Annotated in this window: 203 protein-coding genes, 7 tRNA genes and 3 pseudogenes (2 of these 213 running past the window's edge); 152 read left to right on the top strand and 61 right to left on the bottom strand. The window is 66.9% G+C overall.

The genetic code is table 11. From position 1 onward, the window contains the following. The 25 genes from C2U58_RS02725 to C2U58_RS02845 form a co-directional block, all read left to right on the top strand. Positions 1-1,272: the 3' portion of an EscV/YscV/HrcV family type III secretion system export apparatus protein gene (locus C2U58_RS02725; protein WP_102944438.1), read on the top strand. Its footprint begins 795 nt before the window's first position; the window shows 1,272 of its 2,067 coding nt (coding positions 796-2,067); its start codon lies off the left edge, out of view; it ends in the stop codon at positions 1,270-1,272. After that, positions 1,269-1,664, top strand: coding sequence for a hypothetical protein (locus C2U58_RS02730; RefSeq protein WP_102944439.1), 396 nt, complete (start codon positions 1,269-1,271; stop codon positions 1,662-1,664). The genes C2U58_RS02725 and C2U58_RS02730 overlap by 4 nt, the downstream gene beginning before the upstream one ends. 44 nt (positions 1,665-1,708) lie before the next feature. Then, positions 1,709-2,959 (top strand): FliI/YscN family ATPase, encoded by a 1,251-nt coding sequence (locus tag C2U58_RS02735; RefSeq protein ID WP_102944440.1) that lies wholly within the window; start codon positions 1,709-1,711, stop codon positions 2,957-2,959. Then, a complete protein-coding gene (locus C2U58_RS02740) occupies positions 2,943-3,389 on the top strand; it encodes a hypothetical protein (protein ID WP_102944441.1) in 447 nt (148 codons plus the stop codon). The genes C2U58_RS02735 and C2U58_RS02740 overlap by 17 nt, the downstream gene beginning before the upstream one ends. Then, positions 3,380-4,579, top strand: coding sequence for a hypothetical protein (locus C2U58_RS02745; RefSeq protein ID WP_146033393.1), 1,200 nt, complete (start codon positions 3,380-3,382; stop codon positions 4,577-4,579). Before C2U58_RS02740 ends, C2U58_RS02745 begins: the two co-directional genes overlap by 10 nt. Beyond that, positions 4,576-5,532: a FliM/FliN family flagellar motor switch protein gene (locus C2U58_RS02750; protein WP_102944443.1), complete on the top strand. Its 957-nt coding sequence runs from the start codon at positions 4,576-4,578 to the stop codon at positions 5,530-5,532. The genes C2U58_RS02745 and C2U58_RS02750 overlap by 4 nt, the downstream gene beginning before the upstream one ends. Then, entirely contained in the window at positions 5,529-6,194 is a 666-nt protein-coding gene (locus C2U58_RS02755) for an EscR/YscR/HrcR family type III secretion system export apparatus protein (RefSeq protein WP_102944444.1), read from the top strand. The genes C2U58_RS02750 and C2U58_RS02755 overlap by 4 nt, the downstream gene beginning before the upstream one ends. Before the next feature lie 2 nt (positions 6,195-6,196). Continuing rightward, positions 6,197-6,454 carry a type III secretion system export apparatus subunit SctS gene (sctS, locus tag C2U58_RS02760; RefSeq protein WP_102944445.1) on the top strand — a complete coding sequence of 86 codons (258 nt, stop codon included), beginning with the start codon at positions 6,197-6,199 and terminating at the stop codon, positions 6,452-6,454. A 4-nt stretch (positions 6,455-6,458) separates the two neighbouring features. Further along, complete coding sequence (gene sctT, locus C2U58_RS02765; RefSeq protein ID WP_102944446.1) at positions 6,459-7,250, top strand: type III secretion system export apparatus subunit SctT; 792 nt, start codon at positions 6,459-6,461, stop codon at positions 7,248-7,250. Continuing rightward, a complete protein-coding gene (locus tag C2U58_RS20165; protein ID WP_102944447.1) occupies positions 7,247-8,572 on the top strand; it encodes an EscU/YscU/HrcU family type III secretion system export apparatus switch protein in 1,326 nt (441 codons plus the stop codon). Before sctT ends, C2U58_RS20165 begins: the two co-directional genes overlap by 4 nt. Beyond that, positions 8,514-8,975 carry a SycD/LcrH family type III secretion system chaperone gene (locus C2U58_RS02775; RefSeq protein ID WP_253256661.1) on the top strand — a complete coding sequence of 154 codons (462 nt, stop codon included), beginning with the start codon at positions 8,514-8,516 and terminating at the stop codon, positions 8,973-8,975. Before C2U58_RS20165 ends, C2U58_RS02775 begins: the two co-directional genes overlap by 59 nt. Further along, on the top strand, positions 8,972-10,783 hold the full coding sequence (sctE, locus tag C2U58_RS02780; RefSeq protein ID WP_102944449.1) for a type III secretion system translocon subunit SctE: 1,812 nt from the start codon (positions 8,972-8,974) through the stop codon (positions 10,781-10,783). The genes C2U58_RS02775 and sctE overlap by 4 nt, the downstream gene beginning before the upstream one ends. A 40-nt stretch (positions 10,784-10,823) precedes the next feature. Continuing rightward, on the top strand, positions 10,824-12,110 hold the full coding sequence (locus tag C2U58_RS02785) for a hypothetical protein (RefSeq protein ID WP_102944450.1): 1,287 nt from the start codon (positions 10,824-10,826) through the stop codon (positions 12,108-12,110). Positions 12,111-12,118: 8 nt separating this feature from the next. Beyond that, positions 12,119-13,192: an IpaD/SipD/SspD family type III secretion system needle tip protein gene (locus C2U58_RS02790; RefSeq protein WP_102944451.1), complete on the top strand. Its 1,074-nt coding sequence runs from the start codon at positions 12,119-12,121 to the stop codon at positions 13,190-13,192. Positions 13,193-13,307: 115 nt separating this feature from the next. Beyond that, positions 13,308-14,327 (top strand): IpaD/SipD/SspD family type III secretion system needle tip protein, encoded by a 1,020-nt coding sequence (locus tag C2U58_RS02795; RefSeq protein WP_102944452.1) that lies wholly within the window; start codon positions 13,308-13,310, stop codon positions 14,325-14,327. A gap of 27 nt (positions 14,328-14,354) precedes the next feature. Next, a complete protein-coding gene (locus tag C2U58_RS02800) occupies positions 14,355-16,970 on the top strand; it encodes a hypothetical protein (RefSeq protein ID WP_146033394.1) in 2,616 nt (871 codons plus the stop codon). After that, entirely contained in the window at positions 16,967-17,224 is a 258-nt protein-coding gene (locus tag C2U58_RS02805; RefSeq protein ID WP_102944454.1) for a phosphopantetheine-binding protein, read from the top strand. Before C2U58_RS02800 ends, C2U58_RS02805 begins: the two co-directional genes overlap by 4 nt. A gap of 209 nt (positions 17,225-17,433) precedes the next feature. Continuing rightward, on the top strand, positions 17,434-17,835 hold the full coding sequence (locus C2U58_RS20170; RefSeq protein ID WP_343125465.1) for a lytic transglycosylase domain-containing protein: 402 nt from the start codon (positions 17,434-17,436) through the stop codon (positions 17,833-17,835). Positions 17,836-19,092: 1,257 nt separating this feature from the next. Beyond that, positions 19,093-20,271 (top strand): PrgH/EprH family type III secretion apparatus protein, encoded by a 1,179-nt coding sequence (locus C2U58_RS02815; protein ID WP_102944456.1) that lies wholly within the window; start codon positions 19,093-19,095, stop codon positions 20,269-20,271. Positions 20,272-20,298: 27 nt separating this feature from the next. Then, positions 20,299-20,622, top strand: coding sequence for an EscF/YscF/HrpA family type III secretion system needle major subunit (locus tag C2U58_RS02820; RefSeq protein ID WP_253256629.1), 324 nt, complete (start codon positions 20,299-20,301; stop codon positions 20,620-20,622). 71 nt (positions 20,623-20,693) lie between these two features. Then, complete coding sequence (gene sctI, locus C2U58_RS02825; RefSeq protein WP_146033395.1) at positions 20,694-20,981, top strand: type III secretion system inner rod subunit SctI; 288 nt, start codon at positions 20,694-20,696, stop codon at positions 20,979-20,981. 2 nt (positions 20,982-20,983) lie between these two features. Then, on the top strand, positions 20,984-21,811 hold the full coding sequence (gene sctJ, locus C2U58_RS02830) for a type III secretion inner membrane ring lipoprotein SctJ (protein ID WP_172448061.1): 828 nt from the start codon (positions 20,984-20,986) through the stop codon (positions 21,809-21,811). Positions 21,812-21,815: 4 nt separating this feature from the next. Then, positions 21,816-22,355: a hypothetical protein gene (locus C2U58_RS02835; protein ID WP_102944459.1), complete on the top strand. Its 540-nt coding sequence runs from the start codon at positions 21,816-21,818 to the stop codon at positions 22,353-22,355. Further along, on the top strand, positions 22,339-23,025 hold the full coding sequence (locus C2U58_RS02840) for a hypothetical protein (protein WP_146033396.1): 687 nt from the start codon (positions 22,339-22,341) through the stop codon (positions 23,023-23,025). Before C2U58_RS02835 ends, C2U58_RS02840 begins: the two co-directional genes overlap by 17 nt. Continuing rightward, entirely contained in the window at positions 23,025-23,321 is a 297-nt protein-coding gene (locus C2U58_RS02845) for a hypothetical protein (RefSeq protein WP_102944461.1), read from the top strand. The genes C2U58_RS02840 and C2U58_RS02845 overlap by 1 nt, the downstream gene beginning before the upstream one ends. A gap of 82 nt (positions 23,322-23,403) precedes the next feature. On the opposite strand, the gene C2U58_RS02850 is transcribed toward C2U58_RS02845, so the two are convergent. From C2U58_RS02850 to trxA, 5 genes are all read right to left on the bottom strand, one after another. Then, positions 23,404-25,320: a DUF885 family protein gene (locus tag C2U58_RS02850; RefSeq protein WP_102944462.1), complete on the bottom strand. Its 1,917-nt coding sequence runs from the start codon at positions 25,318-25,320 to the stop codon at positions 23,404-23,406. Positions 25,321-25,496: 176 nt separating this feature from the next. Continuing rightward, the gene (locus C2U58_RS02855; RefSeq protein ID WP_102944463.1) at positions 25,497-26,174 is read right to left on the bottom strand and encodes a DUF502 domain-containing protein; all 678 of its coding nucleotides are present in this window, start codon (positions 26,172-26,174) and stop codon (positions 25,497-25,499) included. Between the two features lie 41 nt (positions 26,175-26,215). Then, positions 26,216-26,668 carry a DUF4442 domain-containing protein gene (locus C2U58_RS02860; RefSeq protein ID WP_102944464.1) on the bottom strand — a complete coding sequence of 151 codons (453 nt, stop codon included), beginning with the start codon at positions 26,666-26,668 and terminating at the stop codon, positions 26,216-26,218. 126 nt (positions 26,669-26,794) lie between these two features. Then, a complete protein-coding gene (locus C2U58_RS02865; protein ID WP_102944465.1) occupies positions 26,795-28,408 on the bottom strand; it encodes a CHASE2 domain-containing protein in 1,614 nt (537 codons plus the stop codon). A gap of 60 nt (positions 28,409-28,468) precedes the next feature. Further along, the gene (trxA, locus tag C2U58_RS02870) at positions 28,469-29,326 is read right to left on the bottom strand and encodes a thioredoxin (RefSeq protein WP_102944466.1); all 858 of its coding nucleotides are present in this window, start codon (positions 29,324-29,326) and stop codon (positions 28,469-28,471) included. Between the two features lie 58 nt (positions 29,327-29,384). Here trxA and C2U58_RS02875 point away from each other — a divergent pair, with 58 nt between their 5' ends. The 8 genes and pseudogenes from C2U58_RS02875 to C2U58_RS02910 all read left to right on the top strand — a co-directional run bounded on the left by C2U58_RS02875 (position 29,385) and on the right by C2U58_RS02910 (position 36,456). Further along, positions 29,385-30,005: a DUF998 domain-containing protein gene (locus C2U58_RS02875; protein WP_102944467.1), complete on the top strand. Its 621-nt coding sequence runs from the start codon at positions 29,385-29,387 to the stop codon at positions 30,003-30,005. Positions 30,006-30,196: 191 nt separating this feature from the next. Further along, positions 30,197-32,836 (top strand): leucine--tRNA ligase, encoded by a 2,640-nt coding sequence (gene leuS / locus C2U58_RS02880; RefSeq protein ID WP_102944468.1) that lies wholly within the window; start codon positions 30,197-30,199, stop codon positions 32,834-32,836. Positions 32,837-32,949: 113 nt separating this feature from the next. Beyond that, positions 32,950-33,456 (top strand): annotated as a pseudogene (lptE, locus tag C2U58_RS02885) (LPS assembly lipoprotein LptE); the annotation flags it as partial. Between the two features lie 118 nt (positions 33,457-33,574). Next, positions 33,575-34,612, top strand: coding sequence for a DNA polymerase III subunit delta (gene holA, locus C2U58_RS02890; RefSeq protein ID WP_102944470.1), 1,038 nt, complete (start codon positions 33,575-33,577; stop codon positions 34,610-34,612). A gap of 5 nt (positions 34,613-34,617) precedes the next feature. Next, a complete protein-coding gene (gene nadD / locus C2U58_RS02895) occupies positions 34,618-35,283 on the top strand; it encodes a nicotinate-nucleotide adenylyltransferase (protein WP_102944471.1) in 666 nt (221 codons plus the stop codon). 58 nt (positions 35,284-35,341) lie between these two features. Beyond that, on the top strand, positions 35,342-35,785 hold the full coding sequence (gene rsfS / locus C2U58_RS02900) for a ribosome silencing factor (protein ID WP_102944472.1): 444 nt from the start codon (positions 35,342-35,344) through the stop codon (positions 35,783-35,785). A gap of 66 nt (positions 35,786-35,851) precedes the next feature. Further along, a complete protein-coding gene (rlmH, locus tag C2U58_RS02905) occupies positions 35,852-36,322 on the top strand; it encodes a 23S rRNA (pseudouridine(1915)-N(3))-methyltransferase RlmH (protein ID WP_102944473.1) in 471 nt (156 codons plus the stop codon). Between the two features lie 57 nt (positions 36,323-36,379). Beyond that, a tRNA-Asn gene (locus tag C2U58_RS02910) sits at positions 36,380-36,456 on the top strand. Positions 36,457-36,562: 106 nt separating this feature from the next. Here C2U58_RS02910 and C2U58_RS02915 read toward each other — a convergent pair. The 3 genes from C2U58_RS02915 to C2U58_RS02925 form a co-directional block, all read right to left on the bottom strand. Continuing rightward, on the bottom strand, positions 36,563-39,373 hold the full coding sequence (locus C2U58_RS02915; protein WP_102944474.1) for a TonB-dependent receptor: 2,811 nt from the start codon (positions 39,371-39,373) through the stop codon (positions 36,563-36,565). A gap of 181 nt (positions 39,374-39,554) precedes the next feature. Beyond that, complete coding sequence (locus C2U58_RS02920) at positions 39,555-40,211, bottom strand: energy transducer TonB (protein ID WP_102944475.1); 657 nt, start codon at positions 40,209-40,211, stop codon at positions 39,555-39,557. A gap of 220 nt (positions 40,212-40,431) precedes the next feature. After that, positions 40,432-41,166, bottom strand: coding sequence for an SIMPL domain-containing protein (locus C2U58_RS02925; RefSeq protein WP_102944476.1), 735 nt, complete (start codon positions 41,164-41,166; stop codon positions 40,432-40,434). 130 nt (positions 41,167-41,296) lie between these two features. Between C2U58_RS02925 and C2U58_RS02930 the strand changes: the two genes are divergently transcribed. Genes C2U58_RS02930 through tldD form a run of 4 tightly spaced genes read left to right on the top strand, consistent with a single transcriptional unit; the run spans position 41,297 to position 48,730 of the window. Then, on the top strand, positions 41,297-41,878 hold the full coding sequence (locus C2U58_RS02930; protein WP_102944477.1) for a Maf-like protein: 582 nt from the start codon (positions 41,297-41,299) through the stop codon (positions 41,876-41,878). Continuing rightward, the gene (gene rng, locus C2U58_RS02935) at positions 41,871-43,358 is read left to right on the top strand and encodes a ribonuclease G (RefSeq protein WP_070208402.1); all 1,488 of its coding nucleotides are present in this window, start codon (positions 41,871-41,873) and stop codon (positions 43,356-43,358) included. The genes C2U58_RS02930 and rng overlap by 8 nt, the downstream gene beginning before the upstream one ends. Before the next feature lie 6 nt (positions 43,359-43,364). Continuing rightward, positions 43,365-47,228: a YhdP family protein gene (locus tag C2U58_RS02940; RefSeq protein WP_102944478.1), complete on the top strand. Its 3,864-nt coding sequence runs from the start codon at positions 43,365-43,367 to the stop codon at positions 47,226-47,228. A 56-nt stretch (positions 47,229-47,284) separates the two neighbouring features. After that, positions 47,285-48,730 carry a metalloprotease TldD gene (gene tldD, locus C2U58_RS02945; protein WP_102944479.1) on the top strand — a complete coding sequence of 482 codons (1,446 nt, stop codon included), beginning with the start codon at positions 47,285-47,287 and terminating at the stop codon, positions 48,728-48,730. A gap of 28 nt (positions 48,731-48,758) precedes the next feature. Here tldD and yjgA read toward each other — a convergent pair whose 3' ends face one another. Next, complete coding sequence (gene yjgA / locus C2U58_RS02950) at positions 48,759-49,352, bottom strand: ribosome biogenesis factor YjgA (protein ID WP_102944480.1); 594 nt, start codon at positions 49,350-49,352, stop codon at positions 48,759-48,761. Between the two features lie 68 nt (positions 49,353-49,420). Here yjgA and pmbA point away from each other — a divergent pair, with 68 nt between their 5' ends. Beyond that, positions 49,421-50,788: a metalloprotease PmbA gene (gene pmbA, locus C2U58_RS02955; protein WP_102944481.1), complete on the top strand. Its 1,368-nt coding sequence runs from the start codon at positions 49,421-49,423 to the stop codon at positions 50,786-50,788. A gap of 88 nt (positions 50,789-50,876) precedes the next feature. Then, positions 50,877-51,260: a DUF4870 domain-containing protein gene (locus C2U58_RS02960; protein ID WP_102944482.1), complete on the top strand. Its 384-nt coding sequence runs from the start codon at positions 50,877-50,879 to the stop codon at positions 51,258-51,260. 172 nt (positions 51,261-51,432) lie between these two features. Here the strand turns inward: C2U58_RS02960 and C2U58_RS02965 are convergent, their stop codons facing one another. The 4 genes from C2U58_RS02965 to C2U58_RS02980 form a co-directional block, all read right to left on the bottom strand. Further along, complete coding sequence (locus C2U58_RS02965; RefSeq protein WP_102944483.1) at positions 51,433-52,311, bottom strand: farnesyl diphosphate synthase; 879 nt, start codon at positions 52,309-52,311, stop codon at positions 51,433-51,435. Beyond that, positions 52,301-52,561 carry an exodeoxyribonuclease VII small subunit gene (locus C2U58_RS02970; RefSeq protein ID WP_102944484.1) on the bottom strand — a complete coding sequence of 87 codons (261 nt, stop codon included), beginning with the start codon at positions 52,559-52,561 and terminating at the stop codon, positions 52,301-52,303. Before C2U58_RS02970 ends, C2U58_RS02965 begins: the two co-directional genes overlap by 11 nt. A 36-nt stretch (positions 52,562-52,597) precedes the next feature. Then, positions 52,598-53,890, bottom strand: coding sequence for a tRNA lysidine(34) synthetase TilS (tilS, locus tag C2U58_RS02975; RefSeq protein WP_253256662.1), 1,293 nt, complete (start codon positions 53,888-53,890; stop codon positions 52,598-52,600). A 103-nt stretch (positions 53,891-53,993) separates the two neighbouring features. Next, entirely contained in the window at positions 53,994-55,697 is a 1,704-nt protein-coding gene (locus C2U58_RS02980) for an alkaline phosphatase (RefSeq protein WP_102944993.1), read from the bottom strand. Between the two features lie 152 nt (positions 55,698-55,849). Between C2U58_RS02980 and C2U58_RS02985 the strand changes: the two genes are divergently transcribed. From C2U58_RS02985 to C2U58_RS03015, 7 genes are all read left to right on the top strand, one after another. Beyond that, positions 55,850-57,163, top strand: a complete 1,314-nt coding sequence (locus C2U58_RS02985; protein WP_102944994.1) for a dicarboxylate/amino acid:cation symporter — start codon at positions 55,850-55,852, stop codon at positions 57,161-57,163. A gap of 276 nt (positions 57,164-57,439) precedes the next feature. Beyond that, entirely contained in the window at positions 57,440-57,937 is a 498-nt protein-coding gene (locus C2U58_RS02990; protein ID WP_102944995.1) for a hypothetical protein, read from the top strand. Beyond that, positions 57,934-58,572: a hypothetical protein gene (locus C2U58_RS02995; protein WP_253256631.1), complete on the top strand. Its 639-nt coding sequence runs from the start codon at positions 57,934-57,936 to the stop codon at positions 58,570-58,572. Before C2U58_RS02990 ends, C2U58_RS02995 begins: the two co-directional genes overlap by 4 nt. Before the next feature lie 43 nt (positions 58,573-58,615). Beyond that, positions 58,616-60,160 (top strand): adhesin, encoded by a 1,545-nt coding sequence (locus C2U58_RS03000; protein WP_102944486.1) that lies wholly within the window; start codon positions 58,616-58,618, stop codon positions 60,158-60,160. A 141-nt stretch (positions 60,161-60,301) separates the two neighbouring features. Beyond that, on the top strand, positions 60,302-61,003 hold the full coding sequence (locus C2U58_RS03005) for a C39 family peptidase (protein WP_102944487.1): 702 nt from the start codon (positions 60,302-60,304) through the stop codon (positions 61,001-61,003). A gap of 8 nt (positions 61,004-61,011) precedes the next feature. Further along, positions 61,012-61,896 (top strand): hypothetical protein, encoded by an 885-nt coding sequence (locus C2U58_RS03010; protein WP_102944488.1) that lies wholly within the window; start codon positions 61,012-61,014, stop codon positions 61,894-61,896. Between the two features lie 43 nt (positions 61,897-61,939). Beyond that, the gene (locus C2U58_RS03015; RefSeq protein WP_102944489.1) at positions 61,940-63,250 is read left to right on the top strand and encodes a transporter; all 1,311 of its coding nucleotides are present in this window, start codon (positions 61,940-61,942) and stop codon (positions 63,248-63,250) included. Between the two features lie 260 nt (positions 63,251-63,510). On the opposite strand, the gene C2U58_RS03020 is transcribed toward C2U58_RS03015, so the two are convergent. The 3 genes from C2U58_RS03020 to C2U58_RS03030 all read right to left on the bottom strand — a co-directional run bounded on the left by C2U58_RS03020 (position 63,511) and on the right by C2U58_RS03030 (position 66,540). Further along, the gene (locus tag C2U58_RS03020) at positions 63,511-64,848 is read right to left on the bottom strand and encodes a sigma-54 dependent transcriptional regulator (protein WP_102944490.1); all 1,338 of its coding nucleotides are present in this window, start codon (positions 64,846-64,848) and stop codon (positions 63,511-63,513) included. A 247-nt stretch (positions 64,849-65,095) separates the two neighbouring features. Further along, entirely contained in the window at positions 65,096-65,860 is a 765-nt protein-coding gene (locus C2U58_RS03025) for a C40 family peptidase (RefSeq protein ID WP_253256663.1), read from the bottom strand. A gap of 146 nt (positions 65,861-66,006) precedes the next feature. Continuing rightward, positions 66,007-66,540: a C40 family peptidase gene (locus C2U58_RS03030; RefSeq protein WP_102944492.1), complete on the bottom strand. Its 534-nt coding sequence runs from the start codon at positions 66,538-66,540 to the stop codon at positions 66,007-66,009. Between the two features lie 117 nt (positions 66,541-66,657). Between C2U58_RS03030 and C2U58_RS03035 the strand changes: the two genes are divergently transcribed. The 5 genes from C2U58_RS03035 to C2U58_RS03055 all read left to right on the top strand — a co-directional run bounded on the left by C2U58_RS03035 (position 66,658) and on the right by C2U58_RS03055 (position 70,947). Then, positions 66,658-67,137, top strand: a complete 480-nt coding sequence (locus C2U58_RS03035; RefSeq protein WP_070207632.1) for a peptidylprolyl isomerase — start codon at positions 66,658-66,660, stop codon at positions 67,135-67,137. Positions 67,138-67,226: 89 nt separating this feature from the next. After that, on the top strand, positions 67,227-68,444 hold the full coding sequence (locus C2U58_RS03040) for a DUF418 domain-containing protein (RefSeq protein WP_253256632.1): 1,218 nt from the start codon (positions 67,227-67,229) through the stop codon (positions 68,442-68,444). A 59-nt stretch (positions 68,445-68,503) separates the two neighbouring features. After that, on the top strand, positions 68,504-69,859 hold the full coding sequence (gene gorA / locus C2U58_RS03045) for a glutathione-disulfide reductase (RefSeq protein ID WP_102944493.1): 1,356 nt from the start codon (positions 68,504-68,506) through the stop codon (positions 69,857-69,859). Positions 69,860-69,872: 13 nt separating this feature from the next. Next, positions 69,873-70,244 (top strand): MGMT family protein, encoded by a 372-nt coding sequence (locus C2U58_RS03050; RefSeq protein WP_102944494.1) that lies wholly within the window; start codon positions 69,873-69,875, stop codon positions 70,242-70,244. A gap of 34 nt (positions 70,245-70,278) precedes the next feature. Beyond that, a complete protein-coding gene (locus C2U58_RS03055; RefSeq protein ID WP_070207635.1) occupies positions 70,279-70,947 on the top strand; it encodes a rhomboid family intramembrane serine protease in 669 nt (222 codons plus the stop codon). 99 nt (positions 70,948-71,046) lie between these two features. On the opposite strand, the gene C2U58_RS03060 is transcribed toward C2U58_RS03055, so the two are convergent. Next, complete coding sequence (locus C2U58_RS03060) at positions 71,047-73,056, bottom strand: M13 family metallopeptidase (RefSeq protein WP_102944495.1); 2,010 nt, start codon at positions 73,054-73,056, stop codon at positions 71,047-71,049. A gap of 135 nt (positions 73,057-73,191) precedes the next feature. Beyond that, entirely contained in the window at positions 73,192-75,288 is a 2,097-nt protein-coding gene (locus tag C2U58_RS03065; protein ID WP_253256633.1) for a M13-type metalloendopeptidase, read from the bottom strand. Between the two features lie 212 nt (positions 75,289-75,500). Between C2U58_RS03065 and C2U58_RS03070 the strand changes: the two genes are divergently transcribed. After that, positions 75,501-77,096 carry an NAD(P)/FAD-dependent oxidoreductase gene (locus C2U58_RS03070; protein WP_102944497.1) on the top strand — a complete coding sequence of 532 codons (1,596 nt, stop codon included), beginning with the start codon at positions 75,501-75,503 and terminating at the stop codon, positions 77,094-77,096. 66 nt (positions 77,097-77,162) lie between these two features. On the opposite strand, the gene C2U58_RS03075 is transcribed toward C2U58_RS03070, so the two are convergent. Next, positions 77,163-79,205: a prolyl oligopeptidase family serine peptidase gene (locus C2U58_RS03075; RefSeq protein WP_102944498.1), complete on the bottom strand. Its 2,043-nt coding sequence runs from the start codon at positions 79,203-79,205 to the stop codon at positions 77,163-77,165. A gap of 77 nt (positions 79,206-79,282) precedes the next feature. Further along, on the bottom strand, positions 79,283-82,234 hold the full coding sequence (locus C2U58_RS03080; protein WP_102944499.1) for a TonB-dependent receptor: 2,952 nt from the start codon (positions 82,232-82,234) through the stop codon (positions 79,283-79,285). Positions 82,235-82,658: 424 nt separating this feature from the next. On the opposite strand from C2U58_RS03080, the gene apbC reads away from it, so the two are divergent. Both apbC and dcd read left to right on the top strand, forming a co-directional pair. After that, entirely contained in the window at positions 82,659-83,555 is an 897-nt protein-coding gene (gene apbC / locus C2U58_RS03085) for an iron-sulfur cluster carrier protein ApbC (RefSeq protein ID WP_070207642.1), read from the top strand. Positions 83,556-83,600: 45 nt separating this feature from the next. Next, entirely contained in the window at positions 83,601-84,173 is a 573-nt protein-coding gene (gene dcd, locus C2U58_RS03090) for a dCTP deaminase (RefSeq protein ID WP_070207643.1), read from the top strand. A gap of 80 nt (positions 84,174-84,253) precedes the next feature. Here dcd and C2U58_RS20005 read toward each other — a convergent pair whose 3' ends face one another. From C2U58_RS20005 to C2U58_RS03100, 3 genes are read right to left on the bottom strand one after another with little or no spacing between them, the layout of a single operon-like run. Next, positions 84,254-84,421 (bottom strand): DUF5668 domain-containing protein, encoded by a 168-nt coding sequence (locus C2U58_RS20005; protein WP_093533394.1) that lies wholly within the window; start codon positions 84,419-84,421, stop codon positions 84,254-84,256. Positions 84,422-84,437: 16 nt separating this feature from the next. Further along, positions 84,438-84,860 carry an HIT family protein gene (locus C2U58_RS03095; protein ID WP_102944501.1) on the bottom strand — a complete coding sequence of 141 codons (423 nt, stop codon included), beginning with the start codon at positions 84,858-84,860 and terminating at the stop codon, positions 84,438-84,440. Beyond that, entirely contained in the window at positions 84,857-85,528 is a 672-nt protein-coding gene (locus tag C2U58_RS03100; protein ID WP_102944502.1) for a dienelactone hydrolase family protein, read from the bottom strand. Before C2U58_RS03100 ends, C2U58_RS03095 begins: the two co-directional genes overlap by 4 nt. A gap of 210 nt (positions 85,529-85,738) precedes the next feature. Here C2U58_RS03100 and rimO point away from each other — a divergent pair, with 210 nt between their 5' ends. Together rimO and C2U58_RS03110 are read left to right on the top strand one after the other, a co-directional pair. Then, positions 85,739-87,106, top strand: coding sequence for a 30S ribosomal protein S12 methylthiotransferase RimO (gene rimO / locus C2U58_RS03105; protein WP_070207647.1), 1,368 nt, complete (start codon positions 85,739-85,741; stop codon positions 87,104-87,106). A 50-nt stretch (positions 87,107-87,156) separates the two neighbouring features. After that, positions 87,157-87,969: a DUF3025 domain-containing protein gene (locus tag C2U58_RS03110; protein WP_253256664.1), complete on the top strand. Its 813-nt coding sequence runs from the start codon at positions 87,157-87,159 to the stop codon at positions 87,967-87,969. Here C2U58_RS03110 and greB read toward each other — a convergent pair. Further along, entirely contained in the window at positions 87,954-88,460 is a 507-nt protein-coding gene (gene greB, locus C2U58_RS03115; RefSeq protein WP_102944504.1) for a transcription elongation factor GreB, read from the bottom strand. The genes C2U58_RS03110 and greB overlap by 16 nt on opposite strands. Continuing rightward, positions 88,460-89,965 carry a helicase HerA-like domain-containing protein gene (locus C2U58_RS03120; RefSeq protein WP_102944505.1) on the bottom strand — a complete coding sequence of 502 codons (1,506 nt, stop codon included), beginning with the start codon at positions 89,963-89,965 and terminating at the stop codon, positions 88,460-88,462. Before C2U58_RS03120 ends, greB begins: the two co-directional genes overlap by 1 nt. 135 nt (positions 89,966-90,100) lie before the next feature. Between C2U58_RS03120 and C2U58_RS03125 the strand changes: the two genes are divergently transcribed. Together C2U58_RS03125 and C2U58_RS03130 are read left to right on the top strand one after the other, a co-directional pair. Next, the gene (locus C2U58_RS03125; protein WP_102944506.1) at positions 90,101-91,711 is read left to right on the top strand and encodes a transglycosylase SLT domain-containing protein; all 1,611 of its coding nucleotides are present in this window, start codon (positions 90,101-90,103) and stop codon (positions 91,709-91,711) included. 17 nt (positions 91,712-91,728) lie between these two features. Then, positions 91,729-92,091, top strand: a complete 363-nt coding sequence (locus C2U58_RS03130) for a ribonuclease E inhibitor RraB (protein ID WP_102944507.1) — start codon at positions 91,729-91,731, stop codon at positions 92,089-92,091. A 34-nt stretch (positions 92,092-92,125) separates the two neighbouring features. Here the strand turns inward: C2U58_RS03130 and asd are convergent, their stop codons facing one another. Together asd and C2U58_RS03140 are read right to left on the bottom strand one after the other, a co-directional pair. Next, the gene (gene asd / locus C2U58_RS03135; protein ID WP_102944508.1) at positions 92,126-92,968 is read right to left on the bottom strand and encodes an archaetidylserine decarboxylase; all 843 of its coding nucleotides are present in this window, start codon (positions 92,966-92,968) and stop codon (positions 92,126-92,128) included. Beyond that, positions 92,965-93,615: an SCO family protein gene (locus C2U58_RS03140; RefSeq protein WP_102944509.1), complete on the bottom strand. Its 651-nt coding sequence runs from the start codon at positions 93,613-93,615 to the stop codon at positions 92,965-92,967. Before C2U58_RS03140 ends, asd begins: the two co-directional genes overlap by 4 nt. Positions 93,616-93,744: 129 nt before the next feature. Here C2U58_RS03140 and prmB point away from each other — a divergent pair, with 129 nt between their 5' ends. The 12 genes from prmB (at position 93,745) to C2U58_RS03200 (ending at position 111,397) form a co-directional block, all read left to right on the top strand. Further along, positions 93,745-94,674 (top strand): 50S ribosomal protein L3 N(5)-glutamine methyltransferase, encoded by a 930-nt coding sequence (prmB, locus tag C2U58_RS03145; RefSeq protein WP_102944510.1) that lies wholly within the window; start codon positions 93,745-93,747, stop codon positions 94,672-94,674. Further along, positions 94,671-95,774 carry a chorismate synthase gene (gene aroC, locus C2U58_RS03150; protein WP_102944511.1) on the top strand — a complete coding sequence of 368 codons (1,104 nt, stop codon included), beginning with the start codon at positions 94,671-94,673 and terminating at the stop codon, positions 95,772-95,774. Before prmB ends, aroC begins: the two co-directional genes overlap by 4 nt. Beyond that, entirely contained in the window at positions 95,767-96,819 is a 1,053-nt protein-coding gene (locus C2U58_RS03155) for a D-glycerate dehydrogenase (RefSeq protein WP_102944512.1), read from the top strand. Before aroC ends, C2U58_RS03155 begins: the two co-directional genes overlap by 8 nt. A gap of 79 nt (positions 96,820-96,898) precedes the next feature. Next, on the top strand, positions 96,899-97,924 hold the full coding sequence (locus tag C2U58_RS03160) for an aspartate-semialdehyde dehydrogenase (RefSeq protein WP_070207204.1): 1,026 nt from the start codon (positions 96,899-96,901) through the stop codon (positions 97,922-97,924). Between the two features lie 53 nt (positions 97,925-97,977). Next, positions 97,978-99,924 (top strand): FimV/HubP family polar landmark protein, encoded by a 1,947-nt coding sequence (locus C2U58_RS03165; RefSeq protein WP_102944513.1) that lies wholly within the window; start codon positions 97,978-97,980, stop codon positions 99,922-99,924. Between the two features lie 2 nt (positions 99,925-99,926). Continuing rightward, complete coding sequence (gene truA / locus C2U58_RS03170) at positions 99,927-100,700, top strand: tRNA pseudouridine(38-40) synthase TruA (protein ID WP_070207206.1); 774 nt, start codon at positions 99,927-99,929, stop codon at positions 100,698-100,700. Then, entirely contained in the window at positions 100,697-101,353 is a 657-nt protein-coding gene (locus C2U58_RS03175) for a phosphoribosylanthranilate isomerase (RefSeq protein WP_102944514.1), read from the top strand. Before truA ends, C2U58_RS03175 begins: the two co-directional genes overlap by 4 nt. A gap of 140 nt (positions 101,354-101,493) precedes the next feature. Further along, positions 101,494-102,144, top strand: coding sequence for a hypothetical protein (locus tag C2U58_RS03180; protein ID WP_102944515.1), 651 nt, complete (start codon positions 101,494-101,496; stop codon positions 102,142-102,144). Next, positions 102,141-104,156: a hypothetical protein gene (locus C2U58_RS03185; protein WP_253256634.1), complete on the top strand. Its 2,016-nt coding sequence runs from the start codon at positions 102,141-102,143 to the stop codon at positions 104,154-104,156. The genes C2U58_RS03180 and C2U58_RS03185 overlap by 4 nt, the downstream gene beginning before the upstream one ends. 30 nt (positions 104,157-104,186) lie before the next feature. Then, a complete protein-coding gene (locus tag C2U58_RS03190) occupies positions 104,187-109,559 on the top strand; it encodes a DNA repair ATPase (RefSeq protein ID WP_102944516.1) in 5,373 nt (1,790 codons plus the stop codon). Next, positions 109,556-110,257, top strand: a complete 702-nt coding sequence (locus C2U58_RS03195; protein WP_146033397.1) for a hypothetical protein — start codon at positions 109,556-109,558, stop codon at positions 110,255-110,257. Before C2U58_RS03190 ends, C2U58_RS03195 begins: the two co-directional genes overlap by 4 nt. Before the next feature lie 39 nt (positions 110,258-110,296). Further along, on the top strand, positions 110,297-111,397 hold the full coding sequence (locus tag C2U58_RS03200; protein WP_102944518.1) for a toxic anion resistance protein: 1,101 nt from the start codon (positions 110,297-110,299) through the stop codon (positions 111,395-111,397). Positions 111,398-111,556: 159 nt separating this feature from the next. Here C2U58_RS03200 and C2U58_RS03205 read toward each other — a convergent pair whose 3' ends face one another. After that, positions 111,557-112,444: a LysR family transcriptional regulator gene (locus C2U58_RS03205; protein WP_102944519.1), complete on the bottom strand. Its 888-nt coding sequence runs from the start codon at positions 112,442-112,444 to the stop codon at positions 111,557-111,559. Between the two features lie 95 nt (positions 112,445-112,539). On the opposite strand from C2U58_RS03205, the gene trpB reads away from it, so the two are divergent. The 5 genes from trpB (at position 112,540) to glmM (ending at position 117,717) form a co-directional block, all read left to right on the top strand. Continuing rightward, entirely contained in the window at positions 112,540-113,766 is a 1,227-nt protein-coding gene (trpB, locus tag C2U58_RS03210; RefSeq protein WP_102944520.1) for a tryptophan synthase subunit beta, read from the top strand. After that, positions 113,763-114,437 (top strand): hypothetical protein, encoded by a 675-nt coding sequence (locus tag C2U58_RS03215; RefSeq protein ID WP_102944521.1) that lies wholly within the window; start codon positions 113,763-113,765, stop codon positions 114,435-114,437. The genes trpB and C2U58_RS03215 overlap by 4 nt, the downstream gene beginning before the upstream one ends. A gap of 1 nt (position 114,438) precedes the next feature. Further along, a complete protein-coding gene (gene trpA, locus C2U58_RS03220) occupies positions 114,439-115,251 on the top strand; it encodes a tryptophan synthase subunit alpha (RefSeq protein ID WP_102944522.1) in 813 nt (270 codons plus the stop codon). Positions 115,252-115,471: 220 nt separating this feature from the next. After that, positions 115,472-116,350, top strand: coding sequence for an acetyl-CoA carboxylase, carboxyltransferase subunit beta (gene accD, locus C2U58_RS03225; RefSeq protein WP_070207217.1), 879 nt, complete (start codon positions 115,472-115,474; stop codon positions 116,348-116,350). Beyond that, positions 116,350-117,717: a phosphoglucosamine mutase gene (gene glmM / locus C2U58_RS03230; RefSeq protein ID WP_102944523.1), complete on the top strand. Its 1,368-nt coding sequence runs from the start codon at positions 116,350-116,352 to the stop codon at positions 117,715-117,717. Before accD ends, glmM begins: the two co-directional genes overlap by 1 nt. A 55-nt stretch (positions 117,718-117,772) precedes the next feature. Here the strand turns inward: glmM and C2U58_RS03235 are convergent, their stop codons facing one another. Continuing rightward, entirely contained in the window at positions 117,773-118,627 is an 855-nt protein-coding gene (locus C2U58_RS03235; protein ID WP_102944524.1) for a polysaccharide deacetylase family protein, read from the bottom strand. After that, entirely contained in the window at positions 118,614-119,765 is a 1,152-nt protein-coding gene (locus C2U58_RS03240) for a glycosyltransferase family 4 protein (protein WP_102944525.1), read from the bottom strand. Before C2U58_RS03240 ends, C2U58_RS03235 begins: the two co-directional genes overlap by 14 nt. Before the next feature lie 278 nt (positions 119,766-120,043). On the opposite strand from C2U58_RS03240, the gene C2U58_RS03245 reads away from it, so the two are divergent. The 20 genes from C2U58_RS03245 to C2U58_RS03340 all read left to right on the top strand — a co-directional run bounded on the left by C2U58_RS03245 (position 120,044) and on the right by C2U58_RS03340 (position 137,953). Continuing rightward, on the top strand, positions 120,044-120,979 hold the full coding sequence (locus C2U58_RS03245) for a 2-oxoglutarate and iron-dependent oxygenase domain-containing protein (RefSeq protein ID WP_102944526.1): 936 nt from the start codon (positions 120,044-120,046) through the stop codon (positions 120,977-120,979). 148 nt (positions 120,980-121,127) lie between these two features. Next, positions 121,128-121,883, top strand: a complete 756-nt coding sequence (tpiA, locus tag C2U58_RS03250) for a triose-phosphate isomerase (protein WP_102944527.1) — start codon at positions 121,128-121,130, stop codon at positions 121,881-121,883. A 32-nt stretch (positions 121,884-121,915) separates the two neighbouring features. Next, a complete protein-coding gene (secG, locus tag C2U58_RS03255; protein ID WP_070207238.1) occupies positions 121,916-122,359 on the top strand; it encodes a preprotein translocase subunit SecG in 444 nt (147 codons plus the stop codon). Between the two features lie 71 nt (positions 122,360-122,430). Next, a tRNA-Leu gene (locus C2U58_RS03260) sits at positions 122,431-122,515 on the top strand. Between the two features lie 112 nt (positions 122,516-122,627). Beyond that, on the top strand, positions 122,628-122,984 hold the full coding sequence (locus C2U58_RS03265) for an NADH-quinone oxidoreductase subunit A (protein ID WP_102944528.1): 357 nt from the start codon (positions 122,628-122,630) through the stop codon (positions 122,982-122,984). Continuing rightward, a complete protein-coding gene (locus tag C2U58_RS03270; RefSeq protein WP_017354657.1) occupies positions 122,975-123,529 on the top strand; it encodes an NADH-quinone oxidoreductase subunit B in 555 nt (184 codons plus the stop codon). Before C2U58_RS03265 ends, C2U58_RS03270 begins: the two co-directional genes overlap by 10 nt. Before the next feature lie 32 nt (positions 123,530-123,561). Further along, the gene (locus C2U58_RS03275; RefSeq protein WP_102944529.1) at positions 123,562-124,311 is read left to right on the top strand and encodes an NADH-quinone oxidoreductase subunit C; all 750 of its coding nucleotides are present in this window, start codon (positions 123,562-123,564) and stop codon (positions 124,309-124,311) included. After that, on the top strand, positions 124,308-125,615 hold the full coding sequence (locus tag C2U58_RS03280) for an NADH-quinone oxidoreductase subunit D (RefSeq protein ID WP_070207225.1): 1,308 nt from the start codon (positions 124,308-124,310) through the stop codon (positions 125,613-125,615). The genes C2U58_RS03275 and C2U58_RS03280 overlap by 4 nt, the downstream gene beginning before the upstream one ends. A 94-nt stretch (positions 125,616-125,709) precedes the next feature. After that, the gene (gene nuoE / locus C2U58_RS03285) at positions 125,710-126,237 is read left to right on the top strand and encodes an NADH-quinone oxidoreductase subunit NuoE (protein WP_070207226.1); all 528 of its coding nucleotides are present in this window, start codon (positions 125,710-125,712) and stop codon (positions 126,235-126,237) included. A 3-nt stretch (positions 126,238-126,240) separates the two neighbouring features. Then, entirely contained in the window at positions 126,241-127,581 is a 1,341-nt protein-coding gene (gene nuoF, locus C2U58_RS03290; protein WP_070207227.1) for an NADH-quinone oxidoreductase subunit NuoF, read from the top strand. Beyond that, the gene (gene nuoG / locus C2U58_RS03295; protein ID WP_102944530.1) at positions 127,578-129,821 is read left to right on the top strand and encodes an NADH-quinone oxidoreductase subunit NuoG; all 2,244 of its coding nucleotides are present in this window, start codon (positions 127,578-127,580) and stop codon (positions 129,819-129,821) included. The genes nuoF and nuoG overlap by 4 nt, the downstream gene beginning before the upstream one ends. Further along, positions 129,818-130,909, top strand: coding sequence for an NADH-quinone oxidoreductase subunit NuoH (gene nuoH / locus C2U58_RS03300; RefSeq protein WP_102944531.1), 1,092 nt, complete (start codon positions 129,818-129,820; stop codon positions 130,907-130,909). Before nuoG ends, nuoH begins: the two co-directional genes overlap by 4 nt. Positions 130,910-130,912: 3 nt before the next feature. After that, complete coding sequence (nuoI, locus tag C2U58_RS03305) at positions 130,913-131,401, top strand: NADH-quinone oxidoreductase subunit NuoI (RefSeq protein ID WP_070207230.1); 489 nt, start codon at positions 130,913-130,915, stop codon at positions 131,399-131,401. Between the two features lie 5 nt (positions 131,402-131,406). Further along, positions 131,407-132,066, top strand: a complete 660-nt coding sequence (locus C2U58_RS03310) for an NADH-quinone oxidoreductase subunit J (protein WP_171966744.1) — start codon at positions 131,407-131,409, stop codon at positions 132,064-132,066. Continuing rightward, entirely contained in the window at positions 132,063-132,368 is a 306-nt protein-coding gene (gene nuoK / locus C2U58_RS03315) for an NADH-quinone oxidoreductase subunit NuoK (protein ID WP_068853402.1), read from the top strand. The genes C2U58_RS03310 and nuoK overlap by 4 nt, the downstream gene beginning before the upstream one ends. A 7-nt stretch (positions 132,369-132,375) precedes the next feature. After that, a complete protein-coding gene (gene nuoL / locus C2U58_RS03320; RefSeq protein WP_102944532.1) occupies positions 132,376-134,568 on the top strand; it encodes an NADH-quinone oxidoreductase subunit L in 2,193 nt (730 codons plus the stop codon). Between the two features lie 23 nt (positions 134,569-134,591). Further along, positions 134,592-136,100, top strand: a complete 1,509-nt coding sequence (locus C2U58_RS03325; RefSeq protein WP_102944533.1) for an NADH-quinone oxidoreductase subunit M — start codon at positions 134,592-134,594, stop codon at positions 136,098-136,100. A gap of 15 nt (positions 136,101-136,115) precedes the next feature. Continuing rightward, on the top strand, positions 136,116-137,576 hold the full coding sequence (nuoN, locus tag C2U58_RS03330) for an NADH-quinone oxidoreductase subunit NuoN (RefSeq protein WP_102944998.1): 1,461 nt from the start codon (positions 136,116-136,118) through the stop codon (positions 137,574-137,576). A gap of 109 nt (positions 137,577-137,685) precedes the next feature. After that, positions 137,686-137,762: transfer RNA gene (locus C2U58_RS03335), tRNA-Met, on the top strand. Positions 137,763-137,876: 114 nt separating this feature from the next. Further along, positions 137,877-137,953: transfer RNA gene (locus tag C2U58_RS03340), tRNA-Met, on the top strand. Positions 137,954-138,033: 80 nt separating this feature from the next. Here the strand turns inward: C2U58_RS03340 and C2U58_RS03345 are convergent. After that, positions 138,034-139,422 (bottom strand): RHS repeat-associated core domain-containing protein, encoded by a 1,389-nt coding sequence (locus C2U58_RS03345; RefSeq protein ID WP_102944534.1) that lies wholly within the window; start codon positions 139,420-139,422, stop codon positions 138,034-138,036. A 247-nt stretch (positions 139,423-139,669) separates the two neighbouring features. Here C2U58_RS03345 and C2U58_RS03350 point away from each other — a divergent pair, with 247 nt between their 5' ends. The 13 genes from C2U58_RS03350 (at position 139,670) to C2U58_RS03410 (ending at position 159,724) form a co-directional block, all read left to right on the top strand. Next, positions 139,670-140,704: a hypothetical protein gene (locus C2U58_RS03350; RefSeq protein WP_146033398.1), complete on the top strand. Its 1,035-nt coding sequence runs from the start codon at positions 139,670-139,672 to the stop codon at positions 140,702-140,704. A gap of 98 nt (positions 140,705-140,802) precedes the next feature. Next, complete coding sequence (locus C2U58_RS03355) at positions 140,803-144,456, top strand: RHS repeat protein (protein WP_102944536.1); 3,654 nt, start codon at positions 140,803-140,805, stop codon at positions 144,454-144,456. A 128-nt stretch (positions 144,457-144,584) separates the two neighbouring features. Continuing rightward, positions 144,585-146,021 carry an RHS repeat-associated core domain-containing protein gene (locus C2U58_RS03360; protein ID WP_172448062.1) on the top strand — a complete coding sequence of 479 codons (1,437 nt, stop codon included), beginning with the start codon at positions 144,585-144,587 and terminating at the stop codon, positions 146,019-146,021. A gap of 18 nt (positions 146,022-146,039) precedes the next feature. Then, the gene (locus tag C2U58_RS03365; protein ID WP_102944538.1) at positions 146,040-147,506 is read left to right on the top strand and encodes an RHS repeat-associated core domain-containing protein; all 1,467 of its coding nucleotides are present in this window, start codon (positions 146,040-146,042) and stop codon (positions 147,504-147,506) included. A 27-nt stretch (positions 147,507-147,533) separates the two neighbouring features. Then, the gene (locus tag C2U58_RS03370; RefSeq protein ID WP_146033399.1) at positions 147,534-149,114 is read left to right on the top strand and encodes an RHS repeat-associated core domain-containing protein; all 1,581 of its coding nucleotides are present in this window, start codon (positions 147,534-147,536) and stop codon (positions 149,112-149,114) included. 298 nt (positions 149,115-149,412) lie between these two features. Next, positions 149,413-150,003: a ribosome maturation factor RimP gene (gene rimP, locus C2U58_RS03375; RefSeq protein WP_102944540.1), complete on the top strand. Its 591-nt coding sequence runs from the start codon at positions 149,413-149,415 to the stop codon at positions 150,001-150,003. A 4-nt stretch (positions 150,004-150,007) separates the two neighbouring features. Then, positions 150,008-151,519: a transcription termination factor NusA gene (gene nusA, locus C2U58_RS03380; protein ID WP_102944541.1), complete on the top strand. Its 1,512-nt coding sequence runs from the start codon at positions 150,008-150,010 to the stop codon at positions 151,517-151,519. Positions 151,520-151,614: 95 nt separating this feature from the next. Continuing rightward, entirely contained in the window at positions 151,615-154,248 is a 2,634-nt protein-coding gene (infB, locus tag C2U58_RS03385) for a translation initiation factor IF-2 (RefSeq protein WP_102944542.1), read from the top strand. A 63-nt stretch (positions 154,249-154,311) separates the two neighbouring features. Further along, positions 154,312-154,722 carry a 30S ribosome-binding factor RbfA gene (rbfA, locus tag C2U58_RS03390; RefSeq protein WP_172448063.1) on the top strand — a complete coding sequence of 137 codons (411 nt, stop codon included), beginning with the start codon at positions 154,312-154,314 and terminating at the stop codon, positions 154,720-154,722. Positions 154,723-154,768: 46 nt separating this feature from the next. Beyond that, the gene (truB, locus tag C2U58_RS03395; protein WP_102944544.1) at positions 154,769-155,677 is read left to right on the top strand and encodes a tRNA pseudouridine(55) synthase TruB; all 909 of its coding nucleotides are present in this window, start codon (positions 154,769-154,771) and stop codon (positions 155,675-155,677) included. Positions 155,678-155,841: 164 nt separating this feature from the next. Beyond that, positions 155,842-156,102, top strand: coding sequence for a 30S ribosomal protein S15 (gene rpsO, locus C2U58_RS03400; RefSeq protein ID WP_102944545.1), 261 nt, complete (start codon positions 155,842-155,844; stop codon positions 156,100-156,102). Between the two features lie 150 nt (positions 156,103-156,252). Continuing rightward, positions 156,253-158,361 (top strand): polyribonucleotide nucleotidyltransferase, encoded by a 2,109-nt coding sequence (gene pnp / locus C2U58_RS03405; protein ID WP_102944546.1) that lies wholly within the window; start codon positions 156,253-156,255, stop codon positions 158,359-158,361. A gap of 190 nt (positions 158,362-158,551) precedes the next feature. Further along, entirely contained in the window at positions 158,552-159,724 is a 1,173-nt protein-coding gene (locus C2U58_RS03410) for a glycoside hydrolase family 18 protein (protein ID WP_102944547.1), read from the top strand. Between the two features lie 248 nt (positions 159,725-159,972). Here the strand turns inward: C2U58_RS03410 and C2U58_RS03415 are convergent, their stop codons facing one another. Genes C2U58_RS03415 through C2U58_RS03425 form a run of 3 tightly spaced genes read right to left on the bottom strand, consistent with a single transcriptional unit; the run spans position 159,973 to position 162,105 of the window. Continuing rightward, the gene (locus tag C2U58_RS03415) at positions 159,973-161,538 is read right to left on the bottom strand and encodes a PepSY-associated TM helix domain-containing protein (RefSeq protein WP_102944548.1); all 1,566 of its coding nucleotides are present in this window, start codon (positions 161,536-161,538) and stop codon (positions 159,973-159,975) included. A 10-nt stretch (positions 161,539-161,548) separates the two neighbouring features. After that, positions 161,549-161,812: a hypothetical protein gene (locus C2U58_RS03420; RefSeq protein ID WP_102944549.1), complete on the bottom strand. Its 264-nt coding sequence runs from the start codon at positions 161,810-161,812 to the stop codon at positions 161,549-161,551. Beyond that, on the bottom strand, positions 161,812-162,105 hold the full coding sequence (locus C2U58_RS03425; RefSeq protein WP_102944999.1) for a hypothetical protein: 294 nt from the start codon (positions 162,103-162,105) through the stop codon (positions 161,812-161,814). Before C2U58_RS03425 ends, C2U58_RS03420 begins: the two co-directional genes overlap by 1 nt. Before the next feature lie 378 nt (positions 162,106-162,483). On the opposite strand from C2U58_RS03425, the gene thrS reads away from it, so the two are divergent. The 10 genes from thrS to C2U58_RS03475 all read left to right on the top strand — a co-directional run bounded on the left by thrS (position 162,484) and on the right by C2U58_RS03475 (position 170,648). Further along, positions 162,484-164,388, top strand: a complete 1,905-nt coding sequence (gene thrS, locus C2U58_RS03430; protein WP_102944550.1) for a threonine--tRNA ligase — start codon at positions 162,484-162,486, stop codon at positions 164,386-164,388. Between the two features lie 48 nt (positions 164,389-164,436). Continuing rightward, entirely contained in the window at positions 164,437-164,976 is a 540-nt protein-coding gene (infC, locus tag C2U58_RS03435) for a translation initiation factor IF-3 (protein ID WP_172448083.1), read from the top strand. Between the two features lie 208 nt (positions 164,977-165,184). Beyond that, complete coding sequence (gene rpmI, locus C2U58_RS03440; protein ID WP_102944552.1) at positions 165,185-165,382, top strand: 50S ribosomal protein L35; 198 nt, start codon at positions 165,185-165,187, stop codon at positions 165,380-165,382. Positions 165,383-165,392: 10 nt separating this feature from the next. After that, positions 165,393-165,752 carry a 50S ribosomal protein L20 gene (rplT, locus tag C2U58_RS03445; RefSeq protein WP_003484828.1) on the top strand — a complete coding sequence of 120 codons (360 nt, stop codon included), beginning with the start codon at positions 165,393-165,395 and terminating at the stop codon, positions 165,750-165,752. 153 nt (positions 165,753-165,905) lie between these two features. Next, positions 165,906-166,901: a phenylalanine--tRNA ligase subunit alpha gene (gene pheS, locus C2U58_RS03450; RefSeq protein WP_102944553.1), complete on the top strand. Its 996-nt coding sequence runs from the start codon at positions 165,906-165,908 to the stop codon at positions 166,899-166,901. Between the two features lie 40 nt (positions 166,902-166,941). Further along, positions 166,942-169,320 carry a phenylalanine--tRNA ligase subunit beta gene (gene pheT / locus C2U58_RS03455; protein WP_102944554.1) on the top strand — a complete coding sequence of 793 codons (2,379 nt, stop codon included), beginning with the start codon at positions 166,942-166,944 and terminating at the stop codon, positions 169,318-169,320. Positions 169,321-169,346: 26 nt separating this feature from the next. Then, positions 169,347-169,646: an integration host factor subunit alpha gene (locus tag C2U58_RS03460; protein ID WP_005410432.1), complete on the top strand. Its 300-nt coding sequence runs from the start codon at positions 169,347-169,349 to the stop codon at positions 169,644-169,646. After that, complete coding sequence (locus tag C2U58_RS03465; RefSeq protein WP_068853353.1) at positions 169,627-169,983, top strand: MerR family transcriptional regulator; 357 nt, start codon at positions 169,627-169,629, stop codon at positions 169,981-169,983. The genes C2U58_RS03460 and C2U58_RS03465 overlap by 20 nt, the downstream gene beginning before the upstream one ends. Before the next feature lie 67 nt (positions 169,984-170,050). Further along, positions 170,051-170,127: transfer RNA gene (locus C2U58_RS03470), tRNA-Pro, on the top strand. Between the two features lie 83 nt (positions 170,128-170,210). Beyond that, complete coding sequence (locus tag C2U58_RS03475; protein ID WP_102945000.1) at positions 170,211-170,648, top strand: acetyltransferase; 438 nt, start codon at positions 170,211-170,213, stop codon at positions 170,646-170,648. Between the two features lie 123 nt (positions 170,649-170,771). Here C2U58_RS03475 and C2U58_RS03480 read toward each other — a convergent pair whose 3' ends face one another. Next, positions 170,772-171,254, bottom strand: a complete 483-nt coding sequence (locus C2U58_RS03480) for a hypothetical protein (RefSeq protein ID WP_102944555.1) — start codon at positions 171,252-171,254, stop codon at positions 170,772-170,774. 296 nt (positions 171,255-171,550) lie between these two features. Between C2U58_RS03480 and C2U58_RS20175 the strand changes: the two genes are divergently transcribed. The 5 genes and pseudogenes from C2U58_RS20175 (at position 171,551) to C2U58_RS03500 (ending at position 174,049) form a co-directional block, all read left to right on the top strand. Then, entirely contained in the window at positions 171,551-171,751 is a 201-nt protein-coding gene (locus tag C2U58_RS20175) for a hypothetical protein (RefSeq protein WP_253256635.1), read from the top strand. Further along, positions 171,751-171,909: pseudogene (locus C2U58_RS20180) on the top strand (GNAT family N-acetyltransferase); the annotation flags it as partial. The gene C2U58_RS20175 and the pseudogene C2U58_RS20180, both read left to right, overlap by 1 nt. Before the next feature lie 135 nt (positions 171,910-172,044). After that, positions 172,045-173,052, top strand: coding sequence for an HWE histidine kinase domain-containing protein (locus C2U58_RS03490; protein ID WP_102945001.1), 1,008 nt, complete (start codon positions 172,045-172,047; stop codon positions 173,050-173,052). Next, a complete protein-coding gene (locus C2U58_RS03495) occupies positions 173,049-173,441 on the top strand; it encodes a response regulator (RefSeq protein WP_102944556.1) in 393 nt (130 codons plus the stop codon). Before C2U58_RS03490 ends, C2U58_RS03495 begins: the two co-directional genes overlap by 4 nt. Before the next feature lie 434 nt (positions 173,442-173,875). After that, positions 173,876-174,049 (top strand): DUF1328 domain-containing protein, encoded by a 174-nt coding sequence (locus C2U58_RS03500; protein WP_070207834.1) that lies wholly within the window; start codon positions 173,876-173,878, stop codon positions 174,047-174,049. A 78-nt stretch (positions 174,050-174,127) separates the two neighbouring features. Here the strand turns inward: C2U58_RS03500 and C2U58_RS03505 are convergent, their stop codons facing one another. The 5 genes from C2U58_RS03505 to C2U58_RS03530 all read right to left on the bottom strand — a co-directional run bounded on the left by C2U58_RS03505 (position 174,128) and on the right by C2U58_RS03530 (position 177,131). After that, positions 174,128-174,514, bottom strand: a complete 387-nt coding sequence (locus C2U58_RS03505; RefSeq protein WP_102945002.1) for a type II toxin-antitoxin system HicB family antitoxin — start codon at positions 174,512-174,514, stop codon at positions 174,128-174,130. A gap of 301 nt (positions 174,515-174,815) precedes the next feature. Further along, positions 174,816-175,574 carry a transporter gene (locus tag C2U58_RS03515; protein WP_253256636.1) on the bottom strand — a complete coding sequence of 253 codons (759 nt, stop codon included), beginning with the start codon at positions 175,572-175,574 and terminating at the stop codon, positions 174,816-174,818. Between the two features lie 88 nt (positions 175,575-175,662). Continuing rightward, positions 175,663-176,085 (bottom strand): hypothetical protein, encoded by a 423-nt coding sequence (locus C2U58_RS03520; RefSeq protein WP_102944559.1) that lies wholly within the window; start codon positions 176,083-176,085, stop codon positions 175,663-175,665. Positions 176,086-176,118: 33 nt separating this feature from the next. After that, on the bottom strand, positions 176,119-176,352 hold the full coding sequence (locus tag C2U58_RS03525) for a hypothetical protein (RefSeq protein WP_102944560.1): 234 nt from the start codon (positions 176,350-176,352) through the stop codon (positions 176,119-176,121). A 2-nt stretch (positions 176,353-176,354) separates the two neighbouring features. Beyond that, complete coding sequence (locus C2U58_RS03530) at positions 176,355-177,131, bottom strand: MipA/OmpV family protein (RefSeq protein ID WP_102944561.1); 777 nt, start codon at positions 177,129-177,131, stop codon at positions 176,355-176,357. 114 nt (positions 177,132-177,245) lie between these two features. On the opposite strand from C2U58_RS03530, the gene C2U58_RS03535 reads away from it, so the two are divergent. The 6 genes from C2U58_RS03535 (at position 177,246) to C2U58_RS03560 (ending at position 182,151) form a co-directional block, all read left to right on the top strand. Next, a complete protein-coding gene (locus C2U58_RS03535; protein ID WP_102944562.1) occupies positions 177,246-177,920 on the top strand; it encodes a response regulator transcription factor in 675 nt (224 codons plus the stop codon). Then, positions 177,917-179,254 (top strand): HAMP domain-containing sensor histidine kinase, encoded by a 1,338-nt coding sequence (locus C2U58_RS03540; RefSeq protein ID WP_102944563.1) that lies wholly within the window; start codon positions 177,917-177,919, stop codon positions 179,252-179,254. The genes C2U58_RS03535 and C2U58_RS03540 overlap by 4 nt, the downstream gene beginning before the upstream one ends. 75 nt (positions 179,255-179,329) lie before the next feature. Next, positions 179,330-180,037, top strand: coding sequence for a hypothetical protein (locus C2U58_RS03545; protein WP_102944564.1), 708 nt, complete (start codon positions 179,330-179,332; stop codon positions 180,035-180,037). A 25-nt stretch (positions 180,038-180,062) separates the two neighbouring features. Beyond that, positions 180,063-181,127, top strand: a complete 1,065-nt coding sequence (locus tag C2U58_RS03550; protein WP_102944565.1) for a linear amide C-N hydrolase — start codon at positions 180,063-180,065, stop codon at positions 181,125-181,127. Between the two features lie 153 nt (positions 181,128-181,280). After that, the gene (locus tag C2U58_RS03555; protein WP_102944566.1) at positions 181,281-181,481 is read left to right on the top strand and encodes a hypothetical protein; all 201 of its coding nucleotides are present in this window, start codon (positions 181,281-181,283) and stop codon (positions 181,479-181,481) included. A gap of 121 nt (positions 181,482-181,602) precedes the next feature. Further along, positions 181,603-182,151 (top strand): DUF3011 domain-containing protein, encoded by a 549-nt coding sequence (locus C2U58_RS03560; protein ID WP_102944567.1) that lies wholly within the window; start codon positions 181,603-181,605, stop codon positions 182,149-182,151. Positions 182,152-182,154: 3 nt separating this feature from the next. Here C2U58_RS03560 and dxs read toward each other — a convergent pair whose 3' ends face one another. The 9 genes from dxs to C2U58_RS03600 form a co-directional block, all read right to left on the bottom strand. Continuing rightward, the gene (gene dxs, locus C2U58_RS03565; protein WP_102944568.1) at positions 182,155-184,047 is read right to left on the bottom strand and encodes a 1-deoxy-D-xylulose-5-phosphate synthase; all 1,893 of its coding nucleotides are present in this window, start codon (positions 184,045-184,047) and stop codon (positions 182,155-182,157) included. 115 nt (positions 184,048-184,162) lie between these two features. Then, positions 184,163-184,822 carry an HNH endonuclease gene (locus C2U58_RS03570; RefSeq protein ID WP_102944569.1) on the bottom strand — a complete coding sequence of 220 codons (660 nt, stop codon included), beginning with the start codon at positions 184,820-184,822 and terminating at the stop codon, positions 184,163-184,165. 201 nt (positions 184,823-185,023) lie between these two features. After that, complete coding sequence (locus tag C2U58_RS03575) at positions 185,024-186,814, bottom strand: acyl-CoA dehydrogenase C-terminal domain-containing protein (RefSeq protein ID WP_102944570.1); 1,791 nt, start codon at positions 186,812-186,814, stop codon at positions 185,024-185,026. Between the two features lie 36 nt (positions 186,815-186,850). After that, complete coding sequence (locus C2U58_RS03580) at positions 186,851-187,336, bottom strand: LEA type 2 family protein (protein WP_102944571.1); 486 nt, start codon at positions 187,334-187,336, stop codon at positions 186,851-186,853. Positions 187,337-187,446: 110 nt separating this feature from the next. Next, positions 187,447-187,986, bottom strand: a complete 540-nt coding sequence (locus C2U58_RS03585) for a lipocalin family protein (protein ID WP_102944572.1) — start codon at positions 187,984-187,986, stop codon at positions 187,447-187,449. Between the two features lie 255 nt (positions 187,987-188,241). Then, a complete protein-coding gene (locus C2U58_RS03590; protein WP_146033400.1) occupies positions 188,242-188,709 on the bottom strand; it encodes a hypothetical protein in 468 nt (155 codons plus the stop codon). A gap of 809 nt (positions 188,710-189,518) precedes the next feature. Then, positions 189,519-189,594 (bottom strand) — tRNA-Phe (locus tag C2U58_RS03595). Further along, the gene (locus C2U58_RS19795; RefSeq protein ID WP_146033401.1) at positions 189,560-189,757 is read right to left on the bottom strand and encodes a hypothetical protein; all 198 of its coding nucleotides are present in this window, start codon (positions 189,755-189,757) and stop codon (positions 189,560-189,562) included. Before C2U58_RS19795 ends, C2U58_RS03595 begins: the two co-directional genes overlap by 35 nt. Next, positions 189,754-190,929 carry a YbfB/YjiJ family MFS transporter gene (locus C2U58_RS03600; RefSeq protein ID WP_102944574.1) on the bottom strand — a complete coding sequence of 392 codons (1,176 nt, stop codon included), beginning with the start codon at positions 190,927-190,929 and terminating at the stop codon, positions 189,754-189,756. The genes C2U58_RS19795 and C2U58_RS03600 overlap by 4 nt, the downstream gene beginning before the upstream one ends. Positions 190,930-191,002: 73 nt before the next feature. Here C2U58_RS03600 and C2U58_RS03605 point away from each other — a divergent pair, with 73 nt between their 5' ends. Further along, on the top strand, positions 191,003-191,824 hold the full coding sequence (locus C2U58_RS03605) for a helix-turn-helix transcriptional regulator (RefSeq protein ID WP_102944575.1): 822 nt from the start codon (positions 191,003-191,005) through the stop codon (positions 191,822-191,824). 4 nt (positions 191,825-191,828) lie between these two features. Here the strand turns inward: C2U58_RS03605 and C2U58_RS03610 are convergent, their stop codons facing one another. From C2U58_RS03610 to C2U58_RS03625, 4 genes are all read right to left on the bottom strand, one after another. Then, positions 191,829-192,830 carry a cupin domain-containing protein gene (locus tag C2U58_RS03610; protein WP_216362380.1) on the bottom strand — a complete coding sequence of 334 codons (1,002 nt, stop codon included), beginning with the start codon at positions 192,828-192,830 and terminating at the stop codon, positions 191,829-191,831. A gap of 107 nt (positions 192,831-192,937) precedes the next feature. After that, positions 192,938-193,456, bottom strand: a complete 519-nt coding sequence (locus C2U58_RS03615) for a thioredoxin domain-containing protein (protein WP_102944577.1) — start codon at positions 193,454-193,456, stop codon at positions 192,938-192,940. Further along, positions 193,453-193,962 carry a redoxin domain-containing protein gene (locus tag C2U58_RS03620; RefSeq protein WP_102944578.1) on the bottom strand — a complete coding sequence of 170 codons (510 nt, stop codon included), beginning with the start codon at positions 193,960-193,962 and terminating at the stop codon, positions 193,453-193,455. Before C2U58_RS03620 ends, C2U58_RS03615 begins: the two co-directional genes overlap by 4 nt. Before the next feature lie 31 nt (positions 193,963-193,993). Beyond that, positions 193,994-194,512 carry a DNA starvation/stationary phase protection protein gene (locus C2U58_RS03625; protein ID WP_102944579.1) on the bottom strand — a complete coding sequence of 173 codons (519 nt, stop codon included), beginning with the start codon at positions 194,510-194,512 and terminating at the stop codon, positions 193,994-193,996. A 221-nt stretch (positions 194,513-194,733) separates the two neighbouring features. On the opposite strand from C2U58_RS03625, the gene C2U58_RS03630 reads away from it, so the two are divergent. The 8 genes from C2U58_RS03630 to C2U58_RS03660 all read left to right on the top strand — a co-directional run bounded on the left by C2U58_RS03630 (position 194,734) and on the right by C2U58_RS03660 (position 200,447). Beyond that, positions 194,734-196,209, top strand: coding sequence for an ATP-binding protein (locus C2U58_RS03630; protein WP_102944580.1), 1,476 nt, complete (start codon positions 194,734-194,736; stop codon positions 196,207-196,209). Beyond that, positions 196,206-196,862, top strand: coding sequence for a response regulator (locus tag C2U58_RS03635; protein ID WP_102944581.1), 657 nt, complete (start codon positions 196,206-196,208; stop codon positions 196,860-196,862). The genes C2U58_RS03630 and C2U58_RS03635 overlap by 4 nt, the downstream gene beginning before the upstream one ends. A gap of 62 nt (positions 196,863-196,924) precedes the next feature. Next, positions 196,925-197,302 (top strand): response regulator, encoded by a 378-nt coding sequence (locus C2U58_RS03640; protein WP_102944582.1) that lies wholly within the window; start codon positions 196,925-196,927, stop codon positions 197,300-197,302. Between the two features lie 86 nt (positions 197,303-197,388). Next, on the top strand, positions 197,389-198,219 hold the full coding sequence (locus C2U58_RS03645; RefSeq protein WP_102944583.1) for an alpha/beta hydrolase: 831 nt from the start codon (positions 197,389-197,391) through the stop codon (positions 198,217-198,219). A gap of 71 nt (positions 198,220-198,290) precedes the next feature. Further along, a complete protein-coding gene (locus C2U58_RS20010; RefSeq protein WP_171966739.1) occupies positions 198,291-198,452 on the top strand; it encodes a hypothetical protein in 162 nt (53 codons plus the stop codon). A 132-nt stretch (positions 198,453-198,584) separates the two neighbouring features. Next, positions 198,585-198,911 (top strand): transcriptional regulator, encoded by a 327-nt coding sequence (locus C2U58_RS03650; RefSeq protein WP_102944584.1) that lies wholly within the window; start codon positions 198,585-198,587, stop codon positions 198,909-198,911. Beyond that, positions 198,898-199,209 (top strand): helix-turn-helix domain-containing protein, encoded by a 312-nt coding sequence (locus tag C2U58_RS03655; RefSeq protein WP_102944585.1) that lies wholly within the window; start codon positions 198,898-198,900, stop codon positions 199,207-199,209. The genes C2U58_RS03650 and C2U58_RS03655 overlap by 14 nt, the downstream gene beginning before the upstream one ends. A 149-nt stretch (positions 199,210-199,358) precedes the next feature. Further along, positions 199,359-200,447, top strand: a complete 1,089-nt coding sequence (locus C2U58_RS03660; protein ID WP_253256637.1) for an alpha/beta fold hydrolase — start codon at positions 199,359-199,361, stop codon at positions 200,445-200,447. A gap of 249 nt (positions 200,448-200,696) precedes the next feature. On the opposite strand, the gene C2U58_RS03665 is transcribed toward C2U58_RS03660, so the two are convergent. Next, positions 200,697-200,772, bottom strand: a tRNA-Ala gene (locus tag C2U58_RS03665). 322 nt (positions 200,773-201,094) lie between these two features. On the opposite strand from C2U58_RS03665, the gene C2U58_RS03670 reads away from it, so the two are divergent. Together C2U58_RS03670 and C2U58_RS03675 are read left to right on the top strand one after the other, a co-directional pair. Further along, positions 201,095-203,647: a Cache 3/Cache 2 fusion domain-containing protein gene (locus tag C2U58_RS03670; RefSeq protein WP_172448064.1), complete on the top strand. Its 2,553-nt coding sequence runs from the start codon at positions 201,095-201,097 to the stop codon at positions 203,645-203,647. Between the two features lie 127 nt (positions 203,648-203,774). Next, positions 203,775-206,081: a TonB-dependent receptor gene (locus C2U58_RS03675; protein ID WP_102944587.1), complete on the top strand. Its 2,307-nt coding sequence runs from the start codon at positions 203,775-203,777 to the stop codon at positions 206,079-206,081. Between the two features lie 45 nt (positions 206,082-206,126). Here C2U58_RS03675 and rnd read toward each other — a convergent pair whose 3' ends face one another. Next, positions 206,127-207,209, bottom strand: coding sequence for a ribonuclease D (rnd, locus tag C2U58_RS03680; RefSeq protein ID WP_102944588.1), 1,083 nt, complete (start codon positions 207,207-207,209; stop codon positions 206,127-206,129). An 82-nt stretch (positions 207,210-207,291) separates the two neighbouring features. Here rnd and C2U58_RS03685 point away from each other — a divergent pair, with 82 nt between their 5' ends. Further along, a complete protein-coding gene (locus tag C2U58_RS03685) occupies positions 207,292-209,187 on the top strand; it encodes a formylglycine-generating enzyme family protein (protein WP_253256638.1) in 1,896 nt (631 codons plus the stop codon). Between the two features lie 50 nt (positions 209,188-209,237). Continuing rightward, a complete protein-coding gene (locus C2U58_RS03690; protein ID WP_102944590.1) occupies positions 209,238-210,155 on the top strand; it encodes a M48 family metallopeptidase in 918 nt (305 codons plus the stop codon). A 209-nt stretch (positions 210,156-210,364) separates the two neighbouring features. Here C2U58_RS03690 and xseA read toward each other — a convergent pair whose 3' ends face one another. Next, complete coding sequence (xseA, locus tag C2U58_RS03695) at positions 210,365-211,705, bottom strand: exodeoxyribonuclease VII large subunit (RefSeq protein ID WP_102944591.1); 1,341 nt, start codon at positions 211,703-211,705, stop codon at positions 210,365-210,367. Between the two features lie 67 nt (positions 211,706-211,772). Then, positions 211,773-212,861, bottom strand: a complete 1,089-nt coding sequence (gene queG / locus C2U58_RS03700; protein ID WP_102944592.1) for a tRNA epoxyqueuosine(34) reductase QueG — start codon at positions 212,859-212,861, stop codon at positions 211,773-211,775. A 77-nt stretch (positions 212,862-212,938) separates the two neighbouring features. On the opposite strand from queG, the pseudogene C2U58_RS03705 reads away from it, so the two are divergent. The 6 genes and pseudogenes from C2U58_RS03705 to C2U58_RS03730 form a co-directional block, all read left to right on the top strand. Then, positions 212,939-213,727, top strand: a pseudogene (locus tag C2U58_RS03705) (NAD(P)H-hydrate dehydratase); the annotation flags it as partial. A gap of 5 nt (positions 213,728-213,732) precedes the next feature. Then, complete coding sequence (gene tsaE, locus C2U58_RS03710) at positions 213,733-214,215, top strand: tRNA (adenosine(37)-N6)-threonylcarbamoyltransferase complex ATPase subunit type 1 TsaE (protein ID WP_102945004.1); 483 nt, start codon at positions 213,733-213,735, stop codon at positions 214,213-214,215. Positions 214,216-214,303: 88 nt separating this feature from the next. After that, a complete protein-coding gene (locus C2U58_RS03715; RefSeq protein ID WP_102944594.1) occupies positions 214,304-215,941 on the top strand; it encodes an N-acetylmuramoyl-L-alanine amidase in 1,638 nt (545 codons plus the stop codon). A gap of 575 nt (positions 215,942-216,516) precedes the next feature. Further along, positions 216,517-218,376, top strand: a complete 1,860-nt coding sequence (gene mutL, locus C2U58_RS03720) for a DNA mismatch repair endonuclease MutL (RefSeq protein ID WP_102944595.1) — start codon at positions 216,517-216,519, stop codon at positions 218,374-218,376. A gap of 11 nt (positions 218,377-218,387) precedes the next feature. Continuing rightward, positions 218,388-219,323 (top strand): DUF1684 domain-containing protein, encoded by a 936-nt coding sequence (locus C2U58_RS03725; RefSeq protein WP_102944596.1) that lies wholly within the window; start codon positions 218,388-218,390, stop codon positions 219,321-219,323. Positions 219,324-219,328: 5 nt separating this feature from the next. Beyond that, positions 219,329-220,291, top strand: coding sequence for a TraB/GumN family protein (locus C2U58_RS03730; protein WP_102945005.1), 963 nt, complete (start codon positions 219,329-219,331; stop codon positions 220,289-220,291). 69 nt (positions 220,292-220,360) lie between these two features. On the opposite strand, the gene phaR is transcribed toward C2U58_RS03730, so the two are convergent. From phaR to gluQRS, 3 genes are all read right to left on the bottom strand, one after another. Beyond that, positions 220,361-220,885 carry a polyhydroxyalkanoate synthesis repressor PhaR gene (phaR, locus tag C2U58_RS03735; RefSeq protein WP_102944597.1) on the bottom strand — a complete coding sequence of 175 codons (525 nt, stop codon included), beginning with the start codon at positions 220,883-220,885 and terminating at the stop codon, positions 220,361-220,363. A 370-nt stretch (positions 220,886-221,255) separates the two neighbouring features. Continuing rightward, positions 221,256-221,996 carry a beta-ketoacyl-ACP reductase gene (locus C2U58_RS03740; RefSeq protein ID WP_102944598.1) on the bottom strand — a complete coding sequence of 247 codons (741 nt, stop codon included), beginning with the start codon at positions 221,994-221,996 and terminating at the stop codon, positions 221,256-221,258. A 67-nt stretch (positions 221,997-222,063) separates the two neighbouring features. After that, complete coding sequence (gluQRS, locus tag C2U58_RS03745; RefSeq protein ID WP_102944599.1) at positions 222,064-222,948, bottom strand: tRNA glutamyl-Q(34) synthetase GluQRS; 885 nt, start codon at positions 222,946-222,948, stop codon at positions 222,064-222,066. A gap of 92 nt (positions 222,949-223,040) precedes the next feature. On the opposite strand from gluQRS, the gene htpX reads away from it, so the two are divergent. After that, on the top strand, positions 223,041-223,913 hold the full coding sequence (htpX, locus tag C2U58_RS03750; protein WP_070208529.1) for a protease HtpX: 873 nt from the start codon (positions 223,041-223,043) through the stop codon (positions 223,911-223,913). A 702-nt stretch (positions 223,914-224,615) separates the two neighbouring features. Here the strand turns inward: htpX and C2U58_RS03755 are convergent. Then, positions 224,616-225,443, bottom strand: a complete 828-nt coding sequence (locus tag C2U58_RS03755) for an inositol monophosphatase family protein (RefSeq protein ID WP_102944600.1) — start codon at positions 225,441-225,443, stop codon at positions 224,616-224,618. Between the two features lie 120 nt (positions 225,444-225,563). Between C2U58_RS03755 and C2U58_RS03760 the strand changes: the two genes are divergently transcribed. The 3 genes from C2U58_RS03760 to C2U58_RS03770 all read left to right on the top strand — a co-directional run. After that, positions 225,564-226,334, top strand: coding sequence for an RNA methyltransferase (locus C2U58_RS03760; protein ID WP_102945006.1), 771 nt, complete (start codon positions 225,564-225,566; stop codon positions 226,332-226,334). 62 nt (positions 226,335-226,396) lie between these two features. Next, positions 226,397-227,320: a phosphate/phosphite/phosphonate ABC transporter substrate-binding protein gene (locus C2U58_RS03765; protein ID WP_172448084.1), complete on the top strand. Its 924-nt coding sequence runs from the start codon at positions 226,397-226,399 to the stop codon at positions 227,318-227,320. Further along, positions 227,317-228,038, top strand: the 5' portion of a protein-coding gene (locus tag C2U58_RS03770; RefSeq protein ID WP_070209425.1) for an EAL domain-containing protein. 1,405 nt of this gene lie beyond the right edge of the window; the window shows 722 of its 2,127 coding nt (coding positions 1-722); its start codon is at positions 227,317-227,319; its stop codon lies beyond the right edge, outside the window. The genes C2U58_RS03765 and C2U58_RS03770 overlap by 4 nt, the downstream gene beginning before the upstream one ends.

Consider the following 228,038-nt stretch of genomic DNA (forward strand, 5'->3'; position numbering starts at 1 on the left):
ACCCGGGTCAGCGGCGAGAGCAACAACCTCGGCGCCAACATCCTGGGCGAACTGTTCAACAGCAACCTGGTGCTCGGCACCGGTGCGGTGCTGGTGCTGCTGCTGGGCCTGCTGCCAGGCTTCCCGCTGCCGGTGTTCGCCGGCCTGGCGGTCGGCCTGGCCGCGATGCTGGTGTGGCGCCTGCGCCGTGGCGCGACCGCGGAACGCGACGCCGCTGCAGGCACTGGGGCCGGGGCTGCCGGTGCGCCGGCCGGGCAGGGCGATGCAACCGCCGCGCGCCTGACCAGCGAAACCCTGCCGCTGATCCTGCTGATGCCGCCGCCGCTGCATGAAGCGGGCGTCGCCGGGCAGTGGGAAGAGCAGCTGCGCCACGACGCGTTCCTCAACACCGGCATGCAGCTGGCGCCGCTGGTGCTGCGCAGCCATGAACCGGTGAAGGACCACGAAGTAAAGGTGCTGATCAACGAGATCCCGGCGGCCAGCGCGCACGTGGTAAGCGGGCATGTACGGGTCTGGGGCCGACAGGACGAACTGGAGGCGCTGGACATGGGCCTGGTGGTGCCGCACGACGGCGGCAGTGCGCGCTGGGTGCTGGCCGAGGCCCACCAGGACGTGCGCGCGCTGGGCTGCGAGGTGTCCAGCGACTATGAAGAACTGCGCCGGCTGGTGCATGGCGCAGTGCTGCGCAACGTCGGCGAGCTGTTCGGCATCCAGGAAGCCAAGCATGTGCTGGACGCGCTGGAAAAGCGCTTCCCCGAGCTGGTCAAGGAAACCTACCGGCACATGCCGATCCAGCGCGTGGCCGAAGTGCTGCAGCGCCTGCTGCGCGAAGACGTCTCCATCCGCAACATGAAGGTCGTGCTGGAAACCCTCGCGCAGTGGGGCCAGCGCGAGAAGGACGTGATCCTGCTGGTCGAACACGTGCGTGGCGCGCTGGCGCGCTACATCTCCGCGCGCTTCGCCCGCGACGGACGCATCCCCGCGATCCTGGTGTCCAGCCCGGTCGAAGACCAGATCCGCGCCGGCATCCGCCAGAGCCAGGGCGCGGCCTACCTGAACCTCGAGCCGGCCGAGTCCGGCGAACTGATGGACCGCTTCGCGCTGCATGTCGGCGAAATCACCGCGCGCCGTCCCGACGTGGTGCTGATGGTCGCGCCGGACATCCGCCGCTTCGTCAAACGCTTCATTGAAAACCGCCTTCCCGCGACCCCGGTGCTCTCGTTTGCCGAGATCTCCGACACGGTCACCCTTGATGTGATGAGAAGCATATGACCTCCCTGCTGGACACCCTCAACGCCGCCCTCCAGGAGCTGGGCTGCGACCCGTCGCGCTTCCAGTTCGACACCCATTCCTCCGTGGTGATGGGCTTTGCCGACGTGGGCGAGCTGCTGCTCGACCCGGTCGACGACATGGTCTACCTGTGGGGTCGGCTGGACACCTCGCCGGCCGACCGTTTCAGCAACCGCGCCGATGAACTGCTGGCCGCGCTGTCGTCGCCGGCGGCCCACTTCGCCAACGGCTGCCTGGCGCTGCGCCAGTTGGACGAAGGCTGCCTGGTAGGCGGCGCGCTGCAGCCCGACTGCCGCCAAGAGTCCAGCCTGCTGGCCTCGGCGATCGAAGGCTTCCACGCCCGCGTGCTCGAACTGCAGGCGCTGCTGCGGTGACAACGGCCGTGCCCTGCTGGCGGCCCTGTGCCACCCCGTTGGCGATGCGCGCAGGCGAACTGCGCGTGCCGTTGGCGGACGTGGCCGTGGGCGAGCACTGCCACGTGCGCCGTTCGGCCTGCGACGACCGCGTGCTGACCCATGGCGTGGTGACCCGGGTCGACCACGGCGTGGCCACCCTGGCGCTGATCGGCGCGCCGGTGCGGCTGGCGGCCGACGTCGTGGTGGCGGCGACCGGCCAACCGCTGCAGGTGGCGCTGGGCACGCATCTGCTCGGCTGCGTGCTGGACGGCTTCGGCGAGGTGGTGGAACGGCTGCGCGACGGCGACCCGCTGGAGACGGCGGGCGTGCCCGCGCCAGTGCAGGCGGCACCGCTGGATTACCGCCAGCGCCGCGCGATCCAGGTGCCGTTCGCCACCGGCATCCGCGCGCTCGACGCACTGCTCACCGTAGGCGAAGGCCAGCGCATGGGCATTTTCGCGGCCGCCGGCTGCGGCAAGACCACGCTGGTGGAAATGCTGCTGGGCCACGCGGACTGCGACGTGCGCGTGGTGGCGCTGGTGGGCGAGCGCGGCCGTGAAGTGGCGTCGTTTGTCGACGCCATCCGCAACGGCCCGGCCGCCGCGCGCACCATCATCGTGCAGGCCACGTCCGATTCGTCGCCGGCCACGCGGGTCAACGCCGCCATGGTCGCCACCCGCGTTGCCGAGTACTTCCGCGACCAGGGAAGCCGCGTGCTGCTGGTGATGGACTCTGCTACCCGCTACGCACGCGCGCTGCGCGACGTGGCGCTGTCGGCCGGCGAACCGCCCGCACGCCGGGGTTTCCCGGCCTCCGTATTCGAAGCGCTGCCGCGCCTGGTCGAACGGCCGGGCAACGCGCAGTGCGGCAGCATCACCGCGTTCTACACGGTGCTGCTCGAAGACGACGCCGACCCCGACCCGGTCGGCGAAGAGGTCAAGTCGCTGCTGGACGGGCATGTGTACCTCAGCCCTCGGCTGGCCCAGCGCGGTCACTTCCCGGCCATCGACGTGCTGCGCAGCGCCAGCCGCCTGTATCCGCAGCTGGCCACCGAGCGCCAGGCGGCTGCGGCCACCCGCGTGCGTGCGGTGATGGGCCGGCTCGACGACCTGCAGCTGCTGCGCGACATCGGCGAGTACCGCCCGGGCGTGCAGCCGGAACAGGACGACGCCATCGCGCGCGAACCCCGGCTGCTGGCGTTCCTGCGCCAGCCGCTGCACGAACCGGTGGCGCTGGACGCCGCGCTGGAGGCGCTCGATGCGCTCGCCCGCTGACCCCGCCCGCCTGGCCACGCTGCTGGAACACCGTGCGCAGCGCCTGCGGCGCGACGCGCAGGGCCAGGCTACGCAGGCCGCACAGCACGACCGCGAAGCGCACAGCCTGCGCAGTGCCGCCGACGAACGCCTGCAGCAGGCGCAGCTGGGCGAAGAGCCCGGGCTGGACCGGCAGCGCCTGTTCGAACGGCTGCGCGGCGTCGCCATCGCGCGTGCACACGTCCTGGAGTGCGAGCTGCGTGCCGGCCACCTGCAGGAGCAGGCGGTCGAGGCCCGCGAACAGGAACAGCGGCTGCGCCTGGCCGCCGCCGGCAACCAATCACGCGCACGCCGGCTGCAGGCCGTCGGCGCACACCTCGACCAGCACCACCGCAAGGCGCGCCTGCGCCGCCAGGACCGCCAGATCCAAGAGGAATACACATGTCGCTGAACATTCAAGACGCTCAGGCTGCCGTTGCCGCAGTGGGCCCCGTACAGCCGGTGCCGCTGAGCGAACGCGTGCAGGCACGCCAGCCGCAGAGCCGCCCGCAGGAGGCGTTCGAGGCCACGCTGGCGGATGTCGCGCCGGTGGATCTGGACCTGCCGCCTACGCCTGACGACGCTGCGGCTGCGGTTGCGCGTGAGGCCATGACCCGACGTGATGACGGCGAGCGCAGCGCTGCCGGCGCGTCTTCGGGCGCGCCGCTGTTGGCGGGCGCGTTGCCCACGGTGACGTTGCAGGTCCCGATCTCCATGCTGGACACCCCGGCGCCGCGCCTGCGGCCGGGCATTCCTGCGCAGCCAGCGATGCCGAAGGTGGTGCAGGGCACGGTGCCGATGTCCGATGGTGCAAACACATCTTCGGGTTCGGTTGCGGTTCCGCCGTCGACTTCGCCTGCCGTGACTGCCCCCCCGTCTGCGAATCCAGCCATCGCAACCGCTCAGCCGCTCACGCCCGCCGTTGCCGTGGTGCAGGGCGATGCAGCGAGTGCGCCCGCCACGGCAGTGGCCAGCGATGCCGCGTCGACGACCGTCCAGGCACCACGCCCCGCGACGCCGACACACCGCGTCCCTGCTGCAGTCGCCGCTCAGGCATCCGCTGTTTCGCCTGCGTCCGCCGCGCGCAGCCAGCCGGTATCCGCGCCGATGCAGGGTGCAGGTGCGAAGCCCGGCCAAGCGGCCCCCGCAGCAGCGCAGTCGCCGTCCGACGACAAGCCAACCCGCAGCGACGCCGCAGCGCCGCCGGCGGCGATCACCGCCCCCACCTCGACCGCGACGCAGTCAGAGACCGGTGCCGACAGCCAATCGCTGGCCGACGCGCGCCGCGCCGACGCCAACGTCGGCACCCGCCAGCAGGTGCGCGCGGTGCGCCAGGCCGAGGCCCTGCAGACCGCCATGGTCCAGCGTGCAGAAGCGGCCAGCCAGATCCAGGTGTCCTTCAGCAGCTGGGGCGCCGGGCACTCGGTCACCGCGCGCCTGGACGGCGGTCGCCTGCACATGCAGCCGTCGTCGGCGCGGGTGGGGCAGGCGTTGTCTGCGGCGGCGGCCCCGGCTGGCGTTGAACTGCAGATCGCCGTGGACGGCACCGACACCGCCACCGACGAGCGCCGCCAGCGTCGCGGCGACCAGGGCCACGCATGAACGCACACCGCTGGCCGTTTCCGGCCCTGACCGCGGCCGCAGTGGCGCAGGCCGCCATCGCCGCCGCCTGCGCGCGCGCAGGTATCACCCCGGCATGGCGGCCGTTGCCGGCGCGTGGCGCGATGCTGCGCTTCGACGTCAGCGGCCATGGCGGCGACCTGCGCCTGGCGGTGCCGGCAGAGCAGTGGTGCCCAGGGATGCTGCCGGCCATGGCCGGTTTCGCCTGGTCGGAACTGGTCGACCGCGGCGCGGTGGCCTGCTGGTTGCCCGACCAGCCGTTGCTTGAGATTGCCGCCGCACCGTTCCACGGCGCGACCGTCACCCTGCGCGAGGTCATCCCGGTGAGTGCGCTGGTGCTGGGCAGTGGCCCGCACCCCTGCCTGGACACCGCGCAGGGGCCGGCCTGGATCGAACGCGCCGACTGCGCCGTCGGCGCCGCGCTCGCGCCGGCTACCCAGGCGCTGCGCCTGCCGGTGGAACTGGGCATCGCACGCCTGCACCTGCCCATGCACCGCCTGCGCAGCCTGGCACCGGGCGCGGTGCTGCTGCTCGACCAGTTGCAGCCTGTAGCGCGCCATGCGCAGCGCCGCCTGTACTCCTTCGACTTCACCCTTGAGACCATTTCCGTGAATACACCCTTCGATTTCCTCGACGACGACGACGGTGGCGCCGACATCGCCGCCGCCTCCGCCACCGCCGCGGCCAGCGCCGAAACCACCCACGGCATCGACATCCGGCGCCTGCCGGTCGCCGTGGACGTGGTGCTGTGCCAGCTGCAGCACGCCATCGGCGAGCTCGACGCGCTGCAGCCGGGCACCGTGTTCAACCTGCCCGACGACGCCTGGAAGCACCTGCAGCTGCGCGTCAACGGCCAGCTCATCGCCCGTGGCGAACTGGTCCAGGTCGGCGACCAGCTGGGCATACAGCTGGCGCAGGCGCCCGTGCTGCCATGAATTTCGTCAACAACGACATCTCGCTGATCGCGGTCATGTCGATGGCCGCGATGCTTCCGTTCCTGATCGCGGCCGGTACCTGCTACCTCAAGTTCTCGGTGGTGTTCGTGCTGCTGCGCAACGGGCTGGGCCTGCAGCAGGTGCCCTCGAACATGGTGCTCAACGCACTGGCGCTGATGCTGGCCTTCTACGTGATGCAGCCGATCGTACAGAACATGTACGACGCCTACCTCGCGCTGGACGCGCCACTCAACTCGGTGGCCGCCGTGGTCACCTTCCTGGAAAGCAGCCTCGACGGCTACAAGGTCTACCTCGCCACGTATTCCGACCCGGAACTGCTGAAGTTCTTCGAGCGTGCGCGGCACACCGAGCCCGGCATGCCGGTGCCCGACCTGGAGCCGCATGAGCGTTCGCTGTTCGCGCTGATGCCGACCTACGCGCTGAGTGAGCTGAAAGACGCCTTCCGCATCGGCTTCTACCTGTACCTGCCGTTCGTGGTGATCGACCTGGTGGTCTCCAGCGTGTTGCTGTCGCTCGGCATGATGATGATGAGCCCGGTGACCATCTCCGCGCCGATCAAGCTGATCCTGTTCGTGGCGATGGACGGCTGGAGCCTGCTCTCGCAGGGCCTGGTCCGCCAGTATCTCGACGTGCCGATGTAGCCATGGATTCCATCATGTTCATGGGCAACAAAAGCCTGATGCTGATCCTGCTGCTGTCTGCCGCTCCTGTCGCGGTGGCCACCGTCGTCGGCCTGGCCATCGGTCTGTTCCAGACCGTCACCCAGCTGCAGGAGCAGACCCTTCCCTACGGTGCCAAGCTGCTGGCGGTGATCGCCTGCCTGCTGGTGCTGATGACCTGGATGAGCGCGCGCATGCTGGACTTCGCCCGGCTCGCGCTGCACACCGCGCTGAACGGGTAGGGAAGTGCAGCTTTCCCCGCTCGACACCGAACTGGTCGCGCTGGCGCGCGACCACGGCCTGCCGGCGCTGCTCGGCATGGCCCGGATCGGCGCCTGCCTGGTCTGGATTCCGTACCTGTCGCCGGGCGTGATGCCGGCCAAGATGACCCGGTCGGTGATCGCGGTGATGGTGGTGATCGGCCTGTGGCCGTCCACCGCCGGTGCCGCGATCCCGCCAGACATCCTGTCCATGGCCGGCGTGGTGCTGCGCGAAGTGCTGATCGGCACCGCGATCGGCCTGGTGGTGGCGCTGCCGTTCCACATCTTCCACGGCATGGGCGCGATCGTCGACAACCAGCGCGGCGCCGGCATCGGCGCCATGCTCGACCCGGTCAGCGGCATGGAAGCCACCGAGCTGTCCAACCTGCTGCAGCTGATGAGCGTGGTGGTGTTCCTGGCCACCGACGGCATGATCGTGCTGCTCGAAGTGCTGCAGGACAGCTACCAGCTGATTCCGATGGGCAGCGGCTTCACCCTCGACCTGGCGCGTCTGCAGAACTTCGCCGGCACCCTGCTGGCCGGCGCGGTGCGCATGGCACTGCCGGTGCTGCTGCTGTTGTTCCTGGTCGAAGTCCTGCTCGGCACGCTGTCGCGCTTCTCCCAGCAGATGAACCCGTTCTCGCTGTCGCTGGCGATCAAGTCGTTCGTCGCCTTCATCGCGCTGCTGTTCTACCTGATGCCGACCATCACCACCCAGGTGCCGCTGATCCGCGACAGCACCGACGCGCTGCAGCTGCTGCTGGAGATGCCGAAGTGAAGACCGAGAAGCCGACACCGCACCGCCTGCTCAAGGAATCCAAGAAGGGCAAGAGTTACGTCAGCCGCGACCTGGCCGGCCTGGCGGTGCTGGTGGCCGGGCTGGTCGCGCTGGCCACCATGACCTCCACCCAGGCGCTGCAGGGGTTCTATCGTGGCATGGCCGTGCGCGGCTTCAGCCTGACCCCGGCCGAGGCCGCCTGGCAGGCCACCCAGGCGTTCCTGTGGATTGCCGTGCCGGTGGGGGTTGCCGCCATCGTGGCGGCGGTGCTGATCTCATTGGTGCAGAGCCGGGGCGTGATCGCGGCCGAAGCGGTGCGTATCGACCTGGCCCGGGTGAACCCCATCTCCGGCTTCAAGAACCTGTTCTCGCTCAAGACCGTCAAGGGCGTGGTCAGCGCCACCCTGTACCTGCTGGCCGGCCTGGTGTTCGTGGTGCTGGCCTGGAACCTGTTCGCGCCCAGCCTGTTTGCCCAGGTGCAGATGCCCGACAAGGCGGCCGGTGCGCTGTGGCACAGCGTGGGCTGGCGCAGCACCGCGCTGCTGCTGGCCGTCTTGTCGCCGATCGTGTTTGCCGCCGCCTTCATCGAATACCGGCTGTACATCCGCGAGATGCGCATGGAGAAGCACGAGGTCAAGCAGGAGCACAAGGACCACAACGGCAATCCGGAAATCAAGCAGCGCCGCCGCCAGATCGGCGAAGAGCTGTCCGGCCAGACCCAGGCCGACATCGCCGGCTCCTCGCTGATCCTGGCCAACCCCACCCACATCGCGGTGGGCATCTTCATCCATCCGGACTACCCCGGCCTGCAGTTCGTCTCCGTGCGCGAGCGCGGCAACCGCGCACGCAAGGTCATCGCACTGGCTGAAAAGTGGGGCATTCCGGTCGTTCGCGACATTCCGGTCGCACGCGCGGTGTTCTTCAAGACCCGCCGCTACCAGTTCGTGCCGGCCGACCTCACTGCGCCGATCACCCGGATCCTGCTGTGGCTGAAGGACATCGAACGCAACAACGCGCCGCCGCCACCAGATTCCGGTCACGACGGCGAGAACGCGCCGGAATCGACACCCCCGCTTGACGGCACCCCGCCGCGCCCATCCGCGAATGAGGGAAACCCGAAAGTCCCCCCTTCGCATCCCCGCCAGACTGTGCGTGTCCTGCAGCGCCGTCGGCCCCAACCGGTAACCCACCATGACCCAAGCCCACGACGCCCCCACCGATTCCCAGACCCAACAGGCCCAGCTGGACGAACTGGCCCAGTTGTTGTTCGAAGGCGCCCAGAGCGGTGCCGCAATCAAGGATCTGAAGGGGGTCAGCGATGACCTGCTGGAAAGCGTCTACGCCTATGCGCACCGTTTCTACACCGACGGTCGCCTGGACGAAGCCGAAACGTTCTTCCGCTTCCTGTACCTGTACGACTTCTACAACGGCGACTACGCACTCGGCCTGGCCGCGGTGCTGCAGATGAAGAAGGACTACGCCAAGGCCATCGACATGTATGCGCTGGCCTACGCACTGCTCAAGGGCGACGAACGGCCAATGCTGCATGTCGGCCAGTGCCACCTGGCCATGGGCAAGTTGACCCTGGCCAAGGGCTGCTTCGAAACCGTGCAGCTGCGTTCCACCGATCCGGACCTGCTTGCGCGGGCCAAGGTCTACCTGCAGGCGCTGGCCAGTAACGGCACCGCCCCTCCCGATTCCACAGAGGACACCGATTCCGCATGATCATCACCGCTTCCGCCAGCCACACGCCGCTGGCCTTTACCGGCAAGACCGCTGCACGCGACGACGCGCCTTCCATCGCCGCCGGCTTTGGCTCGGCCCCGCTGCAGCAGGTCGAAGCCATCGACCGCAAAGTGCTGGAGCTGCTGGCCAAGGCAGCCGGTGACAGCAACAGCAGCAGCGCCGAGGCGGAAGCACCCAACCCGAATGCGCCGGTATTGCGCAAGGCCGACATGCAGCGCCTGGTGCGCGCCGCCGTGCAGGCCCAGGCCCAGGCGACCGGCGCCACCCCGCCGCGCATGACGCCGGAAGCGGCCATGACCCTGCTGGCCATGCAGCTCAGCGAGCTGGTTACCACTGAGAACACCCGCAGCCTGTCGTCGCAGCTGGAGCTGGTGAAACAGCGCCTGGCCCAGCGCGCCGCAAGCGCGCAGGAGCTGGCCGAGGCCATTCGCCTGGCGCAGGAAGTGGTGGACGGGGCCATGGCCGACATGGGCGCGGCTGAGGGCGAGCTGCTTGCTGCGGCCGAGGCGCTGAAGGAGGCCGAAGCCGAAGTGAAGCGGCTGGAGAAGGCGCTGGCCGATGCTCTGCCGGAAGACCAGGATGCTATTCGCGCCCAGCTGGAGGCCGCCAAGGGCAGGGCTGCGGAATCCCAGGTGCGGGTGGACGATGGCATCAGCACCTTGGTGCAGGCCTCGAACGCGCTGAACAAAGCGCTGGCCGATCTCGAAGACTTCAAGGGCCAGGCAGACAAGCTGGACCCGAATGGCAGCGTGAGTGTCCGCGGCGATGAGAAGGCCCGTACCAATGCCGCGACGCTGAGCGAACTGCTGGCCGTGCTGCAGGAAATCATCGGCAAGGCCAACGATGCCAAGCTGGAAGCCGACACCCGCCTGGTCCAGGACGTCCTGCGCCTGCGCGAAGCCGAGAACCTGCGTCGCTCGCAGGAATACCAGGACGAACTGGCCAAGGCTGAAGCGGCTCAGAAGAAAATGGGCTGCATCGGCAAGATCATCGGCTGGGTGGTTACCGTGGTTGCGGTCGTCGCAGCACCGTTCACCGGAGGCGCAAGCATGGTGCTGGCCGGGATCGGCCTGGCCCTCGCCATCGGCGAAGAGCTGGGGCTGAACATCATGGGCAAGATCATGGAGCCCATCATGAAGCTGGTGATGGAGCTGGTGAAGGCGGTGGGCAATGTGATGGGGGACGTGCTGACCAAGCTCGGCGTCTCCTCTGCCTTCGTCGACAAGATCAAGGACGTGCTCGGCGTCATCGTCGTTGCCGCACTGATCATCGCCGCGGTCGTGCTCACCAAGCGCGTGGCGGGCACCGTGGCCGTGCAGCAGCTGGCCAAGGCGGTGACCCGCGCCGTGACCGACGCGATCAGCAAGGCACTGCCGCAGATGATCAAGATGCTGGCGCAATCGGCCAAGAGCGCCGTGGATGACGTGGCCAAGGCCATCGCCAAGACGGCCAGCAAGGTGACCAGCAGCAACGCGGACACCTTGGCTACCCGCGCGGGCTATGCCACCAAGGCGTCGCACACCCTGCAGTTCGCCAACCAGACCAGCCAGGGCGTGGGCGCCATCGTGATTGCCGACATGCACATCAATGCCGCCGAGCTGCTCGCAAAGCTGGAGGTCGGCCTGGCCGACAGCCAGATCTTCCGCGACCTGATCCAGAAGATCCTCGAGTACTTCATGCAGGTCAACACCCTGGTCGCCGACCTCTTCAAGCAGATGACCAACGTGCAGGAATCGGAATACGAAACCGCGCAGTTCGTCACCTCCCGCGTCGGCCACGCTGCCTGACCGGCGCGCGGCGACCCCCATTTCTTTCAAGGACAACGTAATGACCACCTCGATTCCGATTCAGCACGCGACGCCGGTGCGGATGCTGGACCTGCTGAACCTGAAAGCCCCGGTTGAAACCACTGTCGAATCCAACCAGACGGTACCGATGGATGCGCAGATGTTGCGTACGCTCACCGGGGCCGTCGCCAGCAGAATGCTGGTGGAAGGCGAAAACGGAGACGGTCGCACCGCCGAAGCGCCGGTCGCGAACCTGCGTGCCTCCACCATTTCGCTGCGCGAAGCCAGCGAAAGGCTGGCCGGTATCGTCAGCGAGCTGCCCGTGATTCTCTCGGCGCTGCTGGGCACCCAGGATCCGCTCAAGAGCGAGGAGGGCGCGACTGTCCGCGCTGCGGAGGGCGCCGCAGCCCAGGCACCGCTCCTCGCAGCCCGCGATGGCGCCGCGATGGCTACAACCACCGAGGGCACGACCGGCGTGGACGCCGACGTGGGTGACCGCTCCGCCAATGCCGGGGCCTGGATCGCGTCCAGTCCGTTCAGCAATCTGCTGGCACTGCTGCGCCAGCTGCTGCTCAAGTTCGAGAAGCTGGACCGCGACAACAGCACCAAGATGGTGATCATGCAGCGCGAGATCACCATTCTCGCCGGCGACAAGGGCGTGGAAAAGGCGCGTGAGAACCTGGGGGGCGCCATCGGGGCCGCCGTCATGACCGGCGCGATCGGGGGCGCGGCACTGAAGCAGACCTTCAAGTCGAACACCATCCAGACCGCCAGCATGAAGAGCAATCTCAACGCTGGGAACAACACCAAGGTCAGCGTCGAGGCCTCTTCCGGCGGAATCCGGAGCAGCGCCACGCCCAGCGATGAGCTGCGTCCGGCCCGAAACCTCAACGGCAGCCCGGTCGAATCGGCACGGGGCACCGAGCGTGCAGCAGCAGACCTTCAGGCGGATACCTCGGTCGATCGTCACGCCATCGACGCGACCATGAAGACCACCGGCCAGAAGACGAGCGAGGAATCGAACCAGCTCAACCACGGCGTGGAAATGGCGCGGTCCCAGATTCCCGCCAGCCAGGGCATGATGCTGAACATGCTCGCTCCGGGCATCGGTGCCACCGTCTCGTCGGGCGTGCAGATCGAGTCCGAAATGACCGAGGCCGAACGCCAGCTCGCACTACAGGTGGCAGACGTGTTCCGTCGCATCGCCGACGAGCAGCAGGACCAGTCCGCCAAGACCCGCGACATGCGCGATGCCGCTGCGCAGCTGTTCGAAAGCATGCTCAACCTGATGTCCGGCACCAGCGCGCACATCATCTCGAAGTACTGAGGCACACCATGACGACCCCCATCGACACCGCCACTGCGGTCATGTCCATGCGCCCCCTGCAGGCACTGCAGGGGCAGGTGAAACAGGCAGCATTGGAAGCCCCGACGCTCGACCCCGAAACCCGGTCCCGAGTGCTGCAGCTAGGTCACGTCGCCAGAAGTGCACGCACTGCCTCCGCGCAGCAGATACGCCTCGCCGAGGAGCTCGCCACGACCGGGCTGTCAGCGGCGGGGCCGAGAACGGCGGAGTCGCTGAACGACGCGGTAGCGATGGAAGAGCTGAAGCGCAGACAGCAGAAGGAATCCGAGCTGACCGCCGGGTTGCGCCACGCGTTGCAGGGCTCCTCCCGTACCCAGGACGACATGGTTCGCGCCATCGGCTTCCTGATGCCGCAGATGCTCATCGAAGACGAGGATTTGGTGGGCCTGCCGGGCTTCCAGTCGCCGATGGAGAATCCTGCTGATCTGGACATGAGCGGCCTGATCTGGAACTCGCATGCCGACTTCTTCGAGCAGATCAGCGCTCTTCTGGGCGTGTTGCAGACCGAGTGGTTGAGCAAATACCAGGATGCACTGTCGAACTTCCTTGAGTTCTATAAGGAATTCTCAGACATCATGGAGAAAATCGTCCTCACGGCGGACGGCGACAAGGGAAATGTCAAGATCGAGTTCAAGGAGGTTCGCGAGGCGTTGTACGCCCTTGCCAACAAGTACCGCTTTAGTGAGCCGCTCGCACTATTCTCGACGGAAGGGGCGGCCACAGCATTCATGGAATCGTTGGGATTGCCAGGAATGAAGGTTCAGGCCTATGCGGATGGCACATATGGGGTCCTGATGGATGTCGATGCCGTCGATGACATCGTTCGGAGCATGTTTCACAACACAACCCATTGGGACTCAGCGGAGTACAACGCCTGGGTTTCAGCCAAAGACAGCAACATGGAGCAGATCAAGCACGTCAGCAAGGTGCTTGGCGAGAAGCTCAATGAAATGACCCAGAAGTACGACAACATCGTGAAGATACTCAGCTCGTCGATTGACAAGATGTCTGAAGCCAACAACAGCTACGTGCACAACACCTGACCTGCGCGTACCGGCGGCGACTGAAACGCCGCGTTCTGTAGTAGTTCACCAGCTCCCGGGCGCCGGACAACGGCGCCCGGAATCCCCTTAGCGGTATGAAGCGAGGAACTCCACCATGGCAACCGCCATCAGTACTACGAACGCGCAGTTTGCATTGCGTGCCTTTGGAATCCAGACCGCCGAAACCCCGGCGGCCAGCCTTGAAGCAGCGTCGCTCGATCCTGAACTGCAATCGAGGCTTCGGCAGTTGAATGGAATGGCTCGCGCAGCGCAGCGTGACGCCATCGTCTTCGGCCGGATTGTTTCCGAACATGATGCGGGACTTCCGGATCAGCGGGACATGGCCCGGTTTGAGGCTGCGTACGTGCGCACGCAGCAATCCCAGTCGGATCTCCTCCGGGCACTGGACTTCCTGATGCCGCGTGCGCTCGCGGAGTCGGGGTCAGGCGAGGGGGCCATGGAAGAGGGCGGCTCCGGCAGCGCAAAGGACTTGGATGCGGGTGGACTGGTCTGGTCCTCCCACGCGCAGTTCTTCGAGCAGATCAGCGCCCTGATTGCCATCCTGCAGAGCGAGTACCTGAGCAAGTTCCAGGATGCGCTGAGCCAGTTCCTGGTCTTCTACGACAGCTTCTCCAACATCATGGAGATGCTCAAGCCGGTCGCCTCGGGCGACAAAGGCGACATAACGATCGACTTCACGCTCGTGCACGCAGAGCTCAAAAAGCTTGCGAATGAAACCCTGAACGATTCGATGGTGCTGGGAAAGTTCACGTCGCAGGCGGCAGCCGAGGCATTCAAGAAGTCCGTGGGCCTTCCTGGCCTCAATCTGTATGGGCCAGGTGCGGACGGAGTGTACCGCCTGACAATGGATACATCTGCCGTGGACGACCTTGTATCCAGCATGGAAGACAAGAATGGCGATCCGCTGCCCAAGGATCACAAGATGGACAGCGCCCAGTACAACGCCTGGATATCCGCCAAGGACAGCAACATGGAGCAGGTCAAGCACGTCAGCAAGGTGCTGGGCGAGAAACTGAATGAGGCGACCCAGAAGTTCGACAATATTGTAAAGATTTTGAGCTCGTCCATCGACAAGATGACCGAAGCCAACATGAGTTACGTGCGCAACACCTGAGTTGCGCATTTTACTGGAGACTTAGTTATGCCCGGTATTTCCAACGCGCTTTCAGGCGCATCCGCCGCTACACGTCCAGCGTCGAACCCCGTACTGCGCGCCATGCTCAGCCGGATGGTGCTCAATGACGTCAGAAATGGTGCGGGACCGGTCCGTTGCCGTTTGACGCACGCACGCGGAACGCATGAGCGCATGGCCTATGCGGATGCGATGAGCGTGTCCCGCAGCGTCATGGAGACGGGCAAGGCATCGTTGTCCAGAGATGAGCAGGTGTCCATTGGAAAGGGGATTGACCTGCTAGGCACGAGGAGTGCCGAACAGCTGGGTCCCGTGCTGGTGGAGTATCTGACGACGTTTGGTGCGGTGCGTGGCGCAATTGTCGAGCTGCTGCGCGAAGGCGCGGATGCGGAGCGCCTGGCACCGCTGTTGGACAAGTTCGACAAGAACCTTGTGACCATCGGAATCCGCATGGGCGAGTGCAAAGGCATCCCGGACGCAGCCAGGAACAAGTACACCGGGAAAGTGTGCGATGCGGTGGAAGCCGGCAAGAAGCTGATGGTCAAGTGCGCAGGCGAGGTGGGATCGGAAGAATTGCTGCGCGGTGTGGCGCAGTCCATTCTTCCCAATTCCATCCTGCAGAGCCTCACGGAACGGCAGCCGCATCTGGTGGAAGCCTTCCAGGAGCCCGATGGCGCAAAGAAGCTGCTCGACGTGATCGTGTCCACCGCCGCACACAAGCTGGAGGCTGGGTTGATATCACACATCGGAACGGGAGGCGCCGAGTCGTTCAGCGGTGCCGTTCTGGATCTTCTGAAGACAGCGGAATACATCGTGCCCGGACAAAAGGGGCAGGCGGGCGAGTCACCCGCTGATCCGGTGGATGTCAACGCACCGGTTCGGCCGGACGAGCTGCGTAACCTCGCGGGGCCCGGCGCCCCCGTGCTCTACAACAACGTCCATTCGCCCGTGAAGGTGGTCAATGAGCTCGGCGATCTTGTCAAGTTCATGGAGCGCGATCGTTCGCTTCCGTTGAACGAGGTGCGAAACCTGGTCAGCGACGCGCATCGTCGCGGACAACGGCTGGGCGCGGTGCAGGAACGACTTCGCACGCAGTCGGACCTCATTGCCAAGCTGCTGGAAGACAACGCACGCCTCCGTAACATCGTGAGCCGTTCAGAGTTCACGAGCCAAGGCGTTGGGACTGACAACGATTCCAGTTTGAAGGATCCGCTGCCTCGCAGTGATCTGAAACTCGACCACAATCAGCGCGAGGACATCCAGCGTTCGGATGCCCAGTTGAACACTGATGCGCATTCGGAGGAACTGCTGCGCAGGGCTCAAGGCACTGGCGATGACATCACGCGGCCAACGCCGCCACGCGCGGACGACCAGGTGGATGGTCGGAAGCTGGATGTGAAGGACGGGACGGAATCTACTCTGCTGAAGGATGACGCACTTCGGCAGTTGGCGTCGTCACCTGTGAAACGCCAGTTCAGGGTCGGCGATGGCCTCGTGCGTAGCGAGAGCCGGACCGAGGCGAACACTTCCTCCAAGCGCGACGTCTCGGCTGGGTCCGGGTCACCTGTGCAGGAAGACGAAGTAGTAGGTGAGTTCGAGCGGTACCTGCAGACGTTCGGATTTGAGCAGCGCCCATTGCCGCGTGACCCGCATCAGCCGTTTGGTCCTCGCAACCTGAAACAGGCTGATGCAGGTGACGGTGGCCCGGCACCCACCGCCAACCGCACGCTGCTGCCCAGTGACCTGGTGAGCTATCGCGACGCCCGCGCGCTCAGTTCCGGCGTGCCGTTTACCCCAGTGAGCACCGGCAGAGTTGGGCAACCGCTGTCTGGCCGCCCGCAGGGTGAGTTTGCCGAGTTTGTTGATCGGCTGGGCGTCGGCAACGTCAGCCCCACGCACGTGATGGACAGGAATGGGCGTGGATCCGTACCGCCGGCGTCCCTGGTGATCCGGGGGCCGGTATCCGAACTGGAACGGGCTTTTGAGAGCCATAGGAGCCGAAAGATGAATCCTCTGTTGCAGCCGGCAAGTTCGGCATCACCACACCGTTCGCCGAGGCCCGAGCCGGTCCGGGAGGCCGATCGGAGCATGGCGTCGGATTTCCTTGTGAAGCCGACGGCAAGCCCCACGGAGCTTTCATCTCCACGACTGGTTTCGGCGATGAATCGCGCATTGGAACGTGCAAAGCCCACGACGATACCTTCACCGCTGACGATTCTGGCCCGTTCGGTCCCGTGGCCGCCGACCGCCGCTCCGAACACGGTAGCGCGTGGCCGGTCCGATTCCCTGGCAAGCATCAGCTCGACCGGCAGCCGGGCCGATTCACTTCGCGAAGAGATTCTTTCAGGCTCGAAGTCCCCGCGTGGCGCGGCAACCCGGCAGGTCCGCTTTGACGACAAGATCGAGTACTTCTCGGATGCCGACAGCGCTGCGTGGGATAGCGGCGACTCCGGCAACGAGTCCCCGCTCGTTCAGATCGAGGCAGATTGGGCGCCTCAGCAGGTCGACCGCGTCGCAGACCGGACGCCGCGAAAGGATGAAAAGCTCACCGCGAAGATGCAGATGGGAGACGTGATCGCAGAGCTGAAGCAGATGGGGCCTCGTCAGCTGCGGCCCGCGCTGTGAACACCTTGCTCAACCTGCAGGACCTCCGCCGTCTGACGGCCGACCATCTTGGTCGGCCGTTGGAGGAGATAGGGTCGCAGCAGCGCCTGGTCGAAGACCTGGAGATCGACTCCCTGGAAATGCACGCGCTGCTGATCCAGATCGAGGAGGCCGGTGGAACACTGCCCGATGCTGAAGCCCTGCGCGACGTGGTCACCCTGGCTGACCTGCATCTCGCCATGGCCGGGCCGGACGCACCGCCATGGTCGGCCTGAAAGCAGGGCTGGTGGTGGCGTTGCTCGCCATCACTACGCCGGCTGCAGCGAGCCAGGTGTTCGCCAGCCTGGATCGCCATGGAAAACTGCAGGTCTCCGATGCCCCCCGCGCGGGGGCAACGGCGTTTGATCCGCATCGTCCCTTCGTGCCGGCAGGACCCAAGCCCGCGGCACGCGCTGCGGCTGTGAAGACCGTCGCGCCTTCCGCCATGCCCAAGGGGGCTTCGCGCTGGAATCCCCTGATCGAACAGGTCGCCGCCGAACACGGTGTCGACGCGCGCCTGCTGCACGCGATCGTGCGCGTCGAATCCGCCTACAACCACCACGCCCGTTCCCACGCCGGTGCGCTTGGCCTGATGCAGGTCATCCCGGCCACGGGCAGACGCTTTGGCGCCAACGACCTGTTCGACCCCCTGCAGAACCTGCGGGCGGGCACCGCCTATCTCGTCTGGCTGCACCGTCGCTTCAACGGCGACCTGACCCTGATGCTGGCTGCGTACAACGCTGGAGAGGGCGCGGTGCAGCGCTACGGCAATCGCGTACCTCCGTACAGTGAAACCCGCCATTACGTAGAGAAGGTAACCAAGCTGTACAACGGTTTGCTGCGGTGATCAAACCGCAATTTCCTGGTCCTGACTTAAGCTCTTCAAGGGGAGTAGTTAATGCCGATACCGCCAAGCATCCCAGCCGCGCCTTCGAGGCCCTTCCAGCCGCCGCCGTTCAGCCTGCAGAAGACACTCAACAGCATTCGCTTGGACAGTATTCACAATTCTCCACCACCAACCTTCACGTATTGTCACATGAGTGCGGAGGGAGTTTGGAATCGTCAAGCATCGGGGCATGCGTTGAGTGTCTGCTATGACATTTTTGCAAAGCCAAGGCCGGCATCGTCCCGTAGAGAGAGTGACGCGATCAGCAAAACACTGCAATGGATGGCCCCAAACAGTGAGGATCGCCTCGGCGCGCCTGCTTTGCTGCGCTTTTTCGTCTCCGGCGCTACTTATGCATCGCTACTGGAGCTTCTGAAGACGTCACCAGACGACCCGGTGTTGCAAAAGTGTCGTGACGAACTGGAGGCGACAATCTACAGGGCGGGGGTTCGCGCCGGTCGTTGTCCTACTGCACCAGTCGGCGCCTGCACTGGCGGCAAGACAGTAAAGTTCACTAAGGTGTTGAGGGAGGCTCAGAAGCGCGTAGAGCAATGTAACGCGAGAATTGGTAGCCAGAGACTCATGGATGGAATGGCGCGAGCGCTGCTGACTAGGCCCATTGCCGGCAGTATTGAAGAACGACGGCCCCGGCTCGCGCCGATACTAAACTCGCCTGAAGCTAAAGACGTTCAGGTTTACTCGCTCATCAAGGAGAATCTTGCGGATGAGACGGAGCGGCGTATTGCCATGTGCTTGGAGATCGGAACATGGTCTTACGTGGATTCAGCGATCTTTGCACTAATGGGTATCCCTGAGTATCTAAAGTGGGGCTTGCCTTTGCCCATCGCTGATGGAGCTGAGGTGGCGCCTGGTACTTCTTGAGCGCGAGCTCGGGGCCGCGTGCGGGGGCGCAAGGAAGTGCAGTGAATGGGCGCGGGACTGAAGGTTCCTTTTTCAAGGAAGACGCGACAGTGGCTTGATCGTGATGTTGGCCGCGTACAACGCCACTGCAATCGCGTGCCGCCGTTCAGTGAAGCCCGACGTTATGTCGAGAAGGTCACGGCGTTGTATCGCGGCGTGCACTGACTACAAGAAAACGTAGTAATCGGACATTGAAAGATATTTCATGGAGGGGGTCCGGGGGAGCTGTCAGTCTGCGCGTCGTCGCCGCAATGCCTTGCGCAACGGCCTTCTCGCTCCCGCTTTCCCCGGACTCCCATGCTTCCCGCGCACAAGTTGAAACTGCTTTCCGGCCAGCTCGATGGCGTGGAATTCACGCTCTCCCCCGGCGACACCGTCTTCCATGTCGGCCCGGCCCGCACCCTGCACCAGGGACAGCTGGGCACCACCCTGGCCAACGCCGACAACGTGTTCTACATTCCGGGTGACCTGTCCCCGGCATCGTTCCGGATCCACCTCACCGACGATGAGGTACGGCTCGAAGTTCGGGCGGAAGGCGCCGAGTTCTGGTCGCCGCAGGAGCTGCCACTCAACGCCGTGGTGCATGTGGCCGGGCTGGCGATGGCGGTGCGTGCTGAAGATCAATCCTGGTCGGCTGCGGTCCTGGACCATCGGCTGCCGGTGGTGGTGGATGAAGGCCTGACCCTCCCGCCGATGAAGCGACCGGCCCGCACGAATGGCGCGCGCCGCTGGGCCGCTGTCGCAGTGGTGACGGTGGTGCTGGGCGCCAGCGGCTGGTGGCTGTATGACACGCAGCGCCCGGCCACCCAGGTGCGCACGCTGGAAGCGGTGCTTGCCAAATCCCCCTACAACTACACCGTGGTGCACGACGCAACGGGACGCCTGTACGCCTTCGCCGACAAGGCCGAAGCTGTGGCGTGGGGCCAGCGCGCCAGCCAGCGCGCCGGCCGACTCCAGGATCAGTATCGCGACCGTCACGTGGAAGCGGCGCGCATCGGCAGTGTGCTCGACAGCGCCCGCGTGGACTACGCCGTGGTACGCCTGCGCAGCCCGCAGCGTCCGGAAGTGGTGATCACCGCGCTGGGCATGAACGACGTGGAGCGCCGCCGCCAGGTGCAGGCGCTGCTTGCCCCGCAAATGCCGTACGCGGCGGAGATCGACGTGCGCTCGGTTGGCGATGGCGAACTGGTATCGATGGCGCGCGCCGAGTTGCGTGCGCGCGGCATCAGCACCCGCGCCGGTGGGCAGGCCGGGCGGGCCAGCATCTCCAACGACGTGTTTCTTGATGACGCCTCCCTGCACGCCATGGCGCGCTACCGCGACGACTTCGTGCAGCAGTGGGGCGAGCGCCGCGTGCGCATCAGCATCCGTTTATGGGACGACCTGTTGAAGGGCCGTTCCTACCAGTATTCCCAGGATCAACTGCTCTCGGTGGGCGAGGGTCGCTGGGAGTTTTCCACGGCAGGTAGCCGTTGACCTTTCCGATTTTCTTGGAGCAAATACATGAGCATGGCAACTATCAATCCTGTCCCCGTCGGTGGCGACTTCGATGGCGACAAGCCGGACCCGAGCAAATCCTGGGGCTGGTTGGGCGATCACAGCGACCGTTTCGACAAGGGCGTGGAGAAGCTGAAGGGGGAACTCGACGCAGCCTTCGCAAAGCTGGCGGGGGACAAGGACGGCAACGGCGGCGATCCCACCAACCCGGCAAACCTTGCTGACTACCAGACCGCGCTGTCCGGCTACACCACCTACCGCACCCTGCAGTCGAACTCGGCCAAGAGCCTGTCGGACATGCAGAAGCAGAACGCCCGCAACCTGGGTTGATGAACGCCGGTACCGGCAGCGCTGCTGCCGGTACCCGGGCCGCAGGCGCAACCCCGCAGGAGATACCCCCCATGCAAGTAACCGCGATCGCGACCGAACTCAGCGTGGGTGGCGACGCCACAGGCGGCACCATGACGCTGTCGGACCGCATGAGCCACGCCCTGGCCAACAGCTATGTCAGCGCGGGCGAGGACCTGGCCAGGATCCAGGCAGCCAGCAACAACGCCGACACCGCCACCAGCCCGGCCGCACTGATCGAGCTGCAGCTGAACCTGGCCGATTACACCAAACGCATGATCGTGGCGGCCGGCCTGGCCAACCACGCCAACAAGACCGTGGAGACGCTGCTCAAGTCATGAACATGCCGTCATTCACGGCCGCTGCGCGCCGCCTGTGCCGGTGGCGCGTGGTGCTGCCCCTGCTTGCGGTGCTGCTGCTGGTCGGCTGCGCGCGCAAGCCACTGCTGGAAAACCTGGACGAGCGCCAGGCCAATGAAGTCATCGCCGTGCTGCTGCGGCATAACATCACCGCCGAGAAACTCAACGCCGGCAAGGGCGGTTACCAGGTACAGGTGGCCCCGCGCGACCTGCCCGAGTCGATTGAACTGATGCAGCGCAATGATCTCCCATCGGCGCCGCGCAGCCAGGTGGCCGCCGCGTTCCCGGCCGACTCGCTGGTCAGTACGCCGCTGGGCGAGCGCGCGCGGCTTATTTCCGCGGTGGAACAGCGCCTGGAGGAATCGCTGGCGCTGCTCGACGGTGTGCAGTCCAGTCGCGTGCACCTGAACTACGACGCCAACCTGGGCACCGAGGGGCGCCGTGTCGAACGTCGCCGCATGCACGTGGCCGCCGTGATCGCGCACGACCCGGGCATCGACGCGGAAGTGCTGCTGCAGTCGGTGAAGCGCTTCCTGCGCAACACCTTCGACGGTATCGAGTACGACAACGTGTCGGTGATCCTGACCGAAGTGGAAGGCCCACGCACGCTGGCGGTGACCACCGGCAGCGAACGCAGCCTGCCGCTGGCACTCATGCTGCTCTGCGCAGTCGGCGCCGTGCTGCTGTTGCTGGGCGGCTGGGTACTGGTCCGGCTGGTGCCGGCGGTCGGTACTCGTGTGCGCAGTCTCTGGCAGCGTGCCACCTCCCGTCGCGAAGGCCCCACCGGCTGGAGGCGCTGGCGTGGTGCATGACGCCATGCGCATCGCCTACGCGCCGGCCGCCTACTACCGGCCGTGGCAGGCGCTGTACGCCAATGCCAACCCTGAGCAGCAGCGCTGGTTGAACACCGCGTTGATCCGCCAGCGACGCCTGCCGATGCCGGCGTCGCTGGCGCCACCGTCGGAGCTTCTGCCGCGGCGGTTGATTGGCTTGTGGTCCCGCCTGCCACAGGTGGCCAGCCTGATGGCCGCCGCGAGGCTGCGCGAATGGCTGCCGTCGCAACGCGGCTCCGCCGCGCTGCCGGCGACGTTGCAGGCCTTCATGCGCGCGGGCCACGCTTCGCGACCCGCCAGTGTCGTGCCGGAGGACGCACACGCCGACCTTGCCGACACCCTGCTGCTGTGGGGCGGCGCTGAAGTGCAGTCGCTGGCGCCGCAGGTGCCGGCCTGGCTGTCGGCCCGGCTGAGCCTGCCGTTTGCCTCGGCCCCGGCAGACCCCGCGCGCCCGCCCAACGGCGAGCGCGCCGACCTCGATCTTTTCTGGACGGCAGTAACGTATGTTGAAAAGCTTTCCTGAGCACGTCCTGGCGCACGCCCAGGGCGGTGTGATCGCGCCCAGCGCGCTCGGCCAGGCCGCACGCGCCGACCAGCTGGAGTCGGCGGCACGCCGTCGCGCCTCTGAAGTGCTGGCCGCGTTGCCTGGGCAGGTGGACGCCGCCACGACCGAAGCGCGCCTGGCCGGCTTCGGCCAAGGCTATGCCGATGCCATCAGTGAGGCGGTGCCATTGCTGGCCGCCGCGCTGGGCAATGTGCAGGCCGTGCGCGAGGCAGTGCTGGGCCAGGTCCGCGAGGTGATCGCGGCGAGCCTTACCGCCGAAGGCGTGGACGCGGCACTGGTGGTGCGGCGCTGCGAACAGTTGTTCGGCAACGCCGATGCCGGACTGGTGCTCTACGTCCCCGAGCAGATGTCGGCGCTGGGCGACGCGGTGCGGGCGCAGCTTGCGCAGAGACCGGATGCGCCTGCACTCCAACTGCTCTCCGCACGTTCGACATTGCCGATGCTGAAAGCAGGCCCGTTGTTGTTCGAACTGGACCCGGTGGGCGCCATGAGCGCCGCCGTGGAAGCCAGCGTGGACGCCGACGCACTTGCGACGGCTGCGCGCCAGCGCGCCAGTGACTATGCCGCCGGCATCGATGCCCGGCTCAAGCGATTGCCGTTTCCCCAACCCGTGCATGGAGTGGAGTGATGTTCATTGAACCGTTGGGCGTTGCCATGCCCTTCAACCCGGATCGCCCGCAGGCCGAACAGGAGAACCTGATGCGGCGCCTTCGCGCCGCGATCGATGCGGCGTCGACCAAGCCGGAGGAGTCCGGCCAGGAAACCAAGCCGACGCCGGAGGACCCCGAGCATGAAACCAAGCCGATGCCGCCGGATATCGCCGAGCTGACCCGGCAGATGGCCGTGCAGTGGTGGGTCACCGAGTTCACCCAGAAGATGATCTTCGGGGACGACGAGATGATGCCGAAGCCGGACGAGTATTGACGGACGGGTTGAGGAGTTGCCGGCCAGCGGCCGGCACTACCTCAGATACAAGGCGGGCCGCGTTATGCGGCCCGCCATCGTTTCAGGGTGTCGGCGCCGTGGCGCCAGTGGCCGGCGCCGCCATCCAGCGTTCGATCTTGGCCTGCAGGATATCCAGCGGCATGGACCCGTCGCGCAGCACTTCGGCGTGGAAACGACGTGGATCGAAGCTCGCCCCTTGCGCGGCCTTGGCCTTGTCGCGCAACTCCATCATCTTCAGCTCGCCCAGGCCGTTGGCCAGGGTCTGGCCGGGCAGGGCCATGAAGCGTTCGACTTCGGCAGTGGCGTCTTCCACCGGCAGGTCGGCGGTCTTCACCAGGTAGTCCACCGCCTGCTTCTTGCTCCAGCCCTGCGCATGCACGCCGGTGTCGGCGACCATGCGCGCACTGCGGGTCAACGCACCTTGCAGGTAACCGATCCGTGCGTACGGATCCTGGTACACGCCCAGTTCGTCGCCGAGCGACTCGGCATACAGCCCCCAGCCTTCCACGAACGCGATATCCCCGCCAAGGCGACGGAAGCGCGGCAGCTTGTCCAGTTCCTGCTGGAGGCCCAGCTGCACGTGGTGGCCGGGAATGCCTTCATGCAGGTACTGCGCCGGCGCCGACCAGGTGCGGCGGCTGGGCAGGCCATTGGTGTTGACGTACAGCACGGCCGGACGCATGCCGTCGGGCAAGGACGGCTGATAGCTCACGGCAGCGGCGCTGGTCGCTCGGTCTGCTTCCACGGGCTGGATCTGCAGCGGCGCCTTGGGCAGGGTGTTCAGCAAGGTCGGCAGGCGAGCGCCCACCTGCTGCTGCAGTTGCTTGTAGCGCATCACCAGTGCGTCGGGCGTGTTGTACTGGAAATTCTTGTCGGTGCGCATGCTGCGCATCAGCTTGGCCTGCGAGCCTCGGATGCGGTTCTCTTTCATCACCGCCGTAATCTGATCCTGCAGGCTGGTCACGCGCTGTTCGGCCAGCGCGTGGATCTGCTGCGGAGTGAGCGTGCTGGCGGTGGTCTGCACGATGTTCTGGGCGTACCAGGCCTGGCCGTTGGGCAGGGCCGACAGCCCGTCGGTGGTGCGGGTGGCCGGCAGGTACTCGGTGGCGATGAAACCGCGCAGCGCGCGGTAGGCCGGCATCAGCCGGAAGTCGATCATCCGCTTGTACTCGGCGGTGATGCGCGCCTTGTCCGCTTCGGAGAAATCGTCCGGCATGTTGCGGATCGGCGCCCAGAAGATGCTTTCTTCGGCGGTCGGCTTGAGCACCGCATCCAGCTGCGGCAGCACCTTTTCCATCAGGTCGCGCGGCTGCACCACGCCGGCGCGCATGCCTTCGCGCATGTTGGCGATGGCCTGGTCGAACAGCGGAGGAATACCCGCTGCGCGCTTGGACCAGGTGTCGTAGTCCTGCACCGTGTTGAACGGTTGCGCGCCTGAGCCGGAGCCCAGGATCGCCATGATGCTGCCCAGGTTGTAGTACTGGCTTACCGGCAGCATCCAGGCCGGGTACTTTTCGGCGGCCAATGACATGCGCGCGTCGCGCACGAAGATATGGTAGCTCAGCAGGTCCTGGCCGGTCAGGCCGTCCGGGCCGATCTTCTCGACCTTGCCCAGCCATTCCTGGGTGAAGTCATGCGACTGCTGGCGGTAGGCGGCGGAGAGGATGTTGGGCAGCTGGTCGTTGTGGCGGCTGTCGCCCTGGAAGGTGGCCTGCAGCGGATTGAGCCGCATCGAGGCGTCCCAGTACTCGTCGTAGATGCGTTCGAGCTGGGCGGCCTTGCTCTGCTGGCGCACCAGCGGCTGGCGCGCGGGTGCGGCGGCGGGCCGGGCGCGCGGTTTGGCCTTCGGCTTGGCCTGCCGGGTCTGCGCGGCAGCCGGGCGGCTGGCCTTCTTCTTGGCGGCCTCGGCAGGCGCGGCGGCGCTGAAGACCAGCAGCGAGGCGATGGCAAGCGCCAAGGCACGGGCGGGGTAAGGCATGGAACGCTTCCGTAAATCCTATACAGACCCGGGAGCTTGCCTGATCAGCCCGCCCCAGACCAGCCGTGCGGGACGGGCCATACACCCTGCGTACGGCCGGAACACAGGACGAACAAGGCCCGCGTAGCGACACGCCACGCGTGTCCCACGGAAAACCAACCGAAACCACTACCTATTCAGCGTTCCCCAGCCCGCGTAAACGGCACCGTCTCAGGCGCCACGGCACCGCCGGAAATAATGAAACTCATTGCCTGGTCAACGGTCCAGTCGGTCGGGGTCAACAGCTCCACCGGCACGATTTCCAGATACCCGGAGGTCGGATTCGGCGTAGTCGGCACATACACCGCCGCCAGCTCGCGCCCGGTGCCCTGTTCACGGATCACCCGGGTCACCAGCCCCACCGCCTTCATGTCGCGGTGCGGGAAGTCGATCAGCACCACGCGCTGGGTGGTGCCCGGCTCGGTCTGCAGCATGTCCAGCAGCTTCTTGGCGCTTTCATAGATGGTGCTGGCCAACGGGATGCGCTTGATCACCGCGCCGAACCAGCGCAGCAGGCGCTGGCCGATCACGCGCCGGCTCAGCACGCCCACGCTCAGGATCACCAGCAGGGTGGCGAGCAGGCCGATCACGTTCTGCATCCACTCGACCTTGACCCAGCCCAGGTAGTGCGGGAACGAAGCGGCGATCTGCGCCGACAACGGCACCACCAGCGGGCTGCTGATGCCCGAGAGCAGCACGAACACGAACTTGATGACCACCCAGGTCAGCCAGATCGGCAGCAGGGTGAGCAGGCCAGTCAGGAACAGGCGCTGCAGGGAAGGGCGCGGAACGAGGTGGGGGGCTTCGGTCGACATCGGCGCATTGTAGCGGGGCGGCGGGCTCGGATGACGTGCCGTTACCGGGCCTTCGGCTTCAGCCTCAGGTAAACCTGCTTGCGTACTCGGGCGACCACTTCGCCCTTTTCATCCACCACGTCGTTGCTGAACCAGTGCAGGTACTTCTCCCCACTGGCCGTTGCCGCGCGCAGCTCGTCCAGGATCGCATCGTCCAACCGGAACTCGGCGGTGACCGTGCCGCGGCCCGGCTTCAAAAACTCGATTTCCCCAGCCCGATCCCACACGTAGTAATCGCGGCCCAGGTTCTGCATCACGGTCAGCATCCAGAACGGGTCGGTCATCGCAAACAGGCTACCGCCGAAATGCGTCCCCACGTAGTTCCTGTTCCACGGGCGCATGCGCAGCTCAACCCGGACATGCCGGTAATCGGCACTGACCTCGGTCACATGGATGCCGGCAAACAGGAATGGCGGCCACAGGTTGATGCCGTGGCGGAACAGGCTGGCTTTCATGGGGGTAGCGGGGGCAGGGGAGGTGCTGAAAGCTTACCATTCGTAGGCGTATGGTGGCGCGTGGCGACGCGTTCATCGGCGCGGCGCATCCGTGCTCAGTCGGCGCGGGACACGCATGGTGTGTCGCTACGCTGCGTAGCCGTCGCGGCCGGCGGCCTTGGCGCGGTACAGGGCGGCGTCGGCGCCTTCGAAATAGTGGCGCGGTTCGGTGATGGCGCTGGGAACGCGGGTGAACAGGCCGACGCTCAGGGTGATCTGTGCGTCGTGGCCGTCACCCAGCGACAGCGACATGGCGCGTACCGAGGCGATCAGGTCCTGGATGACCTGCACGGCGCCTTCGGAGGTGGTGTCCGGCAGGATCAGGGCGAATTCGTCGCCGCCGAAACGCGCGGCCATGTCGCGCGGGCGACGGGCGTGGGCGCGGATCTCGGCGGCGATCCGGCGCAGTACCGCGTCGCCGGCGTGGTGGCCGTGGCGGTCGTTGTGCTGCTTGAAATGATCAACGTCGATCAGCACCACGGTCAGCGGGCGACCACTGCGGCGGCCGGCGTCGTGTTCCTGCTGCAGGGTCTGCTCGAAGCGCAGGCGGTTGCCCAGGCCGGTCAGCGCGTCGCTGTTGGCCTGGCGGCGCCAGGCGCTGATCCGCCACAGCACCCAGGCGCAGATCACCGCCAGCATGCAGCCGAGCGCGGCGGCCGGCGCGAACCAGACCTGGCCGACGCGCAGCAACGCGAAGCTGCCCAACAGGGTCAGCGGCAACGCCAGCACTGCGCACAGCAGCGCACGCGGCAGGGTCAGGCCGAGTGCGCACAACGCCACCAGCAGTGCGCTCAGTGCCGCCTGCCAGGGTGGCGCCAGCACGTTGATGACCTTGCCACTGAGCAGCATCGAAGCCACGTTGGCCTGGTACTCGGTGCCGCTCATCCAGTGCTCGCGCGTGGTCGGGGTGAGCAGGCGCGGGGCGATGCCGCTGGCGGTCAGGCCGACCAGCACCAGGCGGTCGCGCAGCACCGCCGGGTCGACCTCGCCGTTGAGCACGTCGACGTAGGACACCTGCGGGAACCGCTCCGGCGGGCCCGCGAAGCGCACCCGCACGTAATGGTTGCGGTGCCATTGATAGGGCGATGAGGTGTCGATGTCCGGGTCGCGCAGGCCCGGCAGCGGGCCGCGCAGGTTGGCCAGCGCCAGGCCGAAGGCGGGCCAGTGCGGTGAGCCGATTCCGGCGGTGAGGTACAGGCCGCGCGCAACGCCGTCGGCCTCTACCTCGATATCGCTGTGGCCGAGCGTGCTCGCGTTGGCGGCGATCAGCGGGATCGGCAGCAGTTCCTCGGCCATGCGCGGACCGCTGGACGGCGCCGCCAACACCGGCAGGACCACGTTTCCGTTGCGGCGGATCGCGGCAGCCAGTTCGGCGTCCTGCGCACTGTCCTGGCGGTCCGGTCCGGACAGCACCAGGTCCAGCGCCACGCGCTGGCTGCCGGCGGCGGTCAGGCGGTCGAGCAGGCGCGCATGGGTCGAGCGCGGCCACGGCCACTGCCCCAGCTGCTGCAGGCTGGCGTCGTCGATCGCCACCACCAGCAGGCGCGGATCGGGCGGGTACTCCCAGGACCCCACGAACGTGTCGAAGATCGCCTCGTCCTGCTTCCAGAACACCTGCGCGTAGCTGGCCAGCGCGGCCAACGCTCCCAGCAGCACCGAAATCAGGATGCGCCGGGGCCATGGGAGCGTGATCGGGTTCATACTCCGCTTTTACCCGGTAGAGCGCGGCTGCGCTACTGCTTTACGCGTAACCGCAGGGCTTCAGAACAGCAGTGCCGACATCGAACGACGGTAGCGACCGACCAGCGCGGCATCGTCGATCACCCGGAAGGCGTCGATCAGCAGCTTGCGCGGCAGCCCCTCGCTGTAGCTGGCGTCCTTCTGCAGCATCAGCAGGAACTGCTCCAGCGCGGCCTCGTCCTGGCCGCCCAGCAGCAGCTGCACGCCGCGCAGGTGGCGGGCCTGCAGGTCGTTGCCATCGGCCGCGATGCGCGCGTCCAGTTGTTCTGCGGCGGGCGCGTCCTGCAGCGCCTTGGCGAAGTCCAGGCGGGCGCGGGCACGCACCGCGCGGTCGTCGGTGGAGAGGTTGGCCGGCAGCGCGTCGATCAGCGTACGCGCTTCGTCGGTGCCGCCGGTCTGCAGCAGGGCCAGCGCCAGTTCAAGCTTCAGCTCCTCCTTGTCCGGCTCGGCGGCGATGCTCGCGCGCAGCACGTCCACCTGCGCCTGCGGGTCCAGCGGGGCGGGCTCGGCGGCCGCTTCGGCCGGGGCTTCGGCCGGCAGCACGCCGTGCTGGGTCAGGAACTCGCGCAGCTGGCCTTCCGGCAGCGCGCCGGGGAAGCCGTCGACGATCTGGCCGCCCTTGACCAGGAATACGGTCGGTACCGAGCGGATCTGGAAAGCGGCGGCGATCTGCTGCTCCTTGTCCACGTCGACCTTGGCCAGCTCGAAGGCGCCGTTGTACTCGTCCGCCAGCTTTTCCAGCATCGGGCCCAGGGTCTTGCAGGGCTCGCACCAGGTGGCCCAGAAATCGACCAGCACCGGGGTCTGCAGGGACTTCTGCAGGACCTGTGCCTCGAAGGTCTCGGTGGTGGCTTCAAAGACGTAGGACAGCTCGCTCATGGTCGGATTCAACGGTAAAGATGTACCCAGTGTATGGTGCCGACCATATTCATAAGCAATGCCCATGATGAAAACACTGCGACGTTTCGATCCGCTGCTGGGCGCCGTGGGCGCGGTCCTGTTCCTGGCCTCGGTGCTGGGCTTCGGCGCGGCCCTGCCGGGCTACCTGCCGCTGGGCCACCCGGTGGCCCTGCTGGGCGCGATGGGGGTGCCGCACGCCGGTGCCTTCGACCTGCTGGGCTTCGTGCTGCCGGGGCTGCTGGCCGCCGCGGTGGCGCTGCGGCTGCTGGCGCGGGTGCCGGTGACCGCCCCGTGGACGCTGCGCGTGGGCGGGCAGATGCTGGTGCTGTCCGGGCTGGCGTTCGCCGCGATGGGCGTGCTGCCGCTGGACGCCAACGATATCGAGAGCCCGGCCAGCCAGTACCACGCCAGCGCGTGGATGGTCTGGGTGCTGGCGTTCGTGCCCGGCGCACTGATGTCCGGTTTCGGTGCACGGCGCCTGCCCGGCTGGGGCCGACTGGTGGCATTGCACCTGGCGGCCGGCCTGGCCGTGCTGGTCGGGGCGTTCGTGCTGCAGGCGCTGATCCCGGCGCCGGTGGCGCAGCGGGTGGCGTTCGTGGCCTGGGCGCTGTGGCTGGCCGCCGCGCTGCCGGTGGCCAGCCGGGTCCACCACCGCTGAGTTGACGGTTCCGGCCGCAATCGACGCGGTAATGCGCGCAGGCATGCCGCCTGCGATCTGGTTGGAAAGGTTAATTCCCTGATTTATCAACGGGATGTCGATCTGGTCCGGTATTGGCCGGGGCGGCGATTGGAGCCGTTTGTCGCACTGCGGTACGCTGTGCCGCTTTGCCGCCGCATCCTTAGTTTTCCATGACCAGCGTCGAACCCAACGTTTACGATCCGCAGCAGGTTGAATCGGCCGCCCAGAGCTTCTGGGACGCCACCCGCGCCTTCGAAGTGACCGAGTCTTCGGACAAGCCGAAGTACTACTGCCTTTCGATGCTGCCGTACCCGTCGGGCGCGCTGCACATGGGCCACGTGCGCAACTACACCATTGGCGACGTGATCAGCCGCTACAAGCGGATGACCGGGCACAACGTGCTGCAGCCGATGGGCTGGGATGCGTTCGGCCTGCCGGCCGAGAACGCGGCGATCAAGAACAAGACGGCGCCGGCCAAGTGGACCTACGCCAACATCGAGCACATGCGCGGCCAGTTCAAGGCCATGGGCTATGCGATCGACTGGTCGCGTGAGTTCGCCACCTGCACGCCCGAGTACTACGTGCACGAGCAGCGCATGTTCACCCGCCTGATGCGCAAGGGCCTGGCGTACCGCCGCAATGCGGTGGTGAACTGGGATCCGCTGGACCAGACCGTGCTGGCCAACGAGCAGGTCATCGACGGCCGTGGCTGGCGCTCCGGCGCGTTGGTGGAAAAGCGCGAGATTCCGCAGTGGTTCCTGCGCATCACCGATTACGCCCAGGAACTGCTGGACGGCCTGGATGAACTGCCGGGCTGGCCGGAGTCGGTCAAGACCATGCAGCGCAACTGGATCGGCCGCTCGGAAGGGCTGGAGATCCAGTTCGACGTGCGCGACGCCGACGGCAGCGCGCTGGACCCGCTGCGCGTGTTCACCACCCGCCCGGACACCGTGATGGGCGTGACCTTCGTGTCGATCGCCGGCGAGCATCCGCTGGCCCTGCATGCCGCGAAGTCGAACCCGGCGCTGGCGGCCCTGCTGGCCGAGATGAAGCAGGGCGGTGTGTCCGAAGCGGAACTGGAGACCCAGGAAAAGCGCGGCATGGACACCGGCCTGCGCGCCGTGCACCCGGTCACCGGCGCCCAGGTGCCGGTGTGGGTGGCCAACTTCGTGCTGATGGGCTACGGCACCGGCGCGGTCATGGCCGTGCCCGGCCACGACCAGCGCGACAATGAATTCGCCAACAAGTACGGCCTGCCGATCCGCCAGGTGATCGCGCTGAAGTCGCCGCGCAAGGACGAGGGCGCCTACGACGCGACCCGCTGGCAGGACTGGTACGGCGACAAGACCCGCGAAACCGAGCTGGTCAACTCCGAAGAATTCGACGGCCTGGACTTCCAGGGCGCCTTCGAGGCACTGGCCGAGCGCTTCGAGCGCAAGGCCCAGGGCCAGCGCCGCGTGAACTACCGCCTGCGCGACTGGGGCGTGAGCCGCCAGCGCTACTGGGGCTGCCCGATCCCGGTGATCTACTGCCCGAAGTGCGGCGCCCTGCCGGTCCCGGAGGAGCAGCTGCCGGTGGTGCTGCCGGAAGACGTGAATTTCGTCGGTACCGGTTCGCCGATCAAGGCCGACCCGGAATGGCGCAAGACCACCTGCCCGGACTGCGGCGGCGCGGCCGAGCGTGAAACCGACACCTTCGACACCTTCATGGAGTCCAGCTGGTACTACGCGCGCTACACCTCGCCCGGTGCCCGCGACGCGGTGGACAAGCGCGGCAACTACTGGCTGCCGGTGGACCAGTACATCGGTGGCATCGAGCACGCGATCCTGCACCTGATGTACTTCCGTTTCTTCCACAAGCTGCTGCGCGATGCGCGCATGGTGGACAGCAACGAACCGGCGCAGAACCTGCTGTGCCAGGGCATGGTGATCGCCGATACCTACTTCCGCCAGAATCCGGACGGCTCCAAGGACTGGATCAACCCGGCCGACGTGGACGTGCAGCGCGACGAGCGCGGCCGCATCACCGGTGCGGTGCTGATCGCCGACGGCCAGCCGGTGGAGATCGGTGGTACCGAGAAGATGTCCAAGTCCAAGAACAACGGCGTGGACCCGCAGGCCATGGTGAGCCGCTACGGCGCCGACACCGTGCGCCTGTTCTCGATGTTCGCCGCCCCGCCGGAGCAGTCGCTCGAGTGGAACGAAGCCGGCGTGGACGGCATGGCGCGCTTCCTGCGTCGCCTGTGGGCGCAGGTGCAGAAGCACGCGGCCGACGGCGCCGCCCCGGCGCTGGACGCCGCTGCGCTGACCGCCGAGCAGAAGGCGCTGCGCCGCAAGACCCATGAAACCATCGGCAAGGTCGGCGACGACTACGGCCGCCGCCACAGCTTCAACACCGCCATTGCCGCGGTGATGGAACTGATGAACGCGCTGGCCAAGTTCGATGACAGCTCCGAGCAGGGCCGTGCGGTCCGCCAGGAAGCGCTGCAGGCCACCGTGCTGCTGCTCAACCCGATCACCCCGCATGCCAGCCATGCGTTGTGGCAGGTGCTGGGCCATGGCGAAACGCTGCTGGAAGACCAGCCGTTCCCGCAGGCCGACGCAGGCGCACTGGTGCGTGATGCAGTGACCCTGGCCGTGCAGGTCAACGGCAAGCTGCGCGGCACCATCGAAGTGGGTGCCGACGTTCCGCGCGAGCAGATCGAAGCGCTGGGCCTGGCCGAGCCAAATGCGGCGAAGTTCCTGGAAGGCCTGACCGTGCGCAAGATCATCATCGTGCCGGGCAAGATCGTGAACATCGTCGCCGCGTAACGCCATGAGGGGCGGGGCAGGGCCCCGCCCTACGTGCTTTGTTCACGCGCAATCGGGCATGGTGTCGTCCGCCCCCTGTTGCCGGCTTCGCCCGGCTCCGCCAGACTGTGAACATGACTCGATTCCTGCTTGCCCTCGTTCTCACCGCAACCCTTGCCGGGTGTGGCTTCCATCTGCGCAACAAGCTGATGCTGCCGGCCGACACCGCTGCGGTGAAGGTGGTCTCCACCGCGCCCTACAGCGAACTGGCCAAGCTGCTGCGCCGCGGACTGATGGCCTCCGGCGCCACCATTGCCGAAGCCGACAGCAAGGCGCCCGCCGCGCAGCTGCAGGTGCTGTCCGAGCGCTGGGGCGACCTGCCCATCGCGATCGACGCACAGGGGCGCGCCCAGGAATACAGCCTGCGCTACGCGGTGATCTTCGTGTTCCGTCGCGAAGATGGCAGCGACCTGGTGCCGCAGCAGGTGATCGAGCTTTCGCGCGACTACGTGTCGCCGCCCAGTGACGCCACCGGTACCACCACCGAGCGCGAGATACTGGCCGACGAACTGCGCCGCGAAATGTCCGCCTCGATCCTGCGTCGCATCGACAGCGTGGTCCGCGCCGAACTGCAGCGTGGCACGTTGACGCCGCCTGCGGCCAAGCCTGCCGAGGTGCCGGCCGCTCCGCCGGCCACGGTCCCGGCGGCGACCAAACCGCCGCAGGGCGGCTGACCGGTCCGCACGGACCGGCCGCACGATGGAACTGCGCCCCGAACAGTTCGCCAGCCAACCGGCCAGCCAACCGCTGGTGCCGGTGTACCTGATTGCCGGGCCGGAAACACTGCGCGTCCTTGAGGCCGCCGACGCGGTGCGTGCCAAGGCCCGCGCCGAAGGCATCACCGAACGCGAAGTGTTCGACGCCGACGGCCGCGATTTCGACTGGAACCAGCTCGACGCCACCTTCAACGCCCCCAGCCTGTTCAGTGCGCGCCGGCTGGTCGAGCTGCGCCTGCCCACCGGCAAGCCGGGCAAGGAGGGCGGGGAAGTGATCAGCCAGTTCTGCGCCAACCCGGCGCCGGACGTGATCCTGCTGATCACCTGCAACGAATGGAGCAAGGCCCACCAGGGCAAGTGGGCCGAGGCGGTCAGCCGCGTCGGCGTGCTGTCGGTGGCCTGGGCGATCAAACCGCACGAACTGCCCGAGTGGATCGAGCGCCGCCTGCGCCAGAAAGGCCTGCGCGCCGACCCGGCCGCCGTGCAGCGGCTGGCCGAGCGGGTGGAAGGCAACCTGCTGGCGGCCGCGCAGGAGATCGACAAGCTGGCGCTGCTGGCCAGCGGCCAGAACCTGGACGTGGACACCATGGAATCGCTGGTGGCCGACGCCGCCCGCTACGACGTGTTCCGGCTGCTGGAAGCCACCTTCTCCGGGCAACCGGCGGCGGTGCTGCGCATGCTCGCCGGCCTGCGCGCCGAAGGCGAGGCGGTGGCCGCGCTGATGCCGATGGTGATCCGCGAAATGCTGGCTACTGCGGCCCTTGCACGCGTGCAGGCACGCGGCGGCAACCTGGCCGCTGAAATGAAGAGCCGCGGCATCTGGGAATCACGCCAGGCGCCGTTCAAGCGCGCGCTGCAACGCCACCCGGAGGCCAAGCGCTGGGAGCGCTTCGTGGCCGAGGCCGGGCTGGTCGACCGCATGGCCAAGGGGCGCGCCGACGGCGACGCCTGGCTGGGCCTGGAGCGGCTGCTGGTGGCGGTGGCCGAAGCACGCGCGGTACGCCTGCTGGCCCGTGCCTGAGCCCGATGGGCCTGCGCATCCATTACGGCGGTACCTTCGACCCGGTCCACCAAGGCCACATGGCCATTGCCCGCGCCGCGCGCGACCAGCTCCAGGTCGCGGTGCGCCTGCTGCCGGCGGCCGACCCGCCGCACCGTCCCGCGCCGGGTGCCAACGCGACCCAGCGTGCGGCGATGCTGGCGCTGGCCATCGACGACGAACCCGGCCTGCTGCTGGACCTGCGCGAGCTGGAGCGGGCGCAGCGCCAGCCGGAGGTGCCGTCGTACACCGTCGATACCCTGCGCGAGCTGCGCGACGAGCTGGGCCCGCGCCAGCCGATCGCCTGGCTGGTGGGCGCCGACAGCCTGCTGGGCCTGACCGGCTGGCATGAATGGGAGGCGCTGTTCGAACTGGCCCATTTCATCGTCGCCGACCGCCCGGGCAGCCCGCTGCAGCAGCAGCTCCCCGCCCCCCTGCAGGACGTCCTGCAGGGGCGCTGGACCGCGAAGGAGGGCGACCTGTTCGGCGCGCCGGCCGGCCGCCTGCTGCACCTGCAGGCGCCGCTGCGCAGCGAATCGGCCACCGAGGTCCGGAAGAGGATCGCCAGCGGCGGCGACTGGCGCGCGCTGCTGCCGGGCAGGGTTGCCGACTACGTTGCCGACCACCGGCTGTACGGACTTGGCGAGTCGTGAACCCGTTCAGGTCGCTGGACCCGTATAATCGCCCCCAAATCTATAGAGTCCCCCTGCTTTGAGCGACCAAGTCCAGCCCCAGACCATCAAGGTCGAACTGCCGAATCCGGCGCCGTCCACCGAACAGCTTCTCCAGTGCGTGCGTAATGCCACCGAAGAACTGAAGGCCAGGGACGTGGTCGAGATCGACGTGATCGGCAAGTCCAGCGTCACCGATTTCATGGTGATCGCCTCGGGCACCTCCAGCCGCCACGTGAAGTCGATTGCCGACGAAGTGATGAAGTTCGCCAAGCAGCTGGGCGTGATGCCGCTGGGCGTGGAAGGCGAGCGCGAAGCCGAGTGGGTGCTGGTGGACCTGGGCGACGTGGTGGTACACGTGATGCTGCCGCGCGTGCGCGAGTTCTATGCGCTGGAGCGCCTGTGGACCGTGGGCGACCAGGCCCCGAGCCTGCTTGACGACGAAGCCGACGAAGCAGACGAAGACGACTACGCCGCGCGCTGAACCCCGCGCACGCAGTAGCGACAACGGCGCCCCGGTGGCGCCGTTGTCATTTCAAGGAGCACGACCATGAAAGCCAGGTTGATCGCCACCGGCGAACGCGCCCCCAGCTGGGTGGCGCAGGGCTTTGCGGAGTACCAGAAGCGGCTGTCGCACTGGCTGCCGTTCGAGCTGGTGGAGATCGAGCCCGGCCTGCGCGGCAAGGGCCGCGACGCACGCCGTGCCACCGATGACGAAGGCAAGCGGGTGATCGCCGCGCTGCCCAAGAACGCCTACGTGGTCGCGCTGGACGTGCCCGGCAAGCAGCTCAGCTCCGAACAGCTGGCGCAGCGCCTGGAGCACTGGCGCGGGCAGGGCCGCGACCTGGCCTTCCTGATCGGCGGTCCGGAAGGGCATTCGGCCGAAGTCTCCGCGCTGGCCGATGAAAAGTGGTCGATCGGGCCGCTGACCCTGCCGCACATGCTGGTGCGCCTGGTGGTGGCCGAGCAGCTGTACCGCGCTGCGGCGATGCTGGCCAACCATCCGTATCACCGCGCGTAAAGAAATTAAGCACGGAAGGGTTACAAGCAGCAAAAAGCCGGTTACAATGCGCACCCCGCCCGAATAGCTCAGCCGGTTAGAGCACTTGACTGTTAATCAGGGGGTCGTTGGTTCGAGTCCAACTTCGGGCGCCAAGTTTTGAGAGCCTCGCAGCGATGCGAGGCTTTTTTTTGTCCGCGCGGAGCGTGCATGAAAAAGCCCGGGCAATGCCCGGGCTTTTCCGTTTCACACCTGCACCGATCAGTTGAAGGTGTACTTCGCGCCGATGGTGAAGTAGCGGCCGATGGCGCCGCTGAAGTGCAGCGGGTTGTAGTTCACGCCACCGTAGGTGGTCGGATCCAGCGGGGCGGTGCGGTCGAACACGTTCTGCACCGAGGCGTTGAGTTCGAACGCGTCGGTGATGTTGTAGCGACCGGACAGGTCGAAGGTGGTGAACGAGGCGATCTTCTCCACCGGCGTGCCGTCCCAGTAGAACGCCAGGTAGTCGCCACCGCGGCGGTCCTTGTTCTCCAGGCTGCTGATGTAGTTGACGACGCCGCTCACGCTCCACGCGTCCTGCTTCCAGGTGGTGCCGAAGTTGATGCGGTCTTCCGGCGTGCCGATGCAGTTGGTCACGTCGCAGTTGCCGTGCGTGCCCACGTAATCGACGGTGCTGTCGCCTTCGGTGCGCTCGAACTTGAGCACGTGGCTCCACTGCAGGTCCATCTCCAGCTGGCCCGGACCGATGTCGAAGGTCTGGCGGATATCGGTGTCGATACCACGGACCCGCGACGAGTTGGCGTTCACGTAGGCGGTGTTGACCGCCAGGATGGTGCCGGTGCCGGGAATGCCGTTGATCAGGTCGGTGTCGCGCAGCACGTCTCCCGCTGCGATGGCATCGGCCGTGCTGCCCTGCGCGATTTCATTGGTGCGCTTGATTTCCCAGGCGTCCACGGTCAGCGAGGTGGTCGAGGTCGGCTGCAGCACGATACCGAACGAGTAGCTCTTGGACTCTTCCGGCTTCAGGTCCGGGTTCGGGCTGGTGATGATCGCCACCGAGCGCGCGCCGCAGTTGGTGGTTACATCGTCCGGCGGGCTGACTGCGCAGCGGACCGGGTCGCGGGCAGTGGAGAAGGCCGCGAGGCCGCCGTCGCCGTTTTCGGCCGGGTTCGGGGCACGGAAGCCTTCCGCATAGGAACCGCGCAGGGCGATCCAGTCGGCCGGGGTCCACTTCACGCCCAGTTTCGGCGTGGCCTTGCCTTCACCGCTTTCGTACTTGTCGTAACGCAGCGCGCCGGACAGTTCCAGCTGTTCCAGCACCGGGGCCGACAGTTCGACGTAACCGGCATACACGTTCTGGGTGCCGTCATAGGCCGAGTAACCCAGGCCGATGATGTCGCCGATGTCGGTGTAGGTCTGCGGGGTCAGGCTGTTGCTGGTCTTGCGCCACTCGGTACCCATGGCCAGGCCGAGCGGGCCGCCCTTGAGGTCCATCAGGCTGCGCGACACGGTGAAGTCGAACATGTCCAGGCTGGACTTCGCGTTGGCCTGGATGTCCGGCGAGATGTAGTCATACAGCGCCTGCGAGTTCTGCCCGGCGTTGTCGCCGATGCGCCACACGCCACCGGCGCAGTTCGGGTCGCCCAGTGCGCACTGCACGGCGCTGTAGCGCAGGAAGCCGGTGCGCTTGTTGACCAGGTTGGTGCCCGAATGCAGGTAGGCGGTGTCGTAGCTCCAGTCGCCCCAGTTGCCCTTGGTGCCGACCAGGAAGCGGGTGAACTCATTGGTGTTGGTGGTCACGCGCGGGCCCACGTCCCAGGCCGAATAGCGCAGGCGCGCGGTCTCGCCGAGGATGTTGTCCGGATGGGCGGCGTTGAGCACCACGGCGCCCGGGCCGCTGCTGGCGTTGACCGGGCCGCCGGGGTAGCCCCAGCTGCCGGACACGCCGGACGGGGTGTTGCTGAATACCGTTTCCTTCTTGGAGTAGCCGATTTCGGTGTAGATCTCGCCGCCTTCGCCATAGGCGAAGCTGGCGCGACCGAACACGTTGACGTACTCCTCCTTCGGACTCAGCGAGCGGAACTGCTGCGCCGGATCCCACAGGCAGCCGTCTTCGGCGATCGATGCGTCGGTCTGGCCCGGAATGGTGGTCAAGCCCTGGCAGCCGGGCAGCGGCACCAGCAGGGCGGGGGTGGTGTTGGTGAACAGCGAGCCGTTGGGGCCGTTGCCGCCGCCGGTGCGGCCGTTGAGGTAGGCGCCGCCCAGGAACTGGGCGTCGGATGCGGCGATGCCCCACTGGCGCAGGTCGCCGGTACCGATCCAGTCGCGGTTCTTGCGGTCACTGATCGCGATGGCGTCGGTCTTGCCCACATCCAGGCTGAAGAACGCGTTCCAGCCGTCTTCGGCGATGTCGCCGGTACCGGCGGTCAGGGTCGCCTTCTTGGCGTCGCCGTCGCTGTCGCCGGACAGGCCGTACGAGCCGCGCAGGATGGCGCCTTCGAAGTCGCTGCGCAGGATGATGTTGACCACGCCGGCGATGGCGTCGGAACCGTAGATGGCGGACGCGCCATCCTTCAGCACTTCCACGCGCTCGACCGCGTCCAGCGGAATGGTGCTGAGGTCGGTGAAGACCTTCTGGCCGTCATCGGCCAGGCCATAGGTGGCCATGCGGCGGCCGTTCAACAGCACCAGCGTGGAACCGGCGCCCAGGCCGCGCAGCGAGATGCCCGCGCCGCCGCCGGCAAAGCCGTTGCCGAAGGTCTTGGGGATGGAGCCGGCGCCGTCGGAGGTCAGCGTCTGCAGGTATTCGGCCACGGTGGTCTTGCCGCTGCGGTCGATTTCCTGGCGCGTTACCACCTGCACCGGAGAGGGGGTTTCGGTATTGGTACGGGGAATGTTGGAACCGGTGACGGTGATGCGGTCCAGGTTGGTGGCACCCTGGTCCTGGGCCATGGCCGAGGAGGAGGCGAAGGCACCGGCCAGCAGCAGCACGCTGCCGGTAAGTACGGAGGAAACAGAGTGCGCCAGCGGGTTGCGGCGGCCACGGTAGGGCCGTTGGATCGGGTGTTTCACAGTTTCTCTCCTGACTGGAAAACCAATTAATAAGTTGTTGGCGCGCCCGTCTTTGCGGGGCGTCGGCGACAATCTAGGTTTCCGGCAGGTGACGAAGTCGTGAAAATTTGCTTAATTCGTGTCAAAAGTGACGGCCGTCAAAATGTGGGGGGAAATCCATTGATATTCCCCCCGCAATAGCCTATTCGGGCAGCGAGAAACTCACCGGCACCAGCCCGGTGGCCGGCACTGCCTGGCCGTCGACCTGCGCCGGCACGAAGCGCCAGTGGCGCAGCACCTGCTGGCGTGCGGCGTTGTCCAGCACTCGCGAGCCGCTGCTGCGCTCGATCCCCACGCTGGCCGGCCGGCCCTCGGCATCGACCTGGACCCGCAGCACTACCGTGCCCTGTTCGCCGGCGCGGATCGCGGCGATCGGGTAGCTCGGCGGCGGGGCCGAGCGGTACTGCAGCTGCACGCCTTCGCCTGACGAGGCCGGGGCGGGTTCCACCGGGGCCAGGGTCGGGGCCTGGATGTCACTGGCCGGCAGCGGGGGCACGGCCAGCACGTCGTCGGCCGTGGCGGTCGGCGGCGGCAGCGGAGCGACGCGTGGGGTGGTCGTGGGTGCGCGGACCGGCACCGGTTCGGTAGGCGGCAGCGGCGGCGGCGGTTCGGGCTGGGCGACCGGTGGCACGATCATGTTGATCACCATGCGGTCGCGCGGGAGGGGCGCGGCCACATAAGCGGCGGGGATCAGCAGGAGCATCAGCGCCAGTAGATGCAGGGCCAGCGCGGTGCTCCAGCCGAGCACGCGCGAGACGTCGATATGAAGCGGGACCACCGGGGGATGCGTACGGACCATGCGCCACTCTCCTTGCCAGATGTGCGTGCGGGAACATCAACGTACGGGCGCGGCCGACGGGGTTGCGGACTGCGGAAGACGGGGCCGCGCAATGACAGGATTACCGGAGCCGGGCGCGGGCTGGAAGTCAGGGGCGATGTGGGTGTTTGGCCGCCGGTCATAAACAGAAGACGGCGCCCGAAGGCGCCGTCTCGTTGTCCAGCGGTGCACCGCTCTGGTCTTACCTGCCCAGGTCGAACACCACGTCCAGGTTTACCGACACCGTCGACTCGCCAGGCGACACCGGCGTGGAGATGTCCGCCGCCATCGGCGCGGCCGCGGCGCGCATCATCACCGGGCGGAAGTTGCCACCGCCACTTTCAGAGATGCTGACGATCCGGCGCACGCGCAGGCCCAGCGATTTCGCATACGTTTCGGCGCGGGCCTGGGCCTTCTTCAGCGCGGCCAGGCGGGCTTCGTCGTAGACCGGTTCGGGCTGGTCGATCTCGAACTGCGGGCCGTTGATCTGGTTGGCGCCCTGTGCGGCCAGTGCGTCGAGCACCTTGCCCAGTCTGGCGATGTCGCGCACCTTCAGGCTGACCGTGTTGCTGGCCTGGTAGCCGGTGATCTTCGGCGCCTCGTTCTCGGCATAGCGATACTGCGGGCTGAGGTTGACCCCGCTGGTCTGCACGTCGCGCTCGGCGATGCCGGCGGCCTTGATCGCGGCCAGCACCTTCACCATCTGCTCGGCGTTCTGGCGCATGGCGGTGTTGCCGTCGGTGGCCTGGGTGACCACCCCGGCCGACAGCGTGGCCACGTCGGGCACGCGGCGCGCCTCGGCGTTGGCCGAAATGTTGAGCAGGGTGCCGTCGGCCGGCACGGCGATGGCGGGTTGGGACTGGGCGTGGGCGGTCATCGAGGTTCCCAGGGCAAGCGAGAGGGCGAGCAGCAGCGGGGACAGGGCGTGGCGACGCATGTGGATCTCCTTGTGAAGGCGTTGAGGTTGGTGTCGGAGCGATGAACGTCTGGTGAGAAACGGCGGGGTTGGACGCAATTGGTTGTGGTTGCTCGCGATTCAGACAGGGCGCGCAGGTTATGCTTCCGCGATGCTTTATCTTGCCTCCCGTTCCCCCCGACGAACCGATCTGCTGGCGCGCCTGGACCGACCGTTCCGCGCGCTGGACCTGGACGTGCCCGAAGTACGGGCCGCCGGCGAAACCGCCCAGGACTATGTGCGGCGCGTGGCCGTGGACAAGGCCCGTGCCGGCCTGGCCCTGGTCGCCGATGACCCGCACGCGTGCGTGCTGGGCGCCGATACCGAAGTGGTGCTGGACGGGGAGGTGTTCGGCAAACCGGTCGATACCGCCGACGCCGCCGCAATGCTGCGCCGTCTGTCCGGCCGCACCCACCAGGTGATGACCGTGGTGGCGCTGGTCGCCGCCGGAATCGAGCAGGTGGTGGAGGTGGTCTCGGAGGTCAGCTTCATCGCGCTGGACGACGCGGCCATTGCCGCCTATGTCGCCACTGGCGAACCGATGGGCAAGGCCGGTGCCTACGCCATCCAGGGCGGCGCAGAACGTTACATCCGCCACCTGGCGGGCAGCTATTCGGGCGTGATGGGCTTGCCCCTGCAGCAGACCGAACAGCTGCTGCAGGCATTCGAATCGAAGGGAGTCGCCCATGTCTGAGGAAATCCTGGTCAACGTCACCCCGCGCGAAACCCGGGTGGCGGTCATTGAAAACGGCATGCTGCAGGAGCTGCACATCGAACGCGGCTGGCGCCGCGGGGTGGTCGGCAACATCTACAAGGGCAAGGTGCAGCGGGTGATGCCGGGCATGCAGGCCGCGTTCGTCGAGGTCGGGCTGGAACGCGCCGCCTTCCTGCACGCCAACGATGTGGTGCGCCCGGCCCCGGTGGCCAGTGCCGACACCGAAGGCACCACCCTGCCGCCACCGTCCTCGGTACCGATCGTGGAGCTGCTGCGCGACGGCCAGGACATCGTGGTGCAGGTGGTGAAGGATCCGATCGGCACCAAGGGTGCCCGGCTCACCACCCAGATCAGCATTCCCTCGCGCTACATGGTGCTGCTGCCGCAGTCCAAGGTGGTGGGGGTGTCGGCGCGGATCGAGGACGAGGCCGAGCGCGCGCGCCTGAAGACGCTGGTGACCGAACTCTCGGCCCAGCACGGCGGCTACGGCTACATCGTGCGCACCAATGCCGAGGGTCAGCCGGCCGAGGCCATCGCCGAGGACATTGCCTACCTGTCGCGGGTCTGGAACGTGGTCGAGCGCCGTGGCCGCGAGGCCGCCCCGTGCAGCGTGATCTACGAGGACCTGAGCCTGCCGCTGCGCTCGGTGCGCGACCTGATCCGCAAGGACGTGGACAAGGTCAAGGTGGACTCGAAGGAAACCTTCACCCAGCTGCAGGCGTTCGTGGCCAAGTACATGCCGGTGCTGGCCGAGAAGCTGGAGCTGTACAGCGGCGACCGCCCGATCTTCGACATGTTCGGGGTCGAGGATGAAATCGGCCGCGCGCTGGACAAGCAGGTGCCGCTGAAGTCCGGTGGCTACCTGGTGATCGACCAGACCGAGGCGATGACCACCATCGACGTCAACACCGGGTCGTTCCTGGGCCAGCGCAATCTGGAAGAGACGGTGTTCCGCACCAACCTGGAAGCGGCCCAGTCGGTGGCGCGCCAGCTGCGGCTGCGCAACCTGGGCGGGATCATCATCATCGACTTCATCGACATGGACGATGCCGAACACCGCCGCCAGGTGCTGCGCACGCTGGAAAAGGCGCTGGCCCGCGACCATGCCAAGACCACGGTCTATGAGTTCTCGCCGCTGGGGCTGGTCGAGATGACCCGCAAGCGCACCGTGGAAAGCCTGGAGCGGCAGCTGTCCGAGCCGTGCCCGGAATGCAGCGGGCGCGGCTCGATCAAGACCGCCGAGACGGTCACCTACGAGATCTTCCGCGAGATCACCCGCGCGGTGCGCCAGTTCGACGCAGCGCGGCTGCTGGTGATCGCTTCGTCCAAGGTGGTGGCCCGGATCACCGACGAGGAATCGGCGGCGGTGGCCGAGCTGGAGGAATTCCTGGGCAAGTCGATCCGCTTCCAGGCCGATGAGCAGTACCTGCAGGAGCAGTTCGATGTCGTCCTGCTCTGAGTACCGATGAGCGCGCCGCTGCGCCTGCGACTGCGAAGGATTCGCCGCCATGCTGCCTATGCCATGGCGATCGTATTGGTATGCGTGGCCCTGCTGGTGGGCACCATCAGCCAGCTGCTGCCGCTGGCCGAGCGCCACCCGGACAAGGTGGCCGGCTGGCTGAGCGCGCGCGCCGGGCAGCCGGTGGCGTTCGATCAACTGCAGACCCGCTGGACCCGGCGTGGTCCGTTGCTGGCGCTCAAGGGCCTGCGCATCGGCGCGGGCGAGGGCCTGCGCATTGGCGAGGCCGAGGTGCTGGTGTCGCTGTATTCCGGGCTGCTGCCCGGTCATTCGCTGACCGAGCTGCGCCTGCGCGGGCTGGCGCTGGTGCTGCAGCGGGCCGAGGACGGCCGCTGGTCGGTGCAGGGCCTGCCGCAGCCCAAGGCCGGCGGCGATCCGCTGGAAACGCTGCGCCGCCTGGGCGAGCTGCAGGTCATCGGCGGCCGCCTGCGGGTGGATGCGCCGTCGCTGAAGGTGCAGGCCGAGCTGCCGCGGATCGACCTGCGCCTGCGCGTGAACGGCGAGCGCGTCTCGGTCGGCGCCCGTGCCTGGGCCGACGTGCAGGCCGCGCCGCTCACCGCCGTGCTCGACTTCAACCGTGCCAAGGGCGACGGCCAGGCCTGGCTCGCCGCCGACCCGGCCGACTTCCGCGCCTGGTCCGCGCTGCTGAGCTTCGGCGGGGCGTCGCTGCAGCAGGGCACCGGCACCTTCAACACCTGGGTGGACCTGCGCGACCACCGCGTGGTGATGCTCACCACCGACGCCGACCTGCAGGGCGTGCAGCTGCACGGGGCGACCCTGGCAGACGGCGAGCGCCCCACCTTGCAGCTGGACGCGCTGCAACTGCGTGCGCGCTGGCGCTGGGTGCAGGGCGGCTGGCGGGCCGACGCGCCGCGCCTGCGGATCGGCCTGGACGGGCGCACCGAACAGCTCGATGGCCTGTTGATCGCCGGCGGCCAGCACCTGGCGCTGGCCGGCGACAACATCGACGCCACCGCACTGCTGCGCGGGTTGGCGCTGACCGACCGGATCGATCCGGGCCTGCGTGCCTGGCTGCATGACGCCGCACCGCAGGTGCGGATGCGCCGCGTGCGGGTGGCCGGCGAGCGCGACGGTGCACTGCAGTTCGAAGGCGACCTCGAGGACATCCAGTTCGCTGCGGCCGGCCACGCGCCGGGCCTGAGCGGGGTGGGCGGGCACTTCAACGGCGACGCCAACGGGTTCCGGCTGGACCTGCAACCGTCGCGGGTGATGCAGTTCGACTGGCCCACCGGCTTCGGCGTGCGCCACGACGTGCGCCTGGCCGGCAGCATGGTCGGCTGGCGCGATGAAGGCGGCGGCTGGCGGATCGGCACCCCGGCGCTGCGCGTGCAGGGTACCGACTACGCCGCCGACGTGCGCGGCACGGTGTGGTTCCAGGGCAATGGCACCCGCCCGTGGCTGCAGCTGGCGGCCAAGCTGGACGACGTGCCGATGACGGCGGCCAAGCGCTTCTGGATCCATTCCAAGATGAGCAAGGGCGCCACCGACTGGCTGGACGCGGCGCTGGTGGGCGGTTATGTGCGCGGCGGCATCGGCCTGGTCACCGGCGACCTGGAAGACTGGCCGTTCGACAGGAACAACGGCCGCTTCGAGACCAGCGGGCATATCGACAACGGCAACATCCGCTTCCAGCACGACTGGCCGACCATGGACAAGGTGGATGGCGATATCGCCTTCATCGGCCCGGGGTTTGAAATGCACGGTCGCGGCGACCTGGCCGGGGTGGTGGTGGACCACTTCGATGCAGGTATCGCAGATTTCGGCCCATCCGCGTTGACGGTGAAGGCGACCACCCGCAGCGACGCCGGCGCGCTGCTGGCGATGCTCAAGCAGAGCCCGCTGCATGCCACCTATGCGGATTCGCTGGACAACCTGAGCGCCAAGGGCCCCGCAGCGGTCACCTTCGACCTGCTGCAGCCGCTGCACCACGACCAGGGCCCCGGCCACCTGCAGGGCACGGTCGAGCTGGACGGCGCCACGCTGTCGGACAAGCGTTTCGACCTGACCTTCGATGCGATGCGGGGCCTGGCAAAGTACAGCCGGGACGGTTTCGGTGCCGAGGCGCTGGCCGTGCGCCATCTGGGCCAGGACGGCCAGTTGAGCCTGCGTGCCGGTGGCTATGTGCGCGACCCGCAGCAGGCGTTCGAAGCCGAGCTCGGCGCCGCGCTGGACGCCGGCCTGCTGCTCGACCGGGCGCCGGAACTGGGCTGGCTCAAACCGTACATCCAGGGCACGTCGCGATGGACGATCGGGGTCACCCTTCCCAAGGTCGCGGCGGGCAGCAAGCTGCAACCGCCGACGATGCTGCGCCTGGATTCGGAGTTGGTCGGCACCCGCCTGGACCTGCCGGCGCCGCTGGACAAACCCGCTGACACCCCGTTGGCCACCTCGGTCACCGCGCAGCTGCCGATGGGCGCCGGGCGGGTGGACGTGGCGTTCGGCCAGCGCCTGGCGCTGGCGGCGCGCACGCACAACAACCAGACCGGCGTGCAGGTCACGCTGGGCAGCGACACCGTCGACCGCGAACCGCCGACCAGCGGGCTGGTGGTCAACGGCCAGAGTGGCTCGCTGGATGCGCTCGACTGGATCGCGCTGGCGCGCTCGCCGGGAGGTACCCCCGATGCCGACCCGATGCCATTGCGCCAGGTCGACGTGCAGGTCGGGCAGCTGCTGCTGGCCGGCGGCATGTTCCCGCAGACGCGCCTGCAGCTGCGGCCCTCGAACAGCGGGATCGACGTGCGCCTGGATGGCCCGTCGCTGGCGGGCGACCTGAGCGTGCCCAGTGCCGACGGCGCGCCGATTGTCGGCACGCTCGACCGCGTGCACTGGCAGTCGCCGCCGTCGCCGGTGAAGGCGCCGGGCGACGGCGCGCCGATCCTCCTGCCGGCCGACGCCACCTTGCCCGCGCGCGTGCAGGCCAGCGCCAACGACACCAACCCGGCGAAGATTCCGCCGCTGTCGCTGGACGTGGCCGACCTGCAGTTCGGCAAGGCGCGGCTGGGCCAGGCGGTGCTGCGCACGCGCCCGTTCGGCAACGGCCTGAGCGTGGACAAACTGCAGTTCCGCGCGCCGAAGCAAGCGATCGACATCCAGGGCCGCTGGCTCGGGATGGGCCCCGCGGCCAGCACCCATGTCGAGGTCAAGGTGGACAGTGACGACCTGGGTGGCCTGATGCAGAACCTGGACTACGGCGGCCAGCTGCGCGCCGGCCAGGGCCAGATCACCCTCGAGGCCGGCTGGCAGGGCGGTCCGTCGGACTTCCAGCTGGGCGCGCTGCAGGGCCGGATGGAGGTGCACGCGCGCAATGGCCAGCTGCTCGAACTGGAGCCCGGCGCAGGTCGCGTGCTCGGCCTGCTCAGCGTGGCCCAGCTGCCGCGCCGGCTGATGTTCGACTTCCGCGACTTCTTCTCCAAGGGCTTTGCCTTCAACCAGATCGGCGGCACGCTGGCGTTCGCCGACGGCATGGCCACCACCGACAAGGTGCTGATCGAAGGCCCGGCCGCCAACATCAGCATCCGCGGGCGCACCGACCTGCGCCGCCAGCAGTTCGACCAGACCATCGACGTCAATCCGCGCGCAGGAAACCTGCTCACCGTGGTCGGCGCGGTCGCCGGCGGCCCGGTCGGCGCGGCGGTAGGCGCAGCAGCCAATGCGGTGCTGTCCAAGCCGCTGGGTGAGATCGGCGCCAAGACCTATCGGGTGACCGGCCCGTGGGCCGAGCCCAAGGTCGACGTGATCGACCGTGACGATGCGCCGAAGCCGGCCGCACCCGCGCCGGTGGCACGTTGACCCCCTTTTTCCCGCGCCCGGGTTGCACTCCCGCCCTGCGCCCATAGATCAAGACCATGACTGACAACGCACTCACCCTTGCCCAAGACCGCCTGCTGCTGCCTGCCGGGCTCGACGCCGGTGGCCTGGAACGCACCTTCGGCACCCTGCTGGGGCCGGGCATCGATTTCGGCGACCTGTACTTCCAGCACGCCCGCCGCGAGAGCTGGAGCGTAGAAGACGGCATCGTCAAGGACGGCGCCCACTCCATCGAGCAGGGCGTGGGCGTGCGCGCGATTGCCGGCGAGAAGACCGGCTTCTCCTATTCCGATGACATCCACGGCGACGCCCTGCTGGCCGCCGCACAGTCGGCGCGCGCGATCTCGCGCGACGGCGGTGCGCAGCCGGCCCGCGCCCTGGTGCGCGGCAACGGCCGCGCGCTGTACCCGGCGCTGGACCCCATCGACGGGATCGGCAATGAAGCCAAGGTCGAGGTGCTCAAGCGGCTGGACCGCTACCTGCGCGCGGCCGACCCGCGCGTGCAGCAGGTGATGGTGAGCCTGTCCGGCGGCGTCGACACGGTGCTGATCGCGCGCAGCGACGGCGTGCTGGCCGGCGACATCCGCCCGCTGGTACGCCTGAACGTGCAGGTGATCGTGGAACAGCACGGCCGCCGCGAATCCGGCTATGCCGGCGGCGGTGGCCGTTACAGCTACGAGGAACTGTTCGGCGACGGGCGCCCGGAAGCCTTCGCGCGCGAAGCGCTGCGCCAGGCGCTGGTCAACCTGGAGGCGATCCCGGCCCCGGCCGGGGTGATGACCGTGGTGCTCGGCCCGGGCTGGCCGGGCGTGCTGCTGCATGAAGCGGTCGGGCATGGCCTGGAAGGCGACTTCAACCGCAAGGGCACCAGCGTGTACGCCGGCCGCATCGGCGAGCGCGTGGCCGCCAAGGGCGTGACCATCGTCGACGACGGCACCCTGGACGGCCGCCGCGGCTCGCTCAACATCGACGACGAAGGCCACCCGACCCAGTGCACCACGCTGATCGAGGACGGCATCCTGGTCGGCTACATGCAGGACTCGCTCAACGCGCGGCTGATGGGCGTGGCCCCGACCGGCAATGGTCGCCGCGAGTCGTTCGCGCACATGACCATGCCGCGCATGACCAACACCTACATGCGTGCCGGCCAGCACGACCCGGAAGAGATGATCCGCTCGGTCAAGCGTGGCCTGTATGCGGTGAACTTCGGTGGCGGCCAGGTCGACATCACCAGCGGCAAGTACGTGTTCTCGGCCACCGAGGCCTACCTGATCGAAGACGGCAAGGTCACCGCGCCGGTGAAGGGCGCCACCCTGATCGGCAACGGTCCGGAAACCATGCAGAAGGTGCGCATGATCGGCAACGACCTGGCGCTGGACGAAGGCGTGGGCGTGTGCGGCAAGGACGGCCAGAGCGTGCCGGTGGGCGTGGGCCAGCCGTCGCTGTTGATCGACGGCATCACCGTGGGCGGCACCCAGGCCTGATCGCCGGATGCCGTCCCGCCTGCCCGGTTCAGTCGTTGCTGTCGCCGTCGAGGTCGTCGGCGTCAGCGTCGCTGTCGGACGCGACCGCGTCCAGGCCCAGTGCAGCCGGCACGAACAGCGCGCGCAGCACCTGGTAGAGCTCGCGGAAGGCGCGCGGCGGCTTGTTCTTCGCCCGCTCAGCCTGTGCGTTGCGCACCAGCGTGCGCAGCTGCTGGCGGTCGGCCTGCGGGTATTCCTCCAGCAGCGTCGACAGCGCCTTGTCGCCGTCCTTGAGCAGGCGCTCGCGCCAGTCTTCGGCGCGGTGCAGGGCGGCCACTTCGCGGCGCGAGGTTTCGCTGTTCACATCCAGCGCGTCGCGGATCGCGTCCAGCGTGGCTTCGTCTTCGCGCCGCATGTGCTTGGCCAGGAACGCCAGCTGGCGCTTGTGGGCGATATGCGCGGTGATCCGCTTGGCTTCGGCGATGTGCGGCAGCAGGTCTTCCGGGACCGGCACGCGGGCCAGCTGGGCCGGGGTCAGCGACACCAGCTTCTCGCCCAGGGCCAGCACGTCCAGCGCGTCGCGCCGGTTCTGGCTGCGGCTGATATCAAGGAATTCACCGGTTTCTTCGTCGCGTCCGCGCATCGTCTTCTTTCCACATCCAGAACTGTGCCCGGCGTTGCGCCCGGCACTCACCCGTACAGGATAAAGCATTGAACGTGATCTCCCCTGAAGCCGCCGCCGCCGACGACAGCCTGCAGCGGCTGGAACAGCTGGCCGACATCTCCCAGCAGCTGCTGGAGCGGGCCCGGGCGCTGGGTGCCAGCCAGGCCGAAGTGAGCTGCAGCGAAGAGCGCGGGCTGGACGTGAACGTGCGCCTGGGCGAGGTCGAAACGGTGGAATCCACCCGCGACCGAGGCATTGCCGTAACCGTGTACTTCGGCCAGCGCAAGGGCAGTGCCAGCACCGCCGACCTGCAGCCGGCCAGCCTGGAGGCCACCGTGGCCCAGGCCTGCGCGATTGCCCGCCACACCGAGGACGACGAGGCCGCCGGCCTGGCCGACCCGGCGCTGATGGCCCGGGAGTTCCCTGACCTGGACAGCTGGCATCCCTGGGCCCTGCAGGCCGACCAGGCCGTGGACCTGGCGCTGGCCTGTGAAACGGCCGGGCGTGGCGCCGACCCGCGCATCAGCAATTCCGACGGCGCCTCGGCGGCCACCGCCACCAGCCTGTCGGTGTACGCGAACTCGCACGGGTTCATCGGCCGCGACCGCAGCAGCCACCATTCGGTCGGCTGCGCGCTGATCGCCGGGCAGGGCGACGGCATGCAGCGCGACGGGTGGTACAGCAGCGCGCTGGCCCGTGAGGACCTGGAAGACGCCGCCGCGATCGGCCGCCGCGCCGCCGAGCGCACCGTGGCCCGCCTGCAGCCGCGCTCGATGGCCACCGCGCAGATGCCGGTACTGTATTCGCCCGAAGTAGCGCGCTCGCTGATCGGCCACCTGCTCGGCGCGGTCTCCGGCGGGGCGCTGTACCGCCGCGCCAGCTTCCTGCTCGACAGCGTGGGCACGCAGCTGTTCCCGGACTGGTTCGCGGTGGACGAGCGGCCGCTGCTGCGCCGCGGACTGCGCTCGACGGCGTTCGACGGCGACGGCGTGGCCACCCGCGATTCGTCGCTGATCGAAGACGGGGTGCTGCAGCGTTACGTGCTGGGCAGCTATTCAGCGCGCAAGCTGGGCCTGGTCACCACCGGTAATGCCGGTGGCGTGCACAACCTGCTGGTACGCGCCAATGCCGGCGACCTGGCCTCGATGGCGCGCCAGATGGGCAACGGCCTGCTGGTGACCGAGCTGATGGGGCAGGGCGTGAACGGCGTGACCGGCGACTACTCGCGCGGCGCCGGCGGTTTCCGGGTGGAGAATGGCGAAATCCAGTATCCGGTGGACGGCATCACCATCGCCGGCAACCTCAAGGACATGTTCGCCGCGATCGAAGCGGTGGGCAGCGACGTCGACCGCCGTTCGCACGTGCAGGTCGGCTCGATCCTGGTCGGGCGAATGACGGTAGCCGGTAACGATTGACGGCATCGATTGACGTATCCTGTGCTGGCTGACGCGGCAGGCGGGGAGCCTGCCACGCACCACCCACACACTGGATAAGGAGTTTCACGTGAGCGAATTCGACAACGTCACCGCCCCGCCGCCGCCGCCGACCAGCGTCGGCCCGGTCCCCAGCGACCAGCGCACCATGGCACTGGCCGCACACCTGCTCGGCATCTTCACCTGGTTCATCGGCCCGCTCATCATCTGGCTGATCAGCAAGGACGACAGCAGCAAGGGCTTTGTCACCGACCAGGCCAAGGAAGCGCTGAACTTCCAGATCACCATCACCCTGGCGATGATCATCTGCTTCATCCTGATGATCATCATCATCGGCGGCCTGCTGGCCCCGCTGGTCGGCATCCTCAACATCGTGTTCTGCATCATCGCCGCAGTGAAGGCCAACAACGGCGAAGCCTACCGCTACCCGTTCACCCTGCGCCTGGTGAAGTAAGCCAGCAGCAGTGATGAAACGAAAACGCCCGGAATTTCCGGGCGTTTTTTTATGCATGACGTGAACCGCACGGGCGTTCTCCCGCATGACGTAAACCCGCCGTAGTGCCGGCCGCTGGCCGGATCCGCATGATGTCGGCCGAATGAGGAGCCGGCCGGCGGCCGGCACTACGTCAGTGATTACGTTCGACTGCCAGTCTGCCGAGAGCTCGCAATGCATCGGCGCGCTCGTCGTACACGGCAAGGCTCTCGCGCATGCGCTGGCTGAGCGCCGCCAGTTCCGCCTTCGCCCCGTCCATCCCCAACAACGCCGGGAACGTGGATTTCGCCTGCGCCTGGTCCTTGCCGGCGGTCTTGCCGAGCTGTTCCGAGCTGGCTTCCACGTCCAGGATGTCATCGCGCACCTGGAACGCCAGGCCCAGTGCGTCGGCGAACGCGTCCAGCTGCCGCAGATCGGCCTCTGGGGCTTCACCACACAACGCACCCATGCGCACTGCTGCGCGGATCAGCGCACCGGTCTTCAACGCATGCATGCGCTGCAGGTCGGCCAGCGGCTGCGCGTGGCCGGTGGCGTCGATGTCCAACGCCTGGCCACCGCACATGCCGGCCGCGCCCGACGCGTGGCTCAACGCCTGCAGGCAGTGCACGCGCAGCAGCGCCTGCAGCGGCGCGTCGGCCAATAGGCCAAACGCGCGCGTCTGCAATGCATCGCCGGCCAGGATCGCCGTGGCTTCATCGAAGGCGATGTGCGTGGTTGGCCGGCCGCGACGCATCGCGTCGTCGTCCATCGCCGGCAGGTCATCGTGCACCAGCGAATAGGCGTGGATCAGCTCCACCGCCATCGCCGGCGCATCCAGCGCGGCTTCGTCGGCACCGAAGATCTGCCCGCTGGCATACACCAGCAGCGGCCGCATGCGCTTGCCGCCGCCCAGCACCGAATAGCGCATTGCCTGGTGCAGGCGTTGTGGGGCGAGGTCGGGGGCGGGCAGGCTGGCGTCGAGCTGGCTTTCGATGCGGTCGCGCCAACGCGCGAACGTGGACTCAACCGTCATGGCTGGGCGGGTCGAACGGCTCGGCGGTTTCCGGGCGGGCCGGGTCGCTGAGCAGGCGCACGCGCAGCTCGGCCTGTTCCAGCGCCTGCTGGCACTGGCGGTACAGCCCGACCCCGCGCTCGTAGGCGCTGAGCGACTGTTCCAGGCTCATTTCGCCGGTTTCCATCTTCTCGACCAGCTGCTCCAGTTCTTCCAGCGAATGCTCGAAGTGGGCGACCGGGGAGGCGTCAGTGGGGGATTTCTTGGCCATGCGGCAAGTGTGATGCGCCAGCCCCGGGGGGTCAATTCACGCCGTGCCCGGTGTCCAGCGCAACTGCGCGTTGTGTTCATCCAGCCACTGCTGCAGCGGTGCGCCGATCACCCGGTCGCCGGCCGCCAGCAGGGTCTCGCCCGCGTACAGCAGCGGCAGCTGGCGGCGCTGCCAGGGCGGCAGGCCGCTTCGCTGCAGCAGGTCCTTCAGTGCATGCGAATGGCTGCGGCCCGGCAGCTGGATGCGCTCGCCGCCCCGGCGCGCGCTGACCTGTACCGGCTCGGCCAATCGCGCGCTGCCCAGCAGTTCCAGTTCGCCCCCGTCGGGCAGTGCCAGCGGGGTGCTGCCCTCCCAGTGCACGCTCCAGTCCAGCGGCAGCGCCAACGCCATCGGCAACAGGTACAGGTGGCCCCGCCAACGACGAATGCGAACGCCCTGCCACGCAAACTGCGCGTCGGCGTCATGCGCGGCAGGTAGCAGCTCGCGTTCGATCGCCTGCACTCCCGCCGCCGGCAGCGGCGGTTGACCGGCGCTGCGCACCCAGTGCCGCAGGAGTCGCGCACGCCGCTCGCGCGGTTGCCGTTGCAGGCGCGCGCAGTCGAGCACGCCGGGTGAGACCATGCAGCGACGCAGCGTATCGTGGTCTGACGCGTCGAGCAGGCGTTGCGCCTGCGCGCTGAGTTCGGCGCTGCGCGCGAACGCCGCATCGGCCTGCGGCCAGCGCTGCTGCAGCAACGGCAGCACGTGCAGGCGCAGGAAATTGCGGTCGGCCGCGTCGCTGGCGTTGCTGGGGTCTTCGATCCAGCGCAGCGCGTGCGCCAGCGCATGCGCGTGCAGGTCGCTGCGCGGGTGCTGCAGCAGCGGCCGCCAGATCGAACCGGCCGCAAACGGCGCATGCGCGCGGATCGCGGCCAGCCCGTCCACGCCGGAGCCGCGCAGGGCGCGCAGCAGGAAGGTCTCGGCCTGGTCGTCACGGTGGTGGGCCAGGGCCAGGTGTTCGCCCTCGCGCAGCACGCGGGCGAAGGCCGCGCGGCGGACATGGCGGGCGGCGGCTTCCAGGCCCTCGCCGCTGTCGCGGGGTACGTCCACGCGCACCACCTGCAGGGGGATGGACCATGCCGCGCAGACCGCCTCGCAGTGGGCCGCCCAGCGGTCGGCCTCGGCCTGCAGCCCGTGGTGCACGTGCACCGCGTGCAGCCCGGCCGCCCGCTGCGCGGGCGACTGGGCCAGCCAGTGCAGCAGCACGGTGGAGTCCAGGCCCCCGCTGAAGCCGACCAGCACCGGCGCGGGCAGGGCGGGGGCGGGGGGCAGGGGGCTGGTCGGGGCGATTGGGTCAGGCACGTCTGGAGTATCGGCTTTGACGCATATGGCCGCCATCGGAATTGTTGCGGTCGTGGCTGGCCGGGCAGAGCCCGGCGCTACCTCGCTGCGATCATTCCGCCTTGCGTTCGAACGCCTTCGGCGTCGGTAGTTCCACCGGCACGCCCCTGGCGTCGCAGGTGCCGGCCTGGCACAGGCGCTCGCGCAGTCGCGGGGTGGCCTGGACGATCATGTGGTAGATCGTGTTCTGCTCCATGGTGCCGCGTACCGCCTTGCTGCCCGGGCCACGGGCCCAGATGCCGACGTCCTCGCCACCGTGGCTTTCGCTCTTCATCGGCACCAGCGCTTCCTGCATGTAGTCCGGGTGCTCGGTATCCACGTGGGTCAGGTCCGGGCGACCCTCGACCGGGTCGAAGCTGCTTGGGCCGTGCGGATAGGTCTTGGGGCCGGCCGGCTGCTGGTTGGTGGCGCCGGTGAAACCGGGGCCATTGGCGTAGCTCAGCGTGGTGTAGGGCAGGCCGGTGCCGTCGCGGGCGAGGTCCAGTGCGCCGGCGCCGTCTTCGCCGCCCTTGTCCTTGACCTTGCCCAGGATCGGGTTGCCACGGGCCGGGTAGCCGACGAAGTTCAGCGTGTGCGAGTGGTCGGCGGTGACGATGATCAGGGTGTCCTGGTCCGAGGTCGCTTCCGCCGCCGCGCGCACGGCGTCCGACAGTGCCACGGTGTCGCTCAGCGCACGATAGGCGTTGCCGCTGTGGTTGGCATGGTCGATGCGCGCGCCTTCCACCATCAGCACGTAGCCTTCCTGGTGGCGCGAGAGGTTGGCGATGGCGGCCTTGGTCAGCTCGGCCAGGCTGGGCTCGCCGGACGGGTCATCCTTGCGCTCGATCTCGTAGCGCATGTGGTCCGGCTCGAACAGGCCCAGCAGCGCAGGCGCGTTCGCCGCCGCCTTCAGCTGTTCGGCGTTCCACACGTAGGCGCCCTGCGGGTGCGCCTGCTTCCACTCGCTGACCAGGCTGCGCCCGTCCAGGCGCAGGCCGACCTTGTCGTCGTACTCCGGGTCGGTCTCTTCCACGGTGGTGAACTGCGCGCGGCCACCGCCGAGCGCGACCAGCGGGCCCTGGCCGTAGCGCGAGGTGGAGAGCAGCTGCTGGGCGATGTCCTGGCAGCCGGCGGCCTTGGCGGATTCGGGCAGGTCAGTGTCGTTCTCCCAGTTGCGCTCTGGGGAATGCGCGTAGGTCGCCGCCGGCGTGGCATGGGTCAGCCGCGCGGTGGAGACCACGCCGGTGGCCATGCCGGCGCTGTCGGCCAGCTGCAGCCAGGTCAGCAGGCCCTTGTCGAGGCTGTCGGCGCAGTCGCTGCGGGTGCCCGCGCTGACCCCGATCGCGCCCATGTGGGTCTTCACGCCGGTGGTGATGGCGGTCATGGTGCCGGCCGAATCGGGGGTCTGCGAATCGGTGTTGTAGGTCTTGCTGAACGCCGTGGCCGGGAAGCGCTCCCACGACAGCAGGTTCTCTTCACCCGGATTGCCGTTGCGCTGGCCTTCGAAAATGCGCGCGGCCGCCACCGTGGTCAGGCTCATGCCGTCGCCCAGGAACAGGATCACGTTCTTTGCGCGGCCGTCCATCGCGCCACTGCCGGCGGCGCGGGCGGCGCCGCTGCGGTACCACCACTGCGGGGTTTCACCGGCCGGGTGGGCCACCGTCGGTACATCGACCTGAACGGTGCCGGTGGCGCGGGAGGAGGAGGCGGGAGTGGCGCAGGCGCCGAGCAGCAGGGTGGTGGCGACAGCCGCCAGCAAAGGGGTGGAACGGGGCATGGACGCGCGGATCTCATGAATGAAACGGGCATTCATTATGCCGAACGCCGCAAGGCACGCCGATGACACGCTGGATTCCCCGCGCATGCCTCGTTCCGGCGGGCCGCTTGGGCTATGGTGATCCGCTGTATCACTCTCTCCCTGGAATGCTCATGACGCTGGTGTCTGCCTGGCTGCGGATCCCGTTCTGGCAGCGTGTACTCGGCGGTTTCGTGCTGGGCGCGCTGGCCGGTTGGCTGCTTGGTCCCGCCGCCGAGGTCTGGTTCGGCCCGCTGGGCGACCTGTATGTGACCCTGATCAAGATGATCGCGGTGCCGCTGGTGTTCTTCGCGGTGATCAACGCAATCTCCTCGCTGCATGGCCAGAAGTCGTTGGCCGCGCTGGGCGGGCGCACCTTCCTGTGGTTCATCATCACCGCCGCGCTGGCGGTGGGCATCGGCCTGCTGGTCGGCACCGTGATGCAGCCGGGCACCGGCGCGCTGAGCCTGAGCATGGACCAGGGCTACACCCCACGCGAAGTGCCGAGCGTGGTCAAGGTGCTGATGGACGTGGTGCCCTCCAATGTGTTCTACGCCCTCACCGGGATCGGTACCCGGGTCAACGCCGCCGGTGAGACCGTGCTGGCCGCAGGCCGCGGTTCGATCCTGCCGGTGATCTTCTTTGCCGGCCTGCTCGGCTTTGCCATGGTCAAGCTGGGCGACAAGGTCGCCGAGGCGCGCAAGCTGACCGGGCAGATGAGCGACATCATGATCCAGGTCACCCGCTTCGTGCTGGAGATGACCCCGCTGGGTACCTTCGGCCTGATCGCCGGGCTGGTCGGCAGCTACGGCTTCGAGAAGCTGCTGCCGCTGGGCAACTTCGTGCTGGCGCTGTATGTGGCCTGCGCGCTGCATATCGTGCTGGTGTACGGCAGCCTGCTGCTGGCGCACGGGCTGAACCCGCTGAAGTTCTTCCGCGGCGCCGCGCCGGGCATGCAGGTGGCGTTCGTGAGTTCGTCCAGCTTTGCGGCGATGCCGGCGGCGATGCGCTCGATCACCCACAACCTGGGCGTGAACAAGGATTACGCTTCGTTCGCGGTCCCGCTCGGTGCCAGCATCAAGATGGACGGCTGCGGCGCGATCTATCCGGCGCTCTGTGCAGTGTTCATCGCGCAGTACACAGGCGTGCCGCTCACCCCCGAGCAGTACGTGGTGGTGCTGATCGCCTCGGTGCTGGGCAGCTTCGGCACCGCCGGCGTCCCGGGTACGGCAGTGGTGATGGCCACCGTGGTACTGAGCGCGGCCAACCTGCCGCTGGAAACCATCGGCTACCTGTATGCGATCGACCGCATCCTCGACATGATGCGCACCATGACCAACGTGACCGGGCAGATGCTGGTGCCGGTGCTGGTGGCCAAGGAAACGGGGCTGCTCGACCGCGAGGTGTACGACAATCCCTCGACCAACCTGGGCGTGGAAGAACGCTGACTGCGCGCTGTGACACCTGTATCGGCGGGTGTAACAGCGCTGATACACCCAACTGTGAAGCAAGTGTTATCAGGGTTCTTGCCAGTGCCGGTCGTGTTCATGTGATGTGAACATCGACGCGGGTGTAACACCCGCGTTGCAGGCGCGGCGCCAGAAGCTGTCCAAAGGCCCATGAAACGGGCCTTTTGAAGTTGGCACGATTGCTGCTCCATCCCTCCCGCATCTTGACGGGAGGTCGCAATGGACAGCGTTCACGTATCAGGCAAGGAAACCGCGATGGCATGGCTGGTGGCGGCAGCGGTGCTGCTGGTGCCGGCCGCGGTACAGGCTTCGGGCGCCCGCCAGGGCGTGAAGCAGCAACCGGGTGAGATCGTGCTGCTGCGTGATGTCTCGGCACGGCCGGCCTACCGGCCCGCCCCCCCGGGCGTGGCGCTGATCGCCGACCCGTCCCCGCGCCGTGAAGTCGCCGGGACGCTGGGCACCTCCACCGGCATGGACGAACTGAGCGACGACGATTACGCCTCGCTCGGCTCCAACGCCGGCATCGCATCGAGCCACCACCAGACCACGGTCGAACGGGTCACTACCGGCACCGTCAACAACACGTTGGGCCGTGCCACCACCAGTGGCGTGCTTTCAGGCAATACGCTCGGCCGCGCCATCGGCGGCCCGATGGGGGCGGTGGGCAATACCACCCGCGGCATCGGCGACCAGGTACGTGGCGCACTGGCACAGTTCCCGCTTGGCCAGCCTGCAGGTGGGCCCGGCAAATGAAGCGTGTCACTGTCCTTCTGTCGCTCGGCCTGCTCTCCGTCCTGCCACTGCCGCTGCATGCGCAGCACGCAGACGACTACGCCGGCATGCTCGGCTACCTCAACCACACCCGCCTGGACGGCCGCGCGCTGAGCAACGCCGACGGCGCGGTGACGGTCAACATGGCCGCCGGCGACCTCAACCTGCAGGGCAACCTGATGGGCATCGCCAGCGGCGACAACGCGCAGGTGCAGGTCGACGCGCGCCAGCTCCAGTCCAACAACCGGGTGCGCGCCAATGGCGCACTCGACGCCAGCGCCAGCATTGGCGGACAGGCACTCAGCGGCGCCCGCGGCGTCGCCATGATCAACCAGGCCAGCGGCATCGGCAACGCGACGCTCAACATCGTCACGGCCACGCTGGCGCAACAGGGCATACGCGAGACGAACGACGAGGCCCTGGCCGCGTCGGGGGCACTCGCGTCAGCAGGGGGGCAGGGCACCGCAGCACGCGGTGGTTCCGCCGGTACCCGCAGTGTCGCCGTGGAGGACACCGCACTGCAGGGATTCGACGGCGTTCTGCAACTCAATCAAATCGCGGGTTCCGGAAACATCACCGCCAACCAGTTGGGCATGTCGGTGCAGTCCACCCCGTGATCTGTTTCATCCACCCGATTGATCCGTGAAGAGAGAGGGCATCATGAACACCATGAACAAGACGGTACTGGCGCTGGCCATCGCTGTTGCGGCTACCGCTTCCGCTGCGGCTGCAGACAATCAGAACCAGAGCGCGTTCATCAACCACATCCACAACGTGTGGGAAACGCGCACCAACCTCAATACCAACGCCAACACGAACCTCAACACCGACGTCGACACCAACATCGACACCAATATCGATACCGACGTTGATACCAACATCAATACCGATATCAACACCGCCATCGATACCGACATCGATACCAACATCCGCAACGACTGGGATTCGCGTACCCGCGTACGCAACAACAGCACCACCAACACCGATACCACCACCACCACCGAAACCACCACCAAGTCCTACAGTGACACCCGCGACGTCAATCACACGCGCAATGTCACCGTGAACGAGGACGTGCAGAAGAACAGCAACATCCAGGCCGACGAGCGCAAGGAAAAGAACAACCACGGCGTCGACGTGAACCTGGAATCGGACCTGCAGGTGGGTGCCGATGTACAGTTCCGTGGCCGTCCGACCGTGTCGGGTGACTTGACCGTCGACTCTGCGGCGATCGCCATCATCGACAACCGCCAGTCGGTCACCGACAACCATGGCGACAACGAACTGCTGGACAACAACTCGTCGATCAGCGAAAACACCGCACAGGACGCTTCGGGCAACCTCGGCTTCAATACCGCCGCCGGTGACAACAATGCCCAGGACAATGCTGCGGCGCTCTCCGCCGCCGACGCCTCGTTCACCTTCGGCATGTCCGATGCCCAGGTGTACGTGAACCAGTACGGTGCGGGCAACCGGACCTACAACGACGGCGTGGCCAACAACTCCAGCCTCAGCGGCAACGCCTTCCGTGGTGCCACCGGCAACATCGGCGTGAACAGCGCGGCCGGCAACAACAACGAGCAGAAGAACGCGCTGGCCGCATCGGTCTCGACCGCACGCATGGCCACCGCGAGCATCAGCTCGAACCAGATCTCCACCGACAACAGCGTGTCCAACGAGGGCTACACCAAGGCCATGCGTGACACCACCCAGGTCACCCTGCGTGGCACGGTCCGCGGGGGCACGGCGGCCATCGGTGTGGGTGGCTACGCGGGTCGCGGCAACGCCTACCAGGCCAATGATTACTACCCGGATACCTGGACCGGCGCCACGCACACCGGCGGCAACCAGACCGGGCACATCGACATGGACAGCGCGGCCCAGGGCGCCGTGGACAACCCGTACAGCGAAGGTGCGGGCGGTCTGGCCTTCGACACCGACGAGCAGGGTGTCCTGGCCTACGGCGAAGTCGGCTACGCCGACCTGCACGCCAGCCTGAGCGGAACCGTGTCGACCACCCAGTGGGTGGTGCAGAAGGCCGAGAACAACGCCTCGCTGTCCGGTGACGCCTTCCGTGGCGCCAGCGGCAACATCGGCGTGAACGTTGCGGCCGGCACCGGCAACCTGCAGGCCAACAGCCTGGCCTTGGCCGTGGCCCAGCCGTCCACCGGTGGCGGCACCCCGGGCGGCGGTGGCGGCGAGTAAGCCTGTCCGTTTTCGCAAGCAACACGCGTTGAGCGCAACAAGCCCGGTCATCCGCCAATGGCCGGGTTCCCCCGGGAGCCCCTGTCCCATCCTCCCCCTTTGGGGCAGGGGCTCCTTCCTTACCTTCCGGAGCCTTCGCCGATGTGGTCGACCCGAGCCCTGTGCAGCCTGATGTTGCTGCTGCTGTTGCCCGCAGGCGCAACGCGCGCCGGTGACGTGGCCTTCAGTGGCGTGCTGCCCAATGGCGCGGTGTTCACCCAGAAAGTGGAGAGCATGCAGGAACGGCGCTTCCGCAACATGGTGCGCCAACACACCGATTACAGCTGCGGCGCGGCCGCACTGGCCACCATCCTGCGTTACGCCTACCACCTGGACGCGGACGAAGGCACGGTGATCGAAGGAATGATGGGGGTCTCCGACCCCGAACTGGTCCACCAGCGTGGTTTCTCGCTGCTGGACATCAAACGCTATGTGGAATCGCTGGGCATGCGCGGGCGCGGTTACCGCGTCGACGAAGACCGTCTGCGTTCAATGCGCATCCCCGGACTGGTGTTGATGGATGTACGCGGGTTCCGCCACTTCGTGGTCCTCAAGCAGGTCCGTGACGATGTGGTGGACGTAGCCGACCCGATCCTGGGCAACCGCAGCATTCCCATCAACGAATTTCTCGAATCATGGCCGTCGCGCGCCGTGTTCGTCGTGATCGGTAGCGATTTCGACCGCAACACCGTGCTGCTGCAGCCCGGCGAACGGCCCAGCGCCCGTTCGCTGTATGCCCGGCAAGGGCCGATAACCGACGCGGAACTGGTCGACTTCGGTTTTGCCCACGCCGATCTGTTCTAGGAGGCAACATGAACATCGCACCATGGACGCCCGCCGTACTGCTGCTTGCCCTCGCAGGCATCGCCCCGGCCCATGCGGCCGACGCGCCGAAGGCAGAGCAGGGGCGCCCCGGCAAGGGACTGAACGAGATCCCCGACCCGGAACTCAACCTGATGCGCGGCCGCTACACGGTCAATGGCACCTCGGTCGCCTGGTTCGGCGTCACCATGATTTCGCAGTGGCAGGCCGGCAATCAGTCGGCGCAGGCGGCGCTGACCCTGGGCATGGACTTCCGCAACAGCACCAGCACCCCGAAGGTCAGCTTCACGCCCAGCGTGACCGTGACCGCCGCCGACGCACCACTGCCGGTCACGCCGGGGCGCAGCGTCGACTCCAGCGGCCTGCAGAATGTAGCGGGCCTCACCCAGAGCGTGCAGGTTGCCGGCGACAACAACGTGGCCAGCAACGCCACCCAGTTGAACGTGCGTGATGGCAGTGCGCCGCCCGCCACCGAAACACCCGCAGCGCCGGCGGCAGTCGCGCAGACCAGCCCGCAGGAGTCCGCCGCCCCGCAGGCGCCGGCACAGCCATCCAATGTGGAGCAGGCCGTTGCGCAGCAGGCGCCGGCCCAACAAGCCACCGCACAGCAGGGCGGCGTCAGCGCCGTGGCCCAGCAGGACGGCAACAGCGCCAGTGTGAAGCTGGACATCCAGGGCGTGGGCCAGGTCCAGCAGTGGATCCGCAACGGCAGCGTCGGGCAGAGCATTGCGATCAGCAGCGACGGACAGGCGGTCCGCAACCGCATGCAGATCGACCTGGTCCGGCAGACGCTGGCCAGCGGTGCATCGTTGAACCAGAACGTAGCCCAGGCGATGAACCTGGTGCGCGGTGTTGGCATGGGGCCCGGCCAGTAACCCTGGCCGGTGGGGGAACCACACAGAACCGCAGGGCAAGGAAATGCACACCTCGATCCGCAGAACACCGCTGGCGCTGGCGGCGCTGGCACTGATCGCGTCGGCCAGCGCAGGCGCGCAGAACGCGCCGGCCACGCCGACCGACGAAGCCGACGTCAAGGCGCTCATCCAGCAACTGGAACTGCTCAAGGCCAACTACGCGCAGGAAGTGCGCAGGCTGCGCGAACTGGACATGCAGGTGCAGGCCATGCAGGCCCGCCTGAGCGGCAAGACCGCGCCGCTGGCCGGTACCGCACCCGCTCCGCCGCAGCCGTCCAGCGCACCGGCCGCACCGCCCAGCGGTGACGGCTATGCCAGCACCGCCTCCGAAGCACAGGAAGCCAAGCAGGCCTCGCGGCGCAGCGTCGACGACGTCAAACAGCAGACCTCCACGCTGTTCACCCGACGCTTCACCCTGGAAAACAGCCTCACCTACGCGCGTTACGACCGCAAGCAGCTCACCCTCAACGGCTTCCTGGCGCTCGACGCGATCTTCCTCGGCAACATCGCCATTGAAAACGTCGAGTCCGACACCCTGACCTACAACCTCGCCGCCCGCTGGGGCCTCACCCCGCGCCTGGCATTGAACCTCGACGTCCCCTACCTGGCGCGCAAGACCGTGTTCCAGAAGGGGGGCGCCGGCGGCGCCGCCGCCGCCATCGCCCAGGAAGAAACCACCGGCAACGGCATCGGCGACGTCAGCGTCAGCGCCAACTACAAACTGTTCTCCGAGCAGGGCCGCAGGCCGGAAACCGTGCTGACCGTCGGCGCCACCGCCCCCACCGGGCGCGAACCCTACGGCCTGGACTGGAAGGTCCTGCAGCGCGACGACGACGACTTCATCCGCTTCGCCGTGCCCGCCGAACAACCCACCGGCAACGGCGTCTGGCAGGCCAACGTCGGCCTCTCCGCCGTCAAGACCGCCGACCCCGCGATCCTGTTCGCCAACATCGGCTACATCCACTCCTTCGAAGCCAGCTTCGACGACCTCGACGCCAACCCGGACACCATCAACCCGGGCGACGTGAAGCTGGGTGGCTCGTACTACTTCGGTGCCGGCGTGGCGTTCGCCTTCAACGAACGCACCAGCCTGAGCATTTCGTTCAGCGACAAGCTCAGCGCACGCGCATCCACCCGCTTCCAGGGCGGGCAGTGGGTGAAGATCGTGGGGAGCGATGCGAACGCGGCGACGTTGAATCTGGGTATTACCTATGCGTTGAACCAGAAGACGACGTTGGTGAGTTTGCTGGGGATCGGCCTCACGCCCGATGCGCCTGATTTCACGTTGGCATTCAAGGTGCCTTACATGCTGTAGCGAAGAGCTGACACGCGTGGCGTGTCACTACGCGGTTGCCGACGTCCCGGACGTTACCGAGGAGCCGGGCAGGGCCCGGCTCTACCGCGTTTCAGCGAATGACCGACGCGCTATCGAAGGGTCGGCGGGGGTGGGTTTGCGGGGGAATGAGCGGCATGGATGCCGCGACTTAGCCTACATGGACGTATTTACGGCGTCCCCCGCAAACCCACCCCCGCCGGCCCACGCCAGGCGAACCCCAACGAGTAGCGCTCTTGCTCTCAGCGCAACTCAGGCAAAGCGAGCTGGTGCTTGCGGCACAACCGATACACCGTAACCCGAGACACCTGCATCGTCCGAGCACACGCGGTGATGTTGAACGCGTTGTCGCGCAACGCCTGCAGCAACGCATCCCGCTCAGCGGCCTGGCGCGCGTCGTGCAGCATCCGCTGCGGAATCTCCACCTGCGGCGGAAGCAGCTCCAGGTCGGCCACGCTGATCAGTTCCGCCTCGCTCACGATCGCCGCCCGCTGCACCCGGTTCAACAGCTCCCGCACATTGCCCGGCCAGTTGAAGCGCTGCAGCGCCCGCGCCGCCTCCGTACTGAACCCCCGCGCCCGCGTCACATGCCGGCGCCGGAAGCTCGCCAGGAAATGCTCCGCCAGCAACAGGATGTCCGTCCCGCGTTCCCGCAATGGCGGCATCGGCAAGCGCAGCACATTGAGCCGGTAGAACAGATCGCGGCGGAACTGCCCGCGCTCCACCGCCTGCTCCAGGTCCACATGCGTCGCCGCCACCACCCGTACATCCACCGACACCGGATGATTGCTGCCCACCCGCTCGATCGTGCCCTCCTGCAGCACCCGCAGCAGATTCGTCTGCGCGTCCAGCGGCAGGTCCCCGATCTCGTCCAGGAACACCGTCCCGCCCGTCGCCGTCTCGAACAGCCCCAGCCGTCGCGTCGCCGCGCCCGTGAACGCCCCGCGCTCATGCCCGAACAACTCCGACTGCACCAGCGCCGCCGGAATCGCCCCGCAGTTCACCGCCAGGAACGGCCGCCCGTGGCGCGGCGACAGCGCATGCAGTGCCTGCGCCGCCAGCTCCTTGCCCGTGCCCGTTTCCCCCGTGATCAGCACCGGCAGATCCACCGGCGCGAACTTGCGCAGCGCCGCCCGTGCCACCTGCAGCACCGCACTGTCCCCGACCAGCGCCTGCGCACCGGCCGGCTGTCCCGCCGCCTCGCCATCGGCCAGCTGCTGCAGCCGCAGCACCAGCCCGGCCACGTCCAGCGGCGTCGTGTAGGTCTCCGCGCAGCAGCCCAGCAACGCCTGCAACGCCGGATCGGCCGGCAGCGGACCGGCCGGCAGGATCGCCAGCAGCCGCATGTGCCGGTGCTGTTCCAACAGTCCCTGCAGATGCTCCAGGTTGCCCGGCGGCGTACCGCGCAGGTCCAGCAGCCCGACCACCAGGTCGTTGCTGCGCATGCCGATCGCCACGCACTGGTCGCTCGCGACCCCGCGTACCTGCCAACCTTCCGCTGCAAGGGCGGCCCGCTCGGCCGCGTGTGGGTGCCCAAACCAGATTACACACCGGGCCGGAAATTCAGGGACTGCCGCCATGCGTCACCTTTGAGGAAAACATCCCGGGCGGTGTCTACAGGGTCGGCGTGCCCCGACGGGCCGCCCCCCACCGGGATCAACAGCCCCCGCCGGACCCGGCCGGGACTGGTCGCATGCAAAGCGATTTGCTCGAACGACAGTAGGGACAACGCCGGTTGCCGCCCGTACCGGCCACCGAAGGCCCCAACGAAAAAGGCCGCTGCAGGGCAGCGGCCTTCTTCACGGCAGGCGGATCGGTCGGGTCGGCTCAGAGCTCGACGCGGCGGGCCTGCATGAACTTGCCACCCCAGTAGCCCGAGACCAGGCTGTCCACGCGGACGTCCTTGCCGGTGCTGGGCGCGTGCAGGAAGCGGCCTTCGCCCACGTAGATGCCCACGTGGTCGACCCGGCCCTTGCGGCCGAAGAACACCAGGTCGCCCGCGGCCAGCGCGTTGCGGTCGTTGATCAGCTGCGCTTCGCCATCGTGGGCCATTTCACGCGACACGCGCGGCAGCTCGATGCCCAGCGCGGTCTTGAACACATAGCCGACCAGGCCGCTGCAGTCGAAACCGCTGTCCGGCGAGGTGCCGCCCCAGCGGTACGGCGTGCCCAGCAGGGTCATCGCACGGCGCAGCAGCGACTGCACCTTGCCGTTGTCGGCTTCGCCACCGACCACCACCCCGTTCGCACCGGAACTGGCGTCGTAGTTGGCCAGCAGGCGGCTCAGGTCGCCGGCGAACATCGCCGAGCGGTCCATCAGCGGAATGGTGTCGTTGGCCGCCAGGTGCGGCAGCAGGGCGGCAAGGGTGGCGCTGGCAGCGGCATCGGCCTTGCTGCGGGCCGGCGCTTCAGCCTTCGGCTTGGCGGCGGCGGGTGCTTCGGCGACGGCAGCAGCGGCAACCGGCACGGCATCGACGACGGTCGTCGGTGCGGTCTGTGCCCAGGCCGGAACACTGGCCAGGCAGAGGGCGAAAGCGAGAAGAGCGGGGCGGGCAGTGCGCCGGAAAGTGGCGGTCTGGCCTTGGCACGTCAGGTCGGCTGTCGTCACGCGGCGGTCACTGAATAAAAACGATGGGTGATGATGCCGTGTAAGTCGTGTGATTTGGTACAAATTCCGTTAAATGTTCGTTAAGAACAACGTGATTCAAGTCACACTTTTGAACCTTTGCCCCATTCATTTCAGTGAAGTACGCGTTTCGCTCCCGTGTAGTGCTGCTTCCAGTACGTCCCGCCGAGCGAGTCCAGCCTTACCGTGCCGCCGGTTCTCGGCGCGTGCACGAAGCGTCCTTCACCGACATAGATGCCAACGTGGAAGACGTTGCCGCGGTCCCCGAAGAACACCAGGTCGCCCGGCGCCAGCCGCTGCGGGTCGATCTTCGGGCCCTGCACCGCCGCCAGGTCGCGCGAGGTGCGCGGCAGCTTCAGGTCGAGCATTTCCCGGTACACGTAGGCGACCAGCCCGCTGCAGTCGAACCCCGACTCCGGCGTGTTGCCGCCGTAGCGGTAGGGCGTGCCGACCAGCCCGATGGCGCGCATCAGCACAGCGTTGGCCGCCTGCGGGTCGTTCGGTACCACCGTCGGCCAGACCTGGGTGGAGGCCGGCGGCGCGCTCGGGCGGGGGGGCCTGCCACCGCCGCAGGCGGCCAGCAGTGCCAGGCAGAGCAGGGCGGCGCCCCGGACGAACGGGCCGATCGAGCGCGGAACTGGCGTCATGTGCGTGATGTCCGGATAATGCGCGACCTCAGAAGGCCGTCATGATGGCGGCGTATCCGGCGGGCGACAACCCGTCCCACCCGTCTGCCCTGGCAGCCCCAGAACAAGAGTTCCCGCATGAAGATCGAAAAAGACCGCGTTGTCCGCTTCCATTACACCGTTGCCGAGCAGGGCCAGGAGCCGATCGAAAGCTCGAAGGACCGCGACCCGCTGGCGATCCTGATCGGCCACGGCAACATCATCCCGGGCCTGGAAAACGCCATGATGGACAAGGAAGCCGGCGCGACCTTCGAGGTTGACGTCAAGGCGGCCGATGCCTACGGCGAACGCCGTGAAGGCCTGACCCAGCGCGTGCCCAAGAAGCACTTCGGCACCACCAAGCTGACCCCGGGCGCCCAGGTCGTGCTGCAGACCAACTTCGGCCCGCGCGCGGTCACCGTGCAGAAGGTCGGCATGAGCGTGGTCGACGTCGACCTGAACCACCCGATGGCCGGCAAGGACCTGCACTTCTCGGTGGAAATCGTGGACGTGCGCGAAGCCAGCGCGGAAGAAATCGAGCACGGCCACGTGCACGGCGACGGCGGCCACCAGCACTGAGTGCAGGCCACCGCGTAACACCAACGGCCCGCTTCGGCGGGCCGTTGCGTGTCTGCTCCATACTGTCCGCCCCGATCCGCGAGTCGCCCGTGAAGCCTGCCACCCCGTCGCTGCAGCCCTTGGCCGGTGGCGACCGCATTGAAGTCATCGACATCCTGCGCGGGGTCGCGCTGCTCGGCATCCTGTTGATGAACATGGAAGCGCTGAGCGGTCCGCTGGACCTGGCCTTCACCGGGATCGACCCGCACTGGACCGGCCTGGACTACGGGGTCGACGCGGTGGTGTACGTGCTGGTGCAGGGCAAGTTCTTCACCCTGTTCTCGCTGCTGTTCGGCGCCGGTTTCGCGATCATGGCGCAGCGTGCCGAAGCCGCGCGCCGCGACTTCACCCCGTTCTACCTGCGCCGCAGCGCCGGCCTGCTGCTCATTGGCCTGTGCCATGCGCTGCTGGTCTGGTCCGGCGACATCCTGGTGATCTACGCGCTGGTCTCGCTGCCGCTGCTGGCCACCCGCGAAGCGCCACAGCGCTGGCTGCCGGCCATGGGCGTGCTCACCTACCTGTGCGCGGCCGCGATGATGCTGCTGCTCGGTGCCGTGGTCGGCCTCGCTGCACAGGCGCAGGGCGAAGGCGGCAGCATGGCCAGCGCCATCGCGCAGGGCCAGCACACCGTTGAACTGCAGCGCCAGGCGTATGGGCATGGCACGTTTGTCCAGGCCGTGGCGCAACGCGCCAGCGACCTCGGCACGGCCCTGTCCGGCGCGCTGATCATCGGTCCGGAAGTGCTCGGCATGTTCCTGCTTGGCAGCTGGTTCGCGCGCAGTGGCGCACTGGCCGAGCCGGAGCGCTTCGAGCGGTTGTATCGGCGGCTGCGCCTGGGCGCGTTGCCGGTCGGCCTGGGCCTGATGCTGCTCAGCGCGCTGTGGGTCCCGTACCTGGCGCCGGGCACCTTCACCCCCACCACCGGCGCGGCTTACGCGCTGTCGTCGCTGGCCAGCCTGTTGATGTGCCTGGGGTACCTGGCGTGGATCGTGCATTGGCACCGTCACCTCCGCGTGCTCGCGCCGATGGGGCGCATGGCACTGACCCAGTACATCCTGCAGTCGCTGGTCTGCACCTGGCTGTTTTACGGCTACGGCCTGGGCGCATTCGAAACGCTGCCGCGTGCCTGGCAGGTGCCGTTCGCGCTGGCCCTGTTCGCGCTGCAGGTGCTGCTCAGCCACCTGTGGCTGAAGCACTTCCGCTTCGGCCCGCTGGAATGGGTGTGGCGCGCGATGACCTACGGGCGCTGGCCAGCGTTGCGGCGCTGAGACGCTTCTTGCCGCATCCTCACGCCTGAGGCGCAGGCGGGCGTGGCATGCTTGCGCCCATGACAACGCACTTTGATTACGACCTGATCGTGCTCGGTGGGGGCTCCGGCGGCCTCGCGGCCGCGTTCCGCGCCGCGCAGCATGGCAAGCGCGTGGCGATGCTCGAACCGGGCGAACTCGGCGGCACCTGCGTCAACGTCGGCTGCGTGCCGAAGAAGGCGATGTGGCTGGCTGCCGACCTCTCCAGCCGGGTGACGCTCGCCGCCGCAATGGGCTTCGACGTGCCTACCCGGCCGACGCTGGACTGGAAGGAACTGGTGGTGCACCGCCAGGGCTACATCGCCAACATCCATGCCAGTTACCTCAAGCGCCTGAACGACACCGGCGTGGTGCGCGTGCCGCGCAAGGGGCGGCTGGTCGATGCGCACACGGTGGAATGCAGCGACGGCATCCGCATCAGCGGCGAGCACATCCTGCTGGCGACCGGCGCCCACCCGCAGCGCCCGGACATTCCCGGGGCCGAACTGGGTTCGGTGTCCGACGATTTCTTCAACCTGTGCAGTGCACCGGAGCGCGTGGCGATCGTCGGCGGCGGCTACATCGCGGTCGAACTGGCCGGGTTGCTGCAGGCACTGGGCAGCCGGGTCACCCTGCTGGTGCGGGGCGAACGCCTGCTGGAACGCTTCGACGCGGAACTGACCGCACAGCTGGCCGAGAACCTGCGCCACCACGGCGTGCAGCTGCATTTCAATTACCGCCTGCGCGAGCTGCGCCGCGATGGCGACGACGTCATTGCGTATGGCCACGACGGCCCGGCCGAGCCGCGTTTCGACCAGCTGTTCTTCGCTACCGGCCGACGTGGCAACAGTGCCGGACTAGGGCTGGAAGCGCTGGGAATTGCCATCGGCGACAAAGGCGAAGTGGAGGTCGACGACTGGCAGACCACCGCCGTGCCCAGCGTGCATGCAGTGGGCGACATCGCCGGCAAGGTCGGCCTGACCCCGGTGGCGATCGCCGCTGCGCGCAAGCTGATGGACCGGCTGTTCGGTGGCAAGCCGCAGGCGAAGATGGACTACGAAAACGTCGCCAGCGTGGTCTTCTCGCACCCGGCGCTGGGCGCGGTAGGCCTGACCGAGCAGGAGGCGCGTGAGCGCCACGGCGACGTGCGCGTGTACTGCACCAACTTCCGCCCGATGGTCCAGGCGCTGGCCGACGGCTCGCAACGCAGTCTGTTCAAGCTGGTCTGCGTGGGCGAAGACGAGCGCGTGGTCGGCGTGCACCTGCTGGGCGAAGCCGCCGACGAAATCCTGCAGGGGTTCGCGGTGGCGGTGAAGATGGGTGTGACCAAGGCGCAGCTGGACGACACCGTGGCCATCCACCCGACCTCGTCCGAAGAAATCGTACTGATGCGTTGAGGAGGTCCCGCGCATGAAAAAGTCCTCGCCCAGCGCCGACGACGCGGCCGATGCCGCCGCGCAGGCACGTGCGCGGATCGTGGCGGTGATCCGCGCGATCCCCCGCGGGCAGGTGATGGGCTACGGCCAGGTCGCGGCCAAGGCCGGGTTGCCGGGCCGGGCCCGGCTGACCGCGCGGGTGCTGGGCATGAACGACGACCCGGAGCTGCCCTGGCACCGGGTGCTGCGCTCGGACGGTCGGATCGCCATGCCGGAAGGCTCGCGCGGCTGGCGCGAGCAGAACCAGCGGCTGCGCGCCGAAGGCGTGGTGATGGAGCGCGGCCGGGTCAAGCACATGCCCCGGGCCGAAGACGACCTGGATGCTGCGGTGTGGGGCCCGGGCTGACGTTATGATGGGCCCGGTTCCAAAGGATGCCCCCATGTTTCCGCGACTGCCCACCGTTACCAAGGCACTGTTGATCGCCAACATCGTGCTGTTCCTGCTGCAGCAGCCGTTCCTGCTCGGCAACGGCACCTTCGAGCCGTTCATGCTGCAACCGCTGCGCGGTGGCTTCGACCCGTTCTCGCCGGGCGGCAACTTCCAGCCGTGGCAGCTGCTCACCTATGGCTTCCTGCATGGCAGCTTCGGCCACCTGTTCTTCAACATGCTGGCGCTCTTCATGTTCGGCGCGCCGCTGGAACAGACCTGGGGCGAGAAGCGCTTCCTCACCTATTACCTGGTCTGCGTGGCCGGCGCCGGCTTGTGCCAACTGCTGGTCGGCGCGATGCTGACCGACCCGGCCACCGTGCTTGGTGCCTCCGGTGGCGTGTTCGGCCTGTTGCTGGCCTACGGCATGCTGTTCCCGAACCAGCGCGTGATGCTGCTGTTCCCGCCCATTCCGATGAAGGCACGCACCTTCGTGATCGTGTTCGGCGTGATGGAACTGGTGTTGGGCGCGACCGGCTGGCAGCCGGGCGTGGCCCACTTCGCGCACCTGGGCGGCATGCTGTTCGGCTGGCTGCTGATCCGCTACTGGCGCGGCCAACCGCCGTTCAAGCGGCGCCCCCCGGGCGGACCGAAGCGGCCCAACCATCTGCGCAGCGTGTAATCGACATTGAACGCACAGCGAAAAATGCCGCGACCAGGATCGCGGCATTTCCGAGCGTAGAGCCGGGCTCTGCCCGGCTCCGCGTATCCCGCGGTTACCTCAGCGCCAGACCTTGATCTGGTCGCCTTCCACGCGCTGCATCGGCTGGCCCGGCTTGCAGCTGTAGGTGGCACCGAACGACGGCAGGTTCGACAGCGGACCGTTGGTGCGCCACTTGCCCGGGGCCATGGTGTCCGAGGTCAGCCGCTGCGCGGCTTCGTTTGGCGATAGCTGCTGCGGCCACAGGCTGGCCCACGCGCGGAAGAACCCCTGCTGGGTGGCCGGCTTGGCGCCCGGCTCCACGGCGTTGTACGCCGCCCATGCCAGCTCCAGCCCGGCCAGGTCGGCCAGGTTTTCTTCGCGGGTCAGTTCGCCGTTGACCTTGGCACCCTTCACGCCGGGGAACTCGTAGCCGCTGAACTGCGCAGCCACGCGGTTGCCCAGCAGGTTCCAGGCGGTCTTGTCGGCCGGGGTCCACCAGCTGCGCAGCTCGCCCTTGGCATCCACCAGCGAGCCCTTGGCGTCGATCGCACGGGTCAGCTCATGCGCGACCAGCGCGCCGTAGCTGCCGTACTTGTCGGCGGTGTCGGACTTGGCGTTGAAGATCGGACCCTGCAGTGCGGCGGCGGTGACGATCAGGCGGTTCTGCGCGATGTCATACGCCAGCGCCGGCTGCTGCGGCAGCACGTCCCAGCGACGGTCGGCGTTGCCCTTTCCGATCCGCTTCATTTCTTCGCGGTGGCGCCAGGTCGAGGCGATCAGCATGTTGCTGCCGAAGCTGCCACGGCCCATCGGCTGCACGCTGTAGTCCAGGTCGCGCAGCGGGGTACCGATCTCGATCTTCATCGCGGCCAGCTTGGCCTGCGCTTCGGTCTTGGCTTCCGCGCTCAGCCAGCTGTTGGCCTTGACCGCTTCGATCTGGGTTTCGCGGATCTTGTCGGCGATCACTGCCGCCTGGCGGCGGTCTTCAGCCGACAGATGGCGCGCGGCGTATTCGCGGCCGACCATCGGGCCGGCAGCCACGTTGATGGCGTCGAGCACCTGCTCCCAGCGTGCCGGGGCGATGGTCTCGCCACGGATCACGCGGCCGCGGAATTCGAATTCGGCATCGCGGTAGGCCTTGGACAGGTACGGCGCCATCGCGTCGCCCACGCGCCAGCGCAGGTAGGCCTTCCACTGCTCGGGCTTGATCCGGGTGACCATGCCGTCGAGCGCCTTGAACAGCGCCGGGTCGGACAGCGAGACCAGGTCGTCGTTGACGCCCTGCGCCTTCAGGAAGGCGTCCAGCTGCAGGTTGCGGTAGCGGCTGTTGAGCTCCTTGGTGGAGATCGGCGCGTAGTTGTTGAACGGGTTGTTGATGCCGGCCAGAGACTGCGCGTTGCGCGCAAGCTCGGTTTCCAGCGCGATCACCGCCTGCGACTCGGCGTCGAGGTCGGCGGCCTTGGTGCCGGTCAGCGCCAGGATCTGCTTGACGTAGGCGCGGTAACGGGCCATCAGGGCCACGGTGTCGGCGTCGGTACGCGTGTAGAAGGCCGGGTCGGGCAGGCCCATGCCGCCCTGCATGAAGTAGCCGATGTGGCGGTCCAGCGCCTTCAGGTCGATGTCCGGGGCGAAGTTGAACGCCACCGGGATGCCGACCTGGTGCAGCGCGGCGATCGAGGCCGGTACGTCCTTGGCCTTCTTGATCGCGTTGATGCGGGTCAGCAGCGGGGCGATCGGCTGCGAGCCATCGGCCTCCACCGCGGCTTCGTCCAGGCCACTGGCCCAGAAGTCGCCCAGCAGTTTCTGCACGTTGCCCTGCGGCGCCTTCATCGCGCCATCCAGCAGTTCGCGCTGCTGCACGCGGGTACGTTCGGCCAGTTGGCCCAGCGCGGTGGTGGCGCCGGTCTGCGGCACCGGGTTGGCCTTCAACCACCCGGCATTGGTGACGTCATGAAAGTCGCTGCACTGCGCGGCAACGGCAGGTGCGCGGCTGGCAGCCTTCTTTTTCGGGGCGGCGGAGGCGTCGGTGACGACCAGGGTGGCCAGGCCCAGACCCAGGGCGATGGCAAGCGGACGAAGGTTGGGCATGCGAAGCAAATCCGGAAGGATTGAAGACCGGCGCACTATAGCAAGACCCAATGAAAACGCCGCATGCAAACACAAAGGCCCGGGCAGTGCCCGGGCCTTCATGCGCATTCACGCATCACGCAGGGACGTGATGGATTACCAGATCACGACCTGCTTGTCGCCGGCGCGGACCATCGGCGAACCCGGCTTGCACTCGAACGCCTTCGCGAAGGTCGGCAGGTTCGACGGCGCGCCCATGGCACGGAACGCGGCCGGGGCGTGCGGATCGGTCTTCAGGCGGACCGCTGCGTTTTCCGGGGTGTACTTGGTGCGCCACACGGTGGCCCAGTTGAAGAAGAAGCGCTGGTCGCGGCTGAGGCCGTCCACCATCGGGTCATCCTTGCCGGCACTGGCCTTCTGCAGGGCGTCGTACGCGGTCGCCAGGCCACCCAGGTCGGCGATGTTCTCGCCCAGGGTCAGCTTGCCGTTCACCGCCGTGTCGCCCACCTTGTACCCGTCGAACTGGTTGACCAGCTTGCCGGTCAGGCCGCTGAAGTTCTTGGTGTCAGCCTCGCTCCACCAGTTCTCGAAGTTGCCGGTCGGCCCGAAGCGGCTGCCCTGGTCGTCGTAACCGTGGGTCATTTCGTGGCCGATCACCGCACCGATGCCGCCGTAGTTCAGCGCGTCGTCGGCCTTCGGGTCGAAGAACGGCGGCTGCAGGATGGCGGCCGGGAACACGATCTCGTTCTGCAGCGGGTTGTAGTACGCGTTGACCGTCTGCGGGGTCATGCCCCACTCGGTCTTGTCGACCGGCTTGCCGATCTTGGACAGGGCGAACTTGTAGTTGAACTCGTTGGCCGCGCGCACGTTGCCGAAGTAGCTGTCACGGCCGGTGGTCAGCCCGCTCCAGTCGCGCCACTTGTCCGGGTAGCCGATCTTCGGGGTGAAGGTTTCCCACTTGGCGATGGCCTTGGCCTTGGTTTCGTCGCTCATCCAGGTCAGCCCCTGGATGCGCTCCTTGAGGGAGGCGGCCAGGTTCTTGACCAGCTCTTCCATCTTGGCCTTGGATTCGGGCGAGAAGGCGACCTTGACGTACAGCTGGCCGAACGCTTCGCCGGCATCGTTCTCGATGGTGCCCAGCACGCGCTTCCAACGCGGCTTCATTTCCTTCTGACCGTTGAGGGTCTTGCCGTAGAACTGGAAGTTCTGGTCGGCGAAGGCGTCGGACAGGTACGGCGAGGCGCCGTCGATGGTGCGGAAGCGCAGGTAGGAACGCCACACCGACGGGTCGGTGTCGCCCAGCGCCTTGCTCACTTCCTGGTGGAAGCTGGGAATGGCCAGCGAGAACTTCTCCGGCGCGGCGATGCCCTGCGCCTTGAAGAACTCGGTCCAGCTGAAGTTCGGGGTGAGCTTGTCCGCGTCGGCAACGCTGACCGGGTTGTAGTACAGCGACACGTCGCGCGAGAGCTGTTCGCTGGACTTGGACGCCTTGGCCAGGCGGGTTTCGAACTTCACCACGTCCGCAGCCTGCTTGGCGGCGTCTTCAGCGGTCGCGCCGGAAAGTTCCAGCACCTTGGCCACGTGCGCCTGGTAAGCCTTCAGCTTGTCGGCGTTCTTGGCGTCGGTGTAGTAGGTGGTGTCCGGCAGGCCCAGGCCGCCCTGGCTGGCGTAGGCGATGTTCTGCGAGGAGTTCTTGAAGTCCGCTTCCGGACCGAAGCCGAACAGCACGTTCTCGCCCTTGGCCGCGCTGGTGCGCAGGTAGTTGGCGATGGCGTCCTTGTCCTGCAGCGCGTCGATGGCGGCCAGGTCGGCCTTGATCGGCTCGATGCCCTGCGCGTTGATCTTGGCTTCGTCCATGCCGGTGGCCCAGAAGTCGCCGACGATCTTTTCGATGCCGGTCGGGTTCTTCACCGCCGCGACCTGTTCGGCCAGCTGGTGCTGCACGGCGACCGAGCGCTCGTCCAGGATGGTGAAGGCGCCCCAGCTGGTGCGGTCGCCCGGGATCTCATTGGCGGCCAGCCACTTGCTGTTCACGTAGTCGCCGAACGCGGTGCAGGCGTCCAGGCTCTTGTCCAGGTCGGACGGGTGGAAGGCGTTGTAGGCCGGCAGCTTGCTTTCGTCGAGCTTGAACTCGGTGGCGGCCGGGGCAGCGGCGGTCGGGGTGGCGGTGGAGGCCGCGCTGTCCGTAGCCGGTGCTTCGTTCTTGCCGCAGCCGACCAGCGCGGCCGAAACGGCCAGGGTCAGCAGAATCATTTTGGGAGTGCGAGAGATCACGTGTTGGCCTCCGGGCCGAAGAATCTTTCAGGGTGGCCCCACCCGGGGCCGTGGGCCAGACGATACGCCGCTGGACCGGCCTGCAAGGGTGTCGAAGGTCATGGCCGAACACAAGCCGCCACCCCGTGACAGGTCTTCACGCGACTGCCACCGCAGGACAAGCGGCTGCGCGCCGGTGTATACAACCGTCCATGGGCACTTCCAACGCGCGTGGGTGGGATGCGGTCATCATTGGCGGCGGGCACAACGGCCTGGTCTGCGCGGCCTACCTGGCCCGGGCCGGGCGCCGCGTGCTGGTGCTGGAGCGGCGCGGGGTGGTCGGGGGCGCGGCGGTCACCGAGGAGTTCCATCCCGGTTTCCGCAATTCGGTCGCGTCCTATACGGTATCGCTGCTGCAGCCGCGCATCATCCAGGAGCTGGCGCTGGCCGAGCATGGCCTGCGCGTGGTTCCCCGCCGGATCAACAACTTCCTGCCGCTGCAGGGCGACTACCTGCTGGCCGGTGCCGGGCTGACCCGGTCCGAGGTCGCGCGTTTCTCCGCGCGCGACGCCGAGCGCCTGCCCGCGTTCGAGCGTCGCCTGGAAGCTTTTGCCGACGTGCTGCGCGACCTGGCCCTGCAGGCGCCGCCGAACGTGGGTGACGGCCATTGGCTGACCCAGCTGCCAGCACTGTGGCAGGCCGGTCAGCTCGGACGGCGACTGCACGGGTTGCCGCCGGCACTGCGTCAGGAGCTGCTGGACCTGTTCACCATTTCCGCTGCCGAGTACCTTGACCGCTGGTTCGACAGCGAGCCGGTCAAGGCGCTGTTAGGGTTCGACGGCATCGTCGGCAACTACGCCAGCCCGGAGGCGCCGGGTACCGCTTATGTAGTGCTGCACCACGCGTTTGGCGAGAGCAACGGCGTCAAGGGGGCCTGGGGCCACGCGATGGGTGGCATGGGCGCGATCACGCAGGCGATGGCGCGCGCTGCCATCGCCGCCGGTGCGGAGATTCGTACCGACTGCGGGGTGGCGCGGGTGCTGGTCGAACACGGCCGCGCGGTCGGGGTGGAAACGCTGCACGGCGAACGCATCCGCGCGCGTGCCGTGGTGGCCAACGTCAATCCCAAGCTGCTGTACGAGCAGCTGCTTGCGCCGGAGCAGGTGCCGATCGCCACGCGCGAACGCATGGCCAACTGGCGGTGCGCATCGGGCACCTTCCGCATGAACGTGGCGCTGTCCGCGCTGCCGTCATTCAGCGTATTGCCGGGGGCAGGGGACCACCTCACCGCCGGCATCATCATCGCGCCGAGCCTGGCGTACATGGAGCGCGCCTACACCGATGCCAGACAGTTCGGCTGGTCGCGCGAACCGATCGTGGAGCTGCTGATTCCCAGCACCCTGGACGACTCGCTGGCGCCGCCCGGACAGCATGTGGCCAGTCTGTTCTGCCAGCACGTGGCACCGGTGCTGCCGGGTGGGCGCAGCTGGGATGACCATCGCGAGGAGGTGGCGGATCTGATGATCGCCACCGTGGACCGGCACGCGCCGGGGTTTGCCGATCTGGTGCTGGGCCGTCAGGCGTTGAGTCCGCTGGATCTGGAGCGCACGTTCGGGCTGATCGGCGGCGATATCTTCCACGGTGCGCTGAGCCTCAACCAGCTGTTCAGTGCACGGCCGATGCTGGGGCAGGCGGATTATCGCGGGGCGCTGCCGGGGTTGTATCTGTGCGGGGCAGGCACGCACCCCGGTGGTGGCGTGACGGGGGCGCCCGGGCACAATGCGGCGAAGGTGATTCTCTCGGGCTGAAATGACATCGGCCACCCGAAGGTGGCCGATGTTGGGTCTGCGAGGACACGGGTACCAACCGGCGCCTTAAAGCCCGCCGCCGCCGCAACCCTTGCCGAGGTAGTCGTCGATCAGCCTGAGCTGGTCGCCCATGATCCCGCGGGTCCAGGCCGGGCCGTGCGCGTAGTCGGCGATGGCGTGGTACTCGACCGGCTGGCCGGAGTTCTTTGCCTTGGCCACGAACCATTCGGACTGTTCGATCGGCACGGTGCGGTCGCGGTCGCCGTGGTAGACCATCAGCGGGATCTTGATCTCGCCGGCCTTGTCCAGCGGGTTCAGGCCGGCCACGGTCTTGGCCTGGGCCTGGCGGAAGAACGGGTTGGTGTAGAACCGCGACCAGATCTTCTTGATGTCCGACACGCCGGCGCCGGCAATGGCGCACTTGTACAGGCCATTGGGACGCACCGACGCAGCGAACGCCGAGTAGCCGCCGTAGGAGAAGCCGAACATGGCGATGTGGCCGGGCTGGGCGATCTTCTGGTCGATCATCCACTGGGCGCCGTCGTCCTTGTCGTCCTGCATCTTCTGGCCCCACTCGGCGTCGCCGGCCATCCACAGCTTGCGGCTCCAGTCGGCCGAGCCACGGAACTGCGGGCGCAGCACGGCCATGCAGCGCGAGGCCATCAGGGGCACCCACATCGAACCGTCGAAGTCCATGCCGTCGCGTGCCCACGGGCCGCCATGTGGATGCACCACCGCCTTCCACGGGCCGGCACCGCACAGCTCGGTGTTCGGGGTGGTCAGGAATGCCGGGATGTCCAGCCCGTCGCGCGCCTTGTAATAGACCAGGCGGGTGCTGCCCAGTGCGGCGGGATCGAGCTTCGGGTAGGTGCGGGCCAACAGGGTGAGCTGGCCCTTGTTGAACAGGTAATAGGCCGGCGGATCGGCCGGGCCGGACACCGACACCAGGAAGGTCTTCAGGTTGGCACTGTAATCCAGCAGGCGGATCGCCTTGCCGGTGTCCAGCGCGGTGGTGGCCCGTTGACCCGTGGCCGGGTCGATCAACGTCACCTCGCTGGAGGTGATCTGCAGGGCCTGGCGCAGGCCCTGTTCAAGCGCCTTGAAGGTCGGGTCGGTCCACTGGATCTCATTCTGGCGCGGGCCGCTGTAGCCAACGCCGAGCAGCGCGCCAAACGGAACCCCGTCCACGCCCTTGTAGCGGTTCAGCACCACGCTGCCGGCGTTGAAGAACTTGTGCTCGAACAGCACTTCCTTCTGCCTTCGCGCGCTGATGTCGTATTCGTAGATGACGGTCTTGTCGCGACCGACGTTGCTCTGGATGAAGGCAATGTTCGGGTCTTCGGCGAAGCCGACCACCTGGGTGATGTCGCGGTCCTTCACGTACGAGCGGAAGTGCTCTTCCCAGGCATTGGTCGCCGGGTTGCGGAACTCGGTGGCGATGTAGGCGCCAGTGCCGTCCAGGTCCTGGCGCAGGCGCGCGCGCAGTTCGCTGTTGAGGTCGGTGACGTAGCCGGCCACGCGCTCTTCGGTCTTCTGGATGCGCTGCGCGCTGAAGGTGCGCAGGTTGACCTTGTACACGTCGCCGGAGTTGCTGCCCGAGCCGTTGATCACCAGGATGTTGTCCGGGTCGTTGGGCAGAGTGTCGAGCACGCTGGAATTGGACAGCGCCTGCTCGAGCTCTTCATTGCGGCTGGTGGCGCGCGGCGGGCTGATCGGCTCCTTCCACTGCTTGCCTTCGGTGTCGGTGATGAAGAACTTGCTGATGAAGGTCTTGTTGAGGCGGTCGGTGCGCAGGTCGAACGGCTGCCACAGGGTCACCGCGAGCAGGCCGTTCTTGATGAAGCTGACGCCCTGGAATTTCATGCGGCCGGCCCCGATCACGGTCGGCGCCGCGTCCAGCGCATCGGTCTTCCAGACCAGGATCACGCGGTCTTCGCCACGTGCCTGCAGGCCGGCGATCTGCTTGCCGTCGGGCGACAGGGACAGGCTGGAGACGTCGGGGAATGCGGCCATCTGTTCGATGGTCGGCACGGTCGGCCTGGCCAGCGCGGGCAGCGGGGACGCCAGTGCGATCGCCAGTGCGGCGAGGCCCAAGGATTTCAAACGCATCAACTACTCCTTCCTGGAACATTCGGTAGGCAAAAAAAAACCGCCGCCCGAAGCCGGGCGGCGGTCCTGTACTGCTATCAGAAGCTCTTGCTGATGTTCACGAAGTAGGTACGGCCGACGTAGTCATAGCCGCTGTACAGCGGGGCGTTGCCGACCCGGTTGTACGCACCCGACGAGATCACCGGCGGCTCTTCGTTACGCAGGTTGCGCACGCCAGCGATCACCGACCAGGTGTCGGCCTTGTACTCGGCCGACAGCGAGTGCAGGAAGTAGCTGGCCACGTCGAACTTGTAGACCGAGGTTGCCGGGTCCAGTTCGTAGTAGTCGTAGCTCTGCATCGCGTTGATCCACTCCAGGCCGTAGCGGACGCGCCACTTGTCCCAGCTGTAGACCACGTCCAGCGTGCCGGTCATGTCCGGGGTGTTGAGCATGCCGTTGTAGTCGATCAGCGGATCGTCCTGGAACAGCTTGTTGGACTGTTCGAGGAAGCGGGTGAGCTGGGCGGTGGCACGCAGGGCGCCCGGACCGATGTCGCGGGTGTAGCGCAGGGTGTAGTCCAGGCCGCGCACGTTGTCGTTGGCCAGGTTGACGTAGCTGTCATGCACGGTCAGCGCGTTGTTGACCGGGTTGCGCGCGTCCACCAGGCGGCAGAAGCCACCACCATCGCGGAAGTCCGGGCTGTTGTAGCACAGGTCCAGGATGTTGGCGCCACCGGCGCGCGAGACGCCGTTCTCGACCTTGATGTCGAAGTAGTCCACGGCCAGCGAGAAGTCGCCCCACGAGGCCGGGGTCTCCGGCTGCAGCACGATGCCACCGGTGAAGTTCTTCGAGGTTTCCGCCTTCAGGCCGCTTTCGGCGCCGCCGGCCTGGATGACCGCGACCGACTGGGTGGCCTGGAAGTCAGGTGCCAGGCCTTCCGAGGCGCAGTTGCGCGCCAGCGGGGTGCCCGGATCGTTGCCCCAGGTGTTGCAGGGGTCGACCTGGTTGCTCAGGAAGCCGCTGGTGGCGCCCAGGAACTGTTCGAACAGCGCCGGAGCGCGGTACGAGGTGCCGTAGGACGCACGGAACGACACCCAGCTGACCGGGGTCCACAGGCCGCCGATCTTGTAGGTCTGGTCCGAACCGTAGGAGTCGTAGTCGGTCCAACGCGCGGAGGCGTTGAAGGTCAGCTCCTCGGCACCGGTCACGCCCGACAGCACCGGCACTTCCAACTCGCCGAACACTTCCTTCACCGCGTCCTTGCCGCGGGTCGGGGTGGACGAGGTCAGGTTGTACAGGTTGTTGTTGATCGAATCGATCGACGGGGTGTCGTCGATCTTGGCGCGGCGGTACTCGGCACCGATGGCGGCCTGGACATCACCGTGCGGCAGCGAGAACAGCGGGCCGCTGAAGGAGATGTTGGCAGTGGTTTCGGTGTACAGGGTGTTGCCGGTGACCGGGCGGAACACGTAGTTCACCCAGTCGCGCGGCAGCTCGCCGCCGATCACGGCGCTGGTCAGGCGCGGTGCGGCAACGCAGCCATTGGACGGGTCCACGCAGCTGAAGCCACCGGCGCCGTTGGAGACCACGCGCAGGCTCTGGTTCAGGCGGTCGGTCAGGAACGACTGCATGGTGTAGTCGGCGTCCGAGCGCGCATGGCTCAGGTAGAAGTCGTAGTCCCAGGTGTCGCTGACGTGGCCACGCACGCCCGCGGTGCCCTTGAAGAAGTCGACCTTCTGCGAGCTCTTGTCGTTGCCGAAGCCGATGAAGGCGCGCACGCCCACGCCGCCGCCGAAGTTCGACGAAGCCAGGTTGGCCGGGATCAGCGGGCTGCCGCGCAGGTAGTCCAGCGACAGCTGGCGGTAACCGGTCTGTTCGGACTCACGGCGGCTGCCGAGCAGTTCGCCGTAGAACTCGGCGTCGCCCATGAAGCCCAGGTCGTAACCGCCCTGCAGGTAGGCGGTGTGGGTTTCGGCACCGGAGATCAGCGAACGGTTCAGGGTGCGCGGGTCGTAGGTGTCGCGGATGTTGCTGTTGGTGGTCTGGCCACCGCCCACGCCTTCAAAACCGACCAGGCCGGTGCTGACCGCCGAGTTCGGGCGCCAGCGGTTGAAGGTGGTGCCACGCGCGCCTGCGGCGGCAACGCCGGTCAGGTTCTGGGTACCGATGGTGTTGATGGTGACGCCGTTGGAGCCGGTGCCGGTGATCGGGTAGCACTTCGGCTGGCCGGTCAGCGGGTCGATGGTGTCGGCACCACCCCAGCCGCCGCCGGTGGGCAGGCGACGGTAGTCCGTGTTGCAGCGGGTCCATTCGCGGTCGTTGAGGGTCAGCGCGTCGCGGTTGTAGTACTCGTACGAGCCGGAGATGTGGCCCGAGGAACCGGTCTTGCCGGCCACGATCGCGTAGCGGCGCTCTTCACCGCCACCACCGTCGGTGGCGGTCTGGCGCGCTTCGAAGGTGACGCCGTCGATCTTGCTCTTGGTGATGATGTTGATGACGCCGGCAACCGCGTCGGAGCCGTAGATCGACGAGGCGCCGTCCTTCAGCACTTCCACGCGGTCGACGATGGCGTCGGGCAGCACGTTCAGGTCGGTGGCGCCGACCGAACCGCGCGAGCCGGCCGGTGCGATGCGGCGGCCGTTCATCAGGATCAGGGTGCGGGTCGGACCCAGGCCACGCAGGCCCACGGTGTTGGCGCCCGGGCCGCCGTTGGTGACGTAGCCGCCGTACGCGTTGTTGATCTGCGCGGCACCGGCGGTGACGGCGGTGCTCTGCAGCACGCCGGCGGTCGACTGGAAGCCGGCCAGGGTGGTTTCTTCGCGGGTGATGACCTGGACCGGCGAGACCGAGTTGAACACGTCACGGCTGATGCGCGAACCGGTAACGGTCACGGCTTCCAGATTGGTGGCCTTGGCCTTGGCCGCTTCTTCAGCGGTCTGGGTCGAGCTGGCGCTGTCCTGCGCATAAGCGGAAGCGGACGCTCCCAGCACCAGCACGCTGGCCAGTGCGAAGCTCAGCGGGTTACGGCTGAGCGACTTGCGATTCATCATCTGTGGATCCCCTTGGAACGGATGTGTCGTCAAAACCCCGGTGACTGCGACCTGCGGCGCCGAGGTGGCGGGCGGTCTGCGATGGGTGTCTTGCCCCTGAATATCAGCTTCACGCGCTGATGACTTGAAGTTAACACACCCTTAACGCGGCCTGTCAACTGTTCATCAGGAAGTCATAAAGACAGGATAGGCAAATGAAAGATTTCATTCTCATTTGCAATGCAACTACCTGTTTATGAAAGACCTTCTATTGGTTTTGCCTGAAACCAATTTTTCAATACTGTGACGTATGCACGGTTTAGTTTTTGGCCGGATGCGCCATCCGAATCCGTAGATGTCTGCTTGATGACCGGTCGGGGCGCTACAGGACAGGCCTCGGACAACGCAGGACAGTCCTCCGCGCCCGTCGGTCGGCTGCTCTATCATGGGCGGCTTCCCGCAATGCTTTTCCGGAGTGCCCGCAGTGAGTGCCAGCCCGTCTCGACGTCCCCATGCCAGCCAGGTGCAGAAGGGGCTGTCCCTTCATCCGCGCGTCCGCAACGTGATCGCGGTCGGGTCGGGCAAGGGCGGGGTGGGCAAGTCCACCACGGCGGTGAACCTGGCGGTGGCGCTGGCAAAGCTCGGGGCCCGGGTCGGCCTGCTGGACGCGGACATCTACGGCCCCAGCGTGCCGATGATGCTGGGCCTGAGCGGCCGTCCGGAAAGCCCGGACAACAAGTCGATCGAGCCGCTGCGTGCGTTCGGGGTGGAGACCATGTCGATCGGCTACCTGATCGAGGACGAGACACCGATGATCTGGCGCGGCCCCATGGCGACCTCGGCCATGACCCAGTTCTTCAACGACACCCTGTGGGACGACCTGGACTATCTGCTGATCGACCTGCCGCCGGGCACCGGCGACATCCAGCTGACCCTGACCCAGAAGATTCCGCTGGCCGGCGCGGTGATCGTCACCACCCCGCAGGACATCGCCACGCTGGATGCGAAGAAGGCGCTGAAGATGTTCGAAAAGGTGGAAGTGCCGGTGCTGGGCATCGTCGAGAACATGGCCGTGCATACCTGCAGCAACTGCGGCCAGGTCGAGCACCTGTTCGGCGACGGCGGTGGCGAGCGCATGGCCGCGCAGTACGGCGTGCCGCTGCTGGGCTCGCTGCCGCTGGACATCGGCATCCGCGAACAGGGCGATGTCGGCACCCCGATCACCGCCGCCGCGCCGGACTCCCCGGCCGCGCAGGCCTACCTGCGTGCCGCGCAGCGGCTGGTGGAAGAGGTGGCCAAGCGCCCGCGCGCCAGCATCCCGATCCTGTCCTCGCTGCTCTGAGCTGTTTAGAATCAGTGCCCACCGCGCCCCACACCCAGGACCCCCATGAGCATCAAGAGTGACCGCTGGATCCGCCGCATGTCCGAACAGCACGGCATGATCGAGCCGTTCGAAGCGGGCCAGGTCAAGCAGGCCAACGGCCAGCGCATCGTCAGCTACGGCACCTCCAGCTACGGCTACGACGTGCGCTGCTCGCGCGAGTTCAAGGTGTTCACCAACATCAACTCCACGATCGTCGACCCCAAGCACTTCGACCCGGGCAGCTTCGTGGACATCGTCGGCGACGAATGCATCATTCCGCCGAACAGCTTTGCGCTGGCGCGCACCGTGGAGTATTTCCGCATTCCGCGCGACACCCTGGTGGTCTGCCTGGGCAAGAGCACCTACGCGCGCTGCGGGATCATCGTCAACGTGACCCCGCTGGAGCCGGAGTGGGAAGGCCACGTCACCCTGGAATTCAGCAACACCACGCCGCTGCCGGCGCGCATCTACGCCAACGAAGGCGTGGCCCAGATGCTGTTCTTCCAGGCCGACAGCGACGACGTCTGCGAGACCTCGTACAAGGACCGCGGTGGCAAGTACCAGGGCCAGACCGGCGTGACCCTGCCGCGCACCTGATGTAGCGCCGGGCTCTGCCCGGCTGACGCAAACAAAAAAAGCGCGGATCGCTCCGCGCTTTTTTGTGTCCGCCGAACGCGTTATTTCCCGCGACCGAACAACAGCCCGATCCCCACCGCCACCAGGATCACCGGCCACCAGGTAAGGATCAGGCGACCGAGGTTCATGTTGGTCCAGCCCAGGTTGCTGGCCAGCAGGAACAGGCCGACGAGGATCAGGACGATGGCAGCGACGAGGTTGGAGCGCATCAGGGGCAGGGTCCGCTTAGGGCTGGGGCGAATATCCTAGCCGTTCCTTCCACATCGCGACATGCTCTTTGAGCACCGCGTCGTCGAACTTGCGCGGCTGGCCGTTGCCCCACACCGGGCCCGGCCACAGCGGATCGCCGTTATGCCGACCGACCACATGGAAATGCAGCTGCGGCACGATGTTGCCGAGCGTGGCGATGTTGATCTTCTCGACCCCGTCGGTGCCCTTGAGGGCCCGGCTGGCGCGGGACAGTTCAATGCGCAGTTTGTCCTGCTGGTCGCCGCTCAGCTCCATCCATTCGGTGATGCCGGTCACGCGCGGCACCAGCACCAGCCAGGGGAAACGTTCGTCGTTCATCAACCGCACTTGCGACAGCGGGCCTTCGTCCACCAGTACGCTGTTGGCGGCCAGGCGTGAATCCAGTTCAAAATCGCTCATCCAAGATGCTCCGAAAAGAAGTCCAGGGTGCGTTGCAGCGCCAGGGCGGCGCTGTCTGGATCATACGCGTGTCCGACGCTGCGATTGAAGGCGTGGTCGGCCGGGTAGACGAAGGTGGCCATCTGCGGCAGCTTTTCGCGGTGGGCCTGGACGGCTTCGGGCGGAATGCTCTTGTCCTGGGCGCCGAAGTGGAACATGACCGGGGCCTTGGCCGGCTCATCCAGGAACTGTGTGTTGCGCGCGCCGTAGTAGCTGACCGAGGGCAGGCCCAGGCGCAGGGCCGCGAGCAGGGCAACGCTGCCGCCCCAGCAGTAGCCCACCGTGCCGACCTTGCCGGACGGGGCCAGCCGCGAAGCGGCCGCGCGGACCACCTCCAGCGCCTTTTCCATGCCCAGTGCGGTGACATGCGCCAGGCCCTGCTTCACGCCGTCCGGGTCGTAGGGCAGGGCGTCGGGATCGGCCCCGGTGCCGTCCAGCAGGTCGAAGAACGAGGGCGCCAGCACCGCATAGCCTTCGGCGGCGAAGCCCTCGGCCACCTCGCGGATGTGCGCGTTGGCGCCGAAAATCTCCTGGATGACCACCAGGCCCCCGCGCGGCTTGCCATCCGGCAGGGCCTGCCAGGCCCGGACCGGACCATGATGCGTATCGAACGTAACCCACTCACCCATTGCCGGACTCCGATTGGTTCAGGCGTTCATTATCGGGCCCGGCCGGGTTAGCGGGGCGTCGCGGCCATGCACGCCTTGGCGGTTGGCCTTGCCCGGACAGTCGATGCATTCAGGGCCGAGGCCCCAACGCCGGTATACTTGCCGCCGTTTCCGGCCCCAGGTCCCCACGCCATTCCGGCATGGGCCCAGGCCCCCAGAGTCCCGCGATCCATGTCCCAGCTGAACCCCAAAGTCGGCTTCGTCAGCCTTGGCTGCCCGAAGGCCCTTGTCGATTCCGAGCGCATCCTCACCCAGCTGCGGGCCGAGGGCTACGACATCGTTCCCTCCTACGATTCGGCCGACGTGGTGGTGGTCAACACCTGCGGCTTCATCGATTCGGCGGTGACAGAGTCGCTGGACGCCATCGGCGAGGCGATGAACGCCAACGGCAAGGTGATCGTCACCGGCTGCCTGGGCAAGCGCCCGGAAGAGATCCGCAAGGCCTATCCGGACGTGCTGGCGGTGTCCGGTCCGCAGGACTACACCAGCGTGATGGAGGCGGTGCATGCCGCGCTGCCGCCCAAGCACGACCCGTTCGTGGACCTGGTTCCGGACTACGGCATCAAGCTGACCCCGCGTCACTATGCCTATCTGAAGATTTCCGAAGGCTGCAACCACCATTGCAGCTTCTGCATCATTCCCTCGATGCGCGGCAAGCTGGTCTCGCGCCCGGTGGACGAGGTGCTGCGCGAAGCCGAGCGGCTGGTGCGCGGCGGGGTCAAGGAGCTGCTGGTGGTCTCGCAGGACACCTCGGCCTACGGCGTGGACGTGAAGTACGCCGAGCGCATGTGGCGCGACAAGGCCTACCAGACCCGCATGAAGTCGCTGTGCGAAGGGCTGTCCGAACTGGATGCCTGGACCCGCATGCACTACGTGTACCCGTATCCGCACGTGGACGACGTGGTGCCGCTGATGGCAGAGAACCGGATCCTGCCGTACCTGGACATTCCGTTCCAGCACGCCAGCCCGCGCATCCTGAAGCTGATGAAGCGCCCGGGCGCGGTCGACAAGACCCTCGAGCGCGTGCAGCGCTGGCGCCAGCTGTGCCCGGACATCACCGTGCGCTCGACCTTCATCGTTGGCTTCCCCGGCGAAACCGAGGCCGAGTTCGAAGAGCTGCTGTCGTTCCTGGACGAGGCGCAGCTGGACCGCGTGGGTGCCTTCGCCTACTCGCCGGTGACCGGTGCCACCGCCAACGACCTGCCCGGCGCGGTGCCGGAAGAAGTGAAGCAGGAGCGCCTGGCGCGCTTCATGGCCCGCCAGGCGGAGATTTCCGCCGCGCGACTGGAGGCGAAGATCGGCACGGTGCAGCAGTGCCTGGTCGATGCGATTGAAGACGGCATCGCCGTGGCCCGCTCCAAGGCCGATGCGCCGGAGATCGACGGCCTGGTGCACATCCAGAACGCCGACGAGGCGAAGCTGCGAGTGGGCCAGTTCGTGAATGTGGAGATCACCGAGAGCGACGACCACGACCTTTACGGCGATGCGCTGATCGAGGCGAACGCCGTGGGCCGTCAGCTCGACCTCAAGGTGTTGTGATCGACGCGGCCGCCCCTGCGGCGGCCGGAGCCGGCGCCGAGCCTGAAAAAGTGGCTGCGGCGCGGCGACGTTTTGTTGCACCCGCGCGCGATGAAGTTGATCGCGGGTGCTTCACGCATGCGCTGTTCGCCGGCATGGCGGAGTACCACGACCTGTTGGTTGCCGATGCGTGGCCGACCGTGTTGGCGCTTGATGAGCGCCTTGCGCTGGCAGGCAAGCGGCTGGTGGCGCAGGACGAGAGCCTGCTGGCCGACGGCCAGCACTACGAACAGCGCATCGCACTGGGGCGTATTGCTACGCGTGCCGAGAACTGGCACGACCTGTTCAACGCGCTGGTCTGGGCGCGCTACCCGGCAATCAAACAGGCGCTCAATGCGCGGCAGTGCGAGCGTATCCAGGCCAATGGGCCGAACGTGCGCGACCGCGCCCAGGCGGCGCTGACCCAGTTCGACGAAACCGGCGTGATCGTGCGGGTGGAGGATCCAGCGCTTGTAAGTGCCTGGGACCGGCATGACTGGCGGGCGTTGTTCGTGGATGCCGAAGCTGCCTGGCAGGACGGACGCATCGCCGTGGCGGCGGTCATCGGCCACGCCTTGATGGAACAGGCACTGCTGCCCGGCCGTCTGCTGGTCGGCAAATGCGTAGTAGTGCAGGGAAGTGACGATGCGCTGGCGGTGCAGCAGGTTGCAAAGGCCACCACGCGTGGGGACCTGCTCCGCGATCCGTTGGAGTTGCGGCCGTTGCCGTTGATGGGTATCCCGGGGTGGGAGGTTCGGCAGGATGAGGCGTTTTATGCGCAGGACGCGTATTTCCGGCCATTGCGGGAGGGTAGGAAGTACCCGTCGATTCAATCTGCGCGGTAATCCACCGCCACCACCGCAAACCCGGTCCGCCCGCTCGGCAGCTCCACCTCGAACTCATCATCCACGCGCTTCTTCAACAACGCGCGCGCCAGCGGCGAATCGATGCTGATCCAGCCGGCACCGGCATCGGTTTCGTCCGGCCCCACGATCCGGTAGCGGCTCACATCGCCGCTGTCCACGTTCTCCAGCTCCACCCATGCACCGAAGAACACCGCCTGCGGATCGGTCGGCACGGTGTCGACCACGCGCAGCGATTCCAGCCGCTTGGTCAGGTAACGCACGCGACGGTCGATCTCGCCCAGCTGCTTCTTGCGGTAGGTGTACTCGGCATTTTCCGAGCGATCACCCTCAGCCGCCGCAGCGGCCAGCGCTTTCACCACCTCCGGCCGCCGCACCCGCCACAGCTCGTCCAGCTCGGCCTTCAGGCGCTGGTGCCCCTGCGCGGTGATCAGCGCCGTACTTTTTTCCGCCGGCGGACGCCAACGCGACATCAGCGCTTGCCGCCGAAGATGCCGCCCAGGATCCCGCGCACGATCTGGTTGCCCAGCTTGGTGCCCACCGTCCGGGTGGTCTGCTTGGCCATCGTCTCGATCATGCCCTGGCGCCGCTTGGTGCCGAAGATCGCATCCTTGATCGACTGCCCGAAGCCACCTTCCTGTTCCTCGTCCTGCTGCCGCGTGCGTGCCTTCGGTGCATCGGCCTGTTCCACCGCCTTGGCCGCGCGCTGGGCCAGCAGCTCGGCGGCCGATTCGCGGTTCACTGCGGTGTCGTAGCGAGTGCCGACCGGGCTGCCCGCACGCACCTGGGCACGTTCGGCGTCGGTAATGGCGCCCATGCGGCAGCGCGGCGGCGCGATCCGGGTCTGCTGCACCGGCGAGGGAATGCCCTTGTCCTGCAGGGTGGACACCAGCGCTTCGCCGGTGCCCAGCTGCGACAGCGCTGCCACCACGTCGAGCTTCGGGTTGGGCACGAAGGTCTCCGCCGCGATCTTCACCGCCTTCTGGTCGCGCGGCGTAAACGCACGCAGCGCATGCTGCACGCGGTTGCCCAGCTGGCCCAGGATATTGGCCGGTACGTCATCGGGGAACTGCGAGCAGAAGTACACGCCCACGCCCTTGGAGCGGATCAGTCGCACCACCTGCTCGATCCGCTGCACCAGCGCGGCCGGAGCGTCGTCGAACAGCAGGTGCGCTTCGTCGAAGATGAAGACCAGCTTGGGCTTCTCCAGGTCGCCCACTTCCGGCAGCGTCTCGAACAGCTCCGAGAGCAGCCACAGCAGGAAGGTCGAATACAGGCGCGGCTTCAGCACCAGCTGGTCGGCGGCCAGGATTCCGATCACGCCGCGACCGTCATGGTTGACCCGCATCAGGTCGGCCAGCTCCAGCGCCGGCTCGCCGAAGAACGACTCGCCGCCATCCTGCGCCAGGCGCAGCAGCGCACGCTGGATCGCCGCCACGGTCTGCGCGCTCACCAGCCCGTACTCGGTGGAGATGTCCTTGCGCTCGTCGGCGACCAGGCCGAGCAGGGCGCGCAGGTCGTCCAGGTCGAGCAGCAGCAGGCCACGGTCGTCGGCCAGTTTGAACACGATGTCCAGGACCCCGGCCTGGGTGTCGTTGAGCTCCAGGATGCGCGCCAGCAGGGTCGGGCCCATTTCGCTGACGGTGGTGCGTACCGGGTGGCCGAGCTTGCCGTACAGGTCCCAGAAGAGGGTCGGGCTGCCGGCCGGCGCGTAGTCGGCCACGCCGATCTCCTGCGCACGCTGCAGCAGCGCCTCGGTCCCCGTGCCGGGCACCGCCAGGCCGGAGACGTCGCCCTTCACATCAGCCAGGAACACCGGCACGCCGATCCGCGAGAATCCTTCGGCCAGGGTCATCAGGGTGACCGTCTTGCCGGTACCGGTGGCACCGGCCACCAGGCCATGCCGGTTGCCCAGCTTCGGCAGCAGGGTCACGGGGATGTCGTCGGTGATGCCTTTGCCGAGCAGGATCGGATCCATGGTCAACTCCCTGAGTGGACGGCCTGTGTGAATGGGGAGGATTCTAAACCCGAGCGGGTGCAGGCGGGCTGACCGGGTTGCCCCGGTACAAGCGGCACGGCTACTCTGCCCTGTCTTTCGCCCACAGTGCCAAAAATGCCCGTTCCTGTCCTGCTTGCCCGTGGTTGGCCGTTGTTGGCGCTCGCGTCCCTGATCTCCTTCGCGCCCGAGGCCCATGCCCAGCGGGTCTCCGCCCGCGACAAGGCGAAGATCGAGGTGCTGCAGCAGCGCATGACCGCCGCCGAGAAGCGCTACGCCGACGCACTCGTGCTGGTCACCAATGCCGACCCCAAGGGCACGAACGAAGGCGACGCCGCGCTGGAGGACATGGAAGACGTGATCAGCGACTGCGTGGCCCAGAAGGGCTGCCAGGTCAGCAACCTGCTGGTGACCTACAAGCGGCTGCTCAAGAACAACGCCGACACCCGCGACAGCGACGACAGCGACGTGATCGCCAACGATGGCGGCCTGCTCGAAGCCGACCCGGACCACGTCGGTCCGCTGGCTGCAGACGTGCCCGAAGCCGCACGCGCGGCCGCGCTGCTCAACGACAAGCGCCACGCCTTCGACAACATGGTCGAGTACAACCCGGCGGTGCAGGCCGGCATCCGCCGCTGGCTGACCGACATGCGCCCGGCGTTGATGAACACCTATGAGAACTACCAGACCCTGCGCGCAGTGATGTGGCCGGAGTGGGAGAAGCGCGGCCTGCCCGAGGCGCTGCTGTTCGGGATCATGGCCAAGGAATCCAACGGGCGCGTGCACGCGTCCTCGCGCGCCGGCGCCGCCGGCCTGATGCAGTTCATGCCGGCCACCGGCCGCCGCTTCGGGCTGGGCCCGGATGGCACCGGCTTCGACACCCGCTTCGACGCGCGCAGCGCCGCTGAGGCCAGCGCCAGCTACCTCAACGAGCGCATGCGCGAGCTCAACAACAATGTGGAACTGTCGCTGGCCGGCTACAACGGCGGCGAAGGCCGTGCGGGGCGCGTGTACCGCCAGAATGTCGGCCAGAGCTTCTGGGTGGACAACGTGTACAACCAGTTCCCGGCCGAAACCAAGGACTACGTGCCGATGGTGATCGCCGCGGCCTGGATCTACCTGCACCCGCAGCAGTACGGCGTCGACTTTCCCAAGGTCAGCGCGCAGCCGGCCACGATCCGCCTGGCCAAGTCCACCACCATCTATGAGCTGACCATCTGCCTGGGCAGCACCGGCACCCGCGACGGCTACATGCGCGCGCTGCGCAACCTCAACCCGCGCTACGAGGCCGATGGCTGGATTCCGGCCGGCACGATCATCAATGCCACCACCCGCATTGCCGGCCTGTACAACCGCTACTGCGTGAGCGGGCCGCGCGCCGACCTGGCACGCACCCTGATCACCGCCGACCTCAACGCCGCCATCGTCCGCCCGACGGCCGCCAGCTACACCGGCAACGTCGCGGTGGGCAGCGTGGTGCCGATGGCCGGCGTGCAGTCCAGCACCCCGGTATCGACCGCCCCGGCCGCACCGGTCGCCGTGCCTGCCGCCAAGGCCAAGCCCAAGGCGGTGAAGAGCCACAAGGTCGGCAAGGGCGAGACGCTGGGCCGGATTGCCGACAAGTTCGATTGCGACGTCCGCGAGCTGGCCAGGGCCAATGGACTGAAGGCGCCGGCGTACGCGCTGCGCCAGGGCCAGTCGATCAAGCTGCAGGGCTGCGGTAAATAACCCCCGAGGAACTACAGATGGATATCACCGCAATCAACGACATGTTCGCCAACATCCGCGAGAACACCGACTGGGATCTCAACGGTGACCTGGTGTGGGGCTACTTCTTCGTCAACACCACGCCCGAGCCGCTGCACGGCCTGGCCAAGGTGCTGGAAGGGCAGGGCTATATCGTGGTGGAAGTGTTCGAACCGGAGCTGGAAGCCGACGAAGCGCCGTACCACGTGCTGCACGTGGAGCGGATCGAAGTGCACAACGAAGCCTCGCTGGACCAGCGCAACCATGAGCTGCAGGCAGTGGCCGAAGCGAACGGCGTAGAGGATTACGACGGCATGGACGTAGGGCCTGTCGAGTTCGCGCACGACCCGGCCAATCCCTGAAACCAGACGCCCCGCGAAAGCGGGGCGTTTTTCATTACCTCAACGTGGCGAGGGCTTGCCCCAGCTTCACCGCATGCTCCGCATCCAGGTGCGGCGCGAACTCCGCCACGCCCGGCGGCAACAACACGATCACCGTGGACCCGTAGTTGAACCGCGCCATCTCGGCGAACCGCTCCAGGGTAATGCCCTTCCCGCGGTAATCCTTGCGGGTAATCCGGTCCCCATAGGCCGGAATCTCTTCTCCGCCCCACACTGTCTCCACGCCCGACACCAGCAGCGCGCCCACCATCACCTGCACCATCGGGCCGAAGTCGGTGTCGAAATGGCACACCAGCCGCTCGTTGCGGGCGAACAGTCCCGGCACGGTGTTCACCGCTGCCGGGCCCACGCTGAACAAGCGGCCCGGTACATGCACGGTTTCGCGCAGGGTGCCGGTCCACGGCATGTGCACGCGGTGGTAGTCCTTCGGCGAGAGGTACACGGTGGCGAACAGCCCGTGGCGGAACACCTCGGCGTCGCCCGCATCGCCCAGCAGCTCTGCCGCAGTGAACGACTGGCCCTTGGCCTGGAAGATGTTGCCGTCTTCGATCGCGCCCAGCTGGCTGATCCGGCCGTCGGCCGGCATTACCAGGGTGCGGGCATCGGCGTCGGGCACGCGCGCGCCCGGCTTCAGGGCCCGGGTGAAGAACTGGTTGAAGGTGGGGTAGCTGCGCGGGTCCGGGTTGGCCGCCTCGGCCAGGTTCACCCCGAACTTTTCGGTCACCGTGTCGATCAGCCAGCGCGAGATCCGCGGATTGCTGGAATACGCCAGGCGCCGCGCCATCGACGACAGCAGGCGGTGGGGCAGGACGTAGCTCAGCGTGGTGGTCAGGCTCATGGGGCGGATTTCTCGGTCAACAGGTTCAGGTCGCGGGCAATCGCCTGCGCATAGAAAGGAGGGCGGATCAGGCCGGCCAGGTTGCCTTCCGGGTCCAGCACGGCCAGGCTGGCCGAATGTTCCAGGGTGTAGTCCTGGGGGTTGGTCTCGAAGTCCTTGCCCGGCACCTTCTGGAACACGAAGCCCAGCGAGGTGGCGAACCGCTCCAGCGAGGGCACGTCGGCGGTGGCGGCCAGGGTGTCCTTGTGGAAGGCGTGCACATATTCGCCCAGCCGGGCCGGGGTGTCGCGCTCGGGGTCGACCGAGACGAACACCAGCCGCGGGCGCAGGGTGTCCGGCAGGGTTTCCCATTGCTTCTGGGCCTGGGCCAGGTCGGCCAGGGTGGTCGGGCAGATGTCGGGGCAGGCCAGGAAGCCCAGGAACACCAGGGTCCAGTGGCCCTTGAGCTCGCCTGGGATCAACCGGGTGCCGTCGGACTGGCCCAGGTTGAAGTCCGGCAGCGGGCGCGGCTGCGGATAGAAGGTGATCGATTCGGTGGCCGGGCGGTTGCCGGCCGGCGCGGGCCCGAACACTTTCTGGGCCACGACCAGGCCGAGACCGGCCGCCAGCGCGATGAGCAGGATGATGCCGACATTGCGATTGAACATGTAAGCCCGTTCCCGAAGGGGGCCACCATGATAGGGGATGGGGCGGCGGCCGCACCGTTTCGACTGCAACGGATGCCGTGCTGCGCCGCAGCGCCTATAATCTGGGGCCACTTTGTCTGTTGCCCTGCCATGACCGCCGAAACGGCCGCCGAACTCCATACGATCATCGACCTGATCCGCTACGGCACCAGCCGTTTCAACGCCGCCGGGCTGACCTTCGGGCACAGCTATGACAACGCCCTGGACGAAGCCACCCAGCTGGTCCTGCACGCCCTGCACCTGCCGCACGACCTCGGCCCGGCCTATGGCCAGGCCCGCGTGCTGCGTGAAGAGAAGCTGCAGGTGCTGGACCTGTTCCAGCGCCGCATCGACGAGCGCATTCCGGCCGCCTACCTGACCGGTGAGGCGTGGTTCGCCGGCCTGAGCTTCAAGAGCGACACGCGCGCCCTGGTGCCGCGTTCGCCGATTGCCGAGTTGATCGAATCCGGCTTCGAACCGTGGCTGGCTGGCCGTGACGTCACCCGCGCGCTGGACCTGTGCACCGGCTCGGGCTGCATCGCCATCGCCATGGGCCACTACTACCCGAACTGGGAAGTGGACGGCGTGGACCTGAGCGACGAGGCGCTGAGCCTGGCCGAAGAGAACAAGGAACGCCTGCAGGCGCACAACGTGACCCTGCTCAAGTCCGACCTGTTCAACGGCCTGACCGGTCGTCACTACGACCTGATCGTGACCAACCCGCCGTACGTCACCAACGACGAAACCGACGCGCTGCCGCAGGAGTACTCGTATGAGCCCGAAATGGGCCTGCGTGCCGGCGACGACGGCCTGGACCTGGTCCTGAAGATCCTGCGCGACGCCCCGCTGCACCTGAGCGAAGACGGCCTGCTGATCTGCGAAGTAGGCGAGTCCGAACAGCACCTGATCAAGCTGCTGCCGGAGGTGGATTTCGCCTGGGTCGAGTTCAAGGTCGGCCAGATGGGCATCTTCGCGGTCGAATGCCGCGAGCTGATCGCGCACAGTGCCCGCATCACCGAACTGGCGGCACAACGGCCGTGAGTTCCAACACCTTCGGCAAGCTGCTGTCGGTCACCACCTTCGGCGAATCGCACGGTCCGGCGATCGGCTGCGTGATCGACGGCTGCCCGCCGGGGCTGGAGATCGGTGCCGACGAGTTCGCCCACGACCTGCAGCGTCGCGCCACCGGCAAGAGCCGGCACACCTCGGCGCGCCGCGAGGCCGACGAGGTCGAGATCCTGTCTGGCGTGTACGAAGGCCGCACCACCGGCACCCCCATCGCGCTGCTGATCCGCAACACCGACCAGCGCAGCAAGGACTACAGCAACATCGCCCAGCAGTTCCGTCCGGGCCATGCCGACTACAGCTACTGGCAGAAGTACGGCATCCGCGACCCGCGCGGTGGCGGTCGTTCGTCCGCGCGTGAAACCACCATGCGCGTGGCCGCCGGCGTGATCGCCAAGAAGTGGCTGCTGCAGCGCTACGGGGTGACCGTGCGCGGTTACCTCTCGCAGCTGGGCGAGATCACCCCGACCGGACACGACTGGTCGGCGGTGGAAGACAACCCGTTCTTCTGGCCGGTGGCCGAGCAGGTGCCTGCGCTGGAAACCTACATGGACGCGCTGCGCAAGTCCGGCGACTCGGTCGGCGCGCGGGTCAATGTGGTCGCCGACGGCGTGCCGCCGGGCTGGGGCGAGCCGATCTACGGCAAGCTCGACGGCGAACTGGCCGCGGCGTTGATGAGCATCAATGCGGTCAAGGGCGTGGAGATCGGCGACGGCTTCGCCAGCGCCGCGCAGAAGGGCACCGAACACCGCGACCTGATCACGCCGGAAGGCTTCGCCAGCAACCATGCCGGCGGCATCCTCGGCGGCATTTCCACCGGCCAGCAGGTCACCGCCTCGATCGTGCTCAAGCCGACCTCCAGCCTGCGCCTGCCCGGCGCGACGGTGGACGCCAGCGGCGCGGCCGTGGAGGTCATCACCACCGGTCGCCACGATCCCTGCGTGGGCATCCGTGCCACCCCCATTGCCGAGGCGATGATGGCGCTGGTGCTGATGGACCAGGCGCTGCGCCACCGCGCCCAGTGCGGCGACGTGGGCGAAATCACCCCGCGCATTCCGGGGTCCATCGATGGCTGAAACGCGGCCGAAGGTCTGGGTGAGCCAGCCGCTGTTCGATGACGTCATCGAACAGCTCGGGCAGCATTTCGATCTCACCACGACCGACGCCGTGACCCGCTACACCCCGGAATCCCTGGCCGCGCAGCTGGCCGGGGTCGACGGCGCACTGATCACCCTCAACGAGCGCGTGGGTGCGGCGGAAGTGGCGCAGGCGCCGCAGCTGCGCGCCATCGCGAACGTGGGTGTCGGCTACAACAACCTGGACCTGGACGCGCTCAGCGCAGCCGGCATCCTGGCCAGCAACACGCCCGACGTACTCACCGAAACCACCGCCGACCTCGGCTTCGCGCTGCTGATGGCGACCGCGCGCCGCATCACTGAATCCGAGCGCTGGCTGCGCGAGGGCCAGTGGGGGCAATGGTCGTTCCAGACCATGCTCGGCGCGGACATCCACGGCAGCACGCTGGGCATCCTCGGCATGGGGCGGATCGGGCAGGGCATTGCCCGCCGCGGCGCGCTGGGCTTCGGCATGCGCGCGCTGTACCACAACCGTTCGCGTCTGCCCGAGGCCACCGAAGCGGAGGTGGGCGCGCAGTACGTGGATCTGGACACGCTGCTTGAGCAGGCCGATCACCTGGTGCTGGTGTTGCCGTACAGCGCGTCTTCGCACCACATCATCGATGCTGCCGCGCTGGCGAAGATGAAGCCCACCGCCACCCTGGTGAACATCGCCCGTGGCGGGATCGTCGACGAACGGGCCCTGGCCGACGCGCTGGCGCACGGCCGCCTGGCTGCGGCGGGGCTGGACGTGTTCGAAGGCGAACCCACCGTGCGCCCGGAACTGCTGGCGCTGCGCAACATCGTGCTGACCCCGCACATCGGCAGTGCCAGCCAGGCCACGCGCCGGGCGATGGTGCAGCTGGCAGTGGACAACCTGACCGCCGCGCTGGGCCAGGGGCCGCATGCCGGCCGCCCGCCGAGCGCGCTCAACGCCGACGCCGTCGCTGCCGTGAAAGCCGGCGGTGCCACCGTGGGCGGCAAAAAAATCGACGCAAAACGATAGGGAACCGCGCGGCCATCACGTGAGGTTCCCCGAACCCAGTCCGTTGTGCGCACCCCTTTGCTCTTACCGAGAAAACCCCATGAACAACCCTGATCGTCGCTTCCACGTCGCTGTCGTCGGTGCCACCGGCGCCGTTGGCGAAACCATGCTGTCCATCCTGGCCGAGCGCAACTTCCCGATCGCCACCCTGAGCCTGCTCGCCTCCTCGCGTTCGGCCGGTGGCGAAATCGAATTCGAAGGCCAGAAGATCAAGGTCCAGGACCTGGCCACGTTCGATCCGAGCGGCGTGGACATCGCGCTGTTCTCCGCCGGCGGGAGTGTGTCCAAGGAATTCGGCCCGAAGTTCGCCGCCGCTGGCGCGGTGGTGATCGACAACTCCTCGGCGTTCCGCTACGACGACGACGTGCCGCTGGTGGTATCGGAAGTGAATCCCGAGGCGCTGAAGAACCGCCCGCGCGGGATCGTCGCCAACCCGAACTGCTCGACCATGCAGATGCTGGTCGCGCTGGCGCCGCTGCACCGCCAGTACGGCATCCAGCGCATCAACGTGGCCACCTACCAGTCGGTCTCCGGCGGCGGTCGTTCGGCGCTGGAGGAACTGGGCAAGCAGACCGGCCAGCTGCTCAGCTTCCAGGACATCGACCCGCAGCGCTTCCCGGTGCAGATCGCCTTCAACCTGATCCCGCACATCGACGACTTCCAGGACAACGGCTTCACCAAGGAAGAAATGAAGCTGGTCTGGGAGACCCGCAAGATCCTAGGCGACGACAGCATCCTGGTGAACCCCACTGCGGTGCGCGTGCCGGTGTTCTATGGCCACTCCGAAGCGGTCAGCATCGAAACCCGCGACAAGGTGACCCCGGACGCGGCGCGTGAACTGCTGTCGCGTTCGCCCGGCGTGGAAGTGGTGGACAAGCATGAAGCCGGCGGTTACCCGACCCCGGTGACGCATGCCTCGGGCACCGACGCGGTGTATGTCGGCCGCATCCGTGAGGATCTGTCGCACCCGCGTGGCCTGAACCTGTGGATCGTGTCGGACAACATCCGCAAGGGTGCAGCGTTGAACGCGGTACAGCTGGCGGAGCTGGTGGCTGCCGAAGGGTGATCCACGCGCATTCCCGCGTGGCTGGAATCGCCGGGAATCGCTATATTGCCGCCATGAAGAAACGAGCTTCGGGCGCAACGCGCCCGCTCAAGGTGGTATCGACCCTGCTGCTGGCCTTGGCCAGCAGCTCGGCCATGGCCCTCGGGCTGGGCGACATCCGGGTCCTGTCCAAGCCTGGCCAGCCGCTGCTGGCTGAAATCCCGGTCATTTCCGCCGACCCCTCCGAACTGGAAAACCTGCGCGTGGCGCTGGCTTCGCCGGTGACCTTCGCCCGGGTCGGGCTGGACCGTCCGACCGGACTGGTCAGCGAACTGCAGTTCGAGCTCTCCCGCGATGCCAACGGCCGCGCCGTGGTGCGGGTCAGCTCGCAGGCGCCGGTGACCACGCCGTCGCTGAACTTCCTGATCGAAGCCGATTGGGGCCAGGGCCGCCTGGTCCGCGAATATTCGGCGCTGGTCGACGCACCCGACAGTGCCCTGGCCGTGGCCGAGCCGGAGATCGTGGCGCCGGCCGGTGCCATGTCCAATGCCATCGCCCGTGAAGCCGAGGCCATGCAGGCGCCGGTCCCGGCGGCCGCCGCCGAAGCCCCGGCGCCGCGTGCTGCACCCGCACCCGCACGCCCGGCTGCGCCGTCGCGCCAGGCCGCCGCACCGGCGGCCGCCACCGTATCCGCCGACGGCAGCATCACCGTGCAGCGCGGCCAGACCCTGTCGCAGATCGCAGGCAGCGTGGCCCGCGAGCAGGGCATCAGCCGCGACCAGGCGATGATCGCGCTGCTGCGCGCCAATCCCGAAGCCTTCATCCGCGGGAACCTCAACCTGCTCAAGCAGGGGGCGGTGCTGCGCAACCCGGGCGCCGACGCCCAGATCGATGCCGCCCAGGCCGCGGCGATGGTGCGCGAGCACGCCGCGCAGTGGCGCCAGGCGCGCTCGTCCATTCCGCAACCGGCCAGCAGCGGTGTCGCCGCTGCGCCGCCGGCCACGGCCGCCCCGGCTTCGGGTACCGGCGCTCCGGCCGCAGGCGGACGCCTGGAGATCGCCCCGGCGGTCGCCGCCACCGACAACAACGCAGGTACAACCACCGGCACCGCCGCCGGCAGTGAGGGTGACATGCTGGGCAACGAACAACTGCGCCAGGCCAAGGAAGACGTGGCCACCCGCGATGCAGAGATCCAGGAGCTGCGCAACCGCGTGGCCGAACTGGAAAAGCTCAAACAGCAGCAGGCCTCGCTGATCGCGATGAAGGACACCGACCTGGCCGCCGCGCAGCAGCGCCTGGCCGAAACCCCGGCCGCGCGCGAAGGCGGTAGTGGCGGCTGGGCCTGGCTCGGCCTGCCGGTGCTGCTGCTGGCGGTGGCCGGCTGGGCGATCTCGCGCCGCCGCAAGCCCTCGCCGCTGCCGCCGCTGCGCCGCGAGGGCCTGGATGCCGCCAGCCTGGCCGCTGCGGTGCCGGCCGCCGACTACGTGGACGAACTGGCCGCGCAGCGTGAGGTCGAGGCCGACGAACCCGACCTGCGCGATGCGCCGGATTATGTGCTGGCCGCCGAGGACAGCCGTGACCAGGACTACGGGCGTCGTGAACCGGTGTTCGTTCTTGAGCCGCAGCCGGAGCAGGCACCTGAGCCGGAACCGGTCCAGGTTGCGCAGGAAACAGTGGAAGCACCCGTAGCGCCCGCAGCGATGTCGCCGGTCGACGATTGGGTGCCGGCCTACGCGCGCGAAGCGGCAGCGAAGCCGTCCTTCCGTGGCGTGTTCGAGATCCCGGAATGGAATCCCCCGCAGACCGCCGAGGCCGAGGCCGATACCGATACGCAGCCGCCCGCCGTGGAGCCGATGGTCGCCCCGCTGGGCGCGCCAGGCCACGACCGCCTTGAACTGGCGATCGCCTACCTCGACCTGGGCGACGCCGACACCGCGCGCACCCTGCTGCTGGAAGTGGCCCAGGCCGGCGACGCGCACAGCCAGCTGCAGGCCCGTGAACTGCTGGCCCGGCTCGGCTGAGCATGCGTTACGCACTAGGGGTTGAATACGACGGCAGCGAGTACAAGGGCTGGCAGCAGCTGGGTGAAAGCGGCTGTCCCAGCGTGCAGGCCAGCCTGCAGGACGCCCTGTCGTCGATTGCCAACGCACCGATCCAGGTGGTCTGTGCCGGCCGCACCGACGCCGGCGTGCATGGCGAATGCCAGGTGGTCCACTTCGACACCGACGTGGTCCGTGACCCGCGCAGCTGGACCCTGGGTACCACCACCCGGGCGCCACGCTCGATCGCCGTGCGCTGGTGCGTGCCGGTGGCCGACGATTTCCATGCGCGGTTTTCCGCGCGTGCACGGCGTTACCGCTACCGCCTGCTCAACCGGGCGATCCGCCCGGCGCTGTACCGGCAGAGCCTGAGCTGGGAGCGCCGCCCGCTGGACGCGGCGTTGATGCACGCCGCCGGGCAGGCCCTGCTGGGCGAAAACGACTTCAGCGCATTCCGCAGCGTCCAGTGCGAGGCCCTGCATGCCCGCCGCGAGCTGCAGGCGATCAGCGTGACCCGCCAGGGCGAGATCATCGAGGTCTGCGTTCAGGCCAATGCATTCCTTCATCACATGGTGCGCAATATCGTCGGTTCATTGATCCTGATCGGCAGTGGGGAAAAGCCGGTGTCGTGGATGGCCGAACTGCTGGCTGGCCAGGACCGCACCGTGGCAGGGCCCACCGCACCGCCGCAGGGATTGGTATTTGTTGGCCCGTTGTATCCCGACAACTGGCACCTTCCTGCCGAGGTCACCCTATGAGCCGCTCCTTCTACCGCACCCGCATCAAGTTCTGCGGCATGACCCGCGCCGGCGACGTGCGCCTGGCCGGCGAACTGGGCGTGGACGCGGTGGGCTTCATCTTCGCCCGCGAAAGCCGGCGCCGGGTCGCTCCGGCCGAGGCGCGCGCGATGCGCCAGGCGATCGCGCCGATGGTCGACGTGGTCGCGCTGTTCCGCGACAACAGCAAGGAAGAGGTGCGCGAGGTACTGCGCACGGTGCGCCCGACCCTGCTGCAGTTCCATGGCGACGAGGACGAATCGTTCTGCCGCAGCTTCAACATGCCGTACCTGAAGGCGGTGGCCATGGGCGGCCGTGAAGAGGTCAACGCGCGCCAGCTGCAGCTGCGCTATCCCAGCGCGGCCGGCTTCCTGTTCGACAGCCACGCCCCGGGCGGCGGCGGTGGAACGGGCGTGGCCTTCGACTGGACCCGCCTGCCGACCGGCCTGCACCGTCCGTTCCTGCTGGCCGGCGGGATCACCCCGGACAACGTCTTCGACGCCATCGTCGCCACCCTCCCGTGGGGCGTGGACGTCTCCAGCGGCATCGAATCCGAGCCGGGGATCAAGGACGGCTACAAGATGCGCAAGTTCGTGGAAGAAGTCCGCCGCGCGGATTGCCACGAGGCCGATTGAGCCCAACGGGGGGAACGTCGCTTTTCCCCCTGTGCGCACCCCCCATATTTCACGTAGCATCGACAGGACAAGGACAGGCCGGAGCGCCTGTCCGGATCCGCAGCGGTGGGGACCGCTGCACCGATGCAAGGAAGACGTGAATGGCCGAATTTCTCAACGTCGCACTCAGTTTTCCCACGCTGCCGTACAGCATCGTGCTGGCCTTTGCCGTGCTGTACTGGATGCTGGCCGCTTGCGGGGTCATTGACGACGGCTTTTCCACCGACGACATCGAGATCGGCGACGACGGCCTGCAGGGCATTTCCGGGATGTTTTCACGGCTCGGCCTGGGCGGTGCCCCGTTCATGCTGGTGATCGCGCTGCTGGCCTTCTTCGGCTGGACGGCCACCTACTTCGTGCACCTGTTCCTGCTGCAGCCGCTGCCCGCGCCGATGCGATGGGCGGCGGGCGGCCTGACTGCGGTCCTGGCGCTGGTGCCGGCCGTACCGCTGACCGCGGTGGTCCTGCGCCCGGTGAGGCGCCTGCTGCTGCGCCTGCGCCCGGTGGCCCAGGCCTCGCTGCTGGGTCGTGTCGGCGTGATCGCCTCGCCCCAGGTCACTGCAAGCACCGGGTTCGCCACGGTCGACGATGGTGGCGCCGGCCTGATCCTGCAGGTGCGCCTGCCCGAAGGCCACACCCTGCCGCGCGGCCGCCGCGTGGTGCTGCTGGACTACTTCCCCGAACACAACCATTACCTGGTGGCCGCCGAAGGCGACCATCCCGCATTGTTAGATAAGGAGATCCACCGATGAGCATTGCAGCCTTGGCCCCCTTCCTGATCGGGGTCGGCGTCCTGCTGGTCCTGCTGCTTGGCCTGGCCGGCCTGTTCAAGGCCTTCTACCGCAAGGTGGACCAGGGCGTTGCATTGATCGTCAACGACATGAGCTCCCAGCCCAAGGTGCACTTCACCGGCGCACTGATCATCCCGGTGCTGTACCGCGCCGAGCTCATGCGGATCAGCCTGATCACCCTGCAGATCGACCGCCGCGGCAAGGAGGGCCTGATCTGCCGCGACAACATGCGCGCCGACATCGCCGTGGCGTTCTACCTGCGCGTGAATGAAACCCAGGCCGATGTACTGCGCGTGGCCAAGGCCATTGGTGCCGACCGCGCTTCAGACAAGCATGCGGTGGACGAACTGTTCAACGCCAAGTTCTCCGAAGCGTTGAAGACCGTGGGCAAGAAGTTCGAGTTCACCGAGCTGTTCGAGAAGCGCCAGGAATTCCGCGACGAAATCATCGCGGTGATCGGCAACGACCTCAATGGCTACGCGCTTGAAGACGTGGCCATCGACTACCTGGAGCAGACGCCGAAACTGCTGCTGGACCAGAACAACATCCTCGACGCCCAGGGCATCCGCAAGATCACCGAGCTCACCGCCACGCAGAACGTGGTGACCAATGAGCTGGAGCAGAACGAAAAGCTGGCCATTACCAAGAAGAACGTGGAAGCGCGTGAAGCACTGCTGGCGCTGGAGCGCCAGCAGGCGGAAGCCGAAGCCCGCCAGAAGCGCGAGATCGAAACCATCCGCGCCCGCGAAGAGGCTGAAACCGCGAAGGTGCAGGAAGAACAGCGGCAGCTGTCCGAGCAGGCCCGCATCGAGGCGCAGGAAGTCATCGACATCCGCGAGCAGAACCGCCTGCGCGAGGTGGAAGTGGCCGAACAGAATCGCCAGCGGGCGGTGGCCATCGAAGCCGAGCGGGTCGAGCGTGCGCGCCAGCTGGAGCAGGTCACCACCCAGCGTGAAGTCCAGTTGCAGGGCGTGGAGCGCGATAAGGTGGTCGAGTCCGGCAAGATGGACGTGGCCAACATCACCCGCGAGCGCATCGCCATCGACAAGACCGTGGCCCAGGAAGAAGAGCGCATCAAGGAAGTACGCGAAGTCTCCGAGGCCGATCGCCAGAAGCAGGTGATGATCCTGGAGGCCGAAGCCAAGGCACAGGAACTGATGGTGCGCCAGGTGAAGGAAGCGCAGGCCGCTGAAGCCTCGGCCAGGCACCGCGCGGTGGAAATCACTACGCTGGCCCAGGCTGAACACGAAGCCGCAGGCAAGCAGGCCGAAGCAAAGCGCCTGCTCGCAGACGGTACCCGTGCGGAACGCGCGGCGCCGGGGCTCGCAGACGCCCAGGTGCGCGAAGCCTCCGCGCTCGCCATCGAAAAGGTCGGTATCGCCGAAGCCCGCGTGATCGAAGCCAAGGCCGATGCGACCCTCAAGCAGGGCACCAACGAAGCCCGCGTGCTGGCCGAGACCCTGCAGGCGCAGGCCCAGGGCGAGGAGCAGATGGGCCTGGCCCGTGCCACGGCCACCGAGTCGGTGGGCGGTGCCGAAGCCGGCGTGGTGCAGAAGAAGCTGCTGGCCGAAGCCGAAGGCCTGGTCCGCAAGTTCGAGGCGCTGGCCTCGCTCAGCGACACCGCGCGCGGCCATGAAGAGTTCCGCATGATGCTCGACAACAGCCTCAAGCAGGCCCTTGCCTCCATCGAGGCCGGCAAGGAAGTCTCGCGCGAGAATGCCGGCGTCATTGCCAGCGCGCTGCGCAACGCCGACATCGACCTGGTCGGTGGCGACGGCGGCATGTTCGAGAACCTGATCAAGGCGGTCTCGCTGGGCAAGTCGATTGAAGGCCTGGCTGGCAAGAGCCCGATCGTGCAGGACCTGATGCAGCGGTACCTGGGCGTGACCCAGCGCGAAGAAGTGCCGCGCCAAGAGGCCCCGCGCCAGATCACCGACGAGCACGCCACGGCCGCCGTGGTCGACGCCCGCTGAAGCGCCTGCACGTGACCCGGAAGGAAGCCGATGTCTGAACCCGCCAATCGTCCCGCCCCGTCCTCGCCGGACGCCACCGCCACCGTCGACCAGACGGTGGCCCAGGGGGGCGCCTACGAGGTGCTGCGCCGCCGCCTGCTGGAGCAGGGCGGCCGCCTGCGCGGCCTGGCAGAGGCCCTGAACGGGCAGCGGCTGGTCGAGTTCGGCGACAGCCGCCTGGAGGTGGCCGGCCGCTTTCGCATCCGCAGCGAGAACAACTGCGTGGGGCGCGACATCGTCCAGGTCGGGCCGGACCTGCTGCTGTTCGGGTACAACGTGTTCCTTGGCCTCAAGACCCAGACCCGGGTCGAGGACGTGTTTGGCCTGTACCGTCTGGTGCAGGCCGGCGATGGCTACGACGTAACGCCGGTGGATGCCAGGGGAACTTTCCTGGCCGAGCCGGGCTTCGTGCACGATTTCAGCGAGCTCTACGCGTACTACAAGCACGCCCGGCTGCTGCAGCTGATCAAGGTGGGCGACAAGCTGCTGGCGTCCTTCCAGATCGGCGAGCGCAGCACCGACGTACGCGTGTTCCGCTGGGCGGTGGCGCGCGATGGCGCGCTGACCTACCTGGACGCGCGCGGCGAGCGCGACATCGCGCTGCCGCCGCCGTTCGATTTCGAATGGGTCCGCGCAACCCGCGACATGGCGGTCAGCGGCCGCCATTCGCACCTGAACATCCTCGACACCCTGTTCGTGGAAACCACCGGTGGCGACCTCACCGTCAAGGTCGAGAACAATACCGAAAGCGGGCAGGGCCTCTACAGCGAGCCGGTGGACGACAGCACCCAGTCGCTGGACGACGCCCAGTTCGACTACGCCCGGGTCGGCTCGCTGGTACTGCTCAAGGTGCTGCCTTACCGCGAAACCGTGTGGCGCGGTCTGATCTACAACACCCTCACCGGTACCATCGTGCGCAACGACGCCATCGTGCAGGCGTGCGTGCAGCTGCCCGAAGACCACGGCATCATCTTCCCGGGCGGGTACTATCTGCAGAGCGGCGAGCACAAGGCGTTCGACGCGTCCATGCAGGGCATGCAGTTCAAGCGTGCGATCCGCTCGCCGAACGGCGAGGACGTGCTGTACATCTTCTACGAACGCGAAGGCGGGCGTTCGGCCCTGTTCGTCTACAACACCATCCAGCGCGTGCTGCAGAACCCGGTGTTCGGGCATGGTTACGCGTTCCTGCACGACGGGCGCATGGTGCTGTTCCATGCCGAAGGCACCGAACCCACCCGCATCCACCCCATGCAGGTCTGGCAGACCCCGTTCAGCAGCGACGAGTTCGCCGCCAGCCGCCCGCCGGGCAATACGTTCATGGGCCGGATCGGCAATGCCGAACTGGTGCGCGGGATTTCCAACCTGTTCGACCTGGCCCGCGGCATCGAAGGCCAGGACGTCTCGGTGCAACGCTACCAGCGCCTGGTGCAGGACACCCGGCGACTGTTCGACGCGCACCATTGGCTGGACGACGCGCACTGCGACGGCGCGGCCGCGCTGTTGCGCGAGATCAGCGGCACCGGCGAGTCGGTGCTGGACGAGTACGAGAAGGTGCAGTCGATCCGGCAGCAGTCCGCGCAGGCGATGGCCACGGCGCAGGCAGCGCAGAAGGCGTTGCTGGCGGGATTGCAGCCGGAAAACTGGCGTGAGGTGCAGTCGTTCGTGGAGGCGCTCAACGCGATTTCCACCCAGCGCGGCCACCTTCTCACCATTCGAGACTACCGTTACATCGATACCGACGTGATCGATGCGATGACCACTGCCCTGCAGGAAGCCCACGACCGCATCGGCGCGGCCACGGGCCAGTTCCTGGGGGGCGACAGTGCATTGGCACCGCTGGGCGAGCGCCTGCAGGTCCTGGATGCGGCGGCCCAGCAGGCCGAAAGCGCGCGAGTACTGGATGAGCAGCTGGCCGGCATGCGCGACATGGCCGCGGACCTGGACATGCTCTCGGCGCTGATGGCCGGGCTCAAGGTCGACGATGCCACCGCGCGCACCCGCGTGGTTGAATCCATTTCAGCGGTCTATGCGCGGCTCAACCAGAGCCGGGTGCGCGCCGAGCAGCGCCGCCGCTCGCTCGGCTCGGCCGAGGCCGTGGCCCAGTTCGCCGCGCAGTTCGCGCTGTTCTCGCAGGCAATCACCAGCGCGTTGGCGATGGCCACCGACCCCGAGCGGGCCGACGAACAGATGTCCCGCCTGCTGGTCCAGCTGGAAGAACTGGAAAGCCAGTTCGGCGAGCATGAGCAGTTCCTCGGCGACATCCTGGCCAAGCGCGAAGAGCTGATCGAAGCCTTCGAAACGCACAAGCAGGCGCTGCTGGACGAGCGCCAGCGCAAGGCGCGTTCGGTGCTGGACGCGGCCACCCGCATCCTTGACGGCCTGGCCAAACGCACCGAGCGCTTTGCCAGTGCCGACGAACTCAATGCGTTCTTTGCCGGCGACCCGCTGGTGCTCAAGCTACGGGAACTGGCTGGGCGCCTGCGCGAGCTGCGCGACAGCGTCAAGGCCGACGACGTTGAAGCGCGCCTCAAGGGCGTGCGCGACCAGGCCGTACGCGCGCTGCGCGATCGCAGCGAACTGTTCGAAGCCGGCGGCAACGTGGTCCGGCTGGGTCCCCGCCATCGTTTCAACGTCAACACCCAGGCGCTGGACCTGACCCTGTTGCCGCGCGGCGATGAACTGGCCATCCACCTGACCGGCACCGATTTCCTCGAAACCCTGGATGACCCGGAGCTGGCCGGGCTGAAGGAATACTGGCAGCTGGGACTGGATTCGGAATCGGCGCAGCTGTACCGGGGCGAGTACCTGGCCGGCAGCCTGCTGCTGGCGGCGATGGAAGGTCGCGAGGGCCTGGACGTGGCCGCCCTGCAGCATGCAGCCGCCGAGCCGGACGCGCTGGAGCGGATCGTGCGCGACTTTGCGGCGCCGCGTTACCGCGAAGGCTATGAGCGCGGCATCCACGACCACGACGCCAGCCGCGTGCTGCACGCCCTGCTGCCCCTGCAGCAGGCCGCCGGAACCTTGCAGCATGCGCCGCGTGCGCGTGCGCTGGCCCTGCTGTTCTGGGCCGCGCATCAGCGCCGTGACGACGTGGCCCAGTGGGCCAGTCGCCAAGCCGGCGCCGATGCCATTGCCCGCCTGTTCCGGTCGCCCGAAGGGCAGCAGGCCCTGCTGGCCGAGATGGACCGTGCCGTGGCCGGTTTCGTCGCCGAGCGTGCGCTGCCGTTCGATGCTGCCGATGTACACGCCGCAGCCACCTACCTCGGGGCTGAGCTGAGCGCGGGCGACCCGGTCTTCAGCACCAGCCGGTATGCGCAGGCACTGCTCGACGCACTGGGCCAGCACCTGCAGGCGGCCGGGCAGCGCGAAGCATTTGACCGGGCGCTGCAGCGCGAGCAGGACGGGCTGGCCGCGCGCTGGGCGCTCGCCGGCCAGTGGCTGCGTGCGCTGTGCCAGCTGCCCGCGTTCACCGACCACGCCGCCTATGCCGATGAAGCTGCCGCGCTGCTGCTGGTGGCGCGCGCGGTTCGCACCCGTCCCAGCGATGTTGCGCTGCTGGTGCAGGTAGACGGACTGCTCGGCGAGCATGCACGCATCCAGCAGGGCCACCTCTCACTCTCGCTGGACGACTTCCTGGCCCGACTCCGCACGCACCTGCATACGTTCGTGCCCGCCTTCCACGCCTACCAGGGTGTGCGCCAGCGCATCATCGCGCGCGAGCGCGATGCGCTGCGCCTGGCCGAGTTCAAGGCCAGGCCGTTGTCCTCGTTCGTGCGCAACAAGCTCATCAATGACGTCTACCTGGGCGTGATCGGCGACAACCTGGCCAAGCAGATGGGCACGGCGGGCGAGAACAAGCGCAGCGACCTGATGGGCCTGCTGATGATGATCTCCCCTCCGGGCTACGGCAAAACCACGCTGATGGAATACGTGGCGCACCGGCTGGGGTTGGTCTTCATGAAGATCAACGGCCCCGCGCTGGGTCACGAGGTGCGCTCGCTGGACCCGGCCCAGGCCCCGGACGCCACCTCGCGGCAGGAGCTGGAGAAGCTCAACCTGGCGCTGGAGATGGGCAACAACACCATGCTGTATGTCGACGACATCCAGCACACCCATCCGGAGTTCCTGCAGAAGTTCATCTCGCTGTGCGACGGCACCCGTCGCATCGAAGGCGTGTGGCGCGGCCGCACCCGGACCTACGACATGCGCGGCAAGAAGTTCTGCGTGGTGATGGCTGGCAACCCGTACACCGAATCCGGCGAGGTGTTCAAGATTCCGGACATGCTCGCCAACCGCGCCGACATCTACAACCTGGGCGACGTGCTGGGCGGCATGGAGGACGCGTTCACCCTCAGCTATGTCGAAAACAGCCTCACCTCCAACCCGGTGCTTGCTCCGCTGGCCACGCGCGAGATGGCCGACCTGTACCTGCTGGTCGACCGCGCGATGGGCAGGGAGGTGTCCACCAATGCGCTCAGCCATGCTTACAGTGGCGCCGAGATCAACGAGATCGTCGGCACCCTCCAGCGCATGCTCACCGTGCGCGACGTGGTCTACCGGGTCAACCAGCAGTACATCGCCAGCGCTGCGCAGGATGATCGCTACCGGACCGAACCGCCGTTCCGCCTGCAGGGCAGCTACCGCAACATGAACAAGCTGGCCGAGAAGCTCTCCCCGGTCATGAACCCGGCCGAGCTGCAGCAGTTGATCTCCGATCACTACCTGGGCGAGGCGCAGCTGCTCACCACCGGTGCCGAGGAAAACCTGCTCAAGCTGGCCGAGCTGCGTGGCGTGCTCACCGAAGAACAGCAGCAGCGGTGGGCGCAGATCAAGCGCGATTTCCTGCGCAACAAGGCGATGGGTGCCGACGACGCGGATGTCGGCGGGCGCGTGGTGGCACAGCTGGCCGATATTGCCGGTGCCCTGCAGCGCACTCCCGAGCCCGCGCCCGTGGCGATGGCCGACCCGGCACCGTGGCCGGCTCTGCTGGCCGCGCTTGAGCGGCTGGCGCAGGCACAGGTGGAAGCAGCCGGCGTGGCGGCGTCGCAGATAACGGTCGACGCCGTCGTGCCAGCCGACCCGGTACCCCTTTCGCAAGGCTTGCAGGACGGGCTTGCACCGTTGTTGCAGCTGATCGGCCAGTCCAACGCCGAGCAGGCACGCACCGGCGAAACCCTGGCGCTGCTGGCCGGCTGGGTGCGCCAGCAGATGGAGCGTGAACCGGCGGCGGCACCCCGTGCGCGCGTGCGGCGCGCCAGCACGCCTGAAGAGCGCGCATTGGACGAGGCGCTGATGCGTCACTTCTACGGCGCCGCGTCGGTGCCGCCGCGCGACACCCCGGCCCCCGACGACGCGCGCGTATGAGTTCGCCCTGGCCCGTGCCGGAGCCACCCGCCCGGGACGCGTCCAGTCTGGCGCGCTATGGCGAAGCGCTGCTTGCAACACTGGAGCGGGCCGGTGCACCTGCTGCCGCAGACCGGGCAGGGCAGCCGCTGCTCCAGGTGCTCGACCAGCTTGCGCAGGTGATGCAGTCGGCGACCCCGGGCAGCGTGCGCCGCCAGGCGGGCTGGTGGGATCGGCTGTGGGGCCGTGACGTGGCGCGCGAACTGGATGCCCAGGCGTGGCAGCCGCGCCTGGGGGTACTGCGTGCCCAGGCGGAAGCAGCGCTGCAGGCGTTACGCGATCAACGCGCGGACCGTGACCTCGCGCAGGCGCGTGCCACCACCGCCGCGCACGTAGTGCAGGCGTGGATCGAACGCGGTGAGGAACAGCTGTCGAGCCTGCCTGCAGCACTGCAGGAGGTGCTGGTCCAGCGTTTGGACCATCTTCGTCGCCTGGGTGCCCTGCAGCAGGTGGAAGCGGGCCAGTGGAAGTTGCTGGCCGAGCAGGATGGCGCACTGCTGGCGCGCAGCCAACGCATCCTCGAAACCTTGCTGCCCGCCTGGCGCCAGGCCGTACTGGCCAGGCACGCCGGCGACCAGCAGCAGCGCGACCAGCAGGCCGCGCAGCTGCACGCGCAGGTCAGCGCCGAGCTGGCCTCGGTGCAGGCTAGACTGGACTGACCCGTGCACCCCAATGACCCTCTTCAAGGAGATCGCACCATGACCCAGGACACCCAGGCCAATCCGGTGCTTGCCGTGGCACCCACCGCCGTGGACGACGCCAGCCTGCAGGCCTTGGGCCTGGTGCGCGAGGACCTGCCGCGCATCGCCGAAATCGGCCGCAGCCTGGAGGACATCCGCCCGGGCAACCTGCAGGTGTTCGGGCGTGACGCAGCCGCCAAGACTGCTGCGTTTTCCAGCCAGCTGCTCGACCAGGTGCGCAACCGCGACCTGGACGTCAGTGGCGACAAACTGGGCGAAGTGGTGCGCATTGCGCGCACGCTCAACCTGGATGCATTGACCCAGCGTTCCAAGGTCCCGGTGATTGGCGGTTTGATCGACAAGCTGCGCGCGTCCAAGGGCGAACTGGTGCAGATATTCAGCGACACCAACCGCCAGATCGAACAGCTGCTGGGCGATGTAGGTGGCCAGCAGGCGCTGATGGGCCAGCGCGTGGGTGAGTTCGACCGCATGCACGAGATCGTGCGGGAGGAGCGCCATGCGCTGGGGCTGCACATCGCGGCGGGCAAACAGCGGCTTGCGGAGTTGCACCTGGAACAGCAGGCCAACGTGGGTACCGACGATCCCCAGCTGCGCATCCGACAGAACGAACTGGACAATGCGATCCGGCTGCTGGACAAGCGCGTGGGCGACCTGCGGGTGATGCAGCACGCGGCCGACCAGTCGCTGCCCATGATCCGCCTGATCCAGGCCAATGCGATCCAGCTGATCGAGAAGTTCAACACGGTTCGCGACATCACCATTCCGTCGTGGAAGCGCCAGTTCGCCATCCAGCTCTCGCTGAGCGAGCAGAAGAATGCGGTGGAACTGTCCAACGCGATCGACGACGCGACCAATGACCTGTTGCGCCGCAACGCGGACCTGATGCGCCAGACCTCGGTGGAAACCGCCAAGGCCAACCAGCGCGCCGTCATCGACGTGGCCACCCTGCGCCACGTGCACGATCAGCTCATTGCCACCGTGGAAGAAGTGCGCAGCATCCACCGCGACGGCATGCAGCAGCGCCAGCAGGCTGAGGTGGAGCTGGCCCGGCTGCGCGATGAAGTGCAGCAGCGCTTGGCGCAGCCCACCGCCGCGTAGTGCCGGCCGCTGGGAACGCAGGCCATCCCGGTAGGGTCGCACCCCGGTCGACCGCCGATGCAGGTTCAAGGCATGACCGTTGAGCGGAGAGGCTTGCCTGGTGGGGGCCATGCCCTGAAGCGCCGATCACCATTATCGGCGGTCGATCAGGATGCGACCCTACCGAAGCTGTTCCGTCAGCCACTGCGATAGCGCATCCATCCGCGCGTCCTGCCGACCCGCCGGTGTTGCCAGCACCCAGAATCCGCCGGTCGCGCCGAACCCCCATGGCGCCAACAGCCGCCCGGCCGCCAGCTCATCGGCCACCAGCGGTTCCGGCGCGATCGCGACGCCCAGCCCGGCCACCGCCGCTTCCAGCAGGAAGTACAGGTGCTCGAACCCGGTGCCCAGCTGCAGCTGCGCCGGGTCCAGGCCATGCGACAGCGCCCACTCCGGCCAAGCCTGCGGGCGCGAGGTGGTGTGCAGCAGCGGTTCGCCCAGCAGGGCATGCGGCGGCTGATGGCGTAGCCGTGCGGCCGCCGTATGCTGCGGGCTGACGACCACGCCCACCCGTTCCGGGGCCAGTTCGCGGACCTGCCAGCCACGCGGCCACGGCGGCTGCGCCAGCAGCAGTACCGCGTCCAGCGCCTGCTGCTGCTCGGTGAAGCTGCCGTCCTGCGCCGACCAGTGCAGCGCCAGTTGCGGCAGCTCGGCCTGCAGGGTTGGCAGGCGCGGAATCATCCAGCGCGCCAGGATGCTGCCACTGCAGCCCAGCACGAGCGCGTCGGGGCGCTGCCGGCGCTGCAGGCGGTCCACCGCGTCCCGGATCTGGGTGAAGGCGCCGTCGCACGCGGCCTGCAGCGCGGTACCGGCGGCGGTCAGCCGCACGCCGCGTCCCTCACGCTCGAACAGCGTCACGCCCAGATGCTCCTCCAGCAGCCGCAACTGGCGGCTGATCGCCCCGTGGGTGACATGCAGGGCTTCGGCGGCCCGACCCACGCCGCCCAGCCGGGCGGTGGCCTCGAAGCTGCGCAGGGCATTGAGCGGGGGCAGGGGCGTCTGGCTCATGTGAGTTTTCCTGACGGGTCGATGCAGATAATATCGATATTCCGGTCGGGACAGGTGCGTTAGATTGTCAGCCTGTCTCCATCGGCTGTCGCGTCATGTCCGCATCCCCCGCATCCCCCATCGCAGATTTCCACGCCTATCCCGACGCCCAGGGCCACTTCGGCCGCTACGGCGGCAGTTTTGTCGCCGAAACCCTGATCGGCCCGCTGCAGGAACTGGCCGCGGCCTACGATGAAGCGCGCCGCGATCCGGCCTTCATTGCCGCCTACGACAAGGACCTCACCCATTACGTGGGCCGGCCCAGTCCGATCTACCACGCCGAGCGGCTCAGCCAGCAGGTCGGCGGCGCGCAGATCCTGCTCAAGCGCGAAGACCTGAACCACACCGGCGCGCACAAGATCAACAACACCATCGGCCAGGCGCTGCTGGCCGCGCGGATGGGCAAGAAGCGCATCATCGCCGAGACCGGTGCCGGCCAGCATGGCGTGGCCAGTGCCACGGTGGCCGCGCGGCTGGGCCTGGAGTGCGTGGTGTACATGGGCGCCACCGACATCGAGCGGCAGAAGATCAACGTCTACCGCATGAAGCTGCTGGGCGCGACGGTGGTGCCGGTGACCTCCGGCTCAGCCACCCTGAAGGACGCGCTCAACGAAGCGATGCGCGACTGGGTCACCAACGTGCGCGACACCTTCTACATCATCGGCACCGTGGCCGGCCCTGATCCGTACCCGCGCATGGTGCGTGACTTCAATGCCATCGTCGGCCGCGAAGCGCGCGCGCAGATGCTCACCGACTACGGCCGCCTGCCCGATGCGATCACCGCCTGCGTCGGCGGCGGCAGCAATGCCATCGGCCTGTTCCATGCCTTCCTCAACGATCGCGCGGTCCGCATCGTCGGTGCCGAAGCCGCCGGTGACGGCATTGAAACCGGCCGCCACGCCGCCTCCATCGCCGCTGGCCGCCCCGGCGTGCTGCACGGCAACCGGACCTATGTGATCTGCGACGACGACGGCCAGATCATCGAAACCCATTCGGTGTCGGCCGGCCTGGACTACCCCGGCGTGGGCCCCGAACATGCGTTCCTGGCCGACAGCGGCCGTGCCGAATACCTGGGCATCACCGACGACGAAGCGCTGGCCGCGTTCCACCAGCTGGCGCACAGCGAAGGCATCCTGGCGGCGCTGGAGTCCAGCCATGCGGTGGCCCAGGCGATCAAGCTGGCGCGCGACCTCCCGAAGGACAAGCTGGTGCTGTGCAACCTGTCCGGGCGTGGCGACAAGGACGTGCACACCATCGCCGCGCGCGAGGGTCTGATCCTGTGAATCCGATGCTGCGCCAGGGAAGTGCGCTGCTGATCGCGGCCGGCCTGGCCGGCTGCACCGCGCCGGAGCCGCCGGTGCTGGCGACGCCGTCGCCGAAGGTAACCGCCCCGGCGCCACCGGGAAATGCTGAGGTAGCCAAGCGACCGTCTGACAGTGCGTCCGACGTTGCCTCCGACAGCGACGACGATGCTGCGGGGCCGTCGGTGGTCTCGGTTGCACTCGACCATGCCGGCGATGTGCTGATAGGCCAGCGCTTCAGCGAAGTCGAGGCCGAGGGCGAATGGCACTCGGCAGGGCTGAGCGACGGCGAGGCCGCCGGTGCGTGCGAGTACTACGAACGCGGCAGCCTGCCCGAAGGCGTGGCAATGATGGTCGAGGACGACCACGTGCAGCGTTTCGACCTGGCCAGCATCGACGGCTCGACCGAGGCGATTGCACAGCCCGGTCCGTTCGGGCTGCGCCTGGGCATGTCCGAAGCGGAGGCGCTCAAGCGCCTGCCGCCGGGCAGCACCCGCGCGCCGCATGCCTACGACCCGGAAACGGGTCACTACCTTACCTGGCAGGACCCGGGGTCGGATCTGGCAATCCGCCTGGAGATCTTCGAAGGGATGATTTCTACGATGTATTGGGGCGCCAGTGGCGCCGTTGAACTGAAAGAAGGATGTGCCTGAAATGCCTGTCGACCGTATCGATGCCTGTTTCGCGCGCCTGCGCGCCAGCCGCCGCAAGGCGCTGATTCCATTCATTACCGCCGGCGACCCCGGCCTGGAAGCGACCGTTCCGGTCATGCACGCCCTGGCCGCCGCAGGCGCCGACGTGATCGAACTCGGCGTGCCGTTCTCCGACCCGATGGCCGACGGTCCCACCATCCAGCGCAGTTCCGAGCGCGCGCTGGCCCGAGGTGCGGGCCTGCGCTACGTACTGGAAACCGTCACCGCGTTCCGCCGCGACGACAGCACCACCCCGGTGGTGCTGATGGGCTACCTGAACCCGGTGGAGATCCACGGCACCGCGAAGTTCGCCGAGGCGGCCATTGCCGCGGGCGTGGACGGGGTGCTGCTGGTCGACCTGCCGCCGGAAGAGGCCGAGGAGACCCTGGCGATCTTCAACGCGGCCGGGCTGGCGCTGATCCTGCTGGCCTCGCCGACCACCGCCGACAGCCGCCTGGACCTGCTCGCGGGCATGGCCCGGGGCTACCTGTACTACGTGAGTTTCGCCGGCGTCACCGGCGCCTCCGAGCGCCTCGACAGCAGCGCCGCCGGCGCCCGCCTGCGCGACCTGCGCAGCCGTTCCACCGCACCGGTAGTGGCCGGTTTCGGGATCAAGGACGCCGCCAGCGCGGCGGCGATGGCCACCGAGGCGGACGGCGTGGTGGTGGGCAGCGCACTGGTGGCGGCGTTGGCCGAGGCGGACGGCGCCGAGGCTGCGGCGCGCACCGCCAAGGCGTTCCTCCGGCCTCTGCGCGACGCTCTGGATAGCCATTGATCGGTAGCGTCGGCCGTTGGCCGACCCAAGGGGTGTATCCGGCGCCATGAGGGCCGGCCAACGGCCGGCGCTACCGGCATTCGAACGGCATCCCGTGTTCACGTGGCACCATTCACGCCGCATCCACACGCCCCCGTAGGGATCCCGGCTCCACAGCCGGTGAGCTAGACTGTCCGCCTTTGCGGCTTTCGGGCCGCCCTGAACGGAAGTGTCATCCCGCATGAGTTGGCTCAGCAAGTTGATGCCGTCGGGCATCCGCACCGACAACGTCCCCAGCAAGAAGCGCAGCGTCCCCGAGGGCCTGTGGGAAAAGTGCAGCAGCTGCGGCAGCGCGCTTTACGGTCCTGAGCTGGAAGAAAACCTGGAAGTCTGCCCAAAGTGCGGCCACCACATGGCGATCCGCGCACGCGCACGCCTGGCCTCGCTGTTCGACGCCGACAGCACCACCGAAATCGCCGCGCGCCTGGGACCGACCGACCTGCTCAAGTTCAAGGACCAGAAGAAGTACAGCGAGCGCATCAAGGCCTCGCAGAAGAACACCGGCGAGTACGACGCGCTGATCGCCATGCAGGGCCTGCTCAAGGGCCGACCGCTGGTGGCCTCGGCCTTCGACTTCGCCTTCATGGGCGGTTCGATGGGCTCTGTGGTCGGTGAGCGCTTCTCGCTGGCGGCCGAAAAGGCGCTGGAAATCGGTGCGCCGTACGTGTGCTTCTCCGCGAGCGGCGGCGCGCGCATGCAGGAAGGCCTGTTCTCGCTGATGCAGATGGCCAAGACCTCGGCCGCGCTGGGTCGCCTGCGCGACGCGGGCCTGCCGTACATCTCGGTGCTGACCCATCCGACTACCGGTGGCGTGTCGGCATCCTTCGCGATGCTGGGCGACATCAACATCGCCGAACCGCAGGCGTTGATCGGCTTCGCCGGCCCGCGCGTGATCGAGCAGACCGTGCGCGAAAAGCTGCCGGAAGGCTTCCAGCGCTCCGAGTTCCTGCTCGAGCACGGTGCCATCGACCAGATCTGCGACCGTCGTGAAATGCGCGACCGCCTGGCCGAACTGCTCGCCATGCTGGGCCGCCAGTCCGCGCCGGACGCTGCCGCCTGATGGCCGCGCGTAAATACTTCGGGACCGACGGCATCCGCGGTCGGGTCGGGCAGGGCGTGATCTCCGCCGATTTCGTGCTGCGCCTGGGCAATGCGCTGGGCCGGGTACTGATCGAGCGCAGCAAGCATGCCCCCGGCGTGCGCCCGGTGGTCGTGATCGGCAAGGACACCCGGATCTCGGGTTACATGTTCGAAGCTGCGCTGGAAGCCGGCCTGGTTGCCGCCGGTGCGGATGTGCAGCTGCTGGGCCCGATGCCGACCCCGGCGGTCGCATTCCTGACCCGCACCCTGGGTGCGGACGCCGGCATCGTGATCAGCGCCTCGCATAACCCGCATTACGACAACGGCATCAAGTTCTTCTCGGCCGACGGCGAGAAGCTCGACGACGCTACCGAGCTGGCGCTGGAAGCGGCGCTGGACACCGAGTTCACCACGGTCTATTCGGACCGGCTCGGCAAGGCGGCGCGTGCGCGCGACGCGGTCGGCCGTTACATCGAGTTCTGCAAGGCCAGCGTGCCGCGTGGGTTCGACCTGCGCGGCCTGAAGATCGTGCTGGACTGCGCGCATGGCGCCACGTACCACATCGCGCCGCTGCTGTTCCGCGAGCTGGGTGCGGAGGTGGTGGCCATCGGTGCCGAGCCCAATGGCGTGAACATCAATGACGGTGTCGGGTCGATGCACATCGACAACCTGGCCGCCAAGGTGCGCGAGGTCGGTGCGGACCTGGGCATCGCCTTCGACGGCGACGGCGACCGTGTGCTGATGGCCGACGACCAGGGCAACCCGGTCGACGGCGATGACCTGCTGTATGTGCTCGCGGCGGCCTGGCAGAAGAGCGGCCGCCTGCGCGGTCCGGTGGTGGGCACGCTGATGACCAACTTCGGGCTGGAGCAGGCGCTGGAACGCCTCGGCCTGCCGTTCGTGCGCAGCAACGTGGGCGACCGCTACGTGCACCAGGCGCTGGTGGAAGGCGGCGGCGTGCTCGGTGGCGAGGCTTCGGGCCACCTGCTGTGCCTGGACCGTGCCACCACCGGCGATGCGATCGTCAGCGCGCTGCAGGTGCTGGAAGTGCTGCGTCGTGGCGGTATCTCGCTGCGTGCTGCATTGAGCGACGTGACCAAGGTGCCCCAGAAGACCGTCAACGTGCGCCTGGCCGGTGTCTCGGCCAAGGTCATCGTGCAGTCCGAAGGCGTGCAGTCGGCGCTGTCGGCCGCACAGCAGGCGGTCAAGGGCCGCGGCCGCGCGTTCCTGCGTCCCTCCGGCACCGAGCCGGTAGTGCGGGTCACGGTGGAGGCCGATACGGCCGAGTTGATGCAGGGCACGCTGGACAGTCTGTCCGATGCAGTGAAGGCAGCGGCTGCGGCATGATGCGTAGCCGACGCTGACATGAAAAACCCGGCCAAGGCCGGGTTTTTCATGTGAGTTACGGCCCCGGTGCCATCTTCTTCTGCTTCGCCTTGAACCGGTTGAACACCGGTGCGATCAACGGGTGGTAACTCCACGCGATGCGCTTGCGCAGCCAGCTCGCCGGCCGGTTGCGGATGGCAAACCGATAGATGTGTTCCGGATCGCCACCTACCACGTTGCGCCCGAACGGATGCGTGGTGTGCAGGTAACGGAAGCCCTGCGCACGCGCGATCGGCAGGTAATCCTCGTCGAAATCGCCGTACGGCCAGCACAGCGTGTCTGACACCTCGCCCAGCTGTTCCTGCAGCACCGCGCGCGCCATTTCCAGGTCGCGGGTGATGCCGTCGCGCTTCTGCGTACGGCTGATGTCCTGCTTCATCCAGCGCGTGTGGGTATGGGTGTGGCAATGCACCTCGAACGTACCGGCCTCGATCATCGCGCGCGCTTCGCTCCAGCGCATCATCACGTCGTCGTGGCGGTTCTCGCGCAGGATCGCGTCTTCGCAGCCACGGTGGTCCGGGGTCGCCGGCAGCGTCGCGCCGGGCTGGCCGGCGTGCGGACGCAGCGGGCCTTCGCCCATCCAGCCGGTGACCACGAACACCACTGCGTGCATGCCGTACTTCTGCAGGATCGGATGCGCATACACCCAGTTGTCCAGGTAGCCGTCGTCGAAGGTGATGACGATGGACTTGCGCGGTACCGGCCTGCCGGCCAGGAAGTCGGCGTACTGGGCCAGGGTCAGCGAGGTCCAGCCGTTGGCGGCCAGCCACGCGATCTGGCTCTCGAAATTCTCCGGCGACACCGTGATCATGCCCGGCGAGGGCGAAACATGGTGGTGCATCAGCACCGGTACGGTTCTAGCGTTTGCCATGGCCCAGTTCCTTCAACCACTGGTGGTAATAGTACTCGGTGGCCTCGGTGTGCCCGGTCGGGGTGAAACGGTGCGCGCTGCGCATCCAGTCCCAGCCGGCCTGGCCCATCTGCCGGCGGCGTTCGGGCTGCTCCACCAGGGTCTGCAATGCCGCGGTCAACGCGGCCTGGTCGCCGAGCGGGGCGAGCAGGGCATTGCTGCCTTCCACCAGCATTTCCGGCACGCCGCCCACGCGGGTGGTGACGATCGGCACGCCCACATAGGCCGCCTCCAGGAACACCGTGCCCGCGGCTTCCTTGTGGCTGGCCAGGGCGAAGATGTCGAAGGCGGTCATCAGCCGGCAGGCCCCCAGCCGGTAGCCCAGCAGGTGCACCTGGCCGGCAATGCCCAGCTCGGCGCGCAGCGCGGTCAGGCGTTCCATCACCGGCGCGCCGTCGCCCACGATCACCAGCTGCAGGTTCGGGTGCTGGCGGCACAGCGGCGCGATCGCGCGCAGCAGGTCGGCATGGCCCTTGGCCTCGCGCAGTACGGCCACGCAACCGACCACGACCTGATCGTCGCTGAAGCCCAGTTCGCGGCGGACCTCGGCGCGGGTGTCCTGCAGGCACTGCCAGGCGTCGTCGCTGGTGGCCTGCGACCACTGCGGCGGAACCGCGATCGGCGGCACGATGCCGATCCGGTCGTCGGCGATGCCGCGATGGACCAGCAGCTGCTTGACGAAGCTGCTGACGGTCAGCACCCGGTGCGGCAGCCCGGTGTAGGTGAGCAGCGAATTGACCGGGCTCATCAGGTGGCGCGATCGGACCACCAGCGGTGCACCGCCCAGGCGGGCGCCGGCGGCGGCGATCAGGGCATCGCGGCGGCTGGTGGTATTGACCACGTCATAGGTGTGCCGACGCACCAGGCGGGATACCGACCAGATGCCGCGCAGCATCCGCAGCAGGCCGCCCATCTTCAGCGCATGCACGGTGAAGCCGGCCTCGCGGGCCATTTCGCCCAGTCGCGCGCCGGGCTGGCACAGCAGCGACACGTCGTGGCCGCGTTCGCGCATGGCCAGCATGTGGCGATAGATGTAGATCTCCTGCCCGCCGAATCCCTTGGCGGCTTCCGTGTGCAGGATCTTCAGTGGCTTGTCCATCGTGAACGTTCCAGGTGTCCAGTCATTCAACGTCATTGCGGGCGCGGGAGGGTCACTGCCCCGGTGCGCGCGCATGGCCAACGGGGCAGGGGACGCGCGGGCGTCCTTGCGGTGTCAGGGCAGACAGGGAGGGGCGATTGACGTGGCGGCGGCGATGTCGCGCGCATTGTATCGGTTTGTATCAATGTATCGTCAGTGCAGATCCTCCGATCTGGCACAATGTTCAGCCGGGCCACAGCCGTGGCCCATCTCCACCCCCGAACCAGCCAGGAACCGCAGTGAGCCAGATCCCCACCCTCGACATCACCCGTTTCGACAGTGACCGCGACGCGTTCGTCGCCGAGCTGGGGGCGGCCTACCGTGAATGGGGTTTTGCGGGCATCCGCAACCACGGCATCCCGCAGGCGGACATCGACGGTGCGTACGAGGTGTTCAAGGCGTTCTTCGCGCTGCCCGAAGCGACCAAGCTGCAGTACCACCTGCCGGGCACCGGCGGCGCGCGCGGCTACACCCCGTTCGGCGTGGAAACCGCGAAGGGCTCCAAGCACTTCGACCTGAAGGAGTTCTGGCACATCGGCCGCGAGATCCCGGATGACTCCAAGTACCGGGACGTGATGGCGCCGAACCTGTGGCCGACCGAAGTACCGGGCTTCCGCGAGAAGGGCTACGGCCTGTTCCAGGCGCTGGACCAGCTGGGGTCGCGCGTGCTGTCGGCGCTGGCGCTGCACATCGGCCTGCCGATCGACTTCTTCGCCGACAAGACCAACAACGGCAACTCGATCCTGCGCCCGATCCACTACCCGCCGATCACCGCCGACGACATCCCCAACGTCCGCGCCGGCGCGCACGGCGACATCAACTTCATCACGTTGCTGGTCGGTGCCAGTGCCGCCGGCCTGGAAGTGCAGTCGCACGAAGGCAAGTGGGTGCCGTTCACCTCGGACGCGGACACCATCGTGGTCAACATCGGCGACATGCTGCAGCGCCTGACCAACCACGTGTACCCGTCCACCATCCACCGCGTGGTCAACCCCCCGGGCGAGCAGGCCCGCCAGCCGCGTTACTCGGTGCCGTTCTTCCTGCACCCGAACCCGGACTTCCTGATCGACGTGCTGCCGACCTGCATCAGCGCGGACAACCCCAGCCGCTACCCGGAGCCGATCACCGCCCACGGCTTCCTCGAAGAGCGCCTGCGCGAGATCAAACTCAAATGACGTAGGTACCGACTGTCAGTCGGTACCCCTCAAAGGCCGCCTCCGGGCGGCCTTTTTCATTATCCATTTGAAATGTAAGCGTTTTCCTGAAACGCGGATTCGTTACATCCGGTATCATCACCGGCTGATACCCAAATGGAGCCCGCCCATGCGCCGCAAGATCGTCGCCGGTAACTGGAAGCTGCACGGCAGCCGCCAATTCGCCACCGACCTGGTCAGCGACATCGTCGCCGACCTGCCCAAGGAGGGCGTGGACGTGGTGATCCTGCCGCCACTGCCATACCTGGGCGAGCTGGTGGAGGCCTTCGAGGGTCGTGCTGTCGCTTTCGGCTCGCAGGACGTCAGCTCCAATGAAAAGGGCGCCTACACCGGCGAGGTCTGCGCGGCCATGCTGGCCGACGTCGGCGCCCGCTATGGCCTGGTCGGCCATTCCGAGCGCCGCCAGTACCACAACGAGACCAGCGAGCTGGTCACGCGCAAGTTCGCCGCCGCCGTGCATGCCGGGCTGGTCCCGGTGCTGTGCGTCGGCGAAACCCTGGAGCAGCGTGAAGGCGGCCAGACCGAGCAGGTCATCGCCAGCCAGCTGACCCCGGTGCTCGACCTGGTCGGGCCGGAGGGCTTCCAGCACGCCGTGGTCGCCTACGAGCCGGTCTGGGCGATCGGGACCGGCCGCACCGCCACCAAGGAGCAGGCCCAGCAGGTCCATGCCTTCATCCGTGGCGAAGTGGCCAAGCGGGATGCTAGAATCGCCGATTCGTTGCCGATCCTGTACGGCGGCAGCGTGAAGCCCGACAACGCCGCAGAGCTGTTCGCACAGCCCGATGTCGATGGTGGGCTGGTAGGCGGCGCCTCGTTGGTGGCCGCGGATTTCCTGGCCATCGCCCATGCGGCGGCCGGGCACTAACAAGACAAGAATTGTCCGAGGACGGATTCGAAATGCTGATGTTGATCCTCAATGTGGTCTACGTGCTGGTGGCAGTGGCCATGATCGCGCTCATCCTGATGCAGCGTGGTTCCGGTGCGGCCGCAGGGTCGGGGTTCGGCGCCGGTGCCTCGGGCACGGTGTTCGGCGCGCGCGGCGCGTCCAACTTCCTGTCCAAGTCGACCAAGTGGCTGGCCGTGGTGTTCTTCGGCATCAGCCTCTTCATGGCCTGGTACGCCAGCCATGGTGCGCGACCGGCGGTCCAGCAGGACCTCGGCGTGATGTCGGCCCCGGTCGCGCCTGCCGCGCCGGCAGTCCCCGCCGGTGAGCTGCCGGCCGTGCCGAAGGCCCCGGAAGCCGCTGCGCCGCAGCCGGTTCCGCAGGCGACTGTGCCGGCTCAGGCCGAAACGCCGAAATCGGGTGAAGAAAAGCCTTCGGAAGGCTCCCAGACTCCCTGAAGACGGTTACAATATGCGGCGCGTTGGGGGAGTCCACCAGGAATCACGCCCAGCGCGATACGTAATGCAATGCCCAGGTGGCGGAATTGGTAGACGCACTACCTTGAGGTGGTAGCGACTTAGGTCGTAGGGGTTCGAGTCCCCTCTTGGGCACCATTTTGTTTGTAAGCGGGTTCGTCTGGCGCGCAAAGCGCCAGCAACGTTTTCCGTCCACTCCCCCATGCCAAGACGCCTGCAGGCGTGGCGGCAGAGGCAAGAGAGAATCGCTGTGCTGGCCGAATATTTGCCGTCTCTGCTGTTTCTGATTGTTGCCACCGGTATCGGCGTTGCGCTGATGCTGGTCGGTCGGTTCCTCGGTCCCCGGCGTCCAGATCTGAAAAAGCTCTCGCCGTACGAATGCGGCTTCGAGGCTTTCGAGGACGCGCGCATGAAGTTCGATGTGCGCTACTACCTGATCGCCATCCAGTTCATCGTATTTGACTTGGAAATCATCTTCATCGTGCCGTGGACCCAGGTCTTCATGGAGCTGGGCACACGTTCGCTGGTCACGATGGGCCTGTTCGTGGGCATGCTTTTCCTCGGTTTCATTTACGTCTGGAAGAAGGGAGCGCTGGAATGGGAGTAATTCAGACTCTCGATGGCCTGATGAACAACCCGGTCCCGGAAGGGCGGGTCGACGACATCCTGCGCCCCGAAGGCGACAACCCGCTGCTCGAAAAGGGCTATGTGACCACCAGCGTCGACGCGCTGTTGAACTGGGCACGTACCGGCTCGATGTGGCCCATGACCTTCGGTCTGGCCTGCTGCGCGGTTGAAATGATGCATGCCGGTGCCGCGCGCCTGGACCTTGACCGCTACGGCGTGGTGTTCCGCCCGTCGCCGCGCCAGTCCGACGTGATGATCGTGGCCGGCACCCTGGTCAACAAGATGGCCCCGGCGCTGCGCAAGGTCTACGACCAGATGCCGGACCCGAAGTGGGTCATCTCCATGGGCAGCTGCGCCAACGGTGGCGGCTACTACCACTACTCCTATGCAGTGGTGCGTGGTTGCGACCGCGTGGTGCCGGTGGACGTGTACGTCCCCGGTTGTCCGCCTACCGCCGAAGCGTTGGTGTACGGGATCCTGCAGCTGCAGAAGAAGATCTGGCGTACGCAGACCATCGCCCGCTGACATTCCTCCTGACAAGAGCGCGCCAAGCCCCCATGGCAGAGCAAGCATCCTTCATCGACCGACTCTCCGCACGTTTCGCAGGTGCGCAGGTCTTCGTGGTCGAACCCCGCGGCGAAGTGACGCTGGAAGTGCCCGCTGCCGACTGGCATGCCACTGCTCTGGCGCTGCGCGACGAATTCGGTTTCGAGCAGTCCGTCGACCTGTGCGGCGTTGACTACCTCGGCTATGGCAGCGACGAGTGGGACACCGCCGACGTCTCTTCGCACGGCTTCAGCCGTGGCGTGGAAGGCAAGGGCGCCGGCCGTTTCGCGTGGGGCGAGTTCCCCACCCGCGAAACCCCGGAAGGCGCCCAGCCGCAGCCGGTTCCCCTGCAGCGTTATGCCGTGGTCGCGCAGCTGCGTTCCTACCAGCACAACCTCACCATGCGCATCCGCTGCTTCGCGCCGAACGAGGAACTGCCGGTGGTCGCCTCGCTGACCAGCGTGTGGCCGGGCCTGAACTGGTTCGAGCGCGAAGCGTTCGACCTGTTCGGCGTGATCTTCGAAGGCCACCCGGACCTGCGCCGCATCCTGACCGACTACGGCTTCGTGGGGCATCCGTTCCGCAAGGACTTCCCGCTGATCGGCAACGTCGAAGTCCGCTACGACGAAGAAAAGAAGCGCGTCGTGTACGAACCGGTCACCTCGGTGGAGCCGCGTGTCGGCGTGCCGCGCGTGATCCGTGACGACGCCCGTTTCCAGACCGCTGCCGGCGAAACCGCGCAGTCGGAGGCAAGCAAGTGAGTGAGTTCAAGCAAGCCCACCAGGCCTTTGCGAGCAACCCGGCCGAACTGCGCCAGGAAATCCGCAACTACACGATGAACTTCGGTCCCCAGCATCCGGCCGCGCACGGTGTGCTGCGCCTGATCCTGGAAATGGACGGCGAAACCATCATGCGTGCCGACCCGCACGTCGGGTTGCTGCACCGGGGCACGGAAAAGCTGGCCGAATCCAAGCCGTTCAACCAGTCCATCGGTTACATGGACCGCCTGGATTACGTGTCCATGATGTGCAACGAGCACGCCTACGTGCGCGCCATCGAAACCCTGATGGGGATCGAAGCGCCGGAACGTGCCCAGTACATCCGCACCATGTTCGATGAAATCACCCGCATCCTGAACCACCTGATGTGGCTGGGTTCCAACGCGCTCGACCTGGGCGCGATGGCGGTGATGCTGTACGCCTTCCGCGAGCGCGAAGAGCTGATGGACTGCTATGAAGCAGTCAGCGGCGCGCGCATGCATGCGGCGTACTACCGTCCGGGCGGCGTGTACCGCGACCTGCCGGACCAGATGCCGAAGTACAAGGAATCGCGCTGGCACAAGGGCAAGGCCCTGAAGAACCTCAACGCCTCGCGCGAAGGTTCGCTGCTGGACTTCCTGGAGAACTTCACCAAGGAGTTCCCGTCGCGCGTCGACGAATACGAAACCCTGCTCACCGACAACCGTATCTGGAAGCAGCGTACGGTCGGCATTGGCGTGGTCAGCCCGGAACTGGCGCATGCCTGGGGCATGACCGGCGTGATGCTGCGCGGCTCGGGCATTGCCTGGGACCTGCGCAAGAAGCAGCCGTACGCCAAGTACGACGCCGTCGATTTCGACATCCCGCTGGGCAAGGAAGGCGACTGCTACGACCGTTACCTGGTCCGCGTGGCCGAGATGCGCGAATCCAACCGCATCATCAAGCAGTGCGTGGACTGGCTGCGTGCCAATCCGGGTCCGGTCATGGTCAAGAACTTCAAGGTCGCGCCGCCCAGCCGCGAGGACATGAAGGACGACATGGAAGCGCTGATCCATCACTTCAAGCTGTTCAGTGAAGGCTACTGCGTCCCGGCCGGCGAAACCTACGCCGCGGTCGAAGCGCCCAAGGGCGAGTTCGGCTGCTACCTGATGTCCGATGGCGCCAACAAGCCGTTCCGCGTGCACCTGCGCGCGCCGGGCTTTGCCCATCTGTCCTCGATCGACTCGGTCGTGCGCGGGCACATGCTCGCCGACGTGGTGGCCATGATCGGCACCTACGACCTGGTGTTCGGTGAGGTGGACCGGTAATGGCACGCGCATGCACGATGCCTGACACCCGCCGGCCGATGCCGGCGCTGCAGGTTCTGGTTCCCACTATTCTGGTATTTGCAGGGGTCGGCCGATGAAGGCGACGGGTAATTTCGAGGCGGCGCGCGACGTCGACCCGATGGTGGTGTTGAGCGACAAGACGCGCGCGCACATCGATCACTGGCTGTCCAAGTTCCCGCCGGACCGCAAGCGTTCGGCGGTGCTGCAGGGCCTGCACGCTGCCCAGGAGCAGAATGCCGGCTGGCTGACCGACGAGCTGATCGCCGGCGTCGCCAAGTACCTGGACCTGCCGCCGGTGTGGGCCTACGAGGTTGCGAGCTTCTACTCGATGTTCGAGCTGGAGAAGGTCGGCCGCCACAACGTGGCCTTCTGCACCAACATCAGCTGCTGGTTGAACGGCGCCGAGGACCTGGTCGCGCATGCCGAGAAGAAGCTCGGCTGCAAGACCGGCCAGTCCACCGCCGACGGCCGCATCTACCTCAAGCGTGAAGAAGAATGCCTGGCCGGTTGCGCCGGTGCGCCGATGATGGTCATCAACGGCCATTACCACGAGCGCCTGACCGTCGAGAAGGTCGACGAGCTGCTGGACGGGTTGGAGTAAGACATGGCACATCATCACGCACCGTCCGGTCCCGTCGGTCCCGCACCGCTGCCGCACCAGGTGGTCTACACCACCCTGCATTACGACACCCCGTGGTCGTACGAAAACTACCTCAAGACCGGTGGCTACGCCGCCCTGCGCAAGATCCTCGAAGAGAAGATCTCGCCGGAGCAGGTCATCGAAATGGTCAAGCAGTCGAACCTGCGCGGCCGTGGCGGCGCGGGCTTCCCGACCGGCCTGAAGTGGTCCTTCATGCCCAAGGGCACCATGCAGAAGTACATCCTGTGCAACTCGGACGAGTCCGAGCCGGGGACCTGCAAGGACCGCGACATCCTGCGCTACAACCCGCATTCGGTGGTGGAAGGCATGGCGATCGCCTGCTACGCCACCGGCAGCACCGTGGGCTACAACTATCTGCGCGGTGAATTCCACCACGAGCCGTTCGAGAACTTCGAACAGGCCCTGGCCGACGCGTACGCGAACGGCTGGCTGGGCAAGGACATCCTTGGCAGCGGCGTGGACATCGACATCTATGGCGCGCTCGGCGCCGGCGCCTACATCTGCGGCGAAGAAACCGCGCTGATGGAGTCGCTGGAAGGCAAGAAGGGCCAGCCGCGCTACAAGCCGCCGTTCCCGGCCAACTTCGGCCTGTACGGCAAGCCGTCGACGATCAACAACACCGAGACCTATGCCTCGGTGCCGGCGATCATCCGCAACGGTCCGGAGTGGTTCCAGGGCCTGAGCCTGACCAAGAACGGCGGTCCGAAGATCTTCTCGGTCTCCGGCTGCGTGCAGCAGGGCGGCAACTTCGAAGTGCCGCTGGGCACCACGTTCGACGAGCTGCTGGAAATGGCCGGCGGCCTGAAGCCGGGTCGCACCCTGAAGGGCGCGGTGCCGGGCGGCGTGTCGATGCCGGTGCTGAAGGCCGAAGAGCTCAAGGGCCTGCAGATGGACTACGACACCCTGCGTGCCCTGGGCACCGGCCTGGGCTCGGGTGCCATCGTGGTGCTGGACGACAGCGTGTGCTGCGTCAAGTTCGCCTGCCGCATCTCGCAGTTCTTCCACAAGGAATCCTGTGGCCAGTGCACCCCGTGCCGTGAAGGCACCGGCTGGATGCACCGCGTGCTCGAGCGCATCGTCGCCGGCAAGGCGACCATGGAAGACCTGCACCAGTTGAAGGCGGTGGCCGGCCAGATCGAAGGCCACACCATCTGTGCGTTCGGTGAAGCGGCGGCATGGCCCATCCAGGGCTTCCTGCGCCAGTTCTGGGACGAATTCGAGTACTACATCGTCAACGGTCATTCGATGGTCGACGGCAAGAAGGTGGAGGCAGCCGCCGCATGAGCGCGCAACCCAACAACCCTGGTTGCACCCCGGCGATCGTGCCGGAAGGGCATGTGACCGTCGAGATCGACGGCCAGTCCCTGGTCGTGCCCAAGGGCTCGATGATCATCCAGGCCGCCGACAAGGCCGGCATTCCGATCCCGCGCTTCTGCTACCACGAGAAGCTGCCGATCGCTGCCAACTGCCGCATGTGCCTGGTCGACGTTGAAAAGTCGCCCAAGCCCGCGCCAGCGTGCGCCACCCCGGTGATGGACGGCATGAAGGTCGCCACCCGCAGCGAGAAGGCACTCAAGTTCCAGCGTTCGGTGATGGAGTTCCTGCTCATCAACCACCCGCTGGACTGCCCGATCTGCGACCAGGGCGGCGAATGCGAACTGCAGGACGTCTCGCTCGGCTACGGCCGTTCGGTGAGCCGCTTCAACGAGCGCAAGCGCGTGGTGCCCGACGAGGACATCGGTCCGCTGGTGGCCACCGAAATGACCCGCTGCATCCAGTGCACCCGCTGCGTCCGCTTCACCGCCGACGTCGCCGGTACCTATGAACTGGGTGGCATGTACCGTGGTGAAAACCTGCAGATCGGCACCTACGACGGCAAGCCGCTGACCACCGAGCTCTCGGGCAACGTGGTCGACGTGTGCCCGGTCGGCGCGCTGACCAACAAGGTGTTCCAGTTCCGTGCCCGTCCGTGGGAACTGACCGCGCGCGAGTCGCTGGGCTACCACGACGCGATGGGCTCGAACCTGTTCCTGCACGTGCGTCGCGGTGAAGTGCTGCGCTCGGTGCCGCGCGACAACGAGCTGGTCAACGAATGCTGGCTGTCCGACCGCGACCGTTATTCGCACCAGGGCCTGTACAGCGCCGACCGCGCGGTCAAGCCGCTGCGCAAGGTCAATGGCGAATGGCAGGAAGTGAGCTGGGCCGAAGGCCTGGCCGCGGCCAAGGACATCCTGGCCGCCAACAAGGGTGACGACCTCGGCGTGCTGGTGCACCCGTCGGCCTCGAACGAGGAGGGCGCGCTGCTGGCCCGTCTCGCGTCCGGCCTGGGCACCGGCAACATCGACCATCGCATCCAGAACCGCGATTTCTCCGACGCCGCTACGGCCGAAGTGTTCGGCCTGTCGCTGGCCGAGATCGAAGCCGCCGACACCATCGTGGTGCTGGGCAGCAACATCCGGCACGAACTGCCGCTGCTGCACGCCCGCCTGCGCAAGGCGCAGACCACCCGCAACGCGAAGATCCACGCGATCAACCCGGTCGACTTCGACTTCGCGTTCAAGCTGGCCGGCAAGCAGATCGTGGCACCGTCGAAGTTCGTCGACGCACTCGGCAACGCCGATCTGCGCCAGGCGGTCACCGGCAACGCCGTGCTGATCGTCGGTGGCATCGCCGAAAACCACCCGCAGGCCGCCGCGATCCGCGCCGCCGCGCGTGATTTCGCCGCTGCAACCGGTGCGAAGCTGTGCCGCATCCCGCAGGGCGCCAATGCCGTGGGCCTGTCCCGCGCCGGCGTGCTGCCGGCCGGCAAGGACGTCAACGCCATGCTGGCCCAGCCGCGCAAGGCCTATGCCCTGTACGGCATCGAGCCGGGCCTGGACTTCGCCGACACCGCCGCCGCCCGCAAGGCGCTGGCCGGCGCGCAGGTGGTGGCCTTCAGCCAGTTCGCCTGTGCCTCGACCCGCGACGTGGCCGACGTGATCCTGCCGATCGGTGCGCTGCCGGAAATCGACGCCACCCTGACCAACCTCGACGGTCGCGAGCAGTCGGCACGCGCCGGCGGCAAGCTGCCGGGCGAAGCCCGTGAAGGCTGGCGCGTGCTGCGTGCGCTTGGCGGCGAGCTGGCCCTGTCCGGTTTCGAATTCACCGACCTGGCCGGCCTGCGTGCCAGCCTGGCCCCGGTGACCGTCAACGTCTCCACCTCGGCGGCAACGCCGGTGGCCGGCGAAGGCCTGGAAGTGGCGTCCACCGCTGCGATCTACCGCACCGACGCGGTGGTCCGTCGCGCCCAGGCGCTGCAGTCGCACCCGCTCAACGCCGCGCCGCGCATCGTGCTCAACAGCGATGACGCCGCCCGCCTGCAGCTGGTCGAAGGGCAGATGGCCAAGGTCGGCACCGATGCCGGCAAGGCCACCCTGCCGGTGGTGGTCGACGCCCGCGTCGCCGCGGGTTCGGTCTGGATTGAATCGGGCCACGGTGCAACCGCACCGCTGGGTGCCGCACGCGTAACGGTGGTGGCTGCATGAACGAGTTGCTGATTAACGCGGTCGACCCGCTTCACCAGTGGCTGCTGGGCCTGGGTGAAATCGGCGCGCTGCTGTGGATCGTGCTGAAGATCCTGGTGATCGCCATGCCGGTGATCATCGCGGTGGCCTTCTTCGTGGTCTGGGAACGCAAGCTGATCGGCTGGATGCACGTCCGCCACGGGCCGATGTACGTGGGCATGGGCATCTTCCAGGCCTTCGCCGACGTCTTCAAGCTGCTGTTCAAGGAGATCATCCAGCCGGCGAGCTCGCACAAGGCGATGTTCGTGCTGGCGCCGCTGATCACCCTGGCACCGGCCTTCGCGGCCTGGTCGGTGGTACCGTTCGACGCGCAGGTGGTGCTGTCCAATGCCAACGCGGGCCTGCTGTACCTGCTGGCGATGACCTCGCTGGGCGTGTACGGCATCATCCTGGCCGGTTGGGCATCCAACTCCAAGTATGCGTTCCTGGGTGCGATGCGCGCCTCGGCGCAGATGATCAGCTACGAAATCGCCATGGGCTTTGCCCTGGTCGGCGTGATGATCGCGGCGGGCAGCCTGAACCTGAGCAGCATCGTGATGGCGCAGGCCGGCAACTCCGGCTTCTTCGACTGGTTCCTGATCCCGCTGTTCCCGCTGTTCGTCGTGTACTGGGTGTCCGGCGTGGCCGAAACCAACCGCGCGCCGTTCGACGTGGTGGAAGGCGAATCGGAAATCGTCGCCGGCCACATGGTCGAATACTCCGGTGGTGCGTTCGCGCTGTTCTTCCTGGCCGAATACGCCAACATGATCCTGATCAGCTTCCTGATCTCGATCTTCTTCCTCGGCGGCTGGCTGAGCCCGTTCCAGGGCTGGATCACGGCGGACATCTCGCCGTGGATCGACTGGATCTGGAAGGGCGGTGCACCGTGGCTGCTGCTGAAGGTGTTCTTCTTCGCCAGCGCCTACATCTGGTTCCGTGCCAGCTTCCCGCGCTTCCGTTATGACCAGATCATGCGTCTGGGCTGGAAGGTCTTCATCCCGCTCACCATCGCGTGGATTGCTGTGACGGCGTTGATGGTGTTCTACGGCGTGATCCAGAAGGGCGTCTAAGTGATGAATCGAATTACCCATTACTTCAAAAGCCTGCTGCTGCTTGAGCTGCTCGGGGGCCTGTGGCTGACCCTCAAGTACACCTTCAAGCCGAAGTACACGCTGATGTACCCGATGGAGAAGTTCCCGCAGTCGCCGCGCTTCCGTGGCCTGCACGCGCTGCGCCGGTACCCCAACGGCGAAGAACGCTGCATCGCCTGCAAGCTGTGCGAAGCGGTGTGCCCGGCGCTGGCGATCACCATCGATTCGGCCAAGCGCGAAGACGGCACCCGCCGTACCACCCGCTACGACATCGACCTGTTCAAGTGCATCTTCTGCGGCTTCTGCGAAGAAAGCTGCCCGGTGGACTCGATCGTCGAGACGCACATCCTCGAGTACCACTTCGAGAAGCGTGGCGAAAACATCGTTACCAAGCCGCAGCTGCTGGCCCTCGGTGATCGGCTTGAAGCCGAAATCGCCGAGCGTCGCGCCGCCGACGCCGCTTTCCGCTGAGGTCCATGATGGATTGGGTAAATATCTTCTTCTGGGTCTTCTCCATCGTGGCGGGCATTTCCGCCGCGGCGGTGATCAGCGTGCGCAATCCGGTGTATGCCGTGCTGTGCCTGATCCTGACCTTCTTCTCCGTGGCCTGCATCTGGATCCTGGTCGGGGCTGAGTTCCTCGGCGTGGCGCTGGTGCTGGTCTACGTCGGCGCGGTGATGGTGCTGTTCCTGTTCGTGGTGATGATGCTGGACATCGACGCCTCCAACCTGCGCGAAGGCTGGGTGCGTTACCTGCCGCTCGGCCTGGTGGTCGCGGTCACCATGCTGGTGCAGATGCTGATCCTGATCGGCGTGAAGGGCAGGGCGGTCAACCCGCTGCCGGCCGACAACGCCGCCGCGCTCGCCGCCGACAGCTCCAACATCACCTGGCTGGCACGCAGCCTGTTCACCGAATACCTGCTGCCGTTCGAGTTCGCCGCCGTCATCCTGACCGTGGCCGTGGTCGCCGCCGTCATGCTGACCCTGCGTCGCCGCACCGGCCTGAAGACCCAGAACCCGTCCGAGCAGACCATGGTCAAGGGCCATGACCGCCTGCGCGTGGTCAAGATGGATGCCGAAAAGCCGGTGGTCCACACCCTTACCAAGCCGTCCAGCAACGAGGAGGCCGCCCCGTGATCACCCTTGGTCATATCCTGGCCCTTGGCGCGCTGCTGTTCTGCATCAGCCTTGCCGGCATCTTCCTCAACCGCAAGAACATCATCGTGCTGTTGATGTCCATCGAACTCATGCTGCTCTCGGTGAACATCAACTTCGTCGGGTTCTCGCGTGAGATGGGCGACACGGCCGGCCAGCTGTTCGTGTTCTTCATCCTGACCGTGGCCGCGGCCGAGGCCGCGATCGGCCTCGCGATCCTGGTAACCCTGTTCCGTACCCGCCGCACCATCAATGTCGGCGAAGTCGATTCGCTGAAGGGCTGATCCGTAGATGGAAATTACTCTCTCCAAGAGTCTGTTGATCGCCGTGGTGCTTGCACCACTGCTCGGCAGCATCATCGCCGGCCTGTTCGGTCGCCAGGTGGGTCGCCTTGGCGCCCAGACCGTCACCATCCTCGGTGTCGCGGTCAGCTGCGTGCTGTCCAGCTATGTGTTCTACCAGCTGCTGTGGGGCGGCGCGCAGCCGTTCAACGAAAACGTCTACACCTTCTTTGAGGTCGGCCGTTACTCGGCGCATGTCGGTTTCATGATCGACAAGCTCACCGCCATAATGATGGTGGTGGTGACCTTCGTGTCGTTCCTGGTCCACGTGTACACCATCGGGTACATGCAGGATGACCCGGGCTACCAGCGCTTCTTCAGCTACATCTCGCTGTTCACCTTCTCGATGCTCACCCTGGTGATGAGCAACAACTTCCTGCAGCTGTTCTTCGGCTGGGAAGCGGTGGGCCTCGTTTCGTACCTGCTGATCGGTTTCTGGTTCAAGCGTCCGACCGCGATCTTCGCCAACATGAAGGCGTTCCTGGTCAACCGCGTCGGCGACTTCGGCTTCATCCTCGGCATCGCCGGCGTGCTGTGGGTGTTCGGCACCCTGGACTACGCCACCGTGTTCGCCAATGCCTCGATCCTGGCCCACCCGGAAGCGCAGCTGCAGGTCTGGTCGGGTTCGCTGACCCTGTTCGGCCAGAACGTCCAGCTGATGAGCGAGCCGGTGATCTGGTCGATCGCCACCATCATCTGCATCTGCCTGTTCATCGGCGCGATGGGCAAGTCGGCCCAGGTGCCGCTGCACGTGTGGCTGCCGGACTCGATGGAAGGCCCGACCCCGATCTCGGCACTGATCCACGCCGCGACCATGGTCACCGCGGGCATCTTCATGGTCACCCGCATGTCGCCGTTGTTCGAGCTGTCGCAGACCGCGCTGAACTTCGTGCTGTTCATCGGTGCCACCACCGCGTTCTTTACCGGCCTGATCGGCATCGTGCAGAACGACATCAAGCGCGTCGTCGCGTACTCCACGCTGTCGCAGCTGGGCTACATGACCGTGGCGCTGGGCGTGTCGGCCTACTCGGCGGCCGTGTTCCACCTGATGACCCACGCCTTCTTCAAGGCGCTGCTGTTCCTCGGTGCGGGCTCGGTGATCATCGCCATGCACCACGAGCAGGACATGCGCAAGATGGGCGGCCTGCGCAAGTACATGCCGATCACCTTCATCACCATGTGGATCGGTACGCTGGCCCTGGTCGGTACTCCGTTCTTCTCCGGCTTCTACTCCAAGGACACCATCATCGAAGCGGCGCAGCACCACGCGCACGTCTCCTCGAGCTGGGTGGCGACCTACGGGTACTGGGCGGTGCTGGGTGGCGTTATCGTCACCAGCTTCTACAGCTTCCGCCTGCTGTTCCTGACCTTCCATGGCAAGGAACGCTTCCGCGATGCGCATGATGACCATGGCCACGGCCATGACGATCACCATGCTGCCGATGCACACCATGCAGACGCCCACCACGGCGACGCGCACCATGACGACCACGGCCATGGCCACGGTCCGCATGAGCCGCACGAAACCCCGTGGGTGGTGACCCTGCCGCTGATCCTGCTGGCGATCCCGTCGATCCTCGTGGGCTTCTTCAGCATCGGTCCGATGCTGTACGGCACCGACTGGGCCGGCCACCACGCCGAGCACGCCATTCCGGGCCAGGTGCATTCGTTCTTCACCGGCGTGGTCGACTTCTACGACCCGGCGCGCAACACCATTGGCGCCCTGGCAGAAGAGTTCCACGGTCCGGTCGCGTTCGCCCTGCACGGCATGATGGCCCCGGCGTTCTTCCTGACCGTGGCCGGGTTCCTGCTGGCGGTGCTGTTCTACCTGTGGAAGCCGGAACTGGCGACCCGTGCGCGCAGGACCTTTGCGCCGCTGGTCTCGGTGCTGGAGAACAAGTACGGGTTCGACAAGCTGTGGATCGGCGGTTTCGCCGGTGGCGGCGTCAAGCTGGGCAAGGTTTCGCGCGCGATCGACACGAACATCGTCGATGGTGTGGTGGTCAACGGTTCGGCGCGCCTGATCGACCTGGCCGCCAACCTGCTGCGTCGCACCCAATCCGGTTTCCTCTATCACTACGCCTTCGCGATGATCATCGGCCTGATTGCCCTTCTGGGCGTCCTGATGCATTACCTGCGTTGATGACCTGTACGGAATAAGAAGACGTGTCGAACTGGCCTCTACTCAGTGTTCTCATCTGGCTGCCGATCCTCGGCGGTGCCCTGATCCTTGCCATCCGTGATGCGCAGACCGCCCGCTGGGCGTCGCTGGGCGTGGCGGTGCTGACCTTCGTGATCAGCCTGTCGCTGCTCAGCGGCTACGACGTGTCCAACGACGCGTTGCAGTTCGTCGAGACCCGCGCCTGGATCCCGGCCTACGACATCGGCTACAACCTGGGCGTGGACGGCATCGCCATCGCGCTGATCCTGCTGACCACGCTGGTCTCGGTGCTGGCGCTGATCGGCGCCTGGAGCGCCATCGACAAGCGCGTCAACCAGTACGTGGCGGCCTTCCTGATCCTGGAAGGCGTCACGGTGGGCATCTTCGCCGCGACGGACGCGATGCTGTTCTACGTGTTCTTCGAAGCGATGCTGATTCCGATGTTCCTGATCATCGGTGTCTGGGGCGGCCCGCGTCGCATCTACGCCGCGCTGAAGTTCTTCCTGTACACCTTCCTCGGCTCGGTGCTGATGCTGGTGGCGCTGATCTACCTGTACCTGAAGGGCGGCAGCTTCCAGCTGGCCGACCTGTACCAGCTGCAGCTGTCCAGCCAGGAGCAGACCTGGATCTTCTTCGCCTTCCTGATCGCCTTCGCGGTCAAGGTGCCGATGTTCCCGGTCCACACCTGGCTGCCGGACGCGCACGTGGAAGCACCGACCGCCGGTTCGGTGATCCTGGCCGCGATCGCGCTGAAGATCGGCGGTTACGGCTTCCTGCGCTTCAACCTGCCGATCGTGCCGGACGCCTCGCACGACTGGGCCTGGCTGGTGATCGCGCTGTCGCTGATCGCGGTGATCTATGTCGGCCTGGTCGCGCTGGTGCAGGACGACATGAAGAAGCTGATCGCCTATTCGTCGATCGCGCACATGGGCTTCGTCACCCTGGGTACCTTCATCGCCCTGTGGCTGGTGCGTGACGCCGGCAATGCCGACGCGGCCCGCCTGGGCCTGCAGGGCGCGATGGTGCAGATGGTCTCGCACGGTTTCGTGTCCGGCGCGATGTTCTCCTGCGTGGGCGTGCTGTATGACCGCATGCACAGCCGCCGGATCGCCGATTACGGCGGCGTGGTCAACGTGATGCCGTGGTTCGCCACCTTCGCCATGCTGTTCTTCATGGCCAATGCAGGCCTGCCGGGCACCAGCGGTTTCGTCGGCGAGTTCATGATCATCATGGCCAGCTTCCAGCGGAACCCGTGGCTGGCGCTGGGCGCCGCGACCACCCTGGTGATCACCGCCGCCTACACGCTGTGGCTGTACAAGCGCGTGTTCTTCGGTGAAGTGGCCAACAAGCACGTGGCCGAACTGAAGGACATCAACGGCCGTGAGTGGCTGGTGCTGGGCGTGTTCGCCGTCGGTACGCTGGCGCTGGGTCTGTACCCCAAGCCGCTGACCGACCTGATGGAGCCCTCGATCGCAAAGCTGGCGATGCAGATCGCATCCAGCAAGCTGCTGTAATTCCAGGATTTGATGATGACCACCTCGCCGCTGTTGCCATTGACCGCCGCTGACCTGCCGCCGCTCGCTCCGGAGCTGGTGCTGATCGGCAGTGCGTTCGCCCTGATGATCCTCGACCTGTTCATCAGCAAGCAGAACAAGATCTGGACCCACCTGTTCTCGGTTGCCGCGCTGGCAGTCGTGCTGTTCATGCTCGCCACGGGCGTGGGCGGGCAGGGCGAGGTCTTCCACGGCATGTTCGTCCGCGACACCGCGGCCGATGTGATGAAGGTCGTGGTCGTGCTGTGCAGCGGCCTGACCCTGATCTACGGCTGGAGCTACCTGCGCGAACGCGACCTGTTCCAGGGCGAAATCCCGGTGCTGGTGATGTTCGCCACCGCCGGCATGATGATCCTGGTTTCGGCCGGCAGCCTGCTCATGGTGTACCTGGGCCTGGAACTGCTGGCGCTGTGCTCCTACGCACTGGTGGCCAGCAACCGCGACAACGGCCTGGCGACCGAAGCGGCGATGAAGTACATCGTGCTGGGTTCGCTGGCCTCGGGCCTGCTGCTGTACGGCATGTCGCTGATCTACGGCGCCACCGGCTCCCTGCACCTGGACGCGATCAACGCGGCCATTCCGCAGTCGGACGAGAAGATGCTGCTGCTGACCGGCGCGGTGTTCATGATCGCCGGCGTCGCCTTCAAGCTCGGCGCGGCCCCGTTCCACATGTGGCTGCCCGACGTGTACCAGGGCGCCCCGGCGCCGATCGCGCTGTTCATCAGCTCGGCCCCGAAGCTGGCCGCGTTCGGCATGGCCTACCGCCTGCTGGAAATGGGCATCGGCCCGCTGTCGGACGAGTGGAAGTACCTGATCGGTGGACTGGCCGCGCTGTCGCTGGTAGTCGGCAATCTGATGGCGATCGCGCAGAGCAACCTCAAGCGCATGCTGGCCTATTCGACTGTGTCGCACATCGGCTTCCTGCTGCTCGGCATTGCCGGTGGCGGCGAGCGCGGTTACGCCGCCGCGCTGTTCTATGCGCTGAGCTACGCGATCATGTCCACCGCCGGTTTCGGCGCGATCATCGCGCTGTCGCGCAATGGCTTCGAAGCCGAGAAGATCGACGACCTGAAGGGCCTGAACGCCCGCAACCCGTGGATGGCCGGCCTGGTGCTGTGCATCATGGCCTCAATGGCCGGCATTCCGCCGTTCCTGGGCTTCTGGACCAAGCTGGCGGTGCTGGGCGCGGCGATCAACGGCGGCATGCTGTGGCTGGCCATTCTCGGCGTCATCTGCGCGGTGATCGGCTGCTTCTACTACCTGCGCGTGATCAAGGTCATGTACTTCGACGAGCCGGTGGGCGAGCCGCTGCCGGCCAACAACGACCGCGTGCTGGGCGTGGTGCTGGGCGTGAACGCCCTGGCGCTGCTGGCCCTGGGCATCGCCTGGAACCCGATCATGGTCTGGTGCCAGCAGGCTTTTGCACATCTCGCATAAAAAGCGATACAAAACTGCGTCAATAGTGTAATATTCGTTTCCTGAGTTGTTGATGCAGCGGTTTCGCCAGAACATCGTTGCGGTAACAGATCAACTCAACCACTTCTGCTGCGGGGTGGAGCAGTCTGGCAGCTCGTCGGGCTCATAACCCGAAGGTCGCAGGTTCAAATCCTGCCCCCGCTACCAAATTGTCCCGGTGCAAACCGGTGACTGGAACGACGAAGGCGATCCCGGCAACGGGGTCGCCTTTTTCGTTGGGGTTGCGCACATAGGTAAATCCCATTACAATTCCGCTTCTGCTGCGGGGTGGAGCAGTCTGGCAGCTCGTCGGGCTCATAACCCGAAGGTCGCAGGTTCAAATCCTGCCCCCGCTACCAAGTAGTATTGCTGGACGTCAGACATCCAGCACCAGAACGGCGACCTTCGGGTCGCCGTTTTGCGTTGCGCGATACCGGCATCAGATGGACGTAAGCTTGTAACGCAGGCCGACCAGGCGGCTGAGCATACCGTTGAGGATCGCGGTACGACGTTTGCGCCAACCAGTCTGCGGCTCCATGATCCGGCGCGTGCCGAAGCTCCGGTTTCGACCCATGCTCGGCATGAACTCCGCCTTTCCCTGGAACCCTGTCGTTGGTACGCCCAGCTTGTCGGCTACGCGCTGTGCCTGCGACGCGTACTTGCCGCCGAAGGCCGTCCGGCAGGACTGAAGTTCCATTCGCTGGAATACATGATCCTTGCCAAAGCTTTTTCTGATGATGGACGCCAGCTTTCCACCAGAGACGTTCCTTCTCGTCGCAGTCAGGAAGCGCGCGCCGTGTCCCTGGAAGATGTCGATGAAATCGTCGCTACCCACTTGGGCGCTTCCCAGCAGATCCTCGCCCACGCTGGCAATGCTGGTCTGTGAACCACGTGCCGACGTGCTGATCGGCCATGCCTTCAGTGTGGAGCGCATGCCCTTGTCGACGAGCTTCTGCGGCCGCACGCTCGCCAGTCGCTGCACGAACTGTTTACCCTTGCTGGCCAGCTGCGTGCCGGCCTTGGCCATCGCGGGTAGTGCCGCGACCACGCCGGCGGCGGTCAGGCCGATGCCGACGTAGCCCAGCACTTCCTGGGCGAGCTCGTCTTCGACCACGGCAGCGGCGATCTCGACCGCAGCCGCTGCGGTCGAAATGACCACGCCGACCACCGCCGAGGCGGTCACCCCCACTACGGCCAGCGCGCCGAAGCTGGCTACGGCAGCCACCACCGCCACGCCGGCCATGATCCATTTCCAGAAATGGCCGGTGGGATCGGCGCGGTTGACCGGATCGCCCTGGCAGTAAGCCAGGCTGTTCCAGCCGCCGTCCTCGAACGGACTCATCGGGTCGGGCGCAATGAAGATGCCCAGCGTGGGCGAGTAGGGGCGGTGGTTGCGTGGCCCCAGCAGGTACAGGCCGCTGGCCGTGTCCTGCATCTCAGCATTGAAGCCGAGCTGCGCAATCGGTACTTCCACGCGGAGGGACACTGCGGCACGGTGTCCATGCGGTGCGTAGGCCACGCTGCGCGGCGCACCACACAGCTCCAGCGCGGGTGAGAGTGACGCATCGGTGGCCAGCAGCAGGGACGCGGAGGAGCGCGCAGGCGCAAGTTCGGCCACGGGCTGTTCAGCGATCCACAGCCAGCTCACCGGTTCGTGCGTGCCGGCTTCCTGCATCCCGGCCTCGGCTACGACGCGGTCGTCGCGCCAGTAGCGATAGCGGCCCGAGCCGGCACTGTCGATGCGCGACAGCAGGCCTTCGGCGTCATAGCAGAAGTGCGCATGCGTGGACCACGCGCGAGTCGATGTTGAAGATGATGTTCGTGGCATGGTCACGCCTTTCCGGATGCGCGCTACCCCGCGCGACAGCGACCCCCGTTGCCTTGCCGGGCCCAGGTCAAAGCGGAACCAGCATCGCCTTGGATACTGCTTTCGCCGTTAGTCCGGCATGAAGTGTGGGCCCTACGAAAATCGCCCGAAAACCTCACGTGGAATTTACGACGCCGGGCGTACATAGCAGGTTCTGTCATCGACAGGAATCGGGGGATTCTTGCGGTAGTGCGATGGGGAATTCGCCATGGAAAAGACCAGTACTGCCCCGGGGCGGGCAGACGCAAGCTTTGACTTGCTTTCAAAGTTCGAACCGGCTCTCATGTCCACTTCACGCCTGTACGCCAACGGTCGGCAGCAGGTTGCCATTGAAGTGTTGCTGGTGCCGATGTTGCATAACGAGGCTGCGGAGTTGACGCCAGCGGAGCTGGATAGCGTGCGTCTGGTTCACTACAACACTGGCGACGAGCTTTCGGATGCCTGGACGATTGCCAGGGAAAAGAACGAGTACAGTTACTATCCGGAACCCGGTCGCGACGCAGCCACCATCACCCGGGTGTCGCGTACCGGCGAAGGAAAGCGATACGTGATCGAGCTCTACGTCTCCACGACGGAGTCGGAAGGACTCAGTCGCAAGCTTGCACTTGCGATCACCCGCGAGAGCGACGGGCTGGTAGTGATCACGAACGGTGAGAAATTGCCGCCAAACAATGGAATCGACCAGTCGGTCACCCTGCAGATGGTCAAGGTTCCTACTTACTCCATCCAGAACTACCCCTTCGAAAAGAACATTGTCCGGGAGGCGGCGCTTGACGGTGGACCGTCCGGGCCGGGTCGCGTCCGCGAGGACGGTGGCTCGCCGGTGTTCATTGCCAACTATCACTTCACGGCGGTCGACAACAGCAACAACACGATCATGTTCAAGAGCCTGGAAGTGGAGAGCGGGGGCATGATCCAGTGGCATGACAAGGTTGCCGGCGAACGCTACGCGTCATATACCGGGTATGCCGTGCCGGGAAGCGATGACATCGTCTACAACCCGGAGATCGAGCTGGGACACCTCCACACGCCCGAGAAGAAGGTGCGCGACCCTGCCGAGGACACCGGCACGATCGTACTCGTGGGTGATGTGAACATCCCCTTTCACTACAACAGCGCGATCAATCACGACGGACCCTGCCGGGTCAACGCGATCGACGAGTACGGCAACGGCCACGCGCTGTTCATCCGGTTCAAGGACACAAGTCCCACCGGACGATTCGACCTGGTTCTCTACAAGTAACCGCCACCTGGCGTGCCCGTAATGGCTGGCCCCGCAGGGGCTGGCCCTGCGCCGCCGTTGCCTGCGCCCTGTGCCGCATCCAGTGAGGGAGTACGTCCATGTCTGTCAGCGAAGAAGCCCCGAACGAACAACCGGATTCCAATCCGGAGGTGCCCCGCGAGACCGGGTCGCCAAACTACTCCAACGCGCAGAATTTCCTCAGCCACCTGCAGACCGGGGTGGACGTACGCACCGGCGACTTCACCTGTGCCATGAGCCTGCCCGCGCTGGAGGCCAACAACCTGCAGGGGCCCACGGTGCAGCTCAGCCTGGCCTTCAGCGCGCAGCTCATCGACGACCTGGGCTACGGGGAAGGGTGGGCGTTGGGAGGGCTCACCACCTACGATCCCACCTCCAGGGTCATCAGTCTCTCCACCGGTGAGCGATTCGTGGCAGACCAGTCTGTCACCGAGTTCACCTTCAAGGACCGCAAGCTGGTGACCTTCCACATGCGGCGCGATCCTGCAAATGGGTACGACTTCCTTGTCTTCCACAAGAACGGGGTCATGGAGCGCCTGTCGACCTTCAACGGCGTGGCCGATGTGGCGGTGCCGGTCGAGATCCGCTCGCCGGACGGGCGGCACGTGTACCTTGACTTCTCGCGTTCGGCATCGCCGCGACTCACTGCCGTGCGTGACGAGACGCAGAAGCTTCTGGCCATCGAGCACACGCTCGCGTCGGTGGACGTGGTCCTGCATCCCGATCGCGAGACGCCCGTGGTGTTTTCCTTGGTGCAGGCCGGAGGGCGGTTGTCCCGCCTCAAGCTTCCGTCGGCGCTGGGCGATGTGGGTTGGAGATTCACCTACAAGCAGGTGGGCGGCCTCAGTTACATCACCGAGGTGGAACTTCCGACCGGTGGCGTTGAAACCGTGGAATACACGGAGGAAGGTCACCAATGCCTGCCTGGCGCACCCACGAAGTACATTCCGTATGCCCGGCTGCATAGGCGGAACCCCGGTCATCCGCAGCCCATCATCATCACCAGCTACGAGTACAGCGCCCGGAACTACCTCGGGCACGAATCGGGCCTGCAGTGGCGGGAAAACGAGGACAACCTCTACCGTCTGACGGCGCTGCAGGGGAAGGACTATCAGTACCGCTGCACCGCTGAAATGGCGATGCGGGTCGGGGATGCCACGGTGACCCGTACAGTTGAATCAACCTTCAATCGCCTGCACCTTCTGGTGGAGGAGAAGACCATCCAGAACAAGTGCGTGCTACAGAAACTGATGGAGTACCACGACGATCCTGGTATCAGCTTCGAGGCCCAGAAGCCGTATTTCCAACTCCCGCACACCGTCACCACCTCCTGGTCCCGGCTCGGCGACAACACGCCGCCCCGCGTGGAAGTGGTCACCACCGACTACGACGATTACGGCAACCTGGTCTACCAGCTCGATGAAACCGGGCTGACCGAAACGCGCACCTACTACAAGGCCGAGGGCGAAGACGGCTGCCCGCCCGACCCGCTGGGCATGGTGCGTTCGCTGAAGGAGCTGATCGCCACCCCCATGCCCGGGCGCGCGGTGGGTGCGCTGCCGGTGGTCACCCGGTACCGGTACGACCTGCTGCCTTCCCGGATGGAGGAGGATCCGGGCTACCTCGTTCTTGTGAACGAGGAGAAGGTGGCGCTGGAGGGCGACAACGAGGTCGATCTGGGCACCAGCAGTACCGAGTACATCGATGACGTCGACAGCGACTGGCATGGCAGCGTACTCAGGGAAACGACCACGCTGAACCGCCATTCGTCAAACGTGCTGTACACCTACAGCCTGGACGAAGCGACGGATACGCTGCGGGTAGACACCGTGTTCACCGGCCACGACGGACTCACCCGCAACGCCACCGAGATCCAGTCGCTCATCAACGGGCTGACGATCCACGAAGACGAGGCCGGCAGCGCCATCGACTACACCTTCGACGTGCTGGGCCGCGTGGTCGCACAGACGGCAGCACCCGGCACGGAGTTCGAGGCCACCCGCACCATGAGCTACCAGCTGGCCAGCAAGGCCGGCGATCCCGTCTCGATCACCACCCATGAGGTCACGGGAGGCCGCGCGATCGCGCACCTGGATGGCCTGGGCCGCGAGGTCAGGGGCGAGGTCGAGGACGTGGACGTCAAGGTCGACACCTTCCGCGAGATATGGACCCGCTCCTACAACGCGTTCGGCGAACTGGTTGCCCAGACCCATACCGACTGGGTGGACGGGGTGAAGCGCGCCACCCTGACCACGCAGTTCGTGCATGACGACTGGGGCCAGCAGACCCGGACGGTGCACCCGGACGGCACCGTGGACGTCATCGGCGCCGACCCGCTGACCCTGGTCGAAACCACCTGGATCGAGGATGCGGAAGGGAAAAAGACCGCGCAGACCAGGACCTACGGCACGGTCTTCGGCAAGCCCGACAGGATCGAGTACCTGGATGCCGCCGGCAACGTCAAGGGCACCGAATCGTTCGTCTACGACGGCATCGGTCGTTGCGTCGAATCCACCGACCGACGCGGATACAAGACGTACTACACCTTCGATGCGTTTGATCGGGTGGTCAGTACAACGCTCACCGATGGTGCGGTGGTCGACACGAAGTACGCTGACCACAGCGGCGACGAGCTGCCCGTGGAGATCGGCATCAGCCATGCCAGCGTGGGCGGTCGCCTGCTGCTGGGCGAGCAGACCTTCGACGGACTCTCGCGCCGACGCACCTACGTGGTCGGCGGGCGCACGGTGACCTTCAATTACGACGACGGCATCCTGCAGCCGGAGTCGATGACCACGCCGCTCGATGAGAAGGTGAGCTACACCTACGAGCCCAGGCTGGGCATGCAGCTGACCCTGATGAAGTCGGAGAGCGACTCGATCTTCCAGTACAACCCGAAGAATGCGCAACTCACCTATACCGAGCGCGACGGTCTCACCAAGAACCTGGAGTACTACGCTTCCGGCATGCTCAAGGTCGAGCGCTGGAACAACGAGACCGGGGTGGAGCGTTCGGCGACGCACCGACACTCGCTGCTGGGTGCCGCGCAGTCCTACACGAACGTGTTCGGTGTGCAGCAGGTGGTCACCCACGATGCCCTGGATCGCCCGAAGAAGCTGACACATGGCGACCTCACCGCCGAGCTCAGCTACGACAGCTTCGGGCGTGTGCACAGGATCGATACGCGCGAAGGCCTGCAGTCGATGGTGACCGACATCGTGTTCGACGACTTCGGTCGTGAAGTAAGCCGCACTTTCACTGCCGTGGCCGGTGGGGCGGCGGTCATCCAGGTGCTGAAGATGAAGTACGACCACAGCGGTCGGCTGGACAAACGCACGCTTGAGCAGTCCGGTGAGCTCCTGCGCGAGGAAGCGTTCACCTACGATGAGCGCGGTCGGCTGGTGAACTACCTGTGCTCGGGCAGCCAGCCCCCGGTCGATCCCTGGGGCAAACCGATCAACCGGCAGCAGTTCCGCTTCGATGCGTTTGACCGCATCCTCAGCATCACCACGCGCTTCCCCGGCGGCTCGAACGTCACCCGTTACGACTACGAAGAGGCCGATCCCGCGCAGCTCACCCGCATCGTGCACAGCCACCCGCATTACCCCACCGACCTGCACGATCTGCAATGGGACGGGGCAGGGCGGATGGTGCGCGACGAGCGCGGACGCACCCTGAGCTGGAATCGCCAGAACCAGCTGGTTGAAGTGGCCGCACCGGCGGCAGCGAGGTAGCCCGTGGCCGCCGATGAGGATGAAAGTGCGCCCTACGACGCGTCCGGTGCCTCGGTGCGGCCAGCCGGGCTGCCCTGCAACGCAGACGAGTTTCTCATCTGATCGGTCGGGAGTGGAAAATGCACGGCATGTCGCTCCAGCGGTACTGCTATGACGCGACCGGGCTGTGGGTCGGCACCCGCGCGCCGATACACAGGAGCGACCTGTTCTGGCGCGGTGCGTACCCGGTCAACGCGGTGCGCGCAAACGCGGATGGCGACGTGCATGTCACCTGGCTGCGCGAAGCCGGGCGGCCGATGGCCGAGGAAGCAGACGGCGACGTTGCGCGGTGCACGCTGTTGGGCACCAACGCCGCAGGCTCGGTGCTGATCGAGGCGGACGCGCAGGTGCGTATGTCGCGCTATGCGCCGCACGGCCATCGCGAGGGCGGCCTGGCCGCGACCGGGTTCAACGGCGAGCTGCACGACGCGTTCTCCGGGTGCTACCTGCTGGGCGCGGGACATCATCGTCCCTACAGCCCGGTGCTGGGGCTGTTCCTTGCGCCCGACCGGGCCAGCCCGTTCGGGAGCGGCGGCATGAACACGCTGGCCTGGTGTGCAGGCGATCCGATCAATCGATCCGACCCCAGTGGCCATTTCTGGAAATGGATCATTGCCGGCGCCGGGATCGTGCTGGGGGCGGTCGCGGTTGTGGCAAGCTTCGGCGCCGCCAGCGCGGCGGTTGGCGCACTGGCGGCGGGCGGGATCGCGGCGCTGACCAAATCCGGAGCGGGTGCGGTTGCAGCGCTGACCCTGGGCGTGTCCGCGCTCGGCGCCGAAACCGGCGCGATCATCGCGGGCGTGACCGGGAACCACGAAACAGCAGAGGTCCTCGGTTGGGTCGGTCTCGGCCTGGGCCTGGTCGGCGCGGCGCCCGCCATGGCAAAGGGCGCAGGCCGTCTGCTCGCCCGGTTCGGTGGCTTCACCCGGCGCGTTGATCGCATTCGTCGCGTGGGCCTGTCCGGCGATGGCGCGATAAGCGCAGGGCGGCAGATGGCGCGTCGGCAGAGCATGGCGGCACCCGCGCGACGCGCCAGTACGGCCGCACCGGCGCAACGGACGCGTCGGGCCCCGATCCTGCCGGATTCCGGGCCGGCGCGCGGCAGTTCCACCTTCGTCGGCTACCACGGTACCTCGGGCGCAAATGCCGAAAAGATCCTGCGCGGCGGTGCCGACAGCCTGTACGTGACCGACCGCTACGGATCGGCGGCGCACTACGCCAGCCGCGGCGAAGACGGTGTGGTACTGGCCATGTATGCCGACGACGTCGACGCCCTGCGCGTGACCCAGCGACCGGCGGTGAACGGCAAGGGCATTGCCGAAGCGATCACCACCAACGCCCGCCTGCGCGCGGTCAAGGTCACCGACCCCGGCAACGCCCCGCCGATGCACGACTTCATCGACTTCTACATGGGACGCCAGCTCGGTGGGGACGACATCCTTGCGCGGCTTCGCCAGATGAACGGCGATGCTGAAATGGACCACCTGCTGCGGCGGCACGGCATGCTGCCGCCCGTTCCCGAATGACACAGACGGAGCTACGACATGGCAACCCATGACAACGACGATGGCGGCGGTACGGTGGCATTGCCGCAGGCTTACGGCTACGACGCGCTGGGTCTGTGGGTGCGTTCATCCCGGCCGGACTGCACGCACTGGCGCTACTGGCGGGGCGGGCGGTTGGTGAATGCGCTGCGTGCGGCCAAGGAAGGCGACGATGTCGAAGTAACCTGGATCACCGATGTGGCCGAGCAGGTGGCCGGGCCGGGTGCCCGCTCCACGCTGCTGGCCAGCGCGCCCGGCGGCACGGTGCTGCTGGAAGCCGACACCGATGTCCGGTCGCTGGCCTACGCACCGCAGGGCCACCGTGATCCGACGTCGGCGCGCGCCGCGCCAGGCTTCAACGGCGAATGGCTGGATGCGGCCTCGGGCTGTTACCTGCTGGGCCCCGGCCACCATCGTCCGTACAGCCCGACCCTGGCGCTGTTCCTTGCGCCGGACACAGCCAGCCCGTTCAGCGCCGGAGGATTGAACACACTCGCGTACTGCGCAGGCGACCCGATCAACTTCGCCGATCCCAGTGGTCATTTCCTGAAGTGGATCCTGGCCGGTGTCGGCATCGCGCTTGGTGTGGTCGCCGTCGTGGCCAGCTTCGGTGCGGCCAGCGCAGCGGTAGGGGCCATCGCGGCAGGCGGGATCGCGGCGCTGACCAAGTCCGGGGCGGCCGCCATTGCTGCGACGACACTCGGGGTGTTGTCGGTAGGTGCGGAGGTGGGCGCAATTGCGGCCAGCGAAGCCGGCGATGAAAAAACCGCAGGGGTGCTGGGATGGGTAGGGGTGGGATTGGGCATCGTCGGTGCCGCGCCCGCCATTGCCAAGACAGCGATGAGGGGCGCCACACGCTTTGCACGGTTCGCACAGCGTGCCACTGGCAGCCGTTCCAGCGCCACTGCCATGCGTGGCGCTGCCGGTAGCGGGCGTGCCTCCCGCACGGCAATCATGCCGGCGGCGCGTTCGGCTGCGTCGTCGTCGCCTCCGCCATCGGCCTCGTCCTGGTATGCGGCCAAGGCGCCGCATCTGGGCAAGTCGTCGCGCACGTTCGCGACGTACCCCGTTTCAAATCCGGCTCCGCGAGGGGGCGGGCGCCCTGCATTCCGCAGGCAGTTGGCCGTGGATCCTGATGGCAGCAATGCGGCCGGGAACAACGCCATCCTCGACGGTCTGGTGAACGCGAATTATCAACCCGCGGTGGAGTGGACGCCCCCACCGCTCAAACAATATCCGTCCCCGGCCTACACGACCGGGCACCTGGCCATCACCGGCGGGGCCGGCCGGCCGGTCGACGTGGCCGGGCATGTCTCCGCCATTGAAGCCATAGCCGCCTACGAGCAGGCTGCCAGGCGGCAGGACCTGGTGCGCAGGATCGGCGTGCACTGGAAGTCACTGCTCGACCGGCCACCAGGTTATGACCAGGCCACCTTGCCCAGTTACGCGTCCCTTGGTTTCCATTGATTCGATTTCATCTTGACGGAGCACGACATGGCAACGCATGACAGCGATGGTGTAATCGGTCCTTCTGCGCTGCCACAGGGCTACGGCTACGACGCGCACGGTCTGTGGGTGTGGCTCTCCAGCGCGGACCGTACCCACTGGCGCTACTGGCGCGGCAGCCGGGTGGTCAATGAAGTGCGGGTGGCCAGCGACGGCGGCGACGATGTCGAGGTGACCTGGGTGGCGGCCGCAGCCACCACCGTGGCCGAGCAGGTGCAGGGGCCGGGCGCGCGCTCTGCGCTGATCGCCAGCGTGGGCGGAGGCTCGGTGCTGCTGGAAGCCGACAGTGAGGTCCGGTCGCTGGCGTACGCACCGCATGGCCATCGCGACGAATCGACCGCCCGCACCACGCCCGGGTTCAACGGCGAATGGCTCGATGTCGCGTCAGGCTTCTACCTCCTTGGATCCGGTCACCATCGCCCGTACAGTCCGAGGCTGGGCCTTTTCCTGGCGCCGGACGCGGCCAGCCCGTTTGGTGCAGGTGGGCTGAATACACTGGCCTACTGCGCGGGCGACCCGGTCAACCGGGCAGATCCCAGTGGCCACTTCTGGAAGTGGATCGTCGCCGGCGTAGGACTTGCACTGGGCGTAGCAGCTACGGTGGCCACCTTCGGCGCAGCCAGCGCGGCAGTGGGGGCGATGGCCGCTGGCGGTTTGGCGGCACTGACCAAGTCCGGTGCCGCAGCGCTTGCTGCGACGACGCTGGGCATGCTGTCCGTCGGCGTGGAGGTGGGCGCCATGGCTGCGGGCGCGTCGGGCGACCAGAAGTCCGCGGGAGTGCTGGGATGGATTGGCCTGGGGCTGGGCATTGCCGGTGCGGTGCCGGCCATTGCCAAGACGGCGATGAAGGGAGCCACGCGCTTTGCGCGGTTCGCCCAGCGCGTTGGCGGCCGGCGATCCAGCGCGATCCCGATGGGAGGCGCCGCCGGGCGCGGCCGTGCCACGCAGGCGGCCTTGCCTTCCGGCGCGGGCAGCCCAGCGTTGTCGCGATCTTCATCTGTGTCCTCTTCCGAGGGCTCCTGGGCCAGCTCCATGTTCACTCTCGACAGCGAATTCAATACGGTGTGGTCGCGACGCGGGGAGCGACGACTACGGGGGCTTCTGCAGAACCGCACGCCCAGCGTGTCGAGCCGTGCGTCCAGCGCGTCGAACGCTTCGTTCAGCTCGTGGAGTCGAGCGACCAGTTCATCCAGTTCGAGTTCCAGTTCCGGTTCATGGGTCGCGCCTTCCTCATGGGCCGCCCATTTCAGCGGCGCTTCCGACGATCTGGCCGGGGCGGCACCCGGAAGCATGTGGCACTACACGCCGACGCTGAAAGCGCATCCGTCCCCGGCCTACACGACCGGTCATCTTCAGACAGGCGCCTTGAGCGCGCCCGGGCGGATCGATGCCGATGCGCATCTAGCCGTCATGGAGATGATGGGAACCATGGTTCCGGACGCCCGCCTTGCCCGGATGATACGAAGCATGCGCAGGCTCGAAGCGCGCTTGGCCGCTTGGCGCGACCCCCCGCCGGTTTACGACCGCGCCACACTCCCCGGCTACGATTCCCTGGGCTTCGGCGGCTGAATCTGAACGGGTTGCCGTGGTCCGGGCACCGCCCAGCCGTTGCACCAGCGCGGTGCAACGGCTATCATCCACGGCTTAGCGGACTACCTGACAGGACCCATTCTCCGGAATGCGGACCGTCCCGCGACCGGCTTCCGGGCCGTGCGACTTCCCACCAGGTAGTCGTGACCCCCCGGAAGGCTGGCCATCCAGCATGACCGGAGTCGTTCCGGACAAGGGGCCCAGCGGGCCCTTTGTTGTTTCCGGGCCCCAGGGCGCAAGCCGGGGCAGCACCTCTTTCAACGAATCAAGGCAGACTGTGAGCGACAAGGCAACTGAAATCGCGAATCTGCTCGGCCCCACCGTTCAGTCGCTGGGTCTCGAGCTGCTGGGTGTGGAATACCTGACCGCCCCGGGTGGCGCCACGCTGCGCCTGTATATCGACGTGCCGCTGGCCGAACAGCCCGAGCGCATGGTCAATATCGACGACTGCGAGCGGGTCAGCCGCGAAGTGTCGGCCCAGCTGGACGTGGAAGACCCGATCAGCGCCAATTACACGCTGGAAGTCTCCTCGCCGGGCGTGGACCGCCCGCTGTTCACCCGCGAGCAGTTCGAGCGCGCCATCGGCGAATCGGCCAAGGTCGTGCTGAAGCTGCCGCAGGACGGCCGCCGTCGCCTGCAGGGCGAAATCCTGAGCGTGGACGCCGAACAGAATACGGTCACCTTCAAGGTCGACAATTCCCCGTTTACCGCCGATGTCGAGAATATCGACAAGGCACGCATCATGCCGGACTGGGCCGCCCTCGGCCTGGCTCCGACCAAACCGACTGGCCCGGCGCCCAAGCAGGGTGGCAAGGCGAACAAGAAACCATCCAACGAGCCCGCGGCCAAGAAGCCGCGCGCGGAGTGAGCCAATGAGCAAGGAACTTCTGCTGGTAGTGGATGCGGTCGCCAATGAAAAGGGCGTTCCGCGTGAAGTGATCTTCGAGGCGATCGAGGCCGCGCTGGCTTCGGCCGCGAAGAAGCGCTACCCCGATGAGGAAGTGCTGGCCCGTGTGTCGATCGACCACAAGGACGGCACCTACGAAACCTTCCGCCGCTGGGAAGTGGTGGCCGACGACGTGGTCATGGAATCGCCGGACCGCCAGGTGCGCCTGATGGACGCCATCGACGAAGCCGACGGCGTGGAAGTGGGCGACTTCATCGAAGAACAGATCGAAAACCCGGACTTCGGCCGCATCGCGGCGCAGGCCGCCAAGCAGGTGATCGTCCAGCGCGTGCGCGAAGCCGAGCGCCAGCAGGTGGTCGATGCGTGGAAGGACCGCGTGGGCGAACTGGTCACCGGCGTGGTCAAGCGCGCCGAGCGCGGCAACATCTATGTGGACCTGGGCGGCAACGCCGAGGCCTTCATCCCGAAGGACAAGGGCATTCCGCGCGACGTGCTGCGCGCCGGCGACCGCGTGCGCGGTTACCTGGCCGAAGTGCGCTCGGAACCGCGTGGCCCGCAGCTGTTCATCAGCCGCGCCGCCCCGGAGTTCATGATCGAGCTGTTCAAGCTGGAAGTGCCGGAAGTGGGCCAGGGCCTGGTCGAGATCAAGGCCTGTGCACGCGACCCGGGCGACCGCGCCAAGATCGCCGTGCTCGCCCACGACGCGCGCACCGATCCGATCGGCGCCTGCATCGGCATGCGCGGTTCGCGCGTGCAGGCCGTGTCCAACGAGCTCAATGGCGAGCGCGTGGACATCGTGCTGTGGAACGACAACCCCGCCAACTTCGTCATCAATGCGATGGCGCCGGCGGAAGTGCAGTCGATCATCGTCGATGAAGACAAGCACTCGATGGACCTGGCCGTGGCGGAAGAACGCCTGGCCCAGGCGATCGGCAAGGGCGGCCAGAACGTGCGCCTGGCCAGCCGCCTGACCGGTTGGCAGCTGAATGTGATGACCCAGGACCAGGTGACCGCCAAGTCCGAGGCAGAGCAGGGCGTGGCCCGCCAGCTGTTCATGGACAAGCTGGAAGTGGATGAAGAAATCGCCGCCATCCTGGTGACCGAAGGCTTCAACACCGTGGAAGAAATCGCCTACGTCCCGGTCGGCGAACTGCTGGCCGTGGAAGGCTTCGACGAAGACATCGTCGAGGAACTGCGTGCCCGTGCCCGCGACGCGCTGCTCAACGAAGCGCTCGCGGTGGAAGAAGGTCTGGATGAAGGTTCGCCGTCTGAAGACCTGCTCGCCCTGGAAGGCATGGACGAGGCAACCGCCTACGCCCTGGCCGGCCATGGCGTGCGTACGAGTGAGGACCTGTCGGACCTGGCCGCCGACGAGATCCTCGAGTTCGGCATCGAAGACATGGACCAGGAGCGCGCCGCCGCCCTGATCCTTGCCGCCCGAGCCGAGGAGATCGCCCGCCTGGAGCGCGGCGAATGAGCCAGCGATGAACAGTGCCCTGACCCGATCAGGGCTTAGACTCCGCGCTGCCTTCGCCCGTTTCGAAGGAGCGCCAACCAGATCATAGGATCCGAATGTCGCAGCAAACCACCATCCGCAAGCTTGCCGAACTGGTCAACACGCCGGTCGAAAAACTGCTTGTACAGCTTGCCGAAGCCGGCATGAAGTTCAGCGGTCCCGACCAGGTCGTGACCAGCACCGAGAAGGTGAAGCTCCTGGGCTTCCTTCGTCGTTCGCATGGCAAGGCCGAGCAGCCCGTCGAAAGCGCAGACGACGCTGCAAAGAAGATCACCCTGAACCGTCGCAAGTTGCAGGAAGTGACCGTCAGCGCCGGCCGCAGCAAGACCACCGTCAACGTGGAAGTGCGCCAGAAGCGCACCTACACCAAGGACGCCAGTGGCAAGGCGATGACGCCGGATGAGGAGCGCGCCGACATCCTGCGCAAGCTGGAGGAATCCCGCCAGCGCAATCTGGACGAGCAGCGCTCGCTGGCCGAAAAGGACCGTGTGCGCGACGAAGAAATCGCACGCAAGCGCCAGGAAGAGCAGGACGCCAAGGACCGCGCCGAAGCCGAGCGCAAGGCTGCCGAAGCCGCTGCGGAAGCTGCGAAGAACGCACCGCCGGCACCGGTGGCTGCACTGCGCCCGGCCGCCAGCGAAGCGCCGGCACGTGCCGCCGCGCGTCCGTCGGCACCGGCTCCGGCCCGTACGACCGGCCGTGCCGATGACCGCAATTCGAACAACAACCGCCCCGGCGCCAAGCGCGACGAAGACGGTGGCAACCGCTTCGCCGGCCAGATGCACCTGTCGGCCGCCGACCGTGCGCGCCGTGGCAACAACAGCAACACGCGTGGTCGTCCGGGTGGGCGCGCGCAGCCGGGTCGTCGCGACAGCAACCAGTCGCGCAGCGGCGGCGGTGCCCATGGTTTCGAACGTCCGGTCGCTCCGATCGTGCGTGATGTCACCATCGGCGACACCATCACCGTGGCCGACCTGGCCCAGAAGCTGGCCCTGAAGGGCGGTGACGTGGTCAAGGCGCTGTTCAAGATGGGCGTGATGGCCACCATCACCCAGACCATCGACCATGACACCGCCGCGCTGGTGACCGAAGAACTCGGCCACAACGTGACCCGTGCCAACACCAACGACGCCGAAGACGCGCTGCTGGCGTTGAACGAAGGCGAGCAGGGCGTAGCCGTTGCACGTCCGCCGGTGGTCACCATCATGGGCCACGTCGACCACGGCAAGACCTCGCTGCTGGATTACATCCGCCGCACCAAGGTCGCCACCGGCGAAGCCGGCGGCATCACCCAGCACATCGGTGCGTACCACGTTGAAACGCCGAAGGGCGTGATCAGCTTCCTGGATACCCCGGGCCACGCCGCGTTCACCTCGATGCGTGCCCGCGGTGCCAAGTTGACCGACATCGTGGTGCTGGTGGTGGCAGCCGACGACGGCGTCATGCCGCAGACCAAGGAAGCCATCCAGCACGCCCGTTCTGCCGGTGTGCCGCTGATCGTGGCGATCAACAAGATGGACAAGTCCGGCGCCGACCCGATGCGGGTCAAGAACGAGCTGCTCACCGAGCAGGTCGTGGCCGAAGACTTCGGTGGCGACATCCAGATGGTGGAGATCTCGGCCAAGGCGGGCACGGGCGTCGACAACCTGCTGGACGCCATCTCGATCCAGGCCGAACTGCTGGAACTGAAGGCCGTGGCCGAAGGCCGCGCCAGCGGCGTGGTCATCGAGTCCTCGCTGGACAAGGGCCGTGGCCCGATCGCCACCGTGCTGGTGCAGCAGGGTTCGCTGAAGAAGGGCGACTACCTGGTGTGCGGCATCCAGTACGGCCGCGTGCGCGCGCTGTTCGACGAAACCGGCAAGCAGCCGGACCACGCCGGTCCGTCGATTCCGGTGCAGGTGCTGGGCCTGTCCGGCGTGCCGGACGCAGGCGACGACTTCGTCGTGGTCGAGGACGAGCGCCTGGCCAAGGACGTCGCGCAGCAGCGCGAAACCAAGCGCCGTGAATCGCGCATGGTGCAGTCCGCCGGCAGCCGCATGGAAGACATCATGGCGACCCTGGGCAAGGGCAATGGCCAGCAGGTGCTGAACCTGGTGATCAAGGCCGACGTGCAGGGTTCGGTGCAGGCGCTGAGCCAGGCCCTGGTGGGCCTGTCCAACGACGACATCCGCATCAACGTGATTCACTCCGGCGTGGGCGGCATCACCGAGTCGGACGCCAACTCGGCCGTCGCCTCCAAGGCCACCGTCATCGGCTTCAACGTGCGTGCGGACGCTTCGGCGCGTCGCATCATCGAATCCAATGGCGTGGACCTGCGTTACTTCTCGATCATCTATGACGTGATCGACCAGGTGAAGCAGGTGGCTTCCGGTCTGCTCGGCGTGGAAATCCGCGAAGAGATCATCGGTATCGCCCAGGTCCGCGACGTGTTCCGCAGCTCCAAGTTCGGTGCGGTGGCCGGCTGCATGGTCATCGAAGGCACGGTCAAGCGCAGCAAGCCGATCCGCGTCCTGCGCGACAGCGTGGTGGTGTTCGAAGGCGAGCTGGAATCGCTGCGTCGCTTCAAGGAGAACGTGGAAGAAGTCCGCAACGGTACCGAATGCGGTATCGGCGTGAAGGCTTACAACGACGTGAAGGCTGGCGACCAGATCGAATGCTTCGAGCGTATCGAAGTGCCGCGTACCCTGTAACACCGGAACGGGCCCGACCCACGGTCGGGCCCTACCGAAAACCAACAATCCAAGAGACTGCCTGTGCCCAAAACCTTCCATCGAACCGACCGTGTTTCCGCCCAGATCCGCCGTGAGCTGGGTACGCTCGTGCACAACGCGGTGCGTGAACACGGCCTGCCTTCGGTGAGTGTGTCCGACGTGGAAATCACGCGCGACATGGCGCACGCCAAGATCTTCGTCACCGCCCTCATGCCGGAACGTTCGGAAGAGGCGATGAAAGGGCTGAAGGAAATCGCCTGGGGCCTGCGCATGGAACTGGCCAAGGCCATGAAACTGCGCCACGTGCCGGAGCTGCACTTCCACTACGACGACTCGGTCGACCGTGGCGAGCGCATCGACAACCTGCTGCGTGACCTGCCCGATACGTTGGCGGCGGAAAAGAGCCGCGAAGCCGAAGACGGCGACGACGACAACGACACCGAAGCCAAGTGATCCAACCACGACAGCCCGAAAGGGCTGTTGTCACATTCGAACCACCATGACCCGAATCACCTTCCGTCGCCTCGACGGCATCCTGCTGCTCGACAAGCCCGCCGGCATGAGTTCCAACGCCGCGCTGCAGGTGGCACGCCGCCTGTTCCGTGCCGACAAGGGCGGCCACACCGGCAGCCTCGACCCGCTCGCCACCGGCCTGCTGCCGCTGTGCTTCGGCGAGGCCACCAAGATTGCCGGCCTGCTGCTGGGCTCGGCCAAGGCCTACGACGCCGAAGTGGTGCTGGGCCAGACCACCGATACCGACGATTCCGACGGCAGCGTGCTGCTGGAACGCCCCGTGCCTGCCATCAGCCGTGAGCAGCTCGAGGCCGCGCTGGCGCCCCTGAAGGGCCGGATACGACAGCGCGCACCGATCTATTCCGCCCTCAAGCAAGGTGGCGAACCGCTGTACATGAAGGCGCGCCGGGGCGAGACCATCGAAGCGCCGGAGCGCGACGTGGAGGTCCACGCCATCGAGGTGCTGGACCAGCAGCCGACCCGCTTGTCGCTGCGGGTGACCTGCGGTTCAGGCACCTACATCCGCAGCCTGGCCCGCGACCTGGGCGAAACCCTGGGCTGCGGTGCCCACATCGCCGGCCTGCGCCGCCTGTGGGTGGACCCGTTCCGCGAGGCGCCCATGGTGACCCTGGACACGCTGCGCGAGCTGGCCGGGCAGGGCGACGAAACCGCCCTGGAAGCCCTGCTGCTGCCGCTGGCGGCCGGCCTGGCGGACTATCCGCGAATCGACCTGGATGCTGAACAGGCGCCCCGGTTCTCGGTGGGCCAGCGCCTGCGCAACCCGGCCTGGGGCGCGGGAACGGTCGCCGTATACGGCCCGAACGGCCCGATCCTGGGGCTTGGCGAGGTCGACGAGACCGGCCGGCTGTCCCCGCAGCGCTGCTTCAACCTCTGACCCGGACCGGCCCGGCGCTTGTCCCGGGAGGCCGCGACCGTTACAATTTCGCGGCCTTTTCAGGCTTGCCCGCATCTGCGGGTTCATCATTTCGTTAACGGCGAGTCGCGCGGTACGTCAATGGGACGTTTCTGCGGGCCACGCATCTAAAAGAGAAGAAAGCAATGTCGATCGACACCCAGAAGGTCATTGAAGACAACAAGCGCAGCGCCGCCGACACCGGCTCCCCGGAAGTGCAGGTCGCCCTGCTGACCGCCCGCATCGAGCTGCTGACCGGCCACTTCAAGGCCCACAAGAAGGACCACCACAGCCGTCGTGGCCTGCTGCAGATGGTCAACCGCCGCCGCAGCCTGCTGGACTACCTGAAGAAGAAGGACGGCGCGCGTTACAAGGCCCTGATCGAAAAGCTCGGCCTGCGTCGCTAAGCAAGAATCCCGACCGCGGCGCAGGAATGCGCCGCGGTTTTGTTTTGGCAGTACCGAATACATCGCTTGGACCGGACTACCGGTCACCCGTCGGCGGCAAGGGTCGCCTGCGGTCCATTCGAAGACAGCATCATCCCAAGGACATCCCCCGTGGCAAAAATCACCAAAACCTTCCAGTACGGCAAGCACACCGTCACGCTTGAAACCGGCGAAATCGCCCGTCAGGCCGGTGGCGCCGTCATCGTCAAGTTCGACGACACCGTGCTGCTGGTCTCCGCCGTGGCTGCCAAGAGCGCGCGTGAGGGCCAGGACTTCTTCCCGCTGACCTGTGACTATCAGGAGAAGTTCTACGCCGGTGGCCGCATCCCGGGTGGCTTCTTCAAGCGCGAAGGCCGCGCGACCGAAAAAGAGACGCTGATTTCGCGCCTGATCGATCGCCCGATCCGTCCGCTGTTCCCGGAAGACTACAAGAACGAAGTTCAGATCATCGCCACGGTGATGTCGCTGAACCCGGACATCGACGGCGACATCCCGGCGCTGATCGGTGCTTCGGCCGCCCTGTCGCTGGCCGGCACCCCGTTCAAGGGCCCGATCGCCGCCGCCAAGGTCGGTTACAAGAACGGTGAGTACATCCTCAACCCGACCGTGACCGAACTGAAGGATTCGGAGCTGGAACTGGTCGTGGCCGGTACCGCCAACGCCGTGTTGATGGTCGAATCCGAAGCCGCGCTGCTGTCCGAAGACGTGATGCTGGGTGCCGTGACCTTCGGTCACCGCGAAATGCAGAAGGTCATCAACGCCATCAACGAGCTGACCGTGGAAGCCGGCACCAAGCCGTCGACCTGGGTCGCCCCGGCCAAGAACGACGCGCTGATCAGCGCCCTGCAGGAAGCCATCGGCCCGCGCCTGGGCGAAGCCTTCCAGGTGCGCGACAAGCTGCAGCGCCGCGACGCCATCTCGGCGATCAAGAAGGACGTGACCGAGTCGCTGGCCGGCCGCGTTGCCGCCGACGGCTGGAACCCGGCCGAACTGTCGAAGGAATTCGGCGAGCTGGAATACAGCACCATGCGCAACTCGGTGCTGGACACCAAGGTCCGCATCGACGGCCGCGCGCTGGACACCGTCCGCCCGATCGCCGTGAAGACAGGCATCCTGCCGCGCGTCCACGGTTCCTCGCTGTTCACCCGCGGTGAGACCCAGGCCATCGTCACCATCACCCTGGGCACCGCACGCGACGGCCAGGTGATCGACGCCGTCTCGGGCGAGTACAAGGACAACTTCCTGTTCCATTACAACTTCCCCCCGTACTCGGTGGGTGAGACCGGCCGCATGATGGGCCCGAAGCGTCGCGAAATCGGCCACGGCCGCCTCGCCAAGCGCGGCGTGCTGGCAGTGATGCCGTCGCTGGAAGCCTTCCCGTACACCATCCGCGTGGTCTCGGAAATCACCGAGTCGAACGGTTCCTCGTCGATGGCCTCGGTCTGCGGCTCCTCGCTGGCCCTGATGGACGCCGGCGTGCCGGTCAAGTCGCCGGTCGCCGGTATCGCCATGGGCCTGGTCAAGGAAGGCGAGCGCTTCGTCGTCCTGTCCGACATCCTGGGTGACGAAGACCACCTGGGCGACATGGACTTCAAGGTCGCCGGTACCGCTGAGGGCATCTCCGCCCTGCAGATGGACATCAAGATCGAAGGCATCACCGAAGAGATCATGAAGCAGGCCCTGCAGCAGGCCAAGGCTGGCCGTCTGCACATCCTGGGCGAAATGGCCCATGGCCTGACCGCCCCGCGCGAAGAGCTGTCGGACTACGCGCCGCGCCTGCTGACCATCAAGATCCACCCGGACAAGATCCGCGAAGTGATCGGCAAGGGTGGTTCCACCATCCAGGCCATCACCAAGGAAACCGGCACCCAGATCGACATCCAGGACGACGGCACCATCGTCATCGCTTCGGTCAATGCCATTGCCGCGCAGGCCGCCAAGGCCCGCATCGAGCAGATCACCTCGGACGTCGAGCCGGGTCGCATCTACGAAGGCAAGGTCGCCAAGATCATGGACTTCGGTGCGTTCGTGACCATCCTGCCGGGCAAGGACGGCCTGGTGCACGTCTCGCAGATCTCCAGCGAGCGCGTCGAGAAGGTCGGCGACAAGCTGAAGGAAGGCGACGTGGTCAAGGTCAAGGTGCTGGAAGTCGACAAGCAGGGCCGTATCCGCCTGTCGATGAAGGCCGTCGAAGAAGGCGAAGGCGCTTCGGCCGAATGATCAGGCGGTGGGTGACGACCGTTGGTCGTCACTCCTCCTGAAAGAAAAAAACGGGCTTCGGCCCGTTTTTTTGTCCGCGCTGACCCCCGCAGGGCGCCAACGCGCGTCCGCCGGACAGATTCGCAGGACATCCCGCCACACGCCCGCGCGGCTTGCTACCGTTGGCCTCATCCAGGTCCACGGAGTTGCCATGTCCCGTTTCATCGTCTCCCTGCTCGGTGCGGCCATCGTTGCCGCACTGCCGCTTTCGAGCCACGCCGCGCCCGCATCCAACGCCGTGATCGGCGCCTACTACCCGGGCGGTTCGGCCGAACGCTACCCGGTGGCCAGCATCCCGGCCGACACGCTCACCCATCTGTTCTACGCCTTCGCCCGCATCGAAGACGGTCGGTGCGTGGTGGACGCCGCCGCACCGGAACACTTCAAGGCGCTTGCCGAGCTCAAGCGCGCGCACCCTCAGCTGCGCAGCATGATCTCGATTGGTGGCTGGAACGCTGGCGGCTTCTCCGATGCGGCGCTGACCCCGGAAAGCCGTGAGCGTTTTGTGCGCTCGTGCGTGGCGATGTTCTTCGAGCAGCATCGCGGCAGTTTCGACGGCGTGGATATCGACTGGGAGTTCCCGGTCTCCGGCGGCCCGCTGGAAATCACCGACCGTCCCGAAGACCGCCACAACATGACCCTGCTGGTGCAGGAGTTCCGTCGCCAGCTGGACGCGTTGGACGGCGGCAAGGGCCCGCACCGCCTGCTCACCGCCGCGCTGCCGGCCGGCCGCGTGCAGACAGACGGGCCGTACGACCCGGCGCTGAGCTATGAGTTGAAGGAACTGGGCGCGCAGCTCGATTTCATCAACCTGATGAGCTACGACATGGGCACCGGTTTCTCGAAGGTGTCCACGTTCAACGCGCCGCTGCGCGAAGTGCCGCAGGACCCGCTGGCGCAGGAACAGCGCCGCTGGAACAACGTGGAAGGGGCGGTGCAGTTCTACCGCGACCACGGCGTGCCGGCCGACAAGCTGGTGCTGGGCGTGCCGTTCTACGGGCGTGGGTTTACCGTTACCGGCGACAGCGCCGATGGCCTGTACCAGCCGTACAGCGCGCCTTTCGACGCAGGCGACTGGCGCCGCATCAAGGCCGAATTCCTCGGCAAGCCCGGCTGGCAGCGGCACTGGCACCCGGTCGCGCAGACCCCGTGGTTGTACAACCCGGCGCAGAAGGTGTTCATCAGTTACGAAGACCCGCAGTCGATCGGCATCCGCGCCGATTTCGCCAAGGAGCAGAAGCTGCGCGGTGTGTTCACCTGGGAGCTGACCGGTGACGACGACCAGGCCAGCCTGTTGAAAGCGATGGCCGCACCGTTCCGGTGATACGGATGCGGCGGTAATTTCGATGCGCTCTGCCGGTAGGGTCGGTTCCCAAACGACCGCCGATATAGGCGATACGCACGGTGACGCATGACTTCCGAACGGAGAAACGCCACAACGCGCGATTCCGTTCAATGGTCATGCGTTAATCGGATAATCACCGTTATCGGCGGTCGTTTGGGAACCGACCCTACCGATGGTTGCGCCATCATCCGCAGGATTTCCGACCGCCGATGCCACGCATTCTGTTGTTACCTCGCGTGCGCCCAGACGCTGTTCGGGTCGCCGTGCAGCGCACGGCGACGGGTCGCACGTGCCATCGCGGCAAACCCGATCGCCATCGCCAACGCCACACCGTCCACCCAGAACAAGGGCCAATACCCGTGCATGGCACTGGTCCACAGCCACAGCCCGCTCATTGCGCCGTGCACCACCGGGATCAACGCGGTCACCACTGCAGCCGCCCACAGCAGCTCCACAGCGGCCTTGGACGGTGCACGCAGCGCCGCCCACAGGGCGCAACCGCCCCAGACCAGGAAACACGTCCAGCGCATGCCAGCGTCGGCGTGCGCCGGTGCCAGGTGCTCCAGCAGCTGCACGCTCACGAACGCCGCCGAGACGGCTACGCACAGCCCGATGCATACGCCCACCGTGACCCGCGCCATGTTCACCTGCGCGCGACCCTGCTCGACCTGGCGACGCTTGCGGCGCGACTCGATCCACAGCAGGTTGCCCGAATAGAACAGAAACGCACCGCCCAGCCCGAGCACGAAGTACAGCCACGGCACCAGCCCGTTGCCGAATTCGCCGAAATGCAGCGCATAGGCCGCCGCCAGCGTCGCGTGGTTGGCGTCGCGCTGGCCTGGCAGCTGGGTGTGCAGCACCTCGCCGGTGTTGGCGTCCATTTCCACCGCGCCCAGCGGGCCCAGCGACACGCCACCGTCGCCGGTGATCTCGATCACCGCATTGGCATCGCCGGCATTGGCCAGTTTCAGGTAGGCCGGCTCGAAGCGCTGCTGGCCCATCTCGTTGGCCACCGCGATCGAGCGCGCATGCAGCATCGCCAGGCTGCCGGCACGCACCGGCTCGTTGGCCGGCGCGCGGATCGGTGCGGTATCGGTCGCACCGGGAATCGCCGCCAGCAGCTTGCCGTCGTAGATCAGCGGGTTGAGCGCGGCCATCTGCAGGAACATCAGGCACAGCAGCGCACCGGTCACCGCGAACAGCAGGTGGAACGGCAGGCTCAGCACGCCGATCACGTTGTGCGCGTCCTGCCACATCTGTTTCAGGTTGCGGCCCGGCCGCAGCGCGAACAGGTCGCCGACCAGCTTGGGCAGGTGGATCACCAGACCGGACAGCAGCGCCAGCCCGTACAGCAGGCTGACCACGCCCATCAGGTAGATGCCCGCCACCGGCAGGCCCAGCGTGTAGTGGAGTTCATTGACCAGCTCGGCCAACCCGGCCTGCGGCGGGGTAGGGCTGCCGTCCACGTGGTCGGCCCAGGCGAACAGCCAGGTGCCCTTGGCGTCCTGCCAGTACGCGATGGACTGCGGCGTCTCCGCGCCCGGGAAGGTCATGCCGATGTGCTTGCGCGCGTCCGGATGCCTGGCCAGCACGCCATCGAGCAGGCGCTGGGCGTCGTCCAGGGTCTGCGCCGGCTGGTCCATGCCCTGCGGCGACTGCCACAGCGGCAGGTCGTGGTGGAACACCGTGATCGCACCGGCATAGAACGCCACGAACAGCGCAAAGCCGGCCACCAGGCCGACCCAGGTGTGCAGCGTGGTGAAGGTGCGCAGGGTGAGCGAACTGAATTTCATCGAATAGACCTCACTGCACCCAATCGAAGTGGCGCAGCAGCCACAGCAGGCCGAAGCCGAACGCGGCGCTGGCACCGAGCCACAGCCACGCGCGCAGCCCGGTGCGGAACGCGAATGCCCACAGCGCGGCCAGCATCCACAACGGAATGAAGGCGACCATGCTGGGCACGATCACCGACTGCCACGGACCCGGCGGCAGCCAGGTGATCAGCCCGGCAGCCGCGGCCGCCACGAAGAAGCCGGCCAGCAGGCCGGCAAGCGCACGAGCCCACATCAGCGTCGCGCCTCCGCGTCGGGGCGCGTCCACGCCGCCAGGTAGGGCAGCACCAGCGCGGTCAGCATCCAGATCCCAAGCGTGACGCACAGGCCGGTGGCCAGGCCGAGCTGGCCCATCCACAGCCACAACGCCGTGGCCGCCGCCACCAGCCCGAGCTGGCGGCCCAGCCGCGCGCCTCGGCGCAGGCGCGGCCAGCGGCAGTGTGGCGAGGCTGCGTAGAAGGCCAGCGCAGAGAACGCCGAGGCGGTACCGGCCAGGAGGCAATAAAGGGTGGCAAGCGTGAAGGGCATGCGGAAGCCGAGTGCGAGGGGCGCGCATCCGTTGCGCTGCAAAGTGCGCATGGTAATCATTGCCGTTCGCAACCGGTAGTGCCGGCCGCCGGCCGGCTCCCCGCAATCCCGTCCTCCCCGGTAGCGCCGGCCGTTGGCCCGCATGAGCGCCGGACACACTCCATGGGCCGGCCAACGGCCGGCGCTACCGGGGGACCCTGCTTTGGTTTAAGATCGACCCCATCCATTTCTCCTGGTACCAAGGTGACCCGCGCCCAGCGCCGGTCCAGCGTGCGACATGAGCACTACCACCGCCCACTGCTGACGCTCCCGACGGCTCCTTGCCCAGGCGCCCTCGTGGCGCTTTTCTTTTATCCGAATCAAGCACGAAACCCAGCCATGATCGCGATCACGCTTCCCGACGGCAGCCGCCGTGAGTTCGAAAACCCTGTCAGTGTCATGGACGTCGCCCAGTCGATCGGCGCCGGCCTGGCCAAGGCCACCATCGCCGGTGCCGTCGACGGCACCCTGGTCGATGCCAGCGACGTGATCGACCACGACGCCAGCCTGCGCATCATCACCGCCAAGGACGAGGAGGGCGTGGAAATCATCCGCCACTCCTGCGCCCACCTGCTCGGCCATGCGGTCAAGCAGCTGTACCCGGACGTGAAGATGGTGATCGGCCCGGTCATCGCCGAAGGCTTCTACTACGACATCTTCTCCGAGCGCCCGTTCACCCCGGACGACATGGCCGCCATCGAAAAGCGCATGGCCGAGCTGATCGCGCAGGACTACGACGTGGTCAAGAAGCTGACCCCGCGCGCCGAGGTGGTGGAAATCTTCAAGAGCCGTGGCGAAGACTACAAACTGCGCCTGATCGAAGACATGTCGCCTGAGATCCAGGCCATGGGCATGTACTACCACCAGGAATACGTGGACATGTGCCGCGGCCCGCACGTGCCCAACACGCGCTTCCTGAAGGCCTTCAAGCTGACCCGCATCTCCGGCGCCTACTGGCGCGGCGACGCGCAGAACGAGCAGCTGCAGCGCGTCTACGGCACCGCCTGGGCCGACAAGAAGCAGCTCGAGGCGTACATCAAGCGCGTTGAAGAAGCCGAAATGCGCGACCACCGCCGCATCGGCAAGCAGCAGGACCTGTTCCACCTGCAGGAAGAGGCCCCCGGCCTGGTGTTCTGGCACCCCAAGGGCTGGGCGCTGTGGCAGGTGGTCGAGCAGTACATGCGCAAGGTCTACCAGAAGAGCGGCTACGGCGAAGTGCGCTGCCCGCAGATCCTGGACGTGAGCCTGTGGAAGAAGTCCGGCCACTGGGACAACTACCAGGACAACATGTTCTTCACCGAATCGGAGAAGCGCACCTACGCGGTCAAGCCGATGAACTGCCCGGGCCACGTGCAGGTGTTCAACCAGGGCCTGCACAGCTACCGCGACCTGCCGATCCGCTACGGTGAGTTCGGTTCCTGCCACCGCAACGAGCCCTCCGGCGCGCTGCACGGCATCCTGCGCGTGCGCGGCTTCACCCAGGACGACGGCCACGTGTTCTGCACCGAGGCGCAGATCGAATCGGAAGTGACCGCCTTCCACCAGCAGGCGCTGGCGGTGTACCAGCACTTCGGCTTCGAAGAGATCCAGATCAAGATCGCGCTGCGCCCGGAATCGCGCCTGGGCGACGACGCCACCTGGGACAAGGCCGAAAGCGCGCTGCGCTCGGCGCTGTCCAGCTGCGGCGTGGAGTGGCAGGAGCTGCCGGGCGAGGGCGCCTTCTACGGCCCGAAGATCGAGTACCACCTGAAGGACGCCATCGGCCGCACCTGGCAGCTGGGCACAATGCAGGTCGACTTCATGATGCCCGGCCGCCTCGGCGCCGAGTACGTGGACGAAGCCAGCCAGAAGAAGCACCCGGTCATGCTGCACCGGGCCATCGTGGGCTCCATGGAGCGCTTCCTGGGCATCCTGATCGAGCACCATGCCGGCCACTTCCCGGCCTGGCTGGCCCCGGTCCAGGCGGTGGTGGCCAATATCACCGACGCCCAGGCTGAATACGTTGAAGGGGTCAGGAAAACCCTTGCAGATCAAGGCCTCCGGGTAACGGCCGATTTGCGCAACGAGAAGATCGGTTATAAGATTCGCGAGCATACGCTGCAGCGGGTCCCGTATCTGCTGGTGGTGGGCGACCGTGAGAAGGAAAATGGCGCCGTAGCCGTGCGTACGCGCTCGGGCGAGGATCTGGGCAGCATGTCCGTCCAGGCCTTCATCGAGCGGTTGCAGGCAGAACAGTCCGTGTAAGACAGTCCCGGCCCCGCGGATGATCCGTCATGGGCCGGTTTGATTCCTCTGGGAGATTGCAATATCAGTACCCCTGACAACAAACAGAACCGCAAGAATCAGGAAATCCGGGTGCCGCGCGTACGCGTGATCGGCAGCGACGGTGAAATGATTGGCGTGTTGTCGCGCGACGAAGCGCTGTCGATGGCCGAAGACGAAGGCCTGGACCTGGTCGAGATCCAGCCGCAGGCCGATCCGCCGGTCTGCAAGATCATGGACTTCGGCAAGTTCAAGTTCGAAGCGCAGAAAAAGGCCAATGAGGCCAAGAAGAAGACCAAGCAGGTCGAAATCAAGGAAGTGAAGTTCCGCCCGGTCACCGACGAAGGCGACTACCAGATCAAGCTGCGCAAGATGCGCGGGTTCCTGGAAGACGGTGACAAGATCAAGGTGAACATCCGCTTCCGTGGCCGTGAAATGAGCCATCAGGAACTGGGTCGCGAAATGGCCAACCGGATCGAAGCCGATCTGGGCGAGGACATCGTGATCGAGTCCCGTCCGCGCCTGGAAGGCCGGCAGATGGTCATGATGATCGCGCCCAAGAAGAAATAACCGCGCCCCGGCGCGTTAACCCCCGCCCAATCAACCATTTGCAACCGGCTTCGGTCGCTGGCATAATGGGCGGCCCCGTATTGCGGGGTGAAGGACCCGCCCGGTTCCCAGAGGGGAATCCGGGCTTAAAAGCAGGCAAGGGCACGGACGGAAAGTGTGGCATCGCCACCGCCCTGGTCAGTAAAAAAACATCATCAAGGACATTGCAATGCCCAAGATCAAGACCAACCGGGCGGCGGCCAAGCGTTTCCGCAAGACCGCCTCCGGCAAGTTCAAGGCTGGCCACGCCAACCGCAGCCACATCCTCACCAAGAAGTCGACCAAGCGGAAGCGCAATCTGCGTCAGACGAACCATGTTCGTGCAGAAGACGCAGGCCGTTTGACTCGTATGCTTCCCTACCTCTGAGGACTGAACCATGGCTCGAGTAAAGCGTGGTGTACAGGCGCGTCGCCGCCACAAGAAAATCCTGACCCTTGCCAAGGGTTACTACAACGCACGCCGCAAGGTCTTCCGCGTTGCCAAGCAGGCCGTCATCAAGGCGCAGCAGTACGCCTACATCGGTCGTAAGCAGAAGAAGCGTAATTTCCGCTCGCTGTGGATCACCCGCATCAACGCGGCTGCCCGCATCAACGGTCTGAGCTACAGCCGTTTCATGAACGGCCTGCTGAAGGCGGGTATCACCCTGGACCGTAAGGTCCTGGCCGATATCGCCGTGCACGACGCAGCCGGTTTTGCTGCACTGGCCGAAAAGGCCAAGGGCGCGCTGGCGGCATAAGTCCATTCCCCGCCGTTGCCGTGCAAACGCAACGGCTGCGGGTAAGGCAATGCATGGGGAAGGGCGCAAGTCCTTCCCCATTCTTTTTTGTGCCGCCGGGAGTCGGCCCGGCGCGCATCGCGAAGGCAGACCGACGCGAGGTCCTGGCTATCCATGAGTGACATCCAATCCCTGACCACCCAGGCGCTGGCCGACGTGGCCGCCGCACAGAGTCCCGATGCGCTTGAAGCGCTGCGCGTGGCCCTGCTCGGCAAGAGCGGCAGCATCACCGCCCAGCTCAAGCAGCTCGGCGCGCTGCCTGCCGACGCGCGCAAGGCCGCCGGCGAAGCCATCAACCAGGCGCGCGACGCGCTGACCACCGCCCTGGGCGAGCGCAAGGCCGTGCTGGAAGACGCTGCGCTCGACGCGCGCCTGGCCGCCGAAGCGATCGACATCACCCTGCCGGGCCGTGCCGCAGAGCGCGGTGGCCTGCACCCGGTGACCCGCACCCTGGAACGCATCACCGAGATCTTCGGCCGCCTCGGCTACGAGCTGTCCGAGGGCCCGGAAATCGAAGACGACTGGCACAACTTCGAAGCGCTGAACTTCCCGCCGCACCACCCGGCGCGTGCGATGCACGACACCTTCTATTTCGGCGACGGCCGCCTGCTGCGCACGCATACCTCCGGTGTGCAGGTGCGCTACATGGGCGACCACGCGCCGCCGCTGCGCATGATCGCCGCCGGTAAGGTCTATCGCAGCGACAGCGACCAGACCCATTCGCCGATGTTCCACCAGGTGGAAGGCCTGCTGGTGGACGAGCATTCGACCTTCGCCGACCTCAAGGGCACCTTGTCCGAGTTCGTGCGCGCGTTCTTCGAGCGCGACTTCGAAATGCGCTTCCGCCCCAGCTACTTCCCGTTCGTGGAACCCGGCGCGGAAGTGGACATCGCCTGGCAGCAGCCCGACGGCAGCACCCGCTGGCTGGAAGTGCTTGGCTGCGGCATGGTCCACCCGAACGTGCTGCGCAACGTCGGCATCGATCCGGAGCGCTACACCGGCTTCGCCTTCGGCCTGGGCGTGGAGCGTTTCGCCATGCTGCGTTACGGCGTGAACGACCTGCGCGCGTTCTTCGAAAACGACGTGCGGTTCCTCAAGCAATTCGCGTAATCACGGCCTGGCGCTTGCGCCGGCCCACCAGGGTGACACCATGAAATTCTCTGAAAACTGGCTGCGCAGCCACGTTCCCACCACCGCCTCGCGCGCCGAGCTGAGCGCGGTGCTGACCGCGATCGGGCTGGAAGTGGAAGAGGTCACCGACCTCGGCGCGAACCTCGACCACGTAGTGGTCGCGCGCATCATCTCCGCCGAGCGCCACCCCGAAGCCGACCGCCTGCAGATCTGCCAGGTCGACGCCGGGCAGGGCGAGCACCTGCAGATCGTGTGCGGCGCGCCCAACGCGCGCGCCGGGCTGGTTGCGCCACTGGCGATGGTCGGTGCCACGTTCGGCGACATGACCATCAAGGCCGCCAAGCTGCGTGGCGTCGAGTCCAACGGCATGCTGTGCTCGGCCAAGGAACTGGGCCTGGACAGCGACGCCTCCGGCCTGTTCGAGCTCCCTGATGACGCCCCGGTTGGCCAGACCCTGGTCGAATACCTCGGCCTGCCCGACGCCAGCATCGAGATCAAGCTGACCCCCAACCGCGCCGACTGCTTCAGCGTGCGCGGCATCGCCTTCGACGTGGCCGCCGCCTGCGCCAGCGAAGTGGTGCCGTTCAATGCCGCCCCGGTCGCCGCCGTCGGCAATCGTGAACTGGATATCGCGCTCAACGCCGGTGCCGAAGCGCCGCGTTACCTCGGCCGCGTCATCGAAGGCGTGAACCCGCGCGCCGCCACCCCGCTGTGGATGGCCGAGCGCCTGCGCCGCAGCGGTGTGCGCCCGGTGTCGTTGCTGGTCGACATCACCCAGTACGTGATGCTCGAACTGGGCCAGCCGATGCACGCCTACGACCTGGGCACCCTGCAGGGCAGCATCGGCGTGCGCCGCTCGCGCGCCGGCGAAACCCTGAAGCTGCTGGACGGCCGCGACGCCGCGCTGGACGACAGCTTCCTGGTGGTCACCGACGCCGACCGCCCGGTCGGCCTGGCCGGCCTGATGGGCGGCTTCGATAGCCGCGTCACCGACGACACCACCGCCGTGTTCCTTGAAGCCGCGCACTTCGCCCCGGCCGCCATCATGGGCCGTGGCCGCAAGCTGGGCCTGCACACCGACGCCGGCCACCGCTTCGAGCGTGGCGTCGACCCGGCGCTGCCGCGCACCGCCATCGAATACGCCACCCGCCTGGTCCTGGACCTGGCCGGCGGCACCCCGGCGCCGGTTACCGAGGCCGTGAACGAAGGCGACCTGCCGGCCACCGCGACCATCGGCCTGCGCCGCGCGCGCATCGCCCGGGTGCTGGGCATCCAGATCGCCGACGCCGACGTCGAGCGCATCCTGCGCGCGCTGGGCATGGACGTGGCCGCCGCCGCCGACGGCTGGCAGGTCACCGCGCCCAGCCGCCGCTTCGACATCGCCATTGAAGAAGACCTCATCGAAGAGCTGGCCCGCATCCACGGCTACGAGCGCATTCCGACCACCCTGCCAGGTGGCGCGGCGCGCATCGCCATGCCCAGCGAAACCCGCCTGGACGACCTGAGCACCCGCCGCCAGCTGGTCGCCCGCGACCTGCAGGAAACCATCAACTACGCCTTCGTCGATGCTGGCCTACTCGCCAGCTGGCAGCTGCAGGACAACGTGGTGGCCCTGGCAAACCCGCTGTCGGCCGAGCTGGCGGTGATGCGCCCGGCGCTGCTGCCGGGCCTGGTCGCCACCCTGGGCCGCAACGCCGCGCGCCAGCAGCCCACCGTGCGCCTGTTCGAGCTGGGCCGCGTGTTCCACCCGCAGGCCGGGCAGGGCGCCGCCCCGCTGGAAACCCAGCGCGTGGCCGTGGCCGTGTGCGGCGACGCCACCCCCGAGCAGTGGGGCCTGGCCACCCGCAAGGTCGACTTCCACGACCTCAAGGGCGACCTGGAATCGCTGGCCGCCGCCTCCGGCGCCGTGCTCAGCTTCGTGCCCTCGACCCGCCCGTACGGCCACCCGGCCCGCTCGGCCGAGGTCCTGCGCGACGGGGTCAGCCTGGGCTGGATCGGCCAGATCCACCCGCGCCTGGCCAAGGCCATGGACATCGACGCCGACGTGTTCGGCTTCGAGCTGGACCTGGCCGCCCTGGCCGCCCGCGCCCTGCCGCGCGCCAGCGACCTGTCCCGGTTCCCCTCGGTCCGCCGCGACCTGGCCTTCCTGGTCCCCGAGGCTGCGGCCTGGGCCGACCTGGAAGCCACCCTGCGCCGGGCGGCCGGCCCGCTGCTGCAGCAGGTGACCCTGTTCGACCGTTACGTCGGGCAGGGGGTAGAGCCGGGCTTCAAGAGTCTCGCTATGGGCTTGATTTTGCAGGACAAGTCGCGCACTCTGACGGACCGCGACGTGGATGCGGTGGTCACCGAGGCGGTGGCCGCGATGGAGCGTGAACACCACGCCCGGATCCGCGGTTGAGCGGGCAGCATGGGGGGTAGCAGGCAATGGCATTGACCAAGGCGGAGATGGCCGAAAAGCTGTTCGACGAAGTCGGTCTGAACAAGCGCGAGGCCAAGGAATTTGTCGACGCGTTCTTCGATGTGCTGCGTGAAGCATTGGAACAGGGACGGCAGGTGAAGCTTTCCGGCTTCGGCAATTTCGACCTGCGGCGCAAGAACCAGCGCCCGGGCCGCAATCCGAAAACCGGTGAAGAGATTCCGATTTCTGCCCGTACGGTGGTCACCTTCCGTCCGGGCCAGAAGCTCAAGGAAAGGGTAGAGGCATATGCTGGATCCGGGCAGTAACCGCGAACTTCCGCCGATACCGGCCAAGCGCTACTTCACCATTGGTGAAGTCAGCGAGCTGTGCGACGTAAAGCCGCACGTGCTGCGCTACTGGGAAACCGAATTTCCCAGCCTGGAGCCGGCCAAGCGCCGTGGCAACCGTCGCTACTACCAGCGCCACGACGTGCTCATGGTGCGCCAGATCCGCGGCCTGCTCTACGAGCAGGGCTACACCATCGGCGGTGCCCGCCTGCGCCTGGAAGGTGCAGGTGCACGCGACGAATCGGCACTGAGCAACCAGATCATCAAACAGACGCGCATGGAACTGGAAGAAGTGCTTCAGCTGCTGCGCCGCTGAACCCTTTTCAAGCCAAACCGGTTATACTCGTCCGCCCGCTGCAAGGCGGGAACAACACCAGCAACATCGGGGCGTAGCGCAGCCTGGTAGCGCATCTGCCTGGGGGGCAGAGGGTCGTCGGTTCAAATCCGGCCGTCCCGACCATTGTTGGTGACACGATCAAGGGTTCGCACTTCGGTGCGGGCCCTTTTTTGTTTCAGCACGACCGGATTCTGCAGAGGACAACCATGACCACCATTCGACCTTCCCGACTCGACGAGGGCGCACGTGTCATCGAGATCTGGCGTGCCGCCGTTGATGCGACCCATGACTTCCTGACGCCCGAAGATCGTCAGGCCATCGACGCCATGGTGTGTGGGTTCCTGCCCAATGCACCGCTGTGGATCGCAGCGGATCACAGCGATTATCCAGTCGCCTTCATGCTGCTCGACGGAGGCCACATGGAGGCGCTGTTCGTAGATCCAGCCCATCGCGGAACCGGCGTAGGAGCAGCGCTGGTGCGCCATGCAATCGCGCTGCATCCGACACTGACGACTGACGTAAACGAGCAGAACGCACAGGCAGTGGGATTCTACGAGCGGATGGGATTTCGGAGGACCGGGCGCTCCGAAGTGGACGGGCAGGGCAGGCCGTATCCGCTGATCCACCTGAAGTATTTGGACTGATTCGAGAGCCTCCGGTTCGAATGTCGGCTGCGGGGCGTGGGATCACGCTGTCTGGTTTTGTGGGCGAGCGAAGGCCCCGGTAGGGGCCTCCATTCCAGGTACGGCGCGTGTATGTGGCAGTAACTATTGGACGGGAGTCGGTGCGCCCGACCCTGACGGCGGCGGCCCCAACGGTGCCATCGGCACCTCGTCCAGATCCACGAGCGAGATCAGTGCCAGCAGGTTCTTGATGCTCATGTCTTCGACGTTGCCCGGGCAGCGTTCGATTACGTCGATGAGTGCGAGCAGCTCGACAATGCGCAGGTCGTAGATGCGCAGCAGTTTGCGGATTGCGCGGAACACGTCGTGCCTTGAAGGGTCGTTGGCACCGATCAGGCGGTGCACCTGCGTTCCCGGCTTCGCCGTGGCATCGCAGCGCGTCGATGAGATCGCCTTCAGTATTTCGCCCATCGTCAGCTGATCTGATGTACGGATATCGGTTCGGAGCTTGGACTCAAGCGTGACCCAGGCGGGACTTCCCCAGTCCAAGGTCTCGGCAATGGCATTGAAGTAGTAGGTGAGGTCAACGGTGACGCGCGACGGCGCGGCGAAGGGATCGATGTGCATGAAAGACGTCCTCAATAGAAGTAAGTTCGGGCGCCTCCCCATGTACTTGGATAGGCGCTGCTGCTCCTTTGATTCGGGACGCCAATCCCGGTCGCCGATTATCTGGCGACGCGGCGATCCTGCTGGTGGTGCTCGGTAGCTGTCAATCAAGCCTGTCTTGAAAGGCACTGTTTCAGGTACCGACGGCCATGCACCGCTGGTAACCGGCGCCTACACCCCGCCACCCCGTTACCATTTCCCTGTCGGTTCCAGACCGGAACCCAGGGATCAGGCACAGGCTGATGGCGACAAGGAGAGTGCGGGCTGTCGATCTGGAGCAGGCCAGTGCGGTGTGCATGGCCTCCTTCATGGAGGCGGTTGCGCCGTCGCTGGGCCCGGAGGGCATCGCCACCTTTGCCGGGATCGTCTCGGTCGACGGGTTTGCCGGGCGGCTGTCCGATGAGAAGACATGTTCGTGTACGAGGCCGACGGCCAGGTGGTCGGCGTGGCCGAGCTGATGGGCGGACAGCACGTGGCCACCTTGTTCGTGGCCCCGGGCTGGCAGGGGCAGGGGATTGGCCGGGCGCTTATGGACGCGCTGCTGGATTGCGCGCGGGCGGAAGTGGTTACGGTGCGGGCGTCGCTGACCGCCGTGGCCGCCTATCAGCGTTACGGTTTTGTCGTGTCCGGACCGGTCGGCGAGTACGCCGGTCTGGTTTACCAGCCCATGCAGAAACCATTATCTGGGCGTGATCCGGGCTTCACGGTGGCGGCCCTATGCTCGGCCGAAATTCACAGGGTTCAAGCCGTGTTGCAGGAGCAGGAAGAAGACACCCCCAAGTGGCGCATCTATGAGGCCCTGCTGCAGGCGACGCCCGATCTTTCTTACGTATTCGACCTGGATCACCGCTTCATCTACGCCAACAAGGCGCTGCTCAGCATGTGGGGCATGACCTGGGATGAGGCGATGGGCAAGACCTGCCTGGAGATCGGCTACGAGCCCTGGCATGCGGCCATGCACGATGCCGAAATCGACCGGGTGATCGCGACGAAGCAGCCCATCCGCGGTGATGTGCCGTTTCCGCACGCTACCGAGGGCGTGCGGATCTACGACTACATTTTCACTCCGGTGATCGGGCCGGACGGGGAGGTGGAGGCGATTGCCGGAAGCACCCGCGACGTGACCGAGCGCAAGCGTCACGAGCAGCACCTGCAGTTGCTCATCAACGAGCTCAATCACCGGGTAAAGAATTCGCTGGCGATGGTGCAGTCCATCGCACGGCAGACCTTCCGCAATGCGCAGGACGTGGCCGAGGCCAGCGAGAAGGTTGAGCAACGTCTGATGGCGCTGGCCGCGGCGCATGATGTGCTGACCCGCGAAAACTGGCACAGCGCCGACATCGTGGAGCTGATACAGGCCACCGCGACGGTGCACGCCGACGACCGCGACCAGCGCTTTGATATCAAGGGCGAACCCTGCAGGTTGGAACCGCGTCGCGCGCTGGCCTTGGCGATGGCGCTGCATGAGCTTGGCACCAACGCGGTGAAGTACGGAGCGCTGTCCGGGGCGGAAGGACGGGTGTCGCTGCAATGGGACAAGCACAAGGTTGCCGGCCGCGACATGATCGAGCTGGTCTGGCAGGAGAGCGGAGGACCGCCGGTGCAATCGCCGAGCCAGCGGGGCTTCGGTTCGCGGCTGCTTGAACAGGGCCTCAAGCACGACCTGGGCGGCAAGGTGGAACTGGACTTCGATCCGGATGGCCTGCGCTACCGGGTGCTGTTCCCACCGTTGGACGACGACATGCGGGTACACCCTTGAACGGGCGCGTGCTGGTGGTCGAAGACGAGTCGATGGTCGCGATGATGGTCCAGGACTATCTGGTCGACGAGGGCTACGAGGTGGTGGCCTTGGCTGGCACGCTGGACGATGCGTTGAGCGCGGCTGAGCAGTGCAGCTTCGATGTGGCCCTGCTGGACGTGAACCTGGCAGGTACGCCGTCATTCCCGGTTGCCGACCTGCTCGAAGCACGTGGCATTCCCTACATGTTCCTCACCGGCTATGGACCAGACAGTCTTCCGGAGCGCCTTAAGGGACGCTACGGCCTGCAGAAGCCGTTCAAGATGCGCGAGCTGCGCAGGGAAATCGAGAGGGTGACAAATCCATCCGGCGGGGCAGCGCCCGGCGCCGACGGTACGTCGCTGCGCTGAGGCAGCGGCGGTTGCGCGATCAGCTGACCGCGCGGATCACTTCTTCAATCAGCACGACGTAACAGGCCGCGAAGTAGACCTTGAGCAATGCCGGGTGCTGCTTGGTGACGAATGCGCGCATGACGGTGTTGGCCGTTGTGGGACGTCATCATTGTGACCATGCGGTGAAATTGAGGCAACGATCACACATTCAGTGCTGTGATGAGAGGTTGCGTGAGCGAGCTTTTAAATCAACCACTTGCGTGTTAAGTCGTGGAGCCGGCTGATACCGTTCGTCGGAAAATTCCTACAAGCGCTCCTGAATACGTAGCGGATGCTGTTCAGACTCGGTAGCGCCTTCACACGCTGCCCGCGTCTCATTCACCCATGCGGCACAGCCGGATCGATAGCGTGGAGGCCTGTCAGTCATCCCGCACTCCGGGCAAAGGAACATCATGATCAAGTGGGCCATCATCTTCGCCATCATCGGCCTCATTGCCGGCGCGCTCGGCTTTGCCGGCATCGGCGGCGCCGCCATCGGCGTGGCCAAGTTCCTGTTCTGGGCAGGCATCATCATCGCCGTCGTGCTGTTCCTGCTGGGCATGACGGTCGCCAAGAAGGTGACCTGACCGCAAGGTCGCAGCGTGTAGAACCGCAAAAGCCTGCGCAGCGATGCGCAGGCTTTTTGTTGTGGTGACGCCTGCGCGCTAATGGCTCAATTCGTGTTCGGCGGCCAGTGCAAGGAAGGCAGAGCGCGACATGCGCCTCGCCGCTGCGGCCTGGTCGATCTTTCCAACCAGATACTCAGGAAGGCTGATGTTGAGGCGTACGGCCCGAGTGTTGACCTTGGACAGGTCTACATCGACGAGCATCCAGAATCCATCCTGATACTGCGGTTGGTTGAGATGAACGCTGAGAGGCGAGGGCATCGGCGGCGCCTTCGTCTCGCCGTCGTACATCAGTTCCACCGCCTCTTGAACCATGCGGGGCAGCTGCTCCAGCTCATCGGCAGCAGAGTGGACGCCGGGCAGGTCCGGGACAATTGCGCCGTAGGCACTGTCCTCCTGCTGATGAACATAGACGGGGTAAAGCATCAGGTTCTCCATCCGGCTTGCCGCAGAATGCTGTTGACGGTTCCTGGGGGCAGGTCCTTCTTTGGATGAGGAAGAATCACTGTTCTCGCCCCCTTTCGCAGCTTGTGGTGGCTTCCGCGCACCGAAACGACTTCGAAGCCATCCGCCCGCAATCGCTTCATGAGTTCGTTGCTGTCCATCCGCACAGGAACGCACGCGGACGGCGATGTGTCTACACAATCTTACACAACAATTTCGACAAATCCATTAGTTTTGTCTATCGGGTCGTATTTGGCCCTGCGGATGGGGGGAGCCGCGTCACTCACTCAAAATAGAACGACACCCCCAGCCCGGCCTGTAGATCCGGGCTGTTGCGGTCCAGGCCGAGGTCGAAGGAGGCGTCCAGTTGGACGCGGCGGGCGGGCATCCAGGTCAGGCCGGCGCCGGCCACCGAGGTGGAGGATTCGCCGTCGGTGTGGGTGAATCCGGCTTCGATGTAGGCGCTGATGTTGTCGCTTACGGCCAGGCTGAGGCTGGGCGACCACTCGAAGGCGTCTTCGCCGGCGCCACGGGTGGCGTTGCCGTACAGGGCGCCGGTCCAGCGGTCGTTGAAGGTGTACTCGTAGCTGGCGCCGAGCTGGTACTGGGTGCCGCCTTCGCTGAAATCACGCGAACCAGTATCGAAACTGCTGCTGGCCAGCAGCGCGACGGCATGGCGCTCGGAATCGAGCGGCAGGGCGAACTTGAGCGCCAGGCCCGCGTCGCCCGCGCCGCGCGTGGTAGTCGAAGGTGCGTTGCGCGGCGCTTCGCGCAGGCGATTCCAGGGGCTGCCGAAGGCCTGCAGTTCGAAGTTCGCGCCCAACCCCACGCGCAACCGCAGATCAGTGCCGTACTCCGTGGTGCGCGTTCCGGCATCGTCGCGATCGCGCTCGTAGTCGGGCAGGCCAAGCTCCAGCGCGACGCCACCGGCGGGCAGCACCGACGCCGCAAAGCCCAGCCCCGGCCGGTCGAAGGCCGGCGTTTGGTCGTCTTTTTGCTGCGCCCATGCAGGCGCCGCAAACGCCACCAGCATCAGACCCATCCATGCTCGCATTGCCACACCCACGCTGAGGAAACAGGAGCAGCCTAGCGATGCGGTGGCAACGCGCCGTGAGGGTGCATCGCAGGCGTCAGAGCGGCCGGGTCAGGGCCAGCAGGCCTTCCAGCAGGCGCGCCGCGCGCGGCTGCCCGTCGTCGTCGATCGGGCAGGCCATCGACTGCAGCCAGAACCCGTGCGCGGCGCGGCGTGCAGCGGTGAGGCGATGGTCGTCGCCTTCGCCCGGGTGCAGCTGCAGCTGCGCCTGGATCCACTGCTTCAGCGCCTGCGCCACTTCAGGGTCGGGTCGTCCGCGCGGCGTGCCCGCGCCCGGGTCCGGCGGCAACAGGCAGGCGCGGAATATCGCGGTGACGTACGCGCGGGAAAAACGCCCGTAGGCATCGGGATCCTGCGCAATCAGGGCCTGCACCGCGCGGTCGAACTCGATCAGTGCGCTGGCCAGCGCCGGTACATCGGCCGGTTCGGTGGTGCTGATCAGGGGGAAGGGACGGCTCATGCGGGCTCCGGGGGAGGGGCAGGTTAGCGGCGATCAGCGCGCCACCGTTGCGTGCGGAAGGTGCGATGGCAGCGGCCCGGACTGTTCCAGCAGGCTGCGCAGCAGGTCCACCACGCGCTCGCCCTGGCCATTGCAGGCGAGCTCGAAGGTGGTGTGCCCGCCGAGTGCTGCCAGCGGGGTGTGCACGATCCAGTGCAGCACGCGGCTGCGGTCGGGTTCGATCTGCAGCGCGAGCGTGGCGACGCGACGTACGATGCCCGTACGCATGCTCAGAACCCGTAGCTCAGCGCCAGCAGCGCACTGTCCATGTGGTCGCCCACGGTCATCGGGCTGTCCTTCACCGCATCGGACAGCAGGGTGCGGCGCAGCGATGCCGTTGCGGTCCAATGCGGGCCCAGCGGCATTACCGCGCTCAGGTCCATGTACGGCGAAACGCCGCTGCCGGCGCTGTAGGCCGCCAGCCCACTGCGCTGTGCTTCCACCGCGCTCACGCCGAAGTAGTAGTCATTGAGGTCGCTGCTGGCGTACTGCGCGCCCACGCCGGGCACCAGCACGAGGCGGCCGGTGGGGATGGGGTAGGTGTACTTGGCGTCGGCGGCAAAACCGCCGCCGTGGCCGCTGACCTCGGCCTGCACATTGCCCTGCAGCACGCCCCACGGCGCGGTGTGGCGCACGGCCACGCCGGCCATGGCCGACATGCTGCGGTTGGAGAGCTGGCGCATCTGGGCGTCATCGGTGTCGTTGCGCTTGAAGCGCATGAAGTACGGTGACGCCAGCAGCGAGACTTCGGTCTGTTCGGTGCTGATCAGTTTGTAGCCCAAGCTGCCGCCACGGAAGTGGAACCGCTCGCCTTCCCAGTTGATCACCGGCACCGGCAGCACGTCGGTGTCGTAGCCGGCGTAGGGCGACTTCTGCGCGACCACCGCAAGGCCCACGCTGCTGCGTGGCTTGGCCCCGGGAGCGGCCTGGGCGAGTACGCTGCCGCTGGCCAGCAACCCGACCAGGACAAGGCCTGCCGCTGCTGTCTTCCGTGATCCGCTGTGCATGGGTAACGCTCCTGGGGGACGATCAAACCGCCATGATGTCCCCCGGACATTGTGGGAACGTTGCGCCGCCGGGCGCGGTACCATCGGCGGCCTCTGCCCCCGCCTGCACCGCCCATGCGCATCCTGCTGCTCGAAGACGACCCCGAACTGGCCGGTGCCATCCAGGCCAGCCTGGGCCGCCACGGCATGGTGGTGGACCTGGTGGTGTCGATGGCGCAGGCGTCCGAGGCGCTCAAGGCCGGGGTGCACCAGGTGCTGCTGCTGGACCGCCAGCTGCCCGACGGTGACGGGGCAAATTTCGTGCGGGTGGCGCGCAGCCACGTGCCCAACCTGCCGGTGATCATGCTGACCGCGCGCGATTCGGTGGCCGACCGCGTGGTCGGTCTGGATGTAGGCGCCGACGATTACCTGACCAAGCCGTTCGCGGTGGAAGAACTGCTGGCGCGGATCCGCGCGATCTCGCGGCGGCCAGCGCAGATCACCTTGCCGATGCTGGAGCTGGGGCGGTTGCAGTTCGATTTCGTGGCGCGCGAAGCGCGCGTGGGCGGTGCGTTGCTGGCATTGCCGCGCAGGCAGTTGCTGGTGCTTGAAGCGCTCGCCCTTCGCCAGGGGCGCACGGTGGCGCGCGCGGCGCTGCAGGAAGCGGTGTACGGCTTCGACGACGACATCCAGTCCAACGCGTTGGACGCGCACGTCTCCAAGCTGCGCCGCGCGCTGGCCGATGCGGACGCGCAGGTGGAAATCCATGTGATGCGTGGCATCGGCTACCTGCTGAAGGAAACCGCATGAAGTTCCTCAAACCCGGCTCGCTGTCCTTCAGCCTGGCCTGGAAGATCTGCCTGATCCAGGTGGCGATGGTGCTGATCGCACTGACCGGCATCGCGTTGGTCTATGGCGACCGCAGCACCGCGTATGTGGACTGGAAGACCAGTGAAGCCGTCGCCGATGCGATCCGCCTGCAGGGCAGTGAACTGCAGGTGGATTGGGCAGCAGTGGACGCGGCCGCGCCAGACCGCCCGGCAACCTTCTGGTTTGCCGCCGCCGACGAGCAGGGCCATCGCCTCGAACACGGCACGGTCCCGGCGGTGTATCGCCCACTGGCCGACCAGCTGGCGCATGTGGAACCCACCGACGTGCGCACGCGCAGCCGCGGGCTGGAGCTGGCAATGCGCGTGTGGGTGTCCGACCGCGAAGAAGGGCGCCTGCACGTGATGGTGGGCGGGCTGCCGCAGCGCGGCTTCTGGCGGCAGTTGCTGGTAGTGATCGGCTATCTCGGTGGCTGGATCACGCTGCCGCTGATCGTGATTACCCTGGTAGTGGCGCCCTGGGCGATCCACCGCTCGCTGCGCGGGGTGAACCGGGTCGCTGCGCAGGCTGCGGCGATCCAGATCACCGAACGCGTGCGTGGCCTCGACACGCACGCGGTGCCGCGCGAGATCGTGCCGCTGGTGGACGCTTTCAATGCCGCGGTGCGCCGCATTGGTGAAAGCTACGACGCGCAGGACCGCTTCCTGGTCGGCGCGGCGCACGAGCTGCGCATGCCGATCGCGATCCTCGCAACGCGCATTGCCGACCTGCCACCCGGGCAGGTGCGCGCACGCCTGCAGCGCGACCTGGGCCGGTTGAGCAACATCGCCGAGCAGCTGCTTGACCTGCAGCGGCTGGACCATCACCGCAGCCAGCACCAGCGGGTCGACCTGGCCGCACTCACGCGTGAGGTGGCCGGCGACGTGGCGCCACTGCTGATCGACGCCGGTTACGCATTCGAGGTGGATGCACCCGACACGGAGGTCTGGGTTCGAGGCGATCCGGACGCCTTGCATCGGGTAATCAGCGGGCTGCTGCAGAACGCCATCGCGCATGGCGGTGGCAGCGGAACCGTGCTGGTGGAACTGCAGCCGACTGGCGTGCTTTCGGTCAGCGACGAAGGCGACGGCGTGCCCGAACAGGCACGGCAATCGATCTTCGAGCCATTCCACCGGCTGCGGCCCAGTGGCAGCGGCAGTGGCCTGGGCCTGTACCTGGCGCGCGAGATCCTGTTGCGTCATGGCGGCAGCATCGTGGCCGAAGAGGCCGCGGGCGGTGGCGCGCGCTTTGTGATGTCGCTGCCGGTAGAGCGCTAAGCGCACCGGTTCACCATGCCATCACCGTGATTGCGGTGTGATGGGGTTGAACACCCCTCCACTCCAGGATCGGATATGCGCGGTTGGTGGTTGTCGTGCCTGTTGTTGCCGTGCACTGCGTTCGCACAGGACGACTGGCAGCTCAGCGTGGTGCCCTACGTTTGGGGTGCCAGCGTGAAGGCGGACGTGAATGCGCCGCCGCTGGCGCCGGTGACGGTGCACAAGTCCTTCAGCGACACCTTTGAGCATCTGGACATGGCGGCGATGGCGATCATCGATGCGCGCCATGGACGCTGGGGAATACTTTCGGATTTCACCTGGGTCGATACCAGCGAAGACGCCGTGGTGCCGCGTGTTGGGCTGCCTGCGACGCTCGAAACGCGTGTTGCCACAGCCGCCCTGATGGGGCACTACCGCTTCATCGACGAAACCCGCTGGGGCATGGATGTCATCGGCGGTGCGCGCTACTGGCACCTGCGCGGCAAGGTGGATGTGCCGGCGTTGGGCCGCGGGGTCGATATTTCCCGCAACTGGGTGGACCCGGTGCTCGGCGTGCGGCTGGGTTGGACGTTGAGCGACCGGCAGGGCATTACGGTGTGGGCGCTCGGTAGCGCCAGCGATGCGGTGCGCTGGGACCTGATGGCCAGCTACGGCGTGCGCGTCACCGACCACGCCTGGCTGCGGCTGGGTTACCGCTATCTCGCGATGCGCCAGGTAACCCGCTATCTCGATTTCGACGCTGCCATGGCCGGCCCCGGGCTCGGCCTGGAGTGGCGCTTCTAGGTTTTCCTGCACACGAGGTGTTGCCATGCGTTTTCCGCTGTCGTTGCGCCCCACGCTGTTGGCCGTTGCACTGACCCTGGTTGCCGCCCAGGCCGATGCCTGTACCCGCGTTGTGTACCTGGGGGCCAACGACGATGTGATTACCGCACGTTCCATGGACTGGAAGGAGGACGTTGCAACGAACCTGTGGGTGTTCCCGCAGGGCATGAAGCGGACCGGGCAGGCCGGGCCGAAATCGATCGAATGGACGTCGAAGTACGGGAGCGTGATCGCCAGCGGTTACGACATTTCCACTACCGATGGGCTCAATGAGAAGGGGCTGGCCGCCAACGTGCTGTGGCTGGTGGAGTCGCAGTATCCGCAGCACGGCAACGGCAAGCCCGGACTGGCCATTTCGCTGTGGGCGCAGTACGTGCTGGACAACTTCGCCAGCGTGGCCGAAGCGGTCAAGGCGTTGGAGGGCGAGCCGTACACGCTGGTGACGGACAAACTGCCGGGCGAAGACCGCACTGCCACGTTGCACCTTTCGCTGTCCGATGCCAGTGGTGACAGCGCCATCATCGAATACATCGGCGGCAAGCAGGTGATCCACCATGACCGCAAATACCAGGTCATGACCAACTCGCCGGTGTTCGACCAGCAGCTGGCGTTGAATGCGTATTGGCAGCAGATCGGCGGCACGGTGATGCTGCCGGGTACCAACCGCGCGTCGGACCGGTTTACCCGCGCCAAGTTCTATATCAACGCGATTCCCAAGAGCGAGGATCCGCGCGTGGCGCTGGCCAGCGTGTTCAGCGTGATCCGCAATGCGTCGGTGCCGTTCGGGATCACCACGCCGGAAGAGCCCAATATTTCCTCCACGCGCTGGCGAACCGTGGCCGACCATAAGCGGAAACTGTATTTCTTCGAATCCGCGCTGACCCCGAATACCTTCTGGGTGGACCTCAACAAGGTCGATTTCAGCGCGGCCACCGGTCAGGTCCTGAAACTGGATCTGGGCCCTGACCAGCGCAATGTGTTCGCCGGCGATGCCCTGGCCCAGTTCAAATCCTCCAGGCCATTCAACTTTCTGGGGACTGGCGGGCAATAAATTCAGATTAATCCGATAGTCCGGCAGGCAGTCCGCACGTATCTTTTCTCCAGCGTCGGGAAGGAACCCACGCCACGCAAGATCCCCCGCGCGGACCCTGCCCAGCAGCATGCCGCGCCTTGCCCCCGCAGGAAGCCAACCGAGGCCGCTCCCATGATGATCAAAGTGCAACACCAGGACCACCAATGGCAGGTCGTCCAGCCTGATGCTGCGCCGGTTCCCTTTGAAAGTGGCGCAGTCGCCTTCGATTTCGCCAACGACCTGGCCCGCGCCCACCACGCCGAAACCGGCGACAGCAGCGCGGTACGGGTGGAAGTGGGCGAGGCGTTCGTGGACGCGGTTCAGTACGACTGAGTTTCAGCTCCGCGTCGGCTTGTTGAATCGCGCCTGAAATAACCCCCTTCCGGCCTATAGGCGAAGTGCGGAATTTCGCTGATCCTGTGCCTATTCATCCACCGGCACGAGGAACACCGCAATGAAGCAGACAACGCAGATCGGAATGTGGGCCCTGCTGCCGGCAGCCCTGATGGCCATGGCCGGCAGCGCGCAGGCGCAGCGCTACGATGACCGCTACGACGACCGTTACAACGACGGCCCGGTGCGTTGCGAGTCGATCAAGAACCGTACCCAGCAGTGCCCGATCGATGGCCGTGCGCGTCTTGTGCGCCAGCTGTCCGGGTCGCCCTGTATCGAGGGCGACACCTGGGGCCAGGCCCGTAACGGCGTGTGGGTGACCCGCGGCTGCCGCGCCGAGTTCATTGCCGAGCGCGGCCGTCCCTCGCATGGGGGCGGCTGGGGTAACAATGGCAACAACGGCGGCGGCTGGGGCGGCGGGCGCGGCCAGATCATCAGCTGCGATTCCAACGACCAGCGCATGCGCCGCTGCAACGTGAGCGTGCGCCGCGACGTGCGGCTGGTGCGCCAGACCTCACGCACGGCCTGCGTTGAAGGCCGTACGTGGGGTCATGATCGCGATGGGGTGTGGGTGAACGGTGGGTGCCGGGCGGAGTTCGAAATCCGGTAACCGTTACGCCGCTTGGGTAGCCACCTTCGGCCACCGCTTCAACACCGCCGCCCGGATGCCGGCCGCGTCGATCCCGGCTTCGGCCAGCAGGTCTTCGCGGCTGGCGTGGTGCTGGAAGCTGTCGGGCAGGCCCAGGTGCAGGAACGGGCGCAGCACGTCTTCGGCGTTGAGCAGTTCAGCCACGCCGGAACCAGCGCCGCCGGCCACCACGTTGTCTTCGATGGTCACGAAGCCCTGGTGAGTCTTGGCCAGCTCAAGCAGCAGCGTGCGGTCCAGCGGCTTGATGAAGCGCATGTTGACCACGGTCAGGCCCAGCTCGCGGCCCACGGCCTCGGCCGCGGGTACGGTGCTGCCGAAGGCCAGCAACGCAATGCGGCTGCCCTGCACGCGCAGGTCGGCCTTGCCGATCTCCAGCGTGGACAGGTCGGTGCCGGCGTCCACGCCGGTCCCGCTGCCGCGCGGGTAACGCACCGCTGCCGGACCCGCGTACTGCAGGCCGGTGCTGAGCATCTGGCGGCACTCGGCCTCGTCGGACGGGGCCATCACCACCATGTGCGGCACGCAGCGCAGGAAGCTCAGGTCCAGGTTGCCGGCGTGGGTGGCGCCGTCCGGGCCGACCACGCCGGCGCGGTCGATCGCGAACAGCACGTCGAGCTTCTGCACCGCCACGTCATGCACCAGCTGGTCGTAGGCGCGCTGCAGGAAGGTGGAGTAGATCGCCACCACCGGCTTGGCGCCCTGGGTGGCCATGCCGGCGGCCAGGGTCACCGCGTGCTGCTCGGCGATGGCCACGTCGAAGTAGCGCTCCGGGTATTCCTTGCTGAAACGCACCAGGCCCGAGCCTTCGCGCATGGCCGGGGTGATGCCCAGCAGGCGCGGTTCGGCGGCGGCGGCATCGCACAACCAGTCGCTGAACACGTCGGTGTAGGTGGGCTTCTTGGCGCCGCCCTTGGAAACAAGGCCCTTGTCAGGGTCGAACGGGCCCACCGCGTGGTAGCCGATCTGGTCGCCTTCGGCGCGCTCGTAGCCCTTGCCCTTGGTGGTCATCACGTGCAGCAGCTTCAGGCCCTTCAGGCCCTTGAGCGTCTTCAGCGTGGCCACCAGCGCGGGCACGTCGTGGCCGTCGATCGGGCCGGTGTAGTGGAAGCCCATTTCCTCGAAGAAGGTGGAGGGCACGAACATGCCTTTCCAGTGTTCTTCCCAGCGCTTGACGAAGCGCGCCGACGGCGACTTCTTCTTGTCGCCCAGGATCTTCTTGCCGCCCTCGCGCAGCGCGTTGAGGGTGCGGCTGCCGGTGGCGCGGCCCAGGATCTTGGTGAGCCCGCCGACGGCCTCGGAGATCGACATGTTGTTGTCGTTGAGGATCACCAGCAGGTTCGGCTCGTTGTCCATGCCGCCGGCGTGGTTGAGTGCTTCATAGGCCATGCCGGCGGTCATCGCGCCGTCGCCGATCACCGCCACCACGCGGCGGTCGTCGCCCTCGCGCTGGCGGGCGATGGCCATGCCGAGCGCGGCCGAGATCGAGGTGGAGGAATGGCCGACCCCGAAGGTGTCGTACTCGCTTTCCTCACGCTTGGGGAACGGCGCCACGCCGTCCTTCTGCTTGACGGTGTGGATCTGGTCGCGGCGGCCAGTCAGGATCTTGTGCGGGTAGGTCTGGTGGCCCACGTCCCAGATCAGCTGGTCGACCGGGGTCTGGTACAGGTAGTGCAGGGCCACGGTGAGCTCGATCACGCCCAGCCCGGCGCCGAAATGGCCGCCACTCTTGCCGACCGACTCGATCAGGTAGGCACGCAGTTCATCTGCGATGGCGGGCAGTTCGGATTCATCGAACCTGCGCAGGTCATCCGGGTTCTGGATGCGCGACAGGCGGGGATAGCGTGCGGAATCGATCATGTTTTTCGCGCTTCTTCTCAAGCGCCTATTTTCGCCCCCAAAGCGGGGTGGGGCAAGCAAACCGCTGTGTCGGTGAGCAGACAGTGAGGGTGCCCTGCGACAAGTGGTCGCAGGGTCAGGCGGCGAGCTTGGAGCGCTTGGGCAGCTGCGCCTTCAGGAATGCCATCTGGTCGGCCAGGATGTTGCGGTTGGACAGGATCATGTGTTCGATCCAGCTGGGCCGGTACGGCACCGCCAGCAGGGGCATGCCGGCCTGCTGCGGGGTGCGGTCGCTCTTGCGCGAGTTGCAGTGGAAGCAGGCGCTGACCACGTTTTCCCAGACGTCCAGGCCGCCCTTGGACAGCGGCATGACGTGGTCGCGGGTCAGCTGCGGGCGGTGGAACTGCTGGCCGCAGTACATGCACAGGTGCGCGTCGCGCGCGAACAGGGCCTGGTTGGACAGGTTCGGGGTAGGGTCGATGGCGCGCGAGCGGGCATGGCCGCGCGCGGCGATGATCGGGTGCAGGTCGATCCCGCTCTGCAGGCCGGTCAGGCGGTTGATGCCACCGTGGATATGCAGGCAGGGGTCGCCCAGGGTCCAGGAGACCGCGTCGCGCGAGTAGAGGCAGGCGGCGTCCTGCCAGGTGATCCAGTCGAGGACGCGGCCATGGGCGTCCAGGGACAGCAATCGGACGCTGCCGGGCCGATGCAGCGTGGCGATCGGCGATACCTCGGCGACCGGGGCTGGCGAGGCTCCGGTATCGATCAGACCTAAGCGTGTAGTGTCTGTCTCCATCGGGAAAACAGCTTATACCGGATTGGTTACGGTTTGGGTATAGGCGCGTCGCGCCTGTACCCAAACCGTATCCAATCCAGTCTGGGGCATACCTTCCATACCCCGCGCCTGTCGGCGCCCCTCGCCCCGGTAGCGCCGCCCGTTGGGCGGCCCAGGCAGGCCCGTCACCACTCGCGGCAACGGACCTGTGTGCGCAACGGATTACTCCCCGAAACGCACGTCCTCCATCGCCATCAGCGACTCCGCACCGGCCTGGATGGCCGCCGCATGGCTCAACGTGCGTGGAAGCATGCGGGCGAAATAGAACCGTGCGGTTTCGCGCTTGGCCTGCTTGAACGCTTCACTCTGCGCCGAAGCGTCGGCGGCGGCGACGCTGCGGGCCCACCAGTAGGCCAGGACCACGTAGCCGGAATAGAACAGGTAATCGAAGCTGGCTGCGCCCAGTTCGTCCGGATTAGCGGCCGCGCGCTGCAGGGTGGCCAGGGTCAGCTTGCCCCACTCGTCGGCCTTGGCGCGCAGCGGGGCGATGAACTCGGCCAGCGCGGCGTTGCCTTCGTTGGCCTTGGCGAAGGCTTCGATCTCGGCCAGCATCAGCTTCAGGCCGGCGCCCTGGCTGGCGGCGGTCTTGCGGCCCATCAGGTCCAGCGCCTGGATGCCGGTGGTGCCTTCGTACAGGGTGGTGATGCGCGCATCGCGGGCCAGCTGCTCCATGCCGTGCTCACGGATGTAGCCGTGGCCACCGAAGCACTGCAGGGCGTTGTAGGTGTTTTCGATGCCCCATTCGGTCTGGCAGGCCTTGGAGATCGGGGTGAGGAAGCTCACCAGGGTCTCGGCGCGCTCGCGCTCGGCGGGGTCTTCGGCGTGGTGGGCCACGTCGATCAGGGTAGCCGCGTGCAGGGCCAGCAGGCGGCTGCCTTCGACCAGCGACTTGATCGACAGCAGCATGCGGCGCACGTCCGGGTGGACCAGGATCGGGTCGGCCGGCTTGTCCGGGTTCTTCGGGCCGCTCAGAGAACGCGACTGCAGGCGCTCACGCGAGTACTTCAACGCGTTCTGGTAGGCGCGCTCGCTCAGGCCGATGCCCTGCAGGCCCACGCCCAGGCGCGCGGTGTTCATCATCGTAAACATCGCCTGCAGGCCCTTGTGCGGTTGCCCGACCAGATAGCCTTCGGCGCCGTCGAAGTTCATCACGCAGGTGACCGACCCCTTGATGCCCATCTTGTGTTCGATGGAACCGCAGCGCAGCGCATTGCGCTCGCCGACGTTGCCTTCGCGGTCGACCTTGAACTTCGGGGTGACGAACAGCGAAATGCCCTTGGCACCGGCCGGGGCGTCGGGCAGCTTGGCCAGCACCAGGTGCACGATGTTGTCGGTGAGGTCGTGCTCGCCGGCGGTGATGAAGATCTTGGTGCCGGTGATGGCGTAGCTGCCGTCGGCGTTGGGTTCGGCCTTGGTCTTGAGCAGGCCCAGGTCGGTGCCGCAATGCGGTTCGGTCAGGCACATGGTGCCGGTCCAGCGGCCTTCGATCAGCGGCTTGAGGAAGGCGTCCTGCTGCCAGGCTTCGCCATGCTGCTTGAGCGCTTCAATGGCGCCGTGCGAGAGCAGCGGGAAGTTGCCCCAGGCCAGGTTGGCGGCGTTGATCATTTCGTTGAGCGGAACGCCCAGCGTGTGCGGCAGGCCCTGGCCGCCCAGTTCCGGCGCGGCGGTCAGGCCGGTCCAGCCACCGTCGACGAACTGCGTGTAAGCCTGCTTGAAGCCGGGCGGGGTGGTCACTTCGCCGCTGGCCTGGTCGAGCACGCAGCCGATCTCGTCACCCACGCTGTTGAGCGGCGCCAGCACGCTGCCGCTGAAACGGCCGGCCTCTTCCAGCACCGCGTCGACCACGTCGGGGGTGGCGTCGGCAAAGCCCAGGCGGGCGAACAGCGACTCCACCTTCAGCACGTCGTGCAGGGCGAAGCGGATATCGGAAAGCGGGGCGGTGTAGCTGCTCATCGTCAGGTCTCGATCAGATGCAAATAGATGGGGAAATCAGCGCAGCACGCCGGGCAGGCCGGGGGCCTGGTTGAGGGTGCTGCGGTTGTCGATATCGAAGCTGCGCTGCTTCTTTTCCTGCGGGGTGGCGGCAACGGTGCCCTTGAGCGAATAGGCCAGGGTACGGTTGCCGGCCAGCGCGTCGGCGACCACGATGCGCGCGGCCGAGTTCGGCTGCAGTTCAACGTTGATGACGTCGGCCGAAACGCCGCCGATGGAGATCGCCGGGCGCGCGCTCACCTTGCCGGCGTCCTGGTCGCCGACCTGCATCTGCAGGTCCACGCTGTCGAAGGTCATCGGCATGGAGCTGAAGTTCTGCAGGCGCAGGGCCAAGGTCCAGTTGCCATTGGCGCCCACGGTCAGCTGCTGCACGCTGGCCGCCGGCGGGGAGACGCGCTTGACGTTGGTGCTGCAGGCGGCCAGGCCAACGGCGATGCCGGCCAGCAGGGCCACGGTAAGGGCGGGGCGGAGGCGATGGAACATGGGTGGGAGTCCTCTTGCAGGTGTGAGCATACTACGGCGTATGGTAGTTGTGCAGGTGTGCCCGAGGGCGGGCATGACATGAATGGACGGGCATGACATACCGGGGGGGGTTACTCCACGGGCGCCATCACCTTCAGCGGCCCCAGGTCATACCCCATGCCTTCGGCCTTGGCCTTCAAACTGGCAAACAGGGTGGCGTCCATCGTCGGCGAGCGCGAAAGGATCCAGAGGTACTTGCGGTCCGGATCGCCTACGACCGCCCACTGGTAGTCCGGATCCAGCGCAATCACCCAGTAGTCCGCCCAGACTAACGGCACCCAGGCCAGCCAGTCGGGGACGAAGCGCACCTGCAGCTGGCCGGGTTCGCCCTCCACCGGGCGCGCCACGCCTTCAGCGGCGATGCGTTCACCGTCGCCGGTGCGGCAGGCGTTGTGCACGCTGATCCGGCCATCGCCACGCAGCGCGTAGGTCGCGGTGATGTCGCCTACGCACTTCTTCTGGAACGACACCGGCAGGTGCGCGATCTCATGCCATTGCCCGGCATACCGGCCCATGTCCAGCGCCGGCACCGAACGCACCGGTTCCGCTGCATGGGCGGTGAGGCAGGCCAGCAGCAGGCCGGCGGCAAGCAGGGCAGGGCGAAGGCGCATGAACGGGTCTCCCGACAGGAGGCCCGAGCTTAGGGGGCGGCGTGAAAGCGGATGTAAAGGTTTCGTCAGGCGTGGGCCCATGGCATTGCGCGATCTCGGAACTGCCGGAGTGACGTGTCCAGATATACGGACATTACGTAACAATTCGTAGGTCCGGCCGCTGGCCGGACACCGCGCGCAGCGCGGCCCGAATGTCCGAAGCCTCGTACGTATCCCTTGCGGTCGGCGTCCGGGTGTGCAGCCAGAACGAAGCTGTCAGGGCGCGAAACGCACCTGCCGCGGGTCGTTGATCTTGACCTGGGTCTGGAAGTAGTACTTCCCGGTGGGCCTCCCGTCGGTGGTGAAGTCGATCCGCGCGCGGTGTGCCGTACCCGTCACCAGCAGCCGCCGGTTGACCAAGCGCTCCAAGGGCATGCCCAGCTGCTTCTGCAGTGCTTCGCGCTGTGCAGCGTCCAGCGACACGTTCAACGCGAGCTGGTGGCGGTAGTCGCGTTCGCTGTTGAGGTACAGGCGGTGCTCGGTGACGTCGGTGTTCTTGACGGTAAACACGAAGGTGCCGCTGATGCCGCGCTGCGGATCTTCGTTGGCTGCGAACACGGCCTCGGCTGGGGTGATCCAACCCGGCACCATCGTCGCAACCGGCGGCTTCGGTGCGGTCATCGCCGTCTGGTGCGCGCAACCGGCGGTGAGGAGAAGCAACGGCAGAAGTGCAACAGCTCGCATGAGACATCCTTGTTCAATGACGGGGGCCGTAGTGTGCCTGCCACGGGTTGCACTGCCAATACCGTGACGCTCGCAGCGTCCCTCATTGACTGAGTCAATCGAATCGCCGTGTTCGAGTATTTCTCCATATGATTGCAAATGGAGTGAAAAAGGAACATTTCTGCAGGCCCAACTGCTTCTGCAATGCTTCGCGCTACACGGCGTCCAAAGACACGTTGTAGGGGCGCACCGCTCGCGCCTACTCAGAGCCAGCTAAGGGTATTCCTACGTTCAACGCAGCAGCCTTCGATTACTCTGGGCTATCCAATGCCTCGAGGTAGTCGGCCCACGCCGTCTTGAGCCAAACCATGAGAAAACTCTGCGTCGCGGTCTATGTGCTGCTGGGTGCTCTTTTCTGGCTATGGTTCTCCTTGGCAATCGGCGGATACCTTCTCTACATGTTGGTGGGCCCTGAATTCGTCTGGTAGGCTTGGGGCGCCTTCGGCCTTCTGTCAGCTTGCATCGCGGGATACATGGCAAATCGCCTCTGGGCGCGCGCGTCCCGCCGGCAGCGCTCATGGATGTTGGGCGTGGGAGCAGTCGCCTTCGCGGTACTAGGTGTGGTTCTTCCTGCATGGAACCTTGCCTTGATGTTGAAGGGGTGAGGCACGGGCCAGATACAGGAGCCGGGTGTAACCGCGACCGAAGACATCTGTCAGATTTCATGACGATCGAACGAAGAGCGGCCTGGCAGAGCCTGGCGCTACGCCGTCCAAAGTTCAGCGGGCAAAAAAAAAAGACCCGCATTTCTGCAGGTCTTTTCGAAATCATGGTGGCCGAGGACGGAATCGAACCGCCGACACGGGGATTTTCAATCCCCTGCTCTACCAACTGAGCTACTCGGCCACTTCATCGCTGCGTTGCCGCTGGCGAGGACGCGAATAATACGGAGGTCTGCAGGGTTCGGCAAGCTTTTCATGGAAAAAATTTCACATTCGTTGCTGCGGGCCTGCAATGCGCGCTTAAGTGCTTGATCGCTGGTACGCAGCGCGCATGAATCGACGTTCATGCGCGTTGGTCGTGCATCGCTGCCAGCAACGCGATGCCGATGGCCATGAAGATCGCCGCCAGCACCAGCGACGCCTGGTAGCTGCCGCTGCTGCGGGCCAGGGTGCCGGCCAGTGCCGGTGCCAGGATCTGGGCGACGCCGTAGCTGAGGGTGAGGTTGGCCATCGCCTTGGCTGGGTTGTGCGGGTAGTGCCTGCCGACCACGGTGAGGGTGAGGCTGACGATGCCGGCGAAGGTCAGGCCGAACAGCAGGGCGCTGCCGATGCCAGCAGCGAGGCCATCGTCCAGTAGCGGCAGCACGAACGAGGCGGCCTGCAGGGCGAAGGCCAGCATCAGGGCGCGGATCAGGCCGAGCCGGGCGGCGATGCGGTCCCAGGCGAAGGTGGAGGGCACGGCGGCCAGCCCGACCAGTACCCATACGGCGCTGCCGTGGCCGCGGAAGGCCTGGGTCTGTTCGAGGATGGCGACGATGAAGGTGGCGCTGACCACAAAACCGACTCCGGCGCAGAAGTAGGCGGCGATCAGCAGGCGGCGCCAGCGCTGGCTGGGCGGGGGCGGGGCCTGGGCGGCGCCGTGGGCGGAGGTGGGGGTGGGGCGGGGCATCCAGGCCCAGGCGGGCAGCAGGAACAGCAGCCCGAGCAGGCCCAGCCAGATCCACTGCGCGCTCGAGCTGGCGTGCCCGGCCAGCAGCCCGGTGGCCACGCCGGAGACCACGATGCCCAGCCCCAGCCCGGCAAAGTGCAGGCCCAGGCGCGGACGGTGCTGGTGGGCCAGCAGCCAGTTGAGTACCAGCCCGGACGCCAGCAGCAGCCCGGCGGTGCTGGAAAGGCCCGCCACGAAGCGCAGCAGGCTCCACAGCCAAGGCTGGGTGGTGACGCCCATCAGTGCGGTGGCGCCGACTGCCAGCAGCAGGCCGATCCGGTAGAAGCGGAATTTCTGCTGCATGTCGCCGACCCGGGCCGCCAGCAGGGTGCCGCACAGGTAGCCCAGGTAATTGAAGGTCGCCAGCCATCCCCCTTGCGCGGCGCTTAGTCCGGCGTCCACGCGCATCAGCGGGAGCAGCGGGGTGTAGGCGAAGCGGGCCAGGCCGACGGTAAGCACCAGCGCGCAGATGCCGGCGGCGATGACCTGCCAGGGTTTGAGGGAAGCGGGGTGTGGGGTGGGGGCGGGCATTTGCGCGACCGGCGGAAGGTGGGGTCATCCTCAGCCAGGTCGGTGCGGCTGTCTTTCGATAGAATGTCGCATCATGTCGATCAGCCGCCACGCCCCGACTTCCGCGTCCGACGGCCTCTGGAAAGAGGTGCCGGTGCCGCCGCTGCGCACGCTGCCGTGGCCGGTGGTGGCGCGCAGCCAGCACCTGGCGGCGGGCGAGCGCTTCCCGCCGCATGCGCACGACTGGAACCAGGTGGTGTTCGCCACCGAGGGCGTGCTGCAGGTCACAGCGCGCAACGCGCGTCACGTGATCACCCCGCAGCAGGCGTTGTGGGTGCCGACCGGGATGGTGCACCACACCGGCGCGGTGAGTGCGGCGGCGTTCCGCAACCTGTATGTGGCCGACGATCCGGCACTCGGCATGCCCGACCACTGTGCGGTGCTGGATGTAACGCCGTTGCTGCGTGAGTTGATCGTGGAGCTGGGGCAGGTGCGCGCGGAAGACGATGCGGGCTACTACGCGCATCTGTGCGCACTGGTCACCACCCAGCTGCGCCGCCAGCGCCAGCACGTGCGGCACCTGCCATGGCCACAGGAAGCGCGGCTGCAGCGCTGGTGCCAGGCACTGCACGACCAGCCGGCCGATGCGCGCGGCGTGGAGGAATGGGCCAGCGTGTTGGGCGCATCGCCGCGCACGCTGGCGCGGCACTTCGAGCGCGAAACCGGCATGAGCCTGCGGACCTGGCGCACGCGGCTGCGCCTGTTGCGCGCGATCGAGTGGCTGGCGCAGGGGCGTTCGCCGACGACGATTGCCCATGAGTTGGGCTACGCCTCAGCCTCGGCGTTCAATTACATGTTCCGCGTGGAGATGGGGATGAGCCCATTGCAGTGGCGGCGCTCGCGTCAGCCTGCATGAAGGCTCACACCGGATCCAACGCATTCCGACGCGCCACGATCAACGGGTCGTGCGTGGTGCGTGGGAAGGTTGGCAGCGCGGCCGCGTCCACGCCGAAGGTGGCGGCCAGCACGCCGGGTGCGAACGCGGTGGCGGCCAGTCGGTAGCCGACGTCGCCCGGGGTGGGCTGGTCGAAGAACACCAGGAAATGCACGTCGTCGCCGAGTACTTCGATCTGGTGCGGGTAGGCGCGCGGAATGAAGTACACGTCGCCGGGCTGCAGCAGGTAGGTGTCCACCGAACCGTCCGGGTCGAGGATGCTCATCCGCGCCTGGCCGCGATGCACGTAGCCAAGCTCGGCCGTCTCCGGGTGCCAGTGCGGCTCGCGCATGCCGTCATCGGCGATGTGCAGCGAGTACATCGAGAGGTTACGCAGCGCGGGCCAGAACTGCGTGCGCGACACCCGCGCCTGGCCGTACGGAAAGTCGACCGGCGGCGACTGCGCTTCGATGGCGAAGCGATGCGGGTCGGCGCGGTCGGCCCCGTCCGGCACCAAGGGCGGCCCGCTGCGCTTCACCAGGTACGGCGAGCCGGTGTCGCGGGGCAGGGTGCTGAACGCAACCGCATCCACGTCATACGTGTTGCCCAGCACCGCGTCGGACATCGCACCGAACGCCGCGTGCAGCGAAAAGTCCTGCGGCCGCTCATGGCTGAACACGATCACCAACTCGGCGCTGTCGTCCCCAACGTTTTCGATGGCGTGCAGCGCGCCGCTGTCGATATGGAACATTTCACCCGCGCGCACGCGCAGGGTGCTGACCGCATCGGCGTTGCCCACGATGGTGACCAGCACGCTTCCGGCCAGCACGTAGCCGAGCTCGTTGGCATTGGCATGCCAGTGCGGTTCGCGGATGCTGCCGGGCGCCAGCAGCATGCGCTTGATCGACATCCTTTCCAGCAGCGGAACGTCGTCGGCGTTGAGCCGGCGGATCGAACCCAGGGCGTCGTCATGAACGGTGGGGGCCATCCATAACGACCGGACGTGGCGGGAGGCGGACATTGCAGGATCCTATGTAGGTGCCGGCGCGCCGGGGGTGGGGGAGGGGGCGTGCCCCGGCGCGCCGGCGTAACAGGTCAGGCCAGTGCGGTCATGAATTCGATCAGGCTGTCCACGTCGACGGAGCCGTCGTAGCGCTCGCCGTTGATGAACAGGCACGGTGTCCCGTTCACGCCGCTGCGCACGCCGCCCATGAAGTCGCTCTCGATCCGATGATCGAACGCACCGTTGTCGGCGGCGTCCAGCAGCGCCTTGTTCAAGCCCAACTCGCTGGCATAGGCCTTCAGATCGTCAGGGGCCAGCGCGTCCTGGCGCGCGTAGAGCAGGTCGTGCGCTTCCCAGAACTTCCCGCCCTCGGCAGCGGCTTCGGCAAAGCGTGCGGCGGCCAGCGCATGCGGGTGGCTTTCGGTAATGGGGAAGTTGCGGAACACGAAGCGCATCCGCGTGCCCATGGCCCGCTGCACCGCCTTGAGCACGGGGTACGCCGCGCCGCAGTACGGGCACTGGTAGTCGCCGTATTCGACCAGGGTGATCGGCGCGTCGCGCGGGCCCTGGCTGTGGTCGTTCGCGCTGACCGCTATGGACAGTCCTTTCATGATGCTGCTCCTGCAGGAAGTACGGCGGTGGAGGGAAGCTGCGCCAACGCTTCAAGGATGCCGTCGGCGCCCGGATTGATGCCCAGGGGCGAGATGTAGCGCCAGCGCACGATGCCTTCGGCGTCGATCACGAACAGTGCCCGTTCGCACACGCCGTCCTGTTCGCGGTAGGCGCCGTAGCGTCGGGCGATCTCGCCCTTGGGTTCGAAGTCGGCCAGCAGCGGGAAGTGCAGGTGGCGCTCCCCGGCAAAGGCGGCATGGCACCAGACCCCGTCCACCGAGATGCCGACCAGCTGCGCGCCGCTGCGCTGGAACTCGGGCAGCAGCTGGTTGTAAAGCGCCAGTTGGTCGCCGCAGACCGGGCTCCAGTCGGCGGGATAGAACGCCAGGATCACCGGGCGGCCGCGCAGTTCGTCCAGGCTCAGGCGCTGGTCGGGCGTGGCGGGCAGCTGGAACGGCGGCGCGGGGGCGCCCACCGGCGCGGCGCTGCGTGATGCGTTGTTCATGGCGAACTCCTGCGGGGGAAGGAAGCGCGGCTCAGCGGGTGGGGCGGGTGCTTTCGAACAGGAACCAGCTGCGGCCTTCGGCCTCGTCGATCCAGTTTTCGATTAGGCTGGCGGTGGCCACGTCGTTGTGCGTGTCGCAGACCTCGTGCGTGGCGCGCAGGAACTGGACCAGGCGGCGGTTGTCGTCGGCCAGCTCGGCCAGCATGTCCTGCGGGGTTACATAGTCGGCATCGTTGTCGAGCAGGCGCTGGATGCGGTGGATATGGCCGATCGAGCGCAGGGTGGTGCCGCCTACCTTGCGGGCGCGCTCGGCGATGGCGTCGGTGGTGGCGTAGATCTGGTCGCCCTGTTCATCCAGCATCAGGTGGTAGTCGCGGAAGTGCGGGCCGGACATGTGCCAGTGGAAGTTCTTGGTCTTCAGGTACAGCGCGAACACGTCGGCCAGCAGCACGGTGAGCGCGCCGGCGATGTCCTTGCCGGCCTGCTGGCTGAGGTCGGACGGGGTGCGCAGCGGGGCGGTCTGGCGTGCCTGCGGGGAAAGCTCGTTCATGGCGGGTCTCGGTAGCTGGGGTGGTGGGCCCGGTCCGCTGGCAGCGCGGGTGGGGCCGACGGATCCAGACTAGGCAGGGGCGCGCGGCGCCGGTATTGCGCCATCGTTTTCCCGGTTCATACGTTGGTTTGGGCCGGGCGGCGGCGCATCCCTCTTTTGAGGGATCAACCGGGCGCAAGGGCGGGGGATACTGCGCCCATCCCACCGAAGGTGACTGCGCGATGCCCGCCGGCCAGACCGTGCCCAGCACCCGCCCCGACCGCGAACGCGTGGTCGGGGCTTCGCCGCGTCGGCGCACGCTGTTCCGCGTAGCGGCAGCCCTGTTGACCCTCGGCATCTTCCTGATCGATGTACTGAGCACGCTGGAGGGCGCGGTGGCGGTGCTGTACGTGGTGGCCGTGCTGCTGGTGGCGCGCACCGGGCGGCGTGCGGACATTGTCATTGCGGCCATGGCGGGCATTGTCCTTACCGTAGTGGCCTACGTGGATTCGCACGGGGTGAACCATGTCGGCGCGCAGACCTTCCGCGCACTGGTCAGCCTGGCCGCCATCGGCATCACGGCGGTGCTGGCGCTGCAGCACCAGCACGCCATGCAGCGACTGCGTGGCCAGGCAATGCTGCTGGACCTGTCGCACGACATGATCTTCGTGCGCGACCGGGGCGGCGTGATCACGTTCTGGAACCGCACCGCCGCGCAGCTCTATGGCTGGAGCGCAGACGAGGCCATCGGCCAGGTCGCGGACGTGTTGCTCTCCACCCGGTACCCGGAAGCGCGCGAAGCGGTGGAGGCCGCGCTGCTTGAACATGGCAGCTGGGAAGGCACGCTGGAGCAGCGCACCCGCGAGGGGCAGTGGCGCGTGCTGGACAGCCGCTGGGTGATCCAGCGCGATGGCCAGGGGCGGGCAGCGGGCGTGATGGAAACCCATACCGATGTCACCGAACGCCGCAAGGCCGAGGATGCAGCGCTGCGCGCGCAGGCCGAGCTGGCCCATGCCACGCGCGTGGCCACCTTGGGCGAACTGGCGGCCACGCTGGCGCACGAGGTCAATCAACCGTTGATGGCGGTGGTGACCAACGGCGAGGCCGGCCTGCGCTGGTTGCATCGTGATACGCCTGACCTGCACGAAGTGGATGCGGCGATCAACCGCACCGTGGGCGAGGCGCGCCGCGCCAGCGAAATCGTCAAACGGGTGCGCGCGTTCCTGGCCAAGCGCAGTACGCCCCGCGAAACGCTGGACACTGCGACCCTGATCGACGACGCGGTGCGTCTGGTCCAGCACGAACTCAACCGCGAAGCGGTGCAGCTGCGCGTGGCCGTGGCCGGCAACCTGCCGCCGTTGCACGGCGATGCGGTGCAGCTGCAGCAGGTGCTGGTGAACCTGCTGATCAACGCCAGCCAGGCCATGGCCGGGCAGGATGATGCGCGCCAGTTGCAGGTGGATGCGCGCGCGGGTGCGCCGGGCGAGGTGGTCATCCACATCACCGACAGTGGTCCCGGTATTCCCGAGGACCACCTGGACACCCTCTTCAAACCTTTCTTCACCACCAAGCCGCAGGGCATGGGCATGGGGCTGGCGATCTGCCGGTCCACCGCCGAGGCGCATGGCGGGCAGCTGTCGGTGGACAATGTCCCCGGCCGCGGCGCCCGTTTCCGGCTGGTGCTGGCCACCCCGATCCCTGAAGGCGTGCCGTCATGAATCCAACCACTCCCCATCGCGGTTCCACGATCCCGGCCGTGCCCCTGGTCGTGGTGGTCGACGATGACGCTGCCGTGCGCGACGCACTCGACAGCCTGCTGCGCTCGGTAGGCCTGCAGACCCGGGTGCTGGGATCGCCGGCCGAGCTGCTGCAGGCCGAGTTGCCGGACGTGCCTGGCTGCATCGTGCTGGACGTGCGCCTGCCCGGCATCAGCGGGCTGGACCTGCAGGGCCAACTGGCCGCGCAGGGCATCCACCTGCCGATCGTGTTCATGACCGGGCACGGCGACATACCGATGACCGTGCGCGCGATGAAGGCCGGTGCGGTCGACTTCCTGTCCAAGCCGTTCCGCGACCAGGACATGCTGGACGCGGTCAGCGCGGCGATCGAGCGCGACACCCGTCGCCGCCAGGCCGGCGCCGCGCGCGATTCGCTGGAAGCGCGCTACGCAACGCTGACCCCGCGCGAACGCGAGGTGATGGCGCATGTCGTGGCGGGATTGATGAACAAGCAGGTGGCCGGCGAGCTCAACCTGAGCGAGATCACGGTGAAGATCCATCGCGGCAACGTCATGCGCAAGATGGGCGTGCGCGCGCTGGCCGACCTGGTGCGGCAGGCCGAAGCGCTGGGCGTGGGGCATTCGTCGGCCTGAAGGCGCAGGACCAAACCTGTGTATGGTTCCCGAGCGCCGGCGGATCAGGCATAAATGGGGGCATGAAGCCGATCCATCGCATTGCCATCGTTGACGACGATGACGGCGTGCGCCAGTCCCTCTCGAGCCTGGTACGCGCGCTGGGCCACGAAGTGCGCACCTATCCCTCCGCCACCGCCTTCCTCGCCGACGACGGCGACGCGCCGGACTGCCTGCTCACCGACATCCAGATGCCGCAGATGGACGGCGACCAGCTGCAGGCCGCGCTGCTGGACCGGGGTGTCACCTACCCGATGATCTTCATGACCGGCTTCCCGAACGAAGCACTGCGCGCCCGCGTCATGGCACGCGGCGCACGGGCGTTCCTGGTCAAACCGGTGGATGGCGACGCCATGGCGCGGTGCCTGGGCGAGGCGCTGGGCATCCATACCTCGGTATGACCCAGCGACCCAAGCGTACGATGTCGCGCTGGATCGCCTCCACCTAGTCTGTTCCTGCAGTCCCACCCACTCCAGGAGCAGCACCGATGAGCATCCTCACCACCGCCGACGGCGTCGAGATTTTTTACAAGGACTGGGGCCCGAAGGGCGCCCAGCCCATCGTGTTCCACCACGGCTGGCCGCTGTCCAGCGACGACTGGGACGCCCAGCTGCTGTTCTTCCTCGCCAAGGGCTACCGCGTGGTTGCCCACGACCGCCGCGGCCACGGTCGTTCGGCGCAGGTCAGCGAAGGCAACGACATGGACCACTATGTGGCCGATGCGGCCGCCGTTGCCGACCATCTGGACCTGAAGAATGCGGTGCATGTCGGCCACTCCACCGGTGGTGGCGAAGTGGCGCGCTACGTGGCCAAGGCGGCGCCAGGCCGAGTCGCCAAGGCGGTGCTCATCAGCGCCGTGCCGCCGATCATGCTGCAGACCCCGGCCAACCCGGGCGGGCTGCCGTTGTCGGTGTTCGACGGCTTCCGCGCCCAGCTGGCGCAGAACCGCGCGCAGTTCTACCTGGACCTGGCCAGCGGCCCGTTCTACGGTTTCAACCGCACCGGTGCCGCTGTGTTCGAAGGCACCATCCGCAACTGGTGGCGCCAGGGCATGATGGGCAGCGCGCAGGCGCACTACGAAGGCATCAAGGCGTTCTCGGAAACCGACTTCACCGAGGACCTGAAGGCGATCACGGTGCCGACGCTGGTGCTGCATGGCGATGACGACCAGATCGTACCCATCGCCGATGCCAGCCTGCTGACCATCAAGCTGCTGAAGCAGGGCACCCTGAAGGTCTTCCCGGGCTATCCGCACGGCATGTGCACCACCCACGCCGACGCGATCAATGCGGAACTGCTGGCGTTCGTCGAAGGTTGACCCCTGCGTCACGCGCCACTAGCTAGGTTGTGGCCATGCCCAGACAGGGCTGGCCACAACGAGCGCGCACCATGAATACCGAAAAACAGCCTGGCAAGCAGCAGGGCGTCAAGGAAGCCCAGCAGGACCGCAAGCAGGACGAGGTCGCCAAGACCCGCCAAGGTCAGACCGACGAGCAGATCCGCGAGTCCGAAAGCCGCCGTCCGCCAACCAAGGACAACCCGGAGGCTTGAGTTCGTGGGTAGGGCCGCTTTCAACCCAACCCACGAAACGGTTCCAGGTTCGGGCACCCGTGATCAGCGAACGGCAGCGGACTTTTCCTCTCTGAGGTTGCGCAGACTACGGCATTGCCGTATAGTCCACGCATGTCTTTTCTTACCGTCATAGAGTCCCCGCTCTTTACGAAGTATTGGCCGGACTACTGGACAGCAGACCAGCACGCTGAGTTCGTAGCGTTCATCGCTGGCCATCCAGAAGCCGGAGGCGTCATCAAGGGTTCTGGCGGTTGCAGGAAGGTGCGCTGGGCGGGGGATGGCAGAGGGAAGCGGGGAGGTGTACGGGTTATCTACACCTTGCGATTGGCGAGTGGTGCCGTAGTTGCGTTGACGATCTATGGCAAAGGCACCGAAGAGAACATTCCTGCGCATGTCTTGCGCGCACTGGCAGAGGAGCTTGGTCATGCCGAAGAGTGAGAAAGAACTGGAAGCGCGCGACGCCAAGCGCGATATCGGTGCCGAGTTGCTGGCGTCGGTGCGAGCCGTCAAGGCAGGCAAGCTGGGCAAGGTCAACATGGTCCCGGTATCCATCGCTGCTGAAGCACGTCAGCGCTTGGGCCTTTCCCAGGCACAGTTCGCGGGCATGTTGGGCGTGTCGGTACGAACGTTCCAGGACTGGGAGCAGGGTCGTCGCGAGCCATCAGGCGCTGCCAGGACCTTGTTGAAGATTGCCGCTATCCGTCCAGACGCGGTTCACGAGGCAATGGCTTCCTGACCGACGCGCAGATCCGCGAGTCCGAGCGCGTATGGCGGCCAACCAGGGACAACCCGGACGCATGACACAATCGGCGTACCGCCGCTGCCGTCACGGGTTGTACGTCGATGAAACACGGGATTCCTGGCCTGCTCTGCAGCGCCATGCTGATGCTGCTCCTTCCTCTCGCGGCGGCTGCCGAAAGCCAGGCGCCGTCACCCACCGGCCGCGCTGAAGCCACCCGCATCGTCGCCGACATCCGCAAGGTCGTGGCTGACAACGGCATCGAACGGATGGAAAAGGTGCGCATCGGCGGTATCGACCAATGGGTGTCCATCCGCGGCAACGATCGCCGCAATCCTGTGCTGCTGATGCTGCACGGCGGCCCAGGATGGGTGGCGATGCCTACCAGCTGGTACTTCCAGCGCGGCTGGGAGGAGTATTTCACCGTGGTGCAGTGGGACCAGCGCGGCGCAGGCAAGACCTATGCGTCTAATGATCCTGCGCACATCGCCCCGACCATGACCCGCGAGCGGATGGTCGCGGACAGCGAAGAGATGGTGGCTTGGCTGCGTAAGGAATTCGGCAAGGACAAGATTTTCGTTCTTGGCCAATCCTGGGGGAGCTACCTGGGGTTGGAGCTGGCCCAGCGTCGCCCCGAGTGGTTGCATGCCTACATTGGCATGGGCCAGATCACCAACGCGCCGGAGAGCGAACGTCGCGGCTGGGCGTGGACCCTGCAGCAGGCCAAGGCCGCCGGCAATACGGAAGCCGTGGCCGAGCTTGAATCGTTGGCGCCCTATGCCGAAGGCAACGCGCCGCTGCCATTGGAAACACTGTTCAAACAGCGCAAGTGGCTGAACTACTACGGCGGCATGGTCCACAACCGCACCGGCGGCAGTGCCGAAGCGGCGGCGATCCGGCTTTCGCCCGAGTACTCCGACCAGGACGTAACCGCGATGTGGAAGGGCAACGACTTTTCCATGCAGCATCTGCTTTCGGGGGTACTCACCCTGGACATGAGTCAGGTGCGCGAGCTGAAGACCCCGTTGTTCCTGTTCCTGGGCAGGCATGACTACAACGTCTCGTCCGAACTGGCCGCCGAGTGGTTCAAGACCGTGCGCGCCCCCAGCAAGCAGCTGGTGTGGTTCGAGCAGTCCGCGCACGAAGTGATGATCGAGGAGCCAGGAAAGACGCTTCTGACGCTGGTGCAGCAGGTGCGCCCCATAGCCGAGCGGGCAGGGGACGGACAGCGGTAAGCGAAGCGGTAGGGTCGGTTCCCAAACGACCGCACGGAACGGTTCCAGGTCCGGTGACGCATGACCTGCGAACGGCAACGGCCTTTCCGTCAGGGTTCATGCCCTGATCGAACGCTGCATCCCTGCGTGCGGTCGATTGGGATGAGACCCTACCGGGGCTATGTTCCTTCCATTGGACCACGAACAAAAAAGCCACCCGACGGGTGGCTTTTTCGTTTCGCTGCCATCCATTGGATGACAACCAGAATATGGTGGAGCCAAGGAGGATCGAACTCCTGACCTCGTCATTGCGAACGACGCGCTCTCCCAGCTGAGCTATGGCCCCATGTGTGCTGCTACGCGGCGTGGGTGCCGCGAGGGACCAAGTGTAGCGCTGCGTACCCCGCGCTGCCAAGAGTCTGACTACGGACATCGAGGCCGTCGCCGTCTGCGGCAGACCCACTCGCAACTTGAGAGATTTCGACCATTTCTGAACGGATCACCGGCTTCGTGAAGATGCGACCGGAGGACATCCCTTGTGGATCAATCACTTGGGTGAAACGAAAGGTGTATCGATTCTGTCTTTTTATACGTAAAGAGGACCACTTCGGTGCCGATAAGAAGTGTGACGTATCTCTCAATCCAATCCTCCCCTCCGAGCCCCAACGATGACGACCCGTGCCGCCACCGTTTTCTCCACTTCCATTGGCGCGCGCCTCGCGCTGCTGATGGGCCTTATCACCACCTTGGCGTTTGTAGCGCTGGCGGTGCTGATCTACCGCCAGGCTGCCAGCAGCTACCAGCAGCGCGTTGAAGCGGGCATGCAGAATTCCACCGAGCTGATGCGCGACTCGGTGGAGCTGTACGACCGCAGCCTGAGCGACAGCACCGAGCGCATGGCGGGCATGTTCCGCGCCATGCTGCCGGACGGTGAGGTCAGCGTGGACCCGGGCAAGAAGGTCATCGTGGGCGAGCGGGAAACGCCGACCCTGCAGTTCGGCAAGGAGGTGCTGAACCTGCAGGAAGCGGCCGTGGATCGTTTCGCCGAGGCCACCGGCGGTGGCGTGGCGACCGTTTTCGTTCGCGACGGCGATGATTTCGTGCGCGTATCGACTTCGGTCCGCAATGCCGAAGGCGCGCGCGCCATGGGCACCGTGCTCGACCACGCCAGCCCGGCCTACCCGAAGATGTTGGCCGGCGAAGGCTTCACCTGTCCGGTGCGGCTGTTCGGCGTGGACTACATGACCCATTACATGCCGATCAAGGACGCGGCCGGTGAAGTGGCCGGCATCGCCTTCGTCGGGCAGAACCATACCGAAGGCCTGGCAGCGCTGAAAACGCGCCTGCGAGAGTCAAAGCTCGGCAAGGAAGGGCAGTTCCTGGCGGTCAACACGCGCGCTGGCGACCAGTTCGGCACCGTGGTGGCCGCCACGGCCGGCGAAGGCGAACTCCTTTCCGCGATGGTGGAGCCGGCCGACCAGCCCGTGCTGGAGGCGCTGCTGACCGGCAAGGCGAGCCAGGCCACGCTGCACCTGCGCACCGCCAAGGACGCACCGGCCACCTCGTATTTCGTCAGCGCACAGAGCTACGGCCCGTGGCAGTGGACCGTGCTGGGCCTGGAGCCGACCTCGGTACTGCAGGCCGTACTGCACAAGCTCATGCTGCAGATCGTGGTGGTGTCCGGCCTCGGCCTGCTGGCGGTGATCGTGGCGCTGATCGTGGTGGTCCGCCGTGTCATCAGTGCGCCGCTGTCGCAGGCCGGCCAAGTGGCGCGTGACGTGGCCGCCGGCCGCCTGGACCAGCGCATCGTGGTGCGCAGCCAGGATGAAGTGGGCCGCCTGATGGGCGCGCTGCAGCAGATGCAGGACAAGCTGCGCGAGATCATCCACGCGCAGAATGAGATGAGCCAGCGCCACGCCGAGGGTGCGATCAGCCACCGCATCGACGCCAGCCGCTTTGAAGGTGAGTTCGGCACCATGGTCACCGGCACCAACGAACTGGTCGCTGCGCATATCGACGTCAAGATGCGCATGGTCGACCTGGTTCGCCGCTACGCCGATGGCGATCTGTCGCAGCCGATGGATGATCTGCCGGGTGAAAAGGCCCGGATCACCGAAGCGGTCAATGGCGTGCGTGACCGCCTGCAGGCGATCAACGGTGAGATCAAACACCTGGTGGCAGCGGCGGCCGCCGGCGACTTCAGCGTGCGCGGCAATGCCGAGGCCTACCAGTACGACTTCCGGGTGATGGTCGATGGCCTCAACACCCTGATGGTCACCGCTGACCGCAATCTCAGCGCGCTGTCCGGGCTGCTGCGTGCGCTCGCCCAGGGCGACCTGCGCGGCCGCATCGACGGGCAGTTCCAGGGCGTGTTCGCCACCATGCGCGACGACGCCAATGCCACCGTGGCGCAGCTGACCGCCATTGTCGGCGGGATCCAGCAGGCGGCGGTCTCTGTAGCGACGGCATCGGCGGAAATTGCCGCCGGCAACGACGATCTCTCGCGCCGTACCGAACAGCAGGCGGCCAGCCTGGAAGAATCGGCGGCGTCGCTGGAAGAATTGACCGCAGCAGTGAAGCAGAACGCGGACCACGCGCGCCGTGCCGACCGCCTGGCGGCCGAAGCGGCGCAGGTGGCCGAGCAGGGCGGTACCGCCGTGGCCCAGGTGGTGGAAACCATGAGCGGCATCGAGGCATCCTCGCGGCGCATTGCCGACATCACCACGGTGATCGACGGCATTGCGTTCCAGACCAACATCCTGGCGTTGAACGCGGCGGTTGAAGCTGCACGTGCGGGTGAGGAAGGCCGTGGATTTGCGGTGGTGGCCTCGGAAGTGCGTGCGCTGGCGCAGCGTTCGGCCAGCGCGGCCAAGGAAATCAAGACCTTGATCGAGGCGTCGTCGGCCCAGGTGGCTGACGGCAGCGAGCTGGCCAACCAGGCCGGGCAGACCCTGCAGCGCGTGGTGGCGTCGGTGGGCGAGCTGGGTGGGCTGATCGAAGAGATCGCCAGCGCCAGCCAGGAACAGGCGGCAGGGATCGAGCAGGTCAACCAGGGCATCGTGCAGATGGACGGTGTGACCCAGCAGAACGCTGCCCTCGTCGAGGAGGCTTCGGCCGCTGCGCGTGCGTTGAACGCGCAGTCGTCCGAGCTGCAGCAATCGGTCGGGCAGTTCCGCCTGGCCGACGCGCAGCCCGCGCGCGGGGAGCGCGTCGCGGCCTGACCGGGTGCGGTGGCGTCTGCGATGGGGAATCGCAGACGCCACCGCCGGGTCTAAGTGACACTTGAAATCCGCTTGAAACATCGGCGCAATACCTTTCCGCATCTCCAACGGATTGCCCGAGACTCCCATGTCGTTCCACCGTACTGCTTCTGCTTCGATCACGCGGCTGCCACGCCCGCATGCGCTGGCGCTGGCCTGCACCGCGCTGCTGGGTCTCAGCGGCACCGCGTTTGCCCAGGACGCATCACCGACCTCCCTGGATGCCATCACCGTTACTGCCGACCATCGCGAGCGTAATCTGCAGGACGTGCCGGTTTCCGTTGGCGTGGTGCAGGGCGAACGCCTGCGCGAGTTCACCGCCGGTGGCGACGACACCCTGCTGGCCCTGAGTGGCCGGGTGCCGAGCTTCTACGCCGAAACCACCACCGGACGCATCTTCCCGCGCTTCTACATCCGTGGCCTGGGCAACATCGACTTCTACCTGGGTGCCTCGCAGCCAGTCTCGATCATCCAGGACGACGTGGTGCTGGAACACGTGGTGCTCAAGTCCAACCCGGTCTTCGACGTGGACCAGGTGGAAGTGCTGCGTGGCCCGCAGGGCACGCTGTTTGGTCGCAACACCACCGCCGGCATCGTCAAGTTCGACAGCATCAAGCCCAGCCAGGACTACGCCGGTCGCGTGCAGGCCAGCTATGGCAGCCATGGCAGCGTGGCGGTGGACGGCGGCTTCGGTGGTCCGATCAACGACATCGCCTCGTTCCGCGTCTCGGCGCTGTACCAGCATCGCGATGACTACGTGGACAACACCTACAGCGGCCCCAGCGCGGACGGCACGGTGGCGCCGAAGAAGAACGCGATGGGCGGCTTCGACGACCGCAACGTGCGCGCGCAGCTGCTGCTGCAGCCCAATGAGAACTTCTCGCTGCTGGCCTCGGCGCATGCGCGCGACTACGAAGGCACCTCGACCCTGTTCCTGCGCAGCGCGATCAGCAAGGGCTCCAACCGGGTGGACGTGCCGCGCGACCAGGTGGCCTACGACGAAGCCGACAACAACCCGCAGGCGTACAAGACCTACGGCGGCTCGCTGAAGGCGATCTACGACTTCGGCAATGTCTCGCTGACCTCGATCACCGCCTACGAAACCACCTCCGGCTACAGCCGTGGCGACACCGACGGCGGCGCGGCGGTCAACTTCCCGGTCAACGGCGTGCCGAACGGCTACGGCCAGTCGATGGGCCAGGTCCGCGACCTGGACCAGTGGACCCAGGAAGTGCGCCTGGCCAACGCCGACGACAACCGCCTGAAGTGGCAGGTCGGCGCGTACTACTTCGACGGCCGCGACACCACCGACTTCTATCAGCGCGCCTGGTTCCTGCAGGGTGCCGCGCGCAACCCGAACAACTGGGTGCGCCTGCGCAACACCAACACCTCGTTCGCTGGCTTCGGCCAGCTCAGCTACGACGTGACCGACAGGTTCACCTTGACCGCCGGCCTGCGCCAGACCCGCGACGAGAAGCGCACGCGCCTGCTCAAGACCGCCGACACCGCCGCCGGCGTGGTCACCTACCGTGGCCGCACCGACGTGGAAATGTCCGACACCACCCCGAGCTGGGACCTGAGCGCGATGTATGCGTTCAACCCGCAGGTGAGCGTGTACGCCAAGGTCGCGCGCGGCTTCCGTGGCCCGACCATCCAGGGCCGTTCGGCGGTGTTCAACGCCGACTTCACCACGGCCGATTCGGAAACCATCCTGTCGTGGGAAGCGGGCGTCAAGAGCAGCCTGTGGGACAACCGCCTGCGACTGAATGCCACGGCGTTCACCTACACGGTCAACGACATCCAGCTCAACGGCAACGACTCCAACGGCAACGGCGTGCTGTTCAACGCCGACAAGGCCAAGGCCTACGGCCTGGAAGCGGACATGGAGCTGCGCCCGATCCCGAACCTGAGCCTGACCGCCGGCGTGAGCCTGCTGCACAGCGAGATCCAGGACGACCGCGTGTATGCGCAGGTGTGCGCGTTGAACGGCGTGGTGGTGTGTACGGTGAACGACCCGACCATCAAGGTGGGCGCCAATACCTTTGCGCAGATCGATGGCAGCCCGCTGCCGAACGCGCCGAAGTACAACCTGAATTTCGCGGCGCGTTACGACATGCCGGTGAACGACAGCGATGCGGTGTTCATTTCCACCGACTGGAACAAGCAGGGGTATACGAGCTTCGTGCTGTACGACACCGCCGAGTTCAATTCGAAGGGGAGCTTCGAGGGCGGTTTGAAGTTGGGCTACTCCGGCAACTACGGTGCGTGGGAGGCGGCGCTGTTTGCACGCAACATCACCAACGAGAAGAACCTGAAGGGCGTGATCGAGAACTACATGGCGGCGGTATACAACGAACCGCGGACCGTGGGGGTTTCGTTGAACCTCAATTGGTAATGCGTTGAATGCAAAAGGCCCCGCGCGAGCGGGGCCTTTTTCGTTTCAGGTGGCCGATGGCAACAACGGCGCCAGCACCGGTTCCAGCACCGCCTGGCGCCAGCCGGCCAGGGCCTGCGGCCACTTTCGGCTTTCCAGGTAGCTTTCCAGGTGCTTGCGCGAGGCCAGCACGCCGTCGGGCAGGCCGAGTTCGGCGGTGCGCGCGCTCACTGCGTCCTGCAACCGCTTCAGGGCCTGCTTGTTGGCGTCGTTGGCAGGCAGCGCCAGCGGCGCCTCGGCTTCGTCGTGCAGCGGAGTGTCCAGTGCCTCCCACACCTGCGTGGCGAGCTTGCGCGGCGCCTTCGGGAATCCTTCCATCACCTTCGCCAGTGCGGCCGCGTCGGCCGGCGGGGTGCGGGCGAGCAGGGCGGCCAGCTCGTTGTCCAGGATCCAGCTGCGCGGCTTGTCGCTGGCACGCGCCTGCACGTCGCGCCAGCGCAGCAGGCGCAGCAGGCGGCGCTGGGCGGCCGCGTCCATGAACTGCGCCGAACGCATCGCCACGTGCGGCCAGCGCTCCTCGTCATGCTCCACGCTGGCCAGCAGGCGCTCGGCGTCGTCCTGCAGCCACTGGCGGCGGCCGAGTTCGACCAGCTTGGCTTCTTCCACGTCGTGGATCGCGAACAGGTACTCCACATCGTCGGCGGCATATTCCAGCTGCGCGTCCGACAGCGGGCGGCGCATCCAGTCCGAGCGGGTCTCGCCCTTGGCCAGGGTCACGCCGGTGATCGCGGTGACCAGCTTCTGGTAGCCCATGCCCCCGCCGATCCCGGCCAGCGAGGCGGCGATCTGCGTATCGAACAGCGGACGGGGCAGCACGCCGCAGGCCACCTTGAAGGTGACCAGGTCTTCGCTGGCGCTGTGCATCACCTTGGTGATCGAGGTGTCGGCCAGCCACTTGGCCAGCGCTTCGTTCATGCCCGGGATGAGCGGGTCGATCAGCAGGATTTCATCGCCGACCGCCATCTGCACCAGGGCCAGCTGCGGCCAGTAGGTGCGTTCGCGGATGAACTCGGTGTCCAGCCCGATCCGGGTGGGGCGCTGGCGGTAGCGCTCGTCCAGTTCCGCCGGGGTTTTGATCCAATAGGCCACGTAGGGGTTCCGTCTACTGCAGGTTTGCTCAGGTGAGGGAGAATAGCCTAACGTCGAACCTGCCCCGCCGAAGGATCCCGAATTGCGTATTCCAGGCCCCGCCCCGTTGTTGCTGGCCGCGCTGCTGCTGGCCACGACCGCGTGCTCGCCCGACACGCCTGCCCCGACGCCGCCAACGGCGCGCCAGGCCGAGCCGGCGAAGCAGAAAGCGCCGGCCAAACCGGCCAAACGCGCCGCCCCGGCGCCGGCCCAGGTGACCATCGGCGGGGAAGACGCCGCCGAGACTGCGCAGCGCTGGCAGCCGCCAGCGGTGGTCATTGCCGACGACGGCGTGGCCCAGGCGCGGCGGGATGCGAACAAGGCCCTGGCCGAAGACCGGCTGTATGCGACGGCTGCCGACGCCATACCGATCTGGCTGGCGCTGCTCGAGCGCGACCCGAAGGACCGCCAGGCCCAGGCTGGGCTGGCCAAGGCCCGCCAGCGCCTGCTCGGTGACGCTTCGGCCCTGCTGGAGCGCCCGCTGAAGCAGCGCGAGGCGGTGGCGGAAGCGGGCGAGATGGCGCTGGTCCTGCTGACCGTGGCGCCGGACGATCCCAAGGTGCGGCAGCTGCAGTCCCGGGTGGAACTCGCGCAGCGGGTGATCGCCTACAACCGTGCGGGTGAAGACGACCTGCGTGCCGGCCGGGTCGGTGAAGATGGCGACGGTGCCATTCCCAACTTCCGCGAGGCGCTGGCGCTGCAGGCCGACAGCCCGCGGGCGCGGCAGGGCCTGGCGGCGGCCGAAAGCGCGTTGATCCGGCGCGCCGAAGCGGCCGCGCGCAGCGCCGACTTCACCGCCGCTGGCACCTGGCTGGCCGAAGCGGCCAAAGTGCGCGACTCGGCGCCGACCATCGACGACGCCTTCGAGCGGATCGAATCGATCCGTGCCCAGACCCTGGTCCGCCTGCGCGACCAGGGGCTGCGTGACCTGGCTACCCCGCAGGGGCTCAAGCCGGCGCGCGAGAAGCTGGAGGACGCGCTGCGCATCGCGATGCCGGGCGACCCGGTGGTGGCGCAGCTGCGCGAGCGCATCGAGCTGGCCACCCATTACGGCAGTTTCCGCCCGCGCCAGGTGTTCAGCGACGCGCTGCGCGATGGCGGCCGCGGCCCGCAGATGATCGTGGTGCCGCACGGCGGCTTCCAGATGGGCGCCGGCGACAGCGAGCTGGGCGCCAGCGATGCGGAAAAGCCGGCGCATTACGTGCGCTTCGAGCGCGGCTTCGCGATGGCGATCACCGAAGTCACCGTGGCCGACTACCGCCGTTACGTGCAGGCCAGCAGCGCCCGCCCGCGTGCTACCCGGCGCGGCCATTCGATCATCTACGACGAGCGCAGCGGCAACTTCACCCGCAGCAGCGGGGTGGACTGGCGCTCGGGCTACGACGGCACCCCGGCCATCGCCAATTCGCCGGTGATGCACGTCAGCGTGCGTGATGCCGAACACTATGCGATGTGGCTGTCCGAGCAGACCGGGCGCTCCTACCGCCTGCCCAGCGAAGCCGAATTCGAATACGCCATGCGCGCCGGCACCAGCGGCCGGTATCCGTGGGGCAACGAGGGCACGCCGCCGCCGCTGTCGGGCAACTTCACCGGCGGCGAAGACGTCTCGCCGTCCGGCCGGCGCTGGTTCAATGCCTTCGTCGGCTATGGCGACGGCTGGTGGGGCCCGGCCCCGGTGGCCACCTTCGAGCCCAACGCCTGGGGCCTGCACGACATGGCCGGCAACCTCAGCGAGTGGGTGGCCGATTGCTGGCATGCCAGCTACCGGCGGGCGCCGGCCGATGGCCTGGCCTGGTTCAACCCGGGCTGCCGGCAGCGGGTGATCCGGGGCGGCAACTGGGCCAATGCGCCGGAGCAGACCCGGGCCGCGTGGCGACAATCACAGGATTCGGACACGACCAGCGCCAGGATCGGGTTCCGCCTGGTCCGGGGTATCTGACCGGGCGGATTTGGCGGTAGCATTTCCCTCAACCCTCAGGAACCACCAGCATGCGCAGCGATCCCTTCGGCGGTCAGCAGCAGCAACGGGCGCGGCGCCCGGGTTTGTTCGGCAACATCCGCTGGTGGGTCCTGCTGGCGTTCGCCGGCTATGCCGCGTTCTACTGGTTCTCCAACCGCAGCGTGGACCCGTATACCGGCGAAAGCGTGCTGATCGACAGCTCGCTCGATGCCGACCAGGAAATGGCGATGGGCCTGCAGGCCTACCAGGAGATCCTGCAGCAGGAGCGCCCGCTGGATCCCAACGCGCAGGTCTCGCGCGACGTCCGCGCCATTGCCGAACGCCTGATCCGCAAGGTCGACGTGGTGGAAACTTCGCTGGCCCAGGAACACGGGTTGAAGCCGGCGCACTTCTCGCGTGACTTCCAGTGGGAGGTCAACGTCATCCAGTCCGACCAGGCCAACGCGTTCTGCCTGCCCGGCGGCAAGATGGCGGTGTACACGGGGCTGGTCCCGGTGGCGCAGACCCAGGACGCCATGGCGGTGGTGATGGGCCATGAAATCGCGCACGCGCTGCTGCGCCATGGCGCCCAGCGCATGGCCCAGCAGAAGCTCACTCAGATCGGGCAGATGGCCGGTGCGGCCAGTGGCATGGACCCGGGGCAGCAGCAGATGGTGATGTCGGCGATGGGCTATGGGTATCTGTTGCCGTACGCGCGCAGCCATGAAACCCAGGCCGACGAGGTCGGCCTGATGCTGGCGGCGGCCGCCTGTTTCGACCCGCGCGAAGCGATACCGCTGTGGGAGCGGATGGGCCAGGCCAGCGGCGGCCAGGCGCCGCCGGAATTCTCCTCGACGCATCCCAACCCCGGCACGCGCATCCAGAACCTGCAGGCATTGATGCCAAAGGCAATGGAGTACCGCCAACGGTTCTGTGAAACGGCAGGCGGATCAACGGCGATGCGTTGAACGCCATCTTCCCGCCAGCCCGTAACAATTCGTAGTGACACGCCATGCGTGTCAACCGCGCGCAGCGCGGCTCGAGCATCCGTAGACGATTCCCAATCGTCGGCAACATTCTGGCCGGCGTTTAACCCCGAACGAAGCGCGCGTCAGGTGTTCATGATGCCTGAACGAAGAGCGGACACGCATGGCGTGTCCCTACGCATCCGGGCGATTCACATGTCCCGGTCCGCCACCACCACCTCGATCACCCCGTCCTGCACGCGCGCCTTCAACGCATCTCCGGGCGCCACATCCAACGGCGACCGCACCAACCGGCCGTCGTCTTCCCGCGTAAGAATCGCGTAGCCGCGCGCCACTGTCGCCAGCGGGCTCACCGCTTCCATCGAGCGCGCCAACGCGCGCAGGCGCAGGGTGTCGCGCTGCAATTGCCGCGCCATCGCCGCTTCCACGCGCGGCAGGGCGCGCTGCAGGCGCTGCCCCAGCGCATCCAGCTGGCGTTGCGGGTGGCCGTTGCGCAACACCACGGCGGCATGCCGCAGGCGCGCCAGGCGGCGTTCGTGCTGCTGCTGCCAGATGCCGGCCAGTCGCCGCGCAAGGTCCTGCTGGCGTCGCTGCAACAGCTGCAGCCGGTTCTGCGGACTCTGCGCATTGAGTCGCAGCAGGGCGCGGTCGGCGCGCTGCATGGCCTGGCCCAGTCCGTGCCGTTGCAGCTGCACCAGGCGTGCCGCCTGGCGGCGCAGGCGCAGCTGCAGGTCGCGCTGGTCGGGCACCAGCAGCTCGGCCGCCACCGACGGCGTCGGTGCGCGCAGGTCGGCGGCGAAATCGGCCAGGCTGAAGTCGGTTTCGTGGCCCACCGCCGACACCACCGGCGTGGTGCTGGCGGCGATCGCGCGGGCCAGCTGCTCGTCGTTGAAGGCCCACAGGTCTTCCATCGAGCCGCCGCCGCGGGTCAACAGAATCACGTCGTAGCGGCCGCTGGCGTCGGCACTGCGCAGCAGCGCGGTGATCTGCGCGGCGGCGCTGTCGCCCTGCACCAGGCTGGGCAGCAGGTCGACTTCCAGCAGCGGGAAGCGTCGTTCCAGCACGCTGAGTACGTCGCGCACGGCCGCGCCGGTGGGCGAGGTGATCACCGCGAGCCGGCGCACGTGGGCGGGTAGGGCGCGCTTGCGTTCGGGCGCGAACAGGCCTTCGGCGTCCAGCCGCGCCTTGAGCTGCTCATAGGCACGGCGCAGTGCGCCTTCGCCGGCTTCTTCCATGTGGTCGAGCACCATCTGGTACTCGCCGCGTGCTTCGTACAGGGTCAGGCGGCCGCGTGCGAGCACGCGCATGCCTTCGCGCGGCACGAATTTCAGCCACTGGCTTTTGGGCTTGAACAGGGCCGCGCGGATCTGCGCGCGCGCGTCCTTCAGGGTGAAATACATGTGGCCGGAGGCGGGGCGGGTCACGCTGCCCAGCTCGGCTTCCACCCACACCGACGGGAACGAGCCTTCCAGCAGGTCGCGGGCCAGGATGTTGAGCTGGCTGGGCGTGAGGATCTGCGCGCTACGGTCCATGACGGGTCAAACGGTACGAACGGGTGTCCATGGTCGCACGCCAGGCCGTGCGACGTGCAGGCGGCGGTCAGCCGGCGTTGCCGCGCGTGGCGTGCTGCTGCAGCGCCCATTGCACATGCTCGCGCACCAGCGCGGAGGGGTGTTCCACGCGCGACTGCAGCGCGGCCAGGGTATCGGCATGGCCGGGCGCGTTGCCCAGCGCCACCGCGATATTGCGCAGCCAGCGCTCATGGCCGCTGCGCCGGATCGGGCTGCCTTCGGTGCGGCGCAGGAATTCGTCTTCCTCCCACGCGAACAGCTGGGCCAGGGTGGCCGTATCCAGATCATTGCGCGCACGGAAATCCGGCTCGTCGGTGCGCCGCGCGAACTTGTTCCAGGGACAGACCAGCTGGCAGTCGTCGCAGCCGTAGATGCGGTTGCCCATCGGCACGCGCATGTCTTCGGGAATGGCGCCGTCGTGTTCGATGGTCAGGTAGGAAATGCAGCGCCGCGCGTCGAGTCGCTGCGGCGCGATGATGGCCTGGGTCGGGCACACGTCGATGCAGCGTGTGCAGGTGCCGCAGTGCGCGGTGGCCGATGTGTCCACCGGCAGCGGCAGGTCGATGTAGATCTCGCCTAGGAAGAACCACGAGCCGCCGTGGCGGTCGATCAGGCAGGTGTGCTTGCCGATCCAGCCCAGTCCGGCGTTGCGCGCCAGGGCGCGCTCAAGCACCGGCGCGGAATCGACGAATACCCGGTAGCCGAACGCGCCGATCTCCGCTGCGAGCGCGTCGGCGAACTTCTGCAGGCGGTTGCGCATCAGCTTGTGGTAATCGCGGCCCAGCGCGTAGCGCGCCACGTAGGCGCGGTCGCCGTCGTGCAGGGTGTCCCAGGCCTGGGTGTCGTCCTTGTGGCCGTAATCCATGCCCACCGAGATCACGCGCACGGTGCCGGGCAGCAGTTCGGCCGGGCGTGCACGCAGGGTGCCATGGCGTGCCATCCACTCCATGGTGCCGTACAGGCCTTTGCCGAGCCAGTCGGCCAGGTGTGCTTCGTCCTCGCCCAGTTCGATGCCGGCGATGCCGCAGCGCTGGAACCCGTGTTCGCGCGCGAGTGCGCGCACGCGCTCGGCAGCGCGTGGCAGGTGGACGGGCGTGGGCAGGGGAGCCGCGGACATGGCGACAAGTATAGAATCCCGGCATGTCCGAGCTTGCTGAACCGTATGACCTGTGGGAAGCGCAGCGCCTGGTGCCGCTGCTGCCGCCACGGCCCGTGGACAGCCACAAGGGCCGCAACGGCCATGTGCTGTGCGTGGGCGGCAATGCGGGCAGCGGCGGTGCGGTGATGCTGGCGGCCGAATCGGCGCTGCGTGCCGGTGCCGGGCTGGTGAGTGTGGCCACCCAGCCACAGCACATCGCGCCCCTGCTCAGCCGCTTGCCGGAAGCGATGGTGCACGCGGTGGAAGACAGCAGTGACCTGCCGTCGTTGCTGAAGCGCGCCTCGGTGGTGGCGATCGGCCCCGGACTGGGCCAGGACGACTGGGCGCGTGAGCTGTTGCGCCAGGTGCTGGGCTGCGGCAAGCCATTGGTGATCGACGCCGACGCGCTCAACCTGCTGGCGGCCCATCCGCAGCCGCTGCGCGACGCGATCCTGACCCCGCACCCGGGCGAAGCCGCGCGCCTGCTCGAAACCGACACCGCTACCGTGCAGGCTGACCGCGTTGCCGCCGTTACCGCGCTGGCGGCACGCTTCAGCGCGGTGGTGGTGCTCAAGGGCGCCGGAACACTCGTGGCCGCGCCGCACGGGCGGCCCAGGCGCATCGCTGCAGGCAACCCCGGCATGGCCGTGGGCGGCATGGGCGACCTGCTTACCGGCATCATCGCGGCGCTGCGTGCGCAGGGCCTGGACGCGTTCGACGCCGCCAGCGGCGGCGCGCTGCTGCATGCCCTGGCCGGCGACGACGCGGCCCGCGACGGCCAGCGTGGCCTGCTCCCCACCGACCTGCTGGTGCCGCTGCGCCGGCGGGCGAATCCGGAACCGTGATGCCCATGATCGATTTCTTCCTGGCCGAACCGCAGGACACCGACCTGCTGGGTCAATGGCTGGCCGCGACCCGCCCGCCGCATGCGGTGGTCCAGCTGCAGGGCGACCTGGGCGCCGGCAAGTCGACACTCGCGCGGGCGCTGTTGCGCGCACTGGGGGTAGAGGGCGGCATCCGCAGCCCGACCTATACGCTGGTGGAGCGCTACCCGCTGGCCGACGGGCACGAGGCCTGGCACCTGGACCTGTACCGGATCGGCCAGGCCGAGGAGCTGGATTTCCTGGGGCTGGACGAGGGCAGCGCGTCGCTGTGGCTGGTGGAGTGGCCCGAGCGCGGCGCCGGTGCGCTGCCGCCGACCGACCTGATCGTGGCGCTGGAAATCGAGGGGCAGGGCCGTCGCGCGCGGCTCTCCGGGGTCAGTGCGGCCGGACATGAATGGCTGGAACGGCTGCCGCAAGGGGGCGACTTGCAGGCCCTATCTGTGGGCTGACAGTAGGAAAGACCCCCAGGTTACGGATTATTAAGGAAAAAGCGGTTGCATTTCATTCAGCGCGGTGATTGAATCCTCAGCCATGCCAATGGGGAAACCACTCACCGCCCTCTTTGCCGCCGTCGGACTCTGTCTGGCGAGCGCGATGTCGTGGGCTGGCGAGGTCCGTCAGGTTGCGCTGGAGACCGGTTCGACCGGCACCCGCGCGGAGATCGCGCTGGCCGGCAGCGGCGGTTACAAGACGCTGAGCCTGTCCGGTCCGAACCGGCTGGTGGTGGATTTCCCGGATTCGAGCGCGGTGCGCAACCTGAAGCTGCCTGCGCCCACGGGCGTGGTCACGGCGGTGCGTACCGGGCAGCCGGTGCCGGGCACGTTCCGGGTCGTATTCGACCTGGCCGAGTCGGTGGCGCCGTTCAAGCCGCAGATGCTGAAGCAGGGCCAGGATTCGCGGCTGGTGATCGAGTGGCCGGGCGATGCGCCGGCCAGCGTGGCCAAGGCGCCCGTAGCGAGTGCGCCTGTTGCGTCCGCGCCTGTAACGACCCCGCCGGCAACTTCCCAGACCGCGTCTACGCCGGTGGCCGCGCAGCCGACGCCGGCGCCGGTTGTTCAAACGACCCGTACCTTGCCGCCGACGCCGGCGGAAGCCGCGCAGGCGCAGGCGCGTGCCGATGCGGCCCGCGCGGCGGCGCTGTTGACTGCGACGGTTCGCCAGCAGGCGAGTGCGAGTGCGGCGACGGCGGTGCCGACGCCGGCAGCGCCGACCGCAGTAACTACGACCAATGTGGCCGCAGCCGGAACCGCGAACGCGGCCAGCAATGCGGCGTCGCCGGCGGCGATCCTGGCTGGGCAGCCGACGGCGGCGGTGGCACCGGCGCAGCCTGCGCCGACGCCGGTGCAGACGACGGTGGTACCGCCGCGTCCGGTGATGCCGAGCGATGCGTCGCGGGTAAAGATGCAGTCGGGCATGCGCCCGCTGGTGGTGGCGATCGATCCGGGCCATGGCGGCCAGGATCCGGGTGCGGTGGGGCCGACCGGGAAGCGGGAGAAGGACATCACGCTGGCGGTGGCACGTGAGCTGGCGCGCCAGGTCAATGCGACGCCGGGCCTGAAGGCGTACCTGACCCGCGATACGGACGTGTTCATTCCGCTGCCGATGCGTGCGCAGAAGGCGCGTTCGGCGAAGGCGGACATCTTCATTTCGATCCATGCGGACGCGGCGGAAAACCGCGCGGCGACGGGGTCGTCGGTGTATGTGCTGTCGACGAAGGGTGCGTCTTCGCAGCGTGCGCGCTGGCTGGCGGACAAGGAAAACGCGGCGGATCTGGTCGGTGGCGTGCGCCTGCAGCAGACGGAGGGGACGCTGGCCAACGTGCTGCTGGACCTGGCGCAGAGCGGCTACATGAAGGCGTCGGAAGATGCGGCGGGGCATGTGCTGGGTGGGTTGAAGCGCATTGGCAAGAACCACAAGCCGAACATCGAGCGCGCGAACTTCGCGGTGCTGCGCACGTCGGACATGCCGGCGATGCTGGTGGAAACGGCCTTCATTTCGAATCCGGATGAAGAGCGCCGCCTGATGGACCCGGCCTACCAGCGCCAGATCGCGGGTGCGGTGCTTGATGGCGTACACACGTTCTTCAGCCGCCAGCCTCCACCAGGAACGCTCTACGCGGCCCGCGCCCAAGCCGAAATAGACGCCGCCGGGACGGTTGCCGGGGGTAGCAAATAAAAGCCCGCATTCGCGGGTTTTTGTTTTTTTGGGTGCGGTATTCGACAGGGTGCGTGGTGCCGGGCTTTGCCCGGCTGCTGTTGGATTTGGGCGAACAGCCTTGGGCTGCGGGGTCTCCCTGGTCAGGGCCGTCGGGTGCGGGTTTGTGGGGGACGCTGCAAGTACGTCCATGTAAGCTCATCGCCGCTTGCACGTGTGCGCTGTCCTGCGCACACGGCAAGACCTGGGTTGGGCTCCTGCCCAACCCGTCGGGCGCATGCGCCCGACCCATGCGGCTCGTGCCCCCTCAAACCCACCCCCGCCGACCCTCCGACAGTGGCAGGTGAGTCACCGAAAAGCGGTAGAGCCGGGCCTTGCCCGGCTGCTCTTCCTCACCGCACACGACCATGTATGGGGGCGGCCGCCGGGTAGCCCCCGGAGGGACGCTAGAAAACATGGATGTTTTCTAGCAGCCTACATGGACGTACTTGCGGCGTGTCCCGGAGCGGGGCTGCCCGGCGGCCGCCCCAGCACGGATGAACTGAAACGCTGCTCTCAGCGGATAGCGGGCCGCCGCATTTCGCTATCATCTACACATGAGCATCCGCCAACTCCCCGAAATCCTCATCAACCAGATCGCTGCCGGCGAAGTCGTCGAACGACCTGCTTCGGTGGTCAAGGAACTGGTGGAAAACGCGCTGGATGCCGGCGCCAGCCGGGTCGATATCGACCTGGAAGAGGGCGGGGTGCGGTTGATCCGGATCCGCGACGATGGCGGCGGCATTGCGCCGGAGGAACTGCCGTTGGCCGTGTCCCGGCATGCCACCAGCAAGATCGCCAGCCTGGATGACCTTGAAGCCGTGGCCACGCTCGGGTTCCGCGGCGAAGCGCTGCCGTCGATCGCCTCGGTGAGCCGGTTCACCCTGGCCTCGCGCCGGCGCAGCGACGAGCATGGCTCGGCGCTGCAGATCGAGGGCGGCAAGCTGGGCGAGGTGACCCCGCGTGCGCATGCGCCGGGCACGACCGTCGAAGTTCGCGAGCTGTTCTACAACGTGCCCGCGCGCCGCAAGTTCCTGCGCGCCGAACGTACCGAGCTGGGCCACATCGAAGAATGGCTCCGCTCGCTGGCACTGGCGCGCCCGGATGTGGAACTGCGCGTGTCGCACAACGGCAAGCCCTCGCGCCGCTACAAGCCCGGCGATCTGTATTCGGATGCGCGCCTGGGCGAAACCCTCGGCGAGGATTTCGCCACCCAGGCCATGCGCGTGGACCACAGCGGCGCCGGCCTGCGCCTGCATGGCTGGATCGCGCAGCCGCATTATTCGCGCGCCAGTACCGACCAGCAGTACCTGTACGTCAACGGCCGTTCGGTGCGCGACCGCAGCGTCGCCCATGCAGTGAAGATGGCCTATGGCGACGTGCTGTTCCATGGCCGCCAGCCGGCCTACGTGCTGTTCCTGGAACTCGATCCCACCCGGGTCGACGTCAACGTGCACCCGGCCAAGCACGAAGTGCGCTTCCGCGATTCGCGCCTGATCCACGACTTCGTCTACCGCACGCTCAAGGAAGCGCTGGCCGAAACCCGCGCCGGCATGACCGCCGTGGGCGCGAGCGCCGAAGGCGTGGCTGAAGCCGCCGCTGCGATGTACGCCACCGCGCCCGCCGGCAACGGCTACGCGCTCGCTGGCGGCGGCGGTGGCGGCATGGGCAGCCAGGCTTGGCGTCCGCAGCAGTCGCCGCTGGGCCTGCGCGTGGCCGATGCGCCGTCTGCATATGCGGCGCTGTACGCGCGGCCGCCCGGCAGCGACGACAGCAGCCTGCCGCCGATGCCGAGCGAGCAGGGGTTGCCGGTGACCGCGGCCGACAGCGGCGTACCGCCGCTGGGCTACGCGGTGGCGCAGCTGCACGGCATCTACATCCTGGCCGAGAACGCCGAAGGCCTGATCGTGGTGGACATGCATGCCGCGCACGAACGCATCGGCTACGAGCGCCTGAAGACCGCGCACGACGCCACCGGCCTGCACGCGCAACCGCTGTTGGTGCCGATCACCCTGGCGGTGGGCGAGCGCGATGCCGACACCGCCGAGCGCGAAGCTGAAACGCTGACCGCGCTGGGGTTTGAAATCACCCGCTCCGGTCCTGGCTCGCTGCATGTGCGCAGCATTCCCGCGCTGCTGGCCAATGCCGAACCGGAAGGCCTGCTGCGCGATGTGCTGACCGACCTGCGCGAGCACGGCCAGAGCCGGCGCATTGCCAGTGCACGCGACGAGTTGTTGTCGACCATGGCCTGCCACGGTGCGGTGCGCGCCAACCGGCGGCTGACCCTGCCGGAAATGAACGCGCTGCTGCGCGACATGGAAATTACCGAACGGTCCGGCCAATGCAACCACGGCCGGCCAACCTGGGCCCGTTTTTCACTGGCGGAAATCGACCGCTGGTTCCTGCGCGGACGTTGAAGGGGAGCACGATGCGTATCTGGGGATGGGGACTTGGCGCGGCACTGCTGGCGCTGGGCCTGGCAGGCTGCGGCGACAAGGAGGCTGCGCCGGTCAAGGCGGCGGTGGATCCGGCGTTCGCGGCCGAACAGCAGCAATGGCGCCTGCAGCGCTACAACGAGCTGCACGCGCCCGATGGCTGGACCAGCCTGGTCGGACTGCACTGGCTGGAACACAAGGCGCATTACATCGGCAGCGGCCCCGGCAGCGGCATCCGCCTGGCGGTGGGTCCGGCCAAGCTGGGCATGGTGGCGCGCAATGGCGACACGGTCACCTTTACGCCTGAGCGTGGCGTGGCGCTGAGCGTGGACGGCAAGCCATTGACCGGTCGCATCCGCTTCTACAGCGACCGCGATGCCACGCCTACGAAGATTGCCTTCGACGACGGCAGGGGCCAGCTCAGCCTGATCCATCGCGGCGAACGCTTCGCGCTGCGCGTGAAGCACGCCGATGCGTACTCGCGCAGCGGCTTCACCGGCCTGGACTACTGGACGGGCGGTCCGGACTGGCGGGTCAAGGCGCGCTTCGTGCCGCACCCGGTGGGCAAGACCCTGCCGATCGTGGATATCACCGGGCTCACCACCGACATGCCCAACGCGGGTGCGCTGGAGTTCGAGCGCGACGGAAAGACCTGGCGGCTGGAAGCGCTGGGCGAGCCGGGCCGCGAGCTGTTCGTGATCTTTGGCGACCGCACCAGCGGCCACGGCAGCTATCCGGCTGGGCGCTACCTGGACCTGCCGCCGCCGGACGCCAGCGGCAACCTGGTGATCGATTTCAACCATGCCTACAACCCGCCATGTGCGTTCACGCCGTTCGCCACGTGCCCGCTGACGCCGCCGGAAAACCGCCTGGACCTGCCGGTCGAGGCGGGCGAAAAGGCCTATCACCCGCCCCAGGGAGGGGCTTGACCATGATGATGTTGAAGCGACTGGCGGCGCCGCTGCTGCTTGCTACCGGCCTGCTGCTGGGCACCGCGGCCAGCGCCGCGCCGGCCGCGACCCCGGCCACGCCCCCGGCCGCGTCGACCGCGCCGGTGCCGCTGCTGTGGAAGGTGACCGGGCCAGGCGACAGCCGCCTGTACCTGCTGGGTTCGTTCCACCTGCTGCGCGCCGAGGACTATCCGCTGGCGGCCGACGTGGACCAGGCCTTCGCGGCGTCGAAGCGGGTGGTGTTCGAGCTGTCGCCGCAGGACATGCAGTCGCCGGACCTGACCCGCAAGATGCTGCAGGCGGCGATGCGTACCGATGGCAGCGAGCTGAAGCGCGACCTGGACGCGGCAACCTGGACCAAGCTGCAGAAGTACGCGGCCGACAACAAACTGCCGCTGGCCCAGCTGCAGGGCATGAAGCCGTGGTTCGTGGGCTTGACCATCACGCTGTCGCAGTTCACCAAGATGGGGCTGGACCCGGAACTGGGCCTGGACCGCCATTTCATGGCCCGCGCCGCGGACGCCGGCAAGCCGACCAGCGGGCTGGAAGACATCGACACCCAGGTGGCGGTGCTGTCGGGCATGTCGCTGCAGGAACAGCAGCAGATGGTGGCCGAGGCGCTGGACCAGGCCGACCAGGCCGACGCGGAAGGCCGCAAGCTGCATGATGCGTGGCGTCGTGGCGACGACAAGCTGCTGTGGACCTCGATGGCCGCGGAGATGCGCGGCGAGTATCCGCAGCTGTACAAGCGCATCAACACCGACCGCAACGACGCCTGGGTGCCTAAGCTGGAGCAGCAGCTCAAGGCCGGGCAGGGCGGCACGCTGGTGGTGGTGGGCACGCTGCACCTGCTGGGCGAGGACGGCGTGGTCGAAAAGCTGCGCGCCCGGGGCTACCAGGTGGAGCGGGTCTGCAGCGGCTGTGCCAAGCCCAAGACCAAGCGCTGAACCCTTCAGCCGGAAACGAAAAAGGCGCGGCCCGGGGGCTGCGCCTTTTTTTTTGGTGCCGCGGGTGGATCAGCGGCGGGTCTTGCCGGTGGCCGGGGCCTCGGGCTTGCCGGTGCCGGTGCCGGTCCCTGTGGAGGTGCCCGGCGGGCGCGGGCCGAAGCCGCCGCCCATGTTGCGCTGGAAGTCCTGCCAGAGTTCGAGGTTGCGTTCGGTGAGCTGGTTCATCATCGCCCACGGGGTCTGGCCGAGCAGGTTGCCCATCTGCTGGCGGAACTGCTGCTGCTGGTCCAGGAACACCTGCATGCTGCGCTCCAGGTAGTTGCCCATGAAGCCCTGCAGGGAGTCGCCATAGAAGCGGATCAGCTGGCTGAGCAGCTGGGTGGAGAGCATCGGCTCGCCGTCCTGTTCCTGGTCGGCAATGATCTGCAGCAGGACGGAACGGGTCAGGTCGTCGCCGCTCTTGGCGTCACGGACCTCGAAGTCTTCACCGTCCAGGATCAGCTGGCGCACGTCCTCGATGGTGATGTAGCTGGAAATTTCGGTGTCGTAGAGACGGCGGTTGGGATACTTCTTGATGATGCGGTTCGCAGCCATGAAGCAATCACTCGCAAGCATTTAAGCGCGAAGCATGGCGCAGCGCAGCACCGGTTGCAACCTTCTTTGGTCATGCTTTTGAATTCTTCATGCTGCGCAGCAATTTGTGCAGCAAAATGCGGTCGCGCAACCGGTGGTGCGCTGCGCCAGGCTTGGCGCTTAAATGCTTGCTGCCCACGTTTTGCGCAGCAAAACGTGGGCCCCCTCGGCATGTTTCCTTATCCCCGCGGCTTCGCCGCGCCCCCTTTAACAAAAAGGGGGCTCTCCTCCAGATGGGGAAGGGGTTATTTCATTGAAAATTCCGGGGAATCCGCTGCGCCGGCCTCTGGCCGGCTCCTCGGGTTAATGGGTGAAAACGGTTATGTAACCGTTACCAACCCATGTGGTGGCCGCCGTTGATGTCGAGATTCGAACCGGTGATCCAGGCGGCTTCTTCGGCGACCAGGAAAGCGACTGCGTACGCGATTTCCTCGGGCTTGCCGAGGCGGCCGGTGGGGATGTCTGCGATGATCTTGGCGCGGACTTCGTCGGGCACGGCCATGACCATGTCGGTGGCGACGTAGCCGGGGGAGATGGTGTTGACGGTGATGCCGAAGCCGGCGTTCTCGCGTGCCAGCGAGATGGTGAAGCCGTGCATGCCGGCCTTGGCGGCGGCGTAGTTGGCCTGGCCGTACTGGCCCTTGAGGCCGTTGATGGAGCTGATCTGGATCACGCGGCCCCAGCCGCGGCGGCGCATGCCTTCGATGACCGGGCGCGTGACGTTGAACACCGAGTTGAGGTTGGTGTTGATCACGTCGTGCCACTGGTCGGCGCGCATGCGGTGGAAGGTGGTGTCGCGGGTGATGCCGGCGTTGTTGACCAGGATCTCGACCGGGCCGAGCGCGGCTTCGACGGCGCGTACAAGCCGTTCGGCGGATTCGGGTTCGGAGACGTCGCCCGGGAAGATGGCGACGTCATAACCCTGCGCCAGCATGCGGTCGCGCCAGGCCAGGGCCTTGGCTTCGTCGCGGTAGTTGGTGGCAACCCGATGGCCCTGGTCGGCCAGACGTTGGCAGATGGCGGAACCGATACCGCCGGTACCACCGGTGACCAGTGCGACGCGAGATGTCATGAGCAGCTACTCCGGGACCAGCAGGGGGGAAAGCGATTCTGCAACATCACGGCGAAAAAGGGGCGGCTCAGGCCGGGTCTGCGGCGAGTCGGATGTCGCCCGGTGGCAAACGCGCGGGATCGAAGCCGGCGCGGGCCCGGTCGAGCAGGGCGGGTACGTCGGAAACGCGGGCGAGGACGGCGGCGTCCTGGCCGAGCTGTGCCCAGGCCTGCTGGAGGGCGGGCACCGGGGCGTGCGGGTCGACCGGGCGGGCGGCGTCGGATTTGGACAGCTTGTGGCCGTCGGGCTCGAGCAGCAGGGGCAGGTGCAGGTAGTGCGGGGTGGGCAGGCCGAGGGCCTGCTGGAGCAGGATCTGGCGGGCGGTGGAGTCGAGCAGGTCGGCGCCGCGCACGACGTCGGTGATGCGCTGGTCGGCGTCGTCGACGACGACGGCGAGCTGGTAGGCCCAGTAACCGTCGGCGCGGCGCAGGACGAAGTCGCCGACGTCGGCATGCACGTCCTGCTGGATCCGGCCGCGCAGGCCGTCCTGGAAGGCGACGGTGCTGCCGGGCGGGACCCGAAGGCGGATGGCCGGTCGGGCCCGCTCCGTACGTCCAACGCAGTAATGGTGGATGCCGTGCTGGTCGGCCAGGTCGGTGCGGCTGCAGTGACAGGGGAAAGCCTTGTCCTCGGCCAGCAGCCGGTCGAGGGCGGCCCGGTACAGGGCATCACGCTGGCTCTGGTGGACGATGGGGTCGTCGCTGGCCAGCCCGAACGCGGCAAGTGCAGTCAGTTGCTGGTCGATGGCACCGGGGACGGTGCGGGGTGGATCGATGTCTTCAATGCGGACGGCCCAGCGGCCGCCGGCATGGCGGGCGAGCAGCCAGCTGCCGAACGCGGCCAGCAAAGAGCCGGCGTGGAGGGGGCCGGTGGGGGAGGGGGCGAAACGCCCTCGGTAGGCAGTCATGGACATGAACTATGAATCGTCGGTCAGGTTGTGGCTTGAATTCAACCTGAAGTCCCCGCAGATTTGCGGATAACCCCTACATACAAGCAGCCTCTGCCATGTTCAGCCGTATTGCACTCTTCCTCGCCACCAACTTTGCTGTGCTGCTCCTGGCCAGCCTGGTGATGCGACTGTTGGGCGTCAATCCCACCCAGATGAGCGGTCTGCTGGTGTTCGGCGCGATCCTGGGTTTCGGCGGTTCGCTGATCTCGCTGCTGATGTCGAAATGGATGGCCAAGCGCTCGACGGGCGCGGTGGTGATCAAGGAGCCGCGCAACCAGACCGAGCGTTGGCTGCTGGCGACGGTGGAGCGCCAGGCGCGCGAGGCGGGCATCGGGATGCCGGAAGTGGCGGTCTATGACGGTCCGGAAATCAATGCATTCGCGACAGGTGCGAACCGCAACAATGCGCTGGTGGCGGTGTCTACGGGCCTGCTGCACAACATGAGCGAGGACGAGGCCGAGGCGGTGTTGGGCCACGAGATCGCGCACGTTGCCAATGGCGACATGATTACGATGGCGCTGCTGCAGGGCGTGTTGAACACGTTCGTGATCGTGGCGGCGCGCATTGTGGGCGGCATCGTCGACAGCGCGTTGTCGGGCAACCGCGAGGGCGGTGGTCGTGGCTTCGCGTACTTCATCATCGTGTTCCTGCTGGAAATGGTGTTCGGCCTGTTCGCCACCATGATCGCCATGTGGTTCTCGCGCCACCGCGAATTCCGCGCAGACGCCGGCGGTGCGCATCTTGCTGGCCGCCAGAAGATGATCGCTGCGCTGGAGCGCCTGAAGCTCAACCACGGCCAAAGCACGCTGCCGACCCAGATCGCGGCGTTCGGTATTGCCGGTTCCACCGCCAAGAAGCTCTTCCTGAGCCACCCGCCGCTGGAAGAGCGCATTGCTGCGCTGAAGGCCGCGAGCAGCACTGTGGCGTAATGGCAGAGGTTTGGTGTTCTACAAACGCCCGGCCGGTTGGTCGGGCGTTTTTGTTTGGGTTGAAAGCCAAAGCCAAAGCCAAGGCCAAAGCCAAAGCCAAAGCCAAAGCCAACGTCTGCGAAATCGCGCGCCGAGGGCCGGCGGCTGCAGGGGTACGGGGGGGCGCCGTGAATCCTTCCATGGAGGCTCTTACGAAACATCCATGTTTCGTAAAGCCCCCCGTACCCCTACAGCCGCCGTCCCTCCCACAGGCGGTCGGTGGCCTTGGGAATAGCAACGGCAACGGCGTCTCTTCGTTTGCGGTCATGCCTTACCGAACGCGGATGATTTCACGGCGGTCGTTTGGGAACCGACCCTACCAAAACGGGTCCAGCGGACGATGACCCACCCGCGTAGGGACACGCCACGCGTGCCTGCCGTTCCCGTCCGCACACGACCATGTATGGGGGCGGCCGCCGGGTAGCCCCCGGAGGGACGCTAGAAAACATGGATGTTTTCTAGCAGCCCCCATGGATGGGTTCACGGCGTGTCCCGGAGCGGGGCTGCCCGGCGGCCGCCCCTGCACGCGGCATTGAGACGCCGGCTTTTCGCGGTGAGCCCAGCGAGCCGTGAAGCAGCCGGGCAGAGCCCGGCTCTACCGTTGGGATCCCAAACAACAACGGCGCCCTTGGGCGCCGTTGTTGTGTCGCTGCGTCGACTCAATCAGAACTTCGCGTCGAACTCTGCTGCGTACCCGGTGTTGACCAGGACCTTCTGCAGGATCTCGCTGTTCTTCACGTTGCCGGCGACGATCTGCTGGGTTTCCGGGCCGCGGCTGTCCATGCGGGCCGGGGTGGCGCCCTTGAAGTCGCAGACGCGGCCGCCGGCTTCGCGGACCAGCAGTACGCCGGCGGCGATGTCCCATGCCTTTACGCCGGCTTCGAAGTAGGCGTCGGCACGGCCGCAGGCCACGTAGGCCAGGTCCAGCGCCGCCGAACCGGTGCGGCGCACGTCTTCGGCCTGCACCAGCAGCGCGTCGACCGCCTTCAGCTGGGCGCTGGTGCGGTTGCGCTCGCGCGGGGCGAAGCCGGTGTGGATCATCGCGCCGGACAGGTCCTTGCGGTCGGCCACGCGGATGCGGCGGTCGTTGAGCACGGCACCGGCGCCACGGCTTGCGGTGAACAGTTCATTGCGGAGCGGGTCGAAAATCACCGCATCGATCGGCTCGCCGTTTTCCACCAGCGCGATCGACACACAGTAATGCGGGAAACCGCGCAGGTAGTTGCTGGTGCCGTCCAGCGGGTCGATCACCCACATGTACCGGTTCACGGCCTGCACGCCGCCTTCTTCGCCCATGATCCCGTAGTCCGGGTAGGCGCGCTTGAGTTCCTTGACGATCACCTTTTCCGCATCTGCATCGACTTCACTGGCGTAGTCCATGCGCCCCTTCTGCACGACGTTCAACGCCTCCAGCTTGTTGATGTTGCGCAACAGGACGTTGCCGGCGAGGCGGGCGGCCTTGACCATGACGGTGACGGCGGGTTTCTGCATGGCGAAAAGCTCCCGGAAAGGCAGAGATGGGGTACTGGCGGGGGAAAAGAGCGGTTCCGGCGCAAAGGCCGGTCGCACAGTTTACCATTTGTGACTGTCCTGCTCGCGTTTGGCCTGTTCATGTCCGCACATTCCGTTCAATCCCGCATCCGATTCGTCCTCGTGGGCACCCAGCACCCCGGCAACATGGGCGCCGCCGCCCGTGCCATGAAGACCATGGGACTGGGCCGGCTGGTGCTGGTCGCGCCTGAAAAACCGCTGGACGAAGAGGCCTTCCGCCGCTCGGCCGGCGCCGAGGACGTGCTCGGCGACGCCCCCGTGGTCGCCACCCTCGCCGAAGCCGTCGCCGACTGCCGGCTGGTGCTGGGCTGCACCGCGCGTGCCCGTCGGGTCCAGCTGGAGGAACTGCTGCCGGCCGTGGCCGCCCAGCGCGGCCTGGCCAAGGCCGCCGAGGAAGAAGGCGAGGTGGCCTTCGTGTTCGGCCGCGAGCGCACCGGCCTGACCAACGAGGAACTGCAGCTGTGCCACCTGGCCGTGCACATTCCCTCCAACCCGGAGTTCAGCTCGCTGAACCTGGCCGCTGCCGTGCAGGTGCTCGCCTACGAACTGCGCATGGCCAGCCTCGGCGGGGTCGAAGCCGCCGCCCCGGCCGATCCTGAACACCGTGAGCAGCCGGCCAGCCATGCCCAGGTCGAGGGCCTGTTCGGCCAGCTCGGCCAGACCCTGGACGAGATCGACTTCCACAAGGGCCGCGCCCCGGACTCGGCGATGCGCAAGCTGCGCCGCCTGTTCCTGCGCTCGGAACTCAGTGAACAGGAAGTGCGGCTGCTGCGCGGCATCCTTGCCGACGCCCAGCGGATGGCCCGCCTGGCCAACGCCAAGCCCGAATGACCTGACGCACGTCTCACTTTTTCGGGTAGGCTGTGGCCATTCCTTGGGGGGAGCGAATGGGATTGCCGGTACTGCGATGGCTGTTGCAGGGAGGTCTGCTGTGTCTGGGCATCGTTGCGATGACCGGAACTGCGGCCGCCGGCCCTGACAACGTCCTCGTACTGGGTCGGATCAGCGACAATCCCAAGTCACACTATGCGCAACTGCAACCCCTGCTCGACTACGTCGTCCCGCGCATGCGCGACGTCGGCATCACCGAAGGCCGCATCCTGATGGCACCGGATGCGCAGCAGATGGCCAGTTACCTGTGCCGTGGCCGGGTCGACTGGGTCACGGAGACCGCCGGCACCGCCGTAGCGCTGGGCCTGCGCAGCGGCGCCCAGCCCCTGCTGCTCACCGAACGCAGCGGCGTACGCGACTACCAGACCGTGTTCTTCGTGCGCCGCGAGAGTCCGATCACCTCGCTGGCCGACCTCAAGGGCCACACCCTGGCCCTGCAGAACGTGGCCTCCACCAGCGCCTACCTGGTGCCGGTGATGACCCTGTTGCAGAACGGACTGACCCCGGAGATCCTGTTGTCCGCGCGCGACGCGGCCGCACCGGACACCGTGGGCTACGTGTTCGCGCGCTCGGAGGCGAACATCGCCACCTACGTGCACAAGGGAGTGGTCGACGCCGGTGCCGTGAGCAGCGTCGACTGGACGGACGAACACCGCATCCCGGCCACGTTCCGGCGGGATTTCCGCGTCATCCTCCGCACCGAGCCGTACCCGCGTGCGGTGGAAGTGGTGCGTTCGGGGCTGGACCCCAAGGTGCGCGACCGGTTGCAGCAGGTGTTGCTGGATGCCGCCTCGGATCCGCAGGCGCAGGACGCGCTGGAAAAGTTTTTTGGTACGTCCGGGTTCCATCGGGTCGATGCGCAGATGCAGCACCGTTTGGATGAATTGAAACAGGGTCTTACACGCGTGCGGATGGAAGTGGAATGAGGCCGTTGGGTTCCGGAATGCAGTCCCGTTTCGTGTTGGCGATGGGCGGGGCGATGGTGGTGGTGGTGGCGATCGTGGCCGTGGTGCTGGGGCGCCAGGCGGCGATGCAGGATGAGGTCAAGAGCCTCAGCGGCAGCGTCATCCATGAGCTGTTCGACCGCAGCGTGCGCAGCCGGGGCGAGGCCCTGGCGCGCGAGCTGTCCGACGCGCTGGCCAATCCGCTCTATTACAACGACCTGGCCCAGGTCGGTGCGCTGGTGCGCAACACCTCGCGGCAGCAGGTGGTGCGCTATGTGCTGGTCTTCGACGAAGACGGCAAGCTGATCCACGACGGCAGCACCGAAGTGATCGACTTCGGCAAGACCATGCAGGACCCGCTGGCACCCGGTGCGGTGGCCGCGCGCAAGCTGGTGGTTCAGGAATCGCCCAAGGTGCTCGACAACGCCATGCCGATCATGGTCGGCAACCAGCGCATCGGCGGGGTCCGCGTCGGCATGGCGCTGGACGACGTGCAGGCGATGGAGCAGCGTGCCAACACCACCCTGGGCGAGCGCCTGCAGCAGGTCGGCAAGCGCCACCTGGGCTGGCTGCTGCTGATGCTCGGGCTGCTGCTGGTGATCGGTGCGATGGTCATCGTCTACGTGCAGCGCACCCTGGTCGCCCCGATCCGCGGCCTGGCCGCAGCGGCGCGCCAGATCGAGGCTGGCGACTACCGCCC

The sequence above is a fragment of the Stenotrophomonas sp. VV52 genome (genome assembly GCF_002893095.1).
Classification (GTDB): Bacteria; Pseudomonadota; Gammaproteobacteria; order Xanthomonadales; family Xanthomonadaceae; genus Stenotrophomonas; species Stenotrophomonas aracearum.

Excerpts from the sequence above, each read along its gene's own strand:
- C2U58_RS02730 (WP_102944439.1), top strand. The coding sequence starts at position 1,269 with ATGACCTCCCTGCTGGACACCCTCAACGCCGCCCTCCAGGAGCTGGGC.
- C2U58_RS02735 (WP_102944440.1), top strand. The coding sequence starts at position 1,709 with ATGCGCGCAGGCGAACTGCGCGTGCCGTTGGCGGACGTGGCCGTGGGC.
- C2U58_RS02740 (WP_102944441.1), top strand. The coding sequence starts at position 2,943 with ATGCGCTCGCCCGCTGACCCCGCCCGCCTGGCCACGCTGCTGGAACAC.
- C2U58_RS02745 (WP_146033393.1), top strand. The coding sequence starts at position 3,380 with ATGTCGCTGAACATTCAAGACGCTCAGGCTGCCGTTGCCGCAGTGGGC.
- C2U58_RS02750 (WP_102944443.1), top strand. The coding sequence starts at position 4,576 with ATGAACGCACACCGCTGGCCGTTTCCGGCCCTGACCGCGGCCGCAGTG.
- C2U58_RS02755 (WP_102944444.1), top strand. The coding sequence starts at position 5,529 with ATGAATTTCGTCAACAACGACATCTCGCTGATCGCGGTCATGTCGATG.
- sctS (WP_102944445.1), top strand. The coding sequence starts at position 6,197 with ATGGATTCCATCATGTTCATGGGCAACAAAAGCCTGATGCTGATCCTG.
- sctE (WP_102944449.1), top strand. The coding sequence starts at position 8,972 with ATGATCATCACCGCTTCCGCCAGCCACACGCCGCTGGCCTTTACCGGC.
- C2U58_RS02785 (WP_102944450.1), top strand. The coding sequence starts at position 10,824 with ATGACCACCTCGATTCCGATTCAGCACGCGACGCCGGTGCGGATGCTG.
- C2U58_RS02790 (WP_102944451.1), top strand. The coding sequence starts at position 12,119 with ATGACGACCCCCATCGACACCGCCACTGCGGTCATGTCCATGCGCCCC.
- C2U58_RS02795 (WP_102944452.1), top strand. The coding sequence starts at position 13,308 with ATGGCAACCGCCATCAGTACTACGAACGCGCAGTTTGCATTGCGTGCC.
- C2U58_RS02800 (WP_146033394.1), top strand. The coding sequence starts at position 14,355 with ATGCCCGGTATTTCCAACGCGCTTTCAGGCGCATCCGCCGCTACACGT.
- C2U58_RS20170 (WP_343125465.1), top strand. The coding sequence starts at position 17,434 with ATGCCCAAGGGGGCTTCGCGCTGGAATCCCCTGATCGAACAGGTCGCC.
- C2U58_RS02815 (WP_102944456.1), top strand. The coding sequence starts at position 19,093 with ATGCTTCCCGCGCACAAGTTGAAACTGCTTTCCGGCCAGCTCGATGGC.
- C2U58_RS02820 (WP_253256629.1), top strand. The coding sequence starts at position 20,299 with ATGAGCATGGCAACTATCAATCCTGTCCCCGTCGGTGGCGACTTCGAT.
- sctI (WP_146033395.1), top strand. The coding sequence starts at position 20,694 with ATGCAAGTAACCGCGATCGCGACCGAACTCAGCGTGGGTGGCGACGCC.
- sctJ (WP_172448061.1), top strand. The coding sequence starts at position 20,984 with ATGCCGTCATTCACGGCCGCTGCGCGCCGCCTGTGCCGGTGGCGCGTG.
- C2U58_RS02835 (WP_102944459.1), top strand. The coding sequence starts at position 21,816 with ATGCGCATCGCCTACGCGCCGGCCGCCTACTACCGGCCGTGGCAGGCG.
- C2U58_RS02845 (WP_102944461.1), top strand. The coding sequence starts at position 23,025 with ATGTTCATTGAACCGTTGGGCGTTGCCATGCCCTTCAACCCGGATCGC.
- C2U58_RS02850 (WP_102944462.1), bottom strand. The coding sequence starts at position 25,320 with ATGCCTTACCCCGCCCGTGCCTTGGCGCTTGCCATCGCCTCGCTGCTG.
- C2U58_RS02855 (WP_102944463.1), bottom strand. The coding sequence starts at position 26,174 with ATGTCGACCGAAGCCCCCCACCTCGTTCCGCGCCCTTCCCTGCAGCGC.
- C2U58_RS02860 (WP_102944464.1), bottom strand. The coding sequence starts at position 26,668 with ATGAAAGCCAGCCTGTTCCGCCACGGCATCAACCTGTGGCCGCCATTC.
- C2U58_RS02865 (WP_102944465.1), bottom strand. The coding sequence starts at position 28,408 with ATGAACCCGATCACGCTCCCATGGCCCCGGCGCATCCTGATTTCGGTG.
- trxA (WP_102944466.1), bottom strand. The coding sequence starts at position 29,326 with ATGAGCGAGCTGTCCTACGTCTTTGAAGCCACCACCGAGACCTTCGAG.
- C2U58_RS02875 (WP_102944467.1), top strand. The coding sequence starts at position 29,385 with ATGCCCATGATGAAAACACTGCGACGTTTCGATCCGCTGCTGGGCGCC.
- leuS (WP_102944468.1), top strand. The coding sequence starts at position 30,197 with ATGACCAGCGTCGAACCCAACGTTTACGATCCGCAGCAGGTTGAATCG.
- holA (WP_102944470.1), top strand. The coding sequence starts at position 33,575 with ATGGAACTGCGCCCCGAACAGTTCGCCAGCCAACCGGCCAGCCAACCG.
- nadD (WP_102944471.1), top strand. The coding sequence starts at position 34,618 with ATGGGCCTGCGCATCCATTACGGCGGTACCTTCGACCCGGTCCACCAA.
- rlmH (WP_102944473.1), top strand. The coding sequence starts at position 35,852 with ATGAAAGCCAGGTTGATCGCCACCGGCGAACGCGCCCCCAGCTGGGTG.
- C2U58_RS02920 (WP_102944475.1), bottom strand. The coding sequence starts at position 40,211 with ATGGTCCGTACGCATCCCCCGGTGGTCCCGCTTCATATCGACGTCTCG.
- C2U58_RS02925 (WP_102944476.1), bottom strand. The coding sequence starts at position 41,166 with ATGCGTCGCCACGCCCTGTCCCCGCTGCTGCTCGCCCTCTCGCTTGCC.
- C2U58_RS02930 (WP_102944477.1), top strand. The coding sequence starts at position 41,297 with ATGCTTTATCTTGCCTCCCGTTCCCCCCGACGAACCGATCTGCTGGCG.
- rng (WP_070208402.1), top strand. The coding sequence starts at position 41,871 with ATGTCTGAGGAAATCCTGGTCAACGTCACCCCGCGCGAAACCCGGGTG.
- C2U58_RS02940 (WP_102944478.1), top strand. The coding sequence starts at position 43,365 with ATGAGCGCGCCGCTGCGCCTGCGACTGCGAAGGATTCGCCGCCATGCT.
- tldD (WP_102944479.1), top strand. The coding sequence starts at position 47,285 with ATGACTGACAACGCACTCACCCTTGCCCAAGACCGCCTGCTGCTGCCT.
- yjgA (WP_102944480.1), bottom strand. The coding sequence starts at position 49,352 with ATGCGCGGACGCGACGAAGAAACCGGTGAATTCCTTGATATCAGCCGC.
- C2U58_RS02965 (WP_102944483.1), bottom strand. The coding sequence starts at position 52,311 with ATGACGGTTGAGTCCACGTTCGCGCGTTGGCGCGACCGCATCGAAAGC.
- C2U58_RS02970 (WP_102944484.1), bottom strand. The coding sequence starts at position 52,561 with ATGGCCAAGAAATCCCCCACTGACGCCTCCCCGGTCGCCCACTTCGAG.
- C2U58_RS02980 (WP_102944993.1), bottom strand. The coding sequence starts at position 55,697 with ATGCCCCGTTCCACCCCTTTGCTGGCGGCTGTCGCCACCACCCTGCTG.
- C2U58_RS02985 (WP_102944994.1), top strand. The coding sequence starts at position 55,850 with ATGACGCTGGTGTCTGCCTGGCTGCGGATCCCGTTCTGGCAGCGTGTA.
- C2U58_RS02990 (WP_102944995.1), top strand. The coding sequence starts at position 57,440 with ATGGCATGGCTGGTGGCGGCAGCGGTGCTGCTGGTGCCGGCCGCGGTA.
- C2U58_RS02995 (WP_253256631.1), top strand. The coding sequence starts at position 57,934 with ATGAAGCGTGTCACTGTCCTTCTGTCGCTCGGCCTGCTCTCCGTCCTG.
- C2U58_RS03000 (WP_102944486.1), top strand. The coding sequence starts at position 58,616 with ATGAACACCATGAACAAGACGGTACTGGCGCTGGCCATCGCTGTTGCG.
- C2U58_RS03005 (WP_102944487.1), top strand. The coding sequence starts at position 60,302 with ATGTGGTCGACCCGAGCCCTGTGCAGCCTGATGTTGCTGCTGCTGTTG.
- C2U58_RS03010 (WP_102944488.1), top strand. The coding sequence starts at position 61,012 with ATGAACATCGCACCATGGACGCCCGCCGTACTGCTGCTTGCCCTCGCA.
- C2U58_RS03015 (WP_102944489.1), top strand. The coding sequence starts at position 61,940 with ATGCACACCTCGATCCGCAGAACACCGCTGGCGCTGGCGGCGCTGGCA.
- C2U58_RS03020 (WP_102944490.1), bottom strand. The coding sequence starts at position 64,848 with ATGGCGGCAGTCCCTGAATTTCCGGCCCGGTGTGTAATCTGGTTTGGG.
- C2U58_RS03030 (WP_102944492.1), bottom strand. The coding sequence starts at position 66,540 with ATGACGCCAGTTCCGCGCTCGATCGGCCCGTTCGTCCGGGGCGCCGCC.
- C2U58_RS03035 (WP_070207632.1), top strand. The coding sequence starts at position 66,658 with ATGAAGATCGAAAAAGACCGCGTTGTCCGCTTCCATTACACCGTTGCC.
- gorA (WP_102944493.1), top strand. The coding sequence starts at position 68,504 with ATGACAACGCACTTTGATTACGACCTGATCGTGCTCGGTGGGGGCTCC.
- C2U58_RS03050 (WP_102944494.1), top strand. The coding sequence starts at position 69,873 with ATGAAAAAGTCCTCGCCCAGCGCCGACGACGCGGCCGATGCCGCCGCG.
- C2U58_RS03055 (WP_070207635.1), top strand. The coding sequence starts at position 70,279 with ATGTTTCCGCGACTGCCCACCGTTACCAAGGCACTGTTGATCGCCAAC.
- C2U58_RS03060 (WP_102944495.1), bottom strand. The coding sequence starts at position 73,056 with ATGCCCAACCTTCGTCCGCTTGCCATCGCCCTGGGTCTGGGCCTGGCC.
- C2U58_RS03065 (WP_253256633.1), bottom strand. The coding sequence starts at position 75,288 with ATGATTCTGCTGACCCTGGCCGTTTCGGCCGCGCTGGTCGGCTGCGGC.
- C2U58_RS03070 (WP_102944497.1), top strand. The coding sequence starts at position 75,501 with ATGGGCACTTCCAACGCGCGTGGGTGGGATGCGGTCATCATTGGCGGC.
- C2U58_RS03075 (WP_102944498.1), bottom strand. The coding sequence starts at position 79,205 with ATGCGTTTGAAATCCTTGGGCCTCGCCGCACTGGCGATCGCACTGGCG.
- C2U58_RS03080 (WP_102944499.1), bottom strand. The coding sequence starts at position 82,234 with ATGATGAATCGCAAGTCGCTCAGCCGTAACCCGCTGAGCTTCGCACTG.
- apbC (WP_070207642.1), top strand. The coding sequence starts at position 82,659 with ATGGGCGGCTTCCCGCAATGCTTTTCCGGAGTGCCCGCAGTGAGTGCC.
- dcd (WP_070207643.1), top strand. The coding sequence starts at position 83,601 with ATGAGCATCAAGAGTGACCGCTGGATCCGCCGCATGTCCGAACAGCAC.
- C2U58_RS20005 (WP_093533394.1), bottom strand. The coding sequence starts at position 84,421 with ATGCGCTCCAACCTCGTCGCTGCCATCGTCCTGATCCTCGTCGGCCTG.
- C2U58_RS03095 (WP_102944501.1), bottom strand. The coding sequence starts at position 84,860 with ATGAGCGATTTTGAACTGGATTCACGCCTGGCCGCCAACAGCGTACTG.
- C2U58_RS03100 (WP_102944502.1), bottom strand. The coding sequence starts at position 85,528 with ATGGGTGAGTGGGTTACGTTCGATACGCATCATGGTCCGGTCCGGGCC.
- rimO (WP_070207647.1), top strand. The coding sequence starts at position 85,739 with ATGTCCCAGCTGAACCCCAAAGTCGGCTTCGTCAGCCTTGGCTGCCCG.
- greB (WP_102944504.1), bottom strand. The coding sequence starts at position 88,460 with ATGTCGCGTTGGCGTCCGCCGGCGGAAAAAAGTACGGCGCTGATCACC.
- C2U58_RS03120 (WP_102944505.1), bottom strand. The coding sequence starts at position 89,965 with ATGGATCCGATCCTGCTCGGCAAAGGCATCACCGACGACATCCCCGTG.
- C2U58_RS03125 (WP_102944506.1), top strand. The coding sequence starts at position 90,101 with ATGCCCGTTCCTGTCCTGCTTGCCCGTGGTTGGCCGTTGTTGGCGCTC.
- C2U58_RS03130 (WP_102944507.1), top strand. The coding sequence starts at position 91,729 with ATGGATATCACCGCAATCAACGACATGTTCGCCAACATCCGCGAGAAC.
- asd (WP_102944508.1), bottom strand. The coding sequence starts at position 92,968 with ATGAGCCTGACCACCACGCTGAGCTACGTCCTGCCCCACCGCCTGCTG.
- C2U58_RS03140 (WP_102944509.1), bottom strand. The coding sequence starts at position 93,615 with ATGTTCAATCGCAATGTCGGCATCATCCTGCTCATCGCGCTGGCGGCC.
- prmB (WP_102944510.1), top strand. The coding sequence starts at position 93,745 with ATGACCGCCGAAACGGCCGCCGAACTCCATACGATCATCGACCTGATC.
- C2U58_RS03155 (WP_102944512.1), top strand. The coding sequence starts at position 95,767 with ATGGCTGAAACGCGGCCGAAGGTCTGGGTGAGCCAGCCGCTGTTCGAT.
- C2U58_RS03160 (WP_070207204.1), top strand. The coding sequence starts at position 96,899 with ATGAACAACCCTGATCGTCGCTTCCACGTCGCTGTCGTCGGTGCCACC.
- C2U58_RS03165 (WP_102944513.1), top strand. The coding sequence starts at position 97,978 with ATGAAGAAACGAGCTTCGGGCGCAACGCGCCCGCTCAAGGTGGTATCG.
- truA (WP_070207206.1), top strand. The coding sequence starts at position 99,927 with ATGCGTTACGCACTAGGGGTTGAATACGACGGCAGCGAGTACAAGGGC.
- C2U58_RS03175 (WP_102944514.1), top strand. The coding sequence starts at position 100,697 with ATGAGCCGCTCCTTCTACCGCACCCGCATCAAGTTCTGCGGCATGACC.
- C2U58_RS03180 (WP_102944515.1), top strand. The coding sequence starts at position 101,494 with ATGGCCGAATTTCTCAACGTCGCACTCAGTTTTCCCACGCTGCCGTAC.
- C2U58_RS03185 (WP_253256634.1), top strand. The coding sequence starts at position 102,141 with ATGAGCATTGCAGCCTTGGCCCCCTTCCTGATCGGGGTCGGCGTCCTG.
- C2U58_RS03190 (WP_102944516.1), top strand. The coding sequence starts at position 104,187 with ATGTCTGAACCCGCCAATCGTCCCGCCCCGTCCTCGCCGGACGCCACC.
- C2U58_RS03195 (WP_146033397.1), top strand. The coding sequence starts at position 109,556 with ATGAGTTCGCCCTGGCCCGTGCCGGAGCCACCCGCCCGGGACGCGTCC.
- C2U58_RS03200 (WP_102944518.1), top strand. The coding sequence starts at position 110,297 with ATGACCCAGGACACCCAGGCCAATCCGGTGCTTGCCGTGGCACCCACC.
- C2U58_RS03205 (WP_102944519.1), bottom strand. The coding sequence starts at position 112,444 with ATGAGCCAGACGCCCCTGCCCCCGCTCAATGCCCTGCGCAGCTTCGAG.
- trpB (WP_102944520.1), top strand. The coding sequence starts at position 112,540 with ATGTCCGCATCCCCCGCATCCCCCATCGCAGATTTCCACGCCTATCCC.
- trpA (WP_102944522.1), top strand. The coding sequence starts at position 114,439 with ATGCCTGTCGACCGTATCGATGCCTGTTTCGCGCGCCTGCGCGCCAGC.
- accD (WP_070207217.1), top strand. The coding sequence starts at position 115,472 with ATGAGTTGGCTCAGCAAGTTGATGCCGTCGGGCATCCGCACCGACAAC.
- glmM (WP_102944523.1), top strand. The coding sequence starts at position 116,350 with ATGGCCGCGCGTAAATACTTCGGGACCGACGGCATCCGCGGTCGGGTC.
- C2U58_RS03235 (WP_102944524.1), bottom strand. The coding sequence starts at position 118,627 with ATGGCAAACGCTAGAACCGTACCGGTGCTGATGCACCACCATGTTTCG.
- C2U58_RS03240 (WP_102944525.1), bottom strand. The coding sequence starts at position 119,765 with ATGGACAAGCCACTGAAGATCCTGCACACGGAAGCCGCCAAGGGATTC.
- tpiA (WP_102944527.1), top strand. The coding sequence starts at position 121,128 with ATGCGCCGCAAGATCGTCGCCGGTAACTGGAAGCTGCACGGCAGCCGC.
- secG (WP_070207238.1), top strand. The coding sequence starts at position 121,916 with ATGCTGATGTTGATCCTCAATGTGGTCTACGTGCTGGTGGCAGTGGCC.
- C2U58_RS03270 (WP_017354657.1), top strand. The coding sequence starts at position 122,975 with ATGGGAGTAATTCAGACTCTCGATGGCCTGATGAACAACCCGGTCCCG.
- C2U58_RS03275 (WP_102944529.1), top strand. The coding sequence starts at position 123,562 with ATGGCAGAGCAAGCATCCTTCATCGACCGACTCTCCGCACGTTTCGCA.
- nuoE (WP_070207226.1), top strand. The coding sequence starts at position 125,710 with ATGAAGGCGACGGGTAATTTCGAGGCGGCGCGCGACGTCGACCCGATG.
- nuoF (WP_070207227.1), top strand. The coding sequence starts at position 126,241 with ATGGCACATCATCACGCACCGTCCGGTCCCGTCGGTCCCGCACCGCTG.
- nuoG (WP_102944530.1), top strand. The coding sequence starts at position 127,578 with ATGAGCGCGCAACCCAACAACCCTGGTTGCACCCCGGCGATCGTGCCG.
- nuoH (WP_102944531.1), top strand. The coding sequence starts at position 129,818 with ATGAACGAGTTGCTGATTAACGCGGTCGACCCGCTTCACCAGTGGCTG.
- nuoI (WP_070207230.1), top strand. The coding sequence starts at position 130,913 with ATGAATCGAATTACCCATTACTTCAAAAGCCTGCTGCTGCTTGAGCTG.
- C2U58_RS03310 (WP_171966744.1), top strand. The coding sequence starts at position 131,407 with ATGATGGATTGGGTAAATATCTTCTTCTGGGTCTTCTCCATCGTGGCG.
- nuoL (WP_102944532.1), top strand. The coding sequence starts at position 132,376 with ATGGAAATTACTCTCTCCAAGAGTCTGTTGATCGCCGTGGTGCTTGCA.
- nuoN (WP_102944998.1), top strand. The coding sequence starts at position 136,116 with ATGACCACCTCGCCGCTGTTGCCATTGACCGCCGCTGACCTGCCGCCG.
- C2U58_RS03345 (WP_102944534.1), bottom strand. The coding sequence starts at position 139,422 with ATGCCACGAACATCATCTTCAACATCGACTCGCGCGTGGTCCACGCAT.
- C2U58_RS03350 (WP_146033398.1), top strand. The coding sequence starts at position 139,670 with ATGGAAAAGACCAGTACTGCCCCGGGGCGGGCAGACGCAAGCTTTGAC.
- C2U58_RS03355 (WP_102944536.1), top strand. The coding sequence starts at position 140,803 with ATGTCTGTCAGCGAAGAAGCCCCGAACGAACAACCGGATTCCAATCCG.
- C2U58_RS03360 (WP_172448062.1), top strand. The coding sequence starts at position 144,585 with ATGTCGCTCCAGCGGTACTGCTATGACGCGACCGGGCTGTGGGTCGGC.
- C2U58_RS03365 (WP_102944538.1), top strand. The coding sequence starts at position 146,040 with ATGGCAACCCATGACAACGACGATGGCGGCGGTACGGTGGCATTGCCG.
- C2U58_RS03370 (WP_146033399.1), top strand. The coding sequence starts at position 147,534 with ATGGCAACGCATGACAGCGATGGTGTAATCGGTCCTTCTGCGCTGCCA.
- nusA (WP_102944541.1), top strand. The coding sequence starts at position 150,008 with ATGAGCAAGGAACTTCTGCTGGTAGTGGATGCGGTCGCCAATGAAAAG.
- infB (WP_102944542.1), top strand. The coding sequence starts at position 151,615 with ATGTCGCAGCAAACCACCATCCGCAAGCTTGCCGAACTGGTCAACACG.
- truB (WP_102944544.1), top strand. The coding sequence starts at position 154,769 with ATGACCCGAATCACCTTCCGTCGCCTCGACGGCATCCTGCTGCTCGAC.
- rpsO (WP_102944545.1), top strand. The coding sequence starts at position 155,842 with ATGTCGATCGACACCCAGAAGGTCATTGAAGACAACAAGCGCAGCGCC.
- C2U58_RS03410 (WP_102944547.1), top strand. The coding sequence starts at position 158,552 with ATGTCCCGTTTCATCGTCTCCCTGCTCGGTGCGGCCATCGTTGCCGCA.
- C2U58_RS03415 (WP_102944548.1), bottom strand. The coding sequence starts at position 161,538 with ATGAAATTCAGTTCGCTCACCCTGCGCACCTTCACCACGCTGCACACC.
- C2U58_RS03420 (WP_102944549.1), bottom strand. The coding sequence starts at position 161,812 with ATGTGGGCTCGTGCGCTTGCCGGCCTGCTGGCCGGCTTCTTCGTGGCG.
- C2U58_RS03425 (WP_102944999.1), bottom strand. The coding sequence starts at position 162,105 with ATGCCCTTCACGCTTGCCACCCTTTATTGCCTCCTGGCCGGTACCGCC.
- thrS (WP_102944550.1), top strand. The coding sequence starts at position 162,484 with ATGATCGCGATCACGCTTCCCGACGGCAGCCGCCGTGAGTTCGAAAAC.
- rpmI (WP_102944552.1), top strand. The coding sequence starts at position 165,185 with ATGCCCAAGATCAAGACCAACCGGGCGGCGGCCAAGCGTTTCCGCAAG.
- rplT (WP_003484828.1), top strand. The coding sequence starts at position 165,393 with ATGGCTCGAGTAAAGCGTGGTGTACAGGCGCGTCGCCGCCACAAGAAA.
- pheS (WP_102944553.1), top strand. The coding sequence starts at position 165,906 with ATGAGTGACATCCAATCCCTGACCACCCAGGCGCTGGCCGACGTGGCC.
- pheT (WP_102944554.1), top strand. The coding sequence starts at position 166,942 with ATGAAATTCTCTGAAAACTGGCTGCGCAGCCACGTTCCCACCACCGCC.
- C2U58_RS03460 (WP_005410432.1), top strand. The coding sequence starts at position 169,347 with ATGGCATTGACCAAGGCGGAGATGGCCGAAAAGCTGTTCGACGAAGTC.
- C2U58_RS03465 (WP_068853353.1), top strand. The coding sequence starts at position 169,627 with ATGCTGGATCCGGGCAGTAACCGCGAACTTCCGCCGATACCGGCCAAG.
- C2U58_RS03475 (WP_102945000.1), top strand. The coding sequence starts at position 170,211 with ATGACCACCATTCGACCTTCCCGACTCGACGAGGGCGCACGTGTCATC.
- C2U58_RS03480 (WP_102944555.1), bottom strand. The coding sequence starts at position 171,254 with ATGCACATCGATCCCTTCGCCGCGCCGTCGCGCGTCACCGTTGACCTC.
- C2U58_RS03500 (WP_070207834.1), top strand. The coding sequence starts at position 173,876 with ATGATCAAGTGGGCCATCATCTTCGCCATCATCGGCCTCATTGCCGGC.
- C2U58_RS03505 (WP_102945002.1), bottom strand. The coding sequence starts at position 174,514 with ATGCTTTACCCCGTCTATGTTCATCAGCAGGAGGACAGTGCCTACGGC.
- C2U58_RS03515 (WP_253256636.1), bottom strand. The coding sequence starts at position 175,574 with ATGGGTCTGATGCTGGTGGCGTTTGCGGCGCCTGCATGGGCGCAGCAA.
- C2U58_RS03520 (WP_102944559.1), bottom strand. The coding sequence starts at position 176,085 with ATGAGCCGTCCCTTCCCCCTGATCAGCACCACCGAACCGGCCGATGTA.
- C2U58_RS03525 (WP_102944560.1), bottom strand. The coding sequence starts at position 176,352 with ATGCGTACGGGCATCGTACGTCGCGTCGCCACGCTCGCGCTGCAGATC.
- C2U58_RS03530 (WP_102944561.1), bottom strand. The coding sequence starts at position 177,131 with ATGCACAGCGGATCACGGAAGACAGCAGCGGCAGGCCTTGTCCTGGTC.
- C2U58_RS03535 (WP_102944562.1), top strand. The coding sequence starts at position 177,246 with ATGCGCATCCTGCTGCTCGAAGACGACCCCGAACTGGCCGGTGCCATC.
- C2U58_RS03540 (WP_102944563.1), top strand. The coding sequence starts at position 177,917 with ATGAAGTTCCTCAAACCCGGCTCGCTGTCCTTCAGCCTGGCCTGGAAG.
- C2U58_RS03545 (WP_102944564.1), top strand. The coding sequence starts at position 179,330 with ATGCGCGGTTGGTGGTTGTCGTGCCTGTTGTTGCCGTGCACTGCGTTC.
- C2U58_RS03550 (WP_102944565.1), top strand. The coding sequence starts at position 180,063 with ATGCGTTTTCCGCTGTCGTTGCGCCCCACGCTGTTGGCCGTTGCACTG.
- C2U58_RS03555 (WP_102944566.1), top strand. The coding sequence starts at position 181,281 with ATGATGATCAAAGTGCAACACCAGGACCACCAATGGCAGGTCGTCCAG.
- C2U58_RS03560 (WP_102944567.1), top strand. The coding sequence starts at position 181,603 with ATGAAGCAGACAACGCAGATCGGAATGTGGGCCCTGCTGCCGGCAGCC.
- dxs (WP_102944568.1), bottom strand. The coding sequence starts at position 184,047 with ATGATCGATTCCGCACGCTATCCCCGCCTGTCGCGCATCCAGAACCCG.
- C2U58_RS03570 (WP_102944569.1), bottom strand. The coding sequence starts at position 184,822 with ATGGAGACAGACACTACACGCTTAGGTCTGATCGATACCGGAGCCTCG.
- C2U58_RS03575 (WP_102944570.1), bottom strand. The coding sequence starts at position 186,814 with ATGAGCAGCTACACCGCCCCGCTTTCCGATATCCGCTTCGCCCTGCAC.
- C2U58_RS03580 (WP_102944571.1), bottom strand. The coding sequence starts at position 187,336 with ATGTTCCATCGCCTCCGCCCCGCCCTTACCGTGGCCCTGCTGGCCGGC.
- C2U58_RS03585 (WP_102944572.1), bottom strand. The coding sequence starts at position 187,986 with ATGCGCCTTCGCCCTGCCCTGCTTGCCGCCGGCCTGCTGCTGGCCTGC.
- C2U58_RS03590 (WP_146033400.1), bottom strand. The coding sequence starts at position 188,709 with ATGCGAGCTGTTGCACTTCTGCCGTTGCTTCTCCTCACCGCCGGTTGC.
- C2U58_RS19795 (WP_146033401.1), bottom strand. The coding sequence starts at position 189,757 with ATGAACGTCGATTCATGCGCGCTGCGTACCAGCGATCAAGCACTTAAG.
- C2U58_RS03600 (WP_102944574.1), bottom strand. The coding sequence starts at position 190,929 with ATGCCCGCCCCCACCCCACACCCCGCTTCCCTCAAACCCTGGCAGGTC.
- C2U58_RS03605 (WP_102944575.1), top strand. The coding sequence starts at position 191,003 with ATGTCGATCAGCCGCCACGCCCCGACTTCCGCGTCCGACGGCCTCTGG.
- C2U58_RS03610 (WP_216362380.1), bottom strand. The coding sequence starts at position 192,830 with ATGGCCCCCACCGTTCATGACGACGCCCTGGGTTCGATCCGCCGGCTC.
- C2U58_RS03615 (WP_102944577.1), bottom strand. The coding sequence starts at position 193,456 with ATGAAAGGACTGTCCATAGCGGTCAGCGCGAACGACCACAGCCAGGGC.
- C2U58_RS03620 (WP_102944578.1), bottom strand. The coding sequence starts at position 193,962 with ATGAACAACGCATCACGCAGCGCCGCGCCGGTGGGCGCCCCCGCGCCG.
- C2U58_RS03625 (WP_102944579.1), bottom strand. The coding sequence starts at position 194,512 with ATGAACGAGCTTTCCCCGCAGGCACGCCAGACCGCCCCGCTGCGCACC.
- C2U58_RS03630 (WP_102944580.1), top strand. The coding sequence starts at position 194,734 with ATGCCCGCCGGCCAGACCGTGCCCAGCACCCGCCCCGACCGCGAACGC.
- C2U58_RS03635 (WP_102944581.1), top strand. The coding sequence starts at position 196,206 with ATGAATCCAACCACTCCCCATCGCGGTTCCACGATCCCGGCCGTGCCC.
- C2U58_RS03640 (WP_102944582.1), top strand. The coding sequence starts at position 196,925 with ATGAAGCCGATCCATCGCATTGCCATCGTTGACGACGATGACGGCGTG.
- C2U58_RS03645 (WP_102944583.1), top strand. The coding sequence starts at position 197,389 with ATGAGCATCCTCACCACCGCCGACGGCGTCGAGATTTTTTACAAGGAC.
- C2U58_RS20010 (WP_171966739.1), top strand. The coding sequence starts at position 198,291 with ATGAATACCGAAAAACAGCCTGGCAAGCAGCAGGGCGTCAAGGAAGCC.
- C2U58_RS03650 (WP_102944584.1), top strand. The coding sequence starts at position 198,585 with ATGTCTTTTCTTACCGTCATAGAGTCCCCGCTCTTTACGAAGTATTGG.
- C2U58_RS03655 (WP_102944585.1), top strand. The coding sequence starts at position 198,898 with ATGCCGAAGAGTGAGAAAGAACTGGAAGCGCGCGACGCCAAGCGCGAT.
- C2U58_RS03660 (WP_253256637.1), top strand. The coding sequence starts at position 199,359 with ATGCTGCTCCTTCCTCTCGCGGCGGCTGCCGAAAGCCAGGCGCCGTCA.
- C2U58_RS03670 (WP_172448064.1), top strand. The coding sequence starts at position 201,095 with ATGACGACCCGTGCCGCCACCGTTTTCTCCACTTCCATTGGCGCGCGC.
- C2U58_RS03675 (WP_102944587.1), top strand. The coding sequence starts at position 203,775 with ATGTCGTTCCACCGTACTGCTTCTGCTTCGATCACGCGGCTGCCACGC.
- C2U58_RS03690 (WP_102944590.1), top strand. The coding sequence starts at position 209,238 with ATGCGCAGCGATCCCTTCGGCGGTCAGCAGCAGCAACGGGCGCGGCGC.
- xseA (WP_102944591.1), bottom strand. The coding sequence starts at position 211,705 with ATGGACCGTAGCGCGCAGATCCTCACGCCCAGCCAGCTCAACATCCTG.
- queG (WP_102944592.1), bottom strand. The coding sequence starts at position 212,861 with ATGTCCGCGGCTCCCCTGCCCACGCCCGTCCACCTGCCACGCGCTGCC.
- tsaE (WP_102945004.1), top strand. The coding sequence starts at position 213,733 with ATGATCGATTTCTTCCTGGCCGAACCGCAGGACACCGACCTGCTGGGT.
- C2U58_RS03715 (WP_102944594.1), top strand. The coding sequence starts at position 214,304 with ATGGGGAAACCACTCACCGCCCTCTTTGCCGCCGTCGGACTCTGTCTG.
- mutL (WP_102944595.1), top strand. The coding sequence starts at position 216,517 with ATGAGCATCCGCCAACTCCCCGAAATCCTCATCAACCAGATCGCTGCC.
- C2U58_RS03725 (WP_102944596.1), top strand. The coding sequence starts at position 218,388 with ATGCGTATCTGGGGATGGGGACTTGGCGCGGCACTGCTGGCGCTGGGC.
- C2U58_RS03730 (WP_102945005.1), top strand. The coding sequence starts at position 219,329 with ATGATGTTGAAGCGACTGGCGGCGCCGCTGCTGCTTGCTACCGGCCTG.
- phaR (WP_102944597.1), bottom strand. The coding sequence starts at position 220,885 with ATGGCTGCGAACCGCATCATCAAGAAGTATCCCAACCGCCGTCTCTAC.
- C2U58_RS03740 (WP_102944598.1), bottom strand. The coding sequence starts at position 221,996 with ATGACATCTCGCGTCGCACTGGTCACCGGTGGTACCGGCGGTATCGGT.
- gluQRS (WP_102944599.1), bottom strand. The coding sequence starts at position 222,948 with ATGTCCATGACTGCCTACCGAGGGCGTTTCGCCCCCTCCCCCACCGGC.
- htpX (WP_070208529.1), top strand. The coding sequence starts at position 223,041 with ATGTTCAGCCGTATTGCACTCTTCCTCGCCACCAACTTTGCTGTGCTG.
- C2U58_RS03755 (WP_102944600.1), bottom strand. The coding sequence starts at position 225,443 with ATGCAGAAACCCGCCGTCACCGTCATGGTCAAGGCCGCCCGCCTCGCC.
- C2U58_RS03760 (WP_102945006.1), top strand. The coding sequence starts at position 225,564 with ATGTCCGCACATTCCGTTCAATCCCGCATCCGATTCGTCCTCGTGGGC.